This window comes from Enterococcus sp. HMSC078F03 (assembly GCF_001811595.1).
Taxonomy (GTDB): Bacteria; Bacillota; Bacilli; order Lactobacillales; family Enterococcaceae; genus Enterococcus; species Enterococcus faecalis.
Genome location: NZ_KV805588.1, coordinates 1 through 200,580, shown reverse-complemented (window position 1 = coordinate 200,580; position 200,580 = coordinate 1). Strand labels below are relative to the sequence as shown.

Below are 200,580 nucleotides of genomic sequence, written 5' to 3'. Positions count from 1 at the left end.
CCGCAGAAAGCAGCCAACCAGAAGTTCATGTCTCGCCAACAAAAGAAATTACTACAACTGAGAAAAAACAGCCATCCACAGAAACAACTGTGGAGACAAATAAAACTATTACATCAAAAAATCAACCACAAATACTAAACGCTCCATTAAACACATTGAAAAATGAAGGAAGCCCACAGTTGTCTCCCCAACTGCTTAGTGAACCAATTCAAAAATTAAATGAAGCAAACGGGAAACGAGAACTTCCCAAAACAGGCACAACAAAAACACCGTTTATGCTAATAGCAGGAACACTGGCAAGTACATTTGCCGTTTTAGGTGTAAGTTATCTACAAATCAGAAAGAATTAACAATAGAAAAGCCCCCCAGCGAAAGCTGGATGGCTTTTCTATTATCTGGAGATAAATTGCTGATAGGCGCCAATCAAAAACTATGCTACAGTAAGGTATGTACTGCTCGAAAAGGAGGGAGTAAATGACTAAAAAAATATGGTCGCACTTTCAGAAAAGCTTCACTTGGTACATTTTGATTGGTGTGATTGTTTCATTATGTAGTGCTTTAGCAATTTATTTTTTTCAACAGTTGTTAGATCATTATCAAAAAAGTTTCCAACTAGGGTTGTTAGTAGCGTATGGAACGACAATTATTTTAATTCCGCTATTGTCTTACTGTGAACAGAAACCGAAAGCTTACTTAACTAATGGCATCTATTTCTATTTGAAGAAATTAAGTTTAATAAAAATGAGCAAGATTTCCTATGAAGAATATCTAAAACTGGGAGCGGGAGCTTTACTACAAAAAGTAGAAGTTGGTGCAGCAGCTGGGAGAAATATCCACTTGAATTTTTATGGACGCTTATTTCGAGAGCTAATTCCAGAGACGTTATTTAATTTATTTTTTATAGCGTTGATTGATAAAAAATTACTGCCAGCAATTCTAATTGGTTATGTGATTGTATTTATTTTAACCAAAATACTTTTGAAAACGCTACAAAAAATGAAAGAAAAAACACTTATTTCTGAAGAAGCAATGAATGCTACTTTGATACGAGGGATGACCGAACTAGTAACTTTTAGAATTAATCGAAAATATAAAAAAGAGATTGAAAATTACGCGTTAATGGCAGAGGAAAATAGTCAAAATATAACAAAAATGACTATGATCCATGAATTTTTCTTTGGCTTTTTTGCCTTGTTAGTCGCACTTATCAAAGTAAGTATTGTCGTACTTAGTTTTACTAACGTCGTGACGTTAAGTTTAGGTGGACTTGTAGCGATAGTGATGTATATTGATCGAATTTATACGCCGATAGCCATATTTAATGTTTTATTTGTTCAATATAATTTGGATAAAGTAGCCTATCAGCGCTTGGAAGATTTTTATAAAAAAGAAGATGATCCTGACTTAGCGGTTTCAGGCAAAGCGTTACCTGAAATTCAAACAATTTCATTAAAAGATGTGTGTTTTAGCGTAGATAGTCAAACGATTATGTCCCAACAAAATCGACAATTTTCAATGAATAAAACCTATGGCTTGATTGGAAAAAGTGGGACAGGCAAATCTACCCTGATTAAATTGATTTTAGGATTATTGAAGCCGACAGAGGGGAAAGTTTATGTGAATCAATTTCCTCTAACACAATTCAATTTGGAAGATTATTATGAAAAAGTTTTTTATTTATCGCAAGATGTGCCAATATTTCAAGGAACGTTGAAAGAAAATATTGTATTTAATCAAGAAATTTCTGATGAACAAGTAATTGAAGCCATGTATCGTTTTCAGTTGGGGGAACTTTATGAACGGTTGCCGGAAGGTTTAAATACTATTGTGAGTGAAAAAGGAATGAATTTTTCTGGTGGCGAGAAACAACGGATTGCTTTTACACGCTTAGCATTTACACAAGCAGAGATTCTTATTTTAGATGAGGCGACTTCCGCATTGGACGAAAAGACCGAAGAAAAAGTGTTACAAGAAGTACAAAAATTTACCCACAATAAGTTGACTATTTTGGTTACTCATCGACCTAAAACCCTGCGATTTGTAGATGAAATTATTGATTTAAATGAGTGAACTTGTTAGCTGTTTGGCACATCTTTTGCTACACTTTTTATAAGAATTGAGAGAAAGGGGCAACTGTTGATGAATAATAATGAGCAAGAATTAGCGGAATTTTGGGATGAATTTGCAGAAGAATATGAAGAAATTCAACAAGAATCGCCATTTCCAATTGCCCGAGAATTACGTGATTTCTTGGTCCAAGAAGGCATTTTTCCATGTCAGACATTTTTGGATATCGCAGGTGGGACAAGACGATACTTACCTTTTTTTCAAGAGCAAGTCACGGAGTACACGCTAGCCGATATTTCTCAGAGAATGTTGGAGATTGCGGAAGCAAAAGCACAAAGCAACGTTGTTTTTCTTCACCAAAGCCAAGAAAGACTGATTGAGACTGGGAAAAAATTTCAAGTCGTTTTTTCAGCCATGAATCCTGCTTTGGATACGCCGGAAAAAGTTAATGCATTGTGCCAATTAAGTGAGGAATGGTGTCTTATATTTCGGCTAGTGGAAGAGCAAGATTCGTTGTTTTCTCCTTTTGAGCAAGAGAGCAACCCGCAGTTAAATTGGATGGCACAATACAAAGCATTTCTAAAAAAAGAACAGCGACCTTTTTTCACAAAAAAATTTTTCTTTGAAGCATCAGAAGCTATTTCAAAAGACTTTTTCCGCAGCTATTTTGAAGAACAATGGTCAGTTCCAATTTTAGAACAACGCGTACAAGAAATTTTTGGTTCTCATGAAATTAAGCAAAATCAGCGTACCATTATTTATGAATTAATTGTTATTCCATGTAAAAAAACAATCAGCGATTACTAATTATCGCTGGTTGTTTTTCGGTTATTTAATTGTGCGAAAGCTTTTTCTGGAATCTCTTTTTTATCAATTTTGACAGGAGATTGGATGATTCTTTTTTTACTAATGGTTGCTTCTATGTAAGCATTTGGTTCCAAAGGTTGAGGATTTTTGTCTGTCCGTTCGTAATCCATGACTTGTGTTTTTCCATTACTTTTAACAAAAGTTAGTCGATAGTGTAAAGAATATTGGCCATCTATGCTTTTTTGATTGTCATCTACTGTTTGTTTTCGTTCAGGAATTTCTAGAGGAACTTGTGCATAGGCTTTTTCACCCTTATATGTATCTGCATAATAACGATAGCCTGTATAACCACCAACAATGAATAAGCCAATAAATAAAATAGCGCCGATTTTTTTCATTTTTTCTCCTCCTAACAATTTACAAAAATAGCATAGCAAAAGAAGAAGGAGATGGAACATCGAAAAAACGAACAGTTGTCTTACAAAACTGTTCGTTTTTTTTGTCTATTTAGCTTTCATCAGAGAGTAGAAAGGAATCATTTTTCTTACGATAACTAAAGAAAATAACAAAGTACAATAGGCCTGTTAAAAGAGTGACGCCTAACGAATTCGTAAATAAGATGCCAATAAAGATGAGGCCTAAAATGATTAAAGCAAGGAGATTAATACTTTTTTCAAAGAGAGACCCTCGTTTTAAAGACAGAACAAACGCCGCAGCGCTAATTAAAATCCAAATTAGCAAGACAGTGTAAGAGAGAGAACCGGCTAAGTAACCAAATAATTCATCGCCAACAAAATAAGAAAGAATAACGCCCAGATATAAAACACTAGCGCAGAAGAAAACTGAACGTTGAGGTACTTGGTGCTTGTTTAAAACCGCAAGTTTACTCATAGGTCCTTTTTTATCTTTTAAGCGAAAATATAAAAGGCGAGAAGAGGCGTATACCCCAGAATTAATAGAAGAAAACAAGGCTAAAATAATCACAAAATTTACGATGTCAGCAGCAAAAGGAATATTCATTTTTTCAAAAACCATAACAAATGGACTCACCGTTGTGCCTGCTAATGTATTCCAAGGGAAAATAATCAAAAGTAAGAATAATGGAATGATATAGAAGGAAATAATCCGTCCCATCACACCACGAATCGCTTTAGGAATGGCTTTTTTAGGATCATCTGCTTCACTGACAGTAATCGCGATTAATTCTGAACCGCCATAAGAATAAATAACTACTAATAAAGAATTAACAATACCTTTCATGCCATGTGGGGCGAAGCCACCATGATCGGTGATGCTTTGTAAAGTAGGGAAGACACCACTGCCTAGCATTTGTTGTCCCACCAGATAAACACCAAAAATAATTAACAAAATGATGACACTAATTTTAGCAAACGCCAACCAATATTCTGTTTCTGCAAATAAACGAACCGAGTAAAGATTAATGAGCGTCGTTAAAATAGCTAAAATAAAAACAAAAAACCAAGCAGGAATATTAGGAAACCAAAGTTGTAAAAAGGAAGCTGCGGCAACCGCTTCTGCGATAATATTAATTGTCCACATGGAATAATAAACCCAATCAATAAAATCAGCAGAATGTGCACCTAAAAATGGTCGAACTAAGCCAGACAAACCATGATGTGTGTCTCCGCCATCTAAAACGAGTTTTCCTAAACCACTCATGACGATGAAGAGAACAGCACCGCCAATTAGAAAGGCGATTAAAACAGAAGGACCAGCAATACCAATTGCTTCGCCACTTCCTTTAAAAAGACCTGCGCCAATCGCTCCCCCTAAGGCTAACATCGTAATGTGGCGCGAGCTTAATTGTTTTTTTAAGGTTGTTTGTTGTGTTTCACTCATAGGATTCTCCTTTAATTGAAAAAAATAATATGAAAATAACTTTCTTTATTATATACAATTTTCTGATAATTACAACTATTCTGTCAATGAAAATGAAAAAATAAGTGAAAAATATTATGAAAATAAAAAAATCGAGCAATTTAAGTGATTAAAATCGCTCAATTTTTTTATTAATTTTTATTTTTTAATAGAGTCATAATTGTTAATGGAACAGTAATGACTACATAGCCGATGATACTAGCCACTACTAAATAAGCTATAGGACTCGAGAAATTAAATAAGTCCGTTAAAAGTATTGCGACAATCATTGAAATAGTATAACAAATGAATAATTGAATAAACCGCTTTGCAGACAAAAAATCACCTCTTCCTAATTAGTTAAAGTCTCTTTTCAATCATTTAGTATACACCTGAAAAGAAGAATAAACTATCATTAATTAAAAGAAAAAGTGAAATAACTAGCGGATTTTTTGTTCAGCTGATTATCTTAAGAATTAGAAAATGGGACATAAGTCATCTCGACTTATGTCCCATTTTCATTTATGACGTTGGCTTCGTGTAAATTGAGAAGTCTCGTCTTCTCTAGTGGTTGGTTGCTGTGTTCGTTGTACGGCTTGCTTTTCCGGCTCGCTCTTTTTTGCAACATCAGTCACAACATTTGGCTTCTGAGATGGGGGAACAGCTGTTTTTTTGTTTAAAGTTGGCGTAGTTCTTTTTACTTCTTTCTTTTGTTTCTTTTTATTATTTTTATCATTTCCAGTGACTGTCAAATAGATAATCAGAAAAATCATTAGGATCGTTGCAACAATTAATAGAATAAACATGTTAAATGAAATGAACATGCATGGCCCTCGTTTCTCGTTTTTTCTTAGTTTACCAAAATTTCAAAATTTCGTCACTCTTTTCTTCAGAAAAAACGAATTTCAAAGGGGTTAAAAGAAACTTTTATAAAAAAGCCTCCTTTTTTGTGTGAAAATGCACAAAATTTCTGGAATCGTTTGCTGTTAAAACCAGATACTGGTAAAATAATTATTGTATAAGAATCATTTTAAAAAACGATTTTTGTTACAAATAACGTATTTGTTGAAAAGGCACTGTGAAGTAGTTAGAGACGACAGCCAAGTGACTTTTAATGACAGCCGCCCAATTAATTTCATGGAGCCTTTTCGTAGAAAACGAGGAGGTTATTTTGCGTGAAAGTGAGTATATTTTCGACATGCGTGGTGGATTTACTTTTTCCAAATGTAGGGCAAGCAATGGTAGAGGTTTTGGAACGGTATGGCTGTGAAACAGTTTTACCAACAAGCCAAACGTGTTGTGGTCAGCCAACGTACAATAGTGGTTATGTGACAGAGAGCACGACAACGCTTAAGAATCAAATTGATAGTTTTGACGGTGCCGATTATGTGGTGGGACCTGCGGGGTCTTGTGTCGGCATGATGAAAGAATACCACAAATTTTTAGCAGATGATCCTATTTATGGGCCAAAAGCACAACGTTTAGCTGAGCGAACTTACGAGTTTAGTCAGTTTCTTTATCGTGTCTTAGGGGTCAAAGATGTTGGCGCAACGTTATATGGGAAAGCCACTTATCATCGTTCTTGTCATATGACGCGAATTTTAAATGAACGAGAATCACCCTTTGTTTTGTTGGATCATGTGAAAGGATTAGAAATGATTCCTTTAGGACATCTTGAAAATTGTTGCGGATTTGGCGGAACGTTTTCAGTGAAAATACCAGCTATTTCTGAACAAATGGTGACGGAAAAAATGAACGATGTGATTGATACGGGCGCAGAAATTTTAATTAGTGCGGATATGGGTTGCCTGATGAATATCGGGGGTAAATTCAATCGTGATGGGAAAAAGATTAAGATTATGCACATTGCAGAAGTCCTTAATCACGAAGTGGATGAAGCACGCATGGACCAACCACAAATCATATCGGTAGGGTAAGGGGGAAGAACTGTGGGATTATCAACGAGCAATAAGCCGTTAAGTGAACGAATTGAAGAAAGTAAAAAAGATGTGTTTATGCAAAAGGCTGTCGCCAAAGCACAAGATGCCCAATGGGAGAAACGAGAAGGTGCGCGGGAAGTTTTAGGCAATTGGCCACAATGGCGTGAACTGGGAGAACAAATTCGCCAACATACAATTCAGTATCTGCCTGACTATTTAGAAGAGTTCAGTGATAACGTCGCCAAACGAGGTGGCAAAGTCTTTTTTGCTCAAACCGCCGATGAGGCCAATGAATATGTGAAACAAGTGGTTCTAGAAAAAAAGGCGAAAAAAATTGTGAAATCTAAATCAATGGTGACGACCGAAGTCGATATAGATCCAATGTTATTGGGATTAGACGATGTTAGTGTGATGGAAACAGATTTGGCGGAATTCATTTTACAAATGGATGACTGGGATGAGCCGTCACATATTGTTTTCCCAAGTATTCATAAAAATCGCGAACAGATTCGTCAGGTTTTTGCGAAAAAATTAGGGTATCAAGGAGATAATGACCCGGTAAATTTGGCACGCTGTGCACGAGAAGTGATGCGCAAATTCTTTTTGGAAGCGGAGATTGGCATTACAGGTTGTAATTTCGCTATTGCGGATAGCGGCTTAATTAACTTAAATACAAATGAAGGAAATGCTGATTTGACCATCAGTATTCCTAAGACACAAATCGTGTTAATGGGGATGGAAAGAATCGTACCAACAATGCGTGAAGCAGAGGTTTTAGATAACCTTTTAGCCAGAAGTGCCGTTGGTCAAAATTTAACAACGTATGTGACGTTTGCCGGGCAAAAAAATGCGGATGAATCCGATGGTCCAGAAGAATTTCACGTGGTCATTTTGGATAACGGGCGTTCAAAAGCGTTAGGAACAGCCTTTCAGCCAGTCTTACAGTGTATTCGTTGTGGGTCTTGTCTGAACGTTTGTCCGGTCTATCGCCATATTGGAGGACACGGTTATGGCTCTATTTATCCAGGACCAATTGGTGCTGTGCTTTCTCCAATTTTAGGTGGATATAAACAGTTTGGGGAATTGCCTTATGCGTCTAGTCTTTGTGGAGCATGTACGGAAACGTGTCCTGTGAAAATTCCATTGCACGAATTATTAATTGAACATCGTAAAGTGATGACCGATGATCTGAAAATGAAACATGGATTTGAAGATTTCCAAATGCGTATGGTAGGCAAAGCCACTGGTTCACCAGCAATGTTTAAAGCAGCCATGAAAGTCGATCATGCTGCAGCGGGCATTTTAAGTAAACAAAAAGAAATTACTGTTGAAAACATGTACAATCATGGGGGCTACCTTGATAAAGGACCAGGGTTAGTAAAAGGTTGGACCGATGTTCGTGATTTGCCAAGACCACCAAAATCTTCAGAAAACTTCAGAAGTTGGTTCAAAAAACATCAAGAAGGTGAAAAAAATGACTAATGAAGCGATTCAAAATCGAGAACCTTTTTTACAAAATCTACGAGAAAAATTAGGCGTAGAAAAACAGCCTGTTTCGGCTCATCCATTTGAGCCAGTTAATCATTTACCAGAAGAACAGTTGGCAGATAAAACACCAGCAGAGCTATTAACGATTGTGAAAGAACGTGTGGAAACGATTCACACGAACTTAGTGGAAACTACACAAGAAAATTTACTGACGACGATTCAGCAAATTGTTGCTGAGTTCGGTGGAGGCAATCTTTTATTGCCAACAGATGCACGTTTTGAAGCTTATGGATTAGCTGATTTAGCTAAGTCATTAGAGGCTGTTTCTGTTAAGCAATGGCAACCTGGAAGTGAGCAACGAGAAGCGAATATTCAAACAGCTGCTCAGGCAAATATCGCGATTGCCTTTGCTGAGTTTTTACTAGCTGAATCAGGAACGATTGTGGTGGAGTCCAATGCGGGGCAAGGCAGAGCTTTACACTTTTTACCGAAGCATTACATTTCAATTATACCGTTTAGCAAACTCGTTCCACGTTCGACTCAGCCAGCAGCTTTTTATACAGAAAAAATAGAAAAAGGCGAAAAAATCGGCTCAGCGATTCACTTTATTTCAGGGCCTTCTAATTCAGGAGATATTGAAATGCAACTGGTTGTCGGGTTGCATGGTCCTTTAGAAGTTTGTTACGTGGTTGTGATGGATCGCTAAAATGCTAGAAGCATAATCAATTCAGCCCTTTTTAGAATTGATTATGCTTTTTTTATGAGCAGAATCAAAAAAGTAAGAATCAAATTTGAAAGAAATACGTTTTTTTTCTGATCATTTTGTAAAAAAACGTACATAAAAATTAATTGAGTGTTAAGCACTATAGGATTGATTTACTTTGTGGTAGAATATGAGACATAAGTATAATAAGGTTTTTGGAGGAATGAGTTTGAAATCAAAAGAATTAATTAAAACAGTAGTCTTTTTTGCCTGTTTAGCTTTGGGTCTATTTTTACTGAGACAATTTGTATTTACGCCTGTCGTAGTGAGAGGTCATTCAATGGATCCAACGTTAGCAGATGGTGAACGGGTAATTACATTAAAAAACACAGAAATTAATCGTTTCGATATTATTACTTTCCCAGCGCCAGATGAACCAGATAAAAATTATATTAAACGTGTGATTGGTTTACCTGGAGATACAATTGCGTACAAGGATGATACGTTGTACATCAATGGAAAAGAAGTTGACGAACCCTATTTAGATGAATTTAAAAAAGCCTTAACAGATGGTCAACCTTTGACAGGCGATTTTTCATTAAAAGAAAAAGTACCAGCAGATAGCTACTTTGTTTTAGGTGATAATCGACGGAATTCAAAAGACGGTCGTGTCATTGGTTTTATTCATAAAAAAGATATTTTGGGTGAAGTGAAATTTGTGATGTGGCCATTCTCACGGTTTGGTCCAATACCAGAAGTGTCAAAACAATAAAAGAGACAATGAGTAAAAGAGAAGGACGGAAATGTGTAAAAACAAACACATGTTTCCGTCCTTCTTTTGTGGTAAAATAAAGGCAGTGCAAAGGAAAAGGATGTGAAACCATGAGTGTGCAGTTTATTAGAGGAACCGCTGTGGCAGATTTAGAAGCGCCACTTATACAGGCGACAAAACAATGGCTAGAGGAAGACGCACAGCATGAAGTATTCTATTTAGTCCCGAACCATATTAAGTTTGAGCAAGAAATTCAAGTCTTGCAAAAGTTACGTCAATTACAGACAACTACGTCTGATTCAATAACCAGTACCCGTCTGCAGGTTTTTAGTTTTTATCGTTTGGCTTGGTACTATTTACAACATACACCTTTTTACTCGGCAGATGTTTTATCTGACGCAGGTGCTGCGATGATTTTTCGCAAAATTTTAGTAGAAGCAGAAGAAGAGTTACAAATTTTTAGAGGTGAAATTAACAAGCCTGGCTTTATTCAGCAACTATTTCAGCTTTATCAAGAAATGCGCGAAGGCAATATTGAAATTGCGGAGCTTTATCCATTTTTAGAAAAACAAACGGAGAACCCTAAAGGACAAGATTTACAACTTAAGTTTCAAGATTTAACGTTAATTTTTACGCGATTCCAATTGCAAATGAGTCAGTATGGCTATGAATCAGCGGAGATTATTCAACATTTAAGCGAGTATTTACAAACGGTTGATTTGTCGAATGTTCAATTCGTTATTTCAGGCTATCAGCAGTTTACTGCCAGAGAATTAAAGTTGATTGAAGTACTAATGGCGCAAGCAGGTTCTGTGAAAGTAGGCCTTTTATTGGACAAACAATATCCGCATGACTTACCTGATCCGCGGTCGTTATTTTATGAAGCGGGACAAACCTATCATCAGCTTTATCAACTGGCAAGGCAGAAGCAAATCCCGATTCTTTCAGATTATGTGGAAAAGAAAGAGGTATTAATTACAAATCCAGACTTGCAAGGATTAAACGATTATTGGATTCAATCACAAGAACACCTGCCTCCATTAAGCACATCTGACTGGAGGGGCGATGGCTTATTTCTGTGGCGTGCAGAAAACGTTAAAGAAGAATTAACACATGTTGCAACCGAAATTCGCCGTTTAGTAGTGGAAGAAGGGTATCGGTACAAAGAAATTCAGGTGTTGACTCGTGATTTAGATTGTTATGAAAATTTATTAGAACCGATTTTTGCGGAACACGAGATTCCTGTTTATGTCGACCGAGATATGGCTATGGATCGGCACCCTTTAGTCGAATGGATTGAATCTTTATTTGCTATTCATTCGTACAATTATCGTTATCGCGATGTGCTCCGTTTTTTGAGAACGGAATTATTTATGCCAATGAATCAACTCGCTACTTCTGAAGAAAGCTTGACTGATTGGTTAAACCAACGGAATGCTTGGCGTAGAAAAGTTGATATTACCGAAAATGTGGTCCTGGCATACGGCTATGAAGGTTATTATTGGTCGCAAGAAAAAGATTGGGAATTTATTCGGTATGATTTTGAAGCGGAAGAGCAAGAAGATGTCGCTACGATGGAAGAAGAGTCAAATGCGATTCGTCAATCGCTTCAACGGCTGTTACCTAGTTACTTTCAAGCAATGATAAGTGCCAAAACTGGTTTGGAAGCAGCGACCGTCTTCTATCACTTTTTACTGCAAAGTGGTGTGGCAACACAATTAAAAATGTGGCGCTTACAAGCTATCGAAGCCGGTCAATTAGAAACAGCTCGTAACCATGAACAGACTTGGGATGCATTGATGTCGTTACTAGATGAATACGTCACTGTTTACGGAGAAAGTTCGTTTGATTTTACAACGTTTCAAGAAATATTTGTTAGTGGCTTGGAAGGTTTGCACTATAGTAAAGTGCCGACAGCGATTGACCAAGTACAAGTTCGCGCAATGGATTTAACGCGACCTGGCGCTGCCAAGGTTACTTTTGCTATTGGGATGACGGAAGAAATTTTTCCACAAAAGATTGAAAATAAAACATTATTGTCTGATGAAGAACGGCAGACAATCAATGATACTTTAACGGAAAACCAATATTTACGTGGGACAACCGGACGCAAAATTGCGCAAGAACCTTATGTTGCGTATCTCGTCTTTTCTTCAGCGCGAGAACGGTTATATTTAACCTATCCAAGTGTTAAAGACACCGCTCAAGAAGTCAAACCGTCTCCTTATTTTAAAAATATTCAAAAAGATTTAAACTTGCCCGTTTTTGAAAAAAATGAAACAACCATTTTCGATGATGAAACGACCAGTTTAGCCCATATTAGTACGTATCGGACGTTAATTGGTGAATTAACGCGTTTGAAAAGACAACGGAAAGAAACACAAGAAGGATTGTTGCCTTTCTGGTTAAATATGGAAAAAGCGCTAATGAACCAATCAATTGCGCCGCTAGCCAAGCAAGTTTTCGAAAGTTTAACGCATCAAAATATTCCTGAAAAGATTGATGAGGTCTTAGCAGAACCTTTATATGGTAAAGATATTTATACATCCGTTTCTCGGATGGAGAGTTTTTATCGATGTCAATATCAATACTTTTCTCGCTATGGCTTACGGTTGAAAGAAAGAGATGTCTTTGGGCTTTCGCCAGCAGCTACAGGGGAATTTTTCCATGAAGCATTGGATCAGTTCTTTAAATTATTGATTATGAATCAACGGAACTTATCTGAGCTAACCGATCAGGAAGTCAATTTATTGGCGGAGGAAGTACTAAATAGCATCTTAGGGGATGCGCGTTTTTCTGTATTAACGACCTCTAGTCGCATGAACTATATTCGCTATCAATTGAGTCAAACAATTAAAAAAGTCAGTTGGGCGCTGAAACGCCAAAGCCAACGAAGTGGCATGACGACTGTTCAAACGGAAGTGTTATTTGGCCAAATTGCCGCTAAAAAAGGAATTTCTGGTTTGGAATTACCATTAAAAAATCAAGGGAAGATTCATGTTCGGGGAAAAATCGACCGGATTGATCAATTGGTTACACCCGAATCAACCTATTTAGGTGTGATTGATTATAAATCGAGTCACCGTAAATTTAATATGACAGAAGCGTATTACGGCTTAGCCATGCAAATGCTGACGTACTTGGATGTGGCTTTAATGGATGCTGTGCAATTAGTTGGTCAAGAAGCTAAACCTGCTGGCTCACTTTATCTGCATGTACACAATCCTACGTTATCTTATGAAGGCAAAGACGACATTGAACAACAAATGCTTAAAAAATATCAGTTCGACGGCCTTTTGATGAAAGACCCAGATTTATTGGATCATTTAGATACGAGTCTGCAAGCCAAACAAAGTTCGTTGCTGTTTCCAATTGAAGAATCCGCCAAAGAACAAATTAAACCTGGTCGTCGCCAAGAAGATAAATTTGTGACAGAACCAGAATTAGGCGCGTTGCTTTCCCATAACCGAAATAAATTTATTGAAGCGGGGAATCAAATTATTGGCGGCGAAGTTCAACTTAACCCCGCTTATCAAGGCAAGGAACGGATTGCTTGTCGCTATTGTCCGTTTCGAAGTGTCTGTGATTTTGATGTGATGTTAAAAGAAAATAATTATCATCGTATTGAGAATTTATCCAAAGAGGAAATTATGGCGCGCTTGTTAAACAAAGATGAGGAAGGAGCAACCGAAGATGAGTAAAACAATTCCACTACGTCCAGCCAATGAGCAATTCACCGACAGTCAATGGCAAGCGGTGTTTGATGGCGATGAAAATATCTTAGTTTCTGCTTCGGCTGGCTCAGGAAAAACCACCGTTTTAGTCCGCCGTGTCATTGAAAAAGTCAAAAGCGGCGTCGATATCGATCGTCTCTTGATTGTGACGTACACTGAAGCCGCCGCCCGTGAGATGAAAGAACGTATCCAAGTGGCTTTACAAAAGGCAATGAATGAAGAACAAGATCCAGAAAGAAGACGGCATTTTTCTCGTCAAATTGCTCTTTTGCCAACAGCCAATATCAGCACGTTACATGCCTTTTGTTTAACTGTTATTCGTCGTTTTTATTATTTAATTGACATAGATCCAGTTTTTCGGATGTTAACAGATGAAACAGAAACATTGTTATTAAAAGAAGATGTTTGGGATGCATTACGTGAACAATTTTATGCGGAAAATCAAGAAGCGTTTTACCAATTAACAGCGAATTTTTCCAATGACCGTAGTGATGATGGACTCACTAACTTAATTTTTTCTTTTTATGAATTTGCCAAAGCCAATCCTGATCCAGAGGCGTGGATTAATGGCTTAACACAAGCCTACGAAGTAGGGAATCAGCTAGGCGAATCAACGTTATTTCAGACGTATTTAAAACCGCTAGCCGTTGAGACGTTACAACGAACTCTTCAGCGTTACGAAGAAATGGTGACCTTAACAGAGGGCGAAGAGAAACTTCAAAAGATTTGGTATTTAGCTCAAAATGAAAAGGAACAAACAAAACAATTTTTACAATTTTTAGAGAGAAATGATTTAGAAAGCGCCTATAATTTGACTGAATTGTTGAGCTTTGACCGCTACCCAACGGTTCGTGCCGAAGAGTTGAAACCAACCGCGGAACAAGCCAAACAGTTACGAGAACAAAATAAAAAAGCGTTAAATGATTTGAAAAAGCAACTGTTTACACTTTCTCCAGATGCCATGAAACAAGTCTTGAAAGAGGCCACGCCCATTGTTCAAGAAATGGCTCACGTGGGGAAACAATTTATGGAGGCCTATGGCGCAGAAAAACGGCTTAAAAATTTAGTGGATTTTAACGATTTAGAACATTATACGTTAGCTATTTTAGCGAAAAATCAGGCAGATGGCTGGCAAGCATCAGAAGCCTCTCTTTACTATCGCGAAAAATTTGATGAAGTGTTAGTCGATGAATACCAAGATATCAATCAATTACAAGAATCTATTTTGTATTGGTTGCGCCGTCCGCTTAGCACAGAAGGAAACCTTTTTATGGTAGGAGATGTGAAACAGTCTATTTATTCTTTCCGCTTGGCAGATCCTACATTGTTTATTGAAAAATACAATCAGTATGGGCAAGGCAAAGAGGGTAAACGAATTATTCTAGCTGAAAATTTTCGTTCCCGCAAAGACGTTTTAGACTTTACGAATTTAGTATTTAGTCAATTAATGGATGAGCGAGTGGGCCAAATTGCTTACGATGAGTCAGCCGCTTTGGTTCATGGCTTTGATCAATTTTCGGAGGCGGCTGATTATTCAACTGAATTGCTAATTTATGAAAAAAAAGCAACAGAGTCAGTTGAAATTCCAGAATTACAATCCCCTGAGTTGTTGATTGAAGATAAGACAGAAGGGGAACTTTACGTTACTGCTTTGAAAATTCGTGAATTAATTGACCAAAATTTCTTAATTTATGATAAAAAGCTGAAAACGGATCGACCGATTACTTATCAAGATATTGTCTTATTAACGCCTACGAAGAAAAATAATTTAACTATTTTAGATGTTTTTAAATCATTAGAAATTCCAGTTCAAGTCAATGATGCTCAAAATTATTTCCAAGCAACGGAAATTCGTACAATGATTGCCTTGCTTCAATTGATTGATAATCCCTATCAAGACATTCCTTTGGCAGCTGTGTTACGTTCACCAATTGTTGGATTAAAAGAAAACGAATTAGTGCTTATTCGTTTGGCTAATAAGGAAACCAGTTACTACGAAGCATTTTTAACGTTTAATCAAAAGATGGAACCAACCATGGAGGAAGCAGTTGTTCAGGAAAAAACTATACGTTTTGCTGAATCATTAGAAAAATGGCGGGAACAGGCTCGACGCAACCAGATTAGCACCTTGCTGTGGACGATTTATCGGGAAACGGCCTACCTTGATTATGTTGGCGGGTTGCCTGTTGGCAAACAACGCCAAGCCAATTTATATGCGTTGGTGGATCGGGCCGCGGCGTATGAAAAAACAACCTTCCGCGGATTATTTCAATTTGTTCGCTTCATCGAAAAAATGCAAGAAAAAGACAAAGATTTAGCGGAACCAGTCGTTTTAAGTGAAGAGAATGCCGTACGCGTCATGACGATTCACGCTAGTAAAGGGTTAGAATTTCCGGTGGTATTCGTTTTAGATATGACCAAAGAATTTAATGTCAGTGATTTGAATGAACGCTATATCTTTGAAGAAAATTTAGGGGTAGGCATTCGTTATTTACAACCTGAAGAACGAGTTATGTACGATACTTTACCATTTTTGGCGATTAAACAAGTACGATTGAGAAAATTACTATCCGAAGAAATGCGGAAGTTATATGTGGCGTTGACACGTGCAGAACAGAAACTTTTTCTGGTGGGCTCCTATAAAGACCAAGCGGCGATGTGGAAAGAGTGGCTGAAAGTTGGCGATGTAGAAACACTGGTGCTACCAGCTGAAAATCGCTTGCAAAGTAAAAGTAGTTTAATGAATTGGGTTGGGATGACATTGGTACGCCATCAAAAAGCCGCTGAATATCAGCAAGAAGTAGTGGTAAGTGACGTTCCGCAAGTTAAAAAGCACCCAGCTAACTTTCATATTCAGTGGTTCAACGAAGAACAACTACGAGCAGCCATTCAGCAATTACAATTGCCAGAAAGACAAGCAGAGGATTTAGCCGAAAAAGCGCAATTATCTGCTGACAAAATCAATCGTGGCCTTGCACGGTTAAGTTTCAACTATCCGTTTGAAGTGGCTACTCGGACCACCAGTTATCAGTCTGTTTCTGAAATCAAGCGAGTATTTGATGACCCCGATAACAAAGAAATTGGTAAAATTGAGGTTCGGGAAGACAATACTATTCAAGCGCAACCGTTGATTGTCAATCGAATGATTGAAGGAGATTTAAGTAAGCCTAAATTTTTAGATACGGTTCAAGCGCCCTCAGCAGCTGAAATTGGGACAGCAACTCATTATTTATTACAACTAATTGATTTAAGTACACAACCTTCTTATGAAGAAGTGCGAGCTGTTCAAGAACGTTTAGTGGAAAATAAATTGATTTTACCAGCAATTGCTGAAAAAATGAATCTGGAACAAATCGTGGCCTTCTTTGACACCGCCTTAGGAAAACAATTGATTCAACACCATCAAACCGTTAGAAGGGAACAACCTTTTTCTATGCTGATTGAAGCAGAAGAGCTTATTCAAAATTATCCAGAAACGACACAAGATGATTTATTAATTCATGGGATTATTGATGGTTATATCGAATTAGACAATCAATGCATTTTGTATGACTATAAAACCGATCATATAAAAGGCACCTCTCCCCAAGCGATTTCTGAAATTGTCGAACGGTATCGCGGACAGATGAATCTTTATCGTAGAGCGCTACAAGAGGCAACGCATAAAGAGGTGTCGTACGTCTATTTAATTTTATTAAATGGAGGAGTAATTATTGACATGCAGACAGGAAATGTTGTAGATTTTATAAAGTAGAAAAAATTAGAAGCAGAAACACTTACATTTTGTAAGGAATGTGCTATACTCATTGAAGAGGTGAGGAAGATGGAAAAAGTAAAAACAGAATCGTTTGTACTTTGTCCCAAATTTGAAAAATCATTTTCAATACTTGGTAAAAAATGGAATGGTTTAATTATTGATGTTTTATTAGAACGAGGTCCTCAACGTTTTGGCGAATTAAAAGAAAAAATTCCAATGTTAAGTGATCGTGTCTTAGTAGAGCGATTGAAGGAACTAGAAGCTGAAGGAATTATCACCAAAGCTGTTCGTTGCGGTGAAGGAAATCGCTTAGAATATTTCCTAACCGAAAAAGGCGAAGACTTGCAATTAGCAATGGAACAAATTCAACATTGGGCAGAAAAATGGGTAAAAGACGAAGAATGCAGTTGACCGCAAGCAAAACTTCTTGTAAACTAAACGTAATTAAATAACTAAAAAAACAGTGATGGAAACAAGTAGTTTGAATTGACGTGTTTTAGGGAGAGTCAGCCAGAGACTGGAAGCTGATTTACACAGTCACCAAGCGAAATTCACTTCCTGAGTTTGTTTGTTTTCAAGAAGAAAGCAAACCGGTAATTGCCGTTAAATGAAATGAGTGCATGACAACAATTTGTTATGAATTAGGATGGTAACACGATAGCTCGTTCCTTTGAAAGGAATGGGTTATCGTTTTTTTTAGTTTAAATAAAAGATAGAGGGGAACGCATAATGACATTACAAGCGCAATTAGAAGCTCTTAGAGACAATACGCTCAAAGAAATCGCACAAGTTGCTACTTTAAAAGAATTAAACCAAATTCGCGTAGAAACATTAGGGAAAAAAGGGCCAATCACCGAAGTACTAAGAGGCATGAAAAACCTTTCACCAGAAGAACGACCAGTGGTGGGGGGCTTTGCAAATGAAATTCGTGATTTATTAACCGAAGCAATTGAAGCGCGCAAAGTTGTTTTAGAAAACGAAGCGTTAAATGCGGCACTAAAAGAAGAAAGTTTAGATGTAACTTTACCTGGAAAACAAATGCCTCAAGGTACACGTCATATTTTGACACAAGTTATGGAAGAGATTGAAGATATTTTCTTAGGCATGGGTTATCAAGTAGTGGAAGGATACGAAGTAGAATCGGATCACTATAATTTCGAACGCATGAATCTACCAAAAGATCATCCGGCACGCGACATGCAAGATACGTTTTATATTTCAGATGAGATGTTAATTCGTACGCATACTTCACCAGTTCAAGCTCGAACAATGGAAAAACACGATTTTTCAAAAGGTGCATTACGAATGATTTCTCCTGGGAAAGTATTCCGTCGTGATACAGATGATGCGACACATAGTCACCAATTCCATCAGATTGAAGGCCTTGTTGTCGATAAAAATGTCACAATGGGTGATTTAAAAGGGACGTTAGAAGTCATGATGAAAAAAATGTTTGGTGAAGATCGTAAAATTCGTTTACGTCCTAGCTATTTCCCTTTTACAGAACCTTCAGTCGAAGTAGATGTTAGCTGTTTTAAATGTGGCGGCGCAGGTTGTAACGTCTGCAAACATACAGGTTGGATTGAAATTTTAGGTGCGGGGATGGTTCATCCAGATGTGTTACAAATGTCAGGGATTGATCCAACAGAGTACTCAGGCTTTGCCTTTGGCTTAGGACCAGATCGCGTTGCTATGTTACGTTATGGTGTAAATGATATCCGTAATTTTTATCAAAATGATTTACGTTTCTTAAATCAATTCAAGGTAAAGGAGTAGTTGAAAAATGTTAGTTTCTTATAAATGGTTAAATGAATATGTTAATCTTTCAAACGTTACTCCGCAAGAATTAGCGGACAAAATGTCTGTGACAGGTATCGAAGTTGAGGGCGTTGCTGTACCTGAAGAAGGCTTAAAGAAAATTGTTGTCGGTGAAGTAAAAGAATGTGTTCCTCACCCAAACTCTGACCACTTATCAATTTGCCAAGTAGACATCGGTGAAGAAGAATTGTCACAAATTGTTTGTGGAGCACCAAATGTAAAAGCAGGAATTAAAGTCATCGTAGCGTTACCTGGTTCAAGAATTGCAGGAAATCAAAAAATTAAAAAAGGTAAAATGCGTGGCGAAGTTTCTAACGGAATGATTTGTTCGTTAGAAGAGCTAGGATATTCAGATAATGTCGTACCAAAAGCCTACGCTGAAGGAATTTATTATTTACCTCAAGAAGCAGTGAATGGGACACCTGTTTTCCCTTATTTAGACATGGATGATGCGATTATTGAATTATCAATTACACCAAACCGTGCAGATGCACTAAGTATGAGAGGGGTAGCCTATGAAGTTGGCGCAATTTATCGTCAAACGCCTCAGTTTAATGATCCCGAACTCAAAGAAGATGCTTCAGATAACGTGGAAAATTACGTAACAGTAACTGTTGAAGATTCACAAGATGCGCCAGCGTATCAAATTCGTGTTATTAAAGATGTGACGATTGCAGAAAGTCCTCAGTGGTTGCAAAATCGATTGATGAATGAAGGAATCCGTCCGATTAACAATGTGGTGGACGTGACAAATTATATTTTATTATTATTTGGTCAACCATTGCATGCATTTGATTACCAAAAATTAGATAGTAAAGAAATCTTGGTTCGTCGAGCAACAGCAGCAGAAGAACTAATTACATTAGATGGTGAAACACGTCAATTAACAGAAGAAAATATCGTCATTACGAATGGAAAAACGCCTGTCGGCTTAGCCGGTGTAATGGGTGGGGCTAATTCTGAAATCAGTCAAGAAACAACAACTGTGGCTTTAGAAGCGGCATTGTTCAATCCATTGTCTATTCGCAAAACGTCTAAACAATTCAATTTACGGAGTGAATCTTCAAGTAGATTTGAAAAAGGCATCAACCAAGCGACAGTTGGGCTAGCTTGTGATGTGGCAGCCGCGATGATTGCAGAGTTAGCCAACGGAACAGTGGTCTCAGGCACTGCAGTTGGTTCTGAAGTAGCCGTTAAAGAAGCACAGGTAGCTGTGACTTTAGAACGAATCAACCAATATTTAGGTACTGCATTAGATGAAGCAACGGTGAATGAAATTTTTGAAGCACTCGGTTTTGCTTATGAAGTAAATCAAGGCGCCTATGAAATTACGATTCCACCAAGACGTTGGGATATTGCGATTGAAGCAGATATTATTGAAGAAGTGGCGCGCATTTATGGATATGATCATTTACCTTCAACATTGCCAAGTGGAGAAACAGTTGCTGGAAGTCTAACCAAAGCACAACATGTTACGCGCCAATTAAAGAGCTCACTGGAAGGTCATGGTACGAGTGAAGCCATCAGCTATGCGTTGACAACAGAAGAAAAATCCCGTCAATTTATGATGAAAGAAAGTCAAACAACACGTTTGCAATGGCCAATGAGTGAAGAGCGTTCTGTGTTACGTATGAACTTAATTTCTGGTTTATTAGATGATGTCGCATACAATGTGGCACGTAAAAATAATAATATCGCCTTCTACGAAGTAGGACGCGTTTTCTACCAAACAGAAGATCCAACAAAAAATTTACCTACAGAAGAAAATCACTTAGCACTTGCTTTAACTGGTAATACAATGGTTAAAGATTGGCAAACAAAAGCAACAGCCGTTGATTTTTATACAGTAAAAGGCTTAGTGGAAAGTATTGTAGCTGTTTTAGGATTAACAGAAAAAATCAGTTATCAAGCGACAACGGCGATTCCAGAAATGCATCCAGGCCGGACAGCATGGATTTATTTAGAAGGTGAAGTGGTTGGTTTTGTCGGACAAGTTCACCCAACGACAGCGAAAGCGTACGATATTCCAGAAACATATGTTGCTGAATTAAACTTGCAACAATTAGTAGCCACAGAAGCAGGCGGGGTTACTTATGAAGCAGTTTCTAAATTCCCAGCAGTTTCTCGAGACATTGCTTTATTAGTCGATGAAACAGTTACCAATCAAGAACTAGTTAAAACTATTTCAGATAACGCAGGTAAATATTTGAAAGAGATTCATTTATTTGATGTATATCAAGGTGAAAAACTAGGCGCTGGCAAAAAATCAATGGCGTATAGTTTAACTTTCGTTAATGCAGAAGCGACATTAGTGGATGAAGAAATTAACCGTTCAATGGAAAAAGTTGAAAAAGCGCTAATTGAAAAACATCAAGTAGAAGTAAGATAAAATAAAAACAGGAAAGTGGGGCATAAGTCGAAATGACTTATGCCCCACTTTCTAAATCTTAAGATAATCAGCTGAACAAAAGCAGCTCCTTCGGAAATAAGCCGAAATTCTCCAAAAATTAAAGAACAATTTTCGGAAATTCCTTCTTATTTCTTTGAGCTAAACACTTTTGTCTCAGCCTCCTGTTTTTAACTACATTAATAACTTTTCGCCCAATTTCGTGATAGCCAACGTGAAAATTGTGAGATACTAAAGTTAATAATGAAATAAATTAGGGCGACGATTCCGTAAATAGTGAATACTTGTCCTGTTTGTGCGTAGCGCCCCATTAAGATATAAGATTTGCCAAAGAGTTCTTGTAAAGCAATTACGGAATACAAGAAACTTGTATCCTTGATGACAGTAACAAACTGAGAAACGATCGCTGGTAAAACATTGCGAATGGCTTGAGGCAAAACAATATGATAAAGAATTTGCCAATTTGAAAACCCTTGAGAACGTGCCGCTTCAATTTGCCCTTTATCGACCCCATTTAAACCACCACGAATAATTTCCGCTAAAGCAGCGGTGGTAAACACAGTAAAACTCACAATTCCAGCAGGTGTGGATTTGATTTTGAAAATCAAAAAAATAACATAAATCCACAATAAGTTTGGAATATTACGCACTACTTCTACATAAATACTGGCAAGTAACTTCAGTGGTCCATTGGTTTGATTTCGCAAAACGGCTAGAATGGTGCCAAAAATCGTACTCAAAATAATTGAGACGAAGGAAATATAGAGCGTCAATTTTAAGCCGTTAAATAGAAATTGAAAATTATTTGCTGTCAGTAATTGACGCATTTCTTCTGAAAAAGGCATCTGTTTTCCTCCTATCTACTATATGCTTTCTTATTTTTTTCTTCCATTTTTCTAGCCAAATTCGCTAATGGGAAGCAAAGAATGAAATATAAGAAACCAGCGAGCGCAAAGGCGGGAATGTAGTTCAAGTTGACAGACGACCAACTATTGGCAGCAAACATTACGTCAGCGCCAGAAATAATGGCAACTGTTGACGTATTTTTAATTAGATTCACGACTTGATTAGTTAAAGGCGGTAACATAATCCGCCATGCTTGTGGTAAAATCACATACCGCATCGTTTGACCATACGTTAATCCTTGGGAGTAAGCCGCTTCAAATTGCCCTCTTGGAACAGCTCCGATTCCTGAGCGAACCACTTCAGAAATGTAGGCGCCATGATAGAAGCCTACACACAGAATGGCAATCGTAGTAATAGAAAATGAAAGCAGCGGGCTTAGCAGAGGAAAGCCATAATAGACTACGATAAATTGAATCAACAAAGGTGTGTTTTGAAAAAATTCTACATAGACACGACTAATTGCGTGTAAAAGTTTACTTTTGGTCGCTGATAAACTGCCAAAGAAAATACCTAAAGCAAAGGCAACTAAGATCGCTCCTAAAGAAAGCAGAATAGTATAGAGAAAAGCCTGACCAAAAATTCGCCAATCTTGAAATAAAGCCTCCCAACGATATAAGGCAAATGGCCCTTCTTCAAGCCAGGAAATATTGGCTAACAAAAACATAAAAATCCCTCCTAAAATTTTTGATTCTTCAAGTCTTAGGAATGATTAATTTTTTAAGCCCCAGTCTTGATAAATTTTTTCTAGTGTGCCGTCTTTTTCCCATTTTTCAATTAAACCATTTAGATAATCATTTAATTCAGTATTTGCTTTCTTTGTGGTAATTCCATATTCTTGTGGCGAAAAACCATCTTTTAAAATTTCTGTCTTGCCATCCACATAGCCAGATAGGATTGATTTATCCACTGAAAATGCATCAATTCGTTTAGAAGTTAACGCTGTTTTTAATTCTGGATAGGAACCTAATTCTTGATAAGTAAATTTGATTCCTTCCTCTTGCGCTTTTTTCTCTAAGTTTTCTTTTGTCGTAGCAGATTGTGCAACGCCGATTGTTTTTCCGTCTAAATCTTTCATACTGGAGAAGTTATCCTCTTTGCGCACAAGGAAACCAATCTCATCTGTATAATAGGGAGTTGTAAAATTATAAGTCTTTTTACGTTCATCAGTAATTGTAAATGTAGCAATTACCATATCTAGTTCACCATTGTCTAAAAGGGGACCGCGCGTTTTCGCTGTCACGCCCACAAATTCCACATTCTCTTCGCTGCCGGTAATTTCTTTCGCAATCAAGCGTGCAATATCTGGTTCCATTCCTTCATTTTTATTTGTATCAGGATTCATATAGCCAAAATTAGGAATGTCTTCTTTGACACCTACTTTAATTTTCCCCGCTTTTTTTAATTGTTCTACTGTGACCGTTTTGTTTGATGAAGCACTTTTGGAAGTTGAGTCATTGTTGCCGCTACCACAGCCAACAATGATGCCTGCTAATACAAGTAAGGAGAGTCCAGCTAGCCATTTATTTTGTTTTTTCATTGTTCATTCCTCCAATTTTTTGTTTTTTTATTCATTACCCGTTATGAATAATTTTGCTTAGAAATTCTTTTGCACGAGGGTTTTCAGTGCTTGTAAAGAAATGTTCAGGTGTTCCTTGTTCAATAATCTCTCCTTGGTCCATAAAGATTACACGGTCAGCCACTTGACGAGCAAAGCCCATCTCATGTGTGACACAAACCATGGTAATATTTTGTTTGGAAAGATCGACCATTACATCTAAAACTTCTTGAATCATTTCTGGATCAAGTGCCGAAGTCGGTTCATCAAAAAGGATAATCTCAGGATGCATATTTAAGGCACGAGCAATAGCGACCCGTTGTTGCTGCCCGCCAGAAAGCTGCGAAGGATAAGCAGAAGCTTTATCAGCTAAGCCGACCCGTTCTAAATACTCCATGCCAGTACGAACCGCTTCTTCTTTGGGAACGCCCATCACTTTAATCGGTGCTAACGTTAAATTATCAATAATCGTTTTGTGAGCATATAAGTTAAAATTTTGAAAGACCATGGCAACTTTCTGGCGAACCTTTTGAATGGGTGCCTTCGGTTTGGTGATGTCAATGTTATCAATTACGACGGAACCATCATTGACTTTTTCCAATTGGTTCATACACCGAATTAATGTACTTTTGCCAGAGCCAGAGGGTCCGATAATGACAATTTTTTCTCCTTGTTCTACATTTAAAGTAATATCTTTTAAAACGTGATGCTCCCCAAAATACTTATTTACATGTTCTAAAGAAATCATAGGCAGTCTCCTTTGCAATCATTTGGTAGAAAAGATAACAGAGGATTCGGTGAGAAACGTGTTATTTAAATTAAATTAACCAAATGTATTTCTAATTGTATTCTCAATGTTAGGAATTATAACATACAAAAAAATGAATTACTAGTTTTTTAATCGAAAAAGATTTCCTTCAAAAAAAGAAATAAATGAGAGCAAAACAGGAAAAATTGACAATAGTCCTTAAAAAGTAGAAAATAAAGGCAGTGAATAAAAGGCAAAGGTAGGATGAGAATGAGCAATCAAGAAGCCATTGGATTAATTGATTCTGGCGTTGGTGGATTAACTGTTTTAAAGGAAGCGCTAAAACAATTACCAAATGAACGATTAATTTATTTAGGAGATACAGCCCGTTGCCCATATGGCCCACGACCAGCCGAACAAGTCGTTCAGTTTACTTGGGAAATGGCCGATTTTTTATTGAAAAAACGAATAAAAATGCTAGTAATCGCATGTAATACCGCGACGGCTGTCGCATTAGAAGAAATTAAAGCTGCCTTGCCAATTCCAGTTGTCGGTGTTATTTTACCTGGCGCACGAGCAGCCGTTAAAGTCACAAAAAATAACAAAATTGGTGTCATAGGTACGTTAGGGACAATCAAAAGTGCGTCCTATGAAATCGCCATTAAAAGTAAGGCACCAGCAATTGAGGTGACTAGTTTAGCTTGCCCTAAATTTGTCCCCATTGTTGAAAGCAATCAATATCGTTCTTCCGTAGCCAAAAAAATTGTGGCAGAAACCCTTCAAGCATTACAATTAAAAGGACTTGATACGTTGATTTTAGGTTGTACCCATTACCCGTTGTTACGTCCGGTGATTCAAAATGTGATGGGAAATCATGTGACATTAATTGACTCAGGAGCCGAAACAGTTGGCGAAGTTAGCATGCTTCTCGATTATTTTGACATTGCCCATACGCCTGAAGCGCCTACACAGCCCCATGAATTTTATACAACTGGTTCTGCAAAAATGTTTGAAGAGATTGCAAGCAGTTGGCTTGGTATAGAGAACTTAAAAGCACAACAGATTCACTTAGGAGGAAACGAAAATGATTAGACATGATAGTCGTGCACCAAAAGAATTGCGAAAGATCACTATTGAAACCAATGTTTTTAAACATCCAGAAGGTTCGGTGGTTATTTCGTTTGGCGATACAAAAGTAATTTGCTCAGCCACTGTCGAAGAAAAGGTTCCCCCATTTTTACGAGGCGGGGGAACAGGTTGGGTAGCAGCTGAATATAGCATGCTCCCTCGCGCGACGAACACAAGAAATATTCGGGAAAGTGCGAAAGGAAAATTAACAGGGCGAACAATGGAGATTCAACGTTTGATTGGGCGGTCATTGCGAGCTGTTGTTGACTTAGAAAAGTTAGGGGAACGGAGCGTTGTTGTCGATTGTGATGTGATTCAAGCAGATGGTGGAACCCGTACTGCTAGTATTACAGGCGCTTTTGTTGCTCTACGCTTAGCAGTTAATCATTTATTGATGACTGGTGCGCTAGCGGAAGACCCGATTAAAGAGCATTTAGCAGCTGTCAGCGTGGGCATTTTACCCGATGGTTATTGTGTGCTGGACTTAGATTACGCAGAGGATTCGAATGCTGCAGTGGATATGAACATCGTGATGACCGAGTCTGGTGAATTTGTGGAAATTCAAGGAACGGGTGAAGAAGCTACCTTCTCAGGAGATGAGTTAAATGCCATGCTCTTTTATGGAAAAACAGGGATTGAGGAATTAATTGCGTATCAGAAAGAAGCGCTTTATGCTTTAGCCTCTGAAGAAGTCCCTTCGCAAGATTCAGAAGAGAAAGTGATTGTCATTGCAACTAGAAATCCTGGTAAAGCGAAAGAGTTTAGTTCAATTTTTGGTGAAAAAGGATATACGGTTAAGACGTTATTAGATTATCCGAATTTGCCAGATGTAGAAGAAACTGGTCGAACATTTGAAGAAAATGCTCGTCTAAAAGCTGAAACAATTGCAGAAATTTTACAGAAACCAGTATTAGCAGATGATTCAGGATTAATTGTTGATGCGTTAGGGGGAATGCCAGGAATCTATTCTGCTCGTTTTGCTGGTGAACCAACTAACGATGCTTCAAATAATGCGAAACTATTGCATGAGTTAACGGGCGTGCCAAAAGAAAAAAGACAAGCGCGTTTCCATTGTACATTGGTTTTTGCTGAACCAAAGAAAGAAAGTCTGGTGGTCGAAGCTGAATGGCCCGGAGAAGTCGGCACGATTCCTCGTGGTGAAGGAGGCTTTGGGTACGATTCACTTTTCTATGTCCCAGAGCTTGGTAAGACGGCAGCTGAATTGTCTGGAGAAGAGAAAAATAAAGTTAGTCATCGTGGACAAGCAGTGGCAAAATTAAAAGAACAATGGGAAGAATGGCTAAAAAAATAGGAGTTGAAACGTATGAAAATCTTGGTAGTAAGCGATAATCATGGCGACCGTGACTGTTTAGTTGACTTAGTGAATCATTATGAAGGACAAGTCGATGCACTCTTTCACTGTGGTGATTCTGAATTAGAACCGACAGATGAACTTTGGCAGAAATTAATTGTAGTCCAAGGAAATTGTGATTTTTATGATGAATTTCCCAAAACTGTGACTAAAAAAGTGGGGGATCAAGTTATTTATATGACACATGGTCATTTGGCCAATGTTAGAATGGGGCTCACGACACTTGCTTTACAAGCGGAAGAAGCAGGAGCGACAATTGCCTTATTTGGTCACACTCATGTACTTGGTGCAGAGCGACACAATAACATTCTCTTTGTTAATCCGGGAAGTATTCGTTTACCTCGTGGACCAGTTCAAGAGAAAACATATGCCATAATTGAAAGTACACCTGAACAATATCTCGTTCAGTACTATAACAAAGAGCACCAACCGTTGGAACGATTAAAGGCAACGTTTACGAAGTAAGTGAATGTTAAGAAATAAGTGCTCCTTTTTTATTTATCAAATTTTGAGCGTAGGACAAAAATCTCTTTTGGATTTTTGTCCTACGCTCTTTTTTTAGTCAACTTGGATAACCTTTAAGCCGGTCTTACGAAGTTCTGTAATTAAAGTTGATGAGCAATGTTTGTCTGTAATCAAACAATCAAAAGCGGTAATATCAGCAATTTTAAATTTAGAAGTCAAGCCGATTTTTCGATGGTCCGCGACCAGAATTTTTACTTTTGTTGTTTGTTTTATCATAAGCTCATTAATTTTTGCTTCATTGAAAATTTTTGTAGTGACGCCATGTTCTAAACTGACCCCGCTACAGCCAATTACGCAAACATCGGCATGCGTTGCGGTGATTGTGTTAATGGCAATATCTCCTACCAGAACTTCTTTGGGAAAACGTAATTCACCTCCGGTCAAAATATAATTGTATTGAGAAACATGAGGCTTGGTGGCAATTTTTAAATTATTCGTTACGATGGTCAGATGATCGGCCTTTAAATAATGGAGAATATTCAAAGCAGTGGAACTTGAATTAATGAAAACGGTATCATAATCACTTAGATAGCTACAAGCAACACGAGCAATGGCTTGTTTTAATAACTCCGGTCCTGATTGATCAAAGTCTTTCTGATTTTGGTCGTTGTAAATACAATACCCATATTTTCGAATGATGTCATTCTTAGTTTCTAAGACATTTAAATCACGACGAATTGTGCTTAAGGAAACATTTAAAGCATCTGCTAATTTATAGGTAGTCATTTGTTTGTTTTTTTGCAGCAGCGCGAGAATGTTTTGTTGCCTTTTTTCAATGGTTTCTAATGAACTTTTCAAGTAATACAACCTCCTTTAGTTATTTTTTTGGACACGGTCCCCCATGAAATAGTATAACTCATAGGAAAACAAAACACGTAAAAGAATCATTAAAAGTGCAAACAATCATATAAAAGGGTTTTCATTGTGATTTTTTGCGGCTATGATTTTCTTATAAAGCATAACACAATCATTTGAGAAGAGGAGTGGTAGCATGAGCAAATCGATTCATGAAATTACAAAAGAAAGTTGGTTGAAGGCGACATTTCCAGAATGGGGCACTTATTTAAACGAAGAAATTAATCAGACAACTGTGCTTCAAGGAACGGTTGCACTTTGGTGGCTTGGTTGTACAGGCATTTGGCTGAAAACGCATGAGAACACGAATATTTTATGTGATTTATGGTGTGGAACAGGAAAACAAACGCACGGGAACGGCTTAATGAAAAATGGCCATCAAATGATGCGCATGAGTGGTTGCCAAAAAATGCAACCTAATTTAAGAACACAACCTTTTGTGATTGATCCTTTTGAAATAAAAGAGGTAGATGCTTTAGTTGTCACACATATTCATTCAGACCATTTGGATATTCACACAGCTGCTGCTGTTCATCAAAATTGTCCTAAGGCTCTATTTATTGGTCCAAAAGAAGTAGTGAAAACATGGCAGCATTGGGGTGTTCCGGCAGAAAAAACACGGGTCATAGAGCCTGGTCAAGAAATAAAAGTGAATGATGTGAATGTAGTGGCCTTGGAAGCTTTTGATCGAACCGCGCTAATTACTTCTGATGATCCTGAAAATACATTTAAAGGTAAAATGCCTCAGGACATGAATGAACTAGCTGTCAATTATCTATTTGAAACCTCAGGTGGTACGGTATATCACGCCGGAGACTCTCATTATTCTAACTTGTTTGCGAAACATGGTAATCAATATGCAATTGATGTTTGCTTAGGAGCATATGGCGAAAATCCTCGCGGTATCACGGATAAAATTACTTCTGTTGATATGTTGAGAATGGCAGAATCTTTAAATGCGAAAGTAGTCATTCCCGTTCATTATGATATTTGGTCTAATTTTATGGCGGATCCAAAAGAAATCATGGAAATTTGGAAATTTAAAAAAGATCGTTTACATTATCAATTTAAACCATATATTTGGCAAGTGGGTGGCAAATTTGTTTATCCAGATGACAAAGACAACTTAGAATTTAACTTTGATCGTGGCTTTGATGATGTTTTTGTTAAAGAAAATGATACACCATTTCCTTCATTCTTGTAAGAAAGGCTGGATGTACAATGTTAACTTATTTTTGGGAGCAAGAGCTTATTCATTACTCTGATAAAGAACCGGTTAGTTGGCAAGAGGCGATTCAGGAAAGTTGTTTGATTTTACTCCAAAAACACATCATCGATCAGAGTTACGTCGATGAGATTATCCAGTGTGTCGAAACGTTTGGACCTTATATCATCATTGCTCCTGAAGTAGCCATGCCACATTCATCAGAGGAAAGCGCAGGCGTTTTTGGAACGGCCATTTCTTTTACAAAATTTAAGCAAGCAGTCACTTTTGCTGGCGATCAAGAAGCAAAAACAGCAACATTATTTTTTACATTGGCAGCCCAAAATCCCGCCGAACATCTGGAAAATATTCAGCAATTGATGGATTTATTGATGACGGATGGCGTGATTGCTGACTTGTTAGAAACAAACACGCTAATGGATTTTAAAGAAGTTATGGAGAAATATCAATTATAGGGGGAAAAATCAATGGGGGAGTTCTTGTTAAATAGTTGGACTTATTTTGCTACGAACGTTTTAACACAGCCAGCATATTTGATTGGTTTCATCGTGTTATTAGGTTATCTCTTGTTACGGAGGCCCTTTTATGAATGTTTAGCAGGTTTTCTGAAAGCGACAGTTGGTTATTTTATTTTGAGTGTTGGTTCTGGTGGTTTGGTTAATAATTTTCGCCCTATTCTAGTAGGCTTGAAAGAGCGATTTAATTTACAGGCGATGGTTACCGATCCATATTTCGGGCAAAATGCAGTCGATGCAGGATTGATGAAAACCTTTGGACGAACCTTTGGTGATGTGATGATTTTGTTATTGATTGCATTTATTATGAATATTTTGTTGGTTCGTTTTCAAAAATATACAAAATTGAGAGCCGTTTTTACAACAGGGAATGTTCAGATTCAACAAGCAGCTACCGCTTTCTGGATTTTACTCTTTTGTTTTCCTAACTTAGGTAGAATCGAAGTACTAATTTTTATGGGCTTAATTCTTGGGTGTTATTGGGCAGTTGCTTCAAATTTAACGGTAGGGATTACGCAAGAATTAACAGAAGGTGCTGGTTTTGCGGTAGCCCATCAACAAATGTTTGGCATATTTATTTTTGCAAAATTAGCAGAATGGTTGAAAAAACGTGATCAAAAGAAACATCGTTCAGAGAAGGTCGATAAAAAATTGGAAGATATCGAATTACCAGGATTTCTATCCATTTTTAATGAAAATATGGTTGCTACGTCCATTTTGATGCTCTTTTTCTTTGGCATTATCTTGCTTGTTTTGGGACAAGATTATTTAATTCAAGCTAAATTTATGCAAGAAGGGCAGAGTTTCTTCTTTTATATCATGACCACTTCATTAAATTTTGCTGTCTATTTAGCTATCTTACAATTAGGCGTTAGAACCTTTGTCGACGAGTTGACGCAGTCATTCCAAGGGATTTCAAATACCATTTTACCAGGCGCTGTTCCTGGGATTGACGTAGCAGCGACTTTCGGATTTGGCTCGCCCAACGCAGTAACAATTGGGTTTCTCTTTGGCGCATTAGGCCAGTTTTTAATGATTGGCTTACTGATTCTATTAAAGTCTCCGACAATCGTTATTGCGGGTTTTATCCCATTGTTTTTTGATAACGCTGTCATAGCTGTTTATGCAAATAATCGTGGCGGAGTAAAAGCTGCTTGTTTATTCCCCTTCCTTTCAGGTTTAATCCAAGTAGGTGGCTCAGCTTTATTTGCTACATGGATTGGATTATCTCAATATGGCGGTTATTTGGGCATGTTCGATTGGGCGACAGCTTGGCCGTTATTTACAATTATTATGAAAGTTCTAGGCTATGTTGGCGTAGCAGTGGTGGTGATTGGGTTACTAATAATTCCGCAACTTCAGTATCGGAAAAATCCAGAAGGTTACTTTATGATTGTCAATGATTATGAACAATATGCTAAAAAATTTCAAGAGAATTAAAGGAGGAATTTGAAATGAGAATACTTGTTTCCTGTGCCAATGGTTCTGGCACGAGTCTAATGATGATGCGGAGTGTTGAAAAAGCAATGAAAGAATTAGGTGTACCGATTACAAAAATTCATCATTGCGCCATTTCAGAAGGAAAAAGCTCTGCTAGCCAATACGACGTTGTTTTTACTCCAGTCAATTTTTTACAAATGTTTCAGCAAGCAGAAAAACGTGGAGTCACAGTGATTGGCATTAAAAATGTAATGTCTGCAAAAGAAATTCAAGAAAAATATATGGCTTCAGAGCATTATCAAAAATCTGAATAAAAGGAGGAGAAAGATGAAAAGACCAAACTTACAAATCGCTTTAGATCATAATAGCTTAGAAGACGCTTTAGCAGATTGTATGAAAGTCGGAGAAATTGTCGATATTATCGAAGTTGGCACTATTTTGTGTTTACAAGAAGGCCAAAAAGCAATTCGTTGTTTAAAACGCATGTTTCCTAATAAAACGATTGTTGCTGATACAAAATGTGCTGATGCGGGCGGTACAGTTGCTCGTAATGTCGCACAAGCAGGCGCTGATTTCATGACGGTCATTTGTTGCGCCACCTTACCAACGATGGCTGCAGCTCAAAAAGAAGTCCGAGAATTACAAGTAGAACTATATGGAAATTGGACAATGCAACAAGCTCGACAATGGCGAGAATTAGGGATTAATCAGGTGATTTATCATCAAAGTAGAGATGCTCTTTTAGCTGGCGGCAGTTGGGGAGAGAAAGATTTGAATAAAGTTCAAGAACTAATTGACTTAGGCTTTGAAGTGTCCGTCACAGGTGGTTTAACTGTCGAAACGCTTGAATTGTTTCAAACAATGGCAGTTGCAACATTTATTGCGGGCCGTGGGATTACTGAATCAAAAAATCCTGAACAAGCAGCCAAAGATTTTCAAAAAAAAATCGATCAGATTTGGAAGTGATAAAATGGCACGAATTGGACTGTATGAAAAAGCACTCCCGCAAAATTTAACTTGGGCAGAACGATTAACATGGGCCAAAAAGTTAGGGTTTGATTTTTTAGAAATGTCAATTGATGAATCCGATGAACGTTTAGCACGATTGGCTTGGACACCAAGCCAGTTACAAGAACTTTCTCAATTAATGGTGAAAGAAGATTTTTTTATCCATTCTTTGTGTTTAAGTGGTCATCGGCGGTTCCCTTTAGGCTCTTTAAATAAAGAAACACGTGAAAAAGGACGGGAAATTTTATCTCAAGCGATTCGTTTGGCTCATCAATTAAACATACGGGTGATTCAAATAGCTGGCTATGACGTCTTTTACGAAGAAAAAACTGCCGAAACAAGGGAATTTTTTCTTCAAGGTCTGAAAAAGGGCGTTGAGGAAGCTGCACAATACGGTGTCATTCTGGCTGTTGAGATTATGGATGACCCTTTTATGAATAGCATACAAAAATTTCTAGAAATTAAGGAACAAATTCCGTCTCCTTTTTTGCATGTTTATCCTGATTTAGGTAATTTGTCTGCTTGGCCGGAAAATAATCCGGCGGTTGAGCTTGAAAAGGGAATTGCTGAAATCGCTGCTATTCACTTAAAAGATACCTTCGCTGTAACAGACACATTTGAAGGCAAGTTTCGGGAAGTTACTTTTGGAGAAGGCTGTGTTGATTTTACAGGCTTATTGAAAACACTCAAGCGGTTAAACTATAGTGGTCCTTTTTTAATTGAAATGTGGAATGAAACGGATTTGAATTTTCAAGAAAAAATTCAAGCCGCGCAGCAGTATCTCTATCCCAAATTAGCAGAGGTGGGTTATTATGAACAATAAAGCGATCATCCAAGCAATGAAACAACGTGTTTATGAAGCGAATCTGGCTTTGCCAAAACTGGGCTTAGTCAAATTAACGTGGGGCAATGTTAGTGAAATCAATCGGTCACTAGGGATTATCGTAATTAAACCAAGCGGCGTCAAGTATCAAGAAATGACCAAGGAACAGATGGTAGTGACTGATTTAAACGGACAACTATTGGAAACCAATGCTTTAAAGCCGTCTTCTGATTTACCCACGCATCTTTATCTTTATCAAAAAATGCCAGAAATTGGAGCGATTGCGCACACGCATTCCCTGAATAGTGTTACGTGGGCTCAAGCAGGGCGAGCCTTACCTCCTTACGGTACCACCCATGCGGATACTTTTTATGGCGCTGTACCTTGCACAAGAGCGCTCTCTGAAAGTGAAATTAAAGAAAACTATGAAGAAGAGACTGGCAAAGTCATTGTTGAAACATTTCATGAACAAGAACTAGATCCTTTAGCAGTTCCAGGAGTGTTAGTTTATGGACATGGCCCATTTACTTGGGGAATGACTCCGGAAAAAGCAGTTGAAAACAGTTTGATTTTAGATGAAATCTGTTCAATGGCACGTTTGACGGAAACAATTAACCCAGATGTTGAACCAATTGATCATTTTTTATTGGATAAACACTATCTTAGAAAACATGGGATTTCCGCTTATTATGGTCAGTGATGGCTGTGATGAATCGTGTGAAAAAGAAGGATAATTGACTGATTAATTGGTCCTTTATAAAAACTTAGTTGTCTGTGATGGGACAACTAAGTTTTTATTTTTTTAAGAAAGCGTTCTCTTATTTTGGGGGAGAATAGAACAAAACGTTAATTTTCGTTTGTTAAGTTATGAAGAATTTGCGAATTCCAAGACTTTTTCCGCAGAATTAGGTACAATAAGTTACGTGTTAAAGAATTAGAAATGGAGGCAACCCAATCATGATAGGGACTGCTGTAAAAGAATTATTATTAGAAAAACAAGAAACGTTTTTAGTACCTGCCGAAAATGTCGCCAATGTAATGTGTTTAAATCCGTTAAGTCACGCGGCATTAGTCTTATCGAAAGTTCGCTATTCCAAGATTCCTGTGTTAGATAAGGGAGATCGCTTTGTTGGCTTAATCGGCTTGACAGACGTTGTAGATAAAATGTTTGATTTGACTTCAGTGGATTTTGAAAAATTGAATGAATTTACTGTGGCCGATGTAATGGAAGTCAATGTTCCTGTAATTGGTGAATCGTGGGATTTAGAAGAAGTGTTACATTTATTAGTAGATGCTTCTTTTTTACCAGTGGTTGATGATAATCAACGCTTTAAGGGCATCATTACACGCAAAGAAATTTTAAAAGCGGTCAACCATATGGCACATGAGTTAGAAAAACATCATCTTGTTCTGCCTAAATCAGAAGAAGAAATGAAAGTAATTTAAATAAAACGCAAGAAACTCTTTACTTTTTTCTCATAAATGCGTTATTCTGTATGATAACACGAAGTAAAGGAGTGCTGTGATTGGACGCATATGAGATTATTCAGTATATTGGCGATGCCAAAAAGCAAACGCCTGTTAAAGTAACATTGAAAGGGCAATTAAAAGAAGTCACTTTTCCGGAAACAATTAAGGTCTTTAATAATTGTAAAACTGGAACATTGTTTGGCGATTGGGCTGACGTAAAACCTTTTTTAGAAGCAAACAAAGAAAAAATTGAGGATTATGTTGTAGAAAACGATGCACGTAACTCAGCAATTCCTTTTCTTGATCTGAAAGACATTAATGCTCGGATTGAACCAGGTGCTTTGATTCGCGAAAAAGTTGAAATTGGCGATCAAGCGGTGATTATGATGGGGGCTATTCTAAATATTGGCGCCGTCGTTGGTGCAGGGACTATGATTGATATGGGCGCTGTTTTAGGCGGTCGTGCAACTGTAGGGAAACATTGTCATATTGGCGCGGGAACGGTTTTAGCTGGTGTCATTGAACCACCAAGTGCCGCACCTGTGGTTATTGAAAACGAGGTTGTCATTGGAGCGAATGCGGTTGTACTAGAAGGGGTTCGTGTTGGTGAAGGTGCCGTTGTGGCTGCTGGGGCAGTAGTTGTGGAAGACGTTCCAGCGCATACCGTTGTCGCAGGCGTGCCAGCAAAAGTAATTAAACAAATTGATGATAAAACCAAGAGTAAAACAGAGATTTTAGAAGAATTACGTAAACTCTAAAAATAAATTAGTCAGTCGCGATGAAGAAACTTCTTCATGGCGGCTTTCGATTACCCCAAAAATGAAGGAGTGGCTTTTGTGGAGCAAGAAGAATTAATTGCGATTAGACGGCAACTACATCAAATACCTGAAATCGGTTTAGAAGAAAAGGAAACACAAGCCTTTTTACTTAATGAAATTGATAAAATGAAGCAACCTTATCTGCAAGTTCGAACATGGCAAACGGGGATTTTAGTCTTCATAGAAGGCAAAAATCCTCAGAAAACCATCGGCTGGCGTGCTGATATTGATGGTTTGCCTATTCAAGAGGAAGTGGTTTCTGCTTTTCAATCAAAACGACTAGGGTTTATGCATGCCTGTGGACACGATTTTCACATGACAATCGGTTTAGGGGTTTTGAAAGAATTAAGTCAACAGCAACCAGACAATAACTTTTTATTTTTATTTCAACCTGCTGAAGAAAATGAAGCAGGGGGGATGCTGATGTATGAAGATCACGCGTTTGGTGAATGGTTACCTGATGAATTTTATGCGCTTCATGTTAATCCTGATTTGCCAGTCGGAACTATCAGTACCAGAGTAGGGACGTTGTTTGCTGCCACTTGTGAAGTGAACATTACCTTAAAAGGAAAAGGTGGACATGCGGCTTTTCCACATCAAGCAAATGATATGGTCTTGGCGGCCACAAATTTAATTCAGCAAGCACAAACGATCGTTAGTCGAAATGTTGATCCTGTGGTCGGAGCAGTCGTTACCTTTGGGACTTTTCATGCAGGGACTGCCTGCAATGTGATTGCCGAAGAAGCAACTTTATCTGGTACAATTCGCACATTGACAGCAGAAACTAATGAACAAACGCAGCGAAGAATTCGCGAAATTAGTGAAGGTATTGCGCAATCTTTTCAATGTGAAGTAACTGTTCATCTTGATCAGAAAGGGTATTTACCTGTAGTGAATGAGCCCGCATGTACCACGAATTTTATTGAATACATGAGCAAACAAGCAACAGTTCAATTTCAACAAGCACCGGTTGCAATGACAGGTGAAGATTTTGGCTATCTATTGTCTAAAGTCCCAGGCACGATGTTTTGGTTAGGCGTGGCAAGTCCCTATAGCCTTCATTCTGCCAAGTTTGAACCGAACGAAGAGGCGTTATTGTTTGGAGTGGAGGCAGTTAGTGGCTTTTTAAAATCATTGGACAATTAGAAAAAACAGCCACCAGATAACTAATAAATATCTGGTGGCTGTTTTTTATTTTGCAATAATGGGCGTATTGGGAATCGTAAAGCCAGCCTCTGTTAATGCTTTGATATATTGGGCTAGAAATTCTTCTTTGACCGCAAATTGTTTGCCGTTTAGTACATACATGGTCGTTCGCACCGCAAAGTTGCCATTGCCTAAATCGACCATGCCAAAAATATCTGGCCCAGTTTGAATACTTTCGATATACTTTTCTTTTAACGTTTCATTGACTTCTGTAATCACTTCACAAATTTTTTCATAACCTTCTTCAGGATTGATGCGGACATCAATTAACACTTGCATATTGGCACGAGACAGGTTACTGATTGTGGTGATGTTTCGGTTTGGAATAAAATGAACAGTTCCATCAACCGCTTTAATTTGAGTGGTTCGTAATCCGACAGAAGTAACAGTTCCTTCAATATTTAACGCCAATAAGCGAATATAATCGCCTACATCCATTTGTTGTTCTAAAATAATGAAAAATCCGGTAATTAAGTCATTCATGAATCCTTGAGCCCCTAAACCAATGGCAACACCGGCAATTCCCGCTCCGGCTAATAATGAGCCAACAGGCACACCGACAATGGTCAAAAGAGAATAGATGAAGAAAAAGAACAGCGTATATTGAAATGCATTAATAATTAAAGTGTGTAACGTTTTTAAACGGCTTTCACTAAAATGTTGCTTTTTACTATAATTTGCATAGGTGCGATCAATTAAATATTTCCCGATTCGCTGAATGATAAAAAATAGAAAAATCAAAAATAAAATTGATAAACTTTTTTCAATTAAGGTAGCAACAATGGCATCCCAATTAATATTGTTCCAAAAGCGTTGTAGCGCGCTCACTTTTTTTACGGTCGCTTCTGCTAAATCGGGAGCAGAAGAATCGACTGTTTCAGTACTGGCTAAACCAAGTATCAACATAAAAATCCAACTTTCTCTAAAATTTCTTCTTTTAGTATACTAAATCTCTCGGCGAAAGGGGAATAAAATAGAAAGTTTTTTTAAAGACTTAACATGTATTTTTAGGAATGTTATAATTTTGTAAATAAATAATATATTTTATAATTTTGTTAAAGGTTGTGAGTGCTGCGTGAAAGTTTCAATTGAATGGGCAAAAAATGATTTACTTTCTAAATTACCTGTAACAATTTTTATTGATGAACGATGTGCCACTCGCTTGACGGCTGACAAGCGACGAACATTCATCTTCCATAATCCAGTCGCTTTACGATTAGGGAGTCGTTTTTTTAGTAGTCAGATAATCGAAATTGCGGAATCATGTACATTGAAAGTTTCCTTTAATTGGTCCTGTGTTTATCTCTTTTGTATCTGGTTACTTGCAGTTAAACTGTGGATTGGAAGTGTTAGCGGTCGAACAATTGTAGTTGTGGCACTAATCGGAGTGCTGACTTATTGGCGTCGTTATTTATTAAAAATAAAGAAAATGACCTGACAAGTCGTGATTGTTTCGTGAAAGAAGAATGCGTAGTATACTAAAAGTAATGAAAATGAAGGGACTGAAGAAACACATGACTTTGGATAAAACAAAAAAATTAGCAAATGGCAATGAAATGCCACGCCTAGGTTTAGGCGTTTGGCGTGTAGAAGATGGCTCAGAAGCAACCAATTCAGTAAAATGGGCTTTAGAAGCGGGTTATCGCTTGATTGATACGGCAGCTGTTTATAAAAACGAAGCAGGGGTGGGCGAAGGCATTCGTCAATCGGGTATTCCCCGCGAAGAAATTTTCGTGACGACGAAATTATGGAATGAAGATCAAGGCTATGAAAATGCGATTAAAGCATTTGATAAAAGCTTAGAAAAATTAGGGCTAGACTATGTTGATTTATATTTAATTCACTGGCCTGTTGCTGGTAAATATAAAGAATCATGGAAAGCATTAGAAGAAATTTACGCAAGTGGTCGTGCCAAAGCAATTGGCGTTTCCAATTTTCATCAACATCATTTGGAAGATCTATTAACAGAAGCAAATGTTGTGCCAATGGTGGATCAAATTGAATTACATCCTACGTTAACACAAGAACCGCTACGAAAATATTTGGCCGAAAATAAGATTGCCGTGGAGGCTTGGTCTCCTCTAGGACAAGGTAATTTATTATCTGAACCAGTACTAGTGAAAATTGGTGAAAAATATGGTAAATCAGCGGCCCAAGTGATTATTCGTTGGCACTTACAAAATGATATTATCGTGATTCCCAAATCTGTTCACGAAAAAAGAATTCAGGAAAATTTTGCTGTCTTTGATTTTGAATTAACGCCAGAAGAAATAACCGCAATTAATCAGTTAAATAAGGATCATCGTTTTGGTGCAGATCCAGATAATTTTGATTTTTAAGTATGATAGCAAGCAAAAACGGAGGGGCAAAAGACGTCCCTCCGTTTTTACTATAATTTTTGAACAAAGTAGTTAAAGAGTGCTTGGGATTTGGCATCACGTGCGTACATTAGTTCAGGATGCCATTGAACAGCTAATAAAGGCTGCTCTTCATTTGTTGATTCCACTGCTTCTGCAAGGCCATCAGAGGACCAAGCAGTAACGCGTAAATCTTTTCCTAAAGTATGTAGTGCTTGGTGATGGTACGAGTTGACTTGACCAGTTGTACCATATATGTTTGATAATTGACTGTCTGGTTCAACATCAATACGATGCGTCGCAAAGATTGGTTGAGTGGGTTGTTGTCCGTGCTTAACTGACCATTGAGGATACATCGATAAATCTTGATATAATGTGCCACCTAAAGCAACATTGACTAATTGCATTCCACGGCAAACCGCAAAAATAGGTTTGTTTTGTTTTAAGGCTTCTTCAATTAGGGCTAACTCAAACTCGTCACGATCACGATTCGTTTCTTCTAATTTTATATGGGGTTCTTGTCCGTAAAATTCAGGGGCAACATCTTGACCGCCTGCTAAAAGTAGTTTATCAATTTGTTGTATATACGTAGCGGCTAATTCTTTGGGGCCAATTGGCAAAACGAGAGGAACGCCACCTGCGGCTTGAACAGCGCTAACAAAACCTTGTGGGGTGTAAGTCACTTGGTTACCGTGAAACACTTCAGCTGCCTGCAAAAGTTGATTGCCAGCGATTCCAATAATTTTTTTTGTCATAATAACATCACATCCTCAATAAATTCATACGTTCTATTGTAGCACTTTTTTTGAAAAAAGTGTTTGAGAAGAAGTCGAGACAAGTTTTGTCTCGGACAGCTCTCAAACACAAAAAACTCAGTAAGTGAACAAGTGAAACTTTTTAACGTTCACGAATGACTTCGATTTTATACCCATCTGGGTCGACAACAAAGTAATAAGATGGTGCAGTTCCAGGTAAGCCTTTTAAGTCAGTGACAGTTAAGCCAGCCGCTTGATGTTTTTCGTGTAATCCTTCTAAATCATCTGTACTGATGGCGATATGACCATAACCGTTTCCTAAATCGTATGCTTCATGATCATAATTATAAGTTAGTTCTAGTTCGTAGTCGTCTCCTGGTAAAGTTAAATAAACCAAAGTAAATTTATTTTCTGGAAAATCACGACGGCGACTTTCTTCAAAATTGAAGGCTTTTTGATAGAAATCTAATGATGCCTCTAAATCTTTTACACGCACACATGTATGAGCCATTTTCATAGTTAAAAACTCCCTTTCAAACTTAATTATATTTCCAACGTTAATAGTAGCATAGATAAACGTGAAATGTAGAGAAAAACGCTTGGTTTCTGACTTGTTCTAAAGGAATTTCTCAGGTAAAATAGATGAAAAGAGAAGAGGTGCGCCAATGAAAACGCCAACGTTTGGAAAAAGAGAAGAGACATTGACCTATCAAACAAGATATGCTGCATACATTATTGTTTCAAAGCCAGAAAATAACACAATGGTTCTGGTACAAGCGCCAAATGGAGCTTATTTTTTACCAGGAGGCGAAATTGAAGGCACCGAAACGAAAGAAGAAGCAATCCATCGAGAAGTGCTAGAAGAATTAGGAATTAGTGTAGAAATTGGCCGTTATTTAGGGGAAGCCGATGAATATTTTTATTCGAATCATCGCCAAACGGCCTATTATAATCCTGGATATTTTTATGTAGCGAATACTTGGAGGCAACTTAGCGAACCCTTAGAAAGGACCAATACTTTACACTGGGTTGCACCAGAAGAAGCAGTCCGTTTATTAAAAAGAGGAAGCCACCGCTGGGCCGTTGAAAAATGGCTAGCGGCAGCATCATAAAATAACGAATAACCCTCAATCTATGTTGATTAGATTGAGGGTTATTGTTATTGAAAAGAATGTTTAAATTAAAACCATTTTTTCAATAATTTGAGCGACACCATCTTCGTCATTACTAGTGGTATGCACATCGGCAATTGTTTTAACATTTTCTGTCGCATTGCCCATCGCAACACCAATCCCAGCGTAATCAATCATGGATAAGTCATTTTCATTGTCACCAATGGCCATCACTTCGTCTTTATTTAAGCCTAAATGGTCTGCCAATTTTGCTAGAGCATTGCCTTTGCTAGCATTTTTATTCATGATTTCATAGTAAAAAGGCGTACTTTTAACAGTCGTATATTTTTCGGTAAAATGTAATGGTAATTTTGCAATGGCAGGATCTAAAACTTCCGGCTCATCAATCATCATCATTTTAATAATGTTCATCTCTGGTGTCATTTCATCCACCGTACGATATTTCAAAGGCATGTTCACTAAAGATGCTTCGTGAATCGTATATTTACCAATATTGCGATTGGCAGTGTAAATAGCGGAATCATCAATTGTATGCAAGTGAGCGCCGACTTTACGAGAATACATTTCAATTTCTAAAAAATCCTCATAACTCAAGGTATAGCGTGAAATAATCGTATTATCTTTGGTTGCTTGGACAAGCGAACCGTTGTAGGTAATCACGAAATCATTTTCACCATATAAGGCTAATTCATCCAATTGTTCTTTCACGCCTGGCAAAGGACGGCCTGTACATAAAACAATACGAACGCCTTGCTCATTTGCTTTTTGGAGCGCTTCTTTGACCCGTGGGGTAATCTTGTGTTGTGAATTTAGCAATGTTCCGTCGATATCAATAGCAACTAACTTAATTGACATAGAATCCTCCTAGAAAACCTATTTTTTTAAAACTAACGCACCATTATGAATGTAACTTGAAAACTCACGATACGTCTCATCAAATAAATCGTAATGTTTTTTATTTCCTTGGTCAAGCATTTCTTTAGGGAAATAGAAACGTTCATCTCCTTGACTTTGACCAGCAAGTGCTGCAACTAGGGGACTAACCGTTGCCAATTCCACTAATGAGCCATCTTTTTGCATCAATTCAATTTGTGTACGATGACGGTCTTTATTTGGACGATAAAAATCGTAAGGTAAATCATAGCTTGAATTAATGGCAGTATAATATTTAGGGTTGAAACCAACTTTTTCAATCAATTCCCTTAAATAAGCAATCGTTGCTGCGCTCTCTTTTTCGTTCGTAAAGGTGGCTGACTTCAGAGGCTTACGCATAAGGAAACGTTTGGCTAAATCACCTAGAATTGAATCAGGCACATCCATCCATTGTGTAAAGTACGTAGAGAGGACGCCATCATCCAATTTTAAATATTCTTGTAAGGTGAAGTCCCCTTTAAAGAATGGTACAAGCAGAGAGGCTTGTAAATCATAGTCAAATTCAGGGTTTTCAAATAATTCTTTCGCCCGATGCAATAAATGATCAAGAATCACTTCCATCCCACGAGAAACAGGGTGGAAATAGACTTGGACATACATTTGATAACGACTAACGATATAGTCTTCCACCGCATGCATCCCATTCATAGCAAAGGCAATGCCTCCTTTGTAGGGTCGAATCACACGTAAAATTCTAGTTAAATCGAAAGTTCCGTATTCCGTCCCTGTAAAGTAAGCATCACGTAACAGATAGTCCATACGATCGGCATCAATTTGACTAGAAATCATTTGCACCACTTGAGGATTTGGGTATTGTTTAGTAATAACGCTGGCGACTTTTTCAGGAAAATCTGCCGAAACACGATTTAAAATTTGATAGACTTCCGTTTCTGGTGAGGTGATGATTTGGACCGTGATTGCTTCATGGTTTGTATCAAAAATATGCTCGAATGTATGTGAATAAGGACCATGACCGACATCATGTAATAAAGCTGCGCAAAGTGTAATCAAGCGCTCGTCGTCATTCCAGCCGTTTTCACCTAATCGTTCCACAGAGTAGTTACGTTGGAAAATCTCACAAATCCGACGTGTAATTTCGTAAACACCCAAAGAATGGGAAAAACGACTATGTTCGGCACCGTGAAACGTAAAAGAAGAAGTACCTAGTTGCTTAATGCGACGTAATCGTTGCACTTCAGCAGAATTAATAAGGTCTAAAATCACTTGATGTTGGACATGAATATAATTATGGACGGGATCACGAAAAACTTTTTCGATTGGTAATCGTTGCTCTTTATACGGAATCGTCATACGATCTCTCCTTTAATTAAGGCGTTTCGTTGCGCCATTTTTTCCAGCTGGACAGTTAAATTTGTTTGGAACCATTCTGAGGTTATAATTGGTTCGGTTAAGTTTGGATCAATAGATTTTTCAAATTGTTGAGGTAATGCTTCGATTAAACGGGTTTTTACGGCGTCTATTGTTAATGGAGTCTCAATCAGCGTTTCTAAATTTGCCATCACTGCTGGATCAACGGGTGGATAGCCATTTTCACCAAATTGTTCTTGTAAGCCAGCAAGGTAAAAGTCTCGAACCACTTCTCCACGAGCAAGTTGATTGCCGTTAACGCTGATGTAAATCATGACAGCAATACCGTCTTTGACGCGTCGTTGGGCAATCCCTGCAAACTTTTGACCGCCAATACTTAAATCATAAGTACCGGGACAATAGGATGTAGTAATTTCAAAGGCGTCAATCTCTTTCTCCGGAAAACTCTGACGGAGCCAAGCCCACATTAATTCATAAGCCGCATCGATACTTAATTTGTGTTCAGAATTATTTGGTAAAATAAGTGAAACATTTAAAATACCCGAATCGGCAATCACCCCTAAACCGCCGGCATTGCGAACGACTACAGAATAATCGTTTTCTTGCAGAGAAGCGATGCCTTCTTTTAGATGTGGTACACGGGTATCTTTCATGCCAAGAATCATTGCTTGATCCAATTGCCAGAAATGAATGATTGGTTGGTGCTGCATTCCTGAAAAAGTGGTTAAAACATCGGTCAAGGCAAAAGGTAAAAAATAGTCACTGTTTGTTAAACAACCTGAATCAAGGAGCATAAATGATTCGGTGTGAAGGGGAAAAGTTGTGCTCATAAAAAACGTCCTGTCTATTTATAATTACGTCATTTAATACGTTTATTTTCTTACTCTCTCTTATATTATATACAAAAAACGCAAAAAAGCATGTTATATAAACGAATTCTGAAGGAATTCTCTAAAATAGTAAACGGTTTTCTTATTAAATAGATGAAACAAATGCTTGCAACCCGTGAAAAGAGCTTATACAATAAGAAAAGGTACATAAGCAAGGAAAAATTGACTTTAGTTGACAAATACATTGAAAAAGTCAACAATAAGAAAGTTATATTTTGGAAAAGGAGTGACCATTATGGATTTATCAACAGGCGTTCCTGTATCGATTCAACTAAAAACGATTGTCCAACAAGGCAACGAACAAAAAGATTTTTTCTTTGACTTAGAAGGTCAATTAGTAAAAATGGGTGATACATTATACATTCGTTACAAAGAAGAATTATTAGAGGATACAGAACCAACCCCCGTAACCATTAAAATTGAACCAGACGGGCATGTTCAGTTGATTCGTGCTGGCGAATTACGGATGCGTTTAAGATTTGGCTATCAGGAAAAATTAGATACAAGTTATCGAACCCCTTATGGCTTGCTGCAGATTAGTACGTTTACCCATAATTTGCGTGTTAGTTTAAAAGACCAACCAATGTCTGGTAAGATTTTAGTTGATTATGATTTATACTCTCAAACAGAGCGAATCGGAGAATATCATTTAGAATTAGAATTTACTGCATAAATATTGCAGAATAGAATTGATTTTTTTTCAATGTTTTTGTATGATAAGGAGTAGACTGTGAAAGGACGTGTACCTCTTGGAAATTAATGTATTTGAAGGGTTAAACAAAAAAGAATTATCCATGATTGAAGTAGCACACGCTATTTTAGAACAACATGCAGATGTAATGGATTTTTCTGATTTAGTTAACCAAATCCAAAATTATCTTGGCAAGTCTGATAGTGAAATTCGTGACCAATTAGCACAATTTTATACAGATTTAAACATCGACGGTAGCTTTATCTCATTGGGAGACAATCGTTGGGGCTTACGTTCATGGTATCCAATCGATTCAATCGATGAAGAAGTTACACATGGCTTGGAAGAAGACGAAGAAGATGCACCACGTCGTAGAAAACGTAAAAAAGTAAATGCCTTCATCACTAATCCAAACGATGAAGATGTAATTGACTATAACGATGACGATCCAGAAGATGCTGAATTAACAAATGATGATGAAGAAGACATCTTGTACGATGATGAAGAAGATGAAGATGAAGAAATCAAAGCATACAACTCTGACTTACAAGAGATTGGTGCAGATTCAGACGATGATGAAGAAGACATTCCACAAATCGAAGAAGATTTAACAATCATTGATGACGATGATGTTGAAGATGAAGACGATTTTGATGACGAATATTCTGAAGAGTAAGAAACCAAAAAGCTTGATTCCTAAGAAGGAGTCAAGCTTTTTAGTTGAATGCTTAAGAAAAATGAGAAAATAGAAAAAATTATTTTCTTGAATAGAAGTACTTGACCTGATGTCCGTTTGCTTGTATTATACTACTTGGGCACCTTTAAGAAGGTCAGAAGTTTGAACGAACTTACAAGCTCCCTATTCGTAATGGATAGGGAGCTTTTCTATTTTTGTTTCTTTTTTATTTGGAGAAACGTAAGAGTTTCAAAGTTGTTTTACTTCTCTCTACAAAATATTATCAAAGAAAGGGTTTTTAACTATTATGACAAAATACATCTTTGTTACAGGTGGCGTGGTTTCTTCTATCGGAAAAGGGATTGTCGCAGCATCTTTAGGACGATTATTAAAAAATCGTGGATTAAAAGTAACGATTCAAAAATTCGATCCATATATTAATGTGGATCCGGGGACAATGAGTCCTTACCAACATGGAGAGGTTTTTGTCACAGATGATGGTGCCGAAACAGACTTGGACTTAGGTCACTATGAACGTTTTATTGATATTAACTTAAATAAATACTCAAACGTAACCACTGGAAAAATTTATTCAGAAGTCTTACGTAAAGAACGTAAAGGGGAATACTTAGGTGCAACAGTGCAAGTTATTCCACACATTACCAATGAAATCAAAGAAAAAATCATGCGTGCAGCGAAAATGACGGATGCCGATGTGATTATCACAGAAGTAGGTGGTACTGTCGGCGACATCGAATCATTACCTTTCCTAGAAGCATTGCGTCAAATGAAAGCTGATATGGGTAGTGACAACGTAATGTACATCCATACAACCTTGATTCCTTACTTAAAAGCGGCTGGCGAAATGAAAACTAAACCAACACAACATAGTGTCAAAGAATTAAGAAGTTTAGGGATTCAACCAAATATTTTAGTGGTTCGTACGGAATTACCTGTTTCTCAAAACACTAAAAACAAATTAGCACAATTCTGTGATGTTAATCCAGAAGCGGTAATTGAATCTCGTGATGTTGAAACATTGTATTCCATTCCATTAGCACTTCAAGCACAAAACATGGATCAAATTGTTTGTGATCATTTAAAATTGGACGCACCGGCTGCAGACATGACTGAGTGGCGTGCATTAGAAGAAAAAGTTCTTAACTTGAAAAAGAAAACAAAAATTGCGCTGGTTGGTAAATATGTTGAATTACCAGATGCCTATATTTCTGTTGTAGAAGCATTAAAACATGCTGGGTTTGATTTTGATTCAGATATCGAAATTGATTGGGTTGATTCACAAGAATTAACTGCTGAAAATGTCGCTGAAAGAATTGGTTCAGCAGATGGTATTTTGGTTCCTGGTGGTTTTGGTGATCGTGGAATTGAAGGAAAAATTGAAGCGATTCGTTTTGCTCGCGAAAATGACGTACCATTCCTTGGCATTTGCTTAGGTATGCAAATGGCCTGTGTAGAATTTGGTCGTAACGTTGTGGGCTTAGAAGATGCTGGTTCTGCAGAAACTAATCCTGACGTGACAAATAACATTATTGATTTAATGGCAGATCAAGAAAACATCGAGAATTTAGGTGGTACACTACGTTTAGGTTTATATCCATGTAAATTGAAAAAAGGAACGAAAACTGCGGCAGCATACGGAAATGAAGATGTTGTACAAGAACGTCACCGTCATCGTTATGAATTTAACAACAAATACCGTCAATTATTTGAAGAAAATGGCTTAGTCTTCTCTGGAGTTTCACCAGATAATCGTTTAGTTGAAATTGTTGAAATTCCTGAAAAACAATTCTTTGTGGCTTGTCAATTCCACCCAGAATTAATTTCTCGTCCAAATCGCCCACAACGCTTAATCAAAGGATTCGTTGGTGCAGCTTTGGCAAATAAAGAAAGTAAATAAGTAAAAATGGACGAAGTGATTCAGTTCACTTCGTCCATTTTTAATCTAAAAAAGTACGGGGCTCATGATGAGCCCCGTACTTTTTATGCTGCTTTATTTTCGTCTGGTTTAGAACTACTTTCAGGTGGTTGCGGTGGTTCTTGTGAACTAGAACTTGATGGTTCAGGTGGTTGTTCCGATGTTGCCGGTTGCTCTGCTGAGGAAGAGCTTGCCGGTTGTTCGGTTGATGGTGGCGCTTCAGAGGAAGAAGGCGCACTTTCTGAACTAGAACTTGATGAACTTTCCGCTTCTTTTGTGGAAGAGGATTCCACCGTACTGCTAGATTCCGGCTGTGGTGCTGAAGAGGTAGTACTTGGTAAAACTTGTACATTTGGTACCTCATAGGCATCTTTCACGTATAATTCATTACCTACCCGCACAACACTGTCTGGCTGCACCCAGTCATCGTTTGAAACATTTTGAGACAAGTAACTCATTATTTCACGATAAACATCCGAGGCAATTCCATAGTATTCTTGATAGATTGGTGTATTTCGATCATTGTATCCAGTCCAAACAGAAACGGCATAGTGTGTTGTATAACCAACAAAGGTACTATCCGGGGCAATTCCTTTTTCTGTTGTGCCCATTCGCGCTAAATCTTCATCAGTATAGTTAGAAGTCCCTGTTTTGGCCGCTTGGATTAAGCCTGGAATGGCACCGTTAAATCCTGTTCCGCCGTTTAAAACATCTTTTAACATATCCGTCATCATATAGGCGGTAGAGTCTTTCATCGCACGTTTGCCATCAGGTTGATAATCAACGCTAGTTCCATCATTGAAAACGACTTTGTTTACGTAATACGGTTTGTTGTAAATCCCGTTATTGGCGAAAGCCGCATATGCTGCTGCTAATTTCAATGAGGAAATCCCGTATTTATCGCCATCTACGTCGCTTGTGTTACTTGAAATGGCATTCGACGCTTCTAAGTTTTTATAGTCAATTCCTAGTCCTTTAATGAAAGGCATGATGTTTTCTTTACCAACTTCATCAAACGTCTGGACCGCGGTCGTGTTACGAGAACCCATAATCGCACGGCGCATAGTAATGACGCCTTGATATGTTAAATCAGAGTTGAAGACATCAATGTCAGTACCAGGATATTTCGTTGGCTTATCCACCATGAGGCGACCTGTCGAATAATTTAAATTCTCAATTGCGGGACCATAATCCATGATTGGTTTCACGGTTGAACCAACATCACGTTGGGTGTTAACAGCTAAATTGTTTCCTAATTGTACATCATCAGGAATGTGACGACCACCAATCTGTGCTCGGACTTGTCCAGAGGCAACATCAATAACGGTTGAAGCCACTTGCATTTTATCATCTGGAAACGCAACGTATTGATCACTGTTGACAATATCGTAAAGTTGTTTTTGGGCATTCATATCTAAGTTTGTGTAGATATCTAGTCCGTCTGTGTAAACATTTTTACCAGTTTTTGCTTTCACTTCATTGATTACTTCTTTGACGTAATTATCTACGACTTTTCGATTGTCATCACTGGCTTTTAATGGAACTAAGCCTTCATCGATTGGGGTAGCTTTGGCTTTTTCGTACTCTGCTTTCGAGATTTTTTTATTGTCGTACATTGTGTAGAGTACGACATCCCGGCGTTCTTTAGCAGTATCTGGTTTTGTATAGGGATCATATGAGTTTGGCGCTTGTGGCATTCCTGCCAGTAGGGCCGTTTGTGGTAAATCAAGTTCAGATAAATGTTTACCATAATAATTTTCAGCCGCTGTTTCCATTCCATAGAAACCATTCGCCATGTAGACTTTGTTAATGTAGTAAGTTAAAATTTCTTCTTTTGATTTTTCACGTTCTAAACGAACAGCCATCCATGCTTCTTGTGCTTTCCGTTTCAAGGTTTGGTCAGATTCTTTTGTAGAGAAGTAGGATAATTTAATTAATTGTTGGGTTAAGGTACTTCCGCCTTGTAATCCACCATTTTTGACATTTGAAAGGGCAGAACCGATAATCCGAATCGGATCCACACCAATGTGTTTATAGAAACGACGGTCCTCGACAGAAACAATGGCATCTTTTAATAATTGAGGCACATCATTTGGTTGAATTAATTCACGCTTTTCTGCGCCTAAATCCTCAAAAATTTCATTATTAATATCGTAAAGCTTCGATGAAACTGTCGCATTCAGTTTGTCATCTTCTAATTTTGGGGCTTGTCGTGCATAGAACCAAAAAAGACCAACGCCTGCTAAAAAAGCGACCATCCCAGCGATAAGTAAGCCAAGAAAGATTTTTAAAACAAGCCGTTTTTTCTTTTTCGGCGGTTGTGTCTTTTTCTTGTAACTCGACTTCGATGAGGTGTTGGATGCATGTCTAGCAGCTCGCGAGCCTGAATTTGCGGTTGGCATAAATAGCAACTCCTTTGTTATACTTTCAAAACTTTATGAATCTAGTGTGTCTGAATATATTGTTCCACTGCGTCGAGATAAGGGATTCGCGGTGCGATTCCAAAAGATAATTCAATTCCTTCTTTCTCGATGAGTGCAAGCGGCATAGATTTTTTTCCAGTAACTGTTTGGTTTTTCCAATGCGTTATTAGATTTTCACCACTAAAAAAGAAGCAGCGTTTTAAGCTTGAAAACCATAATAGCACAAAACAAATCCCTTGTTGTGCTATACATTGTTCCATATGATCAATTTGATGTTGATGAAAATTTTTAAAGGGAAAGGACTTGGTATTTTTCGTTTCTTTCGCTTCAAAATCTATGTAACGGCCTTGATATACACCGTTATAATCAGTCGTTGAAGCTTGTCTAAAGTAGGCCTCCTTAATAACAGCCGCACTTCGTTTGGGATAATCTACTTTAACAATTTGAACAGGAGTGGGTTTCTTATGAACGACTGCTTGCTTATTCAATAGATAATATTGATTGCTTTGATTGATCGCTTCTTCGAAATCCATCCCGCGATTACCAAATTCAACGGGGCGTTTTTTTTTTACTTGTTTTTTTGGTGATTGTGCTTCATGATGATTATAAGGTATTCCGTTAGGATAATGGAACGTCACGTTTATCACACTCCTAGCCTGTATTATACCAAAAAAAAGACCTGAAAGAAAAGGGATGACTTATGGAAATGATAAAAACCCTCTATGTCACCGGTTATCGCAGCTTTGAATTGGGGATATTTCAAGGAAAAGACCCGAAAATCACAGTTATTAAAAATGTCTTAAAAAAAGAGTTAGCCAGTTATATTGAAACGGGAGTAGAATGGATTTTGATTTCTGGCAATTTAGGTGTTGAACTATGGACAGCTGAAGTAGTTGGGGAATTAAAAACGGAATATCCAGAAGTCCAGCTAGGTTTGCTTTATCCATTTAAAGACTTTGGCAATAATTGGAATGAACAAAATCGAGAACTGTTAACGAAAGCGGAAAGTTTGGCTGATTATATCAACTCAGTAAGTCACCAGCCCTATCAATCGCCAGCACAATTAAAAATGCATACAAAATTTCTTTTGGAACATTCTGGGGGCAGCTTACTTATTTATGACAAAGAGTACCCTGGCAAAACGGAGTATTTTTTAAAGGACGCACAACATTTTTCGGAACGAGAACCCTATGATATTCGCTTAATTACAATGGATGATTTACAAAACTCGGTGATTGATTAGAGAATCTGTTTGATTTTCTAGCTATTTTTCGTTACAATAGTATTTGTGGAACTATGAAATTTTCTATCGTAAATAAACAAATGAGGTGTAAACATGGCAAATTTAGTATATAGTCCTAAAGACATTTTACAAAAAGAATTTAAAACGAAAATGATGAACGGGTATGACCCAATTGAAGTAGACGAATTTTTAGACAATGTCATTAAAGACTACGAAGCTTATAATAAAGAATTATTAAGCTTGCAAGAAGAAAACAGCCGCTTAATGGCAAAATTAGACCAATTATCAAAAGCCCAACCAACGCCTCGTGTTGCTCAAGAAGTACCAAAAAGTGCAGCAGTGACCAACTTTGATATTTTAAAACGTTTATCAAACTTAGAGCGTGAAGTTTTTGGTAAAAAGTTAGATGAAACACCTTCAACACCTGTAACGCCTTCTGCACCGTCAATGACTACAGAACCAGCGAATCATGATGTTGATAATGCACAAACACGTCAATTTTAACAAGACAATTTAAGTCAAGTTTTCACGAGGAACAGAAAGCATTTGTTAGAATAGCGGACACTTGTTGTAGTGTGTAAATTTTTGCTGTTCGTCTAAACAGATTTGTAATTTTCGGGTGATCGCGGTTTGCTTTTGCAAGCTGAGGAAAGTCCATGCTCGCACAAGCTGAGATGCTTGTAGTGTTCGTGCTTAGCGAAATCATAAGCTAAGGTACTCTTTTAGAGTAACGGCAGGAAAAATGACTAAGGTTTCGACTATGTCAAAGTATCCTTGAAAGTGCCACAGTGACGAAGCGATGTGGGAAACTCCATCGGTGGAACGCGGTAAACCCCTCGAGCGAGCAACCCAAACAATGGTAGGGGCGCTCTTCTAAAGGAAATGAACGAGTAGAAGAGGCAGAGTTTACTCTGCAGATAGATGATGACCGTCACCAATTTTTCCTGAAGAATTGGTGATACAGAACATGGCTTATAGAAAATTACAAGTAATTCAGGAAGACCTTCCAACGTAGTTGTGAAGGCTTTTTTTACGAAAAGAATAAAAAAATGTTAAAATAAAGAAACTGAGATAAAAGTAGTAAGCTGTCTGTTCTAAAGAGGCCGGGACAGGACCGTTTAGTTCAGAGAAAGCGGACAATTACAAAAAACAAGCGGAGCAGTAGTCGGCAGGACTGTTAGCTCCAGACAATAAAAAAGAGTCAAGAAGGAGTTTTTATGACGAAAGAAAAAACATTCAAACTTGTTGCAACGGCTGCTAGTGGCTTAGAAGCATTAGTTGGAAAAGAATTGCGCGATTTAGGGATTCCCTGTGAAGTAGAAAATGGCCGGGCCGTCTTTGAAGGAACAGTTGAAACAATTGCTACTGCCAATTTATGGCTACGGACAGCAGATCGGATTAAAATCGTCGTTGGCGAATTTAACGCCTATAGTTTTGATGAATTATTTGAAAAAGTTAAAGCACTTCCTTGGGAAGATTATTTGCCTTTAGATGCAGAATTTCCAGTTGCAGGTAAATCAATTAAGTCAAAATTGTATAGTGTTCCTGATTGCCAAGCCATCACCAAAAAAGCCATTGTTAACCGTTTAAGAGAAGTTTACCATCGTCCAGCGACGGTGCCTTTAACCGAAACAGGAGCTTTGTTTAAATTAGAAGTGGCTCTTCTAAAAGATAAAGTGACGTTGACGTTGGACACGACTGGACCAAGTTTATTTAAACGAGGCTATCGCATTGAAAAGGGGGGCGCACCTCTTAAGGAAAACATGGCAGCTGCTTTAGTGATGTTGACCAATTGGCGCAAAGATCGTCCTTTTTATGATCCAGTTTGTGGTTCTGGAACGATTTGTATTGAAGCAGCATTAATTGGCCATAACATTGCCCCTGGCTTTAATCGTAGTTTTACTTGTGAAACATGGGATTGGGTTGATCCAGCAATTTTTGAAAAAGTACGTAACGAAGCCGAGGCAAAGGCAGACTACGATGTTGAATTAGATATCTGTGGTTCAGATGTTGATGGGCGAATGATTGAAGTCGCACGAGCGAATGCTGAGGAAGTTGGTTTAGGTGATTCAATTACCTTTAAACAATTAGCCTTAAAAGATTTTACAACCGAGAAGGAATATGGTGTAATGGTAGCTAACCCGCCTTATGGTGAGCGTTTAGGAGAAGAGGAAAGTGTTCGCCGTTTGTATAAAGAAATGGGCCATGTTTTCCGTCCGTTAACTACTTGGAGCAAGTATATACTGACGAGTGATCTTGCTTTTGAAGAATATTATGGTGCCAAAGCTACTAAAAAACGGAAGCTTTACAACGGAGCCTTACGAACAGATTTATTCCAATACTGGGGAACACGTCCACCAAGAAAACCACGGGAAGACTAAGAAAGCTGGTGTAAAAAATGAAGGAAGCTGTATTTTTACAAGAAGTGAAAGAAATTCAATTACTAAAAAATGCCTTGACATTATTAGACTGGGATTCATCAACTGGGATGCCAGAAAAAAGTAGTCCTTTTCGAGGAGAAGTAGAAGGGTATCTAACCGGATTATATTTTGAACGAAGTATTGGCCCAGTTATTCAAGAAGCATTGGCCTATTTTGAGACACGCCCTGAAGAATTATCTGAATTAGGGAAACTGGTTTTTGAAAAAGTAAAAGAAGAATATGCTTTGAATAAAAATGTTCCAGCTGAACGTATGCAAGAATATGTTAAAGTATTAAACCAAGCACATACAGATTGGCTAAAAGCACGCGCTGCACAAGATTTCGGCTTGTTAGAAGAAACCTTAACGAAGGTCGTTGCGTTCCAAAAAGAGTTCATTCCTTATTGGCAAAAAGAAGAAAAAACACCGTACGATGTGTTATTAAATCAATTTGAACCGGGGATGACGGTTGAGAAGCTAGACCAAGTATTCGACCAAGTAAAACAAGGGATTCAAGAAATTCGGACCGTTTTAGCGGAAAAAGGTACGCCGCCTAGAACTGACTTTTTATCTAGAAAAATGACCAAAGAACAACAACGCCGTTTTGTGATTGGTGTGGTTGAACAATTAGGCTATGATTTTTCAAAAGGCCGATTAGATGATACAGTTCATCCATTTATGACAGCTCTAAATCGAAATGATGCGCGGATTACTACGCGCTGGGAAGAAAATAATTTCTCAATGGCAACATTTGGTGTGATTCATGAAGCGGGTCATGGGATGTACGAACAAAATTTTGATCCTAAATTTGACTTTACGCCACTAAGCGAAGGTGCCTCTATGGGGATTCACGAATCACAATCGCTCTTTAATGAAATTATCATTGGTAGCAACCGGGCTTTTTGGCAAAAACAATACCCGTTTTTCCAAGAATGCGCAGAAGGCACTTTTGATGATATTACTTTTGAAGATTTTTATGCTTCTTTAAAAGAAACGAAAGCAAGTTTGATTCGGATTGATTCCGATAGTCTCACCTATCCTTTGCATATCATTATTCGTTATGAAATTGAAAAAATGTTATTTAATGGTTCTTTGGAAGTCGCTGATTTGCCAAAAGTGTGGAACGAAAAATACCAAGAGTACTTAGGCGTCTCACCTGAAAATGATTTAGAAGGCGTCCTTCAAGATGTTCATTGGTCTGGAGGTAGCTTTGGTTATTTCCCATCTTATGCCTTGGGTTATATGTACGCCGCGCAACTATTTCACGCAATGAAACAAGAATTATCTGTTGATGAAATTTTAGCTTCGGAGGATTATTCTGATATCCGTAAATGGTTAACACAACATATTCATCAGTACGGCGCTTCACGTAAACCAAATCAATTAATTTATGATGCAACGGGGGAAGAATTGAATCCTAGTTATTTAATTGATTATATGAAAGCTATTTATTTTGATGTTTATCATGTGCAATAAGGGAAACAAGCAAGGGGAAGTGGACAACAACAATGTTATCAATTCGTGAATATTTAGAAGCTGGTGAAACAACGATCTCAAACTTACTATTTGATCATTACCAAAAAATTGGTTTGAAAGATGATGAATTTCTCTTTTTACTGCAACTTTTTCGTTCGCAAAATGCAGGCGATTTATTTCCAGACTTAATGGCGATTGCAGAGACGATGGGTAAAACGCCAGATACGATTTATAAGTTATTAAATCAATTGGTTTCTCGCGGATTTATTCGAATTGAAACACAACAAAACCAAAAAGGTCAAATGATGGATACGTATGATTTACTGCCTGTTTTTCAAAAGATTCAATTATTTTTACAAACGAGCAAAGAAAAACAAGTTGTCGCAAACCACGAAGATGAAATTAAACAGCTTTACCAAGGCTTTGAAAAAGAATTCGGACGTCCACTTTCACCAATTGAATTAGAAATGATTGGTCAGTGGTTGAACACAGACCATTATTCCCCTGAATTAATCCGGTTAGCGTTGCGAGAAGCCGTTTTAAATCAGGCGTATAGTTTGAAATATATTGATCGTATTTTACTTGCGTGGGAGCGTAAAAATATTACCACCAAAGAACAAGTGGCTGCTGATCAGAAAAAACGAAAAGATTCTATGATTCAAAATGAGATTGAACAACAAGGTCAGGCACAAGAATCGTTACCAAAGGTTACATTACACAATTGGTTAAATCCAGAAGACAGTGAATAAAAAGGAGGTGGGCCATGCTATCAAAAGAGAAAACAATGGAAGCTATTGAAATTATGTATGAGATGTTTCCAAATGCAGAATGTGAATTAAAACATAAGAATCCTTTTGAATTATTAATTGCTGTGATTTTAAGTGCGCAAGCAACCGATGTATCGGTAAATAAAGCGACTCCTGGTTTATTCGCAGCTTTTCCAACACCAGAAGCTTTAGCAGCTGCGCCGGTGGAGGAGATTATTGCTAAAATAAAAACCATTGGCTTATATCGCAATAAAGCAAAAAATATTAAAGCGTGCGCACAACAACTTTTAGAACGTTTCAATGGAGAAGTTCCGCAAACCAGAGATGAACTGGTCAGTTTACCTGGCGTGGGGAGAAAAACAGCCAATGTAGTAATGGGAGATGCTTTCGGCGAACCGGCTTTTGCAGTAGATACACATGTGGAACGAGTGTCCAAGCGCCTTAGAATTTGTAAGCTAAATGCGAATGTTACTGAAGTTGAGCAAACCTTAATGCGTAAAGTTCCGAAAGAACTCTGGGTGAAAACGCACCATACCATGATTTTCTTTGGGCGTTATCACTGCCTAGCAAGAGCGCCTAAATGTGAAGCCTGTCCGCTACTCTATATGTGTCAAGAAGGCAAAGAACGGATGAAAGGGAAATAACATATTTTTTTCCTAAAAAAGCGAGCCACAAGTCCAACCGACTTGTGGCTCGCTTTCTTTTTTGATTTTTAAGAAACGCAACAAATGATTGCGGTTTCTTAAAAATTGATTTAGTATAGACAGTGTGGTATATACTAGGAAATTTATTTTTTTGAAGAAAGATAGGCGATGAAATGACAGAAAATGCACCTAAATTTAAGCAAATTTCTGCAGAAATTGAAAAGAAAATTCGAGATGGTCTGTATGTAAGTGCACAAAAATTACCTTCAGAATATGATTTAGCTAAAGAATATAACTGCAGTCGCTTGACCATCCGTAAAGCGATTGATGATTTGATTCGCAAAAATATTTTGGTAAAACGACATGGTAAAGGTAGTTATGTGATGTCGCAAGCGAAAATTCAAAGTGGCCGCGCTGGCTTACAAGGTTTTACTGAGGCAGCCAAAGCTTACGGGAAAAAAAGCCAGACAGAAGTCATTTCCTTTGAAGAAGTAGTACATCCCGCTGAGAAAATTCGGGAGGCACTCCAAGTGGGCAAAAATGAGGCGATTTATGAACTGATTCGCCGCCGAATGTTAGATGGCGAGCCAATGACAGTTGAAAAAATTTATTTGCCACAGGCATACGTACAAGGCCATACGAAGCAAGACTTCGAGGGCTCTCTTTTCTGCTTAATCGAGAAAAACGTCGAGATTGCTTATTCGCATCAAGAAATTGAAGCAATTTTAGTTGAAGAGGAAATTTCAGAATTATTGAATGTTCCTGTGGGCCAACCACTTTTACAAGTCCACTCTATCACCTATGCGCTTGATGCAACTCCTATTTTATATGATGTCTCTTTATATCGAGCAGATCGGTACACGTTTAAAAACACACTGACCCGCTATAGCCCGTCTGAAAACAACCAAGTGGAGCTAGGAGGTTCTTGGAACGAATGAAGATAAAAGAAGAAATAGCCGCTCAAAAAGATTTATTTTATGAAGACTTAAACAAAATTATCGCGATTCGAAGTGTGAAAGGGTCGCCTAAAAAAGAGGCACCTTTTGGCGAAGGACCGAAAAGAGCCTTGGAAGAAACGCTGAAACTTGCAGAGCGTTATGGCTTTCAAACTGAGATTGTCAATGACGCAGTTGGCTATGCGCAATGGGGAACAGCGGAAGAATATCTGGGGATTATTGGTCATTTAGACGTAGTACCAGAAGGTTCTGGCTGGTCAGTGCCACCCTTTCAATTAACGAAAAAAAATCAACGTTTGTATGGTAGAGGAATTCTAGATAATAAAGGTCCTATCTTGGCTTGCCTGTATGGAATGAAATTACTGAAAGAACTTGGTTACCAACCAAAGAAAACCATTCGCTTAATGTTTGGCACGGATGAAGAAAGTGGGAGTGGAGATATCCCCTTATATTTAGAGAAGGAAAACGCACCCGTTTTTGGATTTACTCCAGATTGTAAATATCCAGTAGTTTATGGGGAGCGAGGGATTGTTAATTATGAAATCACAACGACCATCCCAGATGATTCAAGTGAACAAATTGGTCATATTATGGGTGATCAAGCAAAAGACCATGTGCCTGATCAATTAAGTGTGGTGATTGCAGGAAAAACAACAGCAATCACGGGAAAACGTGCTCCTTCCAATGCGCCAGAACTAGGCAAGAACGCGATTACTTTATTGGCACAGAAAATTAGCGAGGAACAGTTAGTCAAAGGAAATTTATTACAGTATTTCGACTGGTTAACCGCTAGTTTTCACGAAAAGCACTATGGCGAAGGAGTAGCTCTGGACTTTAAGGATCAGGATAGCGGGCAATTGATTTTAACGCCCTATGCGTTGGAAAAACGAGGACAGCAATTGGTGTTATCATTGGCCGTGCGTTATCCTGTTTCTATTACAGAAAACGAAGTAACCACGCAGCTAACGAAGGCACTATTTCCAGAAAGTGAAGTGACCGTCATCCGCCGCCTCCCTAGTACGCTGTTTCCAAAAGATGAGCGCAATGTTCAAAAACTAACCAAGGTTTATGAACAAATTACTGGCTTAGATGGGACGCCAGTTACAACTACCGGTGCTACGTATGCTCGCTTTATGCCGAATATCGTTGCTTTTGGTCCATCATTTCCTGGTCAAAAAGGCATTGCGCATAACCAAGATGAATATATGGATGAAAAAGATTTACTGCTTAATCTGGAAATCTATATGCAAGCGATGATTGCATTAACAGAAGCGTAAAACCAATAGAAGATACACGTATGAGAAGAAGCCAATGTGTTTCGTAGAGGTCGCATACGTGAATCTTTTATTTTTCTGTTTAAAATTTCATTTTCAGTATATACAAAACAGTATATACTATGTTATAATGGTGGAGAAATGTAAGCGTTAACGAAAGGGCGGATGGAAAATGACTTGGGGTGCAATTGCGACATGGCGGATGGCACATGATGGGTTACTAAAAGCTACAGAAGAATTGCAACAAGGAGGTGCTGCAGGCACGGCCGTGGAACAATTAATTAAAGAAGTAGAAGACTATCCTTTTTATAAGTCAGTGGGCTACGGCGGTTTACCTAATGAGGAAGGGATTTTAGAAATGGATGCTGCCTATATGGATGGAGACACATTTGCAATTGGTGCTGTGGCAGGAATTACAGATGTTAAAAATCCGATTTCAGTGGCTAAAGCATTAAGTAAAGAGAAGTTTAATAGTTTTCGTGTTGGCGCAGGTGCAACGAAATATTCAATGTTGCACGGTTTTGAAAGAAAGAATATGTTGACAGAACGCGCTAATCAATGGTGGCAAAAGCGTTTAAAAGAAATTCAGGAAAATCAGTTGAACCCCTATGATGGGCATGATACTGTCGGCGCTATTACGTTAGACCAAACAGGATCAATGGCAGCTGGCACTTCCAGTTCGGGACTCTTTATGAAAAAAGCAGGACGTGTTGGTGATTCACCACTATCAGGTTCTGGTTTTTATGTTGATAGCGAAATTGGTGGTGCTGCGGCTACAGGATTAGGTGAAGATTTAATGAAAGGCTGTCTTTCTTATGAAATCGTCCGTTTAATGGGGGAAGGGCGCTCGCCACAACAAGCATGTGATCAAGCGGTCTATGCTTTTCACGAAAAATTGACCCAACGTTATGGGAAAGCAGGAGCTTTTTCACTGGTGGCCATGAACAAACAGGGAGACTGGGGCGTAGCTACGAATGTGGAATTTACTTTTACGGTTGGTACTGATATGCAGCAACCAGAAATTTATATTGCAAATCCAGGCAAGAATCATACCACAGAGATTCAGCCGATTTCACAAGAATGGTTAGCTGCCTATGAAAAAAGAATCAAAGCACCAATTGAATAAATGAGGAGAGTGAAGGAACATGAGTAAAAAACAAATTTATCTTTTTTGTGATGCAGGAATGTCTACAAGTATTATGGTGAATAAAATGATGGAAGTGGTTGAAAAACATCAAATGCCTTTAATGATTACTGCTTTTCCTATTGCAAGAGCACAAGAAGTGGTTGAAGCAGAGAAGCCTGTTGCTATTTTATTAGGACCACAAGTCCGTTTTTTATTAGAAAAAACAAAAGAACAATTTGCTCCTCAAGGGATTCCTGTCGCTGCAATTGCGCCAGAAATTTATGGCATGATGGATGGCGAAAAAGCATTGAAAGAAGCGCTGCGGTTAATTAAGCAAAATAAAAAATAATAGATAGGAGTGACGACCGTGCAAAAATTTTTGGATTGGTTAGAGCGCGTATTGACCCCTTTGGCAAAAGTGATAGGAGAAAATAAGTATTTAGTAGCGATTCGTGATGGCTTCCTTTTATCAACGCCCTTGTTGATTGTTGGTTCGGTCTTCTTATTAATTGCTAATTTTCCTTTGCCACAATGGGATACTTGGATGTCTCATTTGCTTGGTAAAGACTGGGCGACAATGATGTCTGTTCCAGCTAGTGCTAGTTTTGATGTAATGACCATTCTGGCCGTTGTCGGTATTGCCTATAGTTTAGGGAAACAATTCAATGTGGATGCAATGCAAGCAGGAATTATCGCATTGGTTTCATTTTTTATTGTAACGCCTTATCAAACATTATTTACACCGGAAAATAGTTCAAAGGTTTATGAAGTTACTAGTTTACCTTTAAAATGGATGGGTTCCAGTGGCTTGTTTTTAGGAATGATTGTCGCATTAATTGCGACTCGTTTATTTGTGGCCATTGTTCGTAAAGGGTGGACAATAAAAATGCCAGAAGGAGTGCCACCAACAGTGGTTAAGTCTTTTGAGGCCCTGATCCCGAGCTTTTTAGTTGTTACTCTCATGTTTTTAGTCAATTGGCTGGCTGCTTTAACTTCTTATGGTAATTTACAAGATGTTATTTTTGAATTTCTACAAACGCCCTTATTGAGTCTTGGTAATACCTTAGGTGCAATGAGCATTGCTTATTTATTTTTACACTTCTTTTGGTTCTTTGGCATTAACGGAGGTAGCGTGGTTGGCGCAGTCTTTAATCCTGTTTTGCGGGCATTGTCTGTTGAAAATTTACAAGCATTCAAAGACGGCCATGAAATTCCCAACATCATCACTGGACAATTTCAAGATATGTTTGCAACATTTGGTGGCGCCGGTTCCACACTCTCATTAATCATTGTGATGGTCTTATTCTGTAAAAGTCAACGAATTAAAAAGCTTTCGCAACTTTCACTAATTCCTGGTGTTTTTGGGATTAACGAACCAATCATTTTTGGGTTGCCAATTGTTTTAAATCCAATCCTTTTAATTCCATTTGTCTTAGTACCCGCAATTAATATTATTATTGCCTATTTTGCTATGGATTGGGGCTTAGTTCCATTGACGAATGGTATTCAATTGCCGTGGACGACCCCACCAATTATCTCAGGATTTTTAGTCAGCGGTTGGCAAGGATCAATTCTGCAAGCTCTCTTATTGGTACTAGGAATGTTCATTTACTATCCTTTTATTCGAGTTATGGATGACCAATATTTACGTGAAGAATGGAAAGCACAAGAAGAAGAGAGTGAAGAAATTGATTTTGATTCCTTTGACTTCGATGATTTATAAATAAGGAGGAAATAGGCGTGAAAAAAATCCTTTTAGTCTTAAACCACAGTTTAGCAGGATTTGGCAGTGATGAACAAGCTCAGCTGAAACCAAGTGGTAAAAAAGCTCCCTTAGGTCCAGGGGTAACATTGCTACCATTTTTACAGAAGCAAGGAGCGGAAATTGTTGCGACACTTTATTGTGGTGACCAATATTATTTGGAAAACGAGGAAGAGGTAGCAAAGAAATTTATTGGCTTTGCAAAAAAGTTTCATGCCGATGCGGTTCTTTGCGGACCAGCCATGCATTATCCTAATTTTGGAGAAATGGCTGCTCGTCTAGCTTGTAAGTTTAATGCTGCGGGCATTCCTGCAATTGCAGCGATGGCAGAAGAAAATCCAGCAGTCAGTCACTATTATCAGCAAGTGCCAATTGTGAAGATGCCCAAAAAGGGTGGCATTGGTTTAAATAATTCGTTTAAACAAATGGCGCAATTGGTCGTGGCAAAAGCAAATGGAAAAGAAACCAAACAGTTAGAAGAAACAAGTTGTTTTTAATTGTTGATAATCTAAAGAGAAATCCAGAATGAATGCATGATTGTGTTCGTTTTGGATTTTTTGCTTTTGTTTAGCGAATGTATGTTCTATAATAGGGAGGCAGATAGGTGGGATTACGTGAAATCAACGAGAAAAATTGCGGTTCGTCAAGTGGTCGAATTTATTTTAAGGCGGGGAAGTATCGATTCTCGCCATGTGAGTGAACATACACCACAAGAAGGTAGTCGCCTTCATCGAATGTTGCAAAAGGAAGCGGGGAGCCTTTATCAAAAGGAAGTATCTTTAAAAATTGAGGTGCCTTTAAATGGCCATAATTATTGTGTAGAAGGTCGTGCAGACGGCATTTTTGTGAAAGAAACTGGGCAAGTGGTCATTGATGAAATTAAAACATCCGAGCCAGCGTTTGAAGAATTGCCGCCAGAAAAGGTCGAATTGTTTTGGTATCAAGTGATGTGTTATGGTCACATGTATTGCCAACAAGAACAACTTTCTGAAATAACGCTTCAACTCACTTATTATCAGACCACCACAAAACAAATCACACGACAAGAACGCCATTTTACAGAAGCTGCATTAGCGGAGTTTTTTACTGATTTGATGAAGCGCTATGAACAGTGGGTAATTTTTAAAGAAGAGTGGCGTATTTTGAGAAATAAATCATTAAAAAATCTTAGTTTTCCTTACGGGGAGTATCGCAAAGGGCAACGAGAATTGGCGGTAGCCGTCTATAAAACAATTCTTAGTAAACAGCGGCTCTTCGTGGAAGCACCAACTGGAACAGGCAAGACAATGTCCACTCTTTTTCCAGCAATGAAAGCAATTGGTGAAGAAGAAGGTGAACGGATTTTTTATTTAACAGCTAAGACCATCACGCGGCAAGTGGCTGAAGATGCCGTCAAAGCGCTGTCCGAAAAACAAGCGCAAACTAAGAGTATTACGTTGACAGCAAAAGATAAAATTTGTTTTTTAACTGAACGAAATTGTACGCCAGAACATTGCCCGTTTGCTGACGGCTATTATGATCGTTTAAATGAGGGACTGTGGGATTTATTACAACATGAAAATCATTTAACGAGAGAGGTTATTGAACGGTATGCACAAAAGCACCAATTGTGTCCATTCGAGTTGTCGCTAGATGCAAGTCTTTGGTGTGATTTAATTATTGGCGATTACAATTATCTATTTGACCCAACGGTTTATTTGCGGCGCTTCTTTGAAGAACCCCAAAGTGCAGAAGAGAATATTTTTTTAGTGGATGAAACCCATAATTTGGTTAATCGTTCACGGGAGATGTATTCGGCCGCTATTTCTAGGAATGCGGTTTTGCAAATTCAAAAAAGATTGCAAAAAGAATCTGTTCAATTAAAAAGAGCTTGTCAAAAAGTCTTAACTACGTTTGATGATATTGAAGCAATCTGCGAAGAAAAAGACACGGATTTTTTTGCCCAACGCGCGCCAATTGATTCATTAGTTAAACAGATACATCGATTAACAGAAGTAATTGCAGAATGGTTGCCAGAAAATCAACACATTGAGGAATTGGCGTCGATTCTCAGTTTTTATTTTGATTGTTTAAGTTATCTTCGAATCAGCGAGTATTATGACAACGGCTTTTATACGTCTATTTCTTTGCGAAACTATGACTGCGTTGTGAAACAATTTTGTGTCGATCCGGCTTATTTATTGTCACAACGATTAGATAAAGGGAAAGCGAGTATCTTATTTTCAGCAAGTTTAACACCTCTGAATTATTATCAAGAAGTGCTTGGTGGAGGTGAAGAAAGCCTACGTTATCGGATTCCGTATCCTTTTCCAGAAGAAAATCAATTGTTGATGATTGGTAGTCATCTTCAAACAACCTATAAAAACCGTGAAAAAAGTTATCCACAGATTAGTGAACTTTTAGGGAAGTTAAGTGAAACAAAAACAGGTAATTATTTAATTTTCTTCCCTTCTTATGCCTATATGGATGATGTCTATCAAGTATTTAGCCAACGCTACCCGCAAGTAAAAACTCAAATTCAGGGAACGGACTTAAACGAAAAAGAGCGAGAAGCATTTTTAGCTGAATTTAAAGAGAATCCTCAAGAAACTTTCATCGGTTTTTGTGTTTTAGGTGGTATATTTTCAGAAGGAATTGACTTGAAAGGTACCCGATTGATTGGTACGATAATTGTTAGTGTCGGGCTACCACAAATGAATCCGGAGCAAGAACTGATTCGCACTTTTTATCAAGAAGAGCGAGGGCAAGGGTTTCAATTTGCGTATCAAATTCCTGGCATGAATAAAGTCTTGCAAGCGGCTGGACGTGTCATTCGAGATGCGCGAGATAAAGGCTTTGTGTTGTTATTAGACGAACGATTTGAATTACCAAGTGTCCAGCGTTTCTTTCCGCCGCATTGGTTGGCGTATCGAAAGGCAAAGACCAATGAACAACTCATTCAACAAGTGAAACAATTTTGGTTAAAAAATAAAGAAAACAAAGGAGGAAACAAATGAAGACCATTTTAGTCCTTCATACAGGTGGGACCATTTCCATGTCGAAAGTAGCAGGAGGAAGTGTTGCCCCGAATGAAAAAAATCCGTTGATGGAACAAGAAGCATTATTTTCTGGCAAGGTTCATTTAGTTGTCGAAGATATTTTTAATATTCCCTCACCACACATGACCTTAGAACGGATGTTTCAATTAAAAGAACGGATTCAAAAAGCTTATTCTGAACCAATTGATGGCGTGGTTATTACGCATGGAACAGATACATTAGAAGAAACAGCTTATTTTTTAGATATAACCTTAGAGAAAAAAATCCCCATTGTTTTAACAGGAGCAATGCGGTCAAGTAACGAAATCGGTAGTGATGGCTTGTATAATTTCATCAGTGCTATTTGGACTGCTTGTTCAGACGAATCGTACGATAAAGGTGTTTTAGTCGTGATGAATGATGAAATTCATACGGCGCGTTATGTGACAAAAACACATACAACGAACGTAGCAACGTTTCGGACGCCAACTTTTGGACCAATTGGAACCATTGCGAAAGAACGTGCTTTTTTTGCGAAAGAGGTCTTACCGCAAGAAGTCTGCGATGTTTCTTCTGTGAAAGGAAATGTCCACGTAGTGAAGGCCTATGCGGGGATGGGTGAACGGATGTTTGAATTATTAAACACCCCAGAAACGGATGGGTTAGTAATTGAAGCGCTAGGCGCGGGTAATTTACCGCCAGAAACGCTCCCAGCATTACAAAAGATGCTAGACAACGGGATTCCAGTCGTTTTAGTTTCTCGTTGTTCCAATGGCATTGCTGAAGATATCTATGATTATGCTGGTGGTGGCGTTGGCTTGAAAAAAATGGGGGTCGTTTTTGCCCGTGGTTTAAACGGACCGAAAGCGCGGATTCGTTTAATTGTTGGTTTAAACAGCGAAAAAAATCCTACAGAGTTAAAAGAATTTTTGGAACAGTAACTAATTTTAAGGAGAAAATAAATGAAGCTGTTTGAACGCATTCATCAAGATACTGAAATTCGACAAATTTATGATGCAATTGGTCAAATGGAAGATGAAGAAGCTGGGTGGGCATACCATAATTGGCTTCATGTAAACAATGTCGTAGCCATGACGGAAATGATTTTGAAACAACTTGCTGTTTCAGAGGAGTATTTAGAAGCGGCAAAAATTGCGGCACTGCTCCATGATGTAGGTGCGCTACAAGGAAAAGCAGGACATGCACTTCGGGGAAAACAATTTGCAGAAGCATATTTTCGTAAGCAAAAGATTTGTTTGCCTTATCAAGAAGAAATTTTATCTTCTATAGAAAATCATAGTAACGGCTTTGATTCGGAAGAGCTAATGACGCTAGCGCTAATCATTAGTGATAAATTAGATATTACAACCTCTCGTGTTGCAAAGGCTGGTTATTTCGTGCCGGGAATGCGGCAACTTCAATTTTTAAAGAAAATTGAAATTATGCTTTCAGAACAAGAGGTTTGTGTCTCGTTTACGGCAGAAGAAGAACTGGATTTAGAAGAATTAAATGCGTTTTATTTTATGCCAAAGGTCTTCAAAGCAATTGCCGCTTTTTCAGAAAAAATTCAACGCCGACCAATCGTTTTATTGAATAATCAAGAATGGCCGGTACCAAAACCAAAAAATCCTTCAACTGTTCATTAACAGTTGAAGGATTTTTTTAGCGATAATTATTAAACTCAAGAGCCATGGGTAAATCTAATTCTCGTAAAAGAGCCATGACTTTTTGTAAATCATCCCGACTTTTTCCAGTTACCCGAATTTTGTCTTCTTGGATTTGTGACTTAACTTTAATCCCAGAGTTTTTGATAGCTGTGTTGATTTTTTTTGCATTTTCTTTATCAATACCACTGATTAAATCACCATATTGGCGAGCAGTACCGCCTAAGGCTTTTTCACTTTCTGAGAAATGAATATTTTTAATCGGAACATTGCGTTTGACTAATTTTCCAAATAAAATATCCTTCACTTGCTCGACTTTATAATCATCTTCAGCTACGACTACTAGTTTATCGTTTTCCAATTTAATATCAGCAATTGACCCTTTAAAGTCAAAGCGATTTTTCAATTCTTTCAAGGCAATTTGAATTGCGTTTTTGACTTCCTCCATATTGACCTCTGAAACTACATCAAAACTTGCTTCTTTTGCAGCCATGTAAAAACCTCCTAAAATATTCTTTGCTTCATCATATCATGAAATAGTAAAAAAGGTTAGGCTAGAATCATTTTGAATAGAGAAATAAGAAGATCAATTTTTAGGGATATCTTCCCGCATTCTTTCATGGAAACGTTGCAAAAAAAATTTTCAATGTTCGCTTTTAGCCCCTTTTCTTTTAGGATAGAACCTGTTATTCTAAGTCAGAAGAATAGCGAAGGAGCGAAGAAAAATGAGTCGATTGGTTAGTACTTACCAAAGAAATGAATCGATAAAAAAAATAGCAGTGATGGCGATAACCGCTTTGACTTCTGCGGTCGGTTTGAATTTCTTTTTGATTCCGGCAAAAGTTTTTTCGGCAGGGATGAACGGAATTGCGCAAATCATTGCTACATTATTATATACAAATTTAGGAATCCATATTAATACAGGGATCTTCATTTTATTTTTAAACATTCCCGTCTTCATTCTAGGGTTTGTAAAATTAGGGAAACAATCAACGATTCTTAGTTTCATCAATGTTATTGGCATTTCCGTTGTGACTATGTTTGTGCCAATCGTAACAGTCACAACGAATCCTTTGATGAACGCAATTATGGGTGGTGTCTTAGTCGGCGTTGGCGCAGGGCTTTCATTGAAAATGGGCTTTAACACTGGCGGCATGGACATTATTTCACTGATTCTTTCAAAAACAACAGGGAAAACAGTTGGTAATTTTATGTTCTTATTAAATGGTATTATTGTGCTGTTGGCTGGTTTTGTATTTAACTGGGAAAGTGCGTTGTATACTATTATTTCTATTTACTGTTTGAGTCAGGTGGTCGACATGATTCATACCAGTCACCAAAAAGTCACAGCAATGATTGTCACTACGAGACCAGAAGCCGTTGCCTTAGAAGTTTCTCAACAAATCGCTCGTGGCATGACCTTGTTGCCTTCAATCGGCGGCTATTCAGGTGCAGAAGGTCGGATGATTATGATGGTCATTACTCGCTACGAACTCTATGATTTAGAACAAGCAGTTTACAGTATCGATGAGAATGCCTTTGTAAATATTTTACCAACACAATCGGTTTTAGGGCGTTTTGCTAATGAAGATGAACAACGGATTTTTCATAGTACAGGAACATTTCCTGAGCTTCAATCCTACAAGGTGAAACGTTATCCGCCAAAGAAAAAATTAAAATAGCAAGTCGGCCTTCAGATCCCAAAGTGATAACGGGAAAACTGGAGGTTTTTTTATAAAAATGAAGGTTATGTGAAAGAATAGACAAAAATTTTCTGAAAAAGGGAATTTTACTAGAAAAGTGTCAGGAATTCTGCTAAAATAGAACCGTTGGTTAGGGAACACCTAACAAATAAAGTTTTTAAAAACTTAGGAGGAATTTTTTATGCCAGTAGTATCAGGAGCAGAATTCTTAAAAGCAGCACGTAAAGGCGGCTATGCAGTAGGTGGCTATAACACAAATAACTTAGAATGGACACAAGCGATTTTAGAAGCAGCAGAAGCTAAAAAAGCACCAGTTCTAATCCAAACATCAATGGGCGCTGCTAAATACATGGGCGGCTACAAAGTAGCTAAAGACATGATTACTAATTTAGTAGACTCAATGAATATCACAGTTCCAGTAGCAATTCACTTAGACCACGGTGACTATGAAGCTGCTTTAGAATGTATCGAAGTTGGCTATACTTCAATCATGTTTGATGGTTCTCACTTACCATTCGAAGAAAACTTAAAATTAGCGAAAGATGTAGTTGAAAAAGCTCACGCTAAAGGTATTTCTGTCGAATGTGAAGTTGGTTCAATCGGTGGTGAAGAAGACGGAATCATCGGTACTGGCGAATTAGCTGATATCGAAGAATGTAAACAAATGGTTGCTACAGGTATTGACTACTTAGCATGTGGTATCGGTAACATCCATGGTCAATATCCAGAAAACTGGAAAGGTTTAGCATTTGATCACTTACAAGCAATTGCTGAAGCTGTCGGTTCTGATGTACCTCTAGTATTACACGGAGGTTCTGGTATTCCTCAAGAACAAATTGAAAAAGCAATTTCAATGGGTATCTCAAAAGTTAACGTAAATACAGAATTCCAATTATCATTCGCTAAAGCAACGCGCGAATATATTGAAGCTGGTAAAGATTTAGAAGGTAAAGGATTTGACCCTCGTAAATTATTAGCACCAGGTAAAGCTGCAATCATCAAAGATGCAGAAGAACACATTGATTGGTTCGGTTCAGCTAACAAAGCTTAATCAACTAGTTACGTTAAAGACAGCCACAGCACGTGGCTGTCTTTTTTATTTTTTGTTATTTTTTCATTCTATTAAAATACCTGAGAAGTTTTCTTTTTTCTTAAGCTTGATTATGATAGAATGATTGGGTAGTTTATTTAGAAAACGTATATTACAGATAGGTGAGAATATAAATGAAAAAAATCGTAATCAATGGGAATCGTCCATTAAAGGGCGAAGTAACCATTAGCGGCGCCAAAAATAGTGTGGTCGCTTTAATTCCAGCTGCTATTTTAGCAGATTCGCCCGTGACTTTAGATGGCGTTCCTGACATTCAGGATGTTCACTCATTAATTGAAATTTTAGAAATTATGGGTGCTAAAATTACTTTTGAAAATAATACATTAATTATTGACCCAACAGAAGTTGTTTCTGTGCCAATGCCAAAAGGAAAAATCAATAGCTTACGTGCGTCCTATTATTTTATGGGCTCACTTCTTGGTCGATTTGGGGAAGGCGTTGTCGGCTTACCTGGCGGTTGTTACTTAGGACCTCGTCCAATTGATTTACATATCAAAGGATTTGAAGCATTAGGCGCTCATGTAACCAACGAACATGGGGCGATGTACTTGAGAACAGACGAAGCTGGCTTACAAGGAACACGAATTTTTATGGATATGGTATCTATTGGTGCTACAATCAATGTCATGTTAGCCGCAGTTAAAGCCAAAGGCAAAACGATTATTGAAAATGCTGCGCGTGAGCCAGAAATTATTGATATTGCTACATTATTAAATAACATGGGTGCAAAAGTCCGAGGAGCTGGAACGGACGTTATTCGGATTGAAGGTGTCGAAGAATTACATGGTTGTCGTCACTCGATTATTCCAGATCGAATTGAAGCTGGGACTTATTTAGCTATGGCAGCAGCTATGGGTGAAGGAATCAAAGTTCGAAATGTTATTTATGAGCATTTAGAAAGCTTCATTGCGAAATTGCAAGAAATGGGCGTTAAGATGACAATTGAAGAAGACATGATTGAAGTTCATCCGTCACATGATCTGAAAATGACAACGGTGAAAACCTATCCATATCCTGGTTTTGCCACAGACTTGCAACAACCGTTAACGCCATTACTTTTAAAAGCGCAAGGAACTGGTGAAATTATTGATACGATTTATGCTCAACGAAATAAGCATATCCCTGAGTTAGTGCGGATGGGGGCTGATGCTTCGGTTGAAGGCAATATGATTATTTTAAATGGTCCAAATCAATTGCACGGTGCAGAAGTAGTCGCCTCTGATTTACGGGCAGGCGCTTGCTTAGTCACTGCCGGCTTGATGGCTGAAGGTACGACCACAATTTATAATGTAGAATATATTTTACGTGGGTACGACCACATTATCGAAAAGTTAACTGCTTTGGGCGCTGATATTCAAATGCTAGAAACCGAAGAACAAGAAGGTCCGTTTGAGGTGGATCAATGAGCGACTATTTAACAATGGCTGAATTGGAAAATAGTACGTTAAAAGATATTTATGCGTACGCGAAAGAGTTTAAAATTCCTTATTATAGCCAAATGAACAAAAAAGAATTGTCTTTAGCTGTGATTCGTGCACAAGCTGAGAAGCAAGGTTTTTTCTTCATGGAAGGAATTTTAGATATTGTTTCTCAGGATGGTTATGGCTTTTTGCGGCCAATTAATTATGGACCAAGTGCAGAAGACATTTATATTTCTTCTTCTCAAATTCGTCGTTTCGGATTGAGAAATGGGGACAAAGTAGCTGGCAAGGCGCGTCCGCCAAAGGAATCAGAACGTTACTATGGACTCATGCATGTTGAAAGTGTCAATGGGAAAGATCCTGAAGAAGCGAAAGAGCGGCCACATTTTCCAGCGCTAACACCGTTGTATCCTGAAAAACAATTAACGTTAGAAACAACGGCTGGCAGATTATCAACACGAATGATTGATGTATTTGCACCAATTGGTTTTGGGCAACGTGGTTTAATTGTAGCGCCGCCAAAAGCCGGGAAAACAAGTGTTTTAAAGGAAATTGCTAATGGGATTACAGAAAATCATCCTGATGTGGAATTGATTCTGTTGTTAATTGACGAGCGTCCTGAAGAAGTGACTGATTTAGAGCGAAGCGTTAAAGGCGATGTGGTTTCTTCAACTTTTGATCAACAACCACAAAATCATACGCGAGTTGCTGAATTGGTTCTGGATCGAGCAATGCGCTTAGTTGAAGACAAACGGGACGTAGTTATTTTAATGGACAGCATCACTCGTTTAGCAAGGGCCTATAATTTAGTGGTCCCGCCTAGTGGTCGAACCTTAAGTGGCGGAATAGATCCAGCTGCGTTTTTCAAACCTAAACGATTTTTTGGTGCTGCCAGAAATATCGAAGAAGGGGGCAGTCTGACTATTTTAGCCACGGCATTGGTGGATACAGGTAGCCGAATGGATGATGTCATCTATGAAGAATTCAAAGGCACAGGCAACATGGAGCTCCATTTATCTCGTGAATTAGCAGAGCGCCGTATTTTCCCAGCAATTGATATTAAAAAATCAAGTACGCGAAAAGAAGAATTGCTAATGACACCAGAACAACTAGAAGAAACGTGGAAATTGAGAAATAATATGTCAGGAGACTCGCTGGAATATACGGATCAATTCATAAAAATGTTAAAACGGACCCAAAATAATCAACAATTATTTGAAGTTTTCCATGATGTTTCGTTTGGCAAACAAATTAAAAGAAATCCAAAAAGATAATTGCATACCAACTGAAAACATGGTAAGATATCATTGTTGTATACCGACAAAATAACTCTGATACAGCAAATGGATCAGGGCAAAGGAGCGAAAAAACGTATGAAACAAGATATCCATCCAAATTACCAACCAGTAGTATTCATGGATTCAACAACAGGTTTCAAATTCCTTTCAGGTTCAACTAAAGGATCTTCAGAAACTGTTGAATGGGAAGATGGCAACACTTATCCATTATTACGTGTTGAGGTTACTTCAGACTCACACCCATTCTACACTGGTCGTCAAAAATTCACACAAGCCGACGGACGTGTGGACCGTTTCAACAAAAAATACGGTCTCAAAGACGAAAACGCAAATCCAGACGCATAGTCTTTCAAAACATTGTTATGACAAGGTTTATAGAGGTTTTCCACTGTGGTGGGAAACCTCTTTTTTTGTTGGATATGCATTTTTCAACTCAGAGAATTAATTAAATATTATTTTATTTAATTAAAAGTACAGCTAGCCCGTATACCGTATAATTTAAATTATTTGGATAGTATACATATTGTAAAGTGCAATTGTCTTTTTAGAATCTTTAAGGTATAATTTGTTTTAATGAGTTTATATGTAAGCTTTTTCTTTTTAAAGACTTTGATCATATCTTTTTTATAAGAAAACTATTGGTTGTGAAAGGATATAAAAGTGCTAAAACAATTGTACTTAACAGTATTAAGACGGAGACCATACAAACATAAAAAAGTAAAAATTGTGTACATAATGAGTTTCCCAAGAAATGATGGACATTTAATTGAACAATTAGAACAACACTATCACGGAATGATAATAGTACTTTATACAAAAAATTGTCAATCATATGCAGCATCCTTAAATCAAAAAGGCATAAAGACGATACTTTTTGATAAGAAGACTTTGCTGATTACAACGGCGATTTCATACTTGAAGTCAGCGCCACTAATTTTTGTAGATAATTATTTTCCAGAATTGGCAATTTTAAAAAACGAGCAAGTAGTTATCCAGTTATGGCATGCAAATGGGGCTTTAAAACAGTTTGGCTGGGGCGCGTATCATACGAATCAAAGAAGTCGCAAGGATCAAATCAGGTTTCAAAAAGTTTATGATAAAATGAATTATTTTGTCGTTAATTCACTAAAAATGGAAGCTATTTTTAGAAACAATTATCGCCTCGAGAATGCTCAATTTTGTCATTTTAGTTCGCCACGTCTTGCTTATCTTGAAAAATTAGAGATAGGAGAAACAAATCAGAATAACAAAATTTTATATGCACCAACTTATCGAGAGGAATTGAACGAAATGATGCTTGTGATAAATCAAGCAATAAAGGCTTTTTCTGCTATGCCAAAGTTTCATTTTTATATGAAATTACATCCATCAATCCAGTTAGATGCCATTGAACTACCGAGAAATGTTTCTATTTGGGAAAAGCATATTTTTGAAAGCTTTAGTGAAATAGACTACTTGATTACTGATTATTCGAGTGTGGTCTTTGAATACATGCATGTTAAAGAGCAACCGAACATTTTATTTTTTTGTCCAGATTTAGAAAAATATGCATTAAATCCTGGAATTGAGCCTGATTTTTTTGAATATTTACCAGGACCGTTAGTTGAAAATGAAAAACAGTTGATTGTGGCATTGTCAAATTTTTCAATAAATAGTTATAAAGATAATATTGCTAGAATTAACGAAGAATGGAATCAATATCAGTCAAAAGAGAGCATTAATAAAATAGTAGAGTTGGTAGAGAGAATCTTGGGGGGATTTTGTGAAAAGTAAGGTACGCACTGAATATATTGGGGGATTACCAGTTGACGTATTAACACATCAAGAAATTATGGATGACTTAGAAAGTTATCTCAAAGCTAAAGAGAAAATGATTGTAACTAGCGTTAATCCGCAGATTTCATTGTTAGCATTTGAATATCCAGAAGTTAAGTTATATTTGAAAAGAGCAACTCATCGGATTGCAGATGGGATAGGTGTGGTCAAGGCATCGAAGCTAACGGGTGGGTCTATTCGTGAAAGAGTTACAGGAATTGATGTCATGGATAATTTTTTAGAGTATGCAAATCAACATAAGGAACGAATCTTCTTGTATGGTGCAAAGCAAGAAGTAGTTGAAGCAGCAGCTAAAAATATTCAACAACAATATCCAGGGATTGTTATTAGCGGTATTTTACATGGCTATACAAAGAAAAAACAGCAAGAAATTGTGGAACAAATTAATAAAGCTGAACCAAGGTTTGTCTTTGTAGCATTAGGTTCACCGAAACAAGAGATTTTTTTGGAACAAACAATTGATCACCTGACAGCTAATGTATTTTTAGACGTAGGCGGTACTTTTGACGTATTAGCTGGATCAGTAAAAAGAGCGCCAGAATTTTATATAAATCACAATTTGGAATGGTTATATCGTTGTTTGACAATGAAGAGATACGATCGGTTAATGCAAATTCCTAAATATATTTATTTGACTATTAAGTATCGGAACAACAAGTCTAGGGGGCAGTAAATGATTATTTTGTTTATTTGGGAAAATGACGTAGACACAACTTTTTATATCGTAAAAATAGGGAAAGATGAGAAGTTCATTTTACGAGTACCACCTATTCACAAACTAAGTGAATTTGTTCAAAATAATCAATGGAATAGTTTGATAGAAGAATTAAGAAGATTGTCTTCATACGAAGTAAATGAGTACATAATTATAAAAAAAGCAATGCTTTTTTCGTATCTTTTTGAAGACGATAAAGAAATTGTTATTTCAAATCAAAGCGAGCGGCATCTAATAGATCAAAATGGCAAAGAATGGTTTTTACCAAAAGGAAAAGTTGCTGTAAATCAAGAGGTGCTTGCAGAATATCTTCGTTTTAGTCATTCAGATTCTGAACGTTCATTTGAGCATCAGGAACACATTTTTCGTTTAACGAAAATTAAATTATTAAAAGATAAAAATCCGTTGAAATTGCAAAAGCAGTTAAAACAATTAAAAAAAGCTACAACAACGTCTTTCTCTATAAAATCTCTGAGTAAGTTATTAGTAATCTATACTGCTACAGAAAATAAAAAATTTGATCGAAAAACCATCAAAGTCAATCAAAAGTAGCATTTTTCTATTCACAAAAATTGATAATTAACGAAGAAATATCAAAGTACAAATGGAGGTTTTTATGAAAAAAATACTTACTTACGGCACATTTGACCTCCTGCACTATGGTCATATTAATTTGTTGAAAAAAGCGAAACAACAAGGGGATTACCTGATTGTTGGACTTTCAACAGATGCTTTTAATTTAGAAAAAAAGAAACAAAGTTATTTTTCATATGAAAAACGTAAACAATTATTAGAGGCAATTCGTTATGTTGATTTAGTTATTCCTGAAACTAGTTGGAAGCAAAAAGTTTCCGATATTGCTGAATTTAAAATTGATACGTTAGTCATGGGCGACGATTGGCAAGGGGCTTTTGATTTTCTAGAAGTTGAAACAACTGCAAAGGTTCTTTATTTGCCACGAACGCCAGAAGTATCAACCACACAGATAAAAAAAGAATTATATTATAATGAATGATAAAAAAGTCTCCTTGGTATTTTTCAAGGAGACTTTTTTTCAAGATTATCCTTCCCAAAGGTCAAAGATTGATCATCATTGTTTCGCTGATTTGTTAGACTAGTAAGTACATTCAGCTTTATAAAGGAGATCTTGAAGAAATGAGTAGAAAAAAAGTCGGTGTTTTCTGTCTATTTCTGTTTTTTACATTTTTTATTATTGTTCCAAAAGTAGAAGCTACAGAAGAAATGAAGACTAAATTTACAGTAACGCCTGTTTTACCAGAAAATCAAGTGTCAGGAACATCTAGTTATTATGATTTAATTCTGGCACCAAAGCAATCTTCCACTATTGTCTTAGACATAAAAAATAAGACAGACGAAAAATTGTCCATCGTATTGACTCTAGCAAATGCATCAACAAATGATAATGGGTTGATTGTGTACAATGATTTTGATAAACCACTTGATTCATCGTTAAAGGTTCCGCTGACAGACTTAGTTACTTTAGAAAATGAGGAAGTGAGTGTGCCGCCTCATCAAACAGTATCAGCAAAGATGAAGGTGAAGGGACTTGATCAGCCTATCAAAGGAGTTGTTTTAGGCGGGGTTTACGCGCATCTCAAAGATGAAAAAGAGGAAGAGACCCAAACAACGGGCTTAACTAGTCGCTACGGGTTTAATGTTGCGATTGCCATGAGGAGTGCTGAGAATGCTCCTTTAACAGAAGTGAACCAACTGAAATTAACGAAAGTAACACCTACAATTGCTTTAGGGGCCAAATCACTAAAGGCGGTCATTCAAAATCCGTATGCTGCTATTTTTCCAGAAGTTCGTTTAGAAGGTCAAGTGATAAAAAAAGGATCCTCTAAAAAAATTGCACAACGGACACTAAAAAATGTTCGTTTTGCCCCAAATAGTTCCATGAATTTTCATCTTGATTTGGGTAAACAACCGCTAGATGCTGGGACTTATATATTTACAGGACGTGCTATTTTACAACAAGATGAACAACAGTCTTGGCCTTTTCAACAAGAATTTACGATTAACACTCGTGAAGCAAAAAAATTGAATCAAGAAGCTACGGTCAAATGGGTCCTACCCACATGGTGGTTACCGACTTTCTACACATTGTTAGTAATCACAATTGGGGCAATTTGTAGTGTCATTTGGCGCAATAATTATCAAAAAACAAGCGAAAAGGAGAGTGAGAATAATGGCTAGTTGGTTTTGGTTGTCTGGCGGTTTAGCGGTCATTTGTTTTATGTTTTTCCTCTTTTCTTTGCTGACTAGTATGAGTTTTATTCAGCATGCAAAAGAACCCAGAAGTATTCTAAAAGAAACGCTTTTAAGTTGGTTAATGCTTTTACTTAGTGGTGGCTGGATTGCAATCGGACTATTGTTATATTTTTCGCTAAAGAATCAATAAACAAAAAACGAGCATTCATTGTTAGATAACCGTGAATGCTCGTTTTTTTGTTTTAGGAAAATGCTCTTTAGCAACTTGCCAGATTTCATTGGGCAACCTGACTGAAATTGTTAAATTGTTCTGTCGAAACGACAAAAAAATGGTAAACTAAACGTGTATGTTAGTTATTTAATCAAAAGTAATGTATCCGCTTACTTATAAAATGGAAACGAAGGAGCATATTGCAATGACAGAAAAACTTTTAGGAAGTATCGAAGCCGGTGGCACAAAATTTGTATGTGGCGTTGGGACAGATGATTTGACCATCGTAGAACGTGTCAGTTTTCCCACAACAACCCCAGAAGAAACAATGAAAAAAGTAATAGAATTTTTCCAACAATATCCTTTAAAAGCGATTGGGATTGGTTCGTTTGGTCCGATTGATATTCACGTTGATTCTCCTACGTATGGTTATATCACTTCTACACCAAAATTAGCTTGGCGTAACTTTGACTTGTTAGGAACTATGAAACAACATTTTGATGTGCCAATGGCTTGGACAACGGATGTGAATGCTGCGGCATATGGTGAGTATGTTGCTGGAAATGGGCAACATACATCTAGTTGTGTATATTATACAATTGGAACTGGTGTTGGCGCTGGAGCGATTCAAAACGGTGAGTTTATTGAAGGCTTTAGCCACCCAGAAATGGGGCATGCGTTAGTCCGTCGTCATCCTGAAGATACGTATGCAGGAAATTGTCCTTATCATGGAGATTGTTTAGAAGGGATTGCAGCAGGACCAGCAGTTGAAGGTCGTTCTGGTAAAAAAGGACATTTATTGGAAGAGGATCATAAAACTTGGGAACTAGAAGCTTATTATTTAGCGCAAGCGGCGTACAATACGACTTTATTATTAGCGCCAGAAGTGATCATTTTAGGCGGCGGCGTCATGAAACAACGTCATTTGATGCCGAAAGTTCGTGAAAAATTTGCTGAATTAGTCAATGGATATGTGGAAACACCGCCTTTAGAAAAATACTTGGTGACGCCTCTTTTAGAAGATAATCCAGGAACAATTGGTTGCTTTGCCTTGGCAAAAAAAGCTTTAATGGCTCAAAAATAACCATTTATTCGTAGTTCATGCATTATATTTGAAGGAAATGGCTAAGAATGATACTCTTATTATGTAATTAATTATTTAGGAGGGATTAGCATGGCAGATTTAAAAGGACGTTTTGACGATGCAAAAGATAAAGTAGAAGGTACTGCAAAAGAAGCGCAAGGCAAAGTTACGGATGATAAAGGCAAAGAACTTGAAGGAAAAGCTCAATCAACCTTTGCTGACGTAAAAGACAAAGCACGTGATGCCGGCGACGACCTTAAAGAAGGCGCTGAAAAATTAACTGATAAAGTTAAAGAAGGCTTTGAAGACTTAAAAGACAAATTTAGTAAAGATAAATAAAAATTAACAAAAGAGCGTGGGCTTACGTTGAAATAACGTAGGCCCACGCTCTTTTGTTTAGACATCAAATCCTTGCTTCTGTAAAAATGTTTTTACTTCTGGGCGACGATTATAAGAAAAATAGGATAAAGACTTCTGTGACCAATCCGCTGTTTGGGCGTTACTTGAGCGGCTGGCGTAGTAATCTTTTAATAACTCATCGTACGCGTGCATATCTGTCAATTTGTCTGATTGGTAGTGATTTTCGCTTAAAATATTTTCAAAAGGCATCCGTGGTTTTACACCATTTAACGTTTCTGGTACACCAATCGTTAATCCAAAAAGTGGTACCGTTAATTCAGGCAAAGATAAGCGTTTGGCTACTGTGTCTAAGTCATTTCGAATGCCGCCAATATAACAAATCCCTAAATCCATAGATTCAGCCGCAATGGCCATGTTTTGCGCAGCAATCGTTGTATCAACGGCAGCTACTAATAATGATTCTGGTGTCTTTAGGGGTTCTAACGATTGCCCCTCTTTTGACAAAATCGTTGCATGACGATACAAATCAGCAACAAAAACATAGAACACACCAGTGTTAACGACATAGTCTTCACAATTCGCTAAACGTCCCAATTCTCTGCGTAGCTCAAGATCTTTGATTTCTATAATTGTATAAGCTTGTAAAAAATTGGAGCTTGACCCTGCTTGAGCTGCAGTAATTAACTGTTGTTTCTGCTTGTCCGTTAACGCTTGCTTTTTAAAATGACGAACGGAACGGTGACTTAGTAATTGTTCGATTGTTTGATTCATAAAAAACCTCCGTTTAAATTAAGAAAGAGAACAGAAAAACCCACAGCTTAATAGTGGGTTTCTCTGTCGTTAATTGCTAAAGATTACAGAATACGTTCAAATGGATCTAAACTAATTCCTTGGTCTAAGACAATTTTTGCATATTCTTTCGCTGCAAATAAAGAATGATCTTTGTAGTTTCCACACTCTTTTGCAGAGACTGCTGGAACAACTTCTGTATTGATTACTTTGTTTAAAACGTTGACTAATGCATCACGGATTTCTTGTGGTGAATGTTGATCCCACATAATCATATAAAAACCAGTGCGGCAACCCATTGGCGAAATGTCAATGATTCCTTTTAATTCATCACGCATGTTAACTGCTAATAAATGTTCCAACGTGTGTAATGCGCCTGTTGGTAGGGCATCTTTGTTTGGTTGTAAGAAACGTAAGTCATATTTTTCGACTAACGCATCACCATTTTGTTCTGTGCCAGCAAGGCGAACATATGGTGCTTTTACTGTGTTGTGATCTAATTCAAAACTTTCTACGCGTGCCATGAAATTTCGCTCCCTTTATAATTAAATTCGTTTTAACTATAACAAATTTAAGTCAAAAGTCAATGGATAGTCCTTTGATGGGTAATAGTTTTAAAATATCATGGGAAAATAAAAAAATCATTTTTTTGACTATGTAGGTTTTTTCAATACTATGGTAAAATAGGACAAGTAGCTTTTACAAGAAGGTAAGAGGGGAGTATGAAAATATGGGAAAAGAATATCATGTTGCCGTGGTAGGAGCAACAGGTGCTGTCGGGACAAGAATGATTGAATTGTTAGCAGAAACAAGTTTGCCAATTGCCAGTGTGAGGTTATTGGCGTCTAAGCGTTCTGCTGGACAAGAGATTCAGTTTAAAGGACAACCTCTTATCGTGGAAGAATTAGTCCCGGAATCATTTGAAGGAATCGATTTAGCATTATTTAGTGCTGGTGGGGGTATTTCCGAAAAGTTTGCACCAGAAGCAGTTAAGCGCGGAGCTGTCGTTGTTGACAACACTAGCCATTTTAGAATGGCAAAAGATGTTCCTTTAGTTGTTCCAGAAGTGAATCCGGAAGCCTTGAAAAATCATCAGGGAATTATCGCAAATCCCAATTGTTCTACGATTCAAATGATGGTGGCCTTGGAACCGATTCGGCAAGCGTTTGGCTTAGAACGAATCATCGTTTCAACGTATCAAGCTGTGAGTGGCGCAGGTATCCGTGCAATTAATGAGCTAAAAGAACAAGCCGAAGATTTTTTAGAGGGAAAACCTGTCAGCGAATGGTCAGCTGAAATTTTGCCAGCTAGCAGTGACAAAAAACATTATCCAATTGCTTTTAATGCGTTACCTCAAATCGATGTTTTTTCAGAAGCAGGGTATACCTACGAAGAATGGAAAATGATGAATGAAACAAAAAAAATCATGGGAGACAATAAGCTAAAAGTTGTTGCCACCTGTGTCCGTATTCCGGTAATTTCAGGACATTCTGAATCTGTTTATATAGAAGTGAAACAAGCAGATGCATCGGTTTCAGCCATCCAAGAATTAATGGCGCAAGCTCCAGGTGTAATTTTGCAAGATGAGCCAAGTGAACAACTATATCCACAAGCGCTAAATAGCGTCAACCAGAAAGAAACATTTGTCGGCCGTATTCGTCAAGACGTTGACGTGAAGAACGGTTTCCATTTATGGATTGTGTCAGACAACCTATTAAAAGGAGCTGCTTGGAACTCGGTCCAAATTGCTGAAACGCTACACGAAATGAATTTGCTTCGTGTACCTGAAAACGACTAGAAGGTTTGTATTGTATACTCGGGAGGGAATAGGATGGATTTAACGAATGCAACAATTATTACGGCAATGGTTACGCCGTTTCAAGAATCGGGAGAAATAGATTTTGATAAACTACCGCAATTGGTAGACTATTTATTGGCCAATCATACAGAAGGCGTTATTTTAGCAGGAACAACTGGTGAATCACCCACGTTGACTCATGAAGAAGAATTACAATTATTCCAGCGAATTATTGAACTGATCGATGGACGTATTCCGATTATTTGTGGTGTAGGTACGAATGATACACGTGACTCTGTCGCTTTTGTGAAAGAGTTAGCGACAATCGCTGGTATCGATGCTGTTTTGGCGGTTGTTCCTTATTATAATAAACCAAATCAAGAAGGTATGTATCAACATTTTAAAACCATCGCAGAAGCAAGTGAACTGCCAATTATTTTGTATAATGTTCCTGGTAGAACGGCTGCATGTCTAGAAGTGGAAACTACTTTGCGCTTAGCACAATTGGAAAAAATTGTGGCGATTAAAGAATGTGCAGGGTTAGATGCAATTACTGAGTTGATTGAAAGAGCGCCAAAAGACTTTCTAGTGTATACTGGAGAAGACGGGTTGGCTTTTGCCACCAAGGCACTTGGCGGACAAGGGGTTATTTCGGTAGCCAGTCATGTCTTCGGTTCGTCAATGTATGAGATGTATCAAGCGCTGGATCAGGGGAACTTGCCGGAAGCGGCTAAAATTCAACGACAGTTATTACCAAAAATGAACGCGTTGTTTTCAGTGCCTTCGCCGGCACCCGTGAAAGCGGCCTTAAATCATTTAGGTATTCCTGTTGGAAATTTACGGTTACCTCTAGTTGCTTGTACACCAGAAGAAGAGCAAAGAATTATTCGCACGTTAGAGATTTAAAGAACGTGTAATCATAGAGAGGTGAAAAGAGTGAGTACAATAAAAATCGTTCCATTAGGCGGCGTTCGTGAAAATGGAAAAAATATGTACGTTGCTGAAGTGGAAGATGAAATTTTTGTACTGGATTGTGGATTACAATATCCAGAGAACGAACTTTTAGGAATTGACGTCGTCATTCCGGATTTTACGTATTTAGAAGAAAATAGTGAACGAATTGCAGGGGTCTTTTTAACACATGGCCATGCAGATGCAATTGGGGCCTTACCGTATTTGCTTTCAAAAATTCAAGTGCCTGTTTTTGGGACAGAATTAACGATTGAACTAGCAAAACTAAGTGTCAACAGTCATGCGGAAACGAAGAAATTTAAAGATTTCCATGTGATTGACCCGCATACAGAAATTGATTTTGGTCAAGCAACGGTGAGCTTCTTTAAAACAACGCACACCATTCCAGATTCGATTGGCGTTAGTATCAAAACAAAAGAAGGCAACATTGTTTATACTGGTGATTTTAAATTTGATCAAAGTGCGATTGAGATGTATCAAACCGATTACGGCCGCTTAGCTGAAATTGGGAAAGAAGGCGTCTTGGCGCTACTTAGTGATTCATCAAATGCTGAAAACCCAGCCCAAGTTGCATCCGAAGCCCAAATCGCTGATGAAGTGTTCGACACGATTCGCTATTGGGAAGGACGAATCATCGTGGCATGTGTGGCAAGTAATTTGCAACGGGTCCAACAAGTATTGAATGCAGCGGATCGTTCTGGTCGTAAAGTCGTTTTGACAGGCCAAGATTTTGAACGGATTATTCGGACGGCGATGAAATTGGAAAAATTACAATTGCCAAGCGAAGATCTATTAGTGAAACCAAAAGAAATGAAAAAATATGCACCCGAACAGTTATTAATTTTAGAAACAGGCCGAATGGGAGAACCGATTAAGTCACTTCAAAAAATGGCTAATAATACACATGGTGTCGTTCGAATTGAAGAAGGCGATTTAGTTTATATTACGACAACGCCGACAACGGCCATGGAAACAACGGTTGCTAAAACAGAGGATATTGTCTATCGGGCCGGTGCTACGGTGAAGCAAATTTCCGACAATTTACGTGTGTCTGGTCACGCTAATCCGAATGACTTGCAATTGATGTTGAACTTAATGAAACCAAAATATTTCATTCCTGTCCAAGGTGAATACCGCCAGTTAGCTGCGCATGCGGACTTAGCACACGAAATTGGCATGCCTTATAAAGATATCTTTATTACAGGTCGTGGGGACATTCTAGAGTATACAAAAGGTAAAATGTCGGTAGCTGGCAGCACAACGGCCGAAAATATTATGATTGACGGGATTGGTGTCGGCGATATTGGTAATATCGTTTTACGGGATCGTCGTATTCTTTCCGAAGATGGTATTTTTGTGGCTGTCGTGACAATTAATCGCCGAGAAAAACGAATTGTTTCACCAGCTAAAATTACTTCTAGAGGTTTTGTTTACGTTAAAACAAGTAAAGACCTAATGAAAGAAAGTAGCAATATTGTTACAGAAATTGTTGAAAAGCATTTAGAAAGTGACGATTTTGAATGGAGCAAACTGAAACAAGAAATCCGCGAAAATTTAAGCCGTTATTTATTTGAACAAACCAAACGTCGTCCTGTGATCTTACCAGTTATCATGGAAGCGACGCAACGCAAGCGTCCCAAAAATAACGCATAGTTCGTCCTGATAAAAGCAGGTGATTTTAGGAGAAATTCTTCTAAAGTCATCTGTTCTTTTTTGTAACTTTCTTCTATAAATATGGTACTATTAATCAGAGCGCTGAATAAAGGAGGCGATTTTAGTGGAAGAGATTGTGTTGTTCCATACCAATGATCTTCATTCTCACTTTGAAAATTGGCCCAAAATACGGCGTCTGGTTAAAGCCAAACGTTCGCTGTACCAAAAAGAGGGCAAAACAGTCGTAACCATTGATTTAGGTGACTTTTCAGATCGGTGTCATCCTTTGACCGAAGCAACAGATGGTCGAGCAAATGTAGCTATAATGAATACATTAGCGTATGACCTGGTTACAATTGGAAATAATGAAGGAATCGGCAATTCAAAGAAACAATTAGAGCATTTATATGATCAGGCAACATTTGAAGTGGTCTTAGCTAATTTAGAAGACCCAAAAACCCAAACGTTACCAGATTTTTGTCAAGCATATAAAATTATGACAACTAAAGAAGGCACAAAGTTAGGGTTTATTGGCTTAACCGCACCATTTCCTTTAACGTATAATCCTAATGGCTGGACAATCAAACAAGTGGAAACAGTCCTTCCTCAACTGATTACAGAAGTTGCGCCTCAATGTGATGTTCTCATTTTGCTTAGTCACTTGGGGATAGATACTGATTTTATGATTGCGGCGAATTATCCTGAAATTCAAGTGATCTTAGGTTCCCATACACATCATTTATTTAAAGATGGTGAAAAAATTAATCATGTACAACTAGCAGCTGCTGGCAAATATGGACAGTATATGGGTGAAGTGCATCTGTTTGTGGATGCCGACACGAAGCAAGTTACAAGTTATGCGAAAACCATTGAAACAGCAAGTTTAGAAGAGCAAGCAACTGATGCCAAGGAAATTGCGGGTTACTTAACGGAAGGTCATCGACTATTGCAAGCGCAGCAAATTGCACAAATCCCTGAAACCTTGTCAACGGACTTACGGCAACCGTATGCCTTTATAACTGTTGCCTTGAAGGCGTTAAAAGAAGCGGGACAGACCGAAGCGGCTGTGTTAAACAACGGGTTATTTTTAGCAGATTTACCAGAAGGAATAATCAATGCAGACCAATTACATGAGGCTTTGCCTCATCCAATGCACTTAATCAAGGTTACCTTGAAAGGGTCAGACATGAGCCGTTTGATTCGTGAAATGGAAAAAAGTCGTCAATTTCTGCGGAAATTTCCGATTCGCGGGATGGGCTTCCGCGGAAAAATTTTTGGCGAATTATGTTATGATGGGATTCGTTTTGAGCGAAATAGCCAGACCGTTTTTTGGCAAGGGAAACCTATTCAGCCAGAGCAGAAGTATACGTTGACAACAGTGGATCACTTTCAATTTGTTCCGTTTTTCCCAACGATTGAGTTAGTTGGAGAAGTCGAATTTTTATTTCCAGACGTTTTAAGAACTGTCGTGGCGAACTATCTGCATGCCCACTATCCAATCAAATAAAAACAAGGTATAATAAAAACTAGGTGGTGAAAAAATGACAGACAAAAAGACAACCGAAAAAAAAGAAACAGAAACAGAAACAGAAACTGCTGCAACCTTTACAGAAGAACTAACAGCAGTTCTTGAAGAAATAAAAGAAGAACCTGTAAAAGAAAAGAAAAAAGGGGAAATTGTCACCATTGTGAATGAAACAGATATTCAAATTGGTGAAAGAGAGTACCGAATTGTTAAAAATCATCGTGATGCCTTTGATCCTGAACGCTTAGGTGAACGGTTTAGTGAAGTATTAGCGCGTTATGATTATATCGTAGGAGACTGGGGCTATGAACAGTTACGCTTGCGTGGCTTTTTTGATACTTCTAATCGTCGGGCAGCGCCGGATCAACGCATTGATACACTAGAAGACTATTTGTATGAATATTGTAATTTTGGCTGTGCCTATTTTGTAATTGAACGAACAGGGGAACGTAAAGAAAAAACAACGCATCGTCGTCGTCGCCATAAAAAAAATAATCGTTCTAACGCGTTTGTCGAGGAAAAGAGTGCGCCCGCTAATAAAAATAGCAAGCCAGTGATTCGTACGCGAAAAGAAGAAAATAAAAAAACGACTACACCCAAACAGCCTAGTCCCAAAAAATCTGGCAAAGGCTTTACGATTCGTCAACGTGAGGAGTAAACAGAGTGAAAAAAGACTATCAAGGATATTTAATTGATTTAGATGGAACGATTTATTTAGGAAAAGAACCAATTCCAGCCGGAAAACGTTTTGTCGAGCAGTTACAGGAAAAAGATTTGCCTTTTTTATTTGTAACGAATAATACCACTAAATCTCCTGAAACAGTGGCACAACGTTTAGCAAATGAATTTGATATTCATGTTCCAGCATCCCTTGTTTATACAGCGACTTTAGCGACGATTGATTACATGAAAGAAGCCAATCGGGGCAAGAAAGTCTTTGTCATCGGCGAGGCTGGTTTAATTGACTTAATTTTAGAAGCAGGTTTTGAATGGGATGAAACAAATCCTGATTATGTTGTCGTGGGACTTGATACAGAATTATCTTACGAAAAAGTGGTTTTAGCTACCTTAGCCATTCAAAAAGGGGCGTTGTTTATTGGGACCAATCCAGATAAGAACATTCCGACAGAAAGAGGCTTATTACCTGGTGCAGGTTCAGTTGTGACGTTTGTGGAGACAGCTACTCAAACAAAACCAGTTTATATTGGCAAACCAAAAGCGATTATCATGGAACGAGCCATTGCGCATTTAGGCGTGGAAAAAGAGCAAGTGATTATGGTTGGAGATAATTATGAAACCGATATTCAATCAGGGATTCAAAATGGTATTGATAGCTTGTTAGTTACATCAGGTTTTACCCCTAAGTCAGCTGTTCCAACTTTGCCAACGCCACCAACCTATGTTGTTGATTCCTTAGATGAATGGACTTTTTGAGTATGATGAGGTCGAAATTGCGTTTAAGGGAAACACTTGGACTCATTTGTTTGTTTTTAACGATTGTGGCTTTAAGTATCACGATCACGATTAATTTTCGTCCATTGTATCTTTTTGATATCCAACACTTAAATATTTTAAAAGACGTAGAGGTTGATCGTGTGACCTTGATTAAAAATTACGATCATTTAATGATGTACTTAAACAATCCTTTTGAAAAAACATTAGTATTTCCTGACTTTCCAATGTCTGATAGCGCGGCTTTTCATTTTTATGAAGTGAAAAAATTGTTTTTATTGTGCTATGGCGTATTACTAGTTACGTTGTTGCCTAGTGTCCTTTATTTAAAATATTTGGTGAAAAATCAGCGTTTATGGACATTGATACGGCCATTTCAGTGGGGAATGTTTTTGCCTGTGCTTTTTGGCTTTTTCATGCTGATTGGCTTTGATCAATTTTTTATTGCGTTTCATGGATTATTTTTTAACAACGATGCTTGGTTATTTAATCCGCTGACTGATCCGATTATCAATGCCTTACCTGAAGCCTACTTTATGCATTGTTTTATCTTGTTTTTTGTTTTATTAGAAGGCCTGTTTTTGATAGGTATTTTAATCGGAAAACGTTCTTTAAAAAAATAAAGAGAGAAAAGTGAACAATTCCAAAATTGCTCGCTTTTCTTTTTTATTCAATCTAGTTTTAAAAACTAGATTGAATAATTGTCAAAAGTATGATATTCTTTTTTAGAAATGGTTAGGAGGGTTTTTATGGACGAGATAGAAAAATCACTACAAGATTGGGGCCAACAATTGGAAAATGTTCATTTGCCAAGATGGCATGAGTTACCAGATATTGAATTATATATGGATCAAGTGATTACTCTGATAGAAAAATACTTATCCCCATTGATTACACTGGAAAAACATACTTTGTTAACGTCCTCAATGGTTAATAATTATGTCAAACACGGGTTAATCCCGGCCCCAGTGAAAAAGCGCTACAATCAAAAGCATTTAGCGTTTTTAATTGCGATTACGTTGTTGAAACAAGTGTTAACATTGCCAGAAATTAAGCAAGGCATTTTATTCCAAGGAGCTACGGTTGGTATTCGTGAAGCGTACAATTTATTTTGTCAAGAACAGGAACGAGCGATTTATGTGATTGCTGCTCAAGCGCAAGAAAAAGAAGTTCAGGCCAAATCACAAGAACCTATGGGGATTGAATATTTGGCTGTAAAAGCAGCGACAATGTCTTTTGCTACTAAAATGTTTAGTGAAAAAGTGATTGAATTGGAACAAGAATACTTAAAAGAAATGGATGAGATGACACATGAATAAAGAAAAGATCGCACTACTGGTTGATTCTGGGACAGATGTTCCAGAGGCATTAGTCAAACAATACGGCATGTATGTCTTGCCCTTACAGATTATTTATCCTGAAAAAACCTATACAGATAAGGTAGATATTACACCAGAAGAAGTGTATCAACGTTTAGAGAAAGAAATCCCTAGTACTTCATTACCAGATGGCGCAACAATCCAAGCTATTTTTGACAAAATTAAAGAAGCGGGTTACGAAAAAGTCTTAGCGGTGACCATTTCTAGTGGTTTAAGTGGAACGTATAATGTGGTTCGCTTGCTTGGAGAACAAACCGAAGGACTAGATGTATTTGTTTTAGATACAAAGAACATTGGTATCGGGGCTGGCATTCAAGCGATTCGAGCAGCAGAATTAATTGAAACAGGATTAGGCTGGCAAGAATTACAACAAAAATTAACAGAAGAAGTAGCCAACGCAAAAGTATTTTTTAATGTAGCCACTTTAGAATATCTACAAAAAGGTGGACGAATTGGTTTAGTCACTTCTATTTTAGGGAATGCGCTAAAATTAAACCCTATTATTTCTTGTAATGAAGAAGGCATTTATTATACGGTGGCTAAGTCTCGTGGCCGTAAAAAAAGTCTTGATAAAACGTTTGAGTTGGTGACGAACTTTATAGGTGAAGCGCCCCGTTTTCGTTTGGCAGTTGCTCACGGTGCGGCAGAGGAAGAAGCAAAAGCAATGATGGAACGCTTGAAAGCGGCTTTTCCACAAGCAGAAGAAATTTACTTTGGAACGATTAGTCCGGCATTAGTTGTTCATACAGGACCAGGACTTTTAGGTGTTGGCATACAGTTATTAAATGATTAATTAAATGAAAAATCCTCTCAAATTTTTTTGAGGGGATTTTTCATTTAAGATTTCTCTTTTTCATAGAAATATCATTTTACTGGAAAAACAACGAAAATTATATTGAAAATTTCACGAATGTGTTACAATTCATCTACAAAGGGGGAATTTTTTGTGAAAAAAGCAATAGCAGAATGTTTAGGAACATTTATTCTTGTCTTTTTTGGGACAGGAACAGCCGTTCTAGGAAATGGTATGGAAGGGATTGGAACAACGGGGATTGCCTTAGCATTTGGCTTAACAATCGTTGCTGCTGCCTATAGTATTGGCACAATTTCAGGTGCACATCTAAATCCAGCTGTTTCTTTAGGAATGTGGCTTAATAAACGAATAACAACTATGGAACTAATCTACTATGTAGTGGGACAAATTGTTGGTGGCTTGATTGCCTCATTTGCATTATTAAGCATTCTAAAAGGTGCTGGTAAAAGTATTGAGAACTTAGGTCAAAATGGCGTAGGGGAATTAAGTGTTGCTGGTGCATTGACAGTCGAAATTATTTTAACATTTATTTTTGTTTTAGTTGTCATGACAGTTACAAGTGCTAAGAAAGGCAATGCTTCATTAGCAGGAATCGTAATTGGGTTAACACTAACAATGATTCACTTAGTCGGTATTCCTTTGACAGGAACTTCTGTCAACCCAGCTCGTAGCATCGCGCCAGCCGTTTTTGCGGGTGGTTCAGCATTATCTGAGTTGTGGATTTTTATCGTTGCGCCATTAATTGGTGGATTATTAGCCGCTCTTGTAGCAAAATTCGTCTTAGATACGGAAGAATAGATTAGCGGAAGAAGAATCTTTGATAACAAGCGTCAATTGTTGTCAGAGATTCTTTTTTTGTTATACTAGGAGAACCTGAAGGCGCATTTTTAGCTAAAGATGAAAACATCATCAAAATAAGGTATAATAGGAAAGTATCAAATAAGATTAGAAGGAAAAAGAGGTGTCTCTTTGTGAAGAAAATTTTAGTAGTTGATGACGAGAAGCCAATTTCAGAGATCGTTAAATATAATTTGGTTAAAGAAGGATATGAAGTATTTACTGCTTATGATGGAGAAGAAGCACTTGAAAAAGTGGAAGAAGTGGAACCAGACTTAATTATTTTAGACTTAATGCTCCCTAAAATGGATGGCTTAGAAGTCGCGCGAGAAGTGCGCAAAACACATGACATGCCAATCATTATGGTGACTGCCAAAGATTCTGAAATTGATAAGGTTTTAGGATTAGAATTAGGCGCTGATGACTATGTAACGAAACCATTTTCAAATCGTGAATTAGTTGCTCGTGTAAAAGCCAATTTACGGCGAGGTGCAACCAATGCGAAAGAAGCCGAGGTGACAACGCAATCTGAATTAACGATTGGTGATTTAACCATTCATCCTGATGCATACATGGTCTCAAAACGGGGTGAAAAAATTGAATTAACCCACCGTGAATTTGAGTTACTTTATTACTTAGCAAAACATATCGGACAAGTCATGACTCGTGAACATTTATTACAAACCGTTTGGGGTTATGATTATTTTGGGGATGTGCGGACAGTGGACGTAACCGTACGTCGTTTAAGAGAAAAAATTGAAGATAGTCCAAGTCATCCAACGTATTTAGTTACTCGTCGTGGGGTTGGTTATTATCTAAGAAATCCTGAACAGGAGTAATCAGGTATGAAGAAAAAAGTTCACTTTTTTCAATCTGTTAATTTTAAGATTGCTTTATCATTTATTCTGCTGTTACTGATTGCGATTCAAATCATTGGTGGCTATTTCATTCGTGAATTGGAAGCCACTACGATTTCCGATTTTAAGAAAAATATGGATTCTCAGGTTGTCCAATTGTCAAATACGTTAAGTACGCAGATGAGCAACAAAGATCTCGAACGTAGTGATGTTGATGCAAATTTAAAAAAAGCGTTATCGGATTTTTCAAATGCAGATATTTCTGAAGCGAGAATTGTCGATGATAAAGGGATTATTCGGGCAACCAATGATTTAAATCAACAAAATATTATTGGGAAAAAGAATGATTATCGTGATTTAAATGACTTTACGAGTAAAAAATATCAAGCTTTAGATAATGATAAACGCGTGTATGTGAATGTCCAGCCGATTCAATCGCCTACTGGAGAAACAGTGATTGGTGTCCTTTATGTGAAAAGTAATTTAGAAAATAAATACCAAGAAATTACCAACACAGCAAGTATCTTTTTCACTGCTTCTATTATTGCCGCAGCAATTTCGATTATTGTGACTTTACTGATTGCACGATCAATCACGAAGCCGATTGGTGAAATGCGCGAGCAAGCCATTCGAATCGCTCGTGGTGATTACGCTGGAAAAGTAGAAGTCCATGGAAAAGATGAATTAGGCCAATTAGCAGAAACATTTAATCAATTATCAGAACGGATTGAAGAAGCACAAGAAACAATGGAAGCAGAAAGAAATCGTTTAGATAGTGTCTTAACGCATATGACAGATGGTGTCATTGCGACGGATCGCCGCGGAAAGGTGATTACGATTAATGAAATGGCCCTTTCATTATTAAATGTAAAAAATGAAAATGTGATTGGGACCTCGTTATTAGAGTTGTTAGATATTGAAGAAGACTACACATTGCGGAAGCTGTTAGAAGAGCCAGATGAACTGCTGATTGATCGCTCAACGTCTGATCGTGAAGAAGACCAAATGATTATCCGGGTAGACTTTACGATGATTCGTCGGGAATCAGGATTTATTACTGGCTTAGTTTGCGTACTTCATGACGTCACAGAACAGGAAAAAAACGAACGGGAAAGACGGGAATTTGTTTCCAATGTTTCTCATGAGTTGCGAACGCCTTTGACAAGTATGCGTAGTTATATAGAGGCTTTGAGTGAAGGAGCTTGGGAAAACCCTGAGATTGCGCCGAATTTCTTAAAAGTCACGTTAGAAGAAACCGACCGGATGATTCGTATGATTAATGATTTGTTAAATTTATCTCGGATGGACTCTGGGAATACACATCTTCAATTAGAGTATGTGAATTTTAACGAATTGATTAATTTTGTCTTGGATCGCTTTGATATGATGATTGAAAATGAGCAAAAAAATTACAAAATTCGCCGTGAATTTACTAAACGCGATTTATGGGTAGAGTTAGATACAGACAAAGTAATTCAGGTTTTAGACAACATTTTGAACAATGCGATTAAGTATTCGCCAGATGGTGGCGTCATTACCTGCCGACTAGTTGAAACACATAATAATGTCGTCTTTAGTATCTCGGACCAAGGTTTGGGCATCCCTAAAAAAGATCTCGGGAAAGTCTTCGAGCGTTTTTATCGTGTGGATAAAGCACGTGCACGAGCACAAGGTGGGACTGGTTTAGGTTTAGCAATTTCTAAAGAAGTAATTCGGGCCCATAACGGGAGTATTTGGGTGGAAAGTACAGAAGGTGAAGGATCGACTTTCTATATTTCACTACCATATGAACCTTATGAAGAGGATTGGTGGGAATGATGAAATTATCAGAATGGATTACAAGAATTGGCTTGATTTTGATGGTCATTTTAAGTATATATTTTTCAGTCAATATCTGGCTGAATTCTGCCAAAAAAATACCAGAAATGAAGTCGGGAAGCCAAGTCACAACAGCTGTCAATGAAAAAGCCATTGGCGATGTCTATTTACCTTTGCAATTGATTCGAATAACTGATGGAAAAGCGATGCAAAGTAATCGTGAAACATTAATTAGTAATGTTCAAAATGATATTAAAATGGCTACGTTTGGTAAATTGACACAAGTTGTGACAAAAAATGCAGAGCAACTTAAGCGCTACAATCAAATGGACCAAGGTATTGAACTTCTTTATCAAGGTCCCTTTTTAATCTCGGACTATGCTTCGATTTATAATCTATCCATTAATTTTACTAACTTTAATGAGTTGACGGACCAGTATTTTACGAAAATTCAATTGGATTTTAACGAAAATAAGATACGTTTTTTAGATTATGACCAAGCCAACGTCTATGAAGCGCCCATGACTGTCAATAAGGCGCGCTTACTGGGAATTATCAATAAAGAGGGATTGCAATATCAAGACGTTTCCGAAAATACGCTAACCAAACAAGGGCAATGTTATTTAACCAATGATATGAAGTTGAAAAAGTACAGTTATATTTTAGCTTCGCAACCAGTTACTCGTTTTAGGAATGCTTTTTTCAATGAAACGGAAGATATTCAAACCAATGAAGACAGTCAAGATTTAACCTACACGAGTAAAGAAGAACGATTGTTTGCAGAAGAAAAACTGGGAAAAATCGATTTTAAAGGGACCTTGCCAGAAGAGAATAAACGGGACTCAATCTATAATCAAAGCTTTTCTTATGTAAAACGTTTAGGAACCAATATGGGGAATTTACGTTACTTTGATCGAACGAAAGATAGTGTCAATTATCGGACTTTTGTGGAAGGTTTCCCAGTGTTCAGTAATGATTTAAAAGGCCAAGTGGATATTCGCATCACGAACAACGATGGTGCTGCGCCAAGCGTAACCATTAACACAAGTGTGAATACAATCCAAGTGCCGATTCCTTCAGAAGAAGAAGTGACGCTGGAAAGCACGGAAAAATTGATTAAGCGTTTAGAAACGGCTGGTGCTAAAAAGGAAAAAATCCAATCGGCTGTTATCGGTTATACGTGGCAGACAATTGAAGAAGTCAAACAAGTCGTTGATTTAAGTCCGGAATGGTATGTCCTTTATAACAACAATTGGTACACTGCAACGGACTTGGTAAAACAATTACCAAGCTTGGAGGTGGGCTAATGGATTTTAAACGAATTGAGTGGATTTTCTTCTTAGCATTTTTAGGATTAAATATCTTTTTATTTGGAATTTATCGGGAAGGTCAACAAGAGGAGAGCAACGTCTCTTCTTCCAGCCAAACAGAATCGATTGAAAGTCGGTTGGAAAAAGATAACATCTCGTATAAAGGGACACTTTCTTCAGAACGATTGGAAGGCTATTATTTAAGTGGCGAACAAACCAATTTTTCTGCTGCTTTAAAAATCCAACGTGAAAAGAATAAAAACTTTTTGAGAAATGGGCTGCAAATTGCGGATAATACTTTAACGAGTGTGCCTAGTAAAAACTATTTTATTGATCCTAAGAAAATTGATAAAGATTTAAGTACCTTTTTAAATGAAAAAAATGCTTTATTATTCGGAGACGAATATCAATACTTACCAGAATTTTCTCATTTAAAAGAGCCGACGGCAGAAATTGTGGCTGCACAATCATATAAAGGAATTCCCTTTAGAGACGACACGGCAAAATTAAGTATTTTAGCAGATACGTCAGGTGAATTATGGAAAATTAGTAAATATTCGCAAACGCACATTGAAAATATTGAAGAGTTACGAGACAAAACGGATTTATATTCCAATCGTGATGCGATAGACACGCTCTATATGAATAACCGGATTCCTAGTAATTCCAAAATAACATTCATTAAATTGGCCTATTCAAGAATTTATAAAATTCGTGAGAAAAATGTATACGTTCCAGTCTGGTTTGTAGGAATTTCTACTGGTGAAGATTCAGTTGAAATTGAACAGGTGAATGCCGTAAGTAATACCATCATCACAAATAATACTGTGCCAAAGGTGGAAAAACATTAAGGTCCGTTGTATAATGAAACACGTTAATGTTGTAATGTAGAAGGGAAGAGTTTTAAATGGATTCAGAGTTTGCTTTTAATATCAGTGTTCTTGCCAGTGGCAGTACAGGCAATTCCCTTTTTATTGAAACCAACCAAAAGAAAGTATTAGTAGATGCGGGTTTAAGTGGCAAAAAAATCACTTCACTGTTAGCAGAAGTCAATCGCAAACCAGAAGATTTAGATGCGATTTTAGTTACACATGAACATCGGGATCACATTCACGGCGTTGGCGTGTTAGCGCGAAAATATAAGTTAGATGTCTATGCTAATGAAAAAACGTGGCAAGCGATGGATCCCATGATTGGCAAAGTCGATGTCGCTCAAAAACATATTTTTGAAATGGGCAAAGTTTTGACCTTGGGAGATATGGACATTGAAAGTTTTGGTGTCTCACATGATGCGATTGCGCCTCAATTTTATCGTTTTCATCGCAATAATCGTTCCTTTGTTGTTCTAACGGATACAGGTTATTGTAGCGATCATATTCGTGGTACGATTGAAAATGCAGATGCTTATTTAGTCGAAAGCAATCATGAAATTGAAATTTTGCGAGCAGGACCTTATCCATGGAGTCTTAAACAGCGGATTTTAGGAGATAAAGGCCATTTATCCAATGATGATGGTGCTCTTGTAATGGCGGATGTGTTAGGTGATAAAACAAAACGCATTTATTTAGGTCATCTTAGCAAAGAAAATAATACGAAACTTCATGCGCGAATGGCAATGGAGTCTACTTTGAAGCAAAAGGATTTAGGCGTCGGTGAAGCATTTAAGGTATATGATACAGACCCCGATTCAGCCTCAGAGTTATTTCAAATTTAGAATAATGGTGGTTTATCAGTTTTTGAGCGTGGAGCAAAAATCCAAAGTGATTTTTGTCCCATGCTCATTTTTTGTTCTTTTATCTAGTTGGTTTGACAGAGACATCGGTGATAATACTTTTAAACTCTTAGTTAATTTTTTGACAAATACTTGTGTTTATCTGGTGTTAGGAGTATAGTTAACTAGATTTTTACTAGTGGGAGGTCTATGATGTTTCAATTTTTACCAAACTCTGTTTTACAGATGAGCACTATTTTTCTTTCGATTATTATCGAAGCATTGCCTTTTGTCATGTTAGGTTGTTTGATTTCAGGCGCTTTACATGTTTTTTTAACACCAGAACGAGTAAAAAAAGTGTTACCTAAAAATAAATTTTTATCAATTTGTGTAGGGAGTTTCCTAGGGTTTTTCTTCCCTTCTTGTGAATGTGGGATCGTACCCATTGTGCATCAATTTGTTAAAAAAGATGTACCAACACATACCGCTTTTGCTTTTATGTTAACGGCACCAATCATTAATCCAATTGTGCTATTTTCAACATACGTAGCCTTTAGTGGCGCAACAAAATTTGTGATTTGGCGAGTTTTAGGCAGTATGATTGTCGCGTGGGTTATCGGCATTTGGTTAGCTTATTTTCGAAAAGAATCAATTTTAACAGAAAAAGAGTTGGCGCAGATTAAAGAAGAGCAGGTTGCTCATACGCATGAACACGTTGATGAAGCTCGTTCATTTTGGAAAAACGGCTGGTCAGCGTTAACCCATAGTATTGATGAATTTTTTGATACGGGTCGTTATTTAATTTTTGGTTCCTTGTTGGCAGCAATCATGCAAACCTATATTCCAACTGGTGCACTTATGCAACTGGGCCATTCAAAAATTTTAGCGATTCTAGTCATGCTAGTCATCGCTGCTACTTTATCACTTTGTTCAGAAGCAGATGCATTTATTGGTTCTTCTCTTTTGAGTTTGTTTGGCACAGGACCAATTGTCGCCTTCTTAGTTTTTGGTCCAATGGTAGATATTAAAAATTTATTGATGATGAAACGTTATTTTAAAATGTCATTCATTGTACAATTTGTTTTGATAGTGGCGCTTGTCGTAACTATTTATGCGGCAGTAGTTTAGAAAGGAGGCCTACAATCGATGATACGATTTATTATTTTAATTGGATATATGGGGTTGATGATGTATCTTCAAATTTCAGGTGAGCTGAACCAATATATCAATATTCATTATAATTACTTAGCTGTTTTATCAATGGTTTTAGCTTTTATTATGGCGATTGTTCAATTGATTTTGTGGAACCAAGCAGATCCATCAATGCAAAAAAAACATGAAGACATGCACCATCATGGGGGACATGAACATCATGGCCATCAGCATAATTTGGAAAAACCCAGCCAAAGAGGGCTTGCCTATTTACTACTTTCTTTACCGTTGATTGTTGGCTTATTATTTCCGACAGTTAGTTTAGACACAACAATTGTTGAAGCAAAAGGCTTTAACTTTCCGGTAAGTAAAGAATCAGTAGGGGATCCTGATATGCAAACGCAATATTTGAAACCTGATACAAGTATGTATTTCAATAAGACGGATTATGATAAGCAGATGGCAAAAGCCATGAAACAATATGATGGCCAATCTGTGATTTCAATTACGGATGAAAACTATTTGGAAATTATGGAACTAATCTATAATTATCCAAGTCAATTTGCAGGAAAAAGGATTTCTTATAAAGGCTTTGTCTATAATTCAAAACGAGAAGAAAGTGTTGACCAATTTGTTTTCCGTTTTGGGATTATTCATTGTGTCGCTGATTCTGGCGTTTTTGGCTTGTTGGTTCATTTTCCTGAACATACGCAATTTCAAAACAATGATTGGGTAACGATTACCGGCACGGTTGAGTTGTCCTATTATCCACCGTTTAAACGACAAATACCAACTGTGCAAGTGGAGAAAGTCAAAGCAGATCAAGCACCAAAAAATCAATATGTCTATCGTTCCTTTTAAAAAAAGTTGGTTGCTTCCTTATCAAATGGAAGCAACCAACTTTTTTGCTATCTATTTTTTAATTTTGTTGCGCTTACGACGAATAAAACCCAAAGATTCTCTTTTTTCCCGAAAGCTGCGGATATTCTGATTGAAAACCTCAGAAGCGACTAAGCCTAACGCAATTGCCCCAGCAATCATTACAGCTTGCACGGTAAAATAGGCGCCTTTTTCATAATTGCCAATTACGATATTCCGAACAGCTTGATAAGCTAAGCCACCAGGTACCAATGGAACAATACCAGGAATATTAAAAATCGTGACAGGCATTTTCAATATTTTTGAGAATAGGTAGCTTACTGCCGCAACACCGACAGCACCGATGAGGGAACCTAATGCTGCATTTCCACTAAAAACTTCAACGATTACCCAATAAAGCATCCAGCTCACGCTACCAGTTAGACCACAAGCCACCAGTGATCGTCGAGGAACATTAATAATAATCGCAAACGCCGCAGAAGCTAAAAAACTAAAGATAAATTGTACCAAAACGATTCCTAGCAAGTAAGTCACTCCTTTTAATAGAAAAGTTGAAAGACAAAAGCAATGCCAAAACCAATCATTCCTGAAGTCATTAATGCTTCAGTCCCACGAGAAACACCCGATAAGTAGTGTCCGGCTAGCAAATCGCGAAGAGCATTGGTAATTTGCACACCAGGCACTAAAGGCATGACACAACCAATGATGATTAAATCTTGTGATTGTCCGAGTCCCAATTTGACTGAAAGGATAGCGGCTGCACCAATGAACAGCGAAGCTAAAAATTCAGATAAAAATTTAATCTTGAGAAACTTTAAACTAAAATAATAAAGACTATAGCCGCAACCACCAATCAGAAAAGTCAAGAATAAATCGGACCAGACGCCACCAAAAAGAATCATAATCGTAGCGCTGACAACGGCCGCACTAACAATGCGTGCGCTAATTGGAAAATGTCGGTGTTCACTATCAATCACTTTTAGTTTATTCAGTAACTCCTCTAAAGAAAAATCACCAGCCACATAAGCACGAGACAGCTGATTCACACGAGAGATTTTTTCTAAATCAATGCCACGTTTCATTACTTGAACCATACGAATCGTGGAGGTTCCATCTATGCCAACAAATAACCCAGTTTGTGTCACATAGCTAACCATTCGATAGTTGCCAGAAGCAAGCGCAATTCGGCTCATTGTATCTTCAACACGGTACATTTCTGCATCGCTTTCTATCATAATTTTACCAGCTAACAAACAGGTTTCTAAAAGTAAATCCAAATGAGCAGGAGTCATTGAGCAAGCCTCACTTTATGTATTTTCTTCTAGTGTACTACAAACGAACCAAAAAGAGGAAATAAATAACAGCTGCAATCGAAAATTTACATCGTAAACAGATTGTTAGCGAATTGTAACATTAAAAGGCTGATATTATTTAATCATAGATATTTAAAAGTTTTCAAAAGAAAAACGTCGATTTTTTCACAAAATGAATTGAAGGGAAAGGTGATATTCTGGCGATTTAGCAGAGCTTTATTCTTGTTTTATAAAGTTGTGTATTTGTTTTTATAATTTTAAAATTATCGATGGCTGTCATTTTTTTACGAAGCCTTTATTAATAAAAGACTAAGAAATAACAAAAAAGAGAGAAGGAGAAGAAATTTTGTTTGTAGTTTCGGTTCTTTTCTAGTAAAATGAAATTGTATAAAAGTAGAAGTGAGGTGTAGTAAAATGGGTTTTACAGACGAAACAGTACGCTTTGATTTTGATGATAATCGAAAAAAAGCAATCAGTGAAACGTTAGAAACCGTATATCGGGCATTAGAAGAAAAGGGATACAATCCTATTAACCAAATAGTAGGGTATTTACTTTCTGGGGACCCGGCTTACATTCCTCGTTATCAAGATGCTCGAAACTTAATTCGTCGTCATGAACGTGATGAAATCATGGAAGAATTAACCAAATATTACTTAGCGAACCACGGAATCGATATCAAATGAGGATCATGGGGCTAGATGTAGGTTCACGGACAGTCGGTGTGGCTGTTAGTGATTTATTAGGTTGGACAGCGCAAGGCATCGAAATTATTCGCATCAATGAAGAGGAAGAGAACTTCGGCTTTGAGCGATTAGGTGAATTGGTGAAAGAATACGAAGTCACGAAATTTGTCGTAGGTTTACCGAAAAACATGAATAATTCCATCGGTCCTAGAGCTGAAGCATCTATGGCATATGGTGATAAGATTCAAGAATTATTTCAATTACCTGTTGACTATCAAGATGAACGATTAACAACTGTCCAAGCAGAGCGTTTCTTGGTGGAGCAAGCAGATGCTTCCAGAGCCAAAAGAAAAAAAGTCATTGATAAACTAGCGGCAGTAATGATTCTACAAAATTATTTAGATGCACATAGCCGATAATTATCGAGCTTTGAATACATCAAGGGAGAGAAGAAGAATGACAGAACACAACCACGATCATGATCATGAAGGACATGAACACATTACTTTAGTAGACGAACAAGGAAATGAAACATTATACGAGATCTTACTAACTGTTGACGGTCAAGAAGAATTCGGTAAAAATTATGTTTTATTATATCCAGCAGGAATTCCTGAGGATGAAGATGTTGAATTGCAAGCTTACTCATATGTGGAAAACGCAGAAGGTACAGAAGGCGATTTACAGCAAATCGAAACAGACGCTGAATGGGATATGATTGAAGAAGTTTTCAATACATTCATGGCTGAAGAAGAAGAGTAAAACTGTAACGAGAGAAGCGCTACTTCTCCTATTGAGAAGTAGCTTTCTTAATAATAATTGTTATAATGTACATGTTGTTTCTATCATAAGATACTATCACTATCATTGAGTGTGGTGGATAAAGAAGGACAGCATTGTCTAGTTTTACAAGATGTTGTAAAAACGTAACATCCTTGTAATGACGTTAATTTGGTAACTATCTAGCATAATTTATAATTTGTGTTATACTAAGTGTGAGGTTTCAGAAATACTGTTAATTTTATAATATTAAATAAAAAATGGCTCCACCTACTGGCATAGGTAGAGCCGTCAGAAATTCAGTTAAACAAACACGTAATTATTGGTGTGGCGCATTGCCACGAACTGAAATTCCAGTTAATAAAGCAAGTAAATCAAACATATATTTCACCTCCTTTATTATGATAGCTTCATTATAACATTATCTGTAAAATGATGGTATGTTTAATACAAAAAAAATAGAAAGATTGGAGTTTTGACTGTGAGAGTAGCGGGAGAAAAAATCAAAACAGCGCGTAAAAAGAAAAAATTATCGCAAGCTGAATTGGCAAAAGGAATTTGTACACAAGCAACAATTAGTAACATTGAAAACAAAAATGTGTGTGACAGTTTAGACATTTTCTCATCTGTATGTCTACGTTTAGACTTACAAGTGGAAGAATGTATCGAAGGTTCTAGTGAGAAAAAACTCGAAAGCTTATTAAATAAAGTAGAAGAATTATGCTTTTACTTTAAGCACGATGAAGCCTATGATTTGTTGAAAGACTATCCAGATGATATCGAAAGTTCAAACAGAATTTTAGAAACAAAATTTTTCTATTATAAAGGAATTACGAGTTTATTAGGTAAGAAAAATAATAGCGAAGCATTGTTCTATTTACATCGTGGTTTTGAAATTAGTCGTGATATTAATATTTATAATATTTTGAGCATGAATGCGATTGGTATTTTATATGAATTAGAAGATGATATTGAAAAAGCAAAAGTTTATTACGATAAATCTTTACAATTGCTAAGCGAATTCAAATTAGATTATCCATTAGAGCAATGCCGTATTTATTATAATACCGCAAAATTCTATTCATTAATTAAAGACTATGCAAAGAGTATTGAATTAAGTGATAAAGGAATCGAAATTAATCGGACACACAGTTCTATTTACTCTTTAGATTGCTTATTATACGAAAAAGCGTTTAATAAACAAATGCTAGGACTAGATGCTGTTGAAGATTATCGTATTGCGTACTACTTTACACGTTTCTTTGAAAATAAAAAATTACTTGCTTATATTGAAAAAGATATGCAAGAGTTTAATATCAGTTTTAAATAATAGATTAGCGTTTCAGATTTTAAAAAGGAACAACTTAACTTCAGAGGAGTTAGGTTGTTCCTTTTTTCTCTTTTTAATTTGTTTCTTTGACAGCGTTACGGACGCTTTCGGCGACGACTTTTGCGACTCCTTCTTGGAATGGATCGGGAATAATATTGGTCGGCGTGAGTTCATTATCGGGAATCAATTTTGCAATACCTTTGGCAGCGGCAATTTGCATTTCAATCGTAATCTTTTTCGCCCGAGCATCTAAGGCACCGCGGAAGATACCAGGGAAGGCCAACACATTATTAATTTGATTCGGAAAGTCACTACGACCAGTTCCGACAATATAAGCGCCTGCCGCTAAAGCTTCATCAGGAAAAATTTCAGGAACTGGGTTAGCCATTGCAAAAATAACTGGCTGCTCATTCATCTGTTGAATCCACTGGGGTTTTAAAACACCTGGTGCTGAAACACCAACAAAGACATCAGCGCCTTCAAGAGCAGTAGCTAAATCACCAGTACGATGTTCCCGATTGGTTAGCTTCGCAATTTCTGCATGGTGTGGTGGCAGAGCTGTATCTGTTTCGCTTAGAATCCCTGTACGGTCAACAATGATAATATGTTTTACGCCAGCAGCTAAAAATTTTCTTGTAATTGAAAGACCAGCGGAGCCACCGCCGTTGATTACCACATGAATGTCCTCTATTTTCTTGTTGATTAATTTTAAGCTGTTGTACAAAGCCGCTAGAACAACAATCGCTGTCCCGTGTTGATCATCATGGAAAACGGGAATATCTAGTTCATCGATTAAACGCTGTTCAATTTCAAAACAACGAGGAGCGCTGATATCTTCCAAGTTAATCCCCCCAAAGGTTGGAGCCAAAAATTTCACTGTTTGGATGATTTCTTCAGTATCTTGTGTATCTAAAACAAGGGGAATTGAATCCACACCAGCAAAGCGTTTAAACAATGCAGCTTTTCCTTCCATGACAGGCATCGCTGCTTCAGGACCAATGTTACCTAAACCTAAAACTGCTGAACCATCACTGATAACGGCGACGGTGTTTTTCTTTGTTGTTAATTCGTAGGCGCGTTCTTTTTTTTCATGTATGGCAGAAGAAACAGCTGCAACACCTGGTGTGTAGGCAATTCCTAAATCTGCTTTTGTTTCAATCGGAACTTTAGGACAGACTTCTAATTTTCCCCCAAATTTTTTTGCTTGCTCAATCGCTAATTCTTTTACATCTTTTGTTGACATATCATTTTCCTCCTAAATAATTCACTTATGGTTAAAAAAGCATTCTAAAAATAGCAGTCATTGTTATTACTGTAATGGCACCGCCTAAACGTGTCGCAACTTGTGCAAACGGCATTAAGTTCATTCGATTGGCTGTACTTAAAATAGCCACATCGCCAGTCCCACCCATACCACTCTGACAAGCGGAGACAATGGCAGCCTCGACGGGATTCATATTCATGAAGCGTGAAACGAAAAATCCTGTAGCAATAACAGTGAAAACGACACTAATTACCACAACAAAATATTGCCAGCTAAGCATTCCTACGACATCTTTTAAAGGAATATATAACATACCTAAGCCGACCATTAACGGGAACGTAAAATTGCCAGAGATAAATTTATAAAGCTGTTTTGATCCGCGTTGGGTTTCTTTCGGTACTACATTTAAGTATTTTAAAAAGGCTGCGACAACAATCATCAAAACAGGACCAGGAAAGCCTGTTAAGTGTTGCAATAAACCGCCTGTAATAAATAAGGTACACGCAATTAAAACCCCAGCGCCCATTAATTTTACATCAATTGGTGCTTTGTCTTCTTCTAAAGCATCACTTAAATCATCTGAATTGGTAATTTTAATCAACTGACCTTGTCCAGAAAGTTCAGGGCGTTTTTCTCCTAAACGACTAAGTAAACCAGAACACATAATAGCAAAAAAATTACCAATAATGGTTGCGGGAATTAATTGCCCCACTAATTGTTCACTTGGCAATCCAGTAATGGCACTATAACCAAGGGATAAAGGAAGAATGCCTTCACCAATTCCACCAGCTAAAACAGGAGTGACGATATAGAAAAGGCTATGTTTCCAACCGAGACCTAACAGCGTTCCAACAAGGGTCCCAACACCCATTGCTAAAATCATTCCTAATGCCATCGGGACAATCATGCGCATTAAACCTTGGACTAAAATTTTGCGGTTCATTCCAAGGATACTTCCACAGACCAAACATGCAATATAGAAGTAGAGAAAGTTTGCTTGTTTCATTAAAATATCTGTTGAGTCTAAGACATTTTGGTTGAGTAAATTGAAAAAGACCATAATTGATGGTACTAATAAAGATAAAATTGCGGGACCGCCAAAATGTTTCAAAATAGGAATATTTCCACCAATTGTTCCAAGTAACCAACCCATTGTTAAAATTACGGCAAAACCACCTAACATATTGACTGGTAGTTGTTCTAATAGAGCCGTAACAAGAATAATGCTAGCTGTTACAAGATAAACAGGTAACGTAACCGAACCAATCCTCGTTTTGGTTAATTTGTTGCGCCAATCTGTTTCATTAGCAGCTGTTGCGTGCAATTTCTTTTCCATGCTATTTCCTCCTATAACTTTAATCTATATTCATCATAATGTAAACGTTTTCTGTAGAGTAGATTATTTAATTAATTTAACTAAAGAAAAGTTTTTTAACCAAATCTTCCTATGCTATACTTTATTTGAAGAGAAAAGAGGGATGGAATGAAGCGTGGCGGGAAATTATGGTGCTTCTTATCAGTGATTTTTATTGCAACATTAATTATTATGATTACTTTCTTTTACGGAGTAACGACGGTCCAAACAATTAAAGAAGTTCGTAAAAACCAAGAGCAAGCACTTTTAGCCGTCGGGGAACAGTTGGCTATTGAACCGAATGTTATTGAAGCCTTAAAGAATGATCACTATTCAGATGAATTGGAAGCGTATACGGTTCGTTTAGGTGAAATCCATCAGTTGGATTTTATCGTGATTATGAATATGCAGGGGATTCGTTTAACACATCCTGATCACCAAAAAATAGGTAAGCATTTTGAAGGTGGCGATGAAGTGCGAGCATTAAAAGGGGAGGAACATTTGTCTGTTAGTCAAGGGAGTTTAGGAGAATCATTACGAGGTTTTGTCCCAGTCTATGATCAAGGAAAACAAATTGGGGTTGTGGCAATGGGCATTAAAATGACCTCGCTTTCACAATTGATTGAACGAACAAAAAATGATTACACAGTGAGTGTCCTTTTAAGTGTTGGTTTTGGCTTTATATTAGCCATCGTGGTTTCTTATTATTTAAAAAAACAACTTCACGATTTAGAGCCAAGAGAAATTGCTCGTCTATTAGAAGAGCGAAACGCCATGCTTGAGGAAACGAAAGATGCAATCCTTGTGATTGATACCGATCAAAATATTTTATTAGCAAATATTGAGGCGACTAAAATGTATCATAATATAACAAATAGTGAAGAAAATTTACTAGGAAAGAAACTTTCAGCATTGGTTTTATCTCCTGAAAAATTAGTCGTACATTCAAAAACAGAGCAATTTTATCGTCAAAATGGCCAGGATTATTTCGTCTCAATCGCCCCGATTAATGTCCGTAAAAAAACAATTGGGCATGTTATCTTTCTGAAAAATGCGACGGAAACGTTTGTTGTCGCAGAACAGCTTGTCAGCACAACAACATATGCTTCGGCATTACAAAGTCAATCACACGAATTTATGAATAAGATGCATGTCATTTATGGCTTAGTCGATTTAGAAGATTATGAGGCGCTAAAACATTATCTAGCCGATTTATTGAAACCAGAAAAGGAATTTGCACAGCGCTTAGCTATTTTGGTCAGAAATCCTATTCTAGCAGGTTTTTTAAGTGGGGAAAGAATCAAGTTTGCAGAAATTAAAACACAATTAGCTATTGAAATTTATCCAGAAATTCCACCAAATAAACGAGATGAAGATACGCAAAATTTGATTGCTATCTACCGTTATATTCATCGTTTCCTGATGGAACAACCGTTACCAGAAGAGATCATTGAAACCATTGATTATCAGCCAGGAAGTTTGACGACGACTTATTCGTTTGCTTATCCAAAAGAACAACTGGAACGCTTTGAACAAGAGTTTTTCACTTCTTATTTGGCAAGATTATTAGAGAATGCGGAAGCGACATTGACTTGGGAAAACCAACAAAACAATTGGCTTGTCCTTCGCATAAATGTTCATTACGAAGGAGCAGAGGAAAATGAACCTATTGATTATTGAAGACGATCCTATGGTTGCATATATACATCAAAAATATCTTGAAAAATTAATTCACCAACCGACTATTTTTACGGTTGCAACAATTGCTGAAGGTCTACAACTAACGAAAGAAAAACAACCAGCACTTGTTTTATTAGATGTTCATTTAAAAGATGGCAATGGCTTGACCTATCTGGCAACAATTAGAGATGAAAAAATTGACACAGAAGTTATCCTGATTACGGCTGCCAACGAGTTGGAAAATGTTAAACGAAGCTTACATTTAGGCGTTTTAGACTATTTAGTTAAACCCTTCTCTTTTGAGCGATTTCAACAAAGTATCGAAAACTATCAGAAAAAAGCTGCTCAATTCACGCTGGAAACGGAGGAGCTTTCGCAAACAAAAGTGGACCAATTGTTTCATTCTTCACAGACAAACGCACGTAAAAATGAACAAGATATTCAAAACCTATCCTTAGAAAAAGGACTAACACAAGCAACATTACAACTATTGTTAAAAAAAATAGACGAATTTACCGACTATTTTACGATTCAAGAATTATCAGAAGCGAGTCAGCTTTCACATGTTTCTGTTCGCAAATATGTGTTGTTTCTAGAAAAAAATAACCTTTTAGAAAGTAAAAATAGCTATTTAAAAGTGGGGCGTCCCTATCAATCGTATCGGAGAATTTAGTATTTTTTATTTTTTAGTAAATAAAAAAGTAATTGAAAAGAGGCGAAATACAGCGGATACTCCTTTTTATTCTCATTTAAAGAACTTAATTGAGAATGGAGAAGAGGATATTACTTGTTATTTTTTGAGAATATATGATATTCTTTATTATGTAAGAAATAATATTATATGGGAGGAACGAGCGATGAAAGTTATTGTTTTAGGATCATCACATGGAGGTTATGAAGCGGTAGAGGAATTACTAAATCTTCATCCTGATGCAGAAATTCAATGGTATGAGAAAGGTGATTTTATCTCATTCTTGTCTTGTGGCATGCAGTTGTACCTAGAAGGAAAAGTGAAAGATGTTAATTCTGTTCGCTATATGACTGGCGAAAAAATGGAGAGTCGTGGTGTGAATGTCTTTTCTAATACTGAAATTACAGCGATTCAACCAAAAGAACATCAAGTGACAGTGAAAGATTTAGTGTCAGGTGAAGAACGTGTTGAAAATTATGATAAATTAATCATCAGTCCCGGAGCTGTCCCATTTGAATTAGATATTCCAGGTAAAGATTTGGATAATATTTACTTGATGCGTGGTCGTCAATGGGCCATTAAATTAAAACAAAAAACAGTAGATCCAGAAATCAATAATGTGGTTGTGATTGGTAGTGGTTATATTGGGATTGAAGCTGCCGAAGCATTTGCAAAAGCCGGTAAAAAGGTTACTGTTATTGACATTTTAGATCGTCCATTAGGGGTATATCTAGATAAAGAATTTACAGATGTTTTAACAGAAGAGATGGAAGCTAATAATATTACCATTGCAACTGGTGAAACAGTTGAACGTTACGAAGGCGACGGTCGTGTGCAAAAAGTCGTTACAGATAAAAATGCGTACGATGCTGATTTGGTCGTTGTAGCGGTTGGCGTCCGTCCAAACACTGCTTGGTTAAAAGGTACCTTAGAATTACATCCGAATGGCCTAATCAAGACGGATGAATACATGCGGACAAGTGAGCCAGATGTATTTGCAGTAGGGGATGCTACGTTAATTAAATACAATCCTGCAGACACAGAAGTAAATATTGCCTTAGCAACGAATGCTCGTAAACAAGGTCGCTTTGCTGTGAAAAACCTAGAGGAACCAGTTAAACCTTTCCCTGGTGTTCAAGGATCTTCTGGCTTGGCCGTCTTTGATTATAAATTTGCTTCAACAGGGATTAACGAAGTCATGGCTCAAAAATTAGGAAAAGAAACAAAAGCGGTGACAGTAGTAGAAGACTACTTGATGGACTTTAATCCAGACAAACAAAAAGCTTGGTTTAAATTAGTGTATGATCCTGAAACAACACAAATTTTAGGCGCTCAATTAATGTCGAAAGCAGATTTAACTGCAAACATTAATGCTATTTCATTAGCGATTCAAGCCAAAATGACGATTGAAGACTTAGCCTATGCGGACTTCTTCTTCCAACCAGCGTTTGACAAACCTTGGAACATTATTAATACAGCGGCTTTAGAAGCGGTGAAACAAGAACGTTAATAAAAACAGACAAGAACGATGCTGAAAAATAGTATCGTTCTTTTTGTATATTTTCAAAAAAATAACAACGTACTTTTACTTTTTTTCTAAAACAAAGAATTTTTTTACTCTTACTAAAATTTCAAAATGATGTAAAAATAAAAGCAGGTCGCAAGTGACCAAGAAATTTTAGGAGGAATTTTAGAATGAAAAAACAAATTTTAGCAAGTGTTGCATTAAGTGCATTAACATTAAGTATTGCAGGACAAGCAGTTTATGCAAATGAAGCAAACTTACAAGACACGCAAGCTGATGTAACTTTAAAAGCAGGTTCTGGGAAAGATGTCAAACCTGTCGTTGATCCAACAGGCGATACAGATGAAAATCCAGCTACGGGCGCAGAAGGCGCGTTATCAATCCCATACGCTTCAAGTATTAGCTTTGGTGAACAAGAAATCCAACAAGGGGATGCCACTTACTTTGCACAAAATGAAAAACCATTTGTCCAAGTTAATGATACTCGTGGAGGTGCAGAAGGCTGGGCACTATCCGCATCCATATCAGAATTTAAAGGTGTAACAAATCAAAACGTCTTAAAAGGTGCACAATTAACCTTGGCAAATGGTCAAGTAACTACAGAAAGTAACCAATCAGAAGCACCAACAATTGCATCAAATAGTTTAACACTAAATGATTCACTACAACCAGTAATGTCAGCTGAAAAAGGCAAAGGTGCAGGCGCCTGGGCTGCCTTATTCCAAGGGGAAAAAGGTAAAAATGAAAATGTAAAACTTTTTGTACCACGTGCAGGTGTTGAAGCACAAGCCTACACAGCAACGATTACATGGGGTTTATCTGATGCGCCAGCGTAAGACTTTAAAAAGATGGGGAACTTTTATTCCCATCTTTTTTCTTAGTTTAGTTAGCTGGTTGGTTCTGTGGTCTGCACCGGCTTCTGCTGAGGAAAATCAGATTAATTTTGAAGCAGAAGCTATTTTACCAGAAACCCAGCAATCTTCCGTCAGTTATTACGATTTGAAAGTCTCCCCTGGAAGCACACAAGAGTTTAAATTACGCTTGAAAAATGTAAGTGATCAACCGATTAAAGTGCGTGTCGATGCAAATAATGGGCTGACCAATAAAAATGGCGCTTTAGACTATTCGCAACATGGAAAAAAATTATTAGGTAGTCCTACATTTGAAGAATTGATTTCGCCGTCACAAACAGTCGAATTACAAGGAAAAGAAACAAAAGAAGTTTCATTTCAATTAAATGTCCCTAAAAATGGTTTTGAAGGAACGATTTTAGGTGGATTTTATTGTTATGAATTAACAGATGGAAAAGAGAAGGAAATAAAAGGATTTAGTTTAACGAATAAATTTGCTTACACAATCGGAGCAAAACTTGTTGTTGAAAATAAAAAAATGGAACCAGCATTTCAGTTAACAAAGGTGAAACCAGGTTTAGAAAATGGTTATTTAACACTGTTCGCGACAATTGAAAATACAGAACCAGTTTTAATGAGCCAATTGAAAATGAACGCCTTTGTTACTAAAAAAGGAAAAAGTGAGAAAATTCGTGAGTTATCAAAACAAATTTCTGTGGCACCACGTAGTCAATTTGAACTTCCAATTAGTTGGAATGATGAAGCCTTAAAAAAAGGTTTATATGAGTTGACGATTCAGTTGGAAGATCAAAACAGTAAAAAGTGGACATTGAAAAAAGCGTTTGAAATTAAAGGTGAAGATGAAAAATTGAATGAGGAGGCAGTCAAAGTCACCCGACCTGCTTCGAATATTCTTCTGTATCTTGTGATAGGAAGCTGTATCTTAATTATTTTGGCGTTATTTATTTATATTTTAAAACTACGCCAAAATAAATCATAAATAGGGAGGCTTTAAAATGAAAAAAAGAAGTGGGTATCTTGTGTTCATGCTAGCACTCTTTTTTTTAGCAAGTGCTAATAGTGTACATGCGCAGCAAGTAGATTCAGAAGTAGGCATAACATTTTATCAGAAAAATTATAAGGATCAGGTAGTGCCTTTTGAAAAAATAACCCCAGTTAATGAAGCCAAACAACCCAATCGAGAAACGATTAACTCTGATAAAGGATTAATCAATCAACTTTTACCCAATACGGGAGAAAAACAGCAATTGGAATTACTAACTATCGGTTTACTTCTTATAAGCATCATCCTGTTTGTAGTGGCTCGAAGACGAAAGAAAGGATGGAAAGCAGATGAATAAGATTGCTAAAACCTCATTCGTTTTTATAATCACGTTGATTGGGTTTGCTTTAGGACCGCAAATTGGTGAAGCAACTGAGTTAGTCAAGAAAATTTCAAATCACACAAAATTGTCTGATTATGGTTACTTTAAGGCCTTGCCAGGTGTCTATACGCCAGCTTCCCATACTTTTGTCATGCAATCTGGGGCAGAAACAGAAGTCATTCCACTTGAAGGCAATGTGAACAGTAGTCAATTAACAGTTGATGAAAATTCTCCTGCAGGGAGTGCCATGATTCGTAATGTGGGATGGTATCAAGGGAAAAAGGTCAGCATTAAAGTTTCACTGTTGAAAAATTTGTCAAATCGAGCGGGGGGAACAATCTTTTTTGAAAAAGAACGTTTCTTAACACTATCTCTCCTTGGAGATGTGAAAGTGACATATGAATTTTTTGACGAAGAAAATCAACCGATACAAGTAACAACAGCAGTAAATACTTATGACTTGAGTAAAAAATACTATTTTGGCGTACAATTTCCTCTTCAATCACTCTATTCATCTAATCCAACCAATATTTTTTCTAGAACATGGAATGATGAAAGTGGTGGTTATTGGGTAACTTATCATAACGAAACGGAAACCGATGCCATCAATAGTCAAAAGCAACAGCTACAAATTTTAACTCGACCAAAAGAAAAATTAACCTTTATTTATCGAAATTGGAATAACAATCAGCCATTAGAAATTCCTTATCGTACAGACTTTGTGGCAAAACCTGAGTTTGGCGGGGCCTTAGCAAATTCTTTAACGTTAGAGAAGCCGCAACCTGTTAGTGAATTAAAGGCCCAACAAATCATGCCGAATGTTGCAGAGGATCGTAAATTAAGTAATTTAGAAGTACGTTTTAACTTAACAAATCTCTTGCAATCACAGCAATACGAGCCAGGTAATATCAACATTCAAAACTTTAATGGTGAAGATGTAACGGCTTTGTTCTCACAAGAGATGCAAGGCGAAGAATTAGTATTGACTGCCTTACAACCACAAGATAGCCGGTTAACTGCCACGACTTTACTTTATACAGTCGCCGTGAAATGGCGTGAAGATGCCCAAGCAGTAGATAATCGTTTCATTGATACAGAAGGAAATCTGACATTACCTTATACAATCCAAACAAAGGCCACCAATAGAGATAAAGTGTTTAATCAAGCGACCGAAGGCATGTTGAAAGTGAATTATAACAGCAAAGTGAATCTTCTTTTTGTCGACGAAAATAATCAACCATTGAAAGAGCCAATGAGTCAGCCAGGTATTTTAACACAAGCATTTGATGTATCATCTGAGTATCCTGAAATCCCTGGATATTATCCAGTTAAAAATCCAGTGGAACAAGATCAAGGAACGTTTAAACAAGAAGAACAAACAATCGTTCATCGGTATCGTAAAAATTTGGAATTTCAATTGAAAAATTCAGGAGAGGCAATACCGGTTTCTCGCTTTACTAAAGAAGCTGAGGTGGCGTATTCTTTAAAACACGAAGCAGGAAAAACGATTCGCGTAATGGCACGTTTCGGTGGAGAGGAACAATTAGTAAAAGAGTATCCAACAGCACCAGAGACTGTTGGCGATCAAGTGAAAATGATGATACCAGATAATTGGCTTGACCAAGAAGTTGAATTTTACGCAATGAATGAAACTGGACAAGTTTCAAATAATGAAAAAAAGATAGTCAGTCTGGAAAAGGGGCCGCAATTAAAATTACCTAACGTTCTTTCTTTTGGACAACAAGAAATCCCTGTAAAAGATAGCTATGTCAAGTTGCCACAAGAAGCAGAACTGGCTATCACTGATGAAAGCCAGTTAGATAAAAGTCAATGGAAAGTCAAAGTTAAAATGCAACAAATGATGAAAAATCAAAATAATCAAACATTGTCAAAAGGTTTAAGCTTTATTAAAGAGGGCAAACGGACACCGATTAATGACGTCGAACAAACTATTGCTAGTGGCAGTGGAAGTCAAATGTTGAATTTAGCAAATACATTTGAATTAACTTTAGTTCCAAGCGATGTCGCGGGTAGCTATCAAGGTCAATTAGTTTGGAACTTAGAAGATGCCCCTATTTAAACCTAGATAAAATTTCCATTAAACATGACTTAACAATTGAATCAATTGAAATCAAGCACAGGTGCTAAGGAACTTCTTTAGCACCTGTTTTTTTGGGGGCAAAAATTTACCTCTTGCAAAAAGAAAGTCGTATAATTAATATGACTAAGTTATTTATAAAAATTTAGAAATACAGGAGGTTGATAAAGTGCATACATTTTTAACGAAATCTTCTCAAAAGAAAATTCGTCTATTTAACTATCTCTTAGAAAAAAACAAGTGGCGAACCATTGCAGATTTAAAAGACTTACTGAATGTTTCTTCAAAATCTATTCTATTGTATGTAGAAGAATTATCAGACATTTTTAAACAATTTAATGGGAAAATTGTACTGAAAAATGAAAATAATCAACGATTTTATATGTATAAAGATGCTAATTTTCCTATCTATAATGTTTACTTGCATTACTATCGTCAATCTTATAATTTCAATTTGATTGATTATATGTACAAATACCCAGACAGAAATTTAGAAGACTATGCAGATGCGCAATTTACAAGTGTTTCGACTGTTTTTCGGTATGCCAAATTATTAGTAAAATATTTTAAAAGATATCAAATGACCTTTCATACGTTCTCTTTAGAACTAGAGAATCAAGAAAGCATGAGTCGTTCTTTTTATTATTATTTTTATTGGCAATCTTCACGTACAGGTGACTGGCCATTTACGATTTCTGAAAAGTTGATTAAACAATATATTGAACAATTTGAAGAGGTATACGATATTGAATTGTTACGTTTGCCGAAACGAATTTTTTCTTATTGGCTAGCAATTGTATTAGAACGTGCACCACAAAAAAGAGTGGAACTTTTAGATGAAATTAAACAGGTAGCTGATTCTGATAAAGCTTTTCCTTTAGTAAAAATGTGGCTGAAGAAGTGTAACTTATCGCTGCCTGAAGAAGAGATCTATTTTATATATCGAATTATCTACTCGTTTGGAGTGATTGATGGTAATCCTCGCTATGAAGTTAGTCATGCATTAGCACATAAATTGCATCATACTACGTCTTACCAAGCTGTATTGCTATTAAATAACCTCACGCAAAAAGACTATCAATTTCAATTGGATTTGTCAGATTCTGAATTAATTTTTAACTTTGTGGCATTCCACGAGCGAAGTCAATTCTTTTTCGGTAATACTGATTTATTTTTCAATCAGTCTTATATTAATGAAATTAAAAGACAAAATACGGAAATAGCCCAACTGATGGAGAACTTTCATCGAGATTTGCAAGAGCAGGCAACAAAAGAGGTCAAAGAAATTTTAAAAAATTGGGAACAACTTTTCTTAAACTATTACTATGTTTTAGATTATTATGATTTATTGTTAAAGAAATTGACGCCCATTAAGATTTTAATTGCAGACGATTTACATCATACTCATCGATTATGGTTGATGAATAAAATAAAAAATTATTTTGGTAAAGCTTATCCCTTGGCTTTTTATGATTATGAAGTAGATGCATCTGAAGTCGATTTAGTGATTTCTAACTATTATTTTGATACAAAAGGAACGACTTTACTACTGATGAAAAATATACCAACAGAACGCAACTGGCGGAATTTAGAGAAAATTCTTTATAAAATAACCCACTGCAATGATAAATAAAGCTACTTTTTTGCGAGCTTTACATTTTAAATTAATAACATATCGACTACTATTAATTTTGTTTACTTACAAAAGCAACATTGGCTAACAGAAAATTTTAGTCAGTTTAGAAACAGCGCTGAAGGATAATTGCCGGCGCTGTTTCTTTTATTTTTTTTCCAAATAGCGGATTTTTTTACACTAAAAAATGATTATTTTTCTTGCTATGCTAGTAATTGAAAGTATAGAAAGGAGCGGGTAGTAATGGTTGCATTTGGTATGGTAGTAATTAGTGTTAAATTAATAGGGATTGGCTTGTTTTGCTATTACGAACTAAAGGCTGAAAAAAATTGTAGTTAAGGAGTGTTGCTAATGCAATTAGAAAATATTTCAAAAACCATTGATAAAAAAGAAATTCTAACAAATATTTCAATTACTGTAGAACCAGGTGAAATTGTAGGTTTAATTGGTCCAAATGGTGCAGGTAAAACGACTACAATGAAAATCATGAGTGGGTTAATTGTTAATTTTCAAGGTAAAGTCGTTGGACAAGAACGGATTGGTGTTTTAATTGATGGACCTAAATATTTTCCAAATAGAACAGCAAGAGAAAATCTTAATTATTTTCGTGCTCTTTCAAAAGAGAGTTATTCAGTTGATTACGTAGAATCACTATTTGATATGAAAAATTACGGGAAAAAGAAAGTCAAAGATTTTTCTTTAGGTATGAAGCAGCGTTTAGGAATGGCGTTAGCTTTAATTAACAAAAATGAGCTGCTTATTTTAGATGAACCAATGAACGGTTTAGATCCAGATGGCGTACAAGCGACCATTCAGACACTAAAGCACTTAGCAAAAGAGTTACATATAGGGATTGTCATTTCCAGTCATATTTTAGGGGATCTAGATAAGTTGTGCGATCGAGCGTATTTTATTAAAAATGGAGCAATTATTCAAACAGTCACTTTAGGAAAAGAAGTATCAGTCTATCAATTTACCTTTGATGAAGAAAACGAAGACAAAGTGAGTGAAATTAGTGCTCTTTTTGATGGCGTAGAACAAAGACATCCTCTTTGGTTAATTTCGGAAGCAGATTATCCGTTGTTCTTGAAAGAGTTGGTTTTAAACGACATCATTCCATTAGAAATGAAAAAACATGCACTAAATTTAGAAGATGTTTATTTTTCATTAGTAGAAGGGGAGTAAGAGATGAAAGTAAAAGCTGTGTTAAAACAAGATATTCAGCGCAGAATTTTTTGGTTTTCTGGAAACTACCTCATTATGTTTGCCATTTTAGGGTTAGTTCCACCATTTTTAAATTATTTTTTTGGCGATATGTTTGATGTAAATGATTATATCAGTGCGATGAATTTTATTAACAGCTTGCTATTACCGATTTTAGTAGTGTCCTTTGTTGTTGACGATCAAGGCTCACGAATTAGTGATTATTATTTTAAAACGAGGCAAGGTCGGCATCTTTATTTGTTCTCGCTATTGATTTGTGGACTATGTTTGGGCTTGTTAGCAGGATTTTTATTAATCGGTGTTTGTGCTCTTTTAAGCATGGTTCTTTCAGTAGCTGTTTCATGGAAAGTGTTGACTGTCCTATTAGCTTCTTATATATTGTTGCCGTTATTCTACTTAGTTTTAGGTATAACAATGTATTTATTCTTTCATATACAGGGAGTGACTTTAACGATCTTTAATTTAGTTTTTGTGATGATTGTTCCTATTTTAATAAATATTGGAGCATCAACTATCGGATGGGTCGTTCTTTTGCAGTCTCCTTTTTACATTTTAACATTTTTAGGGATGGGTTCAGGAACGATGGATGAATTATTTTATTGTTTAGTAAGCATACTAGTGTTATACGGAATAAATCATTGGAAAATACTACGAATTGATTTTTGAGTAAGGATAGTTCGATTTAAGATTTTAAAAGCATGTATCAGACGTATTTTATTGTCTGATACATGCTTTTACTTAGTTATTCAATTGATTTTTCAACTCTTGTTGGACACGATTTAATTCTTGTTCATCCACACGTTGATAGGAAACACCATCTTGCATAAAACCAGTACCTTGAAGTTGGTCTTGTTTCACTTTACCAAAGGCACTGCGATAATCTAAGGCAATTTTTTTCATGTCATCAAAACTTAAATCTGTCTTCATATTATCAGAAACAGCTGTTAAAATTTCTTGATAGTTGCTTACGCTGTTAAGACTTAAGACTTTTTGGACGATGCCTTCAATCACTTTTCTTTGACGTTCTTGGCGGCCGTAGTCACCATTAGGGTCTTCGTAACGCATTCTTGAATAGGAGAGTGCTTGTTCACCATCCAATGAAATTTTACCAATCGTAAAATCATATCCGTTTTGAGAAAAAGTCAGATTATTGTTCACTTCGATTCCGCCAACCGCGTTGACTAATTCTTTTAAACCAGCCATATTAATTGAAACATAATGATTAATAGGTATATTTAAATAGTTTTCAACTGTATCCATTGCTAAAGATGCGCCACCAAAAGCATAGGCGTGATTCAATTTATCTTGTTTTCCTTGACCTGGAATATCAACATAGGTATCGCGAGCAAGACTGACTAAGGTTGTTTGCTTGTCACGAGGATTAACTGTTGCAACAATTGTTGTATCCGAACGACCTTGCTCGACACGCCCATCATCGCCTGTATCAATCCCTAATAATAAAACAGAAAAAGGCTCCTTATTGTTTAAATTGACCTGACTTTTTTTAGATCGTTCTACTGTTTCATAGGTTTTATCCATTGATTTAGAAACATCCCAATAAAGTTTTGCTCCCATTCCAACAACTGCAAGAAATAGAACCAAGATAATCCCAAAGATAATGGCAAAAATTTTCTTCCCTTTTGACATATTTTTCCTCCAATAATTTATCACAGGTTGTGATTTTTTTCTTATAGGTTAATCTTACTAATTTTTAGTGAAGAAGTATATAATAATTGTTGAAAGACTATAAAACTTTAAGGTATTTTGCATTATTTTTGCTTAATCTTTTGAAATATCTCAATTCTATTAAAATATGCGAATTAGTATATTACACGTTTTCAAGGTGTTTCATTGTTGATTAATTAGAATTTTAGTGGTATTTTTGTATTTGTAATTAGTACAGATTTTAATTGGAGGTATAACAGTGAGTAAAAAAGGATCAGATATCATAGTAGAAAGTTTAATCAATCACGAAGTGCCCTATATTTTTGGGATTCCCGGTGCAAAAATTGATGGGGTTTTTGATGCATTAGTTGACAAAGGCCCAGAATTAATTTTAGCTCGACATGAACAAAACGCTGCCTTTATGGCACAAGGGATTGGTCGTTTGACAGGAGAGCCTGGCTTAGTTATTGCAACTAGTGGACCTGGTGCCAGCAATTTAGCAACTGGGTTAGTAACTGCGACTGCAGAAGGGGACCCTGTTTTAGCATTGGCTGGACAGGTGAAACGGTCCGATTTGTCAAAATTAACTCACCAAAGCATGAATAATGCTGCATTATTTAGTCCAATAACAAAATTCAGTACAGAAATTCAAGATCCAGAAACATTATCTGAAAATATTGCCAATGCTTACCGTATCGCCAAAACAGCGAAAAAAGGCGCAACATTCTTATCGATCCCACAAGATGTCACAGATAGTCCGGTGACAGGCGAAGCAATTAAGCCTTTGTCGGCGCCGAAACTGGGCCATGCATCAGCAGAAACAATCGCAGCTTTAGCTGAACGAATCAAGCAAGCGAAATTACCTGTTTTACTTTTAGGAATGCGGGCCTCTGCACGAAAAGTTACCGCAGCCATTCGTGAATTGGTTGCTATAACTGGTTTGCCAGTCGTGGAAACGTTCCAAGGAGCAGGAATTATTTCAAAAGAATTAGAAGAACATTTCTTTGGGCGTGTTGGTTTATTTCGAAACCAACCTGGGGACCGTTTGTTAAAAAGAAGTGATTTAGTGATTGCGATTGGTTATGACCCCATTGAATATGAAGCACGTAATTGGAACGCAGAAAAAGATGCGCGCGTTATTGTTATTGATGAAGTTCAAATGGAAATTGATCAATATATGCAACCGGAAGAAGAGCTAATTGGTGATATGTCTAAAAATATTTTGAAATTATCAGAAGCATTTAGTGAACCAATATTAACAGAAGATGCGCAAGATTATTTAGAAACGCTTCAAGAAAAATTAACGATTAAAGAAGTAAAAACAAGTACAATTGAAAATCGATTACATCCATTAGAAATTGTTCAAACGCTTCAAGAAAAAACCACGAATGAAATGACAGTTACTGTTGACGTAGGGAGTCACTACATTTGGATGGCTCGCCACTTTAGAAGTTATGAACCGCGTCATTTATTATTTAGTAACGGTATGCAAACATTAGGTGTCGCTTTGCCTTGGGCAATCTCGGCTGCGCTGGTTCGTCCGAATACACAAATTATCTCTGTTTCTGGGGACGGCGGTTTCCTATTTTCGGCGCAAGAATTAGAAACAGCGGTTCGTTTAAAGCAAAATATCGTGCATATTATTTGGAATGATGGTAGTTATGATATGGTTAAATTCCAAGAAGAAATGAAATATAATCGATCCTCTGGCGTAGATTTTGGTCCAGTTGATTTTGTGAAGTATGCTGAAGCTTTTGGAGCCAAAGGGGTTCGAGTTCATTCACAAGCAGAATTTGCCGCAGCTTTAGAAGAAGGAATGCAAACAGAAGGCCCAGTGATTATTGATGTTCCTGTGGATTATTCAGATAATCAAGAATTAGGTAAAACATTGTTACCAGATCAACTTTATTAGGAGATGGAAAAATGAGCGAACAATATGTTTATCAACATGGTACGCTAGGCGGTTTAATGGAAAGTTTGATGGCAGGAACGGCAGAAATTGGTACGTTACTCACGCAAGGTGATTTTGGAATTGGGACATTAGAAGGCTCAAATGGCGAAATTATTTTATTGGACGGTATATTGTATCATGCGAATCAAACTGGCGAAATTACTATTTTAGAAGGCGAAGAATTAACGCCATATGCCGCAGTTACTCGTTTTCAAGAAGATGGCGCATTCCCTGTATCAACGGAAACCGATGAAAATATTAAAGCACAAATTTTAGAAAAAATTAGTCCTAATTTTTTTGCGGCAATTAAAATTAGCGGTCTTTTTGCGAAGATGCATGTCCGTGTGGCACCTAAACAAGAAAAACCATATCCACCATTTGTAGAAGCAGCACGCAATCAACCTGAATTTACAGCGGAGAATATTCAGGGAACAGTTGTAGGGTTCTTTACACCTAAATTATTTCATGGTGCTTCTGCTGCAGGATTTCATTTGCACTTTATCAGTGAGGATCACCAATTTGGTGGGCACATTCTTGATTTTGGCATTAAACAAGGGACTGTTTCTTGGATGGAAGCAGCAGAATTGCGGCAGCATTTTCCAGTTCATGATGCTGATTATCGGAATAAAGAAATTGATATTGCAAAAGCTTTGTCTGCAATTGAAGAAGCGGAATAACTGAATAACAAGGCACATTTCTCCACGCCCATTCAAGTTGACCTAGTTAGTCAACTTGAATGGGCTTATTGCTGTTCGTCGCTTTTTGTTGTTATTTTTCAAAAAAAAATAGTATCCTTTTTATAATAAGCAAATAACAATTGGAAAGGATGGCGTAATGGACACACTTTATAGAAGTTGGCAATTATCTGGTTGGCTCTATCATGATATTTTTGTCATCATTGTAGCAATTATTTTTATAGTAATTAGTGGTATTTTGGTTATTTCCTTAATAAGAAGGCGGAGTACAAGGAGACTGGTTCCCTATGCGTTAATTTTGTTGGTTTATTTTGCAGTGGTACATTTTGCTGGTTTAATCTTTTTCGGAATGTTTCGTTCAGTAACGATTGAAGAGAAAAGTGCGACGTTTTATTCTGAAAAAACGAAAGGCTTAACTTCAATTGAGCGAATGATTATCCCAAATGGACGAACGAATGGCATTAGCACCAGTAACTCATTGTTCCAAGTGATTTCTGTTAATAGTCAGACGGGCGAACGAATGTGGAGTAAACGTTTAGGCTGGCGTGATTATTTAATTGGTCAAACGGATCAATATGTGGTTTTGAATAATGCTGATAACGAGGCCATTTACTTACTCGATACAAAAACAGGGAAAAAACAGTTTTCCGAAGCGGATTTAGTGAAGAAATTCCCTGAATTAAAAGACTATTTAAGCTCTGATTTCGTTGATTATCGTTTTATGGATAATCGCTATCTCTATATTTATGGATTAAACAATCGATATTATCAATTAGATTTGAAAAATTGGCAGTTAAAACAAGACCCAACTTTCAAAGAAGTCTTTCAAACACAAGAAGCGCCTAAATGGACGGTAGATTCAAATGAGAGTCAAATTGGTCAAGAGCTGTCATCGGAAGAGCGAACAACAGTGCAAGGAAAACTAGAAGAGCAACTAATAGCACCAGTTTTACTAGGCAAGAAAGATGAAGAAAATTATTATGTTCTGTCATACAAGAAAAGACAAAGTATTCAAGCGATAGTTGGCTTATACAATTGGCAGAAAAAAACATACGAGTGGCAAACACCGTTGCTTTTAACTAAAGAAAATGTACCTATTGAAGCTTTTCAAGTAGAGGATGCGTTGTTCATTAAAGTCCCGCGTTATTTATACAAAATTAATTTGAATAATGGCAACCAAGAGTATCAGTTTGATTACCGCTGGGGCCAAGTGATTCGTTAAACGAAAAGCGGGAAAGTATGTTTAGACGAATAGAAGGAGCAAATAGTCCTTATGATATAAAGAAACGCTTAGAAGAGTAGTGATTTCGCTAGTTTTCTAAGCGTTTCTTTATTTTATGCAGGTCCAGAGATTAAATTCCAGATAATCGAACCTGTATATGCGCCAGGAAATAATTGTGAAACAGGGGTTTGAATTGCAAGAGAAATATCGGTCATGCGGCCACTCCACATGCCTTGTCCTTTTCTGTCACCAGCGTTACTCATTAAAGTCGCACCGTTACCGATAATAATTGGGTTGGTCGGGAAGTCGGGTGCAGCAGGATCTTCTGAAAAATCCAGTCCATACATTGTATTTGTCATAAAGAAACGCCTTAACGTTTTGTCATAGCGGGCATAGCCGCCTGTTAATTGAAACGTAATGATGCCTAGTAAAGAATGAGCTTCGTTTCGCATGTGTGGGATTTCAGCAGTGACATGCCAACCAGTTAAGGCTCCGCGAACATCCCCCATCCCGAAGTGTCTCATTGTATGAGTATTACCTTCAGAAGGTCGTATAGGAACTGCTGTTAAATCACCAGAAATCGCTTGGGTTTCAAAAGTAAATTCTTTCGGAATGAAGAGCAAGTCAAAACTAGTGTTAGGATTTTCTAAATCAGGATCAACGGTATCGTCAACCGATTCATCGCCAGGCAGCCCTCCAAGTTCTAGCTCAACTGAAACAGGCGTTTTTCCAGAACGAGTGGCAAAAGAAACCGATGGGTCAAAAGTAAAGAGACTGAATACTAGAAACAAGACTGTCATTGATTGATAAGTGAGTAGATTTTTTTTATTCAAGAAAGTTCCTCCTTTAGGTGCTGATAATATAAGTATACGCAAAAAGAGCTGTTTTTATTTATCAGTAATTTACAGGGAATTCGAAAATATTGAGACAAATAGTTTTTAATATTAGTTGAGAAAGGTGAGTCGACAATTTTTACTTGTTGATTCTGTCTTTTTTGAGCACCATTCGTTATATCAAGCATGCTAAAATATAAAAGAAATCATCAGGTATCACTAATGAAAAGGGAGAGGAGGAGAAAACTTTGAGTAAGTGTTTAGGGTTGTTGATGATTTTATTTGTATTATCTGGCTGTTCAGGAAGTAGGGATTCACAACAGGAAGTCGTTATAGAAAAGTCTGCTAATAATGACAAAGTAAGACAATTTGTCGATCAAAAAAATCCGCATTTAGGAACGCAATTAGAAGCAGAATCTTATACTAAACAGGAAGCGATTGAATTTTTACAAAATGGTTTAGGGATACCAACGAATGACTCGGCGTTTCATTATACGTTTAAGCAGTCAAATAAAGGAAGTTATGTTGTTCAAATTAGATCTGAAAAGAATAGTGTCTCGAAAGAGAATGAATTGTTCGGATATTATCAGGTGTATCAAGATGGTATTATAGTGAAAATGATGGAAAAGGATCAAACGTTCCAAGAAAATTAAGTGATAAATAAAAAAGTTGACAAAAAACACAAACAGTTTTGTTTGTGTTTTTTTGTTTAATGTTCGTGTTTTATTTTTTAATAACCTTTTCCGAAAAAATATACGAACGTTCGGGTTTAAAAACGAACAAAAAGATGAAAATGTGTTGAAATATACGTTTTCCTTGCGTATACTGATGAAGTGAAAAAACGAACGAGGAGTGTACGAATGAACAAGAAAGTTCCTTATTTAATTGTGGCACCGGGACTAGTACTATTATTATTTTTCTTAATGATTCCATTAATTACTAGCATTTTGCCAACCATTTTTACTGATCATGGCTTGACACTAAATCAGTATGTTACTTTTTTTAAAGATGACTATAATGTTTCAATTTTCTGGCGAACGATAAGAGTTTCGTTAATTGTGACGGGGATTTCAATCGTGTTGGGCATTCCAACGGCATACTTTATTGCTGGAGTTTCCAAAAAATGGCGTGGCTTTTTAATGGCTATGACCTTGTTTCCACTATTAACCAACTCAGTTATTCGAAGTTTTGCTTGGATTAACATTTTAGGAAAAAATGGTGTAGTGAATACGTTGTTATTAAAAACAGGCTTAATTGAGCAACCGCTGAATTTATTGTATACAGAATTTGCAATTATTATCGGTTCAGTGTATTTATTTTTACCGACAATGATTATGACCTTAGTTGGGGTTATGGAAAACATTGAAGGAGAAATGCTAGAAGCGGCTGAGACGCTAGGCGCCAATCCAATGACGGCTTTTCGGAAAATTGTTTTACCTTTATCAATTCCAGGCACCATCGTAGGAAGTATATTAGTGTTTACAGGAACTTTAACGGCTTATACGACGCCACAGCTGTTAGGTGGTAACCAAAAAATGATGATGTCGACCTTCTTATATCAAAAGGCTAATACTTTAGGTGATTGGCAATCGGCGAGTGTTCTTGCATTTATTATGATTTTAACAACATTAATTGTGATGAAAGGCCTAGACATGGTCGCTAAGAAAGTAGATCGGAGAGAAGCAAATCATGCGTAAGCAAAAAGGACTATCTGTTATTGCAATTCTAGTTTTTCTGTTTTTATTTTTACCATTATGTTTGATTGTGGTGACTTCTTTTGGAACAGCCGCAGCGATTCAATTTCCGATTAAAGGATTTACTTTAGATTGGTACGCCAAAGCATTACAATCGGAAACGTTTATGGACAGTTTTAAGTTAAGCTTGTTGATTGGGGTATTAGCGACTGTTTTAGCATTAATAGTAGGGATTCCGGCTTCCTATGCGCTGGCACGTTATTCCGTTCGCGGGCGCAACTTTATTAAAAGCTTTTTCTTATCCCCAACTGTGATTCCAGGAATTGTGGTCGGGTATACGTTATTTCAATATATTGTTATTAAATTAGGTTTGCCTGTCTTTCAAGGATTATTAATGGGGCATTTTTTAATTAGTTTGCCTTATATTATTCGAGTGGTTGGGTCAAGTATGGAACAACTAGATTATTCAATGGAAGAAGTAGCTTGGACATTAGGTTGTACAAGATTGCGAGCTTTCATTCAAATTGTTTTACCCAATGTGTCTTCGGGAATTTTTGCAGCCTTTATGTTAGCATTTGTCAATTCGTTTAACAATGTTCCTGTATCGATGTTTTTATCAGGTCCCGGTGTGACGATGCTGCCTACTTCTTTATTAAGTTATATGGAATACAATTATGATCCAACTGTTTCAGCAATTTCTGTATTGTTGATGCTACTAACAATGGGCTTAATGTTTTTAATTGAAAAAACGTTGGGACTAGCTTCCATTGCCTAAAACATGGAAGAAGCACGAGATAGAAAGAGGAGAAAATTTTGACTTTTGTAGATTTAAAAGATATTCGCGTCAGCTATGACGGAAAACAAGATATTTTAAAAGATTTAAATATTTCAATGGAAAAAGGAGAGTTAGTTTCTTTATTAGGACCGAGTGGTTGTGGTAAAACGACTACGCTAAGAGTGATTGCTGGATTAATTAAGCCAAACGACGGACAGTTTTTCGTTGACCAAGAAGAACTAACAAAGGTTCCTGTCCATAAAAGAAACTTCGGGATGGTTTTTCAAAGCTATGCGTTATTTCCCCATTTAACGATTGCAGAAAATGTGGCTTTTGGGCTGAAATTACGCAAAGAAAGCAAACAAACCATGGACCAAAAAGTCGCGGAAATGCTAAAAGTATGTGGTTTAGAAAGCTTGGGAGACCGTTATCCAAAACAATTATCTGGTGGTCAAAGACAGCGGGTTGCGCTAGCACGGGCTCTGATTATCGAACCTAAACTATTACTACTAGATGAACCGTTGAGTAATTTAGATGCAAAATTACGTGTGGCAATGCGGATTGAAATCAAACGGATTCAACAACAATTAGGCATTACGACAGTTTTTGTCACACATGACCAAGAAGAGTGCTTTTCTATTTCAGATAAAGTGGCCATTATGAATAATGGCGTGATTGAACAATATGATTCACCAGAAACGATTTATCGTTTGCCTCGTACTAAGTTTGTTGCAGAATTTATCGGTTTTGAAAACTTTTTCTCTGTTGAAAAAATGGAAGCTGGTCATTATCGGACACAAACAGATCAAATAGTGAAAACCACTAATCCTGAACCAAATGTTACAACGACAGTGGCAACGATTCGTCCAGAGGACATCGAGATTGTTTCAGAAGCTGCTACTAATACTGTCGCAGGTACTGTCGCTGTCCGAACATTTTTAGGGAAAAGCTATCAATATGAAGTGGAAACAGCGTTAGGTACATTGCTGGTTAATGGAACAAGTGAACAGTTATATGAAACAAACGAAACCATTCACTTGGCTTTTCCAGCTGAGAAATTAGTTATTTTAGAAAAATAAAAACCATTTTGGAGGAAGATTAAAAAATGAAAAAACGCGTAATTTTAGGGACATTAGTCGCTGCAACGTTATTAATGACTGCTTGTGGAAACAGCGAAGCAACTACGAAAAGCGAGAGCAAAGGTGGAAGTAATGCTTTAGTCGTTTCAACTTTCGGATTAAGTGAAGATATTGTCAAAAAAGACATTATCGCTCCGTTTGAAAAAGAGAATGAAGCGAAAGTTACCTTAGAAGTAGGCAATAGCGCAGACCGCTTTACGAAATTAAAAAATAATCCCAATGCGGGAATTGATGTTATTGAATTAGCACAAGCAAATGCAGCACAAGGTGGAAAAGAAGGGTTATTTGAAAAAATTACAGAAAAAGAAGTACCTAATTTAAGTCAGTTAACGCCGGGAGCAAAAGAGGTTTTTGAAAGTGGTGCTGGCGTACCAATTGCTGTAAACAGTATCGGGATTGTTTACAACAAAGAAAAATTAGGCAAAGAAATTAAGAACTGGGATGACTTATGGTCAGCTGACTTGAAAGGTAAAATTTCTGTTCCAGACGTTGCCACGACAGCAGGTCCTTTAATGTTATACGTTGCTAGTGAACATGCTGGTCAAGATATTACAAAAGATAACGGGAAGGCCGCTTTTGAAGCGATGAAAGAATTAAAACCAAACGTTGTTAAAACGTATTCAAAATCGTCAGACTTAGCTAATATGTTCCAATCTGGTGAAATTGAAGCAGCTGTGGTTGCTGATTTTGCGGTTGATATTATTCAAGGCGCAGCAGAAAACGTGACGTATGTCGTCCCAGAAAGCGGCACGTATGCCAACTATAATACAGTCAATATTCCTAAAAAAGCACAAAACAAAGAAACCGCCTTTAAATTTGTTAACGCACGGATTAGTGAAGAATCACAAAAGGCCAAAGCGATTTCGTTAAATGAAGGACCTACAAATCAACAAGTAACGCTAAGCGAAAAAGAAGCGAAAAATAAAACATATGGTGCCATTGCCGAACGTGCCAAAACAGTCGATTTTAATTTTATTAATAGTCAACTAGCGGATTGGATTGATCAATGGAATCGGACGATGAATCAATAGTTTTAGAAAAGAGGGACAAAATGAACGTCGATGTATTACTAAAAAATGTGTGGCTGTATCAAACAGTCACTCAAACATTCGTTCAACGAAATGTTGCGATTAAAAATGATAAATTTTATTACATTTATGAAGAAGAGAACGTCAATTTGCAGCCCAAAAAAACAATTAATGCCGAGAATCAATGGATGATTCCCGGCTTAATTGATGCACACATGCATATTGAAAGTTCCATGACGACACCTACTATTTTTTCCAAAGCAGTAGTGCGTTACGGTGTGACAACGGTGATTGCCGATGCCCATGAAATGGCTAACGTATTTGGCTTAGAAGGCTTAAAAGCTTTTATGGCCGCTGAAACAGAACTAGATATCTTTCACGCAATTCCTTCCTCGGTTCCTTCGACTACTCCCGAATTAGAAACAACTGGTGGGATTATCGGCTTAGCAGAAGTAGCAGAATTACTCAAAGAGCCAAAAGTGATTTGTTTAGGGGAAGCCATGAATTTTAAAGGGATTTCCTATGAGCCAGATTCTTTAATTCGTCAAATTATCGATTTGTGTCAAAAACAACGACCAACCATGCCTTTAGAAGGTCACTGTCCTAAAATCGAAGATCAAGAGTTAGCAGATTTTCTATATAGTGGTATCACTTCAGATCATACCCATCAATTTCCTAAAACGTTAAAAGAAAAAATTGAAGCGGGCGTCTTTATTCAATTTCAAAATAAATCAATCACTCCTGAAAACATTCAGGTGATAGTAGACAATGACTTCTACAATTATGCAAGTATTATCACGGATGACGTGATGGCTGATGATTTGCTAAAAGGTCATCTAAATGAAAATGTCAAAAAAGCCGTTCAAGCAGGGTTGCCTATCGAAAAAGCCATTTATATGGCAACTTATACGCCGGCCAAACGAATGGGTCTCCATGATCGCGGCGAAATTGCACCTGGTAAAAAAGCTGACTTTTTGTTATTAAATGACTTAGAAAGTTTTGATATTAATACGGTTTATAAATCTGGAAAGGTCGTTTTTGAAAAAGGCGAGCCCTTCCATTATCCAGAAAAAATCGAAGAGTTTCCAGCCGCTTACCAACAAACCATCCAATGTAAAAAGTTAACAGAAGAAGATTTACTTTTAAAGGTGGCTACAACAAAAGAAACAGTTCGTTGTAATGTGACTCAAAAACAAGAGATTGGCACATTTACAGAGCGAATTACAAAAGAAATTCCTGTTGAAAATGGGTTGTTGCAATGGCAAAAAGCCAACTGTGCCTTATTAATTGTGATGGAACGTTACGGAAAAAATGGCAATATTTCTTTTTCTTTAATGGATCAACCCCTTTCCGAGAAAGGAGCCATTGCGACAACCTGGGCCCATGATCATCATAATTTAATGGTGATGGGTAATACGATTGAGGATATTTTATTAGCGCAGAATGAATTATTAGCGATGCAAGGCGGCTATTTGGTTGCTTCGGATCAGCAAGTGATGGCAACTTGTCCTTTACCAATTGGTGGGATTTTATCGCAAGCACCGATTGAACAATTAGGCGCTGCTTTGCAAAAAGTCCGACAAGCTATGCAAGCGTTAGGCTATCAAAATATGAATGAAATCATGTCCTTTTCCACACTATCATTGCCTGTCTCGCCAGCCATTAAAGTGACAGATTTTGGGATGATGGATACGAAGTCACAACGTTTCTATCCATTAGTTTTTCCAGAGGATGGAGTTCTTTTGCATGAAAACACTCATTAAAAATGTGCATATACTAACAATGGATGAGCAATTTTCAGAAATCAAAGCCGGCTATTTAGTGATTGAAGAAGACACAATTGTGGAATTAGCACCAATGACCACACTTGATGAAAAGCGAATGGCTGCAAATCAAGTAATCGATGGTCAAAATGGAATTTTAATGCCTGGGATGATTAACACCCATACCCATGTAGGCATGATTCCATTTCGTTCGTTAGGGGACGATGTGCCAGATCGACTCCGGCGTTTTCTTTTTCCATTAGAACAATTCATGACAAAAGAATTAGTAGGATGCAGTAGTGATTATGCAATTGCTGAAATGTTACTGAGTGGTATTACGAGCTTTTGTGATATGTATTATTTTGAAGATGAAATTGCTAAAAGTTGCGAAAAAATGAGTGTTCGCGCTTTGCTCGGAGAAACGATTATTGACATGCCCACTTGTGATAGTCCGGAACCTTCAGGCGGTCTTTTTTACGCGGAAACCTTTATTCGCAAATGGCAAGGACATCCGTTGATTACGCCTATGCTTGCGCCGCATGCACCGAATACCAACTCACCAGAAGTGTTAGCAAAAATTATTGAACTTAGTCGGCGATACCAAGTTCCTGTGACCATGCACGTTGCTGAAATGACTTATGAAATGGCTGAGTTTGAAAAAGCCTATCAAAAAACACCAATTGCTTTCTTAGAAGAACTGGGTTATTTGAGCGAGCCGTTTATTTTAGCGCATTGTATTTTGGCAACAGATGAAGATCTTGCGAGTTTAGCTGCTACTAATGGAAAAGCGCGTGTCGCTCATTGTATCGGTGCGAATACTAAATCAGCCAAAGGCGTAGCGCCGATTAAGCAAATGCTTGATCAAGGGATTATTGTCGGTTTAGGCACGGATGGACCTAGTAGTGGGAATACATTAGATTTATTCACCCAAATGCGCATGGTTGCGAATTTTCATAAGACAGCACACCAAGATCGCTCCTTGTTTCCTGCAAAAGAAATTGTTTATCTGGCAACGATGGGGGGCGCTAAAACGGTAGGTTTGGCGGAGCAAGTCGGTTCATTGGAAGTGGGCAAAAAAGCGGATATAACATTAATTGAAACGCAATCAGTTAATATGTTTCCGATTTTTGATGCCTATTCAGCGTTGGTTTATTCAGCAAATGCTAGCAATGTTGAAGCCGTTTGGGTGAACGGTCAACAGTTAGTTGCCAATAAAGAATTACAACAAGCTAATCTCAAAGAAATCAAGGAAAAATTATATCAGGCCATGAATACGTTTGTGAAAGAAGCTAAAAAAAGAGCTGCTCTCTAAACAAAGCAAGTAGGACGTATCGGATTGATTAAATAACGCTGAATTGACGTTTAGTGATTCAGGTTCTAATAGAGCGCAGACAAACTTTTAATGAAAGAGTTGTCTGTGTTCTTTTTTGTTATAAACATTTTTCTTTTTCTATATATATTTTTAAGGTAAGTTGTATTATAGTAAGTTTGAGAAGATGAGAATGAGAGGAAAAGCAATGAATATACAACGGTTTATAGAAAAACGCAAAGCACGTGGTTTGTCGCAAAGTGAATTGGCTAAAGGGATTTGTACGCAAGTTACGGTTAGTCGCTTTGAAAAGAATGGTCAAGTCCCAACTTTAAAAATATTGATCCAACTATGTAATCGTTTAGAGCTACCTTTGGGGGAACTATTCCCGCGCGTAGGGATTAAACAACCTGAAATTCTTGAAAAAATGGAAGAAGCAGAATTCTTCTTGATTACCAGCGAACATGACCAATTGCAAACAATTTTAAAAAATATTCCTTTTGATGAAATCAAAGATTCCCAACTGTTATTAGAATATTATTATTTACAAGGCTTTGTCATGATTTTTCAAAATGCTTCGTTGATGGATTGCTTATTTACCTTTGAAAAACTTCTGTTTGAAGAGCAAAAATACACGAGCGATATTTACCGTTTGTTAGCTTTTACTGGAATTGGCATGGCCTATGCCAAAGAAGGCGAAATTGAGAAAGCCGAATTTTATTTCAATAAGGTCTTCAAGGAAATTTATCTCTATACTATTCAATCAATGGAAGATACTTGGCGAGTATTAAATGTTGTCTTTCACTGTGGTGTTTTTTATGCAGAAAAAGGCGATTTAGAAACAAGTGATGCTTTGTTAGAGTATGCGATTTCCATCTGTTCTGATAATCACGTCACGTATTACTTGGCAAGAGCAGCTTTCCAGCTTGCGAAAAATGCCTTAGCTGAAGAAAAGCCGCAAGAGCAAATTTTAGAACTACTACAAGATGCCCGCGCGTATGCAAAAATCAATAAAAATCGCATCTTGTTGGAAGCAATTCAAACATTGAAAGAAACAATTTTATCTAAGAATAATTAGTTTATATAGAAAATTATATATTTATTTTCAAAATATAATAAAAAAAGCGTTTTTTAAAAGAGTTCAAGACACGTTACGACCTTAAATGAAAATTTTAAGGTCGTTATTTTATATAAAAAAATATATAAACGACTTGACTGGCATCAAATAAAGGCGTATGATTCATTTGTGAATAAATGTGAAATAAAACACAATCTTTCGTGGAGAGGAAGTCTTGAGGTGCAACAAAGTCAAACTATTTATTTGATGGGCACAGTAATAGATGTATTTGTAGACCATGAAGAACCTGAAAAAATTCTAGAAGAAGTGCATCAACGATTGATCACTTATGAACAACGCTTTAGTGCAAATGATTCAACTTCGGAACTGATGGCTGTCAATCAACAAGCTGGGAAAAAACCAGTCAGCGTTCATCCAGAGTTGTATCAATTAATTGCATTAGGGAAAAAACATAGTTGTGATCCAGCTAGTCATTTGAATGTTACCATTGGCCCGTTAGTTCAAACGTGGCGAATCGGTTTTAAAGATGCCCGTGTCCCGTCAGAAAAGGAGATAAAAGCCTGTTTGAAAAAAATTAATCCAGAAAAGATTCACTTAAATCCCTTAAAACAAACGGTTTTTTTGGAAGAAGAAGGAATGAAATTAGATCTGGGGGCTTTAGCAAAAGGCTATATCGCTGATTTACTAATTACCTATTTGAAAGAAGTCCATGTGACGTCTGCTTTGATTAATCTGGGCGGCAATATTGTGACGTTGGGGCCCTCTACGCATCAAAACAAAAAATGGCGAATTGGTATTCGCAATCCGCAAGAATCAAGAGAAACAATCAGCTTACTTGTCGAAGTGGCTAATCAATCGGTTGTGACGTCGGGCATTTATGAAAGAAGTTTAACCGAAGCTGGGCGAGTCTATCACCATTTGTTGGATCCGACGACCGGTTACCCATTGGAAACTGAAATGGCCAGCATCACAATTATCTCGGATGCTTCAGTGGATGGTGAGATTTGGACAACGCGTTTATTTGGTTATCCAATTCCAGAAGCGCTTGAAATCCTCAATCAACTAGATGGGATTGAAGGAGTCATCATTACACAAGACCAGCAAATTTTATATAGCAGTGGGTTAGCAGATACTCTTCACATTATCCATTCATAGAACCGAAAAAGAAAGGACAGCTCATTATGAAAAAAATTATCGGCTTAGTAGGAACGAACTCAGAGCAATCAACCAATCGTCAACTTTTGCAATTTATGCAACACTATTTTGCGCAGGAGGCTGACATTGAACTAGTTGAAATTGTTGACTTTCCTATGTTTAACAAGCCAGAAGACAAAGTTTTGCCAGAAATAGTTAAAACGGTTGCTGAAAAAATTGAAGCAGCAGATGGCGTCATTATCAGTACGCCTGAATATGACCATGCGGTGCCGGCTTCTTTGATGAATGCCCTAAGTTGGTTATCTTACGGGATTTTTCCGTTTGTTGATAAACCAGTTATGATTACTGGTGCATCCTATGGCACGTTAGGTTCCTCTAGAGCACAAGCGCATCTGCGTCAAATTTTAGATGCTCCTGAATTGAAAGCACGAATTATGCCAAGCTCTGAATTTCTATTAGCGCATTCCTTACAAGCTTTTGATGAAAACAATGCGTTAAAAGATTCAGAACAAATAGATAAACTAGCTGGTTTGTTTGCAGATTTTTGTGTATTTATTGAAATTACAGAACAGCTGAAATATGCGCATGCGCAAAACAAAAAAGAAGCAGAAAATTTCTCATGGGAAACGATTTAACGAAATGGAGTGAATAAAATGAAATTAATTGGGATCGTCGGATCAAACGCTGATTCTTCTTATAATCGGTTACTGCTGCAATATATTGGCAAAGAGTTTTATAAAATGTTCGACTTGGAAATTTTAGAAATTAAAGATATTCCAATGTTTAATCAAAGTAAGGATCAAACGAACAGTGTCTTGATTCAGAATATGAATCGCAAAATTTTACAAGCAGACGGCGTAATTATTGCGACTCCCGAACATAACCATACCATTCCTGCCGGTTTGAAAAGTGTGTTAGAATGGTTATCTTTCAAAATTCATCCGCTGGAAAATAAACCAGTAATGATTGTTGGTTGCTCTTATTATGATCAAGGAACCTCACGTGCGCAATTACATCTCCGTCAAATTCTTGATGCACCTGGTGTCAATGCGATCGTGATGCCTGGAAACGAGTTTTTATTAGGGAAAGCTAAAGAAGCATTTGATGAAAACGGCAACTTAATTGCGGAGGGAACACGTCAATTTTTAGAAAGCACATTACAAAAATTCGTGGAATTCATTGATGTGATTTCAAAATTAGAAGGGGCTAAGCCAAAAGACTTACCTGAAGATTTACATGCAAAAGGAACCATTGAAACAACGATCGAAGGGGTTGATATGGCAGCAGATGATTGGGTAGAACAAGCAGCAGAAGCGGTTCAGGCTGTGGAAGGCGACACATACGTAAAATTAGATCGAGGCATTTTAACCGTAGATCAGCTAAATTATTTCTTAAAATCAATGCCAATGGAATTGACTTACGCAGACAGTAATAATCAATTTTTATATTACAATAAAAAAATGGCTGCTGAAGAAATGTTTGCTAAACGGCAACCAGGACAAGTTGGTAATCCATTAGCGAATTGCCATCCACCAAAAGCATTGAAAAATGTAGAATGGGTGATTCAACAATTACGGTCAGGAAAAACAGATGCTATTCGCGTTCATGTTCCAATGCACGGACCAGATACCTATGTAGTGCATAACTATCAAGCGATGTATGATGATAATGGAAATTACGCGGGAATTAATGAGTATATTTTAGACTTTAAACCAATTGTTGATTGGTATTTAAAACAAACTGGGCAAGAATTAGTCGGTGGAAAAAACGTCGATGCAGTCAGTGGTGCCTCCAAAAAAGAAGCGCCAGAAACGGCAGATAGTGTCTCAAGTGCATCAGTCCATGAAGAAGAGTCAGCGATCGAAAAGCCAACAGTTGACAGCGTTTCTAGCGCTTCAATTAAAGAGTAAAATAACAGCAAAAAATAGCGGCAACAAGTAGTCATACTGTATTCAGATTAGCAATGCCAAATGAGGACTTTTATTGACAGAAGCTGATACTTAAAAGAGTAAGAACTTTATAGGAAGATAGTATAGAAGACGAACCAAAAGTTTCAATCATTTTTGACGAATAGGCTAGAAAAGAAACAGAAAATTAGTCAAACAAATCAGCTTTTCTTTAAATTTAAAGTAAAAAAATAACAAAAAAAGCCTCCTTGGTGACGCAAGGGGGCTTTTTTTGGTTAAAATAATACTTTTCTATGAAGATTCCTAAATATTGAAAGAATCATTTTTAAATTTGTGGAAAAAATAAGCAAGATTGACACTCACGTCTTGTCAAAAAAATAGATACTTAAGGCGTGATAGTTTGGAGTTGAAAATGTGACTACTTTGTTAGATGAATTATTAGACCAAGAATTCCGAGATAAATTACTTATTTATCAAACTTTTATGAATAGTGAAGGTCCATTATTAAAAGAAGAATTTTATGGATATTTTGATTTATCCACTCAAAAGTTAGAATCGTTGTGCCGTCAAATAAATTATGAATGTACACAGATTTCTTCAAGGAGTCAAATTCTTTTTCCAGCTAAAGGACTGATTAGTGCGCAAAAATTATCGCAAATTGATTATCAAGCCTTAAGAAAATATTATTTTGATCAATCACTAATGGCCAAGTTGCTTCTTGATGTGGGCCTCTATCAAAAGCACACGATTCAAGAATTTTCTCAAATTCATTTTATGAGCAAAAGCAAAATTTATGCCTTCTCGTATAAACTAAATCTGATTTTAGCTAATTGGCGTATTAAATTAAAGTCAACAGGCTTGGTTGGAGAAGAGAAAAATATCCGAAGTTTTTGTTTTCAATGCTTGTATTATTTTTATGGAAGTAATCAAGAAAGGCTGCCTAACATTTTGCTGGAAAATAGTCCTGGCATTAAGCGATTTATAAACGATTTACAACTGATGTATCAAAGAACGTTTAGTCTTAATCAAAGCGCACAACTATTTATTCTTTTAACGATCCAACGTTTTCGTGTGTTTTCTGATCATGTAGTGGACTCTTTTACGGAAGTTCATGTGCCTAGCTGTTTACAGCATGCGTTTGAAAAAATCTATACAAGCGAAACCCCTCTTTTTAAAGAGGATTTTGGCAAAGAGACTTCATATATTTTTCTTTTTTTAAGTTTAAATGAATACATTGATAGTCCGATTGTTTTTCCAGATAAGTTAACCATGTTAGACGAATTTATTGATCATATGAATAGTGTTATTCCTTTCTTTGAAAAGCGAATTACGGTGGAAACAAAAGAAAAATTAAAGTTGATTTGTTATCGCTGGGACCGCCTATACTTTTCAGTGGCTGCATTTATTCCCGCCAAGCAGAGCAGTTTCTTTGAAGAGCGGTTTCCTCAAATTCATCGCGCCTTAGATGGTTTTATACAAAAGACAGAGTCGCTGCATCAAAAACGATTTTTAATGTATGAACGCGTGCATCTATATTATGATTTTATGTTTTGTTTGTTAAATGATCGGTCTTTTTGCGCAATTGAAAAAACGATTCATGTATTTGTTGATTTTTCTGGTGGGGAGGATTATAACCGCTTTATTGCAAAAATTATTGCTTCTTTCAATTATATGGATGTGATGATTGATCACAAATTAACCTTAGAAACCGATTTGTATTTGTCCGATTTTTATAGTTCGAAAGTACGGTGTCGTCAATTGACATGGCGTCATTTGCCGGAAACAAAAGATTGGCAAGTATTTGCTGAGGTGGTCAGAGAACTAAGAAAGGGAGAGACTCAGAAAAATGAGCACTATGGGAGAGACCCAATCGAGATGTGGCGAGAACAAGAATACGAAGGATAGTCAATTGAGACAAGCAGGTAACTATAAAGATTTAACTGGCCAAAAGTTTGGTGAGTTGACAGTAGTAGCACCAACGGCAAAAAGAAAAGAAGGGCTGATTGTTTGGGCCTGTCGCTGTTCTTGTGGGAGCTATACAGAAGCTTCAAGAAGACAACTAATTCGTGGGTATCGAACCAAATGTGCGCACCATCGCTATCAAACAATGTTGAAAAAAAACTATCATGAATTAGTCGTGGTACGGATCGAAAGTATTCAACAGACAATGAAAGCGTATTGTCTGTGTTCGTGCGGACAAGCTTGCTGGGTTCGCTGTGAAAATTTGTTGAATGGCCATACCAAAAGCTGCGGTCATCGTAAAAAGAAGGATTACCGACAAAGAGTTGCTGGTGTAATTCCAGGGAAGTTGCAAAGTAAACGCCCCAAAAATAATAGCAGCGGACACAAAGGAGTGAGCCAGACCGCTTCTGGGAAATGGCTGGCTTATATCTCTTTGAAAGGCAAGCGTCATAACTTAGGTATCTTTACGAAAAAAAGTGAAGCAATTTTAGCAAGAAAATTAGCAGAACGTCGTCTATTTCAACCAATTTTACAACAAGAAATAGTGACTACAAATAAGGAAGTTTAGCAACAGAGAGGATGCGAAAGATGTTAGCAGGCTTATTTTCAGTAACTGGAATGATTTTATTGGGGATTTTATTTTGCTTAATTGGTTATCAAACGTTTCGAAAACATCATCATTAAGAGAAGAATGTTCTAGCTAGATAATTTCATCGACAGATGAAATTATCTAGCTTTTTTTATAAAAAAGCTAAGAAAAGGATAAGAGATTGTGGAAATTCTTTAGGTTGTTTAACAAAGCCTTAATTTCCTTTGTTTTAGATTGTGGTTAAGAAGATTTTTCTCTATACTAAGTCTTCGGAAATCAAAGAAAAGAAAGGAGCGAGTGATGTGGTTAAAAAAATTGGTTTAAGTATAATGCTCTTATTTTTTTTCTTAATTATCGCACTCCCAATCTATGCGTGGAAGATTGAGCCGAATTTAGTTCACGTTAATCAGGTGACTTTGGGAAAGAAAAATCAACGAGAACCATTGAATGTTGTGCAACTTTCGGATATACAAGTTTCAGAATTTTATGAGACGAAGCGGTTAGATAAAGTCATAAAAAAAGTCAATCGTGAAAAACCAGATATTATCGTTTTTACAGGTGATTTATTTGACAATTATGCCAAAAATCCGCAACAAAAAGAACCGATGATTGAAAAATTAAAACAGTTGCAAGCGACAATTGGAAAATATGCAGTTTGGGGAAATCATGATTATGGTGGCGGTGCTTCTGGGGTGTATGATGAAGTCATGGAGGCCAGTGGCTTTACCGTTATGAAAAACCAAGGAGAAACAGTAACCCTAGCAGATGGACGCCGTCTTTTTATTGGTGGTTTAGATGACTCGTTATTAGGAAATCCTTCCGTTTCAGAAACATTATCCTATCGAGAAACGTATGACTATGCGTTATTAATGACCCATGAACCAGATGTCGCGGATGCATTTATTGGTACGGGTACACAGTTAGTTTTAGCAGGACATAGCCATGGCGGACAAATTTGGATTCCTTTTTATCCAATCACAAATGTTTTAGCAGAAAAGTATACCAGAGGATTGTATCAGTTGGACCAAGAAACGCAACTATATGTTAATACAGGCTTAGGAACGACCGCCATTCATGCCCGTTTTGGAGTGATCCCTGAAATTACACATTTTACTATCTATATTTAAAAAGTCTGGTCGGATTGACCAGACTTTTTTCTGTTATTTAACAGAATTATTTTTAAGAAAAAGATGTTCATATTTTGGTGAAACGTTTCTATAAAATGCTTTAAAATATCTATAAAAGAGTATTTTTATGGAAAAAGAAGCAGGGAAAATAATTTCTTTATAAATGGTCTATAGCGCTTTTTAATGCTGTTATTTTTAAATAAAACCATAATGTAAGGGTTTACAACTGTTTGAAGTGAATGTATAATCTGTTTGTAGAAACGTTTCACTAAAAAGAAAGGAACCCTGCTTATGAAAAAACTAAAAAAGTTTTATGATCAGCGGCAATTGCATTGGATGGTACTTCCGGGTGTAGCATTCATGATTGTCTTTAACTACATTCCAATTTATGGAATTATCATTGCTTTTAAAAATTATACGATTGTTGACACGGTTTCTTCTGCACCATGGGTTGGACTTGAAAATTTTCGAATCATTATGGAAGATAGTTTTTTTTGGGAAGCAGTTCGTAATACCTTAGCGATTAGTTTAATGAAACTTTTTTTAGGATTCGCTATTCCGATTATCTTAGCAGTAATGATTTTTGAAATGAGAGATGGACATTTAAAAAAAGTGATTCAGACGATTTCTTATATTCCGCACTTTTTTTCTTGGATCGTTTTAGGCGGGATGTTGATTTCGTGGCTTTCAACAAATGGCTTTATCAACCAAGTCATGATGTCGTTAGGCTTAATGAATCAGGGCGTCAATCATTTGTTAGATCCTGATAAGTATTGGTGGATTGCTGTTCTTTCTGATTTGTGGAAAGAAGTAGGTTGGGGCACGATTCTCTATCTTGCTGGCATGTCTCGCATTGATCCAACGTTTTATGAAGCGGCGAGAATTGATGGTGCTTCCAAATTAACACAAATCCGAACGATTACTTTGCCCTTATTAGCGCCGATTATTTCGTTGAACTTAATTCTAAATGTTAGTGGTTTATTGGGATCGAACTTAGATCAAACGTTGGTTTTAATGAATGCTCAAAACCAAAACAAATCAGAAGTAATTAATTCATTTGTTTATCGTATGGGGCTAACGCAAGGGGACTTTTCTTATGCGACGGCAGTTGGTTTAGGGATTTCCGTTATTTCAATTGTTTTATTAGTCATTACAGATCGCATTACTAGAAAAATGAACAATGGTCGGTCGGTTATTTTATAAAGGAGGCAACAGCTGTGATTAAAAGAAAATCAAAAGAAAACAAATGGTTTTACTTTTTCAATACGTTAATTCTTGTGTTGTTTTCTTTATTAATTATCGTGCCAATTTGGAATATTTTAGTTTCCTCAGTTTCGTCAAGTTCGGGTTTAGCCGGTAAAGGCTTGGTTTTATGGCCGAAAGGATTTACGCTAGAAAATTATCGGAAAGTTTTTTCGGATAGTAGCATTCCGCGAGCGTTTTTGATTTCTGTTTTAAAAACAGTCATCGGTGCGTCGACGCATACGCTGTTCTGTGCAATTGTCGCCTATGGACTTAGTAAATCTAGACTAGTCGGGCGTAACATTTATACAACGATGGGTGTTATTACAATGTACTTTGGTGGGGGCATGATTCCCACGTATCTTTTGATTAAGTCATTAGGACTCTTAGATACCTTCTGGGTATATATCATTCCAGCTTTATTTAGCTATTATGATGTAGTTATCTTAATGAACTTTTTCCGAGAAATTCCACCATCTTTAGAAGAATCCGCCAAAATAGACGGCGCCAGTGAGTTTCAAATTTTTTATAAAATCTTTTTACCTTTAACAAAACCGGCATTAGCCACCATTATTTTATTTAATGGGGTTGGTCAATGGAATGACTTTATGACCACGAAATTATATATTACCAAAGAATATCTGTATCCATTGCAGATGAAAATTTATGAAATTATTGTTCAATCAAACTTGAGTACCATGACAGAGAGCGGCAGTACAGATATGGTGGTGCAGGCAACGACACGTGGTGTTCAGCTGGCAACAATTGTCATTACAACGATACCAATTTTAATCATTTATCCATTACTACAAAAACACTTTATCGGCGGTATGATGGCCGGTGCAGTAAAAGAATAAAGAAAGTAGGGAACAATATGAAAAAAGTTTTAGGCGGTTTATTGGTGGCAACGGCGGTCGTTAGTTTAGCGGCATGTAGCGGTGGGGAAAAGAAAGCTAGCTCAGATGTCTCAATTAAGGATCGGTATGAATTAGATGAAAAGACGCCTGCTTGGAAGTTAGATAAGAAGAAAGAACCGACCAAGATTAAATGGTATATTAACTCAGATTGGACGGCATTGCCTTTTGGAAAAGATGTGACCACTGCGCAGATTAAAAAAGATTTAAATGTGGATATTGAATTTATTTCCGGCGATGATTCAAAATTAAATGCCATGATTTCAAGTGGAGATATGCCTGATATCGTGACATTAACTGAAAAAACTGGACAAGCAGCATTGAAAGCAGATTCTTGGGCCTATTCTTTAAACGATTTAGCTAAAAAATATGACCCCTATTTAATGAAAGTTGTTAACCAAGATACGTTTAAATGGTATGCCTTAGAGGATGGAAAAACATATGGTTACCCTAATTACTCTAATACAAAAGCGGATTATGAAAGTGGAAATATCCCAGTAAATGATAATTTTGTTATTCGTGAAGATGTCTATAATGCATTAGGCAAGCCAGACGTTTCAACACCAGAAAATTTTGAAAAAGTCATGCAACAGATTAAAGAAAAATATCCTGAGATGACCCCAATGGGCTTCACCACAGTGGGCGATGGTGCAGGACCATTTTTAGACAAATTACAAGACTTCTTAGGTGTTCCTTTAGAGGATAAAAATGGGAAATACTATGATCGAAATTTAGATAAAGAATACTTAGAATGGTTAAAAACATTTAATGATGTTTACCGAGCAGGCAATATTAGTGATGATAGCTTCACAGATGATGGAGCGACGTTTGATGAAAAAGTGAAACAAGGAAATTATGCAACCATGCTCGTTGCTGGAACCAGTGGTCAAGGTGGGAACTTTACAGAATTTATGAAAAAATCTGGCACACGTTATATAGCCATTGATGGACCAAGTAGTACTTCTGGCCGAAAACCAACATTAAATCAAACCGGCATTTCAGGTTGGTTAAGTAATTACATTACGAAAGATGCGAAAGATCCAGCGAAAGTCACTCAACTATTCACATATTTAATTGATGAACCAGGACAAATTTTAACAAAATATGGCGTTGAAGGAGTTACTTATGCGTACAATGATCAAGGGAAAATTGATTATTTACCAGAAGTGAAAAAATTAGAACAAACAGACAATGATGCCTATAACAAAAAATATGGCATTAGTCGTTTCCTATACTTTAACAACGACCGTGTCAATAAACTAAAAGTGCCAATGGAAAGTGCTTTAACGCAAATGCAAGAATGGGGCAAAGGAAAATTAGTCCCACATTTCGTAATTGAAAATATTAATCCAGATGCAGGAACGCCGGAAGCTCGTGCGAATGAAGCGATTGAAACCAAACTAAATACAACCGTTATTTCAATGATTCGTGCGAAAGATGATAAAGCCTTTGACAAATCTTTAGAAGACTACAAAGCATTCTTAAAATCAAATAAATGGGATGCAATTGAAAAAATAAAATCTGAGAAAATGGCGGAAAACAGAGACAAACTTAAGTAAGAGAGGAGGAGAGAAAAGCGGATAAAGCAACGAGAAATCCGCTTTTCTCTTTTAATATGAATAAGCTATTTGCATATGAAGGTTGGTATTATCGGATTTTTTCTTTTATTGCCAACTTGATCATTATTAATTTTCTCTTTTTAATTACCTGTATAACAGGCATCTTTAGCGGTGTCGGCTTAATTGCGTTGTATCGAACGATCTATCGTTTGTATCGTGAAAAAGATATTCCTGTTTTGCGAACGTTTTGGACAGCATTAAAAAATAACATCATGCGAGGTTTTATTTTAACAGGTGTCTTGTTCGTTGCTTTTTTACTGGGCGGTATTGTCGTAACAAGTTTATTTAAAATAGCCACTAGTTTAGGTTTCTTAGCTATTTTTCTATTAAGTTTTGTTGCATTATTTTTGACGAGTTTTCTTTTTCTCTTTTCCGTTTTTAATTGGTCCGTTAAAAAGACACTAGGTGAGACGGTTTATGTGGTCTTAAGTAATAGTGCAAATGCGATTATTTTGTTTATTTTACCTCTTTTAACGTTTGTTTTTTTCTATAAGCTTAATTTGTTTTTATATATTGCGTTAGGATTCGGGACAACGGCTTTTCTTCAAGTTGCGTTTTTTCAGAAAGTGTTAGGTGTGGAACATGAATGAGTATTTTGAGTTTTGGCAAAAGACCAAGGAAGAACTTCAAAAAATACCGCTAGATATCCATCGGCGGGTCATTGACTATCCATTGGAAAATGTTCAAGTGGAACAGGTCGACTTTTTAAGTTTCCTAGGTGAGCGCATCTTTGGCTATTTGTTACTTCCTAAAACGGCGGGGAAACAGCCAATAGTGATTGACTGTTTAGGCTATATGAATCATATTCAAGAACCTTGGCAATTTGCTCATTGGACACAAATTGGTTGTGCTTGTTTTGTCATTGATAATCGAGGTCAAGGGGGATTAACCAAAGATCGCGTGCCATATCAAACAATTTGGCATGAAGCACCAATGGGACGAGGATTTCTAGACAAAGAAGATTGGTACCAACGCCGCTTGTTTGCCGACCATTTACGTAGCGTAGAAGTGGTGCGTACCTTTACTGAAATTAATCAGGACCAAATCATTCTTCGTGGTGGTTCCCAAGGGGGTGGCGTAGTGTTAATGGTGAACAGTTTAGTCGACTTCCCGATTTTAGCTACTTTTGCAGATGTTCCAAGTCATTCTTGTTTAGAAAATCGAGTAGCAGAAGGAACGGGGTCGTATCAAATTATTCATCAGTACTTACAAGAGCATCCTCAAGCGCATGAAAAAATTGCCGCGGTTCTTCCTTATTTTGATAGTCGTCACTTTGTTTCGCAAATTAAAAATCCAGTCTTTGCTTCTGTTGGGAGTCACGATCCGATATGTCCAATGAAAGATTTTTTCCCTTCTTATCATCAGATAAAGGCAAGAAAAGCAGTCAGAGTGTATTGGAAAAAAGGCCATGGTGGCGGTGAAACAACCCAGATCCGTCGAGAGATGCGTCAAATTCAACAACTATTGCAGGAGGTTAAAAATGAAAATAGCTACGTATAATGTCCGGGTAGATACAGAGTATGACCAAGATTGGCAATGGTCTTTTCGTAAAGAGGCTGTTTGTCAGTTAATCAATTTTCATGATTGGAGCCTTTGTTGTATTCAAGAAGTACGACCGAATCAAGTCAGGGATTTAAAGGCGTATACAACATTCACCTGTCTTTCTGCGGAAAGAGAAGGGGATGGTCAAGGAGAAGGACTAGCGATTCTCTATAACGAACAAAAAGTTCAGGCTATTGATACAGGGTATTTTTGGTTATCTGAAACACCTCAGCAGCCAAGTATCCATCCTGAAGCTGGCTGTCCAAGAATTGCTTTGTGGGGACTATTTAAGGAAACGACTCAAAATACGCCTTTTTTAGTCATCAATGTTCATTTGGATCATATTTCAGCTCATGCTCGTTTAGCAGGAATGACCGTTATCTTAGAGGAGTTACATGACAAAATTGCACAGTATCCAACTTTATTAATGGGCGATTTTAATGCAGAGTCGGGGGAAGAGGTTCATCAACTTGTTCAAAAAAAATTTCAAGATAGCAAAAATTTAGCTACTCATTATGGACCAAGAGGAACATTTCAAAATTTTACTTATACAAAACCTTGGGCGGAATTAGAAGAAATTGATTATATTTATGTAAAAGGTTGGCAAGTACAGCAAACCGCAAGTTTAACAGATAGTATCGATGGACGTTTTCCCTCCGACCATTTTCCTTTAGAAGCAGAAGTATGTATTGAAGAAAGGTGAGAGTATGAAAGAAAATCAACTGATTCAATTAGTCGAAGAAATGACAATTGATGAGAAAATTAATCAATTATTACAATTAGCAGCAGCGTTTTATTCAGATAAAGCAGAAGAAAAGACCGGCCCTATGTCAGAGCTAGGACTAAGTCAAGAAACGATTGATACGGCGGGGACAACATTGGGTGTTTCTGGTGCAAATGAAGCAAAACGTGTTCAAAAAGAATATATGCAAAATCATCGATTAAATATTCCAACACTTTTAATGGCGGATATTATTCATGGTTTCAGAACCATCTTTCCGATTCCTTTGGCTTTAGGAAGCACTTGGGATGAAGCAGCGGTTGAAAAAATGGCGGAGATTTCAGCAAAAGAAGCTGCTGTTTCAGGATTACATGTAACCTTTTCACCAATGGTTGATTTAGTGCGCGATCCACGTTGGGGACGTGTCATGGAGTCAACAGGTGAAGATCCATTACTCAACAGTCGCTTAGCTGCTGCAATGGTTAGAGGTTACCAAGGAGAAAATTTAAAAGAGGACAATTGGCGAGTAGCCGCGTGCGTGAAGCACTTTGCGGCATATGGTGGTGCCTTAGCTGGTCGGGATTATAATACGGTAGATATGTCTGAACGGCAGCTAAGAGAAATGTATTTACCTGGCTATAAAGCTGGATTAGATGCGGGTGCAAAACTTGTCATGACGTCCTTCAATACAGTGGATGGGATTCCTGCTACAGGCAACCAATGGCTGTTTAGAGACGTATTACGAAATGAATTTGGCTTTGAAGGAGTTGTGATTTCAGACTGGGGAGCGATTAAAGAATTAATTCCTCATGGTGTTGCCAAAGATGAAAAACAGGCAGCAGAATTGGCTATCAAAGCTGGTGTAGATATTGAAATGATGACCACGTGTTATCCAGATTATTTAAAAGAATTACTTGAAGAAGGCCGGATTGCTGAAACACTTATTGATGAAGCAGTTATGCGAATTTTAAAACTAAAAAATGAGCTAGGCTTATTTGAAAATCCCTATCGTGGTGCGGATGAACAAGCGGAAGCAGAAGTGATTTTAAGCAAAGAACATCGAGAAATAGCTAAAAAGATTGCTCAAAAATCAATGGTTCTTTTAAAAAATGAAAATATTTTGCCTTTTACACCGCAAGAAAAAATCGCGCTTGTCGGCCCAGGGGCCCAATCACAAGATATTTTAGGGGCTTGGTCATGGCAAGGAAAGAAAGAAGAAGCCATTTCCCTCATGGCTGGGGCCAAAAAATTAACCACAAATCTCCTAGTTGCCCAAGAACCCTTTGATTACTTTGAACCGACCGCGGCGGCCATTGAAGAGGCTTTAACGTTAGCTAGTCAAGCAGATAAAGTAGTAGTGGCACTAGGCGAAACAGATTGGATGAGTGGGGAAGCTGCCAGTCGCAGTGATATTCGTCTACCCGAAAAACAATTAGCAGTAGTGGCACAAATTATTGAGAAAAATCCCAATGTTGTTGTCACGGTCTACAGTGGCCGGCCCTTAGATTTACAAGGGATAGATGTTGCAAAAGGAATTGTGCAAGCTTGGCAACCTGGAACAGAAGGGGGCAATGCGCTAGCAGAAATTTTGTGGGGACAGTACAATCCAAGTGGTCGTTTAAGTATGTCGTTTCCAGAAACGGTTGGTCAAGTGCCAATTTTTTACAATGTCGACAATACGGGGCGTCCTTATGAGTCAGCACCAGAAGAAAAATATGTTTCTAAATATTTAGATGTCTCTAATTACGCTAAATATCCCTTTGGATTTGGCTTAAGTTATAGTCATTTCTCTTATCAACCAATTCAACTAAGTGCATTAACATTTACCAAAGAACAACCAATCACGGTCTCTGTTTTAGTAAGAAATGACAGTCCAATCGCTGGAGAGGAAACCGTGCAATTTTATGTACGTGATTTGGTGGGACAAGTGGTTCGCCCAATTAAAGAGTTAAAAGATTTCCAAAAAGTTTGGCTGGAACCAAAGGAAGAAAAAGAAGTTCAGTTTCTTCTTTCAGAGGATATGGTGCGCTATGTTCATTCAGACAATCAGGTAACCAGTGATGCAGGTGAATTTATCGTAATGATTGGTGGAAATAGTCGCGATGTACAAACCGCAACAGTCACGTTAAATGAATAAGATGGGAAGGATAAGTTATGCAGATAAAGAAGCTTAAGCAAGCAGACACAGTCGCTACATTTCTAGAGACAGGTGATTTAAAAGAATTGAACAGCTGTGGCATGATGATTAATCAATTAGAAGGCAATCCTTTAGACGGCAGTATGAATCAACTCTATTTGCGGATAATTACAGGTGACACAATTAATTATCGACCAATGATTGGTTCCAACAGTCAAAGTGATTTTTATCTTTCAGATAACCAATTGACATGGCGGGGTGAATTTGAAGCGGTTCGTTACCAAGTTGACTTTCGTTTGGGGCCAAGCAATCAATGGTTCTGGCGGGTTAATGTCACTGGAACTGGCTTAGTAGATATTGTTTATGGTCAAGATATTGGCTTAGCGACAAAAGGAGCCGTTCAGTCAAATGAAGCGTATGTGTCGCAGTATCTTGATCATCACATTTGGCAAGAGGGCGAAGAGCTTGTTGTTTTATCAAGACAAAATCAACCGCAAAATGAGAAGTTTCCAGCCCTTATTCAAGGGAGTTTTCAAAAATTAGTAGGCTACTCAACGGACGGCTATCAATTTTTCGGACGTTCATTTAAACATACAAACACACCAGAAGCATTGGGGAAAAGATATTTAGCAAATGAAGTCTATCAATATGAATTTGCTTACACCGCTTTACAAACGGAAGCCGTCCAATTAACGAATGAAAGTAAGGAATTTGTTTTTTATGGTGCGGTAACAGAAACACATCCGCAAGCATTAGCTGAACCTTTTTTATCGAAAGAAGACTTACAAGCTATTTATGAAACTGTGACATTCGATTCATTAGAAGAAACACAGGACTTTCCTCCGAAACTTTTAGGAGAACCTATCACAGGAAATCCATTAACAGAAGAAGAGTTGGCCGCACTTTATCCCATTCAGACACAAATTGAAAAAGTAGCAGGTCAGACGTATTCCTTTTTCACGGAAAATTACCATCACGTTGTTCTTCAAGAAAAAGAAATTGCCATGGAAAGAGCACATGGCCACATTTTATTAAGTGGTAAAGGCTTAACGGTTGACGAACCTTTGCTCAGTACGACAGTGTATATGTATGGCATTTTCAATTCACAAGTAGTTTTAGGAAATACGACCATGAACAAATTAATGAGTAATAGCCGAAACGCTTTAAACGTTATGAAACGCTCTGGTCAACGAATCTACATTTTAGAGAATGGCTTATGGCGCTTACTAACAATGCCTTCTGCTTTTGAAATGGGGTTGAACTCTGCTACGTGGTATTATAAGTTGCCAAAGGATACAATTCGAGTACGCACCTTCACTTCGCCTGATTCAAGAGTGATTCAATTGGAAGTGACCAGTCAAAAGGATGCATATATGTGGGCTGTTTCTAACCATTTGTTATTAGGACCTGAAGAAGTCCTAACCTATCAATTAGAACAAACTGGCAAAACACTTCGAGTGACGGGAAATCATTCTGCTACAGAAAATTATTACCCAGAACTAACCTATGCATTGACAGTTGATAAATCATTTCAAGTAACCGATAGCACATTATTTGGTGGAGCTGAAGCAGACTTATTAGTCTTGGCAATCGAAAAGACCCAAAAATTTTCACTACTTATTACGGGCAGTATAGAGGACCAATCATTAGTCAATTCACCATTAGATTTTGAAAAAGCAGAAAGTCAATATTTGGCATTCATTAATGGCTTGTTGCATCATTTTGAGTTAACACACACAGACTCAAGTGTGCAGCAAATGAATCAATTAACTCGTTGGTATACTCATAATATGCTCGTTCATTATTTGTCGCCACATGGCTTAGAACAATATGGTGGAGCAGCTTGGGGCACACGAGATGTGTCGCAAGGACCGACAGAATTTTTCTTTGCGACGCAACAGCCTAAGATCGTGGCCTCCATTATTCAGCATCTATTTGAAAATCAATTTGAGGACGACGGCAACTGGCCGCAATGGTTTATGTTTGACCGATACGAAGAACAAAAAGCCAGTGAAAGCCATGGCGATATTATCGTCTGGCCATTGAAAGTAGTGACTGATTATTTGGAACAAACCGCAGATTATTCAATCTTAGCTACGGAAATCCCTTATACAAGTCGCAAAGATAATCACAAAACAAAAGAAACAGCATCTTTATTTGAACATTTGAAAAAAGAAATAAATTATATTGAACAACATTTTTTACCAGAAACTTTTCTATCCTGTTATGGTGACGGCGATTGGGATGACACGTTACAACCTTACGATAATCGTCTTAAAGAGCAAATGGCTAGTAGTTGGACCGTTGCCTTAACGTATCAAGTGTTGAAAAAATTTGCGGCTTTAATTACGGAAATTGATGCTACTTATAGTCAGCACTTAACAATTTTAGTCGCAGGAATAAAGAACGATTTTCAAAAATATATGTTGGCGGATGAAACGATTCCAGGGTTTATTTATATGGAAACGCCAGAAACTTTTGAACAAATGATTCACCCAAATGACCAAAAAACAGGGATTCAATATCGATTATTGCCAATGACTCGTAGTATGTTAGCTGAATTATTAACACCGGAACAAGTAAGTCATCATTTAGAAATTATTGAAAAAGAATTAACGTTTCCTGATGGCGTGCGCTTAATGAACAAACCAGCGAACTATCGAGGCGGTGTGAGCACTAATTTTAAACGAGCAGAACAGGCGGCTAATTTTGGTCGCGAAATTGGTTTACAGTATGTTCATGCGCACATTCGCTATACAGAAGCGATGGCGAAAATTGGTCAGCGAGACAAAACCTGGCAAGCATTAATGCAAATCAATCCAGTTCAATTAAAAGAAGTGGTTCACAATGCAGAGTTACGTCAAGCCAATGCCTATTTTAGTAGTTCCGATGGCGATTTTAAAACAAGGTATGAATCACAAGAAAATTTTGGTAAACTAAAAGATGGAAGTATTGGGGTAAAAGGTGGCTGGCGAATTTATTCAAGCGGGCCGGGAATTTATTTAAATCAATTAATTACAGCTGTTTTAGGGATTCGGCAAAAGGCACAAAGCGTGGTTTTTGATCCCATGTTACCAGAAAAATTGTCTGGTTTAACACTAACTTACCAATTGTTTGATAAACCTGTCACATATAAATTTTATCCAAATCAGTCAGCGAAAATAGTTATCGATGGTCAAGAAGTTCCGTTTAAGTTTGAAGAAAACCCTTATCGAGAAGGGGGAATGGAAGTTCAAAAAGACGAGGTGCTTTCATTATTAAATGAAGCAAGTGTTATTGAAATTTACCATTAGAAAGGAGAGTAGTCCATGGTAGGAATTAAAGATATTGCAAAAAAAGCAGGCGTATCAATCTCGACCGTTTCTTACGCATTGAATGGTAGTTCAAAGGTAACTGAAGAAACACGAACGCGCATCCAAGCAATTGCTGAAGAGCTAAACTATGTTCCTAACATGGCCGCTCGCACATTAAAACGTCGTCAAACTAATATTATTGGTGTCTATTTGGCCGATTATGGCGGTAGTTTTTATGGTGAATTGTTGGAGGGAATTAAGAAAGGCTTAGCACTGTTTGATTATGAGATGATTGTCTGCAGCGGTAAAAAGTCACATCTTTTCATTCCTGAAAAAATGGTGGATGGGGCAATTATTTTAGATTGGACATTTCCAACAAAAGAAATTGAAAAGTTTGCTGAACGTGGCCATTCGATCGTTGTCCTTGATCGAACCACTGAGCATAGGAATATTCGGCAAGTTCTCTTGGATAATCGTGGCGGTGCCACGCAGGCAATTGAGCAATTTGTCAATGTGGGTTCAAAAAAGGTTCTTCTGCTTTCTGGACCAGAAAAAGGTTATGATAGCCAAGAAAGATTGGCTGTTAGTACACGAGAATTAACTCGTTTTGGGATACCTTATGAAATTATCCAAGGCGATTTTACCGAACCTTCTGGCTATGCGGCTGCTAAAAAAATTTTGAGTCAACCACAGACAGAACCAGTCGATGTTTTTGCTTTTAATGATGAAATGGCGATCGGTGTCTATAAATATGTTGCAGAAACAAATTACCAAATGGGGAAAGATATTCGGATGATTGGTTTTGATAATTCTGAACTAGGTGCGTTTGTGCAACCGCGATTAGCAACAATTGCCTATTCTAAACATCGATGGGGCATGGTGGCTGCAGAGAAAATTATTCATTTAATGCGGGGAGAAGCTGCTGAGAGCGAACACATTTACACACGTTTTATAGAAGGAGAATCTTTTCCATCTGAATAATAAATAAAAAGTTTGGTCCAATGCTAGCTAAGCTAGCGGACCAAACTTTTTTCTGTAATGGTAATTTCTTCTGATGCAATGGGTTCATCCAGACTGAGAAGGCGATCTCTAAATTTAAAATGGACCGGCTTGTTCTCATTAATAAATTCATACGGGTAAGCGCCTTGGATTGTTTCACCAGGATTGATTTCATCTGCTAAACGATCTAATTTGTCTTGGAAAGGTGAATCTGTTAAGACTGCATATTGTAAATTTTGGGCTTTTCCGTGGACAGTTTGACTAACTTCCATAAAACTTTGAATCATTAGCTGAATATTTTGTGTTTTTTCGGTTGTATTGGTTAATTCAAACAGGACATAAAACATTGGTTTGCCTTGATAATCTTTTCCTTTATGCAAGGCAGTTAAGGCTAAACGCCCATCTGGAACCAACAATGTTCGATTTTCATACGTCCCAATACTTGTCGCCAACACTTCATCAGGTGCGGGCGCACTTTGACTTGCTGGGCTGCCACTTACAGTTGAACAAGCACTTAATAAGGTACTTAGAACGAGTAAGCTCATTAAAATGTAGGGTTTCCTCATATAAAGTCCTCGCTTTGGTTGATTGACTATGTAAAAAATAAATTGCTTGTATCTGTATTAAAAAGAGTGCTACAAGCAATATTTTAATCGTACTTCTAGTAAATAGCAATACTTTTATCAAAATTCATGTTTGGAAATATAATTTGAAAAATATTTTTAACTAGCAGAAAAACATTTCTAACAAAAAGTATTGGCTCAAAGTAAAGAGATCGTTTTGTTAGAAATGAGAAATGGCAACATAAAAGTTTCCTATTTTTCTGCAATTAAGACAGTTTCAAAAGTGAATTCACTAGGAATATGATTCGCAATTGAGTATTCAAAAATATGCCCGTTGCCTAGGTAAGCAATTTGTTCTGCACGCATCAGGAAATCATTATCGGTTAAGTTTAAATATTTTTTTTCCAACGCAGAAGGACGAATCCCAGAAATGCTGACCCGCGCACTTTGAATTTTTTGATGCAATTGTTCCGAAATATATTGATAAATGGAGACTTTCAATTCTTTCATTGTCAAGTTCGGAATTAGGGCAACGGGCATCCAAGTATATTCAATAATTGAGGGCACATCTTCGATAATCCGTAAACGAATAATTTTGTAGACTAACTCTTCTTCTGTAATACTTAATTTTTCAGTCACCCAAGGCTCAGGTACTTCTGTTGCAAAGCCTAAAACCACGGATTCAACTTTTCCATCGTAGGTTGAGTAAGTGCCGGTTAACGGAGAAAATTTAGTAATGGTTCGATTTTGAAAGTCTTGAACAAAGCTGCCCGAGCCACGTCGTCTGACAACATAACCTTCTTGCACAAGCAAATGTAAGGCTTTTGTAATGGTTAGTTCGCTGACCTGATATTTTTCTGCAAGAAGACGACCTTGGGGTAACTTTTGATTAATGGGATAAACACCTGCTTCAATATCCTGTTTTATAGCTGCATAAATTTCTTTATAACGTGTATTTGTCCGCATCAGAGTCCTCCTTTATCACCAGTATTTCTTTCATTATACCATGAATTTAACATGTTAAAACTATATATTTATTTTTAACGTAACCACTTAATAATCAAGTACTTAAATAAAAGTAGTTGACTTATTCTTTTTAAAACTATATAGTTTTAAAAGTAAACAGAAGAACTTATTGATCTAATTGGTACTTTTTGTGAAAACCTTTTACAATAAAAAGGCAGCACAGAAAAGAGGGAGGAATGACAATGGAACATCATCAACTAAAAGCATTTCCGCAAGATTTTTTATGGGGCTCTGCTTCGGCAGCTTATCAAGTAGAAGGTGCTTGGAATGAAGACGGCAAAGGCGCATCTGTTTGGGATGAATTTGTTCGGCTACCAGGAAAAACGTTCAAAGAGACAACTGGCGATTTAGCCGTCGATCATTATCATCGTTTCAAAGAAGATGTGGCTTTAATGAAACAACAAGGTTTAAAAGCATATCGTTTCTCGATTGCATGGACACGAATTTTACCTGAAGGGCGTGGTCAAATAAATCAAGCAGGACTGAAATTTTATTCAGATTTAATTGATGAGTTATTAGCGGCAGGAATTGAACCAATGGTAACTTTATATCATTGGGATTTGCCAGCTGTTTTGCAAAAAGAATATGGTGGCTGGGAATCAAGAAAAATTATTGCTGATTTTGTGGCCTATGCGAAAATTTTATTTGACGCTTTCCGTGGCAAAGTTCGCTATTGGATTAGTTTAAACGAACAAAATGTGTTTACTTCGTTAGGTTATCAATTAGCCGTGCATCCTCCCGGCGTAACAGACAATAAACGGATGTATGAGGCCAATCATATTGCTAATTTAGCCAATGCAGCAGTGATTAATGCGTTTCATGAATTAGAAATGCCTGGCAAAATTGGCCCTAGCTTTGCTTATACGCCTGTTTATGCCGTTGATGCGCATCCTGCCAATGTTTTAGCGGCAGAAAATGCAGAAGATTTGTTGTCGCATTTTTGGTTAGATGTCTATCTTTGGGGAGAATACCCAATTGCCGCATTAAATTACTTACAGGAGCAAGGTGTGGCCCCAACGATAAAAGAGGGCGATTTAGCGTTACTACGTTCAGCCAAACCTGATTTTCTAGGTATAAATTATTATCGGACGGATACGGTTGCTGCTAATCCATTAGATGGTGTTGGAATAGGGAAGATGAATACAACGGGTGAAAAGGGTTCTGAAACGGAATCTGGGGTACCGGGTTTATTTAAAAAAGTAAATAATCCATATGTTGAACGAACGAATTGGGATTGGGCCATTGACCCGCAAGGTTTGAGAATTGCCTTACGACGATTAGCTAGTCGCTATCAAGTGCCTATTTTAATTACTGAAAATGGGTTAGGCGAATATGATACCTTAACAGAAGATAAACAAATTCACGATACGTATCGCATTGATTATTTGCGAAGCCATATCCAAGCGATTCAAGAGGCGATTACGGATGGCGTTTCAGTTATTGGTTATTGTACATGGAGTTACACCGATTTACTGTCGTGGCTTAACGGCTATCAAAAGCGTTATGGTTTTGTCTATGTGGATCAAGATGAAACACAAAAAGGTTCCTTAGAAAGAATCCCGAAGGACAGTTATTATTGGTATCAAAAAGTCATTGAAACAAATGGACTTATCTAATTATAAGAAAAGAGTGTGGAAAATATGACAGTAAAAATGGGGTTTATTGGATTTGGTAAAAGTGCCAACCGTTACCATTTACCTTACGTAATGATTCGAGAAACACTAGAAGTGAAAACGATTTTCGATTTACATGTTAATGAAAAAGCAGCAGCGCCCTTTAAAGAAAAAGGCGTAAATTTTACCACTGACCTTAATGAATTATTGACGGATCCAGAAATTGAATTGATCACAATCTGTACGCCTGCGCATACACATTATGATTTAGCCAAACAAGCCATTTTAGCTGGTAAATCAGTGATTGTGGAAAAACCATTTTGTGATACGTTAGAACATGCAGAGGAATTATTTGCTTTAGGGCAAGAAAAAGGGGTAGTAGTGATGCCTTATCAAAATCGACGTTTCGACGGCGATTACCTAGCGATGAAGCAAGTAGTAGAGCAAGGCTTTTTAGGAGAAATCAATGAAGTGGAAACACATATTGATTATTATCGACCAGGAAGTATCACGGAACAAGGACCTAAAGAAAATGGTTCGTTTTACGGACTAGGCATTCATTTAATGGATCGCATGATTGCTCTTTTCGGGCGTCCAGATCAAGTCACTTATGATATTCGTAATAATGAAGTGAGTGAGGCAGTCGATAATTATTTTGACGTTGATTTACATTATGGTTCAAAATTAAAAGTAAAAGTTAAAACGAATCATTCTGTCGCTAGTCCGTATCCACGTTTTATTGTTCATGGTAGCAATGGCTCGTTCATCAAATATGGCGAAGATCAACAAGAAAATGATTTAAAAGCCGGAATCATGCCGGATGCACCAGGCTTTGGAGAAGATTCACCAATGTATTATGGAGAAGTGACCTACCGTAATGGCAATGGCGACTGGATTAAAAAACAAATTAAAACGCCTGTAGGTGATTACGGTCGTTATTATGATGCCGTCTATGAAACGTTGAGAAATGGTGCACCGCAACTAGTAACTAAAGAGCAAGCATTAACTAACATCGAAATTTTAGAAGCAGGTTTCCTTAACCCAAGTCCAAGTGTTTATCGTTTGAAAGAAAACTAAAACGTATTTAAATGACTTGAAAAGTGCCTGCCCTACAGTCCAGACAACTGTGGGGCAGGCGCTTTTATTTATAAAGAGTTGTGAATTTTAATATAAGAAACGTATGTTGTTAGTGAAAATAAAAAAAGGAAAGACATCTTAGTAGCACTACTTCCCCAAGAATTGCTACTAAAATGTCTTTTGTGATGCTCGCTCAATTGAAGAGCCTTAAATAGGATATCGAATATCCAGTATAAATGCAAGTAAACTACTTTATAGTTAATATTAGTATACTTCATAAAATAATTTTTCAAAGAGAAAAAGGCTTGTTATGAGAAAAAATTAATTTTTAACTCGTTTTTTCTAAGCAAGATTCGGGTGAAAAAGACAATAATTACTGAAGCTGAATGGTAATTAAAGAGGTTCTTTGCTAAAATAGGAAAGACAAGAAAGTTTGGTTAACGAAAGAACCAAATCAGAAAGGAGGACAACCAGTGGAAAGTTGGCTTTTTTTACTACTGATTGCCTTGATTGCGTTTGTTGCAAAAAATCAAAGTTTATTAATTGCGTCAGTTGTTGTGCTTGCTTTAAAGGCTTTACCAAATAGTGCGAAAATCATGTCGTGGTTGTCAGATAAAGGCATTAATTTAGGCGTCACAATTATTTCAATTACCATTTTAGTCCCGATTGCTACAGGACAAATTGGCTTAAAGGATTTAATCCAATCATTCAAAACACCGATGGGATGGCTGGGGATACTTTGTGGAATTCTGGTGGCTGTTTTATCCTCAAAAGGAGTAGGTTTAATTAATCAATCGCCTGAGATTACGGTGGCCTTAGTTTTTGGAACGATTCTTGGCGTCGTTTTTTTAAAAGGAATTGCAGCTGGTCCGATTATTGCATCGGGCATGATGTACGTAATCATTACTACCTTTCAAGCCTTTCAACACTAAAAAAGCAAACAAAACGCGTAAACGTTTTGTTTGCTTTTTTAGTGTTGATAAATGTCCACATTACTATCTAATATGCCACTTTCATTTTTTAAAGTAATGGTTCCCGCATTCGGATGAATCACTAGCTGTAAATGCCCTGTTAAAAACATTTGGTCATACGTCGAAGTATAGACGTGAAAAGAATCATTAGCAATTGTTTCGGTATAAGGCGCTTCTGCTTGATCAACAGGAACGATAATGAAACGATCGCCAATCATACAACAACCTTCTGCGGAAGAATAAGGATTAGAGCCGTCATTTGCTACCAACAAGAAGGTGTTCGTTTCAGTTAAGAAAGGGGCTAAACGTTGTTTTACTTCTTCAGAAATAGTCAGAGACATTTGCCTCACTCCTTTAAATAGTATGTAAAAGGAAGAGGGTAGCTTGTCGCTATGCCGCTCTTCAAAGGTTTTGTTATTTGCTTGTTTCTTTACTGCTTTTTTTGAAAAGAGCAACAGAAAAGGCGACAACTAAGACAACTGTTGCAGCTAAAACAAATGGATTTTTTGTTGCTGATGTGAACCCTAGGACTGTTGAACCAATCGCACCTACGTAAGATAAAATAATCGCTGCTTTCTTTGGTGTTGAAAGTTCTGTAAAGCTATCGCGGAAGGCGACACCTAAACCTAAAGCGCCAATAAAGGCAAACATCCCAAAAATAATGTGTAAAAAGACCATGAATTTCACCTCCAACAGTCAGTATAGAGAGAAATAGCTAGTTTGTAAACTAATTGAGCTTACTTGTGTTATTTATCACTTGATAAATGTTTTTGCCAATGCAAAAAAACAACGTACGATCAATCGGCAGTACGTTGTTTTTTAGTTTAATATAATTAGGAAGTAGAATCCTTATTTTGCTGGATTTTTTTGATCGATTCTTCTGTTGGCGTCACATATAACGTTCGTTGGTTTTCATAAATCACATAACCTGGTTTTGCTCCATTGGGTTTATGCACATGTTTTACTTGGACATAGTCAACAGGCACTTGTGAAGAAAGTCGATATTTTGAAAAATAAGCTGCTAGAAGTGCGGCTTCAGTAAGGGTTTCTTCGCTAGGATGTGCGTCACGAATAATTACATGAGATCCAGGAATATCTTTGGCATGGAGCCAATAATCAGTTTTTTTAGCGGTTCGTAAAGTTAATTGATCATTTTGCAAATTGTTTTTTCCAACGAGAATAGGTGTGCCATCTGTGGCATAAAAAAGATCGGGTTGGCTTTTTTTCGGCTGTTTTTGTTTTTTATTTTTTTTACGTTTTAAATAGCCTTGCTCAATCAGTTCTTCACGAATCACTTCAATGTCCATTGGTGTCGCAATTTCAAGTTGTGCCACAACTGACTCTAAATAAGAAATTTCTTGTTGCGTTTGCTGAATTTGTGTCTTAACAACTCGGACAGCATTTTTCAATTTTTGATATTTTTGAAAATATTTTTGTGCATTTTGATTAGGTGAAAGTGCAGGATTTAGTGAGATACGCAACGGTGCATTTTCTTCATAATAATTTGGTAATTCCACCTCGGTGGCTCCTTTTGGGACTTGTGCCATGAAGGTTGTTAATAGTTCTCCGTCGCGACGGTAATTTTCAGCGTTTTCTGTATCGGCTAAGGTTTGCTGTAATTTTTTAAGTTTCTTTTGATTTCTTTTTAGTTCATTTTCAATTTTGCGAATTAGTTCGCCGCCTTGTTGTTTGACACGGTCTTTCTCTGCTTTACCAGAATAAAAGGCATCTAGTAATTCACTGAGTGTCGGATACGTTGTTTGTTCACCAGCTAATGATTGATAAGGAATGGGCGTAAAATATTCCTTTTTTTCAGTGACGGTTAATGTCGGTACAACAGCTTCAGTGACTGAGGACCAAAATTCCGTCCAGATGGCCATTTTTTCATTTGGTTGTGCAAGTAAACGGGCACTTAATTCGTCTGCTGTATCTTTGCCTAGACCTTGGAAATGCTGTTGTAAATAGCGTCCGTTTAATTCAGGAGCTGTAGAAAGAAGCGCAAAGACTTCTTCTTTTGAAGCCGTGAGCGGATTAAGTCCCATTGGTTTTGGCGGTTCAATATAAGTTGCTCCAGGAAGCAACGAACGATAACTATTTTGGCTCATTCCAATGTGTTTTATCGCATCTAAGATTTTTCCAGAAGATTGGTTAACTAAAACGATTGTACTGTGACGTCCCATTAATTCAACAATCAAAACAATATTTTGTAAGTCACCTAGTTCATCTCTTTTTGAAAAGGTGAAGTGAATCACGCGATCATTTTCTATTTGTTGAATCGTTTCTAAAATGGCACCGTCCAGAAATTTTCGTAACATCATCACAAAATTAGGAGGTGTTTCTGGATTGCTATAGGTAATTGTAGATAGTTGTATGCGCGCATAACTAGGATGTGCTGATAATAATAATTTATGGTTTTTACCTTTCGCACGAATGACTAAAACGACTTCGTTTTCATAAGGTTGATGGATTTTTGAAATCCGGCCACTTACGAGTGTTTCTGTCAACTCATGAACCATGCTATGAGTAAATACGCCATCAAATGACATAATAAATCCCTCGTTTCTTTCCGACTAATAGCTTTATTATAGCGGAGTTTTTGAATTTAAGAAAGAAGCTTGTTAAAAAGGAGTTGGGTTTTCCATAGAAAGCTGGGGAAGTTTGTTGATTTTTTTAGTAATTAAAGCGCAAGGGTAGGCAAGAAAGAAAATGATTAGTATAATAGATAAGAACTAAAAGCGAGGAGCGATTAGAAGTTGAATAATTTTATGGAAGAACTAAAAGAGGCATTTTATGAATTAAGACAAAGAAAACTGTTAATGATTACCGCTATTGTAGCATTAGTATTAATAATTGGCTCAATCATTTTTATTCCAACGATGCAGAAAAATATTCGAGCTGCTCAAGTTGAATCGTTAGTCGCAGGACCCATCAAATCAGAGAAAGTCAGTGTCTTAGATTACAAAACAGCAGACAAGAAAATCCAAGAAACAGGAGCCATGTCAGTCATGTTTGCTAAACCATCTGGCAAGCAATACGATCAAATGGTGAAGCTGTTTAATTCAGATAAAATGAATGAATTTCATCGTTCGCTGTATATCTATCCGTTAATTTATAATGCTGGCAAAGCACAAGAGCAATACAATGTTAGCGGCGATGAGATTACGCTTGTTTTCTTTGAAAATGGCAAAGAAAAGACACGGACGGTTGTCGAAAAATCTATGGATTTAAAAACACAATTAATACCAGAATTAAATCGATTACCGATGGCTGGCGTTTTGAAAGACCAACAAAAGGCAGCCCAAGAAGCTGAAAAAGAAGCAGCAAAGAACGCTGAAACACAGACGACGACCAGCACGACTGGCGTTGCTCAATCTACTAAAACGACGACAGAAAGCACTGATACAGTACCAGAAACTGGTGAATAATAGCTAGCTATGTTAAACTTAGATTGTAGAAAGTTTTAAGGAATTAGAAAGAGGGGATTTTCGATGGCATTAGTAATTTCAATGACGATTTTAGTAAGTTTATGGCTGATTCAATCGCAAAAACAAGCAGTTAAAGTTCCCGTGAAAATTGAAAGAAACCGAAACAATTAAGTGGTAAATATGCTGAAATAAAGAAAAACGAGCCTCTCATAAGAGTGGCTCGTTTTTTAGAAGTAAAAGAAATGCAAGAAAATAAAAACTTTTTCTTGACGAACAAAATCAATATAGTGTAGACTACCTTTAACAACATAACTAGGAGGGGAAATACATGACACAATTATCTAACGTAAAAGAAATGCACCAATCATGGCAAAACTGGCGTAGATAGTTGTATGTATGATTCTTTCATAGATACAACTTTAGAAGACTTATTCTAAAAAGTGTATCTATGCTGGTTATATTCAAGAAGAAAAAACGACCACATAGAGGACCCATCTATGTGGTTTTTGTTTTGCATAAAAACAACGACCACTCCTAAACACTTAGGATAAGTCGTTGTTTTTTTGCTACGAATCACTACGATTGGCACGAAGTGACAGAGTAGATGCAGGCTGCGTATACTCGCCGCAGTTTGGCCTTTAAGAGTGATGAGTAGCACAAGGTGAACGAAGAGAACGTTGTCCCATTCGTAGAAAAGTGCTCCTGCGATTCTCACCAAAGTTGCGATCCTCGTCGCAGTTAAATCCTGACAAGCACTACGATTGGCACGAAGTGACAGAGTAGATGCAGGCTGCGTATACTCGCCGCAGTTTGGCCTTCAAGAGTGATGAGTAGTACAAGGTGAGGGAAGAGAACGTTGTCACAATCGTAAAAAAAGTGCTCCTGCGATTCTCACCAAAGTTGCAATCCTCGTCGCAGCTAAATCCTGACATTTGTAAAAAAGTGTTCCTTAGATTTTGACTAAGCAGAGGATTACGAATCTCAGTTTCACTTTCAACGGAAGAAATGCCCTATAGATAATGGTTTTATTATTAAAAAGAAAAAGTTGCCAAACAAAAGGGCAGTTAGGAGAATGCAAAATGAAAAATAAACGTTTAACGTTTGTCGTGTCTTTATTAGCTATTTATTTAATTGGTGCTTTTTTTGTGAATCAAAAAGTGACGAATTCAAAGAAAGAAACCGTTACTGTAGGGGTTTTGCAGTTTGTCAGTCACCCCGCATTGGACGAAATTTATAAAGGTGTCGAAGAAGGGTTAAAGGAAAATGGCTATGACAAAGGCAAAAACTTAGAAATTATTTTTCAAAATGGTCAAGCCGACCAGAGTAAGTTAGCAATCATGAGTCAACAATTAGTACAAAAAAAGGCAGACGTTTTAATTGGTATCGCCACGCCAGCTGCGCAAGCGTTAGCCAACACTACCCAAGAAATCCCAATCATTTTAGGCGCCATTACGGACCCTGTTAGTGCTGGATTGGTGAAAGACAATCAAAAGCCAGGCGGTAACATCACGGGTGTTAGTGATCAATCACCTTTGTCAGCCCAGATGGATTTACTAAAAGAATTGGTACCAGCTGCCAAAAAAATAGGTATTCTCTATGCTTCCTCAGAAGAAAACTCTCGATACCAAGTAGCTGAAGCGCAGAAAGCAGCTGAAGACAAAGGATTGACAGTGAAAACATATGCTGTGCCATCAAGTAATGAAATTGCACAAACGGTTCAAGTAATGACTAAGGAAACAGATGTGATTTATATACCAACTGATAATACGATTGCTAACGCCATGCAAACGGTAGTTGGAGAAGCAAATCGAACCAAGACGCCGATTATTCCTTCGGTGGATACAATGGTAGAACAAGGCGGTTTAGCAACTGTTGGGATTAATCAACATGCGTTGGGGGTACAAGCCGGCAAAATGGCAGCAGAGGTTCTGTCTGGGAAAAGTCAACCAGCAACTACACCCATTTATACCTTTAATACAGGAGACACAATTATCAATGAAAAACAAGCTCAAAAGTTAGGAATTACGATTCCCGCAGAGCTAGCAAAAAAATCGAAATTGATTAACTAATTATCAAAGAAAGTAGGAGAAGCGATGATTGTTTCAGCAATTGGACAAGGAATGTTATGGGCCTTGTTAGGACTAGGTATTTTTATGACTTATCGTATTTTAAATTTTCCAGATATGACCACAGAAGGTTCATTTCCGTTAGGGGGGGCGGTTTGTGTAACTGCCATTACAACAGGGGTTTCACCATTTGTAGCGACTCTTTTAGGGGTCGGAGCAGGAATGCTTGCCGGTTTAGTGACTGGTTTACTATTTACAAAAGGAAAAATTCCAATTATTTTAGCAGGAATTTTAGTGATGTCTGGTTTAAATTCCGTGATTTTATTTGTGATGAAGTCGCCAAATAAGTCTTTATTAAACCAACCGAAGATTCAAGATGTTTTTCAAAAAATGGCCTTACCAGATTATTATGATACTATTTTTTTAGGGATTAGTGTTTTGGCTGTGGTAATGATTTTACTGTTATTTTTCTTTAATACTAGTTTAGGACAAGCCTATATTGCGACAGGTGACAATGAAGAAATGGCTCGCTCGATTGGCATTCAAACGGATCGCATGAAAATTTTAGGATTGGTTTTATCGAATGGCTTGATTGGCTTATCTGGCGCTTTGATTGCCCAAAATGATGGATATGCGGATGTAAGTAAAGGAACCGGCGTCATTGTGATTGGCTTGGCTTCACTCATTATTGGTGAAGTACTGTTTGGAGAATTAACGTTTGGTGAACGGTTGATGGCGATTGTTGTAGGGAGTATTATTTATCAACTATTGATTTTATTAGTGATTAAATTAGGCTTTGATACGACGTATTTGAAAATCTTCTCAGCAGTGATTTTAGCAATCTGTTTAATGATCCCACAATTGAAAAAAGCATTACGACTACACGGCTTTTCTGATAAGGGGGAAACGAAATGAAACCAGTTGTTGAATTAAAAAATGCGACAAAAATCATTGATAATGGGATGAATGAAAAAAAAGTGATTTTGGATCATGTGAACTTAGCCATTTATCCTGGGGACTTCATTACTGTTTTAGGTGGAAATGGCGCAGGCAAGAGTACGCTATTCAATAGTTTAGCAGGAACTTTGACACTAACAGAAGGACAATTTTTAATTGAAGGAGTCAATCGCACCAATCTTTCTGAAGTCAAACGGGCCAAATCTCTAGCGCGTGTTTTTCAAGATCCTAAAATGGGGACAGCACCAAGAATGACTGTGGCAGAAAATTTATTGCTTGCCATGAAACGCGGACAAAAACGTCCCTTAACATTACGGAAGATAAATGAGCAACGCGCCTTGTTTACAAAAATCTGTCAAGAAGTTGGCAATGGCTTGGAAAATCATCTGGATACACCGACAGGTAACCTTTCTGGCGGTCAGCGCCAAGCCTTAAGTTTATTAATGGCCACTATCACAAAACCAGAATTATTACTTTTAGATGAGCATACTGCTGCCTTAGATCCCAAAACATCCAAGCAGTTGATGCACTTAACGGAACAACGGATTGAAGAAGGGAACTTAACTTGTTTGATGATTACCCATCGAATGGAAGATGCTTTACGATATGGCAATCGTTTAATTGTTTTACAAAAAGGTAAAATTGTTCAAGATTTAAACGCTGCTGAAAAAGCACAATTAACGCTACAAGATTTGTTGCTGTTCTTTGAAGAAGTAGAATAAAAAAACAAGCTCGTTTTCTGAGCTTGTTTTTTTTATTTTTTGACCAATCGGAAGAGTCGCTTGGGGAAAAAACGTTTGACAATTCGTTCCAGTAACGATGTCACCATAAAGCCCGCTGCGATAGCTGCAGCAGTAAAGACAACTTTTAAAATCAACTGCAACCCGTCATCAATATTTCCTAATAAAATGCTCCGAACCGCTTGATAGGCAGGGCCTCCTGGCACTAAAGGAACCAAACTCGGAATATAAAAAATAATCATCGGCATTTTTTTGTAACGGGAAAAAAAGATACTAGCGATTCCTAACCCGACCGTTCCTAAAAAGTTTGCAAAGGTTTGACTAGTATCAAAAGTTTGCGTTAAGACATAATAAATCATCCAGCCTGTCATGCCAGTAATGCCACAAGCCACCAGTGCTTTACGAGGAATGTTCGTAATAATACCAAACGTCACAGTCGCTAAAAAACTAAAGAGAAGATGAAAAATTAGTTCCATTTGAACACTCCTTACATAAATAATTTAAAAATCAAGGCAATTCCCAGGCCAACAGACCCAGCAATAAAAATAGCTTCTGTCCCTCGCGCCGTCCCGCTGATGAGGTGGCCGGCTAAAATGTCGCGAAAAGAGTTCGTAATCGCCACACCTGGAACTAATGGCATCACCGCACCAATAATAATATTATCGATGTTGACCGCTAAGTGAAAATGCACAGCCAAATAGGCCAACAAACCAATGACAAAAGCGGCTGCGAATGAATCGAGGTAAGGAACTTGGAATAACTTTTGGGTAAAAAGATAACTGGTATACCCAATCACGCCAACAAAAAAAGTTGCAATAAAATCTTGCCAAGTGCCACCAAAAATGTACATCAACGTACAACTAACAATCCCGGCTGCTAACAAGCGTAACGAAATTGAAAAAGTGGGGGTATCTGTTTCTAATAGAGTTAAGCGCTGATAAAGCTCTGGCAAAGTAATCTCCTTTTGCGCAAATTCTCTTGATAATTGATTGACAAGGCTAACTTTTTCCAAATTAATCGAGCGCTGGGGGATGTTTTCTAATTGCGTATAATTACTGGAACGAAAGCCCACGAAAATCCCTGTAGCCGTCGTGTAACAAACGCTCTCTGGCTCGCCAGCATTTGCTGCAATCCGAGTAATTGTATCTTCGGTTCTATATACTTCAGATCCGCTTTCCAGCATAATTTTTCCAGCTAAAATGCATGTATCAATAATTAATTGTTTTCTTTTTTCGCTATTAACCAAAGGAATGGCTCCTTTCATTTCGAGTTCACTTTTAGTGTATCATTTTTTTTAAGAACTGTACGCAATTTAAAACAGAGATAGAAAAAAAGTGTGATTTTTTACAAAAATGAAACGAATCTTAAGAATAAATGAAAACAAATAAGGAATTAGTAAAAATTATGGGTTAGTTGTAAGAATCTAGGATCTTTCCTTGCATTTTAGTAGGAAACATCCTATCCTAAACATAGAAAAACAAAGGGGTCAATAAAAATGGACAACCAATGGTTACTCTACGGAATTAGCAGTGTCGTATTAATTATTTTAATCAGAAGAACAATCCTATCAGGAAACATCGTATTAAGTTGTTTGTTGGGAGCGATTTTGCTGATTCAAGTAGTGGGAGTAGCTCTCTGTGCACAGCAGAAAAAGAAAAATGAACATACAAAAGAACTACCTTCTTCTAAAGTACATCAATAGAAGAAGGTAGTTTTCTCTTATAGTAAATCAAATTTTTTCAAGCCATTAACAATGCCATTTTCAGTATTTTTAGTTGAAATAAAGGTGGCTTTTTCTTTTAATTCTTCACGCGCATTACCCATGGCAATTCCATAATCACAGGCCTCAAACAGCGCCAAATCATTGATGCCATCACCAAAGGCATAAGTGGGAATGCCGTTTAATCCCAAGGTGTTAAAAAGATTTTTGACACCAGAGCCTTTAGAGACCCCTTTACGAACAATATCTATTGAAAAAGGACCATTGCGATAAAAGGTCAATTCAGGAAACCGCTCATAGTAATATTCATCATCATCGCCATGTTGACTTAAGACCAACATCATGTTGACGGCATCATTCTCATAACCTGTGGGATCAATTTCTGGAACAGCTGAATGAATATAGTCATAGGCTTGTTTCACTGTGCCAGTATGCCCTGTACAAAAAATACGGCGCTCATTGTAAAAAGCCAATTCATGACCACGCTGTTTGACATGTTCATGCAGTGAAACACATTCCTCTGTTGTAAATTCATCTGAATAAATCGTTTTTCCTTCATAATGAATAAATTGCCCGTTCATTACAATCGCAGAATCAATGCCACTGGCTTTCATAATTGGCTGAATCTCACACAAGGTCCGTCCTGTCGCAATTAAAGGTAAAATTTGATTGTCTTTCAAGGCCGCCACTGCTGCGGTAATCTCAGGAGTAATTTGCGAGGTTCCATCTAACAAAGTTCCATCTAAATCAAAAAAAGCAATAGCTTTCATTTTATCCATACCCTAACATCCTCTCTACGCTTGTTATTTTAACAAACTTTTCTGAAAAGACAATGGGTTCCCTTCGTTTTCTTTAAAAGAGCAGGAAAAAAAGTGATTTTTGATGGTTCTGTAAAGGATTTTTGAAGAAATATAGAATCGGTTGGTACAAATTCAATTTTAGAGTATACTACAATAGAGCAGTTTTATGAAAAGTGAATAAGGAGTGAATGAAATGAATATATTAATGATTGAAGACAATGAATCCGTCTCAGAAATGATGCAAATGTTTTTCTTAAATGAAGGGTGGGAAGCTACCTTTAAAGATGATGGCAAAGAAGGATTGGCGACTTTTCTTGCTTCGCCAGAAAAATGGGACATGATTACGTTAGACTTAAACTTACCTAGTATGGATGGGATGGCTGTTTGTCGTGAAATTCGCAAAGTTTCAGCCAATGTTCCCATTATTATGTTGACTGCTCGTGATTCTGAAAGTGACCAAGTAATTGGCCTTGAAATGGGTGCGGATGATTATGTGACAAAACCATTTAGTCCATTAACTTTGATTGCACGGATGAAAGCTCTACATCGTCGTGCCGAGGTGGCAGAGGCTGCGCATGATACGTCTGAGAATACAGATGAAACGTTTGATGTGATTACGGATCATTTTAAAATGAATACGAAAACACGAGAAACATATTTAGATAATCAATTAATTGAAGGCTTAACACCTAAAGAATTTGATTTGCTATACACTTTAGCAAAAAAACCACGCCAAGTCTTTTCACGCGAACAACTACTAGAATTGGTTTGGGACTATCAATACTTTGGCGATGAACGGACAGTTGATGCCCATATCAAAAAATTACGACAAAAAATTGAAAAAGTGGGTCCTCAAGTCATCCAAACGGTTTGGGGCGTAGGGTATAAATTCGACGATTCAGGTGTTGCTTAATGAAGTATTTGTATCAACAATTACTTGCTTTTATAGGTGTGATTGCTCTGATTATTCTCATTGTCGGAACGTCTTTCACACAATTGACCAAGCGCACAATGCAAGAAAATAACTATGAACAGCTATATGGTTATGCAGAATCGGCTTTAGAAACACGTGACTTTTTTATTAATGTCGCAGGCGTTTCAGATCGAGATGTTTTATCCTATTCATTTCAGTTGACTGAGCGCGTACTCCAGAAGCAAGATGTGCAATTTGTGTTTATTAACAAGGACCGCGAAGTGCAGTACCCACCAGTTGATAGCACAAAAAAATTAGACTTTTCCTTAATCGATAAAAATTGGGATCAAATCATGAAAGGCAATCGTGTTTATGCAACAGAAAACATTGATATTTATGGGGCCCGAAATACTTCGTCCTATGTAATGTTACCGGTGTATGCATCAAATCAGTCTTCTGATAAAAAAGTGATTATTGGTTCACTCGTTATTACACAACCTGCCAAAAACGTTGACCGAAGTGTTCAGTCCGTGACACAAAACTTGATTAAAGGCTTTATTTTTTCTGGTGTGATTGCCTTGTTACTAAGCTATCTATTTGCGACTTTCCAAGTGAAACGAATTAATCGGATGCGTAAAGCCACCAAAGAAATTACTAGTGGAAATTTTGATATTCAATTACCGGTTCATGACAAAGATGAATTTGATGACCTAGCAGAAGATTTTAATAAAATGGCCGCGTCTTTAAAAGAATCACAAGAAGAAATCAATCGGCAAGAAGAGCGCCGTCGTCAATTTATGGCGGATGCTTCTCATGAAATGCGGACGCCTTTAACAACTATTAATGGCTTGTTAGAGGGATTGCAGTATAATGCTATTCCTGAAAATCAAAAAGAGAATGCGATTAAACTGATGCAAAATGAGACCGCTCGCTTGATTCGCTTAGTCAATGAAAATCTTGATTATGAAAAAATTCGGACCAACCAGATTCAAATTGTTGTGAAGAAGTTCAACGGAAAAGAAGCTTTAGAAAATATTGTGACTCAACTAACGGCCAAAGCTGAAGCCGCTGGTAATCAATTGTATTTAGACACCACCGAACCAATTGATGTGTATGCTGATTATGATCGTTTCGTGCAAGTTGTTGTCAATATTGTTCAAAATGCGATCCAATTTACTGAAAATGGCGAAATTCATCTTGCTTTAGAAAAAGGCTATTTAGAAACTATTGTCCGTATTTCTGATACAGGAATCGGCATGACGGAAGAGCAAATTCTGAATATCTGGGATCGTTATTACAAAGTAGATCCATCCCGTAAAAATACGAAATATGGAGAATCAGGATTAGGCTTACCAATCGTTCAACAATTGGTCCGTTTGCATAAAGGAAAAATCAATGTTGAAAGTGAACTTGGTAAAGGCACCACGTTTATTATTTCATTTCCTGATGTTGAAATCACTGAAAACTAAAGAAAACGTCTGGTCACAATCAGTGTCAGACGTTTTCTTTAGTTTAATAACGCATGTAGAGACAGGGGGTGCACATAGGGACTATCAATAATTTGTGGATCTTTTGTCAGAAATAGCAAGCGCTTGTTTCTTTTTTGAACTGCTATTTTTAATTGAGGTAAAATTTCTTGACGTTGTCCAATCGTTAATGAAGAAAAGATGTCATCAATCACTAACGTACTTGTTTTTGAAAGCAAAAGTTGTATTATGCGCATTTTAATTTTTTCAAAAGTCGTAAAAGAAGTAAAGGAACGACCAAGTAAGGCTGGTTCTAATTGGAACACCTGGAAAGCTTCGGTTAGAACTACTTTTCGATCCCGTTCTTTGATTGTACTAGCAATAAATAAATTTTCTTCTAATGGCAAGTAGGGCAGAAAGGTTTCACTAGAAGAAAGCCTAGTAATGGTTAATTGGTTTGTTTGGAAAAAATCGGCCAATGCGAGTTCTTGTTCTGGAGCAGAATAAATGATTCCATAAACTTCTCGCAAAGCTAACGCGTCGAATGAGGATTTTTTTTCGGTTGTTTTTTTGAATGATGGTGTGACATTCATAGAAAATCCCTCCCTTATTTCTGATGTGTACGTAAATAAATCAACGTGAAAGGAGTCCCGCAAACAAGAGGAATACCAAGCAAGATTAAGCAGTTAACAAAGCAGTTACGAATTGTATAAAGTGACTGCATACTTTTAAAATCAAAAGAAAACGCTTGGATCGTTTGAATCCCTAAATGCTGGATATTTGTAATTGTGACATCCTGGTCGGTACTTTTAGCTAAAAATGCTGGAGTTTCCAAATGAGACCACTGTAAAATAGCATCACGGGCAGCCCAAAGAACAGTATTATACGTTTCTTGAAACATTAAAGTGAAAAGTAAAAAACTGAAAATTCCTAATAGAGCCGGTAAACACAACTCTAGTAAGAGCTGTTTGGTGACATACATATTTGAAAAGTGCATGTGATACCATGTATGTATTTCTTCCTTTTTTATGCGTAATGTCACATACATCAACAGAAGAAAAGTAACACCAAAGAAAATGACACTACCTAGATAGAGGTACCAATAGTATTGAATCAGTTGGTAATGGTAACTAGTTTGTTTTTCAATATCGACAAAGTCTGGCATCGTTCGTAAAAACTCTTTTTCAAAATCAATTAAGTTAAACAGCCCAGTCAATAAGAAAGAGAACAGGAAGAAGAAGAGTGCGGTGATTAACGTGATTTTTTTATGATAAAAACTACTAGCTGTAGCGTAACGGACACTTCTCATCAACTTTCACCTCTCTAAACTATCTTTAGTATAGTGAAATAATATGAATTAATTATGAAAAAGTAGCAAAAAAGCTTGAGCAAATTGCTCAAGCTTTTTGAAGATTTATTTACCCGTTTTTTGATAGCCTTGATAACTGTCAGTGTGATATTCATCAACGGTTGATTTATTATTGTTTTTACTGTAAACACTCGTTGATTTTTCACCTTTTTCTTTTTCAATTGCTTCCAGTTGTTGCAATTGGTTCTTGTAATCATAGTCTTCTGGGTTAACTGGTTTTAAGCCGCTATTGGTATAGAAACGAAGCAAGTCACCGTTAGTAATTTGGTCAGACGTTTCTAATTGTTTCGTCGCTTTGGCTTTTAAATCAGCGACTTCTTTCTTAACTTCTTCGGTTGGCTCTGTAATTAAAGTGCCTGTTTTAGTATCGTAAATGCTAGAACCTAAAATAGTATATTTAGGTGTTACAACATTACCGTTGCGGAAAGCAACGATTTGATTGTGTTGTTTAGAGAATAAATCTTGGCCTAACTGAATGTAGTTTTTCGTATCGACACCAAGCAAGTGTAGAAGGGTTGGTAAGGCATCAACTTGGCCGCCATACGTATGGTTCACACCGCCATTTTCTTGACCAGGAACGTGAATCATATAAGGAACACGTTGCATATTGGCGTTGTCAAAATCGTTCCAATCTGCTTTGGTTTTACCTACTAACTCTGCTAAGTTTTGGTTTCTTGAATTAGAAACCCCATAGTGATCGCCATAAAGAACAATGACTGAGTTTTCATAGAGACCTGAAGATTTCAAGTAGTTAAAGAATTCTTCGACCGCTTTATCTAAATAATTCGCTGTTGCAAAGTAACCATTAATTGTTTCGTCAGAGGTTTTTGCAATTGGGAATCCTGCTTCATCGTTTGTAAATTGAGAATAAGGATAATGATTGGATACAGCAATAAATTTAGAATAGAACGGTTGTTGTAAATGCTCTAAATATTGAACGGATTGATTAAAGAATGGTTTATCGTGTAACCCATATTGGAATGAGTTATCTGAATTAACATCATAATAACTAGCATCAAAGAAATAGTCATAGCCTAAACGTTTATAGGTTTCATTTCGATTCCAGAAGTTACCGGCATTTCCGTGGAAAGCAGCGCTAGTGTAACCTTGGGTTTGTTTTAAAATATCGGGTGCTGCTTCAAACGTATTTTTCCCACCAACTTGTGTAAAGAGTGAACCTTGGTCTAAACCAAATAGTGAATTTTCAAGTAACGTTTCGGCATCACTTGTTTTTCCTTGACCAACTTGGTGGAAGAAGTTATCAAAGCTAAAGGTACTTTTACTATTGTAAAGACTATTGATAAATGGTGTGACTTCGTGTTCTACGCCATTTTCATCTTTTAATTTGTAATTAACTAAAAATTGTTGGAAACTTTCTAAATGGATATAAATTACATTTTTGCCTTTTGCAATACCAAACTTACTATCATCGGGTGCCGCATATTGTTGTTTCACGTAATCTTCAACTTGTTTCATATCGTTAGCACTAGCTTCGGCACGGACTTGGTTTGTTTGGTAAGTTGTAATGCCATCGTATACGGTAAAGGCATTTAAGCCTAAGAATTTCACGATATAGTCACGAGAGAATTGACGTCCTAATAATTGGGGACGTTCTGTTTCAGCCATAAATAGATTGAATAAGAAAAAGACAACAGAAAGGAGTGTGACAGAGACTGCTACACGTGCGCGGACTGGACGCGCATCTGTTTTAATTTTTTTCGTTAATAATAATACGCCAATAATAATGAAGTCTAAGAAATAAATGACGTCATAAGGTCTAAAGAGACGTAAGGCACTTTCGCCAAGACCGCTAGCTACTTTGCCAGCACCAAGCATCGTATTAACTGTGATGAAGTCAGTAAATTCTCGATAATACACGACATTTGAGAAGAGCAGTAAACTCATCAAGAAGTAAATAATCATCATTGTAATATAAGAAGCTTTTTTACGGCGAACATACAAAGCGATGGCTAATAAAAAGACCGTTGTGGCAATTGGATTAATTAAGAGTATGAAGTACTCGTTAATATTTTCCAAACGTAAATGGAAATCAACGGCGTACGCAAAGAGGTTTTTTAGCCACAGTAAGATGGCGATTAGTGAGAATAACCCCAGTCGCGTGTTCAAAATATTTGTTTTAAATAATTTTTTCAAAATAAACGTCCTTTCTAAACGATGATTCTATAAAAGTAAAATTAGGTAAATTTCGTATTTTACAATATCGCTTTAATTTTACTCTTTCACAAATTTTATGTCAATTCTGACCGAAGTGAGGAATGGTGATGTTAAAGAAAACTTACTATTTCCTTAAACTTTTTAGTTCGTTAAATGACGTGAAGCTTGAATCCTTTAAAGACAGATGGGCCTTTTTTTGCTATACTAGATAGGACTTTGAAAAGTAGGTGTACAGAATGAAACTTCAAGTAACTAAAAAAGCAGAACATAAATTTAAAAAAGGATATCCTTTAATTCAGAAAGAAGATTTGCAACAAGTGCCAGCACCGTTGCCAACAGATTGGCTTACTTTGATTGATAGTAAAGGCCAGCATTTAGCCGAAGGATATTTAGGCGAACAAAATAAAGGAATTGGTTGGTTGCTGTCATGGCATGGACCAATTAATCAATCTTTTTTTCAACAACTTTTTGAAATAAGTCGTGAGAAGCGGACATCTTTTAAAAAGGATTCGCTGACAACCGCTTATAGATTATTTAATGGAGAAGGAGATGGCATTGGGGGTCTAATCATCGATCGCTATGCAGATTACGCCGTTTTTTCATGGTATAATGAAACCCTTTATCAGAAAAAAGCCGAACTTTTGACGGCGTTTCGCACAGTTTACCCTGACATTATTGGTGCCTACGAAAAGATTCGTTTTTCCACAAAAAATTTACCCGAATCACAGTTTTTGTATGGCGAACAAGCACCCGAGCCATTACTTGTCACTGAAAATGGCGTTCAATTTGCTACCTATTTAAACGAAGGATTAATGACAGGCATCTTTTTAGATCAAAAAGAAGTTCGTGGTCGATTAGTAGATGGTTTTGCAGTAGGTAAAACAGTCTTAAATATGTTTAGTTATACAGGTGCTTTTTCAGTAGCTGCCGCTATGGGAGGTGCCGTAGCCACCACTAGTGTGGATTTAGCTAAACGAAGCTTACCGAAAACGACTGAGCAATTTGAAGTCAATCATTTAAATCTTGCCGCGCAAAAGATTATTGTCATGGATGTTTTTGACTACTTTAAATATGCTTCACGTAAAGGTTTGAGTTATGACATGATCATTTTGGATCCGCCAAGTTTTGCTCGCAACAAAAAGAAAGTTTTTTCCGTTGCTAAAAATTATGGGGAGCTAGTGAAAGATTCTATTGATATTTTAACGGATAAGGGAACGCTTATTGCCTCAACCAATGCGGCAAATTTATCCTTGGCCAAATATCAAAAAATGGTGATTACTGCCTTGCAAGAGAAAAATGTCCGTTACAAGATTACGGACACGTATCAATTACCGGCAGACTTTCAAGTGAATCCTAATTTTCCAGAAGGTAATTACTTAAAAGTCCTGTTTATCGAAATTGAAAAATAATTTTTTACACCAAGCAAAAGTCCCAGCGCCGCTAATCGGCATTGGGACTTTTGCTTGGTGTTTATTTTATAGTAACTTTTGGGCTTTTTGGGTGTTTGCAAAATGCAGCTTCGCGTAATTCGCTAATAAGTCTAGGCCGCCTTTTTTCAAAATACGGGCGGCTACTTGGTCTGATTTGCTGCCAGCACCAGAGGGCACAGAGAAACCCAATTCTGCAGATTCTTTGTCTAACTCTTCTAAAAAAGCAGCGCGGCTAATAATAGAGGCGGCAGCAACGGCAACATGATACTGCTCTCCTTTAGTGACGAAGAACAATTTTTCAGTGACTTGATTTTTTTCATTACGAACATATTTCCGATAGTTATTTTCAGGGGTGAATTGGTCAATTAAAATCCCTTCTGGCTTTGTGGGAGCCAATTCTTGTAGCAACAGATAAATCGCTTGGTTATGCAAAGCGACTTTCATGTGTACAGCATTGTAGTTTGGTTGGATCTCATTGTATTTTTTTGGTTCAACGATTAATAACTTGTAAGGAATCAGTTCTTTAATGACATGTGACAATTGAATAATTTGTGGGTCGGTTAATTCTTTGGAATCACGAACACCCAATGCTTTTAGTTTGCTAATCATGCTTTTGTCAACATAGGCAGCACAGACAGTTACAGGACCAAAATAGCTACCATTACCGACTTCATCGGAACCTATCACAGACCAGTTGCCAAAATCAGCAGGCAGTGTAGTAGTCTGGGCAGAAACTTTTTTCTGTGGTGTGGTACTCGTTCCTTCCCAACGAGCGGCCTCTTTTTCAGCTTGAGGTCCCTGAAACATGACTTTACCTGATTGATAAGCAGTGATGGTAGTGGTGCCAACCTTGGCCACAAAGACAGTATAAGGGACCGTTTTATTTAAACGATTGGGTTGATAAACAGTGGTCATCTCTGCTAATGTTTTTTTACTAACTTTAATTACGTGATTCTGTGCCATCAATTGTTCCTCATTTCTTGATATTTCTTCTTTACTATAGTAAAGGAAAAACAAGTAAATGAAAAGGTTTTGCGTTAGCTTGTTCCTGAAAATGACAATGTTTAGGAAATGTATAATTTTTTTCTATAGTTGGACGCTAGTTGTTATCTAAATTTTTATTCAGTGCTATACTGTGGGAGAGAAGGAGACGATGAAAGAGTCGACTAGAACAAGGGGTGATGTGTTTGAGAAGAAAAAAAGAAATGCAAGAAAATGAACCAATAGCAGTGACTGCTAACGCGGAACGCTATTATCCAGAAGATAAACAAGGCTTGACGGCCGCACAAGTTGAAGAAAGAAAGCGAAAAGGCTTAGTCAATGCTGCCGTCGATACAGAGTTTATCACAACGAAACAGATTGTTATTAATAACGTATTTACGTATTTCAACTTAATTTTTGTGGTACTAGGTGTGTTATTAATGCTGGTACAATCTTATAAAAATATGACCTTTTTGCCAGTAGTAATCATTAATACGGTCATTGGAATTTACCAAGAAATTAAGTCGAAGAAAGTATTAGATAGCTTAAATATTCTAAACGCTACAAAAGTAACCGTTGTGAGGGATGGCCAAGAACAAGAAATTTCGCCAGATGAACTGGTTTTGGACGATGTGGTGCTCTTTAAATCTGGTGAACAGATTTCTGGGGATGCAATTGTCTTATCTGGTGAAGTCCGTGTGAATGAATCCTTGTTAACTGGGGAATCTGATGAGATTACCAAAGTAGCAGATAGCCAACTTTTGTCAGGTAGCTTTATTGTGTCAGGTTCTTGTTATGCAAGAATTGATAAAATTGGCGCTGAGGCCTATGTTCATCAATTGACGCTTGAAGCGAAATCAATTAAAAAAGGGGAACAATCAGAGATGGTCGGTTCCATTAACCGTTTGGTGAAATGGGTAGGGATTATTATTATCCCGATCGGCTGTGTTCTATTTTTCCAAAGTTATTTCATCAACCATCAAGGGCTTCATGACAGCATTGTCTCCATGGAAGCTGCTTTGATTGGGATGATCCCGGAAGGGTTATACCTTTTAACAACCGTTGCATTAGCTGCCAGCACAATGCGCTTAGCGAAGCGCGGCGTTTTATTGCACAACATGAAAAGTATCGAATCTTTAGCGCGTGTTGATGTGTTATGTGTAGATAAAACAGGAACAATTACTGAAAACACGATGGAAGTCCAAGAGTTGGTTCCTGTGGTGAGTATCGAAAATGATGGTACAGACTTAACCAATGTCGAAAAATTAATTGGCGATTTTTGTCGAACAATGTCAGCTGACAACGATACGATGAAAGCTATGAAAGAATTTTTTGTTACTAATAATCAGAGGGAAGCCGTTAGCTATACCTCGTTTTCGTCTGTCGAAAAATTTAGTAGCGTGACTTTCCCGGAAGCGACGTATATTCTTGGGGCGCCAGAGATGATTTTGAGAGACAATTATGAAATGTATCAATCTGAAGTGGAACATTATACAAGTCAAGGCTATCGCTTATTGGTGTTCGGAAAGTATTTAGGAGAATTTCAGGAAACGTTGGCAGCAGAGGTTCAACCTCTAGGCTACATTCTTCTTTGGAATCCGATTCGTAAAGAAGCCAAAGCAACTTTTGAATATTTCGCTGAACAAAATGTGGCCATTAAGGTCATTTCTGGCGATAATCCTTTAACAGTATCCAATGTAGCACAAGCGGCAGGCATTATTGGTGCTGAAAATTATGTGGACGCGCGAACATTAACTACAATGGAAGCCCAGACAGAAGCTTTAGAAAAATACACCGTTTTTGGTCGTGTCACGCCAGAACAAAAGAAACAATTTGTACTATTGTTGAAAAAATTAGATCATACAGTGGCGATGACAGGGGATGGAGTCAATGATATTTTAGCCATGAAAGAAGCAGATTGTAGTATTGCCATGGCTTCAGGAAATCAAGCTACAGCACAAGCCTCGCAAGTTGTGTTGTTGGATTCTGATTTTTCAACGATGCCGGAGGTTGTCTTTGAAGGCCGCCAAGTAGTTAATAACATTGAACGCTCTTCAAGTTTATTCCTTGTAAAAAATATTTTCTCCTTGCTAATGTCTGTCTTTGCTATGATTTTTGCCGTGACATATCCTTTACAACCGACACAAGTCACATTGATTAGTTTATTTACAATTGGTATTCCTTCGACATTTCTAGCTTTGGAACCAAATCATCGTCGCATTGAAGGAAAATTTCTTTTCAATGTGTTATCAAAAGCAATTCCTGGTGGGTTAACGGATATGTTGGTAGTCGGTGCCTTACTAATTTGTGGTGATATTCTTGCACTTCAAAAAACGGACATTTCAACGACTGCAACATTGTTGCTAGTTTCAGTCGGCTTTATGGTTCTTTATAAAATTAGTTCACCAATGAATCGTTACCGCAAGCGCGTAATGATTGGCTGTTTAATCGGAATGGTTCTTACAAGTATTTCCATGAAAAACTTGTTCTCGTTAACTTCGGTATCGCCAACAGCCTTGTTACTTTTAGCCATTCTTTTCTTTGCAGCAGACTCAACTTTCCAACATTTATCAACCATTTCTGAAAAAGTTCAATTATGGTTTTATAAGAAAAGACATTAGAAGCAAAACACCGAACCAAAATTATTTTGGTTCGGTGTTTTTTGTTTTTTATTGTTGGGAAAAATAAAAACACTTGTACCTAGTTAATCCTTGATAGTATAAACCTAACCAATTATTTTAGATAGGAAGGATTGAATAAAAATGAAAAAAAGAAGTTTTGTCTATTGGGGAATGTTTTTCATTCTTTTGTCGACGCTGATAACGCCTTTTCTGAAACTTGAAACAGGATATGCGCAAACGGAACCAACTAGTACCAGTGAAACCAATCAAATTTCTGCTACGCCAAACGTAGTGCCGCGTAAGCAAGTGGGCAACATTGTGACAGCGATTCAGCTAACGGATAAAGAGGGAAACCCACTTGGGACCATTAATCAATATACAGACATCTACCTCCGAATTGAGTTCAACTTACCGGATAATACCGTTAATAATGGGGATACGAGTGTGATTACTTTACCCGAAGAGCTACGTCTCGAGAAAAATATGACCTTTAATGTAGTAGATGATACAGGTGCTGTGGTTGCAATCGCACAGACCGATGTAGCAAATAAAACGGTCACGTTAACGTATACAGATTACGTAGAAAACCATGCCAATATTAGTGGGTCTTTATATTTTACAAGTTTGATTGATTTCGAAAATGTCGAAAATGAATCCAAGATTCCTATTTACGTCACGGTTGAAGGGGAAAAAATATTTGCTGGCGATCTTGATTACCAAGGTGAAGGCGATGATGTTAACGAAAAATTTAGCAAGTATTCATGGTTTATCGAAGATGATCCAACCGAAATTTACAATGTACTACGGATTAATCCAACAGGGCAAACGTATACTGATTTAGAAGTGGAAGATGTGCTAAAAACAGAAAGTTTAAGTTATATGAAAGATACTATGAAAATTGAACGAGGACAATGGACACTGGATGGAAATGCTATTTGGCAGTTCACGCCAGAGGAAGATATAACTGGTCAGTTGGCTGTCCAGTATGGTCCTGATGACCGTAATTTTTCGGTGCATTTTGGTAATATTGGGACTAATGAATATCGTATCACCTATAAAACCAAAATCGATCATCTTCCCGAAAAAGGTGAAACCTTCACAAATTATGCAAAATTAACAGAAAATCAAACGGTGTTGGAAGAAGTCGAAGTGAGTCGTGTCTCACAAACGGGTGGTGGAGAAGCCAATGGTGAGCAATATGTTGTTGAAATCCATAAAGAAGATGAAGCGGGCCAGCGTTTAGCAGGTGCAGAGTTTGAACTCATTCGTAACTCAACCAATCAAACAGTGGCCAAAATCACAACAGATCAAAACGGAACAGCGATTGTTAAAGGCTTGTTAAAAGATAACTATACTTTAGTAGAAACCAAAGCACCTATTGGTTACCAACTTTCGCAAAACAAGATTCCAATAACACCTGAAGACTTTGGTAAAAACTTAGTTGCACTGAAAACTGTTGTGAATCATAAGATTTCATATCAACCAGTCGCTGCTTCATTTTTAGCTGAAAAAGTTCTTTTAGGAAAACCACTGAAGGATGCTGAATTTCAATTTGAATTGTTAGATGAGAAAGGCACAGTACTAGAAACGGTTAGTAACGATACTTTAGGGAAAATTCAATTTTCACCATTAACCTTTGAAACTCCCGGAAACTATCAATACACCATTCGGGAAGTAAACACGCAACAGACAGGTGTTTCCTACGATACGCATAATCTTCAAGTTCAAGTAACCGTCGAGGTACTTTTAGGAAATCTCGTGGCGACTATTCAGTATGATGGAGGTCAAGTATTTACTAATCACTATACGCCAGAAAAACCTATAGAAAGTACCACGCCACCAACGAGTGGGACAACAGATACTACCACGAATTCAACCACAGAAACTACTTCGATAACCATTGAAAAACAGGCGATTCGTAATAAAGAATTGCCAAAAACAGGAGAAACAAAAGAAAACGCGTTTCTTTTCTTAGGTAGCCTTCTTTTGATTCAAGGAGTATTTATCTATTTTAAAACGAAAAAATAATCGCTTAGATAGTTTCAGTAATCGAGACAAAATGTGCAAATTTCGAGAGATTTAGCTTGTTCATTTGAGTTTGGAATGGTTCTGTGCTATACTATCTTTAGCGTAATGATACTAGTTGGGAGTGAGCGGATTTCTGCTCACTCTTTTTGATGGAAAAGTCATCAGGACACGGTTCGTTACATCAATCTCGAAGGAGGCGAAAATTTTGAGTAGTGCTGTGGAAACTGTAACAAAGTTAGTCACACCAATCTTAGAAGAACAAAATTTTGAACTTGTGGAAGTAGAGTTTGTTAAGGAAGGAAAAAATTGGTTTTTACGAGTATTTATCGATAAAGAAGGTGGCATTGATATTGAGGAATGTGCCTTTGTCAGCGAAAAATTAAGTGAAAAACTAGATGCAATGGATCCAGATCCAATTCCGCAAGCGTACTTTCTGGAAGTTTCTTCTCCGGGAGCAGAACGTCCGTTAAAGAAAGAAAGCGATTATGAACAAGCGGTAGGCAAGTACATTCATATTTCTCTTTATCAAGCAGTTGATGGAGAAAAACAGATTGAGGGTACCTTAGTCCATCTTGATTCAGAACAATTAACATTAAGTGTAAAAATTAAAACCAGAGTGAAGGAAATGACTTTTGAACGTAAAAATATCGCAAAAGCTCGTTTAGCCATTCAATTTTAATCAACAGACTCGAATGTAAAAAAGGGTCCACTAAAAGTTTTACTTTTAGCCGGGCCTGTGACAAGTTTTAACGAGAAGTTTTTCCCTTGGAAGAAGAACCACTCGTTCAGCTTTAACGAATCCATAGGAGGAAAAGAAAAACAATGAGCAAAGAAATGTTAAATGCATTAGACGTATTAGAAGCTGAAAAAGGGATTCCTAAAGATACGGTGATTGAAGCGTTACAAGCAGCTTTAGTTTCTGCATATAAAAGACATTATGGACAAGCAAGCAACGTCGAAGTTGAATTTGAACCAAAAAAAGGCAATATTCACGTGTATGCTGTCAAAGAAGTAACAGAAGAAGTATTTGATTCACAATTGGAAGTTTCATTAAAAGATGCCGTTGCATTAAATGGTGCATATGAAATCGGCGACAAAATTCGTTTTGAAGTTACGCCAAAAGACTTTGGCCGCATTGCTGCCCAAACAGCAAAGCAAGTAATTTTACAACGTGTCCGTGAAGCAGAAAGAACAATTATTTATAATGAATTTAGCGAATACGAAAATGACATCATGCAAGGAATTGTTGAACGTCAAGATCGTCGTTATATTTATGTAAACTTGGGTAAAATCGAAGCAGTCTTATCAAAACAAGATCAAATGCCAAATGAATTTTACCAACCGCATGATCGGATTAAAGTTTACGTATCACGTGTTGAAAACACATCAAAAGGCCCACAAGTTTTTGTAAGCCGTAGTCACCCAGATTTATTAAAACGTCTTTTTGAACAAGAAATTCCAGAAGTTTATGATGGAATTGTTGAAATCGTAAGTGTCGCTCGTGAAGCTGGCGATCGTTCAAAAGTAGCTGTTCGTTCAACAGATCCTAATATTGATCCAGTGGGTACCTGTGTCGGTCCAAAAGGCCAACGTGTCCAAGCGATTGTGAATGAATTAAAAGGCGAAAATATGGATATTGTGGAATGGAACGAAGATCCAGCTATTTATATTAGTAATGCCTTGAATCCAGCTCAAGTATTAGATGTTATTTTTGATCCAGAAAATAGCAAAGCATGTACAGTCGTTGTACCTGATTATCAATTGTCATTAGCAATTGGTAAACGTGGTCAAAATGCGCGCTTAGCTGCTAAATTAACGGGCCATAAAATTGATATCAAATCAGAATCTGATATGGCTGAATTTTATGAACAACAAGCCAATCAAGAAGTTGCCGAAGTGGCAGAAGAAATGGATGAAGCAATTATCCATTCAGATATGACGGCAGATGATTACGAAAACTTGGCTACTGAAGAAGCAGTTGTTGAAGCAGAAATTACAGAAGAATTACCTGAACAAGAATAACGTTTTTGGAGGGTGAAAAAATGAAAAAGAGAAAAATTCCAATGCGTAAATCGGTTGTTTCAGGCGAAATGAAACCGAAAAAAGAATTAGTCAGAATTACTCGCTCCAAAGAAGGTGAAGTGGCCTTAGATCCAACTGGTAAATTACCTGGACGTGGCGCTTACGTTGATTTGGATCCTGCGGAAGTCCAAAAAGCTTGGGATAAAAAAATTCTTGATCGTGTCTTAGAAACAAAATTAAGTGATGAATTTTATCAAGAACTATTGGATTATGTAACACATCAAAAAGCCCGCAAAGAGTTGTTTGGCGATGGAAAATAAAACCAAAATTTTGAACCTTTTAGGTTTAGCAATGCGCGCCGGTAAATTAGTCACAGGTGAGGAATTAACCCTTAAAGATATTCGTGCAAACAAAGCGAAATTTGTGTTTGTTGCACAAGATGCCAGTGAGAATACTAGAAAGAAAATCAAGGACAAAAGTTCTTATTATAATGTTCCTGTTAGCGAACTGTTCAGTCAATTCGAGCTCAGCCAAGCGATTGGGCGACCACGAATGGTTATCGGAGTAACTGATGCAGGATTTGCCACCAAAATCAAGGAATTACTAAAAGGTTAGGAAGGTGATTGCATGGGAAAAAAAAGAATTTATGAACTAGCAAAAGAAATGAATAAAGCAAGCAAAGACGTTGTCGATAAAGCGCATCAATTAGGTATGGATGTTAAAAACCATATGGGCGCAATTAGTTCCGAGCAAGAAACAAAGCTTCGTCAAGCATTCGGAGGAGGAAGTACCGTAAATACTCAATCAAAAGCAACAAACAACCAAAAGCAACAAACAACACAAAATAAACCAGCCAATAAGAAACCAATGAACAATAAACCTGGTGAACAAAGAAATAACCAAAATCGTCCAAAAAACCAATCAACGAATGGACAACAAAGAAACAACAACAACCAAAATCGTCACGGCCAAAGCAACACACAAAACCGTAGCAATCAAACAAATACAAACAATCAAAACCGCAATACCCAAAACAATAACGGTTCTACAACGAATCAAAATCGGACCAGCCAAAATAACAATGGCGGGAACAACCAAAATCGTGGCGGCCAAAACCGTAACAACAATTTTGGTGGCGGTCAAAATCGTAATAACCGGAATAACTTTAATAACCAAAACCGCAATCGTTTCAACAAAAAAGGGAAAAAAGGCAAACATCAACAAGAATCAGCGAAGCCAGCAGTACCAGCACGTAAATTCCGTGAATTACCAGATGTTTTAGAATATACAGAAGGTATGAACGTGGCGGATATTGCGAAAAAAATCCACCGCGAACCAGCGGAAATCATCAAAAAATTATTTATGATGGGTGTCATGGTTAACCAAAACCAAGCCTTAGATAAAGATACAATTGAATTATTAGCTGTGGACTATGGCATGGAACCGCAAGAAAAAGTCCAAGTTGATATTGCGGACATTGATAAATTCTTCGAACCGGAAGCAGTTGTTGAAGAAAACTTAACCACACGTCCCCCTGTTGTCACAATCATGGGACACGTAGACCACGGGAAAACAACATTATTAGATACATTGCGCCATTCTCGTGTGACTTCAGGTGAAGCGGGCGGAATCACGCAGCATATTGGTGCCTATCAGTTAGATATTGATGGCAAACCAATTACGTTCTTAGATACACCAGGACATGCGGCCTTTACTAGTATGCGCGCGCGTGGTGCCAGCATCACTGATATTACCATCTTAGTTGTTGCAGCGGACGATGGAGTAATGCCACAAACAATCGAGGCGATTAACCATGCGAAAGCGGCAAAAGTGCCAATTATTGTAGCAGTTAACAAAATTGATAAGCCTGGTGCGAACCCTGATCATGTGAAACAAGAATTAAGTGAACATGAATTAATTCCTGAAGAGTGGGGCGGAGATACGATTTTCGTCAATATTTCAGCGAAATTCAATCAAAACATTGATGAGCTATTGGAAAATATTTTATTGATTGCTGAAGTAGAAGACTTAAAAGCTGATCCAACGCAAAAAGCAATTGGAACAGTGATTGAAGCGCGCTTAGATAAAGGTAAAGGTCCGGTTGCGACATTACTCGTTCAACAAGGAACTTTACATGTTGGTGATCCAATCGTTGTTGGTAATACTTATGGACGTGTTCGTGTGATGACCAATGACATGGGCCGCCGTGATAAAGAAGCAGGACCCGCAACTCCTGTGGAAATTACCGGATTAAATGATGTTCCTCAAGCGGGTGATCGTTTTGTGGTCTTTGAAGATGAAAAAACAGCACGTCAAGCAGGGGAAGAACGGGCTAAACGTGCGTTGCTTGAACAACGTTCAGCAAGTAGCCGTGTGACATTGGATAACTTATTTGAAAGCCTAAAAGAAGGCGAATTAAAAGAAGTTAATATCATTGTCAAAGCAGACGTACAAGGATCTGCCGAAGCCGTTTCAGCAAGTTTACAAAAAATTGATGTAGAAGGCGTTCGTGTGAAAATTGTTCACGCGGCAGTTGGGGCCATCAATGAAAGCGACGTAACTTTAGCCGCAGCAAGTAATGCGATTATTATCGGCTTTAACGTTCGCCCAACACCACAAGCGAAACAACAAGCAGAACAAGAAGAAGTTGATATTCGTTTACACCGTATTATCTATAAAGCCCTAGAAGAAATCGAAACAGCGATGAAAGGGTTATTAGATCCAGAATTTGAAGAAAAAATTACGGGTCAAATGACGGTTCGTGAATTGTACAAAGTATCTAAAGTTGGCACAATCGCTGGCTGTTATGTTACAGAAGGCTTTATTCGCCGCGATAGTGGCGTGCGTGTCATTCGTGATGGTATTGTTATTTATGAAGGTAAATTAGCAAGCTTGAAACGCTTTAAAGATGACGTGAAAGAAGTCAAACTTGGTTTTGAATGTGGCGCTATGATTGAAAACTTCAATGATTTACGTGTAGATGATGCGATTGAAGGCTTCATTATGGAAGAAATCAAACAATAATTTTAGTAATTGGAGGAAGACACTATGGCAAATTATCGTGACCGTCGTGTAGGTCAAGAAATCATGCGTGAAGTGAATGATATCTTGAACAAACGCATCAGAGATCCACGCGTCCAAGGCATCACTATTACAGATGTTCGTGTGACCGGTGATTTACAACAAGCAACGATTTATTACAGCTTGTTATCTGATTTAGCTTCCGAACAACAAAAAGCTCAACAAGGCTTAGACAAAGCCAAAGGACTGATTCGTAAAGAATTAGGACAACGGTTAACCTTGTATAAAACACCAGAGTTGATTTTTGAAAGAGACGAATCTGTCCAATACGGAAATCACATTGATGAGTTGATTCGTAAGTTGAATCAAGGTGAATAATTAAAAAGAAAAAGCACACCAGACGAATGGTGTGCTTTTTCTTTTCATGATTTCTTGATAAAATAGTCATGGAGGTGCAAAGATGAAAAGAATTGTTGTTTTCTATAAAAATGGAGATCGTTATTTAAAAGAAATGGGTTCAGGCAAGAGTTCCCTGTACTTTTTTCTTTTCTTCTTTGTACTACATAGTATGCGGGAACATATTATTCAGTTCATCGGATTTTGGCCGTCATTTATATTCGTCCTCATACTTGTCCCAAATCTTATGCTTGGCGTCGGACATATTAACCATTGGTACAAAAACCGCTCTTGAATTTTCCAGAATACTTTTAAGCATGGAACAAAATCCTTATTGATTTTGTTCCATGCTTTTTAAGTTAACCCAGTATTTAATACCATCACAGAATAATCCCTAAATTCAAAAATCCGTCCTTTATAAAGATAAGTGGCGCCATACTTTTGTCGATAGTACGTAATCACATTTTTTAATGTTTCAACATCGATTTCCAAAAATTCAGCACAAGAATAATGGTTACTTAAGCCAGCTTCAGAGCAACGAATTAAATCGTCTAATGTAACTAATTGCTCTAAGGCCACATTGCGAGCTTTCAACTCTTGCTTCCGATTTTCTGTACAATTTTGATTTAAAATAGTGCCAACGGATGTTTGATAATGCCCGTATTCCTCGGCTAAAATGTTCTTCTTTTGACGGGTACTCAATGTTTTTTCAATATAAATTTTGCCATTTCGATACAACCCATAACAACCTGTTTGATTGTATAAATCAATTTCTAAAACCGTCACATCCTTTTGAATGGAACTGACGAGTTTTTCATAATCATTCACTTTACCATTCACCTGCCATTACTTAATAAAAAGAGTAGATGGGAAGTTAATCCTCTTTTTTGTCAGAAGAAATCGATTGTTGATATTTGACATCAATTTCATCCAAGTAATCGTGAATTTTCTCGATTTCTTCTTTTGAAAATATCTTTTCTGGATCCCCAGCGTGGGCAGCCAGTGTCATTTCGTCACGGCGAGGGAATGAGAGAATTTCTGCTTGCGTTTGTTGTTCGTGTAATTGTTGTTCGGCAAATTGATAAACGATGGCTTGTCGTTGGGGCTCTAATTTTTTATAAATGCGGTCGATAGTTGAGGCATTTTTTTCCATGGGAACTTCTTGCCCCATCAACCAGGCCTCATTAATGTCTAATGCATCTGCAATGCGATAAACTTTGTCTTGTTTTGCTTCGTAACGACCAGCTAGCCAATCGCTGATTGAAGATTTACCGATGCCAGTTTTTTTCGCTAAATCACTAGGTTTGATGTTCTTGGCTGTTAAAGCCTCTTTTAAACGGATAGCAAAAATGTTCATATTTCCGAACCTCCTATTGCCTCAAAGTATACTATACCTGTTTAGAGAAGGCAAGTAACAATCGCAATTAAAATCACCGGTTCATAAAACCGAACTTACGAGTTGACAGTGAAAATATTTGGTGCTAAGATAGAGCCATTCAAATGTTCGGTTAACTGAACAAATTTTTTCAAGCAATTTGTTCGGAAAACCGTATCTTTGTAGAAAGGGTGAAGAAATGAGTCGGAACTATAAAAAAACGTTGTCGGATATGTTACTTTTAGCAATTATTTTATTAATAAGCAGTGTCTCAATAAAAATTGGGGCCATCGTGATTGGTATGATTGGCCTCATGGAATTACTGACAGAGTAACAATAATTTAGTTAAAAGGAGAGAAGCGGATTGGCAGAACGACGCATGTTTGCAAAAACGATTATTGATAGTGATGCGTTTTTAGATATGCCCTTATCAAGTCAGGCTCTGTATTTTCATTTAGCGATGCGTGCCGATGATGATGGATTTATCAATAATCCCAAAAAATTGCAGCGAATGGTCGGTTGTGGGGAAGACGATCTAAAATTGCTAATGGTTAAAAAATTTATTCTAGTATTTGAAAGTGGTGTGATCGTTATCAAACATTGGAAAATTCATAATTATATTCGCAGTGATCGTTACAAACCAACCTTGTATCAAGAAGAGAAAAATCAGATTGTTGAAAAAAATAGCAAAGCTTATACGTTTAAAGCAGAATCGTCTGTCAGTGGTCAACCAGCTGACTACCAACGGTTACCACAGGAAAGCATAGGCCAGTCTAAGTTAGGTCAGAGTCAAGGTAGTAGTTCGGAAAACGATTGTTTAAAGACGATTTATCATTTTTATGAGGAAAACGGCTTTGGCACACTGGCCTCAAAAACAAGCCAAGATTTTAAGTATTGGTTGCAAGATTTTATACAAAAAGGGGCTAGCCAAGAGGAAGCATGCCAATTAATCTTGCATGCTTTAGGAATTGCCATCGATCGAAATAAACGGAATTATGGCTATGTAAATGCTATTTTGAAAAGTTGGGAGCAACAAAATTATTTATCCGTACATGAAGTTCTAGTAAATGATAAAAAACAAGTGTCGGAGCATGCGCTGCAAATGACAGAAGAATATCAAGAGTTAGGTTTTTAAAGAAAGGAGGAAATCAGTATGCATGCGACAGATCAAACTTTTCAAATACTATTGAGTCAATTGTTAGAAAAAGTTGAAGACCGTTGTCCTGAATGTGGCAGTGAACAATATGTTTGGCAACAAAAAAATAAAGATGGCACAGAACGTTGTGCCCCAACTTGTTGGTCGTGTGGGTATAAAATGCTAAAAAAACATGAACACGAAGCCACTCAGCAACGTTCTCAAGAGAGTTTTATGGCGCGTACACAAAAATTTTTTCATCAAGGGTCCTTAATTGCTGATGATGCGCTACGGCAATGTCGCTTAACCAATTACCAAACCACTGAATTAGAAACAAGACAAGCAAAAGAACGGGCCTTAGCAGCAGTTTCAGCGATTGTTGAAGGAAAGCCAATCCATGTTATTTTTTCAGGGAAACCTGGTGTTGGTAAAAGTCATTTGGCTATCAGTATTTTAGTTGAAGTCTTAGAACGCTCTGCATATCAAAAGTATTGTTTATTTGTCAGCTACTCTGAGTTATTAGAAAAACTAAAAATGTCCATGAATGAGTCGGCCAAAAGTCAAGCAAAGGCTCAAGCGTATATTACTAGAATGAAAAAAGCAGACGTTTTGGTTTTAGATGATTTAGGTGCTGAATTAGGAATTAAAAATAAAGTTAGTACGGATTTTAACAATGACATCTTAAACCGAATTTTAGAAGCTAGACAGAATAAAGCAACTATTTTTACTACTAATTTTTCTGGAAAACAACTGGTGGAGGCCTATGGAACACGCATTATTTCTCGTCTAATGAAGCATGCCAGTGGTTATGTTTTCCAATATAAAGACACAACAGACAAACGAATGAGGAGTGTGAAATAAATATGTTAACAATTATTATTGGGTTTATCTTTTGGACAATGACACTGATGTTAGGTTATCTAATTGGTGAAAGAGAAGGCCGTAAACATGAGTAATTTAACAAAACGTAAAAAAGATTTATTTGAAATGAAAAGCGTTGTATTTAAAGATATTTCAAAGCAACAAAGCGAAAAAGCACAAAAAAGAAAACGACTCTTACAACTAATGAATCAATATCCCGATTGGGCAAGTCAAAAAAATAAACTTATTATGCAGGAAATTCAAGAATTAGGACAAGCAATCGGTAATTGGTCGATGGATCAATCAAGACCCATCCAATCCATCAAGGCCGCATCGTTTACAAAAAGCGAGTATCTCTATTTAATTTGGCTCGGTTATTCAGATGAAGCGATTCGTCACGGCTTAGACATGTCGAAAGAGTGTTATTTTATTTATCGATTAACACTTTTAAATGAATAAAAGTAAAGGAGATTAACCAATGCGTACGTCAACATTTAATTATATCAAAGATATTTTAGCAGACTTTTATAAAACAGATGAATATATCCGTCAACGGGAAGAAGAACTACGGCACCCTTATCAAGAAGCAGATTTAAATGCTGGTATTAGAGGACAAGGACTTCACTCTGTAGTGACCGAACGAATGGCGATTACGATAGCTATGGATCGTCGTCTGTGGAATTTAGAGAGAAATCGAGACATTATCAAAAATTGTTTAGCTGAAGCGGATGAACAAACGCGCGTGATTATTGAAGAACTATATATGAAAAAACGGCCCTCTTTAACATTAATTGGACTTGCCCAGCAATTATTTATTAGTAAAAGCCAAGCCTATAAATTAAGAAATCATTTCTTTGAAGCGGTGGCGGATGAACTAGGGATGTAAACATGGAAAAAGCGTGGAATTTTTTCAGGTGTCAACATGGTAAATTAATAGTGTCGAAAGAGATAGATAAACGTGAGGCAATCAAAAAAATGAAGACACGGAATTCTATGATTTTGACTGCTTTCTTGTGTCAGCTATGAAGGAGCAGAAAATGCCGGCTACTTTCAAGATCCTTCATTTTGACTAGAAGAGAGCCAATTTGTTAACCAATCCTGAATTTTTTGAATGGAAAGGTGGCGCTAAAAATGAATGAAGCGGAACAAGAGTTATATGAAGCCCTTGTTGCAATCTGCCAGACGTCAGGATTTTTGTTGCTAGAGGAACTGCCGACAGATTTACCAGATCAGCCATTTGTTTACTTAGGTGATAGTAAAGAATTACCTAAGCCAACTAAATCAGCTATTTTGGGAGAGATTGAATTAATAATGCATGTTTATGGTGCGTTATCTGAACGACAACAAATTTCTACAATTAAAGGAACGATTTTACGGCAGGCAACTAGTAACTTAAAACGAACGGCTCATTTTAATTGGGGTATCAAACATCAAGAAGTCAAAGCACAAATGGTAAAAGATACCAAACAAATGAAAAAAACAATTTGGCATGCTGTACTACCATTACACATGCAATTTTACTAGGAGGAATTATCAATGGGAGAAGTTATGCAAGGAAAAGACCGTATTTTATTAGTTCGTCGCTTGGATGAAGCAGCGACAAAGAAAGCAATGAAACCCTTATTTCAGATTGAACATGAATGGGAATTCTCACGTGAATCGAGTGGTACGCAAACAAAAGATGGCGTTGCGAATGCTGTTTCTGGTTTAGAAGTTACGTTATCGTTAAGCGGTTTAGCCTCTCGAGATGATGAAAATTTATACATGAAAGACGCAGTTGAAGATGGCATCTTAATGGAATTTTGGGATGTTGATTTAAAAGGTGAAAAAAATGCGGAAGGTAAATATCCAGCAATTTATGCCCAAGGTTATGTAAATTCATGGAGTTTACCAGCCAATGTAGAAGAATTAGTAGAAATCGAAACAGAAGCCTCTATTAATGGCAAGCCACAAGATGGCTTTGCAACAGTAGAAGCAGATATTATTGCGGAAGCACAATATGCGTTCCAAGATACCGTTCCAGAGAAAGCAGCACAACCTGGCGCATAATCAAAAAAAGTGTTGAATTTTAGGAGGATAAAAAATGAATTTAGAGATTAACGGAAAAACAATTGAAGTGAAATTTACGATTGGCGCGATTCGCGAATTAGATAAACGTTACCAAATTGAAAATGGCGCTGCCAAATTCGGCATGGGCATCAGTTCAGCAATGATTTATTTACGCCAATACAATCCAGTAATCTTAGTTGACATCATGGAAGCTTTACAAAGTGGGCAATTAAAAATAGGTAAGTCGGAAATTGAAGCATGGTTAATGACCCAAGATGTCAAAAAACTTTCAGATGATTTGCTTAAAGAAATGGGAAAGCAACCTCTTACAAAACCAATGATCGATCAGTTCAGCAAAGAAGCGAAGAAAGCAGAAGCGCAAGCGACCAACTAATTAAAACGAGCGATGACGTGTATCACGACATCGCTCTTTCTGCTTTTCGCTACTTAGGCTGTCGCTCATTTGAAGAAGTGGATCGGATGACCATGTCTGAATTTGAATTACGAATGATTGCTTTTAATTTAGCAGAAGTAGATGAAGAGCGGAAAAGGCACGAGCTTGCCTACTTAAATGTTAAAGCGCAAGCGACAAACAAAAAAGGAAAACCCGTTTTTGAAAGCTTTAAAAGTTTTTATGATTATGAAAAACGAGTTGCTGAAGTTCTGGCAGCTAACCAGCCACAACGAACAAAATTAAATGAGCGGAAAAAAACGCAACTTGCCACTGTGGCAGAGCGTCTACGCCGCTATCGAGAAGGGAGGAGAGTAGATGGAGAATGACAAAGAAAAAACGCCGTTATCGGAGGCAAAGAAAAGCCTTGCAGGTGTCCAACAAGCATTAAAAAGTATGAGCGGTGAGTATGCCTTATTAAGTGGATATTTAGGGAAAATTAGTGCGGGTGTCAATCAGTCAGCCACTGTCATGAACACATTTAAAACCGTCATGCAACAATCTGGAGAAACAGTGAAAAAAACAGGAGACGAAACAGCAAAGGCAGCAGATCAAATGAACACAGCGTTAACAGATTCTGCTGAACAAGCTGGTGAAGCAGCTAAAAAAGTGGGGAAAGAAACCTCTGATGGCTTTACTAATGCACAAAATAATATGCTGAGCTTTGGGACGGCCATGACTAGTGCCGTTTCCTTACCTATGCTGAACGTTTTAAAAACAGCTATGGGCGTCGGTGCTGGGGTCAGTGGCGAATTTCAAGGAATGCAAGGACTGATTATGGCTAGTGCAGGAGGGATTTCTGATTCATTGCAAGGCGAGTTGCAAGGGGCATTGACTCAGATGAATCAATCATTTGAAGCGGCGGCACAAGTGATTCAAAGCGTGATGGCTCCAGGAATGGAAATTTTGGTTCAAGTGGTTATCACAGTCGTCAAAGGCATTACAGCTTTGGTGAATTTATTTATCAAATTACCAAAACCCGTCCAAGTTTTTATTGTTGCCATTATGGGCATTTTAGCCGCCATTGGGCCCATGCTGATTATGGTAACGATGGCTCAGCAAAAATTTCAACAGTTTAGTGCTGGTTTGGCTCTTGTACAAGGAAACATTGGGAAGTTAGGTGGTGGCTTATCAAAACTAAGTGCTAGTTTTAGTGCCTTAAGTGGAGGACCATTAATTTTAATTGTAGCAGCCGTTTTAGCAGCTGTAGCAGCGTTTGTTTATTTCTATAAAACCAATGAAACATTTAGAAATAGTATCAATCGCTTAGCTAGTGCCATTCAAGGAGCTGTTTCAGCGGCGTTTGGCAAATTGGTAGGATTGCTACAACAGATCCAGCCGGCCTTTCAGCAAGTAATGGCAGTTTTTAAACAATTTTTTGCAGTAGGCTTAGAGAAAATGGCGACTATTTTTTCAACAATTGGTCGTGTGCTAACGGGCGTTTTTGCCAGCGGTTTGCAATTAGGTAGTAACTTATTAGGGCAATTTGGTGGTACCTTTGACAAAGCTGGTTTAGCGGTTGGTCTTTTGGTAAAAGTTCTGACAAAAGTTGCACTGGCTGCATTAGGAATTTCTGGGCCGTTTGGTCTAATTATTTCCTTGATTGTTTCATTCGTGACGGCCTGGATGAAAACCGGTGATTTGAGTGCGGGTGGTATTACCCAAGTCTTTGATAATTTAGGTAACACGATTACATCGGTTACAACAATGCTTGCGGCTAATCTACCGAAAGTTATACAACTTTTTACAACCGTCTTAACCAGTATTCTCGGGAAAATAACAGAAGCTATTCCAAGCATCGTAACCGCGTTATCTAGTTTAATTACGTTAATTGTTGGTGCGATCGTTGCCAATTTGCCCGTCTTAATTGAAGCGGCAACACAAATTATTACTACGTTGATTCAGGGGATTACAACAGTCTTACCAATGTTGATAGAAGTTGGTTTGAGCTTATTAATGACTTTAGTTAATGCGATTGTCACCGCCTTGCCAACAATTACAACTGCAGCGATTAATATCATCACTACATTAGTGACAGCTTTTGTCACAGCGTTACCAATGCTAGTTACAGCAGGTGTTTCAATTATCACGGCCTTAGTTAATGCATTTGTTACTATGTTACCGTTGATTTTGACTGCTGGTTTACAAATTTTGATGGCATTAATCACTGGGATTATGACGATTTTACCTCAGTTAATTCAATCAGCACTGACGATTATTCTAGCGTTAGTGACTGCGTTGATAGGTGCCTTACCACAGATTATCAGCGCAGGTGTCAAATTGTTAATGGCGTTAATTCAAGGGATTATTTCGATTTTACCAACCTTAGTTGCGGCAGCTATTACCTTAATTTTGACATTGGTAAATGCCTTAATTGGTGCCTTACCACAAATCATCAGCGCAGGCGTCAAATTGCTAATGGCTTTGATCCAAGGGATTATTTCAATTTTACCGCAACTGGTTACTGCAGCAATTACGCTAATTACCGCTTTAATGGGTGCGTTAATCAATGCGTTGCCACAGTTGTTAAGTGCTGGGATTCAACTGATTCAAGCCTTAATTAATGGTGTACTCAGTCTATTGGGTGCCTTGCTGTCCGCAGCAGGAACATTAATCTCACAAATGATCACGAAGATTGGTTCTTATTTTGGTCAACTGTTAGCTTCGGGCGGACAGTTAGTTGAAAATATCAAAAATGGGGTTACCAATGCAGCCGATCAGGTAAAAACTGCCATTGGTTCTGTAATTGAAGGCGCTTGGCAAGCAATCCAAGGTTGGTTTTCAAAATTCACCGATGCCGGTGCGAATATTGTCGGCATGATTGCTGATGGGATTACAGGCGCAATTGGAAAAGCCAAAGAAGCAATTGATGGGGTCGTCAGTAAAATTCGTAACTTTTTACCATTTTCACCAGCAAAAGAAGGTCCCTTATCTGATTTGCATAAATTGAATTTCGGCGGCACGATTGCCACGGGGATTTATGCAGGCGAAACAGCCGTTAGTAGAGCAATGGCTTCTATTTTAGATTTACCGCTGTTAAATGATTTTGCCTTGGACTTAGCTGGTCGAGGAAACTTCACGGCAACGATTGACCATCGTTTAGAAAATGATGCATACAATCGACCATTATTTGTGACAGTAGAGTCAACGTTAGATGGAAAAGTTGTCGCAGCAACTACGGCGCCTTATTTAGCAACGGAGTTACAACGACAACAAGTGAAACAAAATAACCGCTTAGGAAGGAGAGGATAATATGTATAAATTTGTTGATACCAATCAAGCAACTCATTCAACGCCTCTTCCTTCAGAAGCGTTGAATTTTAACGGCCAATTTTTAGAAAAAGTCATCCCTGGTTATCAAACATTATCAGTTTCAGGACGAGAATTAGTTCCAAGCGAAATTGAAAGCTATCAATTAGGGATTCGTGATGGTAAACGTCACGTTTATGCGCGGATTCCAGAACGAGAATTAACAGTCAAATATCGGCTTTCATCTGTGAATAATGAAGCGTTTCGAGATGCATTTAATCATTTAAACGTTGCTTTGTTTACGGAAAAAGACGTTTCTATTTGGTTTAACGATGAACCGGAAATGCTGTGGTTTGGCAGTAAGTCTTCAGTGAGTGATGTACCCGAAGGTGTTAACCAAGTAACAGGCACCTTTACTTTATTGCTTTCTGATCCGTATAAATACACACGGAGTGATGCGACTAGTGTGATGTGGGGTTCGCCAACCATTACATTTCAAGCGAATTACTTAATGGGGAATACAGGCTCGGGAGCAGTTGATTTTCCAATTTTAATTGAAGGTGGAGCCTATTGGGGATCAACAATGATTACCTTTCAAAATCGGGCTTACACGATGGGGGACTTAGGCAAAGAAGTTCGGCCAATTGAAATTTATCCTACGGTTGAAGGATTAAAAGTCAAACCGACCATTATTTTAACAGGAACCGGACGTGGTGTTTGGATTAAAACACGGAACGATACAATTAACTTAGGAGATTTTGATCGTTCGGAAATTATCATTGATACTGAAAATTTTTATCTGACAAAAAATGGTGCACCGATGATTCGACCAATGAACGATTTTTATCTATATCCTAATGAACCGCTGTATATTCAAGCCAAAGATAGCGACTTCCGCTTGACGATTCGCTATCCTAACCGATTTGTGTAGGAGGGTGATTAAATGTTAATGGCGCTGGATTTGAAAAGAACATATACGGCAATTTTGGACAATGCCTATCAAGTCAGTTATGAAAAAATAGAGAATAAAATTGGCAGTTTAGATTTTACCATGCCACTAGATGATCCTAAAAATGAATTTATTGCAGAAATGCAATGGGTGGAACTGACCGACAATGAGAATGAATATATTGGTTTATATCGCGTGATGCCAACCACAATTAAGAAAGATGCGAACAATAATCAAATTCACTACTCTGCCACAGAAGCATTATGTACCTTAGGTGATACTGTCCTTTTTGGTTGTCACGAAATTAAAAACAAAACAACGAAAGAGGCCATTCAATTTCTATTAAATAAACAAAAAACAAAACATTGGGTCTTAAAAAAATGTGATTTTTCAAGGAGATTAACCTATAAATGGGAGAATGAAAATGGGCTAGTCGAGCCTTTGTTTAGCATCCCAGCCGATTTCGAAGAGGAATATCTTTGGCAATGGAATACAGAGGTCTATCCTTTTGAACTTTCATTAGTCAAACCACCAACAGAAGCAGTTGCGCGAATTCAAGAAGGTTACAACATGCAAGGATTTGAAATAGAACGTAATCCCAAGATGCTAATCAATCGGATTTATCCATTAGGTTCAGGCGAAGGTGTTAACAAAGTCAATATTCGCTCGGTCAATCAAGGGGTTCCGTATTTAGAGAACAAGGCCGCAATTGACCGCTATGGTTTATTGGAGTCAATTTGGGTAGAACAGCGTTTTTCTGATCCCAAGGCATTAAAGGAAAATGCTTTGCGAATGTTAGAAGAATGGACCAAACCACAAGTTTCTTGGGTAGTGACTGCAGCTGATTTAATTAAATTAACAGATCAACCTTTGGCAATCGATCGTTTGCGGTTGGGTACGGTTATCATGATTAATACGAATGAATTTGGGAGTGTCAACCTTCGTATCAAAAAAGAAAGTAAAAAAGATGTCTTTGGTGCCCCCCAAGACATTCAGCTAGAGTTGGGAAATCTGCAAGAAACAATTCATAGTACCATGACAGCTTTCAGTCGGAAACAAGAGATTAGCGAAACTTACGCACAAGGGGCGACGACACTTTTAAATCGTTCAATACAAGGAGAACTTAGCAAGACACAGCCAGTGGAGCTGAATTTATACTTTGACGAGGACATTCTTTATGTAAACACCGCAGAATTAACGTTCAAGGCAACTGCTAAAGGACCTTCGCATTCTGTAACGAACATTGATTTGGTAGTGGATGGCAAAAAATTACCCCAACTATCATTGAAACAACAACGGCTAAACATTTTGAGTTATTTACGAAAAACAACAGATGGAAAAATCGAACGCGGCAATCACACGCTTCAATTTTTCTCTCATCAGCCACTATGGTTGGATGCTTCGGTCATCTGTCGTGTGTATATTCAATCCCAATTGGGTGGCCAGTTTTAATAAAATAATGAAAACTAGAGGAGTGTGACGAAATGTCAGTAGAACATATTGAAGAATTAGATACCCTGAATCAAGGTCGCCTTAAAATCAATGCAATCTTGGATCAGTCGAATGCATCAGCTGAGAAAGTTGATGCTTACCAAGTCCAGTTAACGAATGGAATTTCTGAAGCGAAAAACATCGCAGATGAAGCTGGCAAAGAAGCCGTACAAATTGCCACCGATGCAGGCAATCAAGCAAATGAAACAGCTAACCAAGCGATGAACAATGCCAAAACAGCCATCACGATTGCAGGAAATGCAGTTTCAACGGCAAATAATAATAAACAAGAATTTGATACTTTGCGAAATGATTTCGATCAATTAGTAGCAGAAGCAGGTGATAGTAATCCAGAAATTGTCCAAGCACGCACAGATACACAAGGCATCAAACAAGCTACCTTAGCGAATCGTCTTCAAATTGATTTGAATGACCGTATGACAAAAGCAGATGGCATTTCTTTGTTGGCTAAGCCAACCACTGTCAAATTGAAGTTAGACTTTAACGGTAAAACGGCCGGCAATACAGCCACCAATGCAAACAGTTATTCCACTGATTTTACGGCAAAAATTCTTAAGAAGCCAACAGATGTTTGGGAGGAAGTTTCCCAAGCGGACTACAATAAAATGGCCAGCCGTGATGATGAGGGTGTGAAAACAGGCTCCACCCAAAGTGGTGTAATTCCACAACAGTTAGCGGCCTTCAATCTCGTTGAAGCCGCTAAAAAATTAATTCCACAAATGTTTGAAACATTCACAACTGACGAGGCGGTGGCATTTATTCGCCAGAACGTTCAATTTTTTACGATTAATCAACGTGTGAAAGCCGCTGCGCCCAATAATCAAACGATTAAAATCGCTACGTATTTACCAACTACGGATAATTGGGTAACTCAAATCCAAGAATCAGCAAAAGAGTTCGGCGATTTTTCAATTCAAATCAATGATCAGAATTTTATCACAGATGAAGGGTTCATTTATTTAATGAGCTATACAGATTCATCGAATGGGGTGACGCCAGCCAGCGTAGAAGTTGATTACGTGGGACTTCATATTGGTCTGTCTGTTGATGCCCAAGCGGTTTTAGCGAAGAGTGGTTTTGTTCAAGCAGAGCAACTCAATACCCATGTGGAAAATCAGGATAATCCGCACCAAGTAACCGCTGAACAAGTAGGGCTAGGCAATGTAGAAAATTATGGCTTCGCATCAGACAGCGAAGCAGTCGCGGGAACTTTAATGAGTAAATATATGCACCCGAAAAACGTTGCGGAAGCGATTAAAGGTCAAGCTGTGACACAAACAGGTGATCAAGAGATTGCTGGGGTGAAGAATTTTGTGACTATGCCAACCGTCAATGGTGTGCCTTTGGAATCCTCTAAAATGGCCATTTATGAAGCTAGTGGAGTCGGTGAAGTCGGGGCAAAATATCAGGCGGCCTTTAATAAGGATAATATGAAATTTGTATTAATTAGGGTAGGAAATCGTGTCGATGCATTCGTAAGATGTAATTTGAGTGATCCGACGAAATTGAATAATAATTTGGTTAAAGTGTTTACTGTTCCAACAGGATATACATTATCGACGAAGATTACAAAGGGAATATGGAATTTGGCGTTAACTGCTATGCAATATACCTTCCCTCAACCGAATTGTGCAGGTTTATATGAGATGGGAAATCAAGGAATTCTTTTTGGTGCTAACCGTGCTGGAAATATTTACCTCCAAGGAAGTTGGTATACGGACGATCCGTTTCCGACAAAATAACAAACTAGTTTAGGAGACTTTTTATGGAACGTTATATCAACACAATAACAATGCTTTTAAGCATTTTCGGTGGGATTGTCGTACGTTTATTAGGCGGATTAGATCAATTGTTGGATGTCTTCCTCTTTTTAATTATTGTCGATTTCATCACAGGTTGGATTAAGGCAATCGCCACAAAAGAATTGTCCAGTCGGATTGGTATGCTCGGAATTGCGAAAAAAGTGACGATGTTATTTGTGGTTGCCGTAGCGGTTCGTGTTGAAAAAGTTGTGGGGAACAATTTGCCAATTCGGGAAATGGTTCTGATTTTTTACATTGCGAACGAAGGACTTTCTTTTTTTGAAAACATTGCGACCTTTATTCCTATGCCGAAAAAGTTAAAAGAGTTATTTATTCAGTTAAAAAATAAAGATGATTAAGTAGAAGTGGTCGGGACAAACGTAGAACTTTCGGCTGATTGCCGAAGAAATTACTTCTGTCTCGCCATTTATCTGCAGGGTTAAGCCATGAAAGGGAAGTTATTTTGACTTTCCTTTCATGGCTTTTTTAAGAAAGGAGCATGCTATGTTTAAAAAATTAATGATTCAACTTGCTTTAGTGATTGGCTTAAGTTTAACGATTCCGATGACAGCTTGCGCTTACACCATCGAAGCGGATCCAATCAACTTTACTTATTTTCCAGGCTCTGCAACCAATGAATTAATTGTTTTACATGAATCAGGAAACGAGCGGAACCTAGGACCACACAGTTTAGACAATGAAGTAGCCTATATGAAACGAAATTGGTCAAATGCTTATGTCTCATATTTTGTCGGATCTGGTGGACGAGTGAAACAATTAGCTCCTGCTGGTCAAATTCAATATGGCGCAGGTGCTTTAGCTAACCAAAAAGCATATGCGCAAATCGAATTGGCTCGAACGAATAATGCGGCGACGTTTAAAAAAGATTATGCTGCCTATGTTAATTTGGCCCGTGATTTAGCTCAGAACATTGGTGCTGATTTTTCGCTGGACGATGGAACAGGTTATGGAATAGTCACTCATGATTGGATTACAAAAAATTGGTGGGGAGATCATACAGATCCTTATGGTTATTTAGCGCGTTGGGGGATTAGTAAAGCGCAGTTGGCACAAGATTTACAAACGGGCGTTTCTGAAACAGGTGAGACTGTCATTGTTCAGCCGGGTAAACCTAATGCACCAAAATATCAAGTAGGACAAGCAATTCGTTTCACTTCAATCTATCCAACACCAGATGCTTTAATCAATGAACATCTATCAGCAGAGGCACTTTGGACACAGGTAGGAACAATTACAGCGAAATTACCGGACCGACAAAACCTTTACCGTATTGAAAATAGCGGACATTTGTTAGGTTATGTGAACGACGGCGACATTGCTGAACTTTGGCGCCCGCAAACGAAGAAATCATTTCTAATTGGTGTGGACGAAGGCATTGTTTTAAGAGCAGGACAACCTAGTTTGTCAGCACCCATTTATGGTATCTGGCCCAAAAATACTCGCTTTTATTACGATGTGTTTTATATTGCAGATGGGTATGTTTTCATTGGTGGAACAGATACGACAGGCGCGAGAATTTATTTGCCAATCGGACCAAACGATGGCAACGCACAGAATACATGGGGATCATTTACTAGCTAAAAAAAGCCACAAACTCTGCTTTTATCAGAGTTTGTGGCTTTTTTTGCATTTAGCAGAGATTTTGCCAAAGGGAATAAGCAATGGAGACTGCGAAGCTAGGTACTTTTATGCTATAATGACAAAGTTAGTATTATCGGAACTGGAGGAACTATAATGGACGGCATTTTACCGTTATGGAAGGAACGTGGCATGACAAGTCATGACTGCGTATTTAAATTGAGAAAAATTTTACATACCAAAAAAATTGGTCATGGTGGTACGTTAGATCCAGATGTCGAAGGGGTCTTACCCATCTGCGTTGGCAAAGGAACGAAAGTGATCGAATACATGGTAGATTCTGGCAAAACCTATGAAGGTGAAATTACACTTGGATTTGCTACGACAACCGAAGATGTTAGTGGCGAAATTGTTGAAAAAAAACCAGTTACAACACCTCTGTCAACTGAACAAATTGATCAAGCAATGGCCGAAATGACAGGTGAAATCACACAAATCCCACCGATGTTTTCTGCGGTGAAAGTCAATGGTAAACGTTTATATGAATATGCGCGGAACGGGGAAGAAGTTGAACGGCCCCAACGAAAAGCTATGATTTATTCATTTGAACGCACTAGTGAACCAATTTTTAACGAATCCGCTCATACACAAAGTTGGCGGTTTAAAGTGGTCTGTGGCAAAGGAACCTATGTGCGGACACTATCAGTGGATACTGGCAAAAAATTAGGCTATCCTGCCCATATGTCGGATTTAACGAGAACGGCAAGTGGCGGTTTGCAAGCTGCGCAATGCTTAACGTTAGAAGAAGTAGCCAAACAAATGGCTGCTGAAACAATCGATCAATGCCTATTGCCCATTGAGACAGCAGTAGAACAATTCCCACGAATTGATTTATCAGATGAATTGTATCAAAAAGTAAAAAATGGCATGCGTTTGCACAAAAAAGAATTAGGAATAAAGGCAATGCCAGAATCCTTAGTTGCCTTATTTTACCAAAATCAAGTGGTTAGTTTATACATGCCACACCCAACGCATGATAAATTATTGAAACCAAGTAAAGTTCTACGGAACAATTAAATAAAAAAGAAGGAAGTTTTTGCACATGCAAGTTATTCAACTACATCATCCCTATGAACCCAATCAAATTCCTAATGAAGAAGTCGTGATGGTCCTAGGCTTTTTTGACGGTGTTCACAAAGGCCACCAAAAAGTAATTGAAACAGGCAAAAAGATTGCGGAGGAAAAAGGCTTGAAGTTAGCTGTGATGACCTTCAACCAACACCCATCAATCGTTTTTCAAAAAGTTTTACCAGAAAATATGAAATATTTAACTAGCTTGGAACAAAAAGAACGCCTAATGGCCAACTTGGGCGTTGATATTTTATATATTGTCGAATTTACTTCAGCGTTTGCTCAATTAAAACCGCAAGATTTTGTCGATCAGTATATCGTTAATTTAAATAGTGCAGTGGCAGTCTCTGGGTTTGATTATACGTATGGTCCTAAAGAAATCGCTGGAGTCAAACAGTTACCAACTTATGCGCAAGGCCGTTTTGAAGTGGTGACAGTACCAAAAGAAGAAATGACTGGTGCCAAAATTAGCTCAACAAGAATTCGCGAAAAAATGGAAGCCGGCGAAATGGAGGAGGTCACGGAGTTGTTAGGATATATTTATGAAACAGAAGGAACAGTTGTCCATGGCGATGCTCGGGGCCGTTTATTGGGTTTCCCGACCGCTAATGTCAAAGTGAAAAGCACCGTGCGCTTACCAAGAATTGGCGTCTATGCTGTGCAAATCGAAGTTGGTGGCAAATGGTATGTCGGCATGGGCTCAATTGGTCATAATGACACCTTTGGAGAAGGACGCGATTTAACCGTGGAAGTCTATATTTTGGACTTCCATCAAGACATCTATGGTGAACAAGTGGTGGTTCGTTGGAATCATTATTTACGTGACCAAGTGAAATTCAATGGGGCTGAAGCCTTGATCGACCAATTAAAACAAGATGAACGAGATACGGCTGACTATTTCCAACAATCAGAGGACAAATAATGAAGATTCGTCAAGAAAAACCTGCAGAGTATCAAGCTGTAGAACGTTTAACGTATCAAGCGTTTAAGGGATTAAACTTGACCGAAAACTGGCGTCCCACAGAACATTTTATCGTGCATTTATTAAGAGAAAGTGCCGACTTTATTCCGGAGTTGTCCTTAGTTTCAGAAACTGATCAAGGAAAATTAACGGGTCATATTATGTCTTCAAAAGCCAAACTACGATTACCTGATCATACAGAAAAGGCTGTTTTGACCGTTGGGCCGCTAAGTGTCCATCCAGAAGTTCAGAACACGGGCGTAGGCTCCGCGTTAATTAAGCATTCTGTGCAGAAGGCCAAAGAATTAGGCATCGGCGGATTGATTATCCTGGGCCATCCAACTTACTATAAGAAGTTCGGTTTTGTTCCAGCGACTACTTTTCAGATTACGTTACCGGAAAAAGAAACATCAGAAGCATTATTGGCTTTGGAATTACTGCCAGGTTATTTTGGTACAAGTGGTGGGGAGTGGCATTTTTCAACATGCTTTGCTTATCCAGAAACACACCTTGCAGAATTAGAAGCCTTTGAAGCAGACCTCGGAATAAATGAATAAAGAATAATAAGGAGGTCGGGACAGAAGTGTTTAACTCCGAGAAAT

Annotated in this window: 193 protein-coding genes, 1 other RNA gene and 1 other annotated feature; of the genes, 154 read left to right on the top strand and 40 right to left on the bottom strand. The window is 37.4% G+C overall.

What is annotated here, in order from left to right:
- The 3 genes from HMPREF2810_RS12010 to HMPREF2810_RS12000 all read left to right on the top strand — a co-directional run.
- Positions 1-350, top strand: a 350-nt coding sequence (locus HMPREF2810_RS12010) for an LPXTG cell wall anchor domain-containing protein (protein ID WP_048958473.1), incomplete at its 5' end; no start/stop codon positions are given.
- Positions 351-474: 124 nt separating this feature from the next.
- On the top strand, positions 475-2,070 hold the full coding sequence (locus HMPREF2810_RS12005; protein WP_002382097.1) for an ATP-binding cassette domain-containing protein: 1,596 nt from the start codon (positions 475-477) through the stop codon (positions 2,068-2,070).
- A 69-nt stretch (positions 2,071-2,139) separates the two neighbouring features.
- Complete coding sequence (locus HMPREF2810_RS12000; protein WP_048942147.1) at positions 2,140-2,874, top strand: methyltransferase domain-containing protein; 735 nt, start codon at positions 2,140-2,142, stop codon at positions 2,872-2,874.
- Here the strand turns inward: HMPREF2810_RS12000 and HMPREF2810_RS11995 are convergent.
- The 4 genes from HMPREF2810_RS11995 to HMPREF2810_RS11980 all read right to left on the bottom strand — a co-directional run bounded on the left by HMPREF2810_RS11995 (position 2,871) and on the right by HMPREF2810_RS11980 (position 5,558).
- Complete coding sequence (locus tag HMPREF2810_RS11995; protein ID WP_002358048.1) at positions 2,871-3,272, bottom strand: YxeA family protein; 402 nt, start codon at positions 3,270-3,272, stop codon at positions 2,871-2,873. The genes HMPREF2810_RS12000 and HMPREF2810_RS11995 overlap by 4 nt on opposite strands.
- Positions 3,273-3,381: 109 nt before the next feature.
- Positions 3,382-4,734: an amino acid permease gene (locus HMPREF2810_RS11990; RefSeq protein WP_002382100.1), complete on the bottom strand. Its 1,353-nt coding sequence runs from the start codon at positions 4,732-4,734 to the stop codon at positions 3,382-3,384.
- A 170-nt stretch (positions 4,735-4,904) separates the two neighbouring features.
- Entirely contained in the window at positions 4,905-5,090 is a 186-nt protein-coding gene (locus tag HMPREF2810_RS11985; RefSeq protein ID WP_002382102.1) for a hypothetical protein, read from the bottom strand.
- 180 nt (positions 5,091-5,270) lie between these two features.
- Positions 5,271-5,558, bottom strand: coding sequence for a hypothetical protein (locus HMPREF2810_RS11980; RefSeq protein ID WP_002416112.1), 288 nt, complete (start codon positions 5,556-5,558; stop codon positions 5,271-5,273).
- A gap of 369 nt (positions 5,559-5,927) precedes the next feature.
- Here HMPREF2810_RS11980 and HMPREF2810_RS11970 point away from each other — a divergent pair, with 369 nt between their 5' ends.
- From HMPREF2810_RS11970 to pheT, 9 genes are all read left to right on the top strand, one after another.
- On the top strand, positions 5,928-6,689 hold the full coding sequence (locus tag HMPREF2810_RS11970; RefSeq protein WP_010715097.1) for a (Fe-S)-binding protein: 762 nt from the start codon (positions 5,928-5,930) through the stop codon (positions 6,687-6,689).
- A 12-nt stretch (positions 6,690-6,701) separates the two neighbouring features.
- Complete coding sequence (locus HMPREF2810_RS11965; RefSeq protein WP_002382106.1) at positions 6,702-8,174, top strand: LutB/LldF family L-lactate oxidation iron-sulfur protein; 1,473 nt, start codon at positions 6,702-6,704, stop codon at positions 8,172-8,174.
- Positions 8,167-8,886, top strand: coding sequence for a LutC/YkgG family protein (locus HMPREF2810_RS11960; protein ID WP_002361597.1), 720 nt, complete (start codon positions 8,167-8,169; stop codon positions 8,884-8,886). The genes HMPREF2810_RS11965 and HMPREF2810_RS11960 overlap by 8 nt, the downstream gene beginning before the upstream one ends.
- 220 nt (positions 8,887-9,106) lie before the next feature.
- Positions 9,107-9,655 carry a signal peptidase I gene (lepB, locus tag HMPREF2810_RS11955; protein ID WP_002358039.1) on the top strand — a complete coding sequence of 183 codons (549 nt, stop codon included), beginning with the start codon at positions 9,107-9,109 and terminating at the stop codon, positions 9,653-9,655.
- Between the two features lie 110 nt (positions 9,656-9,765).
- A complete protein-coding gene (locus HMPREF2810_RS11950; protein ID WP_010715098.1) occupies positions 9,766-13,356 on the top strand; it encodes a PD-(D/E)XK nuclease family protein in 3,591 nt (1,196 codons plus the stop codon).
- A complete protein-coding gene (addA, locus tag HMPREF2810_RS11945) occupies positions 13,349-17,143 on the top strand; it encodes a helicase-exonuclease AddAB subunit AddA (protein ID WP_010715099.1) in 3,795 nt (1,264 codons plus the stop codon). Before HMPREF2810_RS11950 ends, addA begins: the two co-directional genes overlap by 8 nt.
- 69 nt (positions 17,144-17,212) lie before the next feature.
- Complete coding sequence (locus HMPREF2810_RS11940; protein ID WP_002358035.1) at positions 17,213-17,557, top strand: winged helix-turn-helix transcriptional regulator; 345 nt, start codon at positions 17,213-17,215, stop codon at positions 17,555-17,557.
- 43 nt (positions 17,558-17,600) lie between these two features.
- Positions 17,601-17,819: a binding site (T-box leader), on the top strand.
- A 56-nt stretch (positions 17,820-17,875) separates the two neighbouring features.
- A complete protein-coding gene (gene pheS / locus HMPREF2810_RS11935) occupies positions 17,876-18,922 on the top strand; it encodes a phenylalanine--tRNA ligase subunit alpha (protein WP_002358034.1) in 1,047 nt (348 codons plus the stop codon).
- Between the two features lie 7 nt (positions 18,923-18,929).
- The gene (gene pheT / locus HMPREF2810_RS11930; RefSeq protein ID WP_010715100.1) at positions 18,930-21,353 is read left to right on the top strand and encodes a phenylalanine--tRNA ligase subunit beta; all 2,424 of its coding nucleotides are present in this window, start codon (positions 18,930-18,932) and stop codon (positions 21,351-21,353) included.
- Positions 21,354-21,550: 197 nt separating this feature from the next.
- On the opposite strand, the gene HMPREF2810_RS11925 is transcribed toward pheT, so the two are convergent.
- The 4 genes from HMPREF2810_RS11925 to HMPREF2810_RS11910 are packed head-to-tail and all read right to left on the bottom strand — an operon-like array spanning position 21,551 to position 24,580.
- Complete coding sequence (locus tag HMPREF2810_RS11925; RefSeq protein ID WP_002384721.1) at positions 21,551-22,216, bottom strand: amino acid ABC transporter permease; 666 nt, start codon at positions 22,214-22,216, stop codon at positions 21,551-21,553.
- Between the two features lie 11 nt (positions 22,217-22,227).
- A complete protein-coding gene (locus HMPREF2810_RS11920; RefSeq protein ID WP_002366455.1) occupies positions 22,228-22,941 on the bottom strand; it encodes an amino acid ABC transporter permease in 714 nt (237 codons plus the stop codon).
- Positions 22,942-22,986: 45 nt separating this feature from the next.
- Positions 22,987-23,814, bottom strand: a complete 828-nt coding sequence (locus HMPREF2810_RS11915; RefSeq protein ID WP_002360586.1) for a transporter substrate-binding domain-containing protein — start codon at positions 23,812-23,814, stop codon at positions 22,987-22,989.
- A gap of 34 nt (positions 23,815-23,848) precedes the next feature.
- Positions 23,849-24,580 (bottom strand): amino acid ABC transporter ATP-binding protein, encoded by a 732-nt coding sequence (locus HMPREF2810_RS11910; RefSeq protein ID WP_010715101.1) that lies wholly within the window; start codon positions 24,578-24,580, stop codon positions 23,849-23,851.
- A gap of 264 nt (positions 24,581-24,844) precedes the next feature.
- Between HMPREF2810_RS11910 and racE the strand changes: the two genes are divergently transcribed.
- Genes racE through HMPREF2810_RS11895 form a run of 3 tightly spaced genes read left to right on the top strand, consistent with a single transcriptional unit; the run spans position 24,845 to position 27,545 of the window.
- Positions 24,845-25,672 carry a glutamate racemase gene (racE, locus tag HMPREF2810_RS11905; protein ID WP_025192211.1) on the top strand — a complete coding sequence of 276 codons (828 nt, stop codon included), beginning with the start codon at positions 24,845-24,847 and terminating at the stop codon, positions 25,670-25,672.
- A complete protein-coding gene (gene rph / locus HMPREF2810_RS11900; protein ID WP_048942454.1) occupies positions 25,665-27,020 on the top strand; it encodes a ribonuclease PH in 1,356 nt (451 codons plus the stop codon). The genes racE and rph overlap by 8 nt, the downstream gene beginning before the upstream one ends.
- A 12-nt stretch (positions 27,021-27,032) precedes the next feature.
- Positions 27,033-27,545 (top strand): metallophosphoesterase, encoded by a 513-nt coding sequence (locus HMPREF2810_RS11895; RefSeq protein WP_002381991.1) that lies wholly within the window; start codon positions 27,033-27,035, stop codon positions 27,543-27,545.
- A 93-nt stretch (positions 27,546-27,638) separates the two neighbouring features.
- On the opposite strand, the gene HMPREF2810_RS11890 is transcribed toward HMPREF2810_RS11895, so the two are convergent.
- Entirely contained in the window at positions 27,639-28,403 is a 765-nt protein-coding gene (locus tag HMPREF2810_RS11890) for a DeoR/GlpR family DNA-binding transcription regulator (RefSeq protein ID WP_002382117.1), read from the bottom strand.
- 193 nt (positions 28,404-28,596) lie between these two features.
- On the opposite strand from HMPREF2810_RS11890, the gene ulaG reads away from it, so the two are divergent.
- The 10 genes from ulaG to HMPREF2810_RS11840 all read left to right on the top strand — a co-directional run bounded on the left by ulaG (position 28,597) and on the right by HMPREF2810_RS11840 (position 36,905).
- Positions 28,597-29,664, top strand: a complete 1,068-nt coding sequence (ulaG, locus tag HMPREF2810_RS11885; protein WP_002382118.1) for an L-ascorbate 6-phosphate lactonase — start codon at positions 28,597-28,599, stop codon at positions 29,662-29,664.
- A gap of 17 nt (positions 29,665-29,681) precedes the next feature.
- Positions 29,682-30,140, top strand: coding sequence for a PTS sugar transporter subunit IIA (locus HMPREF2810_RS11880; protein ID WP_002382120.1), 459 nt, complete (start codon positions 29,682-29,684; stop codon positions 30,138-30,140).
- 12 nt (positions 30,141-30,152) lie between these two features.
- Complete coding sequence (locus tag HMPREF2810_RS11875; protein ID WP_002366460.1) at positions 30,153-31,640, top strand: PTS ascorbate transporter subunit IIC; 1,488 nt, start codon at positions 30,153-30,155, stop codon at positions 31,638-31,640.
- 14 nt (positions 31,641-31,654) lie between these two features.
- Positions 31,655-31,954, top strand: coding sequence for a PTS sugar transporter subunit IIB (locus HMPREF2810_RS11870; RefSeq protein ID WP_002382122.1), 300 nt, complete (start codon positions 31,655-31,657; stop codon positions 31,952-31,954).
- A 13-nt stretch (positions 31,955-31,967) separates the two neighbouring features.
- On the top strand, positions 31,968-32,606 hold the full coding sequence (locus HMPREF2810_RS11865) for a 3-keto-L-gulonate-6-phosphate decarboxylase UlaD (RefSeq protein ID WP_002381985.1): 639 nt from the start codon (positions 31,968-31,970) through the stop codon (positions 32,604-32,606).
- Positions 32,607-32,610: 4 nt separating this feature from the next.
- On the top strand, positions 32,611-33,471 hold the full coding sequence (locus HMPREF2810_RS11860; RefSeq protein WP_002382124.1) for an L-ribulose-5-phosphate 3-epimerase: 861 nt from the start codon (positions 32,611-32,613) through the stop codon (positions 33,469-33,471).
- A complete protein-coding gene (locus HMPREF2810_RS11855; RefSeq protein ID WP_002382125.1) occupies positions 33,461-34,171 on the top strand; it encodes an L-ribulose-5-phosphate 4-epimerase in 711 nt (236 codons plus the stop codon). The genes HMPREF2810_RS11860 and HMPREF2810_RS11855 overlap by 11 nt, the downstream gene beginning before the upstream one ends.
- A gap of 257 nt (positions 34,172-34,428) precedes the next feature.
- Positions 34,429-34,917 (top strand): cyclic-di-AMP-binding protein CbpB, encoded by a 489-nt coding sequence (cbpB, locus tag HMPREF2810_RS11850; RefSeq protein WP_002382126.1) that lies wholly within the window; start codon positions 34,429-34,431, stop codon positions 34,915-34,917.
- Positions 34,918-34,997: 80 nt separating this feature from the next.
- Complete coding sequence (gene dapD, locus HMPREF2810_RS11845) at positions 34,998-35,699, top strand: 2,3,4,5-tetrahydropyridine-2,6-dicarboxylate N-acetyltransferase (RefSeq protein WP_002358012.1); 702 nt, start codon at positions 34,998-35,000, stop codon at positions 35,697-35,699.
- 36 nt (positions 35,700-35,735) lie between these two features.
- Positions 35,736-36,905 carry an N-acetyldiaminopimelate deacetylase gene (locus tag HMPREF2810_RS11840; protein ID WP_025192212.1) on the top strand — a complete coding sequence of 390 codons (1,170 nt, stop codon included), beginning with the start codon at positions 35,736-35,738 and terminating at the stop codon, positions 36,903-36,905.
- Between the two features lie 45 nt (positions 36,906-36,950).
- On the opposite strand, the gene HMPREF2810_RS11835 is transcribed toward HMPREF2810_RS11840, so the two are convergent.
- Positions 36,951-37,871, bottom strand: a complete 921-nt coding sequence (locus HMPREF2810_RS11835; RefSeq protein ID WP_002382128.1) for a mechanosensitive ion channel family protein — start codon at positions 37,869-37,871, stop codon at positions 36,951-36,953.
- A gap of 169 nt (positions 37,872-38,040) precedes the next feature.
- Here HMPREF2810_RS11835 and HMPREF2810_RS11830 point away from each other — a divergent pair, with 169 nt between their 5' ends.
- Both HMPREF2810_RS11830 and HMPREF2810_RS11825 read left to right on the top strand, forming a co-directional pair.
- Positions 38,041-38,403, top strand: coding sequence for a hypothetical protein (locus HMPREF2810_RS11830; RefSeq protein ID WP_002358008.1), 363 nt, complete (start codon positions 38,041-38,043; stop codon positions 38,401-38,403).
- A gap of 28 nt (positions 38,404-38,431) precedes the next feature.
- Positions 38,432-39,304 (top strand): aldo/keto reductase, encoded by an 873-nt coding sequence (locus tag HMPREF2810_RS11825; RefSeq protein ID WP_002382129.1) that lies wholly within the window; start codon positions 38,432-38,434, stop codon positions 39,302-39,304.
- 50 nt (positions 39,305-39,354) lie between these two features.
- Here the strand turns inward: HMPREF2810_RS11825 and HMPREF2810_RS11820 are convergent, their stop codons facing one another.
- Together HMPREF2810_RS11820 and HMPREF2810_RS11815 are read right to left on the bottom strand one after the other, a co-directional pair.
- Complete coding sequence (locus HMPREF2810_RS11820; RefSeq protein ID WP_002382131.1) at positions 39,355-40,077, bottom strand: gamma-glutamyl-gamma-aminobutyrate hydrolase family protein; 723 nt, start codon at positions 40,075-40,077, stop codon at positions 39,355-39,357.
- 142 nt (positions 40,078-40,219) lie between these two features.
- Positions 40,220-40,594: a lactoylglutathione lyase gene (locus HMPREF2810_RS11815; protein ID WP_002358003.1), complete on the bottom strand. Its 375-nt coding sequence runs from the start codon at positions 40,592-40,594 to the stop codon at positions 40,220-40,222.
- Between the two features lie 148 nt (positions 40,595-40,742).
- Between HMPREF2810_RS11815 and HMPREF2810_RS11810 the strand changes: the two genes are divergently transcribed.
- Positions 40,743-41,189 carry an NUDIX hydrolase gene (locus tag HMPREF2810_RS11810; protein ID WP_002363716.1) on the top strand — a complete coding sequence of 149 codons (447 nt, stop codon included), beginning with the start codon at positions 40,743-40,745 and terminating at the stop codon, positions 41,187-41,189.
- A gap of 63 nt (positions 41,190-41,252) precedes the next feature.
- Here HMPREF2810_RS11810 and yidA read toward each other — a convergent pair whose 3' ends face one another.
- Genes yidA through HMPREF2810_RS11795 form a run of 3 tightly spaced genes read right to left on the bottom strand, consistent with a single transcriptional unit; the run spans position 41,253 to position 44,266 of the window.
- Complete coding sequence (yidA, locus tag HMPREF2810_RS11805; RefSeq protein WP_002377829.1) at positions 41,253-42,065, bottom strand: sugar-phosphatase; 813 nt, start codon at positions 42,063-42,065, stop codon at positions 41,253-41,255.
- An 18-nt stretch (positions 42,066-42,083) separates the two neighbouring features.
- The gene (locus tag HMPREF2810_RS11800; RefSeq protein WP_002357999.1) at positions 42,084-43,454 is read right to left on the bottom strand and encodes a dNTPase; all 1,371 of its coding nucleotides are present in this window, start codon (positions 43,452-43,454) and stop codon (positions 42,084-42,086) included.
- Entirely contained in the window at positions 43,451-44,266 is an 816-nt protein-coding gene (locus HMPREF2810_RS11795) for a lipoate--protein ligase family protein (protein WP_002390086.1), read from the bottom strand. The genes HMPREF2810_RS11800 and HMPREF2810_RS11795 overlap by 4 nt, the downstream gene beginning before the upstream one ends.
- Positions 44,267-44,597: 331 nt before the next feature.
- Here HMPREF2810_RS11795 and HMPREF2810_RS11790 point away from each other — a divergent pair, with 331 nt between their 5' ends.
- From HMPREF2810_RS11790 to HMPREF2810_RS11780, 3 genes are all read left to right on the top strand, one after another.
- Complete coding sequence (locus HMPREF2810_RS11790) at positions 44,598-45,035, top strand: YwiB family protein (protein ID WP_002382132.1); 438 nt, start codon at positions 44,598-44,600, stop codon at positions 45,033-45,035.
- 76 nt (positions 45,036-45,111) lie between these two features.
- Positions 45,112-45,729: a DNA-directed RNA polymerase subunit delta gene (gene rpoE / locus HMPREF2810_RS11785; protein WP_002357996.1), complete on the top strand. Its 618-nt coding sequence runs from the start codon at positions 45,112-45,114 to the stop codon at positions 45,727-45,729.
- Positions 45,730-46,036: 307 nt separating this feature from the next.
- Positions 46,037-47,647: a CTP synthase gene (locus HMPREF2810_RS11780; RefSeq protein WP_002357995.1), complete on the top strand. Its 1,611-nt coding sequence runs from the start codon at positions 46,037-46,039 to the stop codon at positions 47,645-47,647.
- 83 nt (positions 47,648-47,730) lie between these two features.
- Here the strand turns inward: HMPREF2810_RS11780 and HMPREF2810_RS11775 are convergent, their stop codons facing one another.
- Together HMPREF2810_RS11775 and recU are read right to left on the bottom strand one after the other, a co-directional pair.
- Positions 47,731-50,067, bottom strand: coding sequence for a PBP1A family penicillin-binding protein (locus HMPREF2810_RS11775; protein WP_002360569.1), 2,337 nt, complete (start codon positions 50,065-50,067; stop codon positions 47,731-47,733).
- A gap of 41 nt (positions 50,068-50,108) precedes the next feature.
- Complete coding sequence (gene recU / locus HMPREF2810_RS11770; protein WP_010715104.1) at positions 50,109-50,726, bottom strand: Holliday junction resolvase RecU; 618 nt, start codon at positions 50,724-50,726, stop codon at positions 50,109-50,111.
- A 62-nt stretch (positions 50,727-50,788) separates the two neighbouring features.
- On the opposite strand from recU, the gene HMPREF2810_RS11765 reads away from it, so the two are divergent.
- From HMPREF2810_RS11765 to HMPREF2810_RS11690, 16 genes are all read left to right on the top strand, one after another.
- Positions 50,789-51,331, top strand: coding sequence for an SLOG family protein (locus HMPREF2810_RS11765; protein WP_002369608.1), 543 nt, complete (start codon positions 50,789-50,791; stop codon positions 51,329-51,331).
- Positions 51,332-51,424: 93 nt separating this feature from the next.
- Positions 51,425-51,835, top strand: a complete 411-nt coding sequence (gene gpsB, locus HMPREF2810_RS11760; RefSeq protein ID WP_002382134.1) for a cell division regulator GpsB — start codon at positions 51,425-51,427, stop codon at positions 51,833-51,835.
- Between the two features lie 107 nt (positions 51,836-51,942).
- Positions 51,943-52,311: RNase P RNA component class B (gene rnpB / locus HMPREF2810_RS11755), an RNA gene on the top strand.
- 237 nt (positions 52,312-52,548) lie between these two features.
- Positions 52,549-53,712, top strand: coding sequence for a THUMP domain-containing class I SAM-dependent RNA methyltransferase (locus HMPREF2810_RS11750; protein ID WP_002357989.1), 1,164 nt, complete (start codon positions 52,549-52,551; stop codon positions 53,710-53,712).
- 17 nt (positions 53,713-53,729) lie between these two features.
- A complete protein-coding gene (locus HMPREF2810_RS11745; RefSeq protein ID WP_002382136.1) occupies positions 53,730-55,226 on the top strand; it encodes a carboxypeptidase M32 in 1,497 nt (498 codons plus the stop codon).
- A 32-nt stretch (positions 55,227-55,258) separates the two neighbouring features.
- Positions 55,259-55,975, top strand: coding sequence for a DnaD domain protein (locus HMPREF2810_RS11740; RefSeq protein ID WP_002382137.1), 717 nt, complete (start codon positions 55,259-55,261; stop codon positions 55,973-55,975).
- A gap of 14 nt (positions 55,976-55,989) precedes the next feature.
- The gene (gene nth, locus HMPREF2810_RS11735) at positions 55,990-56,637 is read left to right on the top strand and encodes an endonuclease III (RefSeq protein WP_002357985.1); all 648 of its coding nucleotides are present in this window, start codon (positions 55,990-55,992) and stop codon (positions 56,635-56,637) included.
- Between the two features lie 173 nt (positions 56,638-56,810).
- Complete coding sequence (locus HMPREF2810_RS11730; protein ID WP_002382139.1) at positions 56,811-57,575, top strand: GntR family transcriptional regulator, LSA1692 subfamily; 765 nt, start codon at positions 56,811-56,813, stop codon at positions 57,573-57,575.
- On the top strand, positions 57,572-58,870 hold the full coding sequence (locus HMPREF2810_RS11725) for a Sapep family Mn(2+)-dependent dipeptidase (protein WP_002382140.1): 1,299 nt from the start codon (positions 57,572-57,574) through the stop codon (positions 58,868-58,870). The genes HMPREF2810_RS11730 and HMPREF2810_RS11725 overlap by 4 nt, the downstream gene beginning before the upstream one ends.
- Positions 58,871-59,039: 169 nt before the next feature.
- Complete coding sequence (locus HMPREF2810_RS11720) at positions 59,040-59,993, top strand: glycosylasparaginase (RefSeq protein WP_002361636.1); 954 nt, start codon at positions 59,040-59,042, stop codon at positions 59,991-59,993.
- 19 nt (positions 59,994-60,012) lie between these two features.
- Positions 60,013-60,342, top strand: a complete 330-nt coding sequence (locus tag HMPREF2810_RS11715; RefSeq protein WP_002357981.1) for a PTS sugar transporter subunit IIB — start codon at positions 60,013-60,015, stop codon at positions 60,340-60,342.
- 18 nt (positions 60,343-60,360) lie between these two features.
- Positions 60,361-61,716, top strand: coding sequence for a PTS cellobiose transporter subunit IIC (celB, locus tag HMPREF2810_RS11710; protein WP_002382142.1), 1,356 nt, complete (start codon positions 60,361-60,363; stop codon positions 61,714-61,716).
- Positions 61,717-61,733: 17 nt separating this feature from the next.
- A complete protein-coding gene (locus HMPREF2810_RS11705) occupies positions 61,734-62,252 on the top strand; it encodes a GrdB-related putative oxidoreductase (RefSeq protein ID WP_002361637.1) in 519 nt (172 codons plus the stop codon).
- Between the two features lie 36 nt (positions 62,253-62,288).
- Complete coding sequence (locus HMPREF2810_RS11700; RefSeq protein WP_002382143.1) at positions 62,289-64,751, top strand: ATP-dependent DNA helicase; 2,463 nt, start codon at positions 62,289-62,291, stop codon at positions 64,749-64,751.
- Positions 64,748-65,713 (top strand): asparaginase, encoded by a 966-nt coding sequence (locus tag HMPREF2810_RS11695; RefSeq protein ID WP_002382144.1) that lies wholly within the window; start codon positions 64,748-64,750, stop codon positions 65,711-65,713. Before HMPREF2810_RS11700 ends, HMPREF2810_RS11695 begins: the two co-directional genes overlap by 4 nt.
- A gap of 21 nt (positions 65,714-65,734) precedes the next feature.
- Entirely contained in the window at positions 65,735-66,418 is a 684-nt protein-coding gene (locus tag HMPREF2810_RS11690) for an HD domain-containing protein (protein ID WP_010715106.1), read from the top strand.
- Positions 66,419-66,434: 16 nt separating this feature from the next.
- Here the strand turns inward: HMPREF2810_RS11690 and HMPREF2810_RS11685 are convergent, their stop codons facing one another.
- Complete coding sequence (locus HMPREF2810_RS11685) at positions 66,435-66,929, bottom strand: YajQ family cyclic di-GMP-binding protein (RefSeq protein WP_002357974.1); 495 nt, start codon at positions 66,927-66,929, stop codon at positions 66,435-66,437.
- A 232-nt stretch (positions 66,930-67,161) separates the two neighbouring features.
- On the opposite strand from HMPREF2810_RS11685, the gene HMPREF2810_RS11680 reads away from it, so the two are divergent.
- The 13 genes from HMPREF2810_RS11680 (at position 67,162) to HMPREF2810_RS11615 (ending at position 78,386) form a co-directional block, all read left to right on the top strand.
- A complete protein-coding gene (locus tag HMPREF2810_RS11680) occupies positions 67,162-68,118 on the top strand; it encodes a YitT family protein (RefSeq protein ID WP_002381974.1) in 957 nt (318 codons plus the stop codon).
- Positions 68,119-68,320: 202 nt separating this feature from the next.
- Positions 68,321-69,190, top strand: a complete 870-nt coding sequence (locus HMPREF2810_RS11675) for a class II fructose-bisphosphate aldolase (protein ID WP_002357972.1) — start codon at positions 68,321-68,323, stop codon at positions 69,188-69,190.
- A gap of 173 nt (positions 69,191-69,363) precedes the next feature.
- Positions 69,364-70,656 carry a UDP-N-acetylglucosamine 1-carboxyvinyltransferase gene (locus tag HMPREF2810_RS11665; RefSeq protein ID WP_002357969.1) on the top strand — a complete coding sequence of 431 codons (1,293 nt, stop codon included), beginning with the start codon at positions 69,364-69,366 and terminating at the stop codon, positions 70,654-70,656.
- The gene (gene rho / locus HMPREF2810_RS11660; protein ID WP_002357968.1) at positions 70,653-71,945 is read left to right on the top strand and encodes a transcription termination factor Rho; all 1,293 of its coding nucleotides are present in this window, start codon (positions 70,653-70,655) and stop codon (positions 71,943-71,945) included. Before HMPREF2810_RS11665 ends, rho begins: the two co-directional genes overlap by 4 nt.
- Positions 71,946-72,044: 99 nt before the next feature.
- The gene (locus HMPREF2810_RS11655) at positions 72,045-72,314 is read left to right on the top strand and encodes a type B 50S ribosomal protein L31 (RefSeq protein WP_002357967.1); all 270 of its coding nucleotides are present in this window, start codon (positions 72,045-72,047) and stop codon (positions 72,312-72,314) included.
- 315 nt (positions 72,315-72,629) lie between these two features.
- Positions 72,630-73,742, top strand: coding sequence for a teichoic acid biosynthesis protein TagB (gene tagB, locus HMPREF2810_RS11650; protein ID WP_080348867.1), 1,113 nt, complete (start codon positions 72,630-72,632; stop codon positions 73,740-73,742).
- On the top strand, positions 73,732-74,478 hold the full coding sequence (locus HMPREF2810_RS11645) for a WecB/TagA/CpsF family glycosyltransferase (RefSeq protein WP_002382151.1): 747 nt from the start codon (positions 73,732-73,734) through the stop codon (positions 74,476-74,478). Before tagB ends, HMPREF2810_RS11645 begins: the two co-directional genes overlap by 11 nt.
- Positions 74,479-75,072: a hypothetical protein gene (locus HMPREF2810_RS11640; protein ID WP_002382152.1), complete on the top strand. Its 594-nt coding sequence runs from the start codon at positions 74,479-74,481 to the stop codon at positions 75,070-75,072.
- A gap of 52 nt (positions 75,073-75,124) precedes the next feature.
- Positions 75,125-75,535: a glycerol-3-phosphate cytidylyltransferase gene (tagD, locus tag HMPREF2810_RS11635; protein WP_002382153.1), complete on the top strand. Its 411-nt coding sequence runs from the start codon at positions 75,125-75,127 to the stop codon at positions 75,533-75,535.
- A gap of 140 nt (positions 75,536-75,675) precedes the next feature.
- Positions 75,676-76,737 (top strand): WxLIP family cell surface protein, encoded by a 1,062-nt coding sequence (locus HMPREF2810_RS11630; RefSeq protein WP_002382154.1) that lies wholly within the window; start codon positions 75,676-75,678, stop codon positions 76,735-76,737.
- Positions 76,730-76,942, top strand: coding sequence for a hypothetical protein (locus HMPREF2810_RS11625; RefSeq protein WP_002382156.1), 213 nt, complete (start codon positions 76,730-76,732; stop codon positions 76,940-76,942). The genes HMPREF2810_RS11630 and HMPREF2810_RS11625 overlap by 8 nt, the downstream gene beginning before the upstream one ends.
- A gap of 226 nt (positions 76,943-77,168) precedes the next feature.
- On the top strand, positions 77,169-78,047 hold the full coding sequence (gene scrK / locus HMPREF2810_RS11620) for a fructokinase ScrK (RefSeq protein ID WP_002361643.1): 879 nt from the start codon (positions 77,169-77,171) through the stop codon (positions 78,045-78,047).
- Positions 78,048-78,137: 90 nt separating this feature from the next.
- Positions 78,138-78,386, top strand: coding sequence for a YtxH domain-containing protein (locus tag HMPREF2810_RS11615; protein ID WP_002357962.1), 249 nt, complete (start codon positions 78,138-78,140; stop codon positions 78,384-78,386).
- A gap of 57 nt (positions 78,387-78,443) precedes the next feature.
- On the opposite strand, the gene nfsA is transcribed toward HMPREF2810_RS11615, so the two are convergent.
- Together nfsA and HMPREF2810_RS11605 are read right to left on the bottom strand one after the other, a co-directional pair.
- Complete coding sequence (gene nfsA / locus HMPREF2810_RS11610; protein ID WP_002382158.1) at positions 78,444-79,178, bottom strand: oxygen-insensitive NADPH nitroreductase; 735 nt, start codon at positions 79,176-79,178, stop codon at positions 78,444-78,446.
- Between the two features lie 83 nt (positions 79,179-79,261).
- Positions 79,262-79,720 (bottom strand): S-ribosylhomocysteine lyase, encoded by a 459-nt coding sequence (locus HMPREF2810_RS11605; RefSeq protein WP_002357960.1) that lies wholly within the window; start codon positions 79,718-79,720, stop codon positions 79,262-79,264.
- Positions 79,721-79,926: 206 nt separating this feature from the next.
- Here HMPREF2810_RS11605 and HMPREF2810_RS11600 point away from each other — a divergent pair, with 206 nt between their 5' ends.
- From HMPREF2810_RS11600 to HMPREF2810_RS11520, 17 genes are all read left to right on the top strand, one after another.
- On the top strand, positions 79,927-80,994 hold the full coding sequence (locus HMPREF2810_RS11600; RefSeq protein WP_002382160.1) for an aspartate-semialdehyde dehydrogenase: 1,068 nt from the start codon (positions 79,927-79,929) through the stop codon (positions 80,992-80,994).
- A gap of 33 nt (positions 80,995-81,027) precedes the next feature.
- Complete coding sequence (gene dapA / locus HMPREF2810_RS11595; RefSeq protein ID WP_002382163.1) at positions 81,028-81,900, top strand: 4-hydroxy-tetrahydrodipicolinate synthase; 873 nt, start codon at positions 81,028-81,030, stop codon at positions 81,898-81,900.
- Between the two features lie 30 nt (positions 81,901-81,930).
- Complete coding sequence (locus tag HMPREF2810_RS11590) at positions 81,931-83,619, top strand: ribonuclease J (RefSeq protein ID WP_002382164.1); 1,689 nt, start codon at positions 81,931-81,933, stop codon at positions 83,617-83,619.
- Positions 83,620-83,743: 124 nt separating this feature from the next.
- A complete protein-coding gene (locus HMPREF2810_RS11585; RefSeq protein WP_002382165.1) occupies positions 83,744-85,126 on the top strand; it encodes a bifunctional metallophosphatase/5'-nucleotidase in 1,383 nt (460 codons plus the stop codon).
- 34 nt (positions 85,127-85,160) lie between these two features.
- Positions 85,161-85,802, top strand: coding sequence for a YutD family protein (locus HMPREF2810_RS11580; protein ID WP_002382166.1), 642 nt, complete (start codon positions 85,161-85,163; stop codon positions 85,800-85,802).
- A gap of 5 nt (positions 85,803-85,807) precedes the next feature.
- Positions 85,808-86,578, top strand: coding sequence for a TIGR01457 family HAD-type hydrolase (locus HMPREF2810_RS11575; protein WP_002366490.1), 771 nt, complete (start codon positions 85,808-85,810; stop codon positions 86,576-86,578).
- A complete protein-coding gene (locus HMPREF2810_RS11570) occupies positions 86,566-87,219 on the top strand; it encodes a TIGR01906 family membrane protein (RefSeq protein ID WP_002382167.1) in 654 nt (217 codons plus the stop codon). Before HMPREF2810_RS11575 ends, HMPREF2810_RS11570 begins: the two co-directional genes overlap by 13 nt.
- 126 nt (positions 87,220-87,345) lie before the next feature.
- Positions 87,346-87,915, top strand: coding sequence for a DUF1836 domain-containing protein (locus tag HMPREF2810_RS11565; RefSeq protein ID WP_002361647.1), 570 nt, complete (start codon positions 87,346-87,348; stop codon positions 87,913-87,915).
- Positions 87,908-88,768, top strand: coding sequence for a DegV family protein (locus tag HMPREF2810_RS11560; RefSeq protein ID WP_002357950.1), 861 nt, complete (start codon positions 87,908-87,910; stop codon positions 88,766-88,768). The genes HMPREF2810_RS11565 and HMPREF2810_RS11560 overlap by 8 nt, the downstream gene beginning before the upstream one ends.
- A 117-nt stretch (positions 88,769-88,885) precedes the next feature.
- Positions 88,886-89,587, top strand: a complete 702-nt coding sequence (locus HMPREF2810_RS11555) for an MIP/aquaporin family protein (protein WP_002382168.1) — start codon at positions 88,886-88,888, stop codon at positions 89,585-89,587.
- 173 nt (positions 89,588-89,760) lie between these two features.
- The gene (gene yycF, locus HMPREF2810_RS11550; protein WP_002357947.1) at positions 89,761-90,465 is read left to right on the top strand and encodes a response regulator YycF; all 705 of its coding nucleotides are present in this window, start codon (positions 89,761-89,763) and stop codon (positions 90,463-90,465) included.
- Between the two features lie 6 nt (positions 90,466-90,471).
- Positions 90,472-92,301: a cell wall metabolism sensor histidine kinase WalK gene (walK, locus tag HMPREF2810_RS11545; protein WP_002357946.1), complete on the top strand. Its 1,830-nt coding sequence runs from the start codon at positions 90,472-90,474 to the stop codon at positions 92,299-92,301.
- On the top strand, positions 92,298-93,608 hold the full coding sequence (locus HMPREF2810_RS11540) for a YycH family regulatory protein (protein WP_002382169.1): 1,311 nt from the start codon (positions 92,298-92,300) through the stop codon (positions 93,606-93,608). The genes walK and HMPREF2810_RS11540 overlap by 4 nt, the downstream gene beginning before the upstream one ends.
- Positions 93,608-94,462, top strand: coding sequence for a two-component system regulatory protein YycI (locus tag HMPREF2810_RS11535; RefSeq protein ID WP_002365516.1), 855 nt, complete (start codon positions 93,608-93,610; stop codon positions 94,460-94,462). Before HMPREF2810_RS11540 ends, HMPREF2810_RS11535 begins: the two co-directional genes overlap by 1 nt.
- 56 nt (positions 94,463-94,518) lie before the next feature.
- On the top strand, positions 94,519-95,325 hold the full coding sequence (locus tag HMPREF2810_RS11530) for an MBL fold metallo-hydrolase (protein ID WP_002357943.1): 807 nt from the start codon (positions 94,519-94,521) through the stop codon (positions 95,323-95,325).
- 210 nt (positions 95,326-95,535) lie between these two features.
- On the top strand, positions 95,536-96,450 hold the full coding sequence (locus HMPREF2810_RS11525; protein WP_002357942.1) for a permease: 915 nt from the start codon (positions 95,536-95,538) through the stop codon (positions 96,448-96,450).
- 18 nt (positions 96,451-96,468) lie between these two features.
- Positions 96,469-97,335 (top strand): TIGR03943 family putative permease subunit, encoded by an 867-nt coding sequence (locus HMPREF2810_RS11520; RefSeq protein ID WP_002382171.1) that lies wholly within the window; start codon positions 96,469-96,471, stop codon positions 97,333-97,335.
- 51 nt (positions 97,336-97,386) lie between these two features.
- On the opposite strand, the gene HMPREF2810_RS11515 is transcribed toward HMPREF2810_RS11520, so the two are convergent.
- Positions 97,387-97,887 carry a threonine/serine exporter family protein gene (locus HMPREF2810_RS11515; RefSeq protein ID WP_002382172.1) on the bottom strand — a complete coding sequence of 167 codons (501 nt, stop codon included), beginning with the start codon at positions 97,885-97,887 and terminating at the stop codon, positions 97,387-97,389.
- A 5-nt stretch (positions 97,888-97,892) separates the two neighbouring features.
- Positions 97,893-98,645 carry a threonine/serine exporter family protein gene (locus HMPREF2810_RS11510; protein ID WP_002357938.1) on the bottom strand — a complete coding sequence of 251 codons (753 nt, stop codon included), beginning with the start codon at positions 98,643-98,645 and terminating at the stop codon, positions 97,893-97,895.
- 435 nt (positions 98,646-99,080) lie between these two features.
- Here HMPREF2810_RS11510 and ireB point away from each other — a divergent pair, with 435 nt between their 5' ends.
- The 4 genes from ireB (at position 99,081) to HMPREF2810_RS11490 (ending at position 101,460) form a co-directional block, all read left to right on the top strand.
- On the top strand, positions 99,081-99,350 hold the full coding sequence (gene ireB, locus HMPREF2810_RS11505; protein WP_002357937.1) for a regulatory phosphoprotein IreB: 270 nt from the start codon (positions 99,081-99,083) through the stop codon (positions 99,348-99,350).
- Positions 99,347-99,769: a Holliday junction resolvase RuvX gene (ruvX, locus tag HMPREF2810_RS11500; RefSeq protein WP_002357936.1), complete on the top strand. Its 423-nt coding sequence runs from the start codon at positions 99,347-99,349 to the stop codon at positions 99,767-99,769. The genes ireB and ruvX overlap by 4 nt, the downstream gene beginning before the upstream one ends.
- A gap of 37 nt (positions 99,770-99,806) precedes the next feature.
- Complete coding sequence (locus tag HMPREF2810_RS11495; protein ID WP_002357933.1) at positions 99,807-100,112, top strand: DUF1292 domain-containing protein; 306 nt, start codon at positions 99,807-99,809, stop codon at positions 100,110-100,112.
- Positions 100,113-100,611: 499 nt separating this feature from the next.
- Complete coding sequence (locus HMPREF2810_RS11490; RefSeq protein WP_070635611.1) at positions 100,612-101,460, top strand: helix-turn-helix domain-containing protein; 849 nt, start codon at positions 100,612-100,614, stop codon at positions 101,458-101,460.
- A gap of 73 nt (positions 101,461-101,533) precedes the next feature.
- Here HMPREF2810_RS11490 and HMPREF2810_RS11485 read toward each other — a convergent pair whose 3' ends face one another.
- Complete coding sequence (locus HMPREF2810_RS11485; RefSeq protein ID WP_002382174.1) at positions 101,534-102,703, bottom strand: NAD(P)-dependent malic enzyme; 1,170 nt, start codon at positions 102,701-102,703, stop codon at positions 101,534-101,536.
- 31 nt (positions 102,704-102,734) lie between these two features.
- The gene (locus tag HMPREF2810_RS11480; RefSeq protein ID WP_002357930.1) at positions 102,735-104,060 is read right to left on the bottom strand and encodes a 2-hydroxycarboxylate transporter family protein; all 1,326 of its coding nucleotides are present in this window, start codon (positions 104,058-104,060) and stop codon (positions 102,735-102,737) included.
- Positions 104,061-104,207: 147 nt separating this feature from the next.
- On the opposite strand from HMPREF2810_RS11480, the gene HMPREF2810_RS11475 reads away from it, so the two are divergent.
- From HMPREF2810_RS11475 to HMPREF2810_RS11430, 10 genes are all read left to right on the top strand, one after another.
- A complete protein-coding gene (locus HMPREF2810_RS11475; protein WP_002382176.1) occupies positions 104,208-105,758 on the top strand; it encodes a Spo0B domain-containing protein in 1,551 nt (516 codons plus the stop codon).
- The gene (locus HMPREF2810_RS11470; protein WP_002382177.1) at positions 105,739-106,431 is read left to right on the top strand and encodes a response regulator; all 693 of its coding nucleotides are present in this window, start codon (positions 105,739-105,741) and stop codon (positions 106,429-106,431) included. The genes HMPREF2810_RS11475 and HMPREF2810_RS11470 overlap by 20 nt, the downstream gene beginning before the upstream one ends.
- Before the next feature lie 184 nt (positions 106,432-106,615).
- On the top strand, positions 106,616-107,959 hold the full coding sequence (locus tag HMPREF2810_RS11465; RefSeq protein WP_002416912.1) for an NADH peroxidase: 1,344 nt from the start codon (positions 106,616-106,618) through the stop codon (positions 107,957-107,959).
- A 185-nt stretch (positions 107,960-108,144) separates the two neighbouring features.
- Positions 108,145-108,810, top strand: coding sequence for a WxL domain-containing protein (locus HMPREF2810_RS11460; protein WP_002382179.1), 666 nt, complete (start codon positions 108,145-108,147; stop codon positions 108,808-108,810).
- Positions 108,797-109,825, top strand: coding sequence for a WxLIP family cell surface protein (locus tag HMPREF2810_RS11455; protein ID WP_002382180.1), 1,029 nt, complete (start codon positions 108,797-108,799; stop codon positions 109,823-109,825). The genes HMPREF2810_RS11460 and HMPREF2810_RS11455 overlap by 14 nt, the downstream gene beginning before the upstream one ends.
- Positions 109,826-109,841: 16 nt before the next feature.
- Positions 109,842-110,186, top strand: coding sequence for an LPXTG cell wall anchor domain-containing protein (locus tag HMPREF2810_RS11450; protein ID WP_002366500.1), 345 nt, complete (start codon positions 109,842-109,844; stop codon positions 110,184-110,186).
- Positions 110,179-112,290 carry a MucBP domain-containing protein gene (locus HMPREF2810_RS11445; protein ID WP_002382181.1) on the top strand — a complete coding sequence of 704 codons (2,112 nt, stop codon included), beginning with the start codon at positions 110,179-110,181 and terminating at the stop codon, positions 112,288-112,290. Before HMPREF2810_RS11450 ends, HMPREF2810_RS11445 begins: the two co-directional genes overlap by 8 nt.
- 187 nt (positions 112,291-112,477) lie before the next feature.
- The gene (locus HMPREF2810_RS11440; protein ID WP_002382182.1) at positions 112,478-113,941 is read left to right on the top strand and encodes an AcpB/EbpR/MafR family transcriptional regulator; all 1,464 of its coding nucleotides are present in this window, start codon (positions 112,478-112,480) and stop codon (positions 113,939-113,941) included.
- A 351-nt stretch (positions 113,942-114,292) separates the two neighbouring features.
- The gene (locus tag HMPREF2810_RS11435; protein ID WP_002382183.1) at positions 114,293-115,126 is read left to right on the top strand and encodes an ABC transporter ATP-binding protein; all 834 of its coding nucleotides are present in this window, start codon (positions 114,293-114,295) and stop codon (positions 115,124-115,126) included.
- A 3-nt stretch (positions 115,127-115,129) separates the two neighbouring features.
- A complete protein-coding gene (locus HMPREF2810_RS11430) occupies positions 115,130-115,831 on the top strand; it encodes a hypothetical protein (protein WP_002382184.1) in 702 nt (233 codons plus the stop codon).
- Positions 115,832-115,903: 72 nt separating this feature from the next.
- Here HMPREF2810_RS11430 and HMPREF2810_RS11425 read toward each other — a convergent pair whose 3' ends face one another.
- Positions 115,904-116,812: an LCP family glycopolymer transferase gene (locus tag HMPREF2810_RS11425; protein ID WP_002382185.1), complete on the bottom strand. Its 909-nt coding sequence runs from the start codon at positions 116,810-116,812 to the stop codon at positions 115,904-115,906.
- Positions 116,813-117,089: 277 nt separating this feature from the next.
- On the opposite strand from HMPREF2810_RS11425, the gene alsS reads away from it, so the two are divergent.
- The 3 genes from alsS to HMPREF2810_RS11410 all read left to right on the top strand — a co-directional run bounded on the left by alsS (position 117,090) and on the right by HMPREF2810_RS11410 (position 120,698).
- On the top strand, positions 117,090-118,742 hold the full coding sequence (alsS, locus tag HMPREF2810_RS11420) for an acetolactate synthase AlsS (RefSeq protein ID WP_002357923.1): 1,653 nt from the start codon (positions 117,090-117,092) through the stop codon (positions 118,740-118,742).
- Positions 118,743-118,753: 11 nt separating this feature from the next.
- Positions 118,754-119,458, top strand: a complete 705-nt coding sequence (gene budA / locus HMPREF2810_RS11415) for an acetolactate decarboxylase (protein ID WP_002366507.1) — start codon at positions 118,754-118,756, stop codon at positions 119,456-119,458.
- Between the two features lie 157 nt (positions 119,459-119,615).
- Positions 119,616-120,698: a PA2928 family protein gene (locus HMPREF2810_RS11410; RefSeq protein ID WP_002382186.1), complete on the top strand. Its 1,083-nt coding sequence runs from the start codon at positions 119,616-119,618 to the stop codon at positions 120,696-120,698.
- Between the two features lie 113 nt (positions 120,699-120,811).
- Here HMPREF2810_RS11410 and HMPREF2810_RS11405 read toward each other — a convergent pair whose 3' ends face one another.
- Complete coding sequence (locus HMPREF2810_RS11405) at positions 120,812-121,573, bottom strand: WxL domain-containing protein (protein WP_025187497.1); 762 nt, start codon at positions 121,571-121,573, stop codon at positions 120,812-120,814.
- Positions 121,574-121,803: 230 nt separating this feature from the next.
- Here HMPREF2810_RS11405 and HMPREF2810_RS11400 point away from each other — a divergent pair, with 230 nt between their 5' ends.
- The 23 genes from HMPREF2810_RS11400 to HMPREF2810_RS11285 all read left to right on the top strand — a co-directional run bounded on the left by HMPREF2810_RS11400 (position 121,804) and on the right by HMPREF2810_RS11285 (position 149,506).
- Entirely contained in the window at positions 121,804-122,184 is a 381-nt protein-coding gene (locus HMPREF2810_RS11400; protein WP_002382188.1) for a hypothetical protein, read from the top strand.
- A 207-nt stretch (positions 122,185-122,391) separates the two neighbouring features.
- Complete coding sequence (locus HMPREF2810_RS11395) at positions 122,392-123,228, top strand: ABC transporter permease (protein WP_002382189.1); 837 nt, start codon at positions 122,392-122,394, stop codon at positions 123,226-123,228.
- Positions 123,221-124,000, top strand: coding sequence for an ABC transporter permease (locus HMPREF2810_RS11390; protein WP_002357916.1), 780 nt, complete (start codon positions 123,221-123,223; stop codon positions 123,998-124,000). The genes HMPREF2810_RS11395 and HMPREF2810_RS11390 overlap by 8 nt, the downstream gene beginning before the upstream one ends.
- Before the next feature lie 38 nt (positions 124,001-124,038).
- Entirely contained in the window at positions 124,039-125,079 is a 1,041-nt protein-coding gene (locus tag HMPREF2810_RS11385) for an ABC transporter ATP-binding protein (RefSeq protein WP_002382190.1), read from the top strand.
- Between the two features lie 26 nt (positions 125,080-125,105).
- On the top strand, positions 125,106-126,170 hold the full coding sequence (locus HMPREF2810_RS11380; protein ID WP_002357914.1) for an ABC transporter substrate-binding protein: 1,065 nt from the start codon (positions 125,106-125,108) through the stop codon (positions 126,168-126,170).
- Positions 126,146-127,930: an adenine deaminase gene (locus HMPREF2810_RS11375; protein WP_048942444.1), complete on the top strand. Its 1,785-nt coding sequence runs from the start codon at positions 126,146-126,148 to the stop codon at positions 127,928-127,930. Before HMPREF2810_RS11380 ends, HMPREF2810_RS11375 begins: the two co-directional genes overlap by 25 nt.
- Complete coding sequence (locus tag HMPREF2810_RS11370; RefSeq protein ID WP_002382192.1) at positions 127,914-129,242, top strand: amidohydrolase; 1,329 nt, start codon at positions 127,914-127,916, stop codon at positions 129,240-129,242. Before HMPREF2810_RS11375 ends, HMPREF2810_RS11370 begins: the two co-directional genes overlap by 17 nt.
- Positions 129,243-129,426: 184 nt before the next feature.
- Entirely contained in the window at positions 129,427-130,317 is an 891-nt protein-coding gene (locus HMPREF2810_RS11365) for a helix-turn-helix domain-containing protein (RefSeq protein WP_002382193.1), read from the top strand.
- A gap of 219 nt (positions 130,318-130,536) precedes the next feature.
- The gene (locus HMPREF2810_RS11360) at positions 130,537-131,472 is read left to right on the top strand and encodes an FAD:protein FMN transferase (protein WP_010715111.1); all 936 of its coding nucleotides are present in this window, start codon (positions 130,537-130,539) and stop codon (positions 131,470-131,472) included.
- A gap of 26 nt (positions 131,473-131,498) precedes the next feature.
- Positions 131,499-132,107 (top strand): NADPH-dependent FMN reductase, encoded by a 609-nt coding sequence (locus tag HMPREF2810_RS11355; protein WP_048942443.1) that lies wholly within the window; start codon positions 131,499-131,501, stop codon positions 132,105-132,107.
- 18 nt (positions 132,108-132,125) lie between these two features.
- Positions 132,126-133,382 (top strand): NADPH-dependent oxidoreductase, encoded by a 1,257-nt coding sequence (locus HMPREF2810_RS11350; RefSeq protein ID WP_002382195.1) that lies wholly within the window; start codon positions 132,126-132,128, stop codon positions 133,380-133,382.
- 411 nt (positions 133,383-133,793) lie between these two features.
- Positions 133,794-135,284 (top strand): helix-turn-helix domain-containing protein, encoded by a 1,491-nt coding sequence (locus HMPREF2810_RS11345; protein WP_002366520.1) that lies wholly within the window; start codon positions 133,794-133,796, stop codon positions 135,282-135,284.
- Positions 135,235-135,909 carry an AP2/ERF family transcription factor gene (locus HMPREF2810_RS11340; protein ID WP_002382196.1) on the top strand — a complete coding sequence of 225 codons (675 nt, stop codon included), beginning with the start codon at positions 135,235-135,237 and terminating at the stop codon, positions 135,907-135,909. Before HMPREF2810_RS11345 ends, HMPREF2810_RS11340 begins: the two co-directional genes overlap by 50 nt.
- Before the next feature lie 257 nt (positions 135,910-136,166).
- Positions 136,167-137,057 (top strand): metallophosphoesterase, encoded by an 891-nt coding sequence (locus HMPREF2810_RS11330; protein ID WP_002382198.1) that lies wholly within the window; start codon positions 136,167-136,169, stop codon positions 137,055-137,057.
- 291 nt (positions 137,058-137,348) lie between these two features.
- The gene (locus tag HMPREF2810_RS11325) at positions 137,349-138,260 is read left to right on the top strand and encodes an ABC transporter permease (RefSeq protein WP_002382199.1); all 912 of its coding nucleotides are present in this window, start codon (positions 137,349-137,351) and stop codon (positions 138,258-138,260) included.
- Between the two features lie 14 nt (positions 138,261-138,274).
- Entirely contained in the window at positions 138,275-139,156 is an 882-nt protein-coding gene (locus HMPREF2810_RS11320; RefSeq protein WP_002357901.1) for a carbohydrate ABC transporter permease, read from the top strand.
- Positions 139,157-139,173: 17 nt separating this feature from the next.
- Entirely contained in the window at positions 139,174-140,772 is a 1,599-nt protein-coding gene (locus HMPREF2810_RS11315) for an ABC transporter substrate-binding protein (RefSeq protein ID WP_002357899.1), read from the top strand.
- A gap of 56 nt (positions 140,773-140,828) precedes the next feature.
- On the top strand, positions 140,829-141,422 hold the full coding sequence (locus HMPREF2810_RS11310) for a DUF624 domain-containing protein (protein ID WP_002357898.1): 594 nt from the start codon (positions 140,829-140,831) through the stop codon (positions 141,420-141,422).
- Complete coding sequence (locus HMPREF2810_RS11305; RefSeq protein ID WP_002382200.1) at positions 141,415-142,332, top strand: acetylxylan esterase; 918 nt, start codon at positions 141,415-141,417, stop codon at positions 142,330-142,332. The genes HMPREF2810_RS11310 and HMPREF2810_RS11305 overlap by 8 nt, the downstream gene beginning before the upstream one ends.
- On the top strand, positions 142,313-143,077 hold the full coding sequence (locus tag HMPREF2810_RS11300) for an endonuclease/exonuclease/phosphatase family protein (protein WP_002365532.1): 765 nt from the start codon (positions 142,313-142,315) through the stop codon (positions 143,075-143,077). The genes HMPREF2810_RS11305 and HMPREF2810_RS11300 overlap by 20 nt, the downstream gene beginning before the upstream one ends.
- A gap of 4 nt (positions 143,078-143,081) precedes the next feature.
- Entirely contained in the window at positions 143,082-145,232 is a 2,151-nt protein-coding gene (locus HMPREF2810_RS11295) for a glycoside hydrolase family 3 N-terminal domain-containing protein (RefSeq protein ID WP_010715114.1), read from the top strand.
- Between the two features lie 17 nt (positions 145,233-145,249).
- Complete coding sequence (locus HMPREF2810_RS11290; RefSeq protein ID WP_070635610.1) at positions 145,250-148,525, top strand: GH36-type glycosyl hydrolase domain-containing protein; 3,276 nt, start codon at positions 145,250-145,252, stop codon at positions 148,523-148,525.
- 15 nt (positions 148,526-148,540) lie between these two features.
- Entirely contained in the window at positions 148,541-149,506 is a 966-nt protein-coding gene (locus tag HMPREF2810_RS11285; RefSeq protein ID WP_002382203.1) for a LacI family DNA-binding transcriptional regulator, read from the top strand.
- Positions 149,507-149,538: 32 nt separating this feature from the next.
- Here the strand turns inward: HMPREF2810_RS11285 and HMPREF2810_RS11280 are convergent, their stop codons facing one another.
- Both HMPREF2810_RS11280 and HMPREF2810_RS11275 read right to left on the bottom strand, forming a co-directional pair.
- A complete protein-coding gene (locus HMPREF2810_RS11280; protein WP_002384665.1) occupies positions 149,539-150,069 on the bottom strand; it encodes a DUF5067 domain-containing protein in 531 nt (176 codons plus the stop codon).
- A 270-nt stretch (positions 150,070-150,339) separates the two neighbouring features.
- Positions 150,340-151,053, bottom strand: a complete 714-nt coding sequence (locus tag HMPREF2810_RS11275; RefSeq protein ID WP_002366529.1) for a GntR family transcriptional regulator — start codon at positions 151,051-151,053, stop codon at positions 150,340-150,342.
- A 242-nt stretch (positions 151,054-151,295) separates the two neighbouring features.
- On the opposite strand from HMPREF2810_RS11275, the gene HMPREF2810_RS11270 reads away from it, so the two are divergent.
- From HMPREF2810_RS11270 to HMPREF2810_RS11260, 3 genes are all read left to right on the top strand, one after another.
- A complete protein-coding gene (locus HMPREF2810_RS11270) occupies positions 151,296-152,729 on the top strand; it encodes a glycoside hydrolase family 1 protein (RefSeq protein ID WP_002382205.1) in 1,434 nt (477 codons plus the stop codon).
- Positions 152,730-152,753: 24 nt separating this feature from the next.
- Positions 152,754-153,803: an oxidoreductase gene (locus HMPREF2810_RS11265; protein WP_002382206.1), complete on the top strand. Its 1,050-nt coding sequence runs from the start codon at positions 152,754-152,756 to the stop codon at positions 153,801-153,803.
- Between the two features lie 473 nt (positions 153,804-154,276).
- Positions 154,277-154,735, top strand: a complete 459-nt coding sequence (locus HMPREF2810_RS11260) for a DUF441 domain-containing protein (RefSeq protein ID WP_002357887.1) — start codon at positions 154,277-154,279, stop codon at positions 154,733-154,735.
- Between the two features lie 38 nt (positions 154,736-154,773).
- On the opposite strand, the gene HMPREF2810_RS11255 is transcribed toward HMPREF2810_RS11260, so the two are convergent.
- From HMPREF2810_RS11255 to efbA, 3 genes are all read right to left on the bottom strand, one after another.
- Entirely contained in the window at positions 154,774-155,115 is a 342-nt protein-coding gene (locus HMPREF2810_RS11255; RefSeq protein ID WP_002391631.1) for an iron-sulfur cluster biosynthesis family protein, read from the bottom strand.
- Positions 155,116-155,188: 73 nt separating this feature from the next.
- The gene (locus HMPREF2810_RS11250) at positions 155,189-155,452 is read right to left on the bottom strand and encodes a hypothetical protein (RefSeq protein ID WP_002382208.1); all 264 of its coding nucleotides are present in this window, start codon (positions 155,450-155,452) and stop codon (positions 155,189-155,191) included.
- Positions 155,453-155,607: 155 nt separating this feature from the next.
- Positions 155,608-157,320: a fibronectin-binding protein EfbA gene (efbA, locus tag HMPREF2810_RS11245; RefSeq protein ID WP_002416118.1), complete on the bottom strand. Its 1,713-nt coding sequence runs from the start codon at positions 157,318-157,320 to the stop codon at positions 155,608-155,610.
- Positions 157,321-157,539: 219 nt separating this feature from the next.
- Between efbA and HMPREF2810_RS11240 the strand changes: the two genes are divergently transcribed.
- The 4 genes from HMPREF2810_RS11240 to HMPREF2810_RS11215 all read left to right on the top strand — a co-directional run bounded on the left by HMPREF2810_RS11240 (position 157,540) and on the right by HMPREF2810_RS11215 (position 161,944).
- A complete protein-coding gene (locus tag HMPREF2810_RS11240; protein ID WP_002382211.1) occupies positions 157,540-158,199 on the top strand; it encodes a hypothetical protein in 660 nt (219 codons plus the stop codon).
- A gap of 1,079 nt (positions 158,200-159,278) precedes the next feature.
- Complete coding sequence (gene trpX / locus HMPREF2810_RS11225) at positions 159,279-160,268, top strand: tryptophan ABC transporter substrate-binding protein (RefSeq protein WP_010715117.1); 990 nt, start codon at positions 159,279-159,281, stop codon at positions 160,266-160,268.
- Between the two features lie 24 nt (positions 160,269-160,292).
- Positions 160,293-161,180 (top strand): ABC transporter permease, encoded by an 888-nt coding sequence (locus HMPREF2810_RS11220; protein ID WP_002357879.1) that lies wholly within the window; start codon positions 160,293-160,295, stop codon positions 161,178-161,180.
- Complete coding sequence (locus HMPREF2810_RS11215) at positions 161,177-161,944, top strand: ABC transporter ATP-binding protein (protein ID WP_002357878.1); 768 nt, start codon at positions 161,177-161,179, stop codon at positions 161,942-161,944. Before HMPREF2810_RS11220 ends, HMPREF2810_RS11215 begins: the two co-directional genes overlap by 4 nt.
- Before the next feature lie 32 nt (positions 161,945-161,976).
- On the opposite strand, the gene HMPREF2810_RS11210 is transcribed toward HMPREF2810_RS11215, so the two are convergent.
- Together HMPREF2810_RS11210 and HMPREF2810_RS11205 are read right to left on the bottom strand one after the other, a co-directional pair.
- Positions 161,977-162,438, bottom strand: coding sequence for a threonine/serine exporter family protein (locus tag HMPREF2810_RS11210; RefSeq protein WP_002382215.1), 462 nt, complete (start codon positions 162,436-162,438; stop codon positions 161,977-161,979).
- Between the two features lie 11 nt (positions 162,439-162,449).
- A complete protein-coding gene (locus tag HMPREF2810_RS11205) occupies positions 162,450-163,226 on the bottom strand; it encodes a threonine/serine exporter family protein (protein ID WP_002382216.1) in 777 nt (258 codons plus the stop codon).
- A gap of 231 nt (positions 163,227-163,457) precedes the next feature.
- Here HMPREF2810_RS11205 and HMPREF2810_RS11200 point away from each other — a divergent pair, with 231 nt between their 5' ends.
- Positions 163,458-163,664 (top strand): hypothetical protein, encoded by a 207-nt coding sequence (locus HMPREF2810_RS11200; RefSeq protein ID WP_002357875.1) that lies wholly within the window; start codon positions 163,458-163,460, stop codon positions 163,662-163,664.
- A 17-nt stretch (positions 163,665-163,681) separates the two neighbouring features.
- Here HMPREF2810_RS11200 and HMPREF2810_RS11195 read toward each other — a convergent pair whose 3' ends face one another.
- A complete protein-coding gene (locus HMPREF2810_RS11195) occupies positions 163,682-164,461 on the bottom strand; it encodes a Cof-type HAD-IIB family hydrolase (RefSeq protein WP_002382217.1) in 780 nt (259 codons plus the stop codon).
- Between the two features lie 214 nt (positions 164,462-164,675).
- On the opposite strand from HMPREF2810_RS11195, the gene HMPREF2810_RS11190 reads away from it, so the two are divergent.
- Both HMPREF2810_RS11190 and HMPREF2810_RS11185 read left to right on the top strand, forming a co-directional pair.
- Positions 164,676-165,395, top strand: coding sequence for a response regulator transcription factor (locus HMPREF2810_RS11190; protein ID WP_002381953.1), 720 nt, complete (start codon positions 164,676-164,678; stop codon positions 165,393-165,395).
- Positions 165,395-166,864, top strand: coding sequence for a sensor histidine kinase (locus tag HMPREF2810_RS11185; RefSeq protein ID WP_002382219.1), 1,470 nt, complete (start codon positions 165,395-165,397; stop codon positions 166,862-166,864). Before HMPREF2810_RS11190 ends, HMPREF2810_RS11185 begins: the two co-directional genes overlap by 1 nt.
- A 38-nt stretch (positions 166,865-166,902) precedes the next feature.
- Here HMPREF2810_RS11185 and HMPREF2810_RS11180 read toward each other — a convergent pair whose 3' ends face one another.
- The 3 genes from HMPREF2810_RS11180 to HMPREF2810_RS11170 form a co-directional block, all read right to left on the bottom strand.
- Positions 166,903-167,454 (bottom strand): hypothetical protein, encoded by a 552-nt coding sequence (locus HMPREF2810_RS11180; protein ID WP_002382220.1) that lies wholly within the window; start codon positions 167,452-167,454, stop codon positions 166,903-166,905.
- A gap of 14 nt (positions 167,455-167,468) precedes the next feature.
- Positions 167,469-168,170, bottom strand: coding sequence for a hypothetical protein (locus tag HMPREF2810_RS11175; protein WP_070635609.1), 702 nt, complete (start codon positions 168,168-168,170; stop codon positions 167,469-167,471).
- A 105-nt stretch (positions 168,171-168,275) separates the two neighbouring features.
- Positions 168,276-170,384 carry an LTA synthase family protein gene (locus HMPREF2810_RS11170; RefSeq protein WP_002357869.1) on the bottom strand — a complete coding sequence of 703 codons (2,109 nt, stop codon included), beginning with the start codon at positions 170,382-170,384 and terminating at the stop codon, positions 168,276-168,278.
- 257 nt (positions 170,385-170,641) lie between these two features.
- Here HMPREF2810_RS11170 and HMPREF2810_RS11165 point away from each other — a divergent pair, with 257 nt between their 5' ends.
- A complete protein-coding gene (locus HMPREF2810_RS11165; protein WP_002382223.1) occupies positions 170,642-171,814 on the top strand; it encodes a class I SAM-dependent rRNA methyltransferase in 1,173 nt (390 codons plus the stop codon).
- 66 nt (positions 171,815-171,880) lie between these two features.
- Here the strand turns inward: HMPREF2810_RS11165 and rnhC are convergent, their stop codons facing one another.
- Positions 171,881-172,798: a ribonuclease HIII gene (rnhC, locus tag HMPREF2810_RS11160; protein WP_002382224.1), complete on the bottom strand. Its 918-nt coding sequence runs from the start codon at positions 172,796-172,798 to the stop codon at positions 171,881-171,883.
- Between the two features lie 218 nt (positions 172,799-173,016).
- Between rnhC and HMPREF2810_RS11155 the strand changes: the two genes are divergently transcribed.
- From HMPREF2810_RS11155 to rbfA, 8 genes are all read left to right on the top strand, one after another.
- On the top strand, positions 173,017-175,437 hold the full coding sequence (locus HMPREF2810_RS11155) for a cation-translocating P-type ATPase (protein WP_002419826.1): 2,421 nt from the start codon (positions 173,017-173,019) through the stop codon (positions 175,435-175,437).
- Positions 175,438-175,578: 141 nt separating this feature from the next.
- Positions 175,579-177,465 carry an Ig-like domain-containing protein gene (locus tag HMPREF2810_RS11150; protein ID WP_010715119.1) on the top strand — a complete coding sequence of 629 codons (1,887 nt, stop codon included), beginning with the start codon at positions 175,579-175,581 and terminating at the stop codon, positions 177,463-177,465.
- A gap of 205 nt (positions 177,466-177,670) precedes the next feature.
- A complete protein-coding gene (gene rimP, locus HMPREF2810_RS11145; protein ID WP_002357863.1) occupies positions 177,671-178,144 on the top strand; it encodes a ribosome maturation factor RimP in 474 nt (157 codons plus the stop codon).
- 143 nt (positions 178,145-178,287) lie between these two features.
- The gene (nusA, locus tag HMPREF2810_RS11140; protein WP_002360499.1) at positions 178,288-179,487 is read left to right on the top strand and encodes a transcription termination factor NusA; all 1,200 of its coding nucleotides are present in this window, start codon (positions 178,288-178,290) and stop codon (positions 179,485-179,487) included.
- Between the two features lie 20 nt (positions 179,488-179,507).
- Positions 179,508-179,807 (top strand): RNase P modulator RnpM, encoded by a 300-nt coding sequence (gene rnpM, locus HMPREF2810_RS11135; protein ID WP_002363794.1) that lies wholly within the window; start codon positions 179,508-179,510, stop codon positions 179,805-179,807.
- The gene (locus HMPREF2810_RS11130; RefSeq protein WP_002357860.1) at positions 179,797-180,102 is read left to right on the top strand and encodes a YlxQ-related RNA-binding protein; all 306 of its coding nucleotides are present in this window, start codon (positions 179,797-179,799) and stop codon (positions 180,100-180,102) included. The genes rnpM and HMPREF2810_RS11130 overlap by 11 nt, the downstream gene beginning before the upstream one ends.
- Positions 180,103-180,114: 12 nt before the next feature.
- Entirely contained in the window at positions 180,115-182,511 is a 2,397-nt protein-coding gene (gene infB / locus HMPREF2810_RS11125; protein ID WP_002419823.1) for a translation initiation factor IF-2, read from the top strand.
- Between the two features lie 24 nt (positions 182,512-182,535).
- Positions 182,536-182,886: a 30S ribosome-binding factor RbfA gene (gene rbfA, locus HMPREF2810_RS11120; protein ID WP_002360497.1), complete on the top strand. Its 351-nt coding sequence runs from the start codon at positions 182,536-182,538 to the stop codon at positions 182,884-182,886.
- A 372-nt stretch (positions 182,887-183,258) separates the two neighbouring features.
- Here rbfA and HMPREF2810_RS11110 read toward each other — a convergent pair whose 3' ends face one another.
- Both HMPREF2810_RS11110 and HMPREF2810_RS11105 read right to left on the bottom strand, forming a co-directional pair.
- Positions 183,259-183,744, bottom strand: coding sequence for an ImmA/IrrE family metallo-endopeptidase (locus tag HMPREF2810_RS11110; RefSeq protein ID WP_002382232.1), 486 nt, complete (start codon positions 183,742-183,744; stop codon positions 183,259-183,261).
- Positions 183,745-183,778: 34 nt separating this feature from the next.
- Entirely contained in the window at positions 183,779-184,261 is a 483-nt protein-coding gene (locus HMPREF2810_RS11105; protein WP_048942138.1) for a helix-turn-helix domain-containing protein, read from the bottom strand.
- Positions 184,262-184,478: 217 nt separating this feature from the next.
- Between HMPREF2810_RS11105 and HMPREF2810_RS16105 the strand changes: the two genes are divergently transcribed.
- The 18 genes from HMPREF2810_RS16105 to HMPREF2810_RS11015 all read left to right on the top strand — a co-directional run bounded on the left by HMPREF2810_RS16105 (position 184,479) and on the right by HMPREF2810_RS11015 (position 200,535).
- Entirely contained in the window at positions 184,479-184,613 is a 135-nt protein-coding gene (locus HMPREF2810_RS16105) for a hypothetical protein (RefSeq protein ID WP_002360495.1), read from the top strand.
- A 45-nt stretch (positions 184,614-184,658) separates the two neighbouring features.
- Positions 184,659-185,414, top strand: a complete 756-nt coding sequence (locus HMPREF2810_RS11100; RefSeq protein ID WP_025192213.1) for a DnaD domain-containing protein — start codon at positions 184,659-184,661, stop codon at positions 185,412-185,414.
- A gap of 18 nt (positions 185,415-185,432) precedes the next feature.
- On the top strand, positions 185,433-186,275 hold the full coding sequence (locus tag HMPREF2810_RS11095; protein WP_010715123.1) for an ATP-binding protein: 843 nt from the start codon (positions 185,433-185,435) through the stop codon (positions 186,273-186,275).
- Positions 186,276-186,341: 66 nt separating this feature from the next.
- Complete coding sequence (locus HMPREF2810_RS11085; RefSeq protein WP_002360492.1) at positions 186,342-186,734, top strand: hypothetical protein; 393 nt, start codon at positions 186,342-186,344, stop codon at positions 186,732-186,734.
- 19 nt (positions 186,735-186,753) lie between these two features.
- Positions 186,754-187,161, top strand: coding sequence for a RinA family phage transcriptional activator (locus HMPREF2810_RS11080; protein ID WP_002360491.1), 408 nt, complete (start codon positions 186,754-186,756; stop codon positions 187,159-187,161).
- A 221-nt stretch (positions 187,162-187,382) separates the two neighbouring features.
- Complete coding sequence (locus HMPREF2810_RS11075; protein ID WP_002382237.1) at positions 187,383-187,799, top strand: hypothetical protein; 417 nt, start codon at positions 187,383-187,385, stop codon at positions 187,797-187,799.
- Positions 187,800-187,811: 12 nt separating this feature from the next.
- Positions 187,812-188,324, top strand: a complete 513-nt coding sequence (locus HMPREF2810_RS11070; RefSeq protein WP_010715124.1) for a phage major tail protein, TP901-1 family — start codon at positions 187,812-187,814, stop codon at positions 188,322-188,324.
- Positions 188,325-188,358: 34 nt separating this feature from the next.
- Complete coding sequence (locus HMPREF2810_RS11065) at positions 188,359-188,718, top strand: tail assembly chaperone (RefSeq protein ID WP_002357848.1); 360 nt, start codon at positions 188,359-188,361, stop codon at positions 188,716-188,718.
- 17 nt (positions 188,719-188,735) lie between these two features.
- On the top strand, positions 188,736-189,104 hold the full coding sequence (locus HMPREF2810_RS11060) for a hypothetical protein (RefSeq protein ID WP_002361692.1): 369 nt from the start codon (positions 188,736-188,738) through the stop codon (positions 189,102-189,104).
- The gene (locus HMPREF2810_RS11055) at positions 189,094-192,027 is read left to right on the top strand and encodes a phage tail protein (RefSeq protein WP_010715125.1); all 2,934 of its coding nucleotides are present in this window, start codon (positions 189,094-189,096) and stop codon (positions 192,025-192,027) included. The genes HMPREF2810_RS11060 and HMPREF2810_RS11055 overlap by 11 nt, the downstream gene beginning before the upstream one ends.
- A 1-nt stretch (position 192,028) precedes the next feature.
- Positions 192,029-192,955: a distal tail protein Dit gene (locus HMPREF2810_RS11050; RefSeq protein WP_010715126.1), complete on the top strand. Its 927-nt coding sequence runs from the start codon at positions 192,029-192,031 to the stop codon at positions 192,953-192,955.
- A gap of 12 nt (positions 192,956-192,967) precedes the next feature.
- On the top strand, positions 192,968-194,425 hold the full coding sequence (locus tag HMPREF2810_RS11045; protein WP_010715127.1) for a phage tail protein: 1,458 nt from the start codon (positions 192,968-192,970) through the stop codon (positions 194,423-194,425).
- A 32-nt stretch (positions 194,426-194,457) separates the two neighbouring features.
- Complete coding sequence (locus tag HMPREF2810_RS11040) at positions 194,458-196,227, top strand: hypothetical protein (protein ID WP_016614151.1); 1,770 nt, start codon at positions 194,458-194,460, stop codon at positions 196,225-196,227.
- A 23-nt stretch (positions 196,228-196,250) separates the two neighbouring features.
- Entirely contained in the window at positions 196,251-196,646 is a 396-nt protein-coding gene (locus tag HMPREF2810_RS11035; RefSeq protein WP_010715129.1) for a phage holin family protein, read from the top strand.
- A 118-nt stretch (positions 196,647-196,764) separates the two neighbouring features.
- Positions 196,765-197,889, top strand: a complete 1,125-nt coding sequence (locus HMPREF2810_RS11030; RefSeq protein ID WP_002419812.1) for an SH3 domain-containing protein — start codon at positions 196,765-196,767, stop codon at positions 197,887-197,889.
- 153 nt (positions 197,890-198,042) lie between these two features.
- Positions 198,043-198,963, top strand: a complete 921-nt coding sequence (gene truB / locus HMPREF2810_RS11025) for a tRNA pseudouridine(55) synthase TruB (protein WP_002419811.1) — start codon at positions 198,043-198,045, stop codon at positions 198,961-198,963.
- A 25-nt stretch (positions 198,964-198,988) separates the two neighbouring features.
- Positions 198,989-199,939, top strand: a complete 951-nt coding sequence (gene ribF, locus HMPREF2810_RS11020) for a riboflavin biosynthesis protein RibF (RefSeq protein ID WP_002363808.1) — start codon at positions 198,989-198,991, stop codon at positions 199,937-199,939.
- Positions 199,939-200,535: a GNAT family N-acetyltransferase gene (locus HMPREF2810_RS11015; protein WP_002419810.1), complete on the top strand. Its 597-nt coding sequence runs from the start codon at positions 199,939-199,941 to the stop codon at positions 200,533-200,535. The genes ribF and HMPREF2810_RS11015 overlap by 1 nt, the downstream gene beginning before the upstream one ends.
- Positions 200,536-200,580 lie beyond the last annotated feature (45 nt).

Coding starts and splice junctions, on each gene's coding strand:
- HMPREF2810_RS11800 (WP_002357999.1), bottom strand. CDS start 43,454: ATGACGATTCCGTATAAAGAGCAACGATTACCAATCGAAAAAGTTTTT.
- HMPREF2810_RS11195 (WP_002382217.1), bottom strand. CDS start 164,461: ATGGATAAAATGAAAGCTATTGCTTTTTTTGATTTAGATGGAACTTTG.
- scrK (WP_002361643.1), top strand. CDS start 77,169: ATGACAGAAAAACTTTTAGGAAGTATCGAAGCCGGTGGCACAAAATTT.
- budA (WP_002366507.1), top strand. CDS start 118,754: ATGAGCGAACAATATGTTTATCAACATGGTACGCTAGGCGGTTTAATG.
- HMPREF2810_RS11400 (WP_002382188.1), top strand. CDS start 121,804: ATGATTTTATTTGTATTATCTGGCTGTTCAGGAAGTAGGGATTCACAA.
- gpsB (WP_002382134.1), top strand. CDS start 51,425: ATGGCAAATTTAGTATATAGTCCTAAAGACATTTTACAAAAAGAATTT.
- HMPREF2810_RS11050 (WP_010715126.1), top strand. CDS start 192,029: ATGTATAAATTTGTTGATACCAATCAAGCAACTCATTCAACGCCTCTT.
- pheT (WP_010715100.1), top strand. CDS start 18,930: ATGTTAGTTTCTTATAAATGGTTAAATGAATATGTTAATCTTTCAAAC.
- HMPREF2810_RS11725 (WP_002382140.1), top strand. CDS start 57,572: ATGAAGATAAAAGAAGAAATAGCCGCTCAAAAAGATTTATTTTATGAA.
- HMPREF2810_RS11255 (WP_002391631.1), bottom strand. CDS start 155,115: ATGTCTCTGACTATTTCTGAAGAAGTAAAACAACGTTTAGCCCCTTTC.
- HMPREF2810_RS11675 (WP_002357972.1), top strand. CDS start 68,321: ATGCCAGTAGTATCAGGAGCAGAATTCTTAAAAGCAGCACGTAAAGGC.
- HMPREF2810_RS11370 (WP_002382192.1), top strand. CDS start 127,914: ATGAAAACACTCATTAAAAATGTGCATATACTAACAATGGATGAGCAA.
- HMPREF2810_RS11220 (WP_002357879.1), top strand. CDS start 160,293: ATGATTGTTTCAGCAATTGGACAAGGAATGTTATGGGCCTTGTTAGGA.
- HMPREF2810_RS11165 (WP_002382223.1), top strand. CDS start 170,642: ATGAAACTTCAAGTAACTAAAAAAGCAGAACATAAATTTAAAAAAGGA.
- HMPREF2810_RS11150 (WP_010715119.1), top strand. CDS start 175,579: ATGAAAAAAAGAAGTTTTGTCTATTGGGGAATGTTTTTCATTCTTTTG.
- HMPREF2810_RS11995 (WP_002358048.1), bottom strand. CDS start 3,272: ATGAAAAAAATCGGCGCTATTTTATTTATTGGCTTATTCATTGTTGGT.
- HMPREF2810_RS11860 (WP_002382124.1), top strand. CDS start 32,611: ATGGCACGAATTGGACTGTATGAAAAAGCACTCCCGCAAAATTTAACT.
- HMPREF2810_RS11740 (WP_002382137.1), top strand. CDS start 55,259: ATGTTATCAATTCGTGAATATTTAGAAGCTGGTGAAACAACGATCTCA.
- HMPREF2810_RS11655 (WP_002357967.1), top strand. CDS start 72,045: ATGAAACAAGATATCCATCCAAATTACCAACCAGTAGTATTCATGGAT.
- HMPREF2810_RS11775 (WP_002360569.1), bottom strand. CDS start 50,067: ATGCCAACCGCAAATTCAGGCTCGCGAGCTGCTAGACATGCATCCAAC.
- HMPREF2810_RS11355 (WP_048942443.1), top strand. CDS start 131,499: ATGAAAAAAATTATCGGCTTAGTAGGAACGAACTCAGAGCAATCAACC.
- HMPREF2810_RS11540 (WP_002382169.1), top strand. CDS start 92,298: ATGATGAAATTATCAGAATGGATTACAAGAATTGGCTTGATTTTGATG.
- HMPREF2810_RS11350 (WP_002382195.1), top strand. CDS start 132,126: ATGAAATTAATTGGGATCGTCGGATCAAACGCTGATTCTTCTTATAAT.
- HMPREF2810_RS11295 (WP_010715114.1), top strand. CDS start 143,082: ATGAAAGAAAATCAACTGATTCAATTAGTCGAAGAAATGACAATTGAT.
- HMPREF2810_RS11865 (WP_002381985.1), top strand. CDS start 31,968: ATGAAAAGACCAAACTTACAAATCGCTTTAGATCATAATAGCTTAGAA.
- tagD (WP_002382153.1), top strand. CDS start 75,125: ATGGAGGTTTTTATGAAAAAAATACTTACTTACGGCACATTTGACCTC.
- HMPREF2810_RS11925 (WP_002384721.1), bottom strand. CDS start 22,216: ATGCCTTTTTCAGAAGAAATGCGTCAATTACTGACAGCAAATAATTTT.
- HMPREF2810_RS11310 (WP_002357898.1), top strand. CDS start 140,829: ATGAATAAGCTATTTGCATATGAAGGTTGGTATTATCGGATTTTTTCT.
- HMPREF2810_RS12000 (WP_048942147.1), top strand. CDS start 2,140: ATGAATAATAATGAGCAAGAATTAGCGGAATTTTGGGATGAATTTGCA.
- HMPREF2810_RS11465 (WP_002416912.1), top strand. CDS start 106,616: ATGAAAGTTATTGTTTTAGGATCATCACATGGAGGTTATGAAGCGGTA.
- HMPREF2810_RS11265 (WP_002382206.1), top strand. CDS start 152,754: ATGACAGTAAAAATGGGGTTTATTGGATTTGGTAAAAGTGCCAACCGT.
- HMPREF2810_RS11570 (WP_002382167.1), top strand. CDS start 86,566: ATGGACTTTTTGAGTATGATGAGGTCGAAATTGCGTTTAAGGGAAACA.
- nfsA (WP_002382158.1), bottom strand. CDS start 79,178: ATGAATCAAACAATCGAACAATTACTAAGTCACCGTTCCGTTCGTCAT.
- dapA (WP_002382163.1), top strand. CDS start 81,028: ATGGATTTAACGAATGCAACAATTATTACGGCAATGGTTACGCCGTTT.
- HMPREF2810_RS11480 (WP_002357930.1), bottom strand. CDS start 104,060: ATGGAAAAGAAATTGCACGCAACAGCTGCTAATGAAACAGATTGGCGC.
- rph (WP_048942454.1), top strand. CDS start 25,665: ATGATTAGACATGATAGTCGTGCACCAAAAGAATTGCGAAAGATCACT.
- HMPREF2810_RS11495 (WP_002357933.1), top strand. CDS start 99,807: ATGACAGAACACAACCACGATCATGATCATGAAGGACATGAACACATT.
- HMPREF2810_RS11485 (WP_002382174.1), bottom strand. CDS start 102,703: ATGTCAACAAAAGATGTAAAAGAATTAGCGATTGAGCAAGCAAAAAAA.
- HMPREF2810_RS11940 (WP_002358035.1), top strand. CDS start 17,213: ATGGAAAAAGTAAAAACAGAATCGTTTGTACTTTGTCCCAAATTTGAA.
- HMPREF2810_RS11175 (WP_070635609.1), bottom strand. CDS start 168,170: ATGAGAAGTGTCCGTTACGCTACAGCTAGTAGTTTTTATCATAAAAAA.
- HMPREF2810_RS11810 (WP_002363716.1), top strand. CDS start 40,743: ATGAAAACGCCAACGTTTGGAAAAAGAGAAGAGACATTGACCTATCAA.
- HMPREF2810_RS11685 (WP_002357974.1), bottom strand. CDS start 66,929: ATGGCTGCAAAAGAAGCAAGTTTTGATGTAGTTTCAGAGGTCAATATG.
- HMPREF2810_RS11665 (WP_002357969.1), top strand. CDS start 69,364: ATGAAAAAAATCGTAATCAATGGGAATCGTCCATTAAAGGGCGAAGTA.
- HMPREF2810_RS11070 (WP_010715124.1), top strand. CDS start 187,812: ATGGGAGAAGTTATGCAAGGAAAAGACCGTATTTTATTAGTTCGTCGC.
- HMPREF2810_RS11460 (WP_002382179.1), top strand. CDS start 108,145: ATGAAAAAACAAATTTTAGCAAGTGTTGCATTAAGTGCATTAACATTA.
- HMPREF2810_RS11285 (WP_002382203.1), top strand. CDS start 148,541: ATGGTAGGAATTAAAGATATTGCAAAAAAAGCAGGCGTATCAATCTCG.
- HMPREF2810_RS11580 (WP_002382166.1), top strand. CDS start 85,161: ATGACAGACAAAAAGACAACCGAAAAAAAAGAAACAGAAACAGAAACA.
- HMPREF2810_RS11960 (WP_002361597.1), top strand. CDS start 8,167: ATGACTAATGAAGCGATTCAAAATCGAGAACCTTTTTTACAAAATCTA.
- HMPREF2810_RS11395 (WP_002382189.1), top strand. CDS start 122,392: ATGAACAAGAAAGTTCCTTATTTAATTGTGGCACCGGGACTAGTACTA.
- HMPREF2810_RS11130 (WP_002357860.1), top strand. CDS start 179,797: ATGGAAAATAAAACCAAAATTTTGAACCTTTTAGGTTTAGCAATGCGC.
- HMPREF2810_RS11315 (WP_002357899.1), top strand. CDS start 139,174: ATGAAAAAAGTTTTAGGCGGTTTATTGGTGGCAACGGCGGTCGTTAGT.
- HMPREF2810_RS11450 (WP_002366500.1), top strand. CDS start 109,842: ATGAAAAAAAGAAGTGGGTATCTTGTGTTCATGCTAGCACTCTTTTTT.
- HMPREF2810_RS11535 (WP_002365516.1), top strand. CDS start 93,608: ATGGATTTTAAACGAATTGAGTGGATTTTCTTCTTAGCATTTTTAGGA.
- infB (WP_002419823.1), top strand. CDS start 180,115: ATGGGAAAAAAAAGAATTTATGAACTAGCAAAAGAAATGAATAAAGCA.
- rnhC (WP_002382224.1), bottom strand. CDS start 172,798: ATGGCACAGAATCACGTAATTAAAGTTAGTAAAAAAACATTAGCAGAG.
- HMPREF2810_RS11895 (WP_002381991.1), top strand. CDS start 27,033: ATGAAAATCTTGGTAGTAAGCGATAATCATGGCGACCGTGACTGTTTA.
- HMPREF2810_RS11045 (WP_010715127.1), top strand. CDS start 192,968: ATGTTAATGGCGCTGGATTTGAAAAGAACATATACGGCAATTTTGGAC.
- efbA (WP_002416118.1), bottom strand. CDS start 157,320: ATGTCATTTGATGGCGTATTTACTCATAGCATGGTTCATGAGTTGACA.
- HMPREF2810_RS11690 (WP_010715106.1), top strand. CDS start 65,735: ATGAAGCTGTTTGAACGCATTCATCAAGATACTGAAATTCGACAAATT.
- HMPREF2810_RS11555 (WP_002382168.1), top strand. CDS start 88,886: ATGTGTTACAATTCATCTACAAAGGGGGAATTTTTTGTGAAAAAAGCA.
- nusA (WP_002360499.1), top strand. CDS start 178,288: ATGAGCAAAGAAATGTTAAATGCATTAGACGTATTAGAAGCTGAAAAA.
- HMPREF2810_RS11790 (WP_002382132.1), top strand. CDS start 44,598: ATGGATTTATCAACAGGCGTTCCTGTATCGATTCAACTAAAAACGATT.
- HMPREF2810_RS11410 (WP_002382186.1), top strand. CDS start 119,616: ATGGACACACTTTATAGAAGTTGGCAATTATCTGGTTGGCTCTATCAT.
- HMPREF2810_RS11915 (WP_002360586.1), bottom strand. CDS start 23,814: ATGAAAAAACAAAATAAATGGCTAGCTGGACTCTCCTTACTTGTATTA.
- HMPREF2810_RS11750 (WP_002357989.1), top strand. CDS start 52,549: ATGACGAAAGAAAAAACATTCAAACTTGTTGCAACGGCTGCTAGTGGC.
- truB (WP_002419811.1), top strand. CDS start 198,043: ATGGACGGCATTTTACCGTTATGGAAGGAACGTGGCATGACAAGTCAT.
- HMPREF2810_RS11455 (WP_002382180.1), top strand. CDS start 108,797: ATGCGCCAGCGTAAGACTTTAAAAAGATGGGGAACTTTTATTCCCATC.
- HMPREF2810_RS11765 (WP_002369608.1), top strand. CDS start 50,789: ATGGAAATGATAAAAACCCTCTATGTCACCGGTTATCGCAGCTTTGAA.
- HMPREF2810_RS11720 (WP_002361636.1), top strand. CDS start 59,040: ATGACTTGGGGTGCAATTGCGACATGGCGGATGGCACATGATGGGTTA.
- HMPREF2810_RS11530 (WP_002357943.1), top strand. CDS start 94,519: ATGGATTCAGAGTTTGCTTTTAATATCAGTGTTCTTGCCAGTGGCAGT.
- HMPREF2810_RS11180 (WP_002382220.1), bottom strand. CDS start 167,454: ATGAATGTCACACCATCATTCAAAAAAACAACCGAAAAAAAATCCTCA.
- HMPREF2810_RS11630 (WP_002382154.1), top strand. CDS start 75,676: ATGAGTAGAAAAAAAGTCGGTGTTTTCTGTCTATTTCTGTTTTTTACA.
- HMPREF2810_RS11990 (WP_002382100.1), bottom strand. CDS start 4,734: ATGAGTGAAACACAACAAACAACCTTAAAAAAACAATTAAGCTCGCGC.
- HMPREF2810_RS11820 (WP_002382131.1), bottom strand. CDS start 40,077: ATGACAAAAAAAATTATTGGAATCGCTGGCAATCAACTTTTGCAGGCA.
- HMPREF2810_RS11525 (WP_002357942.1), top strand. CDS start 95,536: ATGTTTCAATTTTTACCAAACTCTGTTTTACAGATGAGCACTATTTTT.
- HMPREF2810_RS11910 (WP_010715101.1), bottom strand. CDS start 24,580: ATGATTTCTTTAGAACATGTAAATAAGTATTTTGGGGAGCATCACGTT.
- HMPREF2810_RS11080 (WP_002360491.1), top strand. CDS start 186,754: ATGCGTACGTCAACATTTAATTATATCAAAGATATTTTAGCAGACTTT.
- HMPREF2810_RS11270 (WP_002382205.1), top strand. CDS start 151,296: ATGGAACATCATCAACTAAAAGCATTTCCGCAAGATTTTTTATGGGGC.
- HMPREF2810_RS11730 (WP_002382139.1), top strand. CDS start 56,811: ATGACAGAAAATGCACCTAAATTTAAGCAAATTTCTGCAGAAATTGAA.
- HMPREF2810_RS11095 (WP_010715123.1), top strand. CDS start 185,433: ATGCATGCGACAGATCAAACTTTTCAAATACTATTGAGTCAATTGTTA.
- HMPREF2810_RS11840 (WP_025192212.1), top strand. CDS start 35,736: ATGGCGGCTTTCGATTACCCCAAAAATGAAGGAGTGGCTTTTGTGGAG.
- HMPREF2810_RS11055 (WP_010715125.1), top strand. CDS start 189,094: ATGGAGAATGACAAAGAAAAAACGCCGTTATCGGAGGCAAAGAAAAGC.
- HMPREF2810_RS11875 (WP_002366460.1), top strand. CDS start 30,153: ATGGGGGAGTTCTTGTTAAATAGTTGGACTTATTTTGCTACGAACGTT.
- HMPREF2810_RS11300 (WP_002365532.1), top strand. CDS start 142,313: ATGAAAATAGCTACGTATAATGTCCGGGTAGATACAGAGTATGACCAA.
- HMPREF2810_RS11445 (WP_002382181.1), top strand. CDS start 110,179: ATGAATAAGATTGCTAAAACCTCATTCGTTTTTATAATCACGTTGATT.
- HMPREF2810_RS11835 (WP_002382128.1), bottom strand. CDS start 37,871: ATGTTGATACTTGGTTTAGCCAGTACTGAAACAGTCGATTCTTCTGCT.
- HMPREF2810_RS11625 (WP_002382156.1), top strand. CDS start 76,730: ATGGCTAGTTGGTTTTGGTTGTCTGGCGGTTTAGCGGTCATTTGTTTT.
- HMPREF2810_RS11825 (WP_002382129.1), top strand. CDS start 38,432: ATGCGTAGTATACTAAAAGTAATGAAAATGAAGGGACTGAAGAAACAC.
- pheS (WP_002358034.1), top strand. CDS start 17,876: ATGACATTACAAGCGCAATTAGAAGCTCTTAGAGACAATACGCTCAAA.
- HMPREF2810_RS11240 (WP_002382211.1), top strand. CDS start 157,540: ATGGAAGAACTAAAAGAGGCATTTTATGAATTAAGACAAAGAAAACTG.
- ireB (WP_002357937.1), top strand. CDS start 99,081: ATGGGTTTTACAGACGAAACAGTACGCTTTGATTTTGATGATAATCGA.
- HMPREF2810_RS11205 (WP_002382216.1), bottom strand. CDS start 163,226: ATGAAAGGAGCCATTCCTTTGGTTAATAGCGAAAAAAGAAAACAATTA.
- HMPREF2810_RS11680 (WP_002381974.1), top strand. CDS start 67,162: ATGAGTCGATTGGTTAGTACTTACCAAAGAAATGAATCGATAAAAAAA.
- HMPREF2810_RS11185 (WP_002382219.1), top strand. CDS start 165,395: ATGAAGTATTTGTATCAACAATTACTTGCTTTTATAGGTGTGATTGCT.
- HMPREF2810_RS16105 (WP_002360495.1), top strand. CDS start 184,479: ATGAGTCGGAACTATAAAAAAACGTTGTCGGATATGTTACTTTTAGCA.
- HMPREF2810_RS11190 (WP_002381953.1), top strand. CDS start 164,676: ATGAATATATTAATGATTGAAGACAATGAATCCGTCTCAGAAATGATG.
- HMPREF2810_RS11325 (WP_002382199.1), top strand. CDS start 137,349: ATGAAAAAACTAAAAAAGTTTTATGATCAGCGGCAATTGCATTGGATG.
- lepB (WP_002358039.1), top strand. CDS start 9,107: ATGAGTTTGAAATCAAAAGAATTAATTAAAACAGTAGTCTTTTTTGCC.
- addA (WP_010715099.1), top strand. CDS start 13,349: ATGAGTAAAACAATTCCACTACGTCCAGCCAATGAGCAATTCACCGAC.
- HMPREF2810_RS11815 (WP_002358003.1), bottom strand. CDS start 40,594: ATGAAAATGGCTCATACATGTGTGCGTGTAAAAGATTTAGAGGCATCA.
- rbfA (WP_002360497.1), top strand. CDS start 182,536: ATGGCAAATTATCGTGACCGTCGTGTAGGTCAAGAAATCATGCGTGAA.
- HMPREF2810_RS12005 (WP_002382097.1), top strand. CDS start 475: ATGACTAAAAAAATATGGTCGCACTTTCAGAAAAGCTTCACTTGGTAC.
- rho (WP_002357968.1), top strand. CDS start 70,653: ATGAGCGACTATTTAACAATGGCTGAATTGGAAAATAGTACGTTAAAA.
- HMPREF2810_RS11700 (WP_002382143.1), top strand. CDS start 62,289: ATGATTGTGTTCGTTTTGGATTTTTTGCTTTTGTTTAGCGAATGTATG.
- HMPREF2810_RS11200 (WP_002357875.1), top strand. CDS start 163,458: ATGGACAACCAATGGTTACTCTACGGAATTAGCAGTGTCGTATTAATT.
- rnpM (WP_002363794.1), top strand. CDS start 179,508: ATGAAAAAGAGAAAAATTCCAATGCGTAAATCGGTTGTTTCAGGCGAA.
- cbpB (WP_002382126.1), top strand. CDS start 34,429: ATGATAGGGACTGCTGTAAAAGAATTATTATTAGAAAAACAAGAAACG.
- yidA (WP_002377829.1), bottom strand. CDS start 42,065: ATGTCAATTAAGTTAGTTGCTATTGATATCGACGGAACATTGCTAAAT.
- HMPREF2810_RS11375 (WP_048942444.1), top strand. CDS start 126,146: ATGGAATCGGACGATGAATCAATAGTTTTAGAAAAGAGGGACAAAATG.
- HMPREF2810_RS11565 (WP_002361647.1), top strand. CDS start 87,346: ATGGACGAGATAGAAAAATCACTACAAGATTGGGGCCAACAATTGGAA.
- HMPREF2810_RS11290 (WP_070635610.1), top strand. CDS start 145,250: ATGCAGATAAAGAAGCTTAAGCAAGCAGACACAGTCGCTACATTTCTA.
- HMPREF2810_RS11870 (WP_002382122.1), top strand. CDS start 31,655: ATGAGAATACTTGTTTCCTGTGCCAATGGTTCTGGCACGAGTCTAATG.
- HMPREF2810_RS11560 (WP_002357950.1), top strand. CDS start 87,908: ATGAATAAAGAAAAGATCGCACTACTGGTTGATTCTGGGACAGATGTT.
- HMPREF2810_RS11215 (WP_002357878.1), top strand. CDS start 161,177: ATGAAACCAGTTGTTGAATTAAAAAATGCGACAAAAATCATTGATAAT.
- HMPREF2810_RS11280 (WP_002384665.1), bottom strand. CDS start 150,069: ATGAGCTTACTCGTTCTAAGTACCTTATTAAGTGCTTGTTCAACTGTA.
- HMPREF2810_RS11780 (WP_002357995.1), top strand. CDS start 46,037: ATGACAAAATACATCTTTGTTACAGGTGGCGTGGTTTCTTCTATCGGA.
- HMPREF2810_RS11380 (WP_002357914.1), top strand. CDS start 125,106: ATGAAAAAACGCGTAATTTTAGGGACATTAGTCGCTGCAACGTTATTA.
- HMPREF2810_RS11035 (WP_010715129.1), top strand. CDS start 196,251: ATGGAACGTTATATCAACACAATAACAATGCTTTTAAGCATTTTCGGT.
- HMPREF2810_RS11365 (WP_002382193.1), top strand. CDS start 129,427: ATGAGAATGAGAGGAAAAGCAATGAATATACAACGGTTTATAGAAAAA.
- HMPREF2810_RS11640 (WP_002382152.1), top strand. CDS start 74,479: ATGATTATTTTGTTTATTTGGGAAAATGACGTAGACACAACTTTTTAT.
- ulaG (WP_002382118.1), top strand. CDS start 28,597: ATGAGCAAATCGATTCATGAAATTACAAAAGAAAGTTGGTTGAAGGCG.
- HMPREF2810_RS11155 (WP_002419826.1), top strand. CDS start 173,017: ATGTGTTTGAGAAGAAAAAAAGAAATGCAAGAAAATGAACCAATAGCA.
- HMPREF2810_RS11030 (WP_002419812.1), top strand. CDS start 196,765: ATGGCTTTTTTAAGAAAGGAGCATGCTATGTTTAAAAAATTAATGATT.
- HMPREF2810_RS11475 (WP_002382176.1), top strand. CDS start 104,208: ATGAAGCGTGGCGGGAAATTATGGTGCTTCTTATCAGTGATTTTTATT.
- racE (WP_025192211.1), top strand. CDS start 24,845: ATGAGAATGAGCAATCAAGAAGCCATTGGATTAATTGATTCTGGCGTT.
- trpX (WP_010715117.1), top strand. CDS start 159,279: ATGAAAAATAAACGTTTAACGTTTGTCGTGTCTTTATTAGCTATTTAT.
- HMPREF2810_RS11795 (WP_002390086.1), bottom strand. CDS start 44,266: ATGCTCCTTGATTCAGGTTGTTTAACAAACAGTGACTATTTTTTACCT.
- HMPREF2810_RS11980 (WP_002416112.1), bottom strand. CDS start 5,558: ATGTTTATTCTATTAATTGTTGCAACGATCCTAATGATTTTTCTGATT.
- walK (WP_002357946.1), top strand. CDS start 90,472: ATGAAGAAAAAAGTTCACTTTTTTCAATCTGTTAATTTTAAGATTGCT.
- HMPREF2810_RS11880 (WP_002382120.1), top strand. CDS start 29,682: ATGTTAACTTATTTTTGGGAGCAAGAGCTTATTCATTACTCTGATAAA.
- HMPREF2810_RS11695 (WP_002382144.1), top strand. CDS start 64,748: ATGAAGACCATTTTAGTCCTTCATACAGGTGGGACCATTTCCATGTCG.
- HMPREF2810_RS11615 (WP_002357962.1), top strand. CDS start 78,138: ATGGCAGATTTAAAAGGACGTTTTGACGATGCAAAAGATAAAGTAGAA.
- HMPREF2810_RS11920 (WP_002366455.1), bottom strand. CDS start 22,941: ATGTTTTTGTTAGCCAATATTTCCTGGCTTGAAGAAGGGCCATTTGCC.
- HMPREF2810_RS11275 (WP_002366529.1), bottom strand. CDS start 151,053: ATGCGGACAAATACACGTTATAAAGAAATTTATGCAGCTATAAAACAG.
- HMPREF2810_RS11510 (WP_002357938.1), bottom strand. CDS start 98,645: ATGACTCCTGCTCATTTGGATTTACTTTTAGAAACCTGTTTGTTAGCT.
- HMPREF2810_RS11210 (WP_002382215.1), bottom strand. CDS start 162,438: ATGGAACTAATTTTTCATCTTCTCTTTAGTTTTTTAGCGACTGTGACG.
- nth (WP_002357985.1), top strand. CDS start 55,990: ATGCTATCAAAAGAGAAAACAATGGAAGCTATTGAAATTATGTATGAG.
- HMPREF2810_RS11470 (WP_002382177.1), top strand. CDS start 105,739: ATGAACCTATTGATTATTGAAGACGATCCTATGGTTGCATATATACAT.
- HMPREF2810_RS11950 (WP_010715098.1), top strand. CDS start 9,766: ATGAGTGTGCAGTTTATTAGAGGAACCGCTGTGGCAGATTTAGAAGCG.
- HMPREF2810_RS11015 (WP_002419810.1), top strand. CDS start 199,939: ATGAAGATTCGTCAAGAAAAACCTGCAGAGTATCAAGCTGTAGAACGT.
- HMPREF2810_RS11715 (WP_002357981.1), top strand. CDS start 60,013: ATGAGTAAAAAACAAATTTATCTTTTTTGTGATGCAGGAATGTCTACA.
- HMPREF2810_RS11305 (WP_002382200.1), top strand. CDS start 141,415: ATGAATGAGTATTTTGAGTTTTGGCAAAAGACCAAGGAAGAACTTCAA.
- HMPREF2810_RS11390 (WP_002357916.1), top strand. CDS start 123,221: ATGCGTAAGCAAAAAGGACTATCTGTTATTGCAATTCTAGTTTTTCTG.
- HMPREF2810_RS11250 (WP_002382208.1), bottom strand. CDS start 155,452: ATGGTCTTTTTACACATTATTTTTGGGATGTTTGCCTTTATTGGCGCT.
- HMPREF2810_RS11430 (WP_002382184.1), top strand. CDS start 115,130: ATGAAAGTAAAAGCTGTGTTAAAACAAGATATTCAGCGCAGAATTTTT.
- ruvX (WP_002357936.1), top strand. CDS start 99,347: ATGAGGATCATGGGGCTAGATGTAGGTTCACGGACAGTCGGTGTGGCT.
- HMPREF2810_RS11605 (WP_002357960.1), bottom strand. CDS start 79,720: ATGGCACGCGTAGAAAGTTTTGAATTAGATCACAACACAGTAAAAGCA.
- HMPREF2810_RS11520 (WP_002382171.1), top strand. CDS start 96,469: ATGATACGATTTATTATTTTAATTGGATATATGGGGTTGATGATGTAT.
- ribF (WP_002363808.1), top strand. CDS start 198,989: ATGCAAGTTATTCAACTACATCATCCCTATGAACCCAATCAAATTCCT.
- HMPREF2810_RS11340 (WP_002382196.1), top strand. CDS start 135,235: ATGGGAGAGACCCAATCGAGATGTGGCGAGAACAAGAATACGAAGGAT.
- HMPREF2810_RS11065 (WP_002357848.1), top strand. CDS start 188,359: ATGAATTTAGAGATTAACGGAAAAACAATTGAAGTGAAATTTACGATT.
- HMPREF2810_RS11105 (WP_048942138.1), bottom strand. CDS start 184,261: ATGAACATTTTTGCTATCCGTTTAAAAGAGGCTTTAACAGCCAAGAAC.
- HMPREF2810_RS11100 (WP_025192213.1), top strand. CDS start 184,659: ATGTTTGCAAAAACGATTATTGATAGTGATGCGTTTTTAGATATGCCC.
- HMPREF2810_RS11425 (WP_002382185.1), bottom strand. CDS start 116,812: ATGTCAAAAGGGAAGAAAATTTTTGCCATTATCTTTGGGATTATCTTG.
- HMPREF2810_RS11600 (WP_002382160.1), top strand. CDS start 79,927: ATGGGAAAAGAATATCATGTTGCCGTGGTAGGAGCAACAGGTGCTGTC.
- HMPREF2810_RS11040 (WP_016614151.1), top strand. CDS start 194,458: ATGTCAGTAGAACATATTGAAGAATTAGATACCCTGAATCAAGGTCGC.
- HMPREF2810_RS11745 (WP_002382136.1), top strand. CDS start 53,730: ATGAAGGAAGCTGTATTTTTACAAGAAGTGAAAGAAATTCAATTACTA.
- HMPREF2810_RS11855 (WP_002382125.1), top strand. CDS start 33,461: ATGAACAATAAAGCGATCATCCAAGCAATGAAACAACGTGTTTATGAA.
- HMPREF2810_RS11435 (WP_002382183.1), top strand. CDS start 114,293: ATGCAATTAGAAAATATTTCAAAAACCATTGATAAAAAAGAAATTCTA.